The organism is Dokdonella sp. (assembly GCF_044227025.1).
GTDB lineage: Bacteria > Pseudomonadota > Gammaproteobacteria > Xanthomonadales > Rhodanobacteraceae > Dokdonella_A.
In genome coordinates this window covers 346,030-574,516 of sequence record NZ_JBGAFX010000002.1, presented here as the reverse complement: position 1 = coordinate 574,516, position 228,487 = coordinate 346,030, and the positions used below count along the sequence as shown (strand labels likewise).

Here is a 228,487-nt window from a genome sequence, read left to right as displayed (position 1 = left end):
CGTTCGCCTCGTCGGCAACCTCGACCAGCTGGCGCGTGACGCCGGCGTAGTCGCAGGCGCGATAGAGTTCCGCGCACGGCGCGAGCTTCGTTGCCCAGGCGTCGTACATCGCGCGCTCGGTCGCGGGCAGGGTCGTCGCGAGGCGCCCGTCGAACAGCTTGTGCACGAAGCCCGCGCAGCGGCTCGCGAGATTGACCCACTTGCCGACGAGATGCGAGTTGACGCGGTCCTCGAATGCCTTCAGGTCGAGGTCGAGGTCGATCGGCGCCGCGGTCAGCATCGTCGCGAAGTAGTAGCGCAGGTGGTCGGCGTCGAGACCGGCATCGAGGTAGGTGCGCGCCATCACGAACGTGCCGCGCGACTTCGACATCTTCTCGCCGTTGACGGTGAGATAGCCGTTCACGTGCAGCGCATCCGGCGTGCGCAGTGCCGCGCCCTTCAGCATCGCCGGCCAGAACAGGCCATGGAAGTTCACGATGTCCTTGCCGAGGAAGTGATGCATCTCGGCACGTTCGTCGAACGCGGGATCGGCCGTCTGCATGAACGCATTGAACGACGCGGCATCCAGCCCGTTCTTCGCCCCGGCGCCGCTCGCGCAGTATTTCTTGAAGCTCGCGAGATAACCGATCGGCGCATCCAGCCACACGTAGAAGAACTTGCCGGGCGCATCGGGGATCGGGAAGCCGAAATACGGCGCGTCGCGCGAGATGTCCCAGTCGCGCACGCCGCCTTCGGCGTCGAGCCATTCCTTGAGTTTCGCCGCGACCGACGAATGCACGACCGGCGCGCCGCCGGTGAGCCTGCCCGCGAGCCAGTCCTGCAGCATCGCGGTGAAGTCGCCGACCTTGAAGAAGTAGTGTTCCGAATCGCGCAGTTCCGGCGTCGCGCCGGACAGCACCGAGCGTGGGTCCTTCAGGTCCGTCGGCGCATACGTCGCGCCGCAGTTCTCGCAGTTGTCGCCGTACTGGTCCGGCGTGCCGCAGTTCGGGCAGATGCCCTTCACGTAGCGGTCGGGCAGGAACATCTGCCGCACCGGGTCGTACAGCTGGCGGATCGAGCGTGCCGCGATGTGGCCGCCGGATTTCAGGCGCGCGTAGACGAGGCCGGCGAGCTCCTGGTTCTCGGCCGAGTGCGTCGTGTAGTAGTAGTCGTGCGCGACGTCGAACGCGGCGAAGTCGCGCACGTGCCCGTCGTAGATGCCGGCGATGAACGCTTCCGGCGTCATGCCCGCCTTTTCGGCAGCGAGCATGATCGGCGTGCCGTGCACGTCGTCGGCGGCGACGAAATGCACCGTGTCGCCAGCCATGCGTCGCGCCCGCACCCAGATGTCGGACTGGATGTAGCCGAGCAGGTGGCCGATGTGCAGCGGGCCGTTCGCGTAGGGCAGGGCGTGGGTGACGAGGATCGTCTTCGTCGCGGGGGTCTTCGGCGCAGTCATTGCGTCGCGGTGTCCGTTCGTTGCTGCAAAGCGGAATTATGGCATGAGCACGTGCTGGCGCCGCGGAGTGCGCCGATGCCCCTATAGGTGCCGAGCAGCGTGTGACGCAGGCCGGCCATCCGCTTTCAGGCGTCGGCCTCTCCCGCTTGCGGGAGACGCCGACGCGCGCAGCGCGGCGGGTGAGGGGAACCAGCGCCGCGCTCCGCTTCCCTCACCCCGACCCTCTTCCGCAAGCGGGCGAGGGGGAACACCACCGTCCTACTTCGTCGGAGCCGCCGCACCATCCGGCAACGCGAACGCAACGATGTAGTCGCCGCGATCCGGTGACTGGCGCGCGCCGCCCGCGGCGATCACGACGAACTGGCGGCCGGTCTTCGGCGACATGTAGGTCATCGGCGTCGCCTGCGCGCCGACCGGCAACCGGCCTTTCCACACTTCCTTGCCGGTCGCGCTGTCGATCGCGCGCAGGTAGTAGTCGTAGGTTCCGGCGAAGAACACGAGCCCGCCTGCGGTGGCGACCGGGCCGCCCATGACCGGCATGCCGATCGCGAACGGCAGCTTCGCCTTGATGCCGAACGGCAGCACGGTGTCGGCGACGGTACCCATCGGCTTCTGCCAGAGGATCGTGTGGTTCTTCAGGTCAACTGCGGTGAGCTGTCCGTACGGCGGTGCGTGGCACGGCACGCCGAGCGGCGACATGAACATGCCCTTGCGGTATCCGTACGGCGTGCCCGCCATCACGTGCAGGCCGTCATGGCCGCCGGGCGCGTTCGGATCGTCCGCGACGGCGCGCGGGATGTACTGCCCCCACAGCGGCATGCGCATGCTGCCGGCGTAGAGGATGTCGTTCTGTGCGTCGACCGCGGCGCTGCCCCAGTTGAAGCCGCCGTAGTTGCCGGGGAATTGCAGGTTCACGTGGTCTTCGCTCGCGAGCGTGAATTCGCCGTCGTAGCGCATGCGCCGGAACTCGATGCGGCACCAGAGCTGGTCGAAGAACGTCGCACCCCACATGTCCGCCTCGGTCAGCGGCGCGTTGCCGATCTGCGGCATGCCGACCGAGTAGGGCTGCGTCGGCGAAACGCGATCGTCCTTCACCACGTCGGTCGGCGCAGGCTTCTCGACGACTTCCGTGATCGGTTGGCCGGTCGCGCGGTCGAGCGCGAAGATCTGCCCGCGCTTGGTCAGCTGCACGACCGCCGGGACGACCTTGCCGCCCGCGTCCGGCATGTCGACGAGGGCCGGCTGCGACGGCACGTCGTAGTCCCACAGGTCGTGGTGCGTGGTCTGGTAATGCCACTGCACCTTGCCGGTCTTCATGTCGATCGCGACCACGCTCGAACCGAACTCGTCGCTCGACGGGCGACGATGACCGCCGAAGAAGTCCGGTGTCTGCCCGCCCATCGGCAGGAACGCCCAGTCGAGCTTTTCGTCGTACGACGGCGTCGACCACATGTTCGGCGTCGTGCGCGAATACGACTCGCCCGCTGCAGGCAGCAGCGTGGTTTGCGGGTTGCCCGGGTCCCACGCCCACAGCAGCTCGCCCGTGTCGGCGCTGAACGCGCGGATCACGCCGGACGGTTCATCCACCGACGCACCGTCCTGCACCCAGCCACCGACGAGGATGCGATTGCCGATGACGGTGTTTTCCGACGTCGTCATGTAATAGAACGGTTGCACCAGTCCCATGCCGACCTTGAGGTCGACCGTGCCCGCGGTGCCGAACCCCGCGCACGGCTGGCCGGTCGCGCTGTCGAGCGCGATCAGGCGCGCATCGGTGGTGCCGAGGAACAGGCGCTGCGCGCACGCGGCCGTGCCGGCTGCCTGCGCGGCCACGTCGTCGGGATGCGCCTGCGCGAAGGCTGCGGCATCGTAGTACGCGACGCCACGGCAGCGGTTCCACACCTTGCTGTCGGGCGACTTCGGGTCGTAGCGCCAGCGCTCCTGGCCGGTGTCGGCATCGAGCGCGAACACCTTCTGGTAGGGCGTGCAGACGTACACGCTGTCGCCAATCTGGGTCGGCGTGGTCTGGTCCTCCGCTCCCTTGCCCGGGATGTCGCCGGTGCGGAACGTCCATGCGACCTGCAACGCGCCGACATTCTGCCTGTCGATCTGGTCGAACGGCGCGAAGCGATGGCCGTCGAGCGTGCGCCCGTAGTACTGCCAGCGCTCGCTGCGCTGCGCCTGCGAGTCGGGTGCGACAGCCTGCGCGAGCGGTCGCGTCGCTTCGATCACACCGTGCTCGTCGAACATCGCCATGAAGCCGGTCGCGCCGACCGCGAGCAGCGCGAGCGCGGTCAGCCAGCTCAGCGCGCGCACGCGCTTGCGCAGTGAGGGCGCGATCATCGCGGCGACGATGCCGAGCACGATCCACGGCGACAGGCGCGGCACCAGAGGCCAGAACTGGGTGCCGACTTCCCGGTACGCCCAGACCGCCGTACCAAGGAAGCCGAGCGCGAACAACCCGATGCCGGCGAAGCGGCGTCGATGGATCAGCCCGCCCGAAACGACCAGCAGCGCGCCGGCCAGGACGTAGTACCACGAGCCACCGAGACGCACGAGCATCACTCCGCCGGCGAGCAACACGAGTCCGACGAGCATCAGCACGATCGCAAACAGGGACACGAACCAGCCGCCTGCACGGCGTTTGTCGACGCGGTTCAAGGGCATCTTGTCGGTCTCCGTCCAGGTGCGTGCAGTATGATCCAACCGCGTCCACGCGAGGAGCCGCAGCTCCTGGCGCCACTCTGAGGACAGGATACGTGATGAAGAAATCGATGCGGGCATGGGTTGCCCTGGCAAGTATCGGGTGCTTGCATGCTCAGGGTGCGACCCGCCTGCAGGTGATCGAGGCAGGTCAGACACTGATCGATCAGGCCTACTCGGAGAGCGATACGGATTTCTCTGGGTCCCAAGCTGTTGGTGGTTCGATGAACCTCGCATATTCCGGTACGCCACAGTGGCGGATCGAACTGCATGGGACGCCGTCGAGTCCATTGCTCCCGGCGTGCTACGAGCGCGCCAAGTCGTCATTCGTCGATGCGGGCCGTGCATCGCTGGTTTTCACCTTGAACGGACTGAACGGAACCGAATGCAACCAGTCCTCGGCACGCTTCAGGCTGTTGTCATTCGAGACCGACGGTGCGCAGAACGTCACGTCGCTGGCGGTCGACTTCGTCCAGCAGTGCGAAGATCCGCGTGCCGCGACGTTCGGCAAGCTGCGTTACCGCTCGGATGTGCCGTTCGACACGCCGCTGATGGAGCCTGTGTTCAGCACGCAGGGCATGCTGCATTTCGCCAGCGACGACGGTGACTTCGTCGGAGACGGGCAGGAAGCCAGCATCGATTTCGACGATGCGTCGTTGCGCGCGGGATCGTCCGGAACGCAATTCGGCGCTTCCAGCAGCGCATTCATCATTCCGTACTGGCTCTTCAGCATTTCGGCTCCAGACACGTCGCCGCTCGTCGTCGGCACGTACACCGATGCTCAGCGCGACGGTTTCCAGTCGACCGGGCATGCGGGCCTGAATTTTTCCTACGATGGTCGGGGTTGCAACGAACTTGACGGCAGCTTCACCGTGCTCGAGTTCGCACGCGACCGGATCGACGGCGTGCCGACGCGTATGCATGCGACGTTCGAACAGCATTGCGAGCACGCGGTGCCGGCGCTGCGCGGAGAGTTCGACTTGACGACGACTTTCGAAAACGGCCCGTTCGTGGACGATGTGGTGTTTGGCGATCATTTCGACGGCGGTGTGGTTTGGCCCCTTGTGTGGGCATGCCCGATGCCGTGATGCCGCGATGCTCGGTTTCACGCGAAAGCCGGCAGAGGAGCATCGCGACTTCCATCGCTCCCACAAACAGCAGCGATGCATTGACAGTAGCGCGGCCCGCCCCTACGGCTGCACCTGCACATGGTTCGACGCGCCCGACAGATCGCGGTTCAACGTCAGCCACAGTTCGTTTGCGCCCGCGCGCAGTGACGGGAAGTAGTCGAGATCCGCGGTCAGCGTCACGCCGTTGAGTATCACCGTCGACGGATACGCGGTCGTGCCGCGCACGATGAGCAACGGGTGCTTGAGCGTGCCCGCGCCGACGGCGATGTTGGCGTCGAGTGCATTGCCGGCGGCGGCGAACGTCAATGCACCGCGCACGGGATCGTATCCGGCCGGCGTGTAGGTGATCGTGTCGACGCGCGCGGGCCCGGCGGGGCCGGTCGTCGCGACGCTGCCGACGGTGGCGGTCAGCGCGAGCGTCTGGATCGTCTCGACTTCGCCGCGCTGCGCTTCGACCGGTCCGGCGGTGTGCGGGCCGAGCACGACGTAGACTGCGTAGCTCTTCTTCGGATAACCCGAAGCGTTCGCGACGACGCCATCGTGCACGCTGTAGCTCGTCTGGCCGAGGAAGCCGTACGAGGTACCCCAGGTCAGGCGCGCGTTGTTGTTCGGTGCGCCGACGTCGATCGAGTACGAATTCGCCTGGTACGGCCAGCTGTCCTGCCACGGCATGGCGTAGCCGTCGCCGGCATTGCCCTGCGCGCTGGTGTGGTTCCAGTATGCGGTGACGTCGTGATAGAACTCGTTGCGTGCGCCGGCGTCCTGTTGCGTCATGGTCTGGCTTTGCACCAGGCCCATCGTCGCGTTCGTCGACGCGACCCAGAGCTTCACGTAGGGCACCGTATTCGGCGTGTTCCATGTCCACGAACTGTCGAGCTGCACCGGCGCGCTCGTGCTGGTGAACTGCCAGCGGTCGCCCCAGGCGACGCCGCTGATGTCGGTCGCGCCGGCCCCGTCGATGTTGAGTTCGCCGTACGGCGCGCGCGAATCGTCGAACAGGTAGTTCGCCCCGAGCGCGCTCATGTCGTAGGTGACCGACCACAGCGGATTGTCGCGACCGGTCGAGAAGGTCCACTCGATGGTGACCGGCAGCACCGTGCTCGCGCCGCCCGGCGCCGAACTGCAATGGCGCGGGTAGTTCTGCGTGAAGCGGAAGACCGCGTGATGGCGGCCTTCGAACACGCGCTGGTACGCACCCGGCGTGCCGTAGCCGAGCGGCGAGTCGTCGCCGTTGCAACCGCCGCCGTCGCTCGGCCACGCCGAATGCGAGACGACGTAGCCGAACCCGCCCTGGCCACCGTTGCCGTAGTTGGTGACGCCCGCGACGCGCGTGGAATTGTCCGGCATCTGGTAGCGGAACTCGCGCAGCGCGCCGCCGCGGTTCGGATAGCCACCCGGCGCGACCGGACCGTTCTGCCCGTCGTTGTGCGCGAGCACGGCAACGCGTGGCTTGTTCGCCGAATCGCGCCACGTGAAGCGATCGCTGACCATCGAGGCGACGGTGACGTCGTGTTCCTCGATCAGGCCGTTCGCGGCTGGCGTCGATCCCTCGAAACCGTTGCCGAAGATCGGATCGACGACGGTCGTGCCCGGCTGCAGTGCGATGTCGTCGAGATACACTGTCGCCTGCGCGCCCGCCGAATTGCTCTGGATGTCGAAGCGGTCGTAGTCGCCCGAGTACGACAGCGGCGCCTCGGTGATCGGCACCGTCACTTCGCGCCACGCGTTCGCGCCGGGTGCACCGCCGGCGATGAAGGTATTGAGGTTCGCCGCCGCGACCTGCACGCAGCTGGTGCTGCAGTCCTTCTGCACCATCAGCGTCAGCGCCTGGTTGCCGCTGCTGCCGCCGTGGATCCAGAAATGCAGGACGGGGTAGTCGTTGGTGGAGATCTGTCCGGATTCACGGGTGAGCGAGATCGCGTTGAAGGCGTTGCCGGTGAACGAGATCGACTTCGTGCCAGCGTGTACCGGCGTGGTGTTGGCGAAGTTGCTGCCACCCCCGTACGACCAGTCGCCGAAGCCGTTCTGCAGCGCGTCGTCGTAGACGGTCAGGGCGTGCACGTGGATGGGGGCCATCGCCATGCAGGCGAGAAAGGCGGCAGCAAACAGGTGTCGGACAGGCATGGCGGCCTCGCAGTCATCGGGACACTCCCACATACGGGATTGTGCGCCGGGATCGGCCATCCGTGACCCGTATCGTTCGCTGGAGGGGACTATCGACCCCTGTGCGTGGGAGCGGCGGAAGCCGCGATGCTCCGGCCAAGAAGGCGCGGCTTCACCCTCGTTCGACGGGGGACTGACGACCCCTGTGGGAGCGGCGGAAGCCGCGATGCATTCCACCTTGCAGGACCGGCTTCGGCCGCGATGCCTTGTTTCGCACAGTCAGGCGGCCATGCGGTGCTCGTAGTACGGCCGTTCGCGGTCATCGAGGATGGCGTAGAGCGCTGCGAGGTTGCGCGGATCGGGACGTAGCCAGGCGTCGAGGTTCCCTGCCTTGATCGGAATGATGCAGCGATCATGGCCGGCTGCGGCGACTTCCGGCGGAGGCTCGTCCGTGATCGCGGCGAAGGACAACAGATCCTCGCCGGGCCCGGTCCAATGCGACCACAGGCACGCGACGAGCATTTCCTGGTGCGGCTGCGGCCGGAATTCGAGGATGACGTTCTCCTCCTTCTCGCCCGGCGCCAGGTCGCGATGCTCCATCGTGTGTCGGGCCACGTTCTCGTAGAACGCGCTCGCGACCATGACGCCGTGCGAGAAGCCAAACTGGCCCTTCCAGAATCCTTCCAGATTGTCACGACGTGCGTTGTAGGTGCCGGGGAACTTCACATCATTGGAGGCCGGCTTGCCTGCTGGCCGGCACTGGTAGCGCATCGGCTTCACGACGCGGCGGCCACCCTCCATCACCATCACGGGCGCATACCAGCCGGGGAAGATGCGCGAGTCCTCGTCGACCCGTTCGGTGCGCTTGAGGTCGGACAGCTTGCCGAGCGTCCATGCGATCTTGCCCGTCGCGATGCGCCGGTCTTCCTGCGCCTTCTTCGTGGTCCTCGTCAGCAGCGCGCGCTCGGCATCGGCGAGGCGCTTCTTCTGCTTGAACAGCTCGGTCTGCAGCTTCGCTGCCTGCTCGGCGTCGTGGTGCTCGATCATCGTGCGGATGCGCTGCCCGTCCGGGATGTCCGGTTGCGCGAAAGCGGCATCGAGTGCCTTCGGGATCTTCACCTTCGCGCCCTGGCTGCGGTCCCAATACAGGCGCACGAACTGGCCGATGTCGATATCGGCGCCGTAGCGCTTTACGTACTTGCGATAGTCGGCTTCGATTTGGGCGGAGTAGCACATCGGCCCATGCTAGCACCGGCCATCGACAGTCACCGGTCGAAAAACGATCCGGCGGCTGCGCTTGCTGATGGCGTGGGAAATGATGGTCCCGGTGTCGCTGGGGGATGCGTCAGGTTCAACCGGACAAATGACCGTTTCCCGGTTTCGCTTTGCGCGTCGCCATGCGGAAGGCGGTTCCGCCGAGCAGCACGAGCAAGCCCGCAAGCAGCAGCAGAGCCCATGTCGAATTTGCGGGAGCCGGATGGGGTGCGCCTGCCACGAGCGAATTGGTGATGGTGCAACTGCCATCCAGGGCGACGCTGGCGCAGCCGGCCTGATCCGCAACATAGCCTGCCGGCACGGCCTCGGTAGCCGCGCAGGTTGCGCCGGGGGTTGCGCCCGTCACGTTGAATATCGCGGGGGCCGCCTCCGACGCAGGAAGCGGCGTGCTCGTCACCGCCCCGGAGGTGCACGCAAGCGAAACCAGCACCGCCGCCGTGCTGTTCGGAATGAAGTCCTTGTTGACCGTGATCGTGTTGGCACCGAGATTGACGGTATTGGTAATGGTGCAGCTTCCGCCCAGCGCAACAGCCGCGCAGTCCGCCTCATCTGCGACGTAGCCCGAGGGCACCGTTTCCGTCGCCATACAGGTGGTGCCGACAGGATCTGCTCCGCTTACCGTGAACATTGCGGGCGCGCCTTCGGAAGCATTCAACGGCGTCGCATCGACAGTCCCGGACGTGCAGCTCAGTCCGATCAAAACGGCCGCCGGACTGTTGTCGCTGAAGTCCTTGCGCACGGTGACCGAGGCCGGCGCTGCGCATCCGGCAAATGTCAGTGGCGCGGCGTCGGTGATCGTCACGTCGGTCATCGCCAGGCCGCGGCCGAGCCAGCTGCCGTTGCTCATCGAGATGGCAGCGCCGGAGAGGATGGTGCCGACGAAGTCCGAATCGGTCAGCGTGGCCGCCTCGGCGGTCTTCCAGAATACGTTGCAGGCATTGGCGGAGTTCGCCATCACCACTTGCGCACTGGTAAGGGTCAGAGCACCGAGGCCGCCGGTACCGACCCGGAACACCCAAACATCATTCGCGCTGCCATCGAGCGTCAGGATGACGCCCGCGCCAAGCGTGGTTCCGGCAGCCGAACAATAGACGCCCGGCGCCAGTGTCGAGGTGACGGTCGGGATCACGCCGGTGCAGACGTTGGTCGCGTCAATCCCGGAATAGGCGGCATTGAAGTCGGCCACCACCGTCGCGGACACCGGCGCGTCGACCGCGCCGGTGATCGTGCAGCCGTTGTTGGTGATCGTGTTGAAGGTCGTACCGACATTGCCATTGATGGCGGTTCCGGGGCCGGTATCGGTGCACGTTACGGTACCGGACGTTGCGACAACGTTGGTGCCGAGCAGCGCATAGGGAGCCGCAGTTCCAAGATCCGGCGGTGACTGCGCCGTTGCAGGCAGAGAAGATGCCAGCGCAAGAAGGCTCCCGACACCCACATGCCACAGCCGGATGCGGCTGCGCGACGCGGATGGTGCTGGCGAGCCGGGGACTGCATGTGGGGTGGCGTTGGCGACAGACATGGCCGATTCCTTGAGGTGGGAGAGATGGCCAATGAACTCGACGCTCAACGTCAATGGGCTTTGCGCAAGCATGGATGGAGCGGGGAGATCGGTCTGTACGTTACCGAACATCGGGTCCTGTCGAAGGACAAGCGCGGAACCTGGGGAATTGCTCGCGTGATTGAAATCCGCTCAGGCGCCGAGGTTTCGCTGACCAATATGCGGGTTCATCGAAAGATCGAGATTTGGCGTCCGGCGATGGCCGCGTGCGGGCAGCGGTCGCACCGGAGCAGACGTCGATGGGGTTGCGGGAACGGCGAGCGGGCGATCTTGATGCTTGGCCACGAAATGCCTGCGAGCCCTTAACTCGTGTGCGCGAGCGCGAGATGCGCGGGTGCGTCGCTGGTGGAAGGGGCTCCGACCGCAGCACACTGCTCGGCGTCATTCGGCCCGAGCCGAATGCCGTACGCACCATTTCAAATCTGCTGTCTGACTATGCTACGGCATGAGCAAACATGATGATCGTCGCCACGATGATCAACACCGTGCCCTGAAAGATCGTCAGCCACTTCATCGCTGGCGGATCGAGATCGAAAAGCAATCGGAGCAGGCTTTGCGAATAGAACAGCGCCGCGGTCTTCGGCGGGTCGACGAGGATGCTCCAGTTTCGCTTCGCGCCGATGATCAGCAGGGCGCCGAAGCCGAGCGTGATGAAACCGGCGACATAGACCATGATTGTTGCGCGGCGAAATAGGTGAAAGAAAGCAGCGAGGCCGAAGCCGCTGGTGCGGCTGAAAGTCGCCGGGATGGAGGCTTTGGCTGGAGCGGCGCAAGCCGCGGTGCCTTGCCCGGATGGACAAGGGCATCGCGGCTCCCGCCGCTCCCACAGGGTATCAGTCTTCGACCGATCGACTCGCCTCAACGCCTCGGGCGGTTTTCGGTCAGGGCGACTTGCGCTCCCACACCTGCGAGCGACCCAGCAGCGCGAAGCCGATGTAGCCGTGCACGTCGAGCTTGCTGCCGCCGTCCATCATGGTCAGCTTGACCTTGTAGGTCTTGCCGTTCTTCGGGTCGAGGATCTTGCCGCCGTCCCACACGTCGCCGTCCTTCTCGACGCCCCAGATGATGACCATGCCTTCGACCGGCTGGTCCTTGCGCTCGCCGGTGCATTCCTTGCAAACCGGGTGCGGGCCTTGCTCGGATTGCAGCACTTCGAGCACCTTGCCTTCGAGCTTGCCACCGGACTCGGTGATCTGCACGATGGATTTCGGCTTGCCGGTGGCGTCGTCGATGGTGGTCCAGGTGCCGACCGGGGTCATCTCGGCGGCGAATGCAGGGGCGCCGGCGAGCAGGGCGAGGGCGAGCAGGGCAGGCGTGCGGTAGGACATGACGCGGTCTCCGGAGGTGTGAGGACGGTGCCACCGCACGGTGCCGTGTGGTCGCGGGGCCGTCAAGGCGCGCCGCAGCGGACGCACTGGCATAATGGGCGTTTCCCTTGCAGCACCCCTCCCGCATGAGCGAATCCCTGGAAGCACGGGCCCGGCAGATCCTCGCCGGCATCGTCGATCCGCATACCGGCAAGGACCTCGTCGCGAGCGGCGCATTGCGTGGCGTCGGCGTATCCGGCAGCGACGTCTCGGTCGACATCCTGCTCGGCTATCCGGCGTTGTCGTACCAGGCCCCGTTGTCGGCCGAAATCAAGGGGGCGTTGCAGGCCGACCCGGCGATCGCGAATGCGAGCGTTGGGGTCGCCTGCCGCGTCACTGCGCACGAAGTACAGCAGGGACTGACGCCGCTGCCCGGCGTGAAGAACGTCATCGCGGTCGCTTCGGGCAAGGGCGGCGTCGGCAAGTCGACGGTCGCGGCGAACCTCGCGCTCGCACTGAAGGCGGAAGGCGCCAGCGTCGGCCTGCTCGACGCGGACATCCACGGCCCGAGCCAGGTGCGCATGCTCGGGCTCACCGGCAAGCCGGACACCAAGGACGGCAAGCGAATCGAGCCCAAGCACGCGCACGGCATCCAGGCGATGTCGATCGGCCTGATGATCGAGGAAGACACCGCGATGATCTGGCGCGGGCCGATGGCGACGCAGGCGCTGACGCAGATGCTCGGCGAGACCAACTGGTCCGACCTCGACTACCTCGTCATCGACCTGCCGCCGGGCACCGGCGACATCCAGCTCACGCTGTGCCAGAAGATCCCGGTCTCGGGCGCGATCATCGTGACGACGCCGCAGGACATCGCGCTGCTCGACGCGAAGAAGGCGCTCAAGATGTTCGACAAGGTCAACGTGCCGGTGCTCGGCATCGTCGAGAACATGGCGACGCACGTCTGCACGAACTGCGGCCACGAGGAACACGTATTCGGCGAGGGCGGCGGCGCGCGCATGGCGGCGCAGTACGGCGTACCACTGCTCGGCAGCCTGCCGCTCGACATCCGCATCCGCGAACAGGCCGACGGTGGCACGCCGACGGTGGTCGCGATGCCGGAATCGGACCTCGCCGCTCGCTATCGCGAGATCGCGCGCAATGCCGCCGGCCGGTTGTCCCTGCGTGCGCGCAACAAGTCGATCGCATTCCCGAAAATCGTGGTGACGAATACGTGAAGCTGCGATTGGGGATTCGAGGTTCGGGATTCGAGAGACCGGCTTCGTTCGCCTCCGCGACTCGCCGCGCTGACGCGCATTTCCGAATCTCCGATCCCGAATCCTAAATCCCGGCCTCTTCGAATCCCCAATCCCCAACCCCGGCTTTCCCATGACCATCAAGAGCGACAAGTGGATCCGCCGCATGGCGGAGCAGCACGGCATGATCGAACCGTTCGAAGCCGGCCAGGTACGCCAGAGCGGCGGCAACCGGCTGGTCTCGTACGGCACCTCCAGCTACGGCTACGACGTGCGCTGCGCGGACGAGTTCAAGGTGTTCACGAACATCAACTCGACCATCGTCGATCCGAAGAATTTCGACGAGCGCAGCTTCGTCGACATCAAGTCCGACGTCTGCATCATCCCGCCGAACTCGTTCGCGCTCGCGCGCACGGTCGAGTACTTCCGCATCCCGCGCAAGGTGCTCACGATCTGCCTCGGGAAGAGCACGTACGCGCGCTGCGGCATCATCGTCAACGTGACGCCGCTGGAGCCGGAATGGGAAGGCCACGTCACGCTGGAATTCTCCAACACCACGCCGCTGCCGGCGCGCATCTACGCCAACGAGGGTGTCGCGCAGATGCTGTTCCTCGAATCCGACGAGGAATGCGAGACCAGCTACAAGGACCGTGGCGGCAAGTACATGGGCCAGACGGGCGTCACGCTGCCGCACGCGTAGCGCAGGCGGATCGCGGCGATTGCGCCGGCCCCTCTCCGGCCGTCCAGCCCGTGGCATCGGCGGCCGCACCTTGACACTCCACCCCGATCCGCGTGCGTTGGAGAGGGGAGCGAAGGCGGGCAAGCGCGCGGGGTGATACGCTTGAACTTCTCGCAGAATCGTGGAGTCAGTGGAACCATGCGGAGTTTTTCGATCGGATCGACCCTGCGCTTCGGCGCGCTGCTGGTGCTGGCCGGGTTTCTGGCCGCTTGTGGTGGCCGTGCCACCACCAGTCCGGACATGGTGCAGCAGGCCAATGTGCCTTCCAGCTTCGATGTCACCTTGCTCGCCGAGAAGGACACCCAGTTCGATTTCGAAGGGGCACCGCTGACCATCGAGGATCTCAAGAGCGCATTCCGCTACCGCCAGGAGCAGAAGCTGCCGATGGGTACCGTGATCCTCAAGCGCGGCGAGAAGGAGAAGGTCAAGAAGGAGCACATCCTCGCGCTCGCGCGGATCGGCTACGAGATGAAGTTCCAGATCTTCGTGCTGGAGAAGGACGGCCAGATCTCGGAGATCCGCACGCAGGCCAAGGAATAGCGGCGCGGCGACGCGGCGGCAATGCACGGCAGTGTCCCAATACCCGGAGAGATTACAGTGAAGACAATGATGATCCGCGCCGCCATGCTCGCGGCGGGTTTCGTGGCGGCGGGCAGCGCGTTTGCGCGTTCGGACATCCGCGACGGCAACGCGATGGTCAAGCCGGTCAGCGGCGACAAGTACTCGATCGACGGCTCGACCATGGGCAAGGCCGAGCTGTACGGTTACATGGGCGGCCTGCGTGACGACGAACACATCACCGGCATCGTGCTCAAGCGCGGTGGCACGGACGAGCAGCGCAAGATCATCGGCGTCATAGCCAAGACGCTCGGCCTGAAGTCGTTCGAGCAGGACGGCGGCGATCTCAAGGAGATTCCGCAACCGGAAACCAAGCCGGCGCCGCCGCCGATCGAGCAGCCGGCCGCGACGGAGCAGCCTGCCGCAGCCGCCCCCGCGGCGCCGGCCGAGCAGCCCGCAGCAACCGACAAGCCTGCCGGCAACTGAGCCTTTCCGGTCGCGCCGCGCTCACGTGGCGCGACCGGGCGCGCATGCTCCGCGCAGGAGCAATTCGCTTGTCCTTGCGGTCCGCCGAGGCGACCGTCGTTGTGTCCTTTCCAACGCCAGGTGATCATGACTCCACGCAAGACCCTTTTCGTCGCGCTCGCCTTGCTCGTGTCGGGCGAGTGCAGTGCAGCCAACCCCCTTCGCTTCGTCAGCGAGACCTTCGGTGAATGGAAGGAGCGTCTTTTCGGCGCGTCCCGGGCCGAGGTTGCCGAGATCAGGGCGCCCACCGAAGGACCGGTTCCGCTGGTTCCCGGCACGCGCGTGCATATCGACATCGACGCCCAGGCGCCCGAGCGCAAGTTCGCCAAAGGCGAAAGCCATTACCGCATCGTCGAATTGCCGGAAGAACTTGAGCATGCCGCGGTGCGCGTGCAGGTGATCGCCGGACGCAATCCGAACGGGCGCGGGCACGCGGTGTTGAAGCCGTTGCTCTACGTGTACGGCGACGGCGACGAGGTGCGCGATCCGGTCGAGGTGACGCCGCTGCATCTGGACATCCGCCCGTTCCGCAAGTCGCGCCTGCTCGGCTGCGTGCCGCTGGACAAGGTGCATCGCATGGCGATCGCCACCGCGGCCGATGCGGTTGGCAAATCGTACGAGTCCGAAGTACGCGAGGCGGTCAAGGCGCCAACCCAGTACGGTTTCTACTACTCGACCGATGCGGTGAAGGTGAAGCTGCCGTATGCCGCGACCGGCAGCGTGATCCTGGAGGTCACGAAGGCGGAAAAGACAGGCGCTGGGTGCTGATCGGCTTGAGCGTCGCCGGCGCTCCTGCCGTGCGACCCCTTTTTTGTGGGAGCGGCGGAAGCCGCGATGCTTCCCGGGATCGAAGCAAAGAGCATCGCACCTCCTGTGCTGCGGCCGCTCTTGTGGGAGCGGCGGAGGCCGCGATGTTCTTCCGGGATCGAAGCGAGGAGCATCGCACCTGCCGGTGCTGCCACCGGAGCGCGCTGCGCAGATAGTCGTCAATGCGTGGTGCCGCCGCTGACCGACAGGTCGTTGTGGGTCCCGATCGCGCACTCCAGCGCTGCGCGCACGCCGTCGATCATCGTCTGCAAGGCCATGCTCGGTTGCCCGGCGTGCATCGCGGCCTGTTGCGGCAGCCACGGCACGTGCGCAAAGCCGCCGCGTGCCAGCGGATGGCGCGTCGCCAGCAGGTGAGCAAGCGCGAAGAACACCTGGTTGCAGACGAAGCTGCCGGCGCTGAGTGACGGCGCGGCAGGAATGCCGAGTTCGCGCAGGCGTTGCGCGATCGCCTTGACCGGCAAGCTGGTGAAATATGCGCCCGGCGCGCCCTCGACCACCGCTGCGTCGATCGGCTGAAGGCCGTCGTTGTCGGCAATGCGCGCGTCGATGAGATTGACGGCGACGCGTTCGAGCGAGATCTCGCTGCGTCCGCCCGCCTGGCCGAGTGCGAGCACGAGTACGGGCCGGTTGGCATCGAGCAGTTCTTCGAGCATCGGCACGGTCGCGGTAAACGCGACCGGCAGGATCGCACCGACGATGCGATGACCGTGGATCATCGTGCCGTCGAGCGCGCGCACGATTTCCTGCGACGGGTTGATCGACTCGCCACCAAAGGGTTCAAAGCCGGTCAGCAGGATGGTGGACGGATTGCTCATGCGCGCGAAATCCCCGCGTTCTTGTCCAGGCTCAGCGAAATACCAGCAGCGCCATCAGCACCACGTTGAACAGCAGCAGCGCGAGCGCGGTCGGGATCTGCGCGCGGATCACCGCATACGTGTCCGAGAGTTCCAGCAGCACCACGGGCACGATGTTGTAATTCGCCGCCATCGGCGTGAGCAGGGTGCCGCAATAGCCGGTCAGCATGCCGAGTGCGCCGAGGACCGCCGGATGCGCGCCGTGGCGCAAGACCAGCAGCGGCAGGCCGATGCCGGCCATCATGACCGGAAACGCGGCGAACGCGTTGCCCATGATCACGGTGAACAGCACCATGCCGAGCGCGAACGCGAGCACGCAGGCCAGGCGGTTGTCGATCGGGATGACAGCGGCGACCAGCGAGGCGATTGCGTCGCCGACGCCGGTCGCGGCGAACACGCTGCCGAGGGTGGCGAGCAGCATCGGCAGCAGCACCGCCCATGACAGCGCATCGAGCAGGCGCCGCCCTTCGGCGATGCCGGTCGCCGGCGTTGCGCGGGTGACGCGCAGCGCGTAGGCGAATGCGATTGCGCAGGCGAGCACGAGCGCGATCAGGCTCGCATGCTTCTCGTAAAGCAACGGTGTCGATTGCCAGTGCAGCCATGGTGCGACGAGCACGATCAGCAAAGTTGCCAGCGGTATCGCGAGTGCGGGCAGGAACAGGCGGTTGCCGAGGCGCAGCGATTCGCTGCGGCGCCGTTCGACGGCATCGGGCGGCTCCGTCGCGTGCGCGGTGGCGCGGGCGGCGGCAAGCACGCCGAGCGCGATGACGCCCACTCCCATCGCCTGCGCCGGCCAGCGCGAGCCGGCGGCGAGCGCCGCGAGGATCGCGTCGCCGGCGAGGAATGCGATCGCGAGGATTCCCCAGAACAGGCCCATCGACCAGCGCCGCTCGCGCAGGTTCATGCCCGCCGCGACGAGCAGGAACGCGCCGACCAGCCAGTAGCCGACCTCAATCTTCAGCATGCGCGGGGTCCTGCTTGCGTCGTCCGAGGCGGCGCTGGAACAGCGCCACGCGTACCACGTGGATGACGAAGGCGGCGATCGCAGTCGGAAGCGCCCAAAGGGCGATCGCGATCGGCTCGAGTGCGATGCCGTTCTGCGCGTAGAAGCCCTGGATCAGCAGAACCGCGCCGAGCGCGATGAACACGTCCTCGCCGAAGAACAGGCCGATGTTGTCGGTCGCTGCGGCCAATGCGCGCACGCGTTCCCGTTGCGCGGTGTCGAGGTCTGCGACGCTGCGTTCGGCGGCGGCTTCGCTCATCGGCGCAACCAGTGGGCGCACGGTCTGCGCATGCCCGGCGACCGTGAGCAGACCGAGCATCGACAGCACCTGGCGCAGTGCGAGATAGCTGGCGAGGAAACGAGTAAGGGTCAGACCGCGGAAACCATCAATCCACTTGCGCGCGTGCTCGCGCAGGCCGTGGCGCTCGAGCAGCCCGATCACCGGCAGGGTCAGCACGACCAGCAGCAGGTTGCGATTGTCGACGAACGACTTGCCGAGCACGGCGAGCAGGTCGGCCGGACCCATTTTCGCGGCCAGGCCGCTGACGATCCCGGCGATCACGACGACGAGGGCCGGATTGCGTCGCGCCACGAATCCGGCGACCACGACCGCGATGCCGAGCAACGGCCAGTAGTTCACGCGACGCGCTCCGTCGGCAGGCTCGCCACGGCGACGTCGGCGGCGAGCAGGGCGACATGCAGGCGACGCGCGAACTCGCCGGCGTCGGTGCGATCGCCATGCACGCAGATCGTGTCGGCGCGCAGCACGAGTGCGCCACCGCTGCGCGTCGCCACCGGCTCGCCGCGTGCGATCGCGAGTGCCTGCGCGATGGCGGTGTCGATGTCGTCGATCACGGCACCCGCTTGCGTGCGCGGGGTCAGCGACCCGTCTTCCTGGTAGCGGCGGTCGGCAAACGCCTCGTGCGCGACGGCGAGGCCTGCGCGGGTTCCCGCGCGCGGCAGTTCGCTGTCCGCGAGCCCGACCAGGCGCAACGACGGATCGAACGCGTGCACCGCGCTGGCGATCGCGTTGGCGAGCGACGCATCGCGTGCGGCCATGTTGTACAGCGCGCCGTGGGGTTTCACGTGGCCGAGGTGCGAACCTGCGGCACGCACGAACGCGGCAAGCGCGCCGATCTGGTACAGCGTCATCGCATGCGCCTCGTTCGCCGTCACGCGCATCTCGCGCCGGCCAAAGCCGGCGAGATCCGGCAGCGAGACGTGCGCGCCGATCGCGACCTTCGCCCGCAACGCAAGATCGACGGTACGACGCATCGTGTCGGGATCGCCGGCGTGGAAGCCGCAGGCGATGTTGGCGGAGCTGATGTACGGCATCACGGCCGCGTCGGCGCCCACGGTCCAGGCGCCGAACGATTCGCCGAGGTCGCAGTTGAGGTCGATTTGCCGGTTCATCGGGCCAGCCGCATCGCAATGGATTCGCACAGGCGCGCGAGTTCGCGCTCACGCTGAAGATATCGCGTTTGCGCCTCGTCGATGCCGATTTCCTCCAAGCGCACCGCGTCGCCCGGCCGTCGCTGCGCCAGTCGCGGCAGGTCGATCGCGGCGATCTGGCCGATGCGCGGATAGCCGCCGGTGGTCGGATGCTCGGCCATCAGCGCGATGGGCTGGCCACCAGGCGGCAGCTGCAGGGTGCCGTGTGCGACCGCCTCGCTGACGAGTTCGAGCGGCGAGTGGAGCGCGAGGCGCGGGCCATCGAGCCGCGTGCCGACGCGGTTCGATTCCGCCGACACGCGGAATGCCTGTTCGAACAGCGCGCTGCGCGAGGCGTCGTCGAGCGCGTCGAAGTGGCTGCCGCGCACCAGGCGGATCGGTCGATCCCGATCGGCGTCGAACCACGGTCGCGGATCGAGCGTCCACGCGGGACCGCGGCGTCGTGACGCACCGGCAGGCGGGTTCGGTGCATCGAGTTCGATGTGGTCGCCGCTGCGCAGCGCGCGCGGACCGAGCCCCGCATTGACGTCGCTCGATGCACTGCCGAGCACGCGCGGGACGCTGATTCCGCCGGCGAATGCGAGGCTGGCGTAGGCACCGTGCGGCATGCGCGAACAATCCAGCGTGCTGCCCGCGCCGACGTGCAAGGCCTTCCAGCCTGACACGGCATTGCCGTCGATACGCGCATCGACCACCGCACCGCACAGTGCCACGGTCGCCGCACGCTCGAACTGCAGCACCGGGCCGAGCAGGGAGAATTCGAGTGCGGCGGCGTCCGGCGGATTGCCGGCGAGCGCATTGGCGAGGCGCAGTGCGACCTCGTCCATCGCGCCGGCGCTACCGATGCCGGAAGCGGCGCAACCGCGCCGCCCGCCATCCTGGATCGTCGTCAGCAAGCCCGGCTTCAGCACACGCACGCTCATCGCGGCGCCTGCTCCAGCGCAGCGAATTCCATCTCGTCGATCGCGCGGAAGTGCACCGCGTCGCCAGCCGCGAGCAGGCAGGCGGGCTCGCGCGCGGCGTCGAACAATGCAAGCGGCGTGCGCCCGATCAACTGCCAGCCACCCGGCAGTTCGGATGGATAGATGCCGGTCTGCGCGCCGCCGATTGCGACCGAACCGCGCGGCACGCGCACGCGCGGGTTCGCCAGGCGCGGCGCGTGCAGCGCGGGATCGAGGCCGAGCAGGTACGGAAACCCCGGCGCGAAACCGAGCATCGCGACGCGGTATTCGCCGCCCGCGTGGCGTTCGGCCAGTTGTCGTGGTGAAAGGCCAAGCAGCGACGCGAGCGGCTCGAGGTCGGGCCCATGTTCACCGCCATAGCGGACGGGAATCACGATCGTGCGCGGGTTCGCCTCTTCGAAAGCAGGCGCGTGCGCGAGCACCGCACCGACCGCACCAGCGAGGTTGCGCCACGGACTCGCGCCGCCCTCCGCCCATGTTGCTGGGTGATAGCGCAGGGCGAGGCTCGCGTACGCCGGCGCGATGTCGCCGACACCCGGCAACGCCGCCGCGCGCAACGCGGCGACGGTCGCATGCACGCGCGCGTTGAGCGATGCATCGATGCATGAGCCGAAACGCACCAGCAGGGTCGATTCGCCGAGCGGCTCGAACGACGGTGCGGCGTCGGCCGGTCGCACGGGCATCAGCCGAGCACGGTCGCCAGTGCCTCGCGCAATTCGGCAACGCGCCGCGCGAGCGCCCCGCCTTCGTACGGCACGCGTTCGCCGATCCCCCACACCGGCCGCGGCCACGCGGCGTCGGCGCTGTAGCGGGCGACCACGTGCACGTGCAGTTGCGGCACGACGTTGCCGAGCGCGGCGATGTTGAACTTGTCCGGGCGCAGCAGCGTTTCGAGGGCGCGTCCGACCGTATCGAGTTCGGCGAGCAGGGTTGCGCGGTCGCTGCCGTCGAGATCGAACAGCTCGCGTGCGCCGGCGATGCGCGGCACCAAGATCAGCCACGGATAGCGTGCGTCGTCCATCAGCAACAGGCGCGACAGGCCGAGTTCGCCGATCAGGTGGGTATCGCCGGCAAGGCGCGGGTCGAGCTGGAAACTCATGCGGATTCCGTCGCGAGGTGGCGGTCGAAGAAAGCCAGCGTGCGCTCGAACGCGAGGTGGGCGCTGGACGGGTCGAAGGCGTTCGGGTCGACCGTGCGATCGAAGGCATGGCCGCTCGGGTAGACGTGGAGCTCGGCCTGCGGCCATGCGGCGCGCTGTTTGTCGATCGCCTCGGCCGGGATCGATGCGTCGCGCTCGCCGAAGTGCAGCATCAAGGGGGCGCGCGGCGCCTCTCCCAGGAAATTCACGTTGCGCGCGCCGTAGTAGCTGACCGAGGGCAAGCCGAGCCGCGTGGCCGCAAGCAGGGCGACGGTGCCGCCCCAGCAGTAACCGACGCAGCCGATGCGACCCGCCGATGCGATCGTTTCGGCGGCGCTGGCGACGTCCTCGACCGCGCGAGCTAGCCCGACTTCGCCAGCCAGTTCGCGGCCGCGGCGGAACCCTTCCTGGTCGTAGCCGAGCTCGACACCGGTCTCGACATGGTCGAAGAACGCCGGCGCGATCGTGACGTAGCCGTGCGCGGCGAAGCGATCGACGACCGCCCGCATGTGCGCGTTGACGCCGAAGATTTCCTGCGCCACTACCAGTCCGGCCTTCGCCTTGCCTTCGGGACGCGCGAGCCAGGCGCCGATGCAATGCAGGCGCGTGGTGTTGAGCTGGATTGCGTGGCCCATGGTTCCGGCTCCGTCGTGGAAGACGAAGGCTAAGCGACGCGGCACGAATATGCGAGTCCGAGCGCAGGCTATTGATCGCACTGCGCCCGCGGGGTTATTCGCCCGTATGAACGCCTGTGCGCGAGGTGAACGTTGCTGCTGCTAAGCTTCTGCGCGCAGGAGCGCGCCGCTTCTATCCGGGGTCCCCTTCGGCAACGGTGAACGGCGGACGAAAAAGCCCGCAGGGGCGCGCGCACGATGCGCGCGCGTTCGCCGTCAGCGCATGGATGCGCTATCGGCGAACCTCGGCCGGCGTTCACGCACCCGCAGGGCAGGATGCCCTGCGGGCGTTGCCGCGGGGGTGTCCTTCTCTTGGGTTACCTTCTCTTGGACAAGCAAGAGAAGGTAACCGGCCCGCAGGGATGCGGGACGAACGCGCAGGGATGCGGCTCGGTTCTCGCGAAAGGCAACCACAACGCGCTACGCGGCGTACCGCCGCACGCGATTGCGGCCGTCGCGTTTCGCGTCGTAGAGCGCGCGGTCGGCGGCCTCGAGCAGGGCGGCCGAGCGTGTCGGCGGTTCGAAGTCGGCGAGGAAGGTCAGGCCGATGCTGATCGTCGCGATCGAACGCAGTTCGGGCGCGGTCCATGCGAGCTGGGCGGCGACGTCCTCGCGCAGGCGCTCCGCCAACGCGAGCACCTGCTCCGGGTCGCGATTGCAGGCGATCACGATGAACTCCTCGCCACCGAAGCGGCCGAGCAGGTCTTCGTCGGACAGCCGTTCGCGCATCGCGCGCGCGCCGGCCACCAGCACCTGATCGCCGAACAGGTGGCCGCAGCGATCGTTGATCTGCTTGAAGTTGTCGAAGTCGATCAGCATGACGGCAAGTGGTTTCGCACCCGCTTCGCATTCCGGCAGGCATCGGTCGAGCTGTTCGAGCAGGCTGCTGCGATTGAGGACGCCGGTCAGTGCGTCGGTCGTTGCGGCCAGGTAGAGGTCGGCAGCCTGCTTCTGCAGCGCGTCGTTGGCATGGCCGAGCGCGGCGCGATGGCGCTCGATCTCGGCATTGCGCACGCCGAGGGCATCGTTGAGGCGGCGGATGCCGCGATAGCGCCAGATGAGCGCCACGAGGGCGAGCACCAGTCCGGCGAGTGCGATGCCGCCAAGACGACGCTGCAGCGACTGCGCCTGCAGTCGCGCCGACTGCAATTCGTTGTCCTTGGCGAGCATGGCGAGGCGCTGCTCCGAGTCGGAGCGTGCGTGCGCCACTTCGAGCGCGGCGAGCTGGCGGCTGGCGCGGATTCCGATCAGTTCCTCGCGCGCGACCGCCGCCTTGTGGGCGAAACGCAGTGCGTCGGTGTCGTCGTGTTCCGCGCGGGCGAGCTGCTCGCGCAGCGCGTACGCCTGTGCCAGTTGCGGCCGCAGGCGGGTCGCTTCGAGGCCCGCGATCGCCTCGTCGAGGAGGCCACGCGCACGCACCTTGTCATGCTGCCCGAGCGAGATCTCGGTCAGGTGCAGCAGCGAGCGTGCGACCAGTTCGCGCTGGCCGAGTTCGCGTCCGATCGCGAGCGACTGTTCGAGTTCGAGCAGTGCGCTGGTGGTGTCCTTGAGCCCGATTCGCGCGCGACCGATTTCCAGGTGCTCGAAACCCTGGTGCGGGCGATCGCCGAGCGCGGTGTCGATGGCCAGTGCCTCGTTCGCCGCCTTCTGCGCCGCATCGTATTCGTCGACGTCGTTGAGCAGGCTGGCATAGGCGCCGGTCACCGATGCATAGGTCGAAGGCACGCCGTCGCGCAACGCTTCCTGCAGCGCGCGCTGGAAGTACGTGCGCGAGGCCGAGATGTCCTCTATCTCGCGATACAGCAGGGCGAGGTTCCGGTAGACGTTGGCGAGGCGATCGCCGGAGCGTTCGCGCTCCGCCGTTGCCTCGAGCTGTGCCTTCAGGGCGCCGGCGAAATCTCCGCGGTCGCGCATGACGGTGCCGAGGTCGGACAGTGCGCGCATGGCGCCGATGCCGTCGTTGGCCCGTTTGAACAGGGCGACCGCCCGTTGCTGGTGGCTGAATGCCTGGTCGAGTTGGCCCCGCCTGCGCGCGATCACGCCTAGCGCGTTTTCCGCCTGTCCTTCTGTAGACGGCTCGTGACTTGCCTGCGCCTGCGTGCGCAGATGTTCAGCAAGCCGGCTGCTGCGCTCGTAGTCGCCAAGCGCGACCGAGGTCTGCATCGCGAGTTCGGTGAGTTCGAGCATCGCCGCGGAGTCGCCGTTCCGAGCGGCAATCTCCAGCGCGCTCGTCCATTGGCGATCGGCGACTTCCGGCACATCGAGCGCGAGCGAGAAATAACCGACCGCCCTCAGCAAGGCCTGCCGTGCCGCCGTACCGGCGAATGCCTGCGCGAGCAGCAAGGTCGCATTGTCGGCCAGCACGCTTTCGACGCTGGCCGCAGCATGTCGGCTGCCGGCCGCGAGCCGTGCAAGTGGAAAGGTGGAATCGACCGCGTCCGCGTAGGGTCCGATCAACGCGGTGGCGATGGTCAATGAAACTGCGAGCATCCGCTTTGCAAGCCGGCCGCCGGACAGGAACAACCCTCGATGCATCGCGCGGCCCGTCCCCCGCCGGCCGTACAAGAGCTGGCCGCGTGGCGCGGCGCCGCATGGATCTTAGCAGGGAAGCGCGCTTCCGACCTGGCAGGAGCGGGCCAGCCGCTTCTTACCGACCGACTGGGCGCAGACGCATGCCGACATGGCCGCCCGCGCCGATTCAGGGATAAAATGGGCGGTTGCAGGTCACCCGCCGGATATCCATGTCACGCCGCAATCCCAAGGTCGGTTTCGTCAGCCTCGGCTGCCCGAAGGCCCTCGTCGACTCCGAACGCATCCTGACCCAGTTGCGGGTGGAAGGGTATGACATCGTGCCCGACTACGACTCCGCCGATGTCGTGGTGGTCAATACCTGCGGCTTCATCGACGCGGCGGTGACCGAATCGCTTGACGCAATCGGTGAGGCGCTGGAGGAGAATGGCAAGGTCATCGTCACCGGCTGCCTCGGCAAGCGCGCCGAGGTGATCCGCGAGGCGCACCCGGACGTGCTGTCGATCTCGGGACCGCAGGACTACGCCAGCGTGATGAACGCGGTGCATGCGGCACTGCCGCCCAAGCACGACCCGTTCCTCGACCTGGTGCCGCCGCAGGGGATCAAGCTGACGCCGAAGCATTACGCGTACCTGAAGATTTCCGAAGGCTGCAACCACCGCTGCACGTTCTGCATCATCCCTTCGATGCGCGGCGACCTGGTTTCGCGACCGGTCGACGAGGTGCTGGTCGAGGCGGAGAAGCTGGTCAAGGGTGGCGTCAAGGAATTGCTGGTCGTGTCGCAGGACACCAGCGCCTACGGCGTAGACCTCAAGTACGCCGAACGCGATTGGCGCGGCAAGGTGCGCGCGACGCGCATGAATGGCCTGTGCGAAGGCCTCGCGGAACTGGGCGTGTGGACGCGCCTGCACTATGTCTATCCGTATCCGCATGTCGACGACGTGATCCCGCTGATGGCGGATGGGAAAATCCTGCCGTACCTCGACATCCCGTTCCAGCACGCGAGCCCGCGCATCCTGAAACTCATGAAGCGCCCCGGTGCGGTCGACAAGGTGCTCGCGCGCGTGCAGGCCTGGCGCAAGGGCTGCCCGGACCTGACCATCCGCAGCACCTTCATCGTCGGTTTTCCGGGCGAGACCGAAGCCGAGTTCGAGGAGCTGCTCGCGTTCCTGCACGAGGCGCAGCTGGATCGCGTCGGTGCATTCACCTACTCGCCGGTCGATGGCGCGAGGGCGAACGACTTGCCGGATCCCGTACCCGACGCGATCAAGGAAGAACGCCTGGAGCGCTTCATGGAAACGCAGGCGGATATCTCGGCGGCGCGCCTCGCGCGCAAGGTTGGTACGCGCCAGACGGTGCTGGTCGACGAAGTGGACGAGGATGGCGCGATCGCGCGATCGAAAGCCGATGCGCCGGAGATCGATGGCATCGTGCGCATCGATGACGGGCACAAGCTCAAGCCCGGCCAGTTCGTCGAGGTCGAGATCATACACACCGACGAGCACGACCTGATCGGGCGCCTGGCAGTGGCGACCCCGATCTGAGCGTCGCGTCCATGGTTCGCTGGCAGTCCACGCCGCAGTCCTGCGTATCCAGTACGTGGTGCAGGCAGCGGGAGGCTGGCGATGAAGCGGACAAACAACGTCCTGAGGTACTCCCTTGTGTGGGCCGCAGGGGCGTGGATAGGTCTCGCGGGCGCCAATAGCGACGGCTCGCTCGACCCGTCGTTCAATCCTCCGCTCAGCGATACGACGTATTCGTTCGGGCGTCCCGGCTTGTGGGATTACGCCTGGGATCGCGGCGGTGCCGCGCCGTCCACCGACCGCGACGAGAGTGCGGCCGTCGCCGTGAAGGCGAATGGGCGAATCCTGGTGGCCGGTCGTGCGTGGAACGCCTATGGCGGCGGCAGCCAGTTCGCCTGCTCCCTGCTGCGGGTGGGGCCGGATGGAGCGGCCGACGCATCGTTCGGTCCTTCCTCGAACGGCACCGTGCTGGAGAATTTCAACGGCGGCTCGGTCGACTGCCGTCCGGCGTTCGTCAAGGTTCTCGGTGACGGGCGCATCGTCTGGGGCGGCACGATCACCCAATCCGGCGTCAACTACGCGTGGATGCAGCGCCTCACGCCGACCGGCTACGCCGACATTTCGTTCGGGGGCAGCAGCAACAGCTTCTTCCTCGGCAATGCACGCACCGCGTTGTCGGCGCTCGCGATCAGCACGGACGGCACGTTGTACGCTGCGGGCAACATGATCGTGGTGAACGCCTCCGATCGGGACTTCTACCTGCTCGCGCTCGACCCCGACGGCGGATTCCTGTATTCGCGCAGTGCCGCGTTCGACGCCGGCGGCAGCCTTGACGACTGGGCCAGCGCGATCGTGCGCGAGGAGATTCCGGGCACGTCGTGCGGGCAGGGCTGCTTCATTCCCGCGCACGAGGAGCTTTACCTGGTCGGCACGGTCACGCATGCGAACTATCCGGACCTCTCCAACCGCAACTGCGGAGTCTTCGCGCTGCGGCGCTCGCTGTTCGACGCGGAGTTCTCGGTTGATGCGAATTTCGGCGGCGGCAGCGGCCGGGTCGACATCGACTTCCCGGCGGGCAGCACCAACGAGGGCGACAACTTCTGCAACGCCGCGGTCGCGCGCCCGGGCAGCGGATACGAGCAGGTCGGCTACGGCGTCGTGATCGGCGGCGAGAACCGTTTCATCAGCGCGCTCGGCGGCGGCACGCCGGGCCTCGCCAGCACGTACGCGCTCGCGGAGGTAACGGGTGCAGGAACCAGCACGCGCCAGGACGCCTTCGCGTACTTCCAGTCGCTCGCTTTTCCGGGCATCTACAACACGATCAACACGATGCTGCGCCAGCCGGACGGCAAACTCGTCGTCGCAGGCTGGGCGGGGACGACCGATGCCGCGCACGCACCGTCCGATACGGGCCTGATCCGGTTCAACGCCGACTTTTCCCGCGATGCCAGCTTCGGCAACGATGGCCTCGGGTTGGCGATCCTCAGCCTCGATTTTCCGAGTGCGCTCGTCGGTGCGGAGTCCGCCACGGGGATTGCGTTCGACAACCACGGGCACATCGTCGTAGCGGGCAACCTCGACGGCGAGATACTCGGTGAAGGACCGATCGCGGACTGGACGATTGCGCGGGTACTCACCAACGACGTGATCTTCCGTGACGGCCTCGGGGACGTGTTGCCATAGTCAATCGCGTCCCGGCGAATCCAGTGCGGCTTTCAGCTTGTCCAGATTGCGCGAGCGCGTCGGCGTATCCGCGCCCCGCTCGACATCGGCGCGCGTGGTCTGAAGCAGCTCGCCGGCTTCGCGCGCGCGATCCATTGCGCGAAGGCACTTCGCGAGCGTGATCGCGATGCCGACGCTGCGCTGGTCCGCCCCTCCGAACTTCGCCGATACGTGCGCATAGGCCAGGCGCAGGAGCGGTTCGGCCTCGTGCGGGCGATGCTGGGCAAGCAGCGCCTCGCCGAGGCCCTTGCGCACGGCTTCGACATAGATGTGGTCGGGATTGGCGTCGGCGTACTTCGCGAGGGCATCGCGGAACGTCGCCTCGGCGCCGGTCGCATCCCCGGTCTCGAGTTTCGCCTGCGCGAGCGCGGTCTCGCCGACCGCCGTGTAGAGATGCTTCGGGCCAAGCGTGTCGAGGTAGATGCGATACGCGCGTTCCAAGCCCGTGACCGCCTGCGACGGCTCGCCGCTGCGCAGCTGCGCTTGCGCAAGCGTGGTCAAGGCGGTGGCTACTCGACTGTGGCGTGGACCGTCGAGTCGCTCGTAGATGGCCAAGGCCTGGCGCAACCAGGGCAGGCTGTCCGCTTCGTGGCCACTCTGGCGGGCGTTCTGCCCGATCTGGTACAGCTGGTCGGCAACCGTGTGGTGTTCTTCGCCATAGACGTTGCGCGCGAATTCGAGATTGCGCTTGAACAGCAGGTCGGCCTGCTCGAAGTGCCCGGCTTCGTGTTCGCCGAGGGCGAGGTCGTAGCGAATCCCGAGCAGCAGGGAAGGCGGGGAATCGGCATGCGCCTCGGCCAACTGCAGGGCTTCCCGATAGGCTTGCGCCGATTCGTCGTAGTGCCCCTGGGCGTGCCGTACCGCACCGAGGCTATCGAGCGCGCCGGCGAGTTCCGTACTGCCTGGAGCGGCGATGCGAAGCAGGGCGATGCGTCGTTGCTGCCAATCGGCGGCCTGCTCGTAGCGGCCCGCCAGCTTTTCGGTCCAGCCGAGACGCGCGTAGGCATCCGCGCGCAACAGGTCGTTGCTGCCGCCGCTTCGTTCGAGTTCGGCGAGTGCGCCTTGCGCGAGTTCCCGGGCGCGTTCAAAGTGGTCGCGTTCGCTTTCCGACTGGGCCAGGTCCAGCCGTGCCAGCACTTCGCGTCGATCACCCGCGGCGTACAACTGCTGTGCCTGGACGAGTCGCGCCTCGTAGATGTCGGCCGCGGCACTGACCTGGCCAAGGGACGAATACAGGTTTCCCACCACGCCGAGCAATTCCACGCGGGTGTCCGGATCGCTGCCGAGACCTCGCTGCACGCGTTGTGCACCGGCATCGATCAATTCGCGCGCGGTCAGCGGCCTTTCACCGCTGCGATCCGGGTCGGCCTGCCTGAACAGGTCGAGCAGGAAGTTGCGCACCGATTCCGCGCGCTCGGCCTGGCGCCGGGCATCGCGTGACTGCAGCAGCGCGACCGATGTCGTTGCGAGCAAGGCAATCGTGGCGAGCAGGGCAAGCGGCACTGCGATGCGGTGCCGAGCCACGAATTTCCGCAGGCGATGGCGCACGCTGTCGCGTTGCGCGCGAAGCGGCCAGCCGGCCAGGTGGCGTCGCAGGTCGTCGGCAAGCGCATCGGCGCCGGGGTAGCGATGGGCCGGATCGTGGCGCAGCGCAGTCGCAACGATAAGGTCGAGGTCGCCACGCAGGCGTCGTGGCATCACGGGGCCTGTAGCCGTGGCCGTGCGCGAGGCCGGCGGCGGTTCGCCCTTCGCATGCGCGACGGCCAACGCCGCGGCTGAATCGACCGTCGACGCGTACGGGCGCTGGCCCACGAGCAACTCGTGCAGCATCACGCCGAGGGCGTAGACGTCGCTGGCGATGCCGACCGGTTCGCCGGCGAGTTGCTCGGGCGCGGCATAAGCCGGCGTCAACGCACGCAGTTGCGTCGGCATCGTGCCGGCGGCTTCGTCGGCGAGCAGGCGCGCGATGCCGAAATCGAGCAGGCGCGGCTGGCCGCTTGCATCGACCAGCACGTTGGAAGGCTTCAGGTCGCAATGCACGATCAATTGCCGATGCGCATAAGCGACCGCATCGCAGATGTCGCAAAACAGGCGCAGGCGCTGCGCGAGCGTGCTGGCGTGCGCAGCGCAGTAGTCGGGCAGGGGCACGCCGTCGACGTACTGCATCGCGAACCACGGTCGTCCCGCATCGTCGACGCCGCCGTCGACGAGCGCTGCGATGCACGGATGGTCGAGCCGCGCGAGGATGTTCCGCTCGGCCACGAAGCGCGCAACCGCCGCGTCGCTGGTGAATTCGCCGCGCACCTGCTTCAGCGCGACGCGTTGTTCATAGGCGCCGTCGGCACGCTCGGCGAGGTGGACGCGGCCCATGCCACCGCAACCGAGTTCGCGCACGATGCGCCAGGGTCCGATGCGCTCGGGTACGTCATCGTCGACGACGTCTTCGGCGATCAGCGCATCGCGCCAGCGCGACACGTCGCCGGCGAAGTCGCCGGACGACCCGTCAAGGTCGAGCAGGTGCAGCAGCCGGGCGTGCAACTGCGGTTCGCGGGAGGCCAGTTCGTCGAGCGCGCGCCGACGTTCGGTCGCAGGCGCGTCGACGACGCCCTCGAACAGATCGAGCAGGCGCGGCCAATCGGCGCGGTGCGCGCTCATGCTGCGAGCGCGTCCATGAGGAACACGCGCGCGGTGCGCCAGAGGCGGAATACGCTGCGCTCGGAAATGCCTTCGGATTCCGCGATTTCAGCGAATTCGAGCCCGCAGAACACGTGCAGCTCGACGATGCGTGCGAGCCGTTCATCGATCGCTTCAAGTGCATTGAGCGCTGCATCGAGATCGAGCAGGGCGATTGATGCTGGCGGCTCATGTTCCGCCTCGCCGAGCGTTACGGCGACGTGGCGGCGCTTTTGCGCATTCACCCGCCGCGCATGGTCGACCAGCACCTGGCGCATCGCGTGCGCGGCGATCGCGAGGAAATCGCTGCGCTCGACCTCCGCACCTGCTTCGCTGCGCCCGAGCTTGAACCATGCCTCGTGCACCAGCGCGGTCGTATTGATGGTCGCGGGAGCACCCACGCGTCGGCGCTCGCGGCGCGCCAGCCGATGCAGTTCCGCGTAGGCGGCGGCATAGAGCGGATCCTGCGACGCGACGGGCATGGAAGTCATCGACCGGGTGGACGGGCGCCGGCACCCATCATAGGACAAGCGGTCGACGCGGATGGCGCGCTAGGATGACAACTGGCGAGCAGAGCGGCGGCGCATGCACCCACGAGTACCGGCAATGGTCGCAGTCGCGTTCCTCGTCATCGGCGCGTTCGCGCGTGCCGACGACGACGTGCCGGCATTCGACCGGCCCGGGCTCGCGTTCGCTGCATCGACGCTGCCCGGCGGGAGCTGCGCGGCGGAGCAGGGCCTGTTCGACGCGAGCACGGATCGGACGTCGGGCACGCGCTCGACCGCGTACGTGGCCGACAGCCTGGTTCATTGTGGATTGCCGACGGCATCGAGCTGCAGCTCGGCGCCGACAGCTGGGGTCGCCTCGACGTGCATGCGCCGAGTGGCGCGCACGCGGTCGCCAGCGGCGGTGGCGACGCGCGGATCGGCGCGAAGGTCGCGCCATGGAGTTCCGGCGCGTTCTCGTTCGCGATGCTCGCGACCTTCGTCGTGCCGGCAGGCCGTGCGCCGATCGGCGGCCACGTGCACGAGCATGACCTTGGTGCCTCGATGGCATGGACGGCAGACGACGGGCGCAGCGTCTCGCTTTACGCAGATCGCCGTTGGGCCGATGACGGAAATGGCAACCTCGTCGCCGTCGCCTACGGTTTTCCGCTGCATGCTCATCTCGGTGGTTACATCGAAAGCGGTTTCGGCACCGGCGCCCTGCATGCGCGGGAGGCCGGCGGTGGCGTCACGTGGATGCTGACGCCGAGGGTGCAACTCGATGCGTCGTTCCTGCGTGCACTCGATCGCGCGACGACCGACTGGCAGGCGGGCTTCGGAATCTCGATCTGCTTCGCAGGTGCGCATCCGTGAGTGCGGCCGTGTTGCCTCGCGCCGATGGCCGCGAAACCGTGGAACATCCGCTGTTGCGCGCCTGGGTCGGATCCGGCGAGCTGCCCGATCTCGGCCAGCTGGAAGGGCGGCGCCAATGCATGCAGGTGCGCGACGGCATCGCGCGCCCCGCGTTTCGCGCGCAGACGCCCGCCCTGCTCGCGGACGGACTGCACTATGAAGAGCGCATCGCCACGTGCGGCGTCCTTGCGACCCGCGAGCAGGGCGTCCACGACGTGTTCAACGCGCTCGTGTGGTTGCGCCATCCGGAACTCAAATGGGCGTTGAACGCGCGCCAGGTCGCAGGCATTGCCGAGGTCGGTCCGCGCGAACGCACGCGCGGGCAATATGCGCTCACCCACTTCGACGAGGCGGGTGCCATCGTCTGGCTGGCCGACGACGCATTGGTGCCGATCTGGGATGCACACGATTGGTCGGCCTTGTTCGTGCGGGAGCGCAGCGCGTGGGGTCGTTCGATCGCGGTCAGCGTGTTCGGTCACGCACTGGTCGAGCATGTCTGGGATGGCCACCGGATGCCGGTGGCGAAGTGCCTCGTGGTTCGCGTGCCGTCGGTCGAACTCGCGGCACGGGTTGGCCCCGCGGCGATCGTGATCCGCTGGCGCGAGGCTGAAGCGCATGTCGCCGCGCAGATCCGCAGCGGACGGCTGCTCGCCGATCCGCAGGAGTTGCGTCCGTTGCCACTCGCGGGCATCCCGGGTTGGCATGATCCGCACGCACCGGACGCGTTCGTGCGCGACGCGCCTTGCTTCCGCCCGTTGCGCGCCGGTCGGCGCTATCCGGCCCCTTGTTCGGATCTGATCGACTGAGCGGGAACTTTCCGCGGCGTTTGCGGTATCTTTCCGCGCGCCCTGCGTCCGGGGTCGCTGCGATGCCGGCGGGCTTGCCCGTTCGCGAACGTCGTCGGCCGACGCAGGAGCGCCAACTACTGGGGGTTCTGGTCCCCGCATGCCTTCGTGGGTGCGTGGATCGCCATGTCCGTCAACAGGGTGCAGCGAAGACGATGATCGAAACCCGACAACTCACCAAGCGCTACGGCAGTTTCACCGCCGTTGATGCGATCAGTTTCAAGGTCGAGCCCGGCCAGGTGCTCGGCTTCCTCGGGCCGAATGGCGCCGGCAAGTCGACCACGATGAAGATGGTTGCCGGCTTCCTCAGCCCGACATCCGGCAGCGCGACCGTTGCCGGCTTCGACGTCGAGCGGCAGCCGCTCGAAGCGAAGCGCGTGCTCGGCTACCTGCCTGAAGGTGCGCCGAGCTACGGTGAAATGAGCGTGCGCGAGTTCCTCGACTTCATCGCGAGCGTGCGCGGGCTGTCCGGCGACCTGCGCGAGAAGCGCGTCGACGACGCGGTGGGTCGCCTGCATCTGGAACGCGTGCTGGAGCAGCCGATCGACACCTTGTCGAAGGGCTTCAAGCGTCGTGTCGGCCTTGCCGGCGCGATCCTGCACGATCCGAAGGTGCTGATCCTCGACGAGCCGACCGACGGCCTCGATCCGAACCAGAAGCAGGAAGTGCGCACGCTGATCAACTCGATGGCGCGCGACAAGACGATCATCATTTCGACCCACCTGCTCGAGGAAGTGCACGCGGTCTGCACGCGCGCGATCATCATCGCCGGCGGGCGCGTGCTCGCCGATGCAACGCCGTCCGAGCTGGAAGCACGCTCGCGTTACCACCAGGCGGTTTCGCTGACCGCGGCGAACCTGCAACAGGCGAAGGACGCGCTGGCGAGGGTCGCCGACATCGCCGCGATCGAGGTCGATCCGCAGGACAACCGCATTACCGCGTTCCCGAAGCCGGGCCGGTCGATCTTCGTCGCAGTCGGCGACGCGTTGAAGGCCCAGGACGTCAGCGTGCGCGAACTCGCGCTGGAGCCGGGCCGCCTCGACGAAGTGTTCCGCACGATCACCCAGGGCGCGGGCAAGGAGGCACGCACATGAGTGGCACCCTCACCATCTTCAAGCGCGAGCTGCGCAGCTATTTCTCGACGCCGGTGGCGTACGTGTTCATCGTGATCTTCCTGCTGCTGTCCGGCGCGTTCACGTTCTACCTCGGCAATTTCTACGAGCGTGGCCAGGCGGACCTGCAGGCGTTCTTCACGTTCCATCCGTGGCTGTACCTGTTCCTGGTGCCGGCCGTGTCGATGCGCCTGTGGGCCGAGGAGCGCAAGAGCGGCACCATCGAACTGCTGCTGACCCTGCCGGTCACGATGTGGCAGGCGGTATTCGGCAAATTCCTCGCTGCGTGGGCATTCATCGCGATCGCGCTGGTGTTGACGTTCCCGATATGGCTGACGGTGAACTACCTCGGCAGTCCCGACAACGGCGTCATCTTCGCGAGTTATCTCGGTTCCCTGCTGATGGCAGGGGCGTTCCTCGCGATCGGTTCGTGCCTGTCGGCGTCGACGCGCAACCAGGTCGTCGCGTTCATCCTGACCGTGGTGATCTGCTTCCTGCTGCTGCTCGCCGGCTATCCGCTGGTGCTCGATGCGATCCGCGCGATCGCCGGGCAGGGCCTGGCCGATGCGGTTTCCGGACTCAGTTTCCTCACCCACTTCGCGTCGATCAGCAAGGGCGTCATCGACCTGCGCGATCTCGTTTATTTCGTGTTGATGATCGGGGTCTGGCTGTACGCGACAGCGGTCGTCATCGACATGAAGAAAGCGGCCTGAGGAGAAGAAGACGATGCAACTCAATCGCAAGGCACTCTCCGGCACCGCATTGGCGGTACTCGCGGCGCTGTTCGTCGCCGTCATGTTGCTGGTCAACGTGGCGTTCCGCGGCGCGCGCGCCGACCTCACCCAGAACCATCTCTACACGCTGTCGGACGGCACGAAGAACATCCTGAAATCGATCGACGAGCCGCTCGACCTGACCTTGTTCTTCTCCGACAAGGGCAGCGCCGACGTGCCGCAGCTGCGCACCTACTTCACGACCGTGCACGAGATGCTGCAGGAGATGGCGTCACGCTCCGGCGGCAAGCTGCGCCTCTCGGTCGTTGATCCGCTGCCGTTCTCCGAGGACGAGGATCGCGCGACCAGCCTTGGCATGCAGTCGGTCCCGGTTTCGGCCGCCGGCGACAAGGTGTTCCTCGGTCTCGCCGGAACCAATTCGACCAATGGCCATGCCGCGATCCCGTTCCTCGACCCCGGCAAGGAAGCGTTCCTCGAATACGACATCGCGAAGCTGATCCACGAACTGGAAACGCCGAAGAAGCCGGTGGTCGGGCTGCTGTCGGGCTTGCCGATCGCGGCCGGATTCGACCCGCAGACGCAGCGCATGCGCCAGCCATGGGCGGTCTACAGCCAGTGGTCGCAGCTGTTCGACATGAAGACGGTCGACGCGGCGACCCTGAAGGCGGTCGAGAAGGACATGGACGTGCTGATCGTCGTGCATCCGAAGCAACTGTCCGACGACGCGCAATTCGCGATCGACCAGTTCGTGCTGCGTGGCGGGCACCTGCTCGTATTCGTCGATCCGAGCGCCGAGCTCGACGACAGCGGTGCGGACCCGAACAACCCGATGGCCGGCATGATGGCGGACAAGTCGTCCGACCTTGCAAAGCTGTTCAAGGCCTGGGGTGTCGAGTACGACCCGCACCGGATCGTGATCGATCGCGCGCGCGGCCTGCCTATCAGCCTCGCCGAGGGCAGTGCGCCGGTGCGCCATCCGGGCATCCTCGGGCTGACCGCAGCCGACCTGAACCATGACGACGTGCTGACGACGAATCTCGACACCATCAACGTGTCGACCGCTGGCAGCTTCGATCTGGCCAAGGATGCCAAGGACGAGAAGCTGGTGCCCCTGTTGCAGACGACCTCGGAGGCGATGAGCGTGCCGAGTGATCGCCTGCGCATGCTCGGCGATCCTTCGAGCCTGCTGCAGGGCTACAAGTCCGCCGGTTCGCCGTTCGTGATCGCCGCGCGCCTCTCCGGGACGTTCAAGACCGCGTTCCCGGAGCGCACCGACGCGGGCGCACTGAAGGAAGCGAAGGACGCGAACGGCCAGATCGTGCTGGTCGCGGACACCGACCTGCTGAGCGACCGCATGTGGGTGCAGATGCGCGCGTTCCTCGGCCAGCAGATCATGAATCCGTTCGCGAACAACGGTGATTTCGCCGTCAACGCGCTCGACAACCTCGCCGGCTCGAGCGACCTTATCTCGATCCGTGGCCGCGCCACGTCGCAGCGCCCGTTCACCACGGTCGAAGCGATCAAGCGCAATGCAGACGAGCGTTTCCGCGCCAAGGAGCAGGACCTGCAGCGCGAGCTGTCGGACACCGAGCGCAAGCTGACCGAATTGCAGAGCGCAAAGAGCCAGGAGCAGGCGCAGATACTCTCGACCGAGCAGAAGGCCGAGCTGGACAAGTTCATGACACGCAAGCTCGAGATCCGCAAGGAATTGCGCCAGGTGCGTCGCCAGCTCGATGCCGAGATCGAATCGCTCGGCACGCGCCTGAAGATCATCAACATCGTGCTGGTGCCGCTGCTGGTCACGTTTGCCGCGCTCGGGTTTGCGTGGTGGCGCAGGCAGCGTCGGCGCGCGGCGCAGGGAGCCCACGCATGAACCAGAAGACGCTGATTGGACTCGTCATCGCCGCGCTCCTCGCGATCGTCGCTGCGATCGCGCTGAATCATTCGAGCCGCCCGCGCAGCGACACGGTCGAGGCCTCGGGATGGCTCGTGCCCACCTTGCGCGATCACGTCAATGATGTGAACAGGGTCGTCGTGACGGGCGCCGAGGGCAAGGTGCTGGCGACGCTCGAGCGCGGCGCGAATGGCTGGACGCTGGCGCAGAAGGGTGGCTATCCGGTCGATACCGGCAAGTTGCGCGCGTTCCTGCTCAAGCTCGCCGACGCCAGGCGGCTCGAACAGAAGACCTCGAACAAGGACAAGTACGCCGTGCTCGGCGTCGAGGACGTCGCGGCCAAGGACGCCAAGGGGGTCGAGGTGCAGCTCGACGGTCTTGCGCAGCCGCTCAAGCTCGTCATCGGCAACACCGATCCGCGCGGTGGTACCTACGCGCGCACCTCCGGGCAGCCGGAGAGCTGGCTGGCGTCCGGCACGCTGACAGTCGACAAGGGCGCCGCGGATTGGCTGCAGAAGGACCTCGCGGACCTCGCGGCAACGCGTATCGCCTCGATCGCGATCACGCACGCCGACGGCAGCCGCGCCATGGTCACGAAGAATGCGCGCGGCGATGCAAACTACGTGCTCGTGGACGTGCCGAAGGGGCGTGAGTCGGGCGGCGAATTCGCGATCAACGGCCTTGCCTCGACGCTGGCGGGCCTGCGATTCGACGACGTCCTGCCGACGAAGGACGCGGTCCCCGGCGATGCGCTTCTCAAGGCGCGCTACGCGACGTTCGACGGCCTCGTCGTCGACGTGACGGCGTGGGAGAAGGACGGCAAGGACTACGCCCAGTTCGTCGCCTCGCTCGATGCCGCGCAGGCGGACAAGGGAATCGCGGCCGACCAGGCGAAGGCGAAGGCCGACTACGACGCGGCGATCGCGGCGGACGAGGCGGCGAAGAAGGACGGCAAGGCCGACGCCGCCGTCGCGCCGGCGAAGCCGGCCTCGGTGGAGGACCCCGCCAAGGATCGCGAGATGCGCCTCGCCGCGCTGAACAAGGAAGTCGCCGACCTCAACGCACGCTTCAGCGGCTGGACGTTCGTGTTGCCGGCCTACAAATACGCGAACATGAACAAGTCGATGTCCGACCTGTTGAAGCCGCTCGAAGACAAGAAGCCGGCAGCCGATGCGGCGAAGCCGCTCAAGAAGAAGGCTTGAGAGGATCACGCCGCACAATGCTGTACGACATCCCGGCGCAAGCCGGGATGTGACGGATGCGGGAAGGTGGAATGGTCTCGAAATCCGGTCCGCTGTGGGCGCGGCGCCGAAGGCGGGCAGTCGAAGAGTACGGAGTTCGATCCGTTTACGGTGTTCCACTTCGACGAACGTGTTCCGTACGCTCGACACGGACGGGTTGTTCGCCCAGGATCGCTCCATGAACCTCGCACGCATTTCGCTGACCGCCGGCGCCGCCCTCGGCGCCGTTGCGGTAGCGCTGGGTGCATTCGGCGCGCACGCGTTGCGTGGCGTGCTCGACACCGCGGCCCTCGCGACCTGGCATACCGCGGTCGAGTATCAGTTCTGGCACGCGCTGGCGCTGATCGGGTGTGGTGTGCTCGCGCAATCGCAGGCGACGGCTGCATTGCGCATCGCGACCTGTGCCTTCATCGTCGGCTGCCCGCTGTTCTGCGGCAGTCTGTATGGGCTTGCGCTGGGCGCGCCACGCATCGTCGGCATCGTGACGCCGATTGGCGGCGTCACCTTGATCGCTGGCTGGATTGCCCTCGCCGCATGCGCTTGGCGCAAGGCGGCGTAGGGGGAATGGAGCCGCGATGCTTTCAGCGCTCAGCCCTCAGCGCTTCGCATGCCAGCACCAGTGCCACGGTTCGTACGCGATGCCGTGCGGGTTGCCGCGCGGGTAGGACAGCGCGAAGCCGAAGCGCGGCGCGTTTGCGACGAGCCAGGCGAACGCGGACGAGTGCTCGAATTCTTCTTCGAGTGCAGCGAAACCCGGCGTGGTGAGATCGAGCGCGCGGCCGCTGTGATGTTCGCTGTATCCGGGCGCGGCACTGACACGCAGGATCTGCTCGATCGACTGGCCGTGTTCGAGCTTGCGCTTGAGGATGCCGAGTTGATAGTCGGCGGATCGGAACGCGGACACTGCCTGCAGTTCGATCGCCTCGGCCCCAGCCGCAGCGCGCATGCGCGCGAACGCGCTCGCGGCGCGTGGAGCGAGCCATTGCAACCGGTCGTGGATGTCGTGACCGATGCAGGCGAGGTGACGCGGCTCGCGCACCACGACAAGTTGCCGGATCCGCGCATAGTCGGCCGGCACGCCGAGTGCGCGCGCTTCGCGCAGCACCTCGCGTCGGCGCGTGGCATTGCAGCGGACAGGGGGCTCGCCCGTTGCAATGCTCATGCGCCTGCGGCGATCGTGCGCGGCGGCCACGCGGGCATCACAATGGCTTGATGTAGAAACCGGCGACACGCCCGTCGCTGCCGCAGGCGACCTGCGCATACAGGTTCGCCTTGTCGAAGATCAGCGGGATCGTGATCGCGATGTAGCCGTCGCCCTTCATCGGGTGTGCCTGGCCGCGTCCCTGCAGACTCCCGAATTGCGCCAGCGATTCCCATGCCTGCTTGAACTTCGGCGGCGGCAGGGCGCTACGCATTTTCGCGTCGAAATCCCGCGTCGCGCCGGCGTAATCGCCTTTCTGTGCAGCATCCAGGAGGCTTGTCGCACGCGCTTCGCAGCCGGCCGCGATGCTCCGCTCGGTGTCGGTCGGTGCAGCCGGCGGCGCGAGGGGGGCCGGGCGTTCCATCATGGCGCCATCCGCAGCGGCTCCCGAAGCGGCAGTTTCCGCTTTTGCCGCGACCGTGGATTCCGCTGGCGCGGCGGGCACGTGGTCCGACACGGCGTCCGTAGGGACTGTCGCCATGGCGGGCTCGGCGGATTCGGCCGCGGTCGGCGCGGACTCCGCCGCAGCCGGTTGCGGCGGCGGCTCGCTCGGCTTGCCGTCCTTTGCGCGCGCCATCGCGTCGACATCGATGTCCTGCTGCGCTGTCTGCTGTGTTGCGGCCTGCTTGGCCGGCGTCGCGGCGCGCTGGTTCTTCGGCGCCGCCTGTGCGGACGCGCAGGCGAGCAGCGCGGTGGCGAGCAGGGTGAGTGGGTGTCGGTTCATGGGTGCGTTCCTCGAGGATGGCGCAAGCTACCATGGGTGCATGTATCGCGGCTGAGTTCGTCCTCGGCATGCAGACTCGCTGGCGAGGAAGTCATGACGACTCGTCCTCGACCGGCGCGCCACCTTTCCCCGGCTTCAATCGCCCGGCCTCGCGCAATGCGTTGCGCAAAACGTATTCGATCTGCGCGTTGAGCGAGCGCAGCTCGTCATTCGACCAGCGCTGCATCGCGTCGAGCACGACGGCGCTGACGCGCAGTGGATAGGCCTTCTTCTCGCTCATCAGCCCGTGTACAAACTTCCGGTGTTGACGACCGGCTGCGTGCCGCGCTCGCCACACAGCACGACGAGCAGGTTGCTGACCATCGCCGCGCGGCGTTCGTTGTCGAGTTCGACGACGCCGCGCTTGCCAAGTTCGGCGAGCGCCATCTCGACCATGCTCACCGCGCCTTCGACGATGCGCGTGCGCGCGGCGATGATCGCGCCGGCCTGCTGGCGCTGCAGCATCGCCTGGGCGATCTCCTGCGCATAGGCAAGGTGGCTGATGCGGGCCTCGACCACGTCCACGCCGGCTTTGCCCAGGCGCTGCTTGATCTCCTGGCGCAGATGCGCGTTGACCTCGTCGCCGTGACTGCGGAGCGACGGCTCCTTGCTGTCGTGCGCATCGTAGGGATAGCTCTGCGCCATCTGGCGCAGGGCGGACTCGCTCTGGATCTGCACGAAATTCTCGTAGTCGTCGACGCAGAACACCGCTTCGGCGGTGTCCACCACCTGCCAGACGACCACCGCGGCGATCTCGATCGGATTGCCGTCGGCGTCGTTCACCTTCAGCTTGCCCGATTCGAAATTGCGCACGCGCAAGGACACCGCGCGCTTTGAATAGAACGGATTGGTCCAGCGCAAGCCCTCGTCGCGCACGGTGCCGGCGTAGTGGCCGAACAGTTGCAGTACCTGACCCTGATTCGGCTGCACCTGAAAGAAGCCGGTGGACATGAAAACCAGCGCGATGAACACGAGGACCGCCGGCACGAGGGTCCAGAACGGTTGCTGGGGATTGATGTTCCCCATCGTCAGGGCGGCGAGAAGGGGAAACGCGAGGATCAGGAACACCACCATCGGTATGCCGGCGACCGAGAAGGCACTGCGCTCGTTCATGGGACTCTCCCTAGATTTGCATGAAAGATATCAAAAAGATATCACAATGACAAGTCCGCATTGAGGAATGAAATCCGGATGCTAGGCTCGCGGCTCCACCGGATAGGGGAGTAGTGGAGATGGGTACGGATTTCGTTCGTGCGCCGGCCATCGTCATCGGGATGGCCGGCCTGCTGGCATCCGCGCTGGCAGTTGCGCGACCGGCGCATTACGTGGTGTTCATGCTGGACACACACGATCAGGCGCAACCGATGTCCTACGCGCGGGTCGACCTGACGGACGCTCCGCACTACACGACGACGGCGATCGCATCCGCCGATGAAGAACGCGTCGTCTGGCATGCATGGAAGGGCGGTGCCGATCTCGGCGAGCGCAGCGTCGCGATTCCGCGCCTGCATGGCGAGTTCGCGCGCGACCCCGAACATGGCGACGGTTCGATCGTCGCGCATCACCCGGCGCAGGCGGAACGCAGCTTCGTGCTGCGCATTCCGCTCGATGAGGCGGACGCGGTCGAATTCGCCGGCGCCGGCGTGACCCGGCACTTCGACCTGGCCGCGCTGGCGGCGCAGGCAGGTTCGTTGCCGCTCGCGTCGCGCACGACGAACATGCAGGTCGTGCAGGCGCCGCAGAGCGGCAATCCTGCCAATCGCGTCGACCTGCTCGTAATGGGCGACGGCTATACCAGCGCGCAGCAGGGATTGTTCAACAGCGACGCGATGATCCTGCACGATGCGTTCTTCAACCTCACGCCGTACAGGGAATACCAGAGCTTCGTGAACTGGACCACCGGGTTCGTCGCCTCGAACCAGACGGGTGCGGACCATCCGCCGTACCAGGCGGGTTGCACGACGTCGGCGTGTTGCGCGGATCCGGAGGCGCAGACGGACCCGTTCGCGGGACAATTCGTCGACACCGCGTTCAGCGCGACGTTCTGTCCGTTCCAGATACATCGCCTCATCACGGTCAGCAATGCCGCGGTGCTGACGGCCGCGGCGGCCTATCCGGACTGGGACAAGATCGTCATCGTCGTCAACGATTCGGTTTATGGCGGCTCCGGCGGCAACATCTCGGTGACCTCGACCCATCCGCAGGCGAGCCAGATCGTGCTGCACGAGTACGGTCACAGTTTCAGCGATCTCGCCGACGAGTACAGCTCGGCCTATCCAGGTTTTCCTGCGTGCAGCGACCTCTCCGGCAGCGCGCCGTGCGAGGCGAATGTCACCAACCAGACCAGCGCGGGTCAGGTGAAATGGAACAGCTGGTTCACGCCCGGCAATCCGATTCCGACGCCGGCGGGTACCTCGGGCGTAGGCCTGTTCCAGGGCGCGCGCTATCTCGGCACCGGCATGTATCGTCCGGTCGACACGCAATGCCTCATGCATTTCCTCGGTGTTCCGTTCTGCCCGGTGTGCCGGCAGGAATACGTGCGCACGCTGTATCGCGGCGGCTGGGGCGTCCCGGCGGGCGGCATCGACCTGATCGAACCCGGCAGCGAGTCACCGGGCACCGCGTCGCCGGTCACCTACGCGGTCGGGACATCGCAGCCGTTCAGCGCGACCTTGCTGCAGCCATCGATCGGTTCGCTCGAGGTGCAGTGGCTGCTCGACGGCAATCCGATCGGCGGCGCGAACTCGCCGAGCTACGCATTCAGCCAGATCGGCGCGACACCCTCGACCCGCAGCCTGACGTTGCGCGTGCGCGACCTGACGAGTCATGTCTCGCCGCAGATGGCCGGCGCGCTGCTCGAACACACGCGTTCATGGACGATCCAGGTCAGCAACGACGTGATCTTCCGCAACGGCTTCGATGCCGTGGGGCCATAGGCGGGCTCGAGTTCGCCACGAGTTTGCGGAAAAGCGGTGGGCCAAGGCCCACCCTACGGAGTCGGCGATCGATCGAACGCCGAGACCACGCCGATCATGTCGCGTCCACCGTAGCCACGCTCGAGCGCGCGCCGATACAGGTCGGCGCAGGCGTCGATCAGCGGCGCCTGCGCACCGCACTGTCCGGCCTGCGCGGCGACCAGCGCGGCGATCGTTGCGACGTCGCGGATCGCGGCCTGTGGCGCGAAATCACCGCGTACGAGCAGATCCAGCTTCGCGCGCGACACGGCGCTCGCCATCGGTCCGGCATCGAGTATGTCGCGCAACTGCGCCACGTCGATGCCGGCGCAGCGCGCGGCGTGCACCGCCTCGGCGAGCGCCGTCACGGTCGCGACGAGGTAATGGTTTACCGCGAGCTTCATGCGCAATGCGCCCGGCACGACGCCGCAGCGGAACACCTGTCGGCATGACGGCGCGAGCAGCAGTTGCACGGCCTCGATCGCCGCCTCGTCGCGCCCCGCCAGCATGCCGACGAGTTCGCCGCGCTCGGCTGGCCCGCGCGAGCCGGACACCGGCGCTTCGACGTAGCGCGCGCCGCAATCGAGCAGGTCGCGCTCGAGCTGCCGCGAGTATTCCGGCGAGGTCGTGCCGAGATGCACGAGCGTGCGGTCGCGCAGCCGCCGCGCGAACGCCGGTGATCCGCGACCGAGTGCAGCGTCGATCGCCGTCTCGTCGAGCAGCATGACGAGGACGATCGAGCACGCCGCACACAGGGCGTCGATCGATTCGGCGCGCGTCGCTCCGAGCGCGAGCAGCGGCTCGCACTTTTCCGGCGAACGGTTCCACACGGCCAGCTGGCTTCCGGCGCGTAGCAGGTTCATCGCGATCGCCGATCCCATCGTGCCGAGGCCGGCGAGGCCGATGCTCATATCACGGTCTCGGCATCGAACAATGCGGGCGCCCACAGCCTTGCGCGCAGGAAGGCGACGACCTCGTCGCATGCGCGCCGTGTCGGCGAGCCTTCGGCATCGACGAGGTGCGCGGTGAAGACGCTGTGCGGGCAGCCGACGACCTGCCTGAAGAACGGTGGCGGATCGCTGCGCGCGGCGTCGTCGGGCAGCACGCGCGCGACGAAGCGCGGGCCGAGCGCGGCGGTGTAGGCGGCGAAGCGTTCGGCACGGCAGTGGCGGTCGCCCTCGAAGCGATACGCGAGCACGCTGAGATCGTCGCGTTCGAGTCGTTCGCGCACCGCCTGGAGCTCACCAGCGTCGCTTTCGAGCGCAGCGGGATCGTCGAGCGGCAGCGACGGTTGCGCGAGTACCGGCGCGAGCATCGACGGCTCGAGCATCATCGCCAGCGCGAAGTTTCCGGTGAAGCACATGCCGACCGCGCCGGTGCCGATGCCGCCGCATTCGCGGTGCGCGAAGCGCGCCAGCGCACGCAGCCAGGACGTGACCGGACTCGAGCCGCGTCCGGCGAGCGCGTGGAATTCGGCGCTGATGCAGGCGCGCCGCATGATCTCGAGGCCGTCCTCGGCGAGCGGGTGGGCGCCGTCGCGGCCGAACAGCGAGGGCAGGTAGACCGTGAAGCCGGCCTGGCGGATCCAGCGCGAAAAGCGCGCGACGTCCGGGCTGATGCCGGGCATTTCCGCCATCACGATCACGCCCGGTCCCTGGCCCGAGGTGTACACGCGGCGCGCGACGCCGTCGAGTTCGAGCGTGCGCGCGTCGAAATCGTCGAGCGGATCGTCATTGGTGTCCATGCGGATTCCCCGTGGCTGGCAGGCCCATTCAACGGTTCGCGCGGTCCGCGTGGTAGTGTCTTAAAAGACACGTTTCAGGCCGATTCCGACATGAAGGATTTCGAACTGCTGCTGCTCGACGGCACCAATCCGAGCGGGGTCTCGATGTCGCGCGACATCCTCGCCGCGGCGGCATTGTTCGCCGCGCGCAGCGGTGACGCGGTGCCGAGCTGGGGTCTGTATTCGCCGACGGGCGGGCATGTTCGGCTGCAAGGCGGCATCGGTGCGGATACGAGGCGTCTGCCGCCGCGCCGTCACCCGCAGCATTCGATCCTGCTTGTACCGGGAATGTGGATCGCCGATGCACGGGAGCTGCGCGCGCGCCTCGCCGCTGACGATTGCGTTCGCGCGATCCGCCTCATCGCTGCCCATGTTGCCGGTGGCGGCCAGGTAGCGGCGTCGTGTTCGGCGGTATTCCTGTTGCAGGCGGCCGGCGTGCTTGCCGGACGCCACGCCACCACCGCGTGGTGGCTCGCGCCGGAACTTGCGCGTTGCGCGGTGGACGTGCGTGTCGAGGCCAACCGCATCCTTTGCGTCGATGGGCCGATTCTCACTGCCGGTGCCGCGTTCGCGCAGTCGGACCTTGTGTTGCATCTGCTGCGCGCGCGGTTCGGTGCGCGGCTCGCCGATGGCGTGTCGCGCGTGCTGCTGCTGCATGAACGCGGCCAGCAGGCGCAGTTCGTGGTGCCGGCGATGCTGGCCAGCGGCGACGCGCTGGTCGCGCGCCTGACGCGCCGTGTGGAGACCGCGCTGCCCGAGGTACCTTCGGTCGCCGAACTGGCCGGCGAGTTGTGCGTGTCCGAACGCACGCTCGGCCGCCGCGTGCGCCACGCGACCGGCATGGGCACGCTTGCGCTGATCCGCAGCATCCGGCTGTACCGCGCGCGCGGCTTGCTGCAGCACAGCCGGATCAGCATCGAACGAATCGCGGCGGCGGTCGGCTACCAGGATGCGACCGCATTGCGACGTTTGCTGCGCAAGGCAGCCGGCACGACGCCGGGCGGCCTGCGCGCGACAACTGCCGTGGCCGTGCCGCGCGAAACGCGCCGGCGTGATCTGCCGTAAGCGCCACACGCTGTGGGCCGCCCATGCGCGCCGGGATGGCGGTCGCGCACACGGTGCCGCCCTGCTACACGCAAGCGCTCTGCTGTGAACTCCGGGCGCTACGGGGTGGCCGCCTCGGCCTTGCGCAGCTCGATCCGGCCGAGCAGGTCGAGACCGGCATAGAACTTCCACGGGTCGCCGTCGCCGATGGCGAGTGCGATGTGCCCAGCATCGAAGCCGGGCAGGGCGGCATCGAAGCTGCGCCAGTGACCGTCGACGAACGCCTGCGCCCACGCGTGTGGCACGAACACCTGTTCCTTGCCGGCGAAGCCCGGCGCATAGGCGAGGCCATCGACGACGCGCGTGGCAATACCGAGCGCGCGTCCGAGTGCCGCGACCAGCAACGCGTGTTCGGTGCAATCGCCTTCGGGCTTGCGCGCGACCTCGAGCGCCGAGGCGTAGCCGACATCGAGACTCTTGTTGCGGATGTAGCCGCGCACGAACGTCTCGATGCGGCGCATGCGCTCGAGCGGCGTCGTCGCGTCGCCGACGGCTTCGCGCGCGAGGCGCACGATGTCGGGCGCATCGCTCTGCAGCCAGTCGTTCGGCTTGAAGTCGGCGCTGGCGGGGCGTTCGTTCGTGCGCGCATGCGCCTCGCGACGGATCGTCACGATGCGTTCCTCGCCGCGCACCTCGACCCGCTGCTCATCGGTCTCGGGCAACGCCAGCGCGGAATCGCCGCGCGGCGACGCCAGCGTGTAGCGCATCGTGCCGGCGAGTTCCTGCGCGCGCAGCGGGCGTGGCGACGGCATCAGGGTACGTTCGAACACGTCGCTGCCCTGGTTCGGCGCGGTCGCGCAGGCGCGGTCGCAGGCGAGCAGCACCAGATCGACACCCATGATCGGCATGATCAGCTTGTAGACGGTCTGCTCGGCATCGATCCACGCACGCGTCTTCATCGGTGCGCCGCCGAGCACGAGCGTCTGCTCGACCGGATACAGCGTGCGCGCGCCGCCGGGCAGATCGACCGACTCCGCGGCAGCGACCACGCTGGTGATGTCCGCTGCTTCGAGACCCGATGGCTGGAACGCGAGTGCGCTGTAGCGCGTGCCGGGTTCGAGGCCGGCGAGCAGGCCGGCGCGGCGCAGGCCCTCCGGCAACAGCGCGCGGGCCGGCCACGGCAGCGTGCGTCTCTGGGTGGCCCCGCCGGTGGTGATCGCGACATCGGCGACGCCGTCGTGCACGCGCCCCTCGATGCGCGATTCGCTGCCCGACAGGCGCGAGATGCTGCCGAATGCGAGCGGGGCTCCGGCGCGCGTTTCGGTCGCCGTTTCGGTGCTGCCGAGCGCGACACGTACGCCGGCACGGTCGAGCGCCATCTCCAGCGACTGGCTCGTGTGCACTTCGTCGCCGCGCACTTCGCGCCGGGATTCGAACGAGCCAATCTTGCGGCCGTCGAGCAGGACCGTGAACCACTGGTCGGTGGGCGGTTCCGCCCGTGCGAACAGGGGCAGGGCAACCAGCAGGAGCAGGCAGCGACGCATCGGGCATTCCGTCGAGGGTTTGCGCCTAGTGTAGGGCTTTGCCGGATCGACGCGACCCTGCGCGATGCGTGCGTTTCGACTTCGCTCGCTGTCGCTCGCTGCACTCAAAGCGAACGGTCGGGGACATTCGAACGGCCACGTGCCTCCCGCGATTGGCTAGAATTGCCCGCCCTCCGCACTGCACGCCCGCATGAAGCCCTTCGGCACCCCGCATACCGACACCGCGATCCGCGTCCTCCTGCTCGGCTCAGGCGAACTCGGCAAGGAAGTCGCGATCGAACTGCAGCGCTTCGCGGTCGAGGTGATTGCGGTCGATCGCTACGCGAATGCGCCGGCGATGCAGGTCGCGCACCGCTCGCACGTGATCAACATGATCGACGGCGACGAGCTGCGCCGGATCATTGCGCTGGAGCAGCCCGACCTCGTTGTGCCGGAGATCGAGGCGATCCACACGCCGACCCTGATCGAGCTGGAGCGGGACGGCCTCAACGTGATCCCGACCGCGCGCGCGGCGTGGCTGACGATGGATCGCGAAGGCATCCGCCGGCTCGCCGCGGAGGAACTCGGCTTGCCGACCTCGCCGTACCGCTTCGTCGACACGCGCGAGGAGTACCGCGCCGCGGTGGCCGCAATCGGCCTGCCGTTCGTGATCAAGCCGGTCATGTCGAGTTCCGGCAAAGGCCAGAGCACGGTGCGCGCGGATTCCGCCATGGATGCGGCGTGGGACTACGCGCAGTCGGGCGGTCGCGCCGGCAAGGGACGCTGCATCGTCGAGGGGTTCGTCGCGTTCGACTACGAGATCACCCAGCTGACCGTGCGCCATGCCGGCGGCACGAGTTTCTGCGCGCCGATCGGCCACCGTCAGGAAAAAGGTGACTACCGCGAGTCGTGGCAGCCGCAGCCGATGAGCGCCAAGGCACTGGCCGAGGCGCAGCGCCAGGCCGAGGCGATCACCGCTGCTCTCGGCGGGCGCGGCGTATTTGGCGTCGAGTTCTTCGTCAAGGGCGACGCAGTGATCTTCTCCGAAGTCAGCCCGCGCCCACACGATACGGGACTGGTCACGTTGATCTCGCAGGATCTGTCCGAGTTCGCGCTGCATGCGCGCGCGATCCTCGGCCTGCCGATCCCCACGATCCGCCAGGTGGGACCGTCGGCGTCGTGCGCGGTCCTCTGCAGCGGCGAGGGCGATCGTCCGCGCTACCACGGCGTCGCCGAATCGCTCGCAGAACCCGACACGATGGTGCGCCTGTTCGGCAAACCCGAAGTGCGCGGACAGCGACGCATGGCAGTCACCCTTGCACGTGATGCCGATATCGACGCAGCGGTCGCGAAAGCCGTGCGCGCCGCATCGCACCTGCGCATCGAGCCCTGATCCGCCTCTCCATCTGGCGTACTCTTCGACCAGCCCCCACCCTCGACCCTCGACAATGACCGACCCGAAGAACTACGCCGTATTCCTTTTCCCGCAGGCAATCGAGATGCTCGGCGAACCGATCAAGCCCTATTTGCGCGACATGCCCGGCGGCCCGCACATCGTCTGCGCGGAGATCGACTCCTCCGGCGCGCTGTTCGAGATGACCCTTGATGGCAAGGGTCCGGACGGCGAAGCGCTGGAACTCGAGATCATGGTGCCTGTCTCGATGGTCAAGCTCGTCATGTCGATGCATGGCGAGCACGAGGTCGGCTTCGTCTAGCCGGGGGTTGAAAAAGTGCTATCCGGCACTTTTCAACCCGGTGGGTCCGGCGCAGGTCCGGACTCGCTTCCGCGATTCAGGATTTGCGTCGTCGATTCGCGAGCGATGCTTCCGTGGGTCGCATCCGCAGGCTGTTTCTCGACAGCCTGCTAAAGGTCGGTCCAGATTCCCTCGCGCAGCACCTCGAGCGGGCGGTAGCGCGCCTTGTAGTGCATCTTCGGATGGCTGTCGATCCAGAAGCCGAGGTAGACATGCGGCAGCGCTTCCTCGCGCGCCATGCGCAACTGGCTCAGGATCGCGAACACTCCGAGGCTGCGTTCATCGCAGTCCGGATCGAAGAAGGTGTAAACCGCCGACAGGCCGGCCGCGCAGAAGTCGGTGACCGCGAGCGCGAGCAGGCGGCTGTCCTTGCGGAACTCGATGAAGCGGGTCGGACTCCAGGCGGTATAGAGGAAGCGCGAGAAGTCCTCCGGGCGCGCGTCGTCCATGCCGCCGTCGGGATGGCGCGAGCGCAGGTAGCGCCGGTACAACGAGAAGTACTCATCGCTGTAGTTCGCCGGCGCGATCGTGATGGACAGGTCGGTGTTGCGTGCCATGCAGCGCCGCTGGGTTCGATCCGGGCGGAACCGTTCGACCGGCACCCGGCATGCGACGCAGGCTTTGCAGCCACTGCATTGCGGGTGATAGACGTGGCCGCCGGCGCGGCGGTAGCCGCGCTGAACCGCAACGTCGTAGATCTGCGGCAACTGCGGTGCGCTCGGATCGATGACGATGTTCTGCGCCGTGCGCGTGGCGAAATAGCCGCACGGATGCGGAAGGGTCTGGAACAGGCGGACGACGTCCGAACGCATGGCGCATTCTAGGCCGGATCGCGGCTCGATGGTGTCGCAATCGTGACCGGCGCGGAGCCCCTCGGACAGGAAGCCGTCCCGCCGGCTGTCGACGGGCGATACGCGCGAAGCGCGTGCCGCGTACTGCCCCGCGGGACCTGATCAGTGACGCAGGACGGTCAATGCGATCAGCACCGAGACCCCGGTGATCAGCGCCAGCACGACCAGCTTGATGCGCATCGATGCACGCGAGTGCTGGGCTGGTGCGCCGACGCCGCGCGCGGCTGCAAGCTCATCGGCGAAACGCGTCGCAGGTTCCAGTCCCGCGTCCCGCAGCACCTGACGCGCGAGCGTCTGGTCTTCCGAGCGCACCACCGACACCTGGGGCCAGGAATCGCGGTCCGCCTTGGCGGTGTAGCTGAAGCGCTTCCAGTCTGCACCTTCGTAGGCGCGGCGGTTGCTGATCGTGGTCTTGATGCCGTGCTGGGCCATCAGCGCGACGACGCGCTCGATATTCTCCAACCGCGGGGATGTGTAGATCTGGCGCATGCTGCGATTCTACCCTTCGCCGTTGCGGATGCGGATCAGGCCTTCCTGCGCGGTCGACGCGACCAGCCGACCGTCCTCGCTGTAGATCATGCCGCGTGCGAGTCCACGCGCACCTTGCGCGGTCGGACTGTCGCACGAATACAGCAGCCATTCGTCGACGCGGAATGGGCGATGGAACCACATCGCGTGATCGAGGCTGGCCACCTGCACGTTGCGCTGCAGGAACGAGATGCCGTGCGGAAACATGGTCGTGCCAATCAGATGGAAGTCGGACGAATAGGCGAGCAGCGCGCGCTGCAGCGCCGGTGTAGCGTCCGGCACGCGTTCACCGAGGCGGAACCATACCTGCTGGAACGGCGGACGCTTGGGTGGATTGAGTTCGTCACGTGGATAGACCGGTCGGAACTCGAACGGACCAGAGCGGCCGAACCAGCGTTGCAGCTTTGGCGGCAGCTTTGACAGCTCGTCCGGCGGCAGTGCCGCGACCGGCTCGACGTCATCCGGCTTGGGCACCGATGGCATCGGCAACTGGTGTTCGACGCCGGTCTCGTCGACCTGGAACGAAGCGGCGAAGTTGAAGATCGGCTGGCCGTGCTGGATCGCGGTCACGCGCCGCATCGAGAAACTGCCGCCGTCGCGCGTGCGCTCGACGTGGTAGACGATCGGCTTGTCGATGTCGCCGGCACGCAGGAAATACGCATGCAGAGAATGCGCGTTGCGGTCGGAGTCGACCGTCTGTTGCGCCGCCGACAGCGCCTGGCCGAGCACCTGGCCACCGAACACGTAGCGCGTGCCGATGTCGCGGCTCTCGCCACGGAACAGGTTGTCCTCGAGGCGTTCGAGCTGGAGCAGGGAAAGCAGTTCTTCGACGGCGGAGGTCATCGGACTTCGGCAGGGAATTGGGAGCGCAAGTATAAAGTAGGGCGGTACGCGCGCAGCGCGTGCCGCCGCTCTCATCGACATCGAGCGCAGGCGGCGGCGCGCGCAGCGCGCGCCGCCGCCCTATGAGGAAGGCGTCAGCCGTTCCAGCCCGCTGTCCTGCATGACCTCGTCCCACGGGAAGAGCGGCCCGGGGTCCTGGCGACGGCGCAGCAGGATCGTCGGATCGTCCTTAGCAGGTTCGAGGCGGCGATCGAGATCCTCGTGCCCGGCGATCCAGCGCAGGTTCGCATGGTCGTTGCGCAGTTGCGCGAGCAGCGCGCGCAGCGACGCGATCTGTTCGGCCGTGTACGGCACGCTGAACGCCTGGTAGCGGCTGTCGCCCCAATGCGGATAGCGCCCGATGTTGACGAGCTCGATGCCGATGGAACGCGCGTTGTAGCCGTAGGTGTGGTTTGCCACGCGCGCGTCGGCGACGTAGCGGAATACCTTGCCGGAGAGGTCGATGTAGTAGTGCCCGCTGTTGCCTGTTTGCTTGGCCGGATAGTGGATGCGTTCGCCGAACTCGCGCGCCATCGCCATGTCCGGCAACTCGGTGCAATGGATCACGACCAGGTCGATCGCCGAGGATGCACGCGCGTCCAGGCGTTCCTCGTAGGGCAGGGGCTGGTAGTCGATTGCGAGGGCAGGCATGGAACGCCGGGATTCGGGATTCGGAAGACCGAAAGGCTACAGGCTTTCACGGCGTTCGCGAAGGCGGTCACGCGAGCGAAACCGGCTATGCTCTTTCAAATCCCCAATCCCGAATCCCGAACCCGGCTTCCATGAAAGGCACCGTCATCCTCTCGCACGGCCTCGAAAGCGGCCCTGAGGCCACCAAGGTCAGTGCGCTCGCCAACGTATGCGACGCGCTCGGCTGGGCCAGCGTTCGGCCGGACTATCGCGCGATCGATGCGCGCCGCGACCCGCTCGCGATCGGAGAGCGCATCGCGTTGGCGCTGCAACATGTACCGGCTCGGGGCAGGGTCGTGTTCGGCGGGTCGAGCATGGGTGCGTTCATTTCCGGCTTCGCTTCGATCCAGCGCGCGTGCGAGGGCCTGTTCCTGCTCGCATTGCCGACCGCGATCCCGGGCTATCCACACGCCTTCGCTGCTGCCGACGTGCCGACCACGTTGGTGCACGGCTGGAGCGACGATGTGTGCCCGGTCGACGCGGCGATCGCGTTCGCGCGCGATCGCGGCGCGACCTTGCACCTCGTGCGCGACGACCACCGGCTCGGCGCGCACGTCGAATGGTGCGCACAGGCATTCCGGCGCTTCCTCGTGGAGCTGGGCTGATGCCGATCCTGTTCGCGACCTGCGCCAAGGGCCTCGAGTACCTGCTGCGCGACGAGCTGCGCGCGCTGGGTGCCGAGGACGCGCGCGAAGCGCTCGCCGGCGTGCATTTTTCAGGCCCGCTCGAACTCGCCTATCGCGCCTGCCTGTGGTCGCGCCTCGCGAGCCGCGTGCTGTTGCAGCTGGCGGAGTTCGAGGCAGCCGATGCGGATGCGTTGTATGCGGGCGTGCAGGCGATCGACTGGTCGCAGCATCTTGCGCTCGACGGCACCTTCGCAATCGACGCCGTCGGCGGTGGTGGTGCGCTCAAGCACACCCAGTACGTCGCCTTGCGCAGCAAGGACGCAATCGTCGACCAGTTCCGCGAACGCAGCGGTTCGCGACCCGACATCGACGTCGACCGACCCTCGATCCGGATCAACGTGCGACTGCACAAGGGACGGGCGTCGCTCTCGCTGGATCTCGCCGGGACGCCGCTGCATCGACGCGGTTGGCGCCAGGGCACGGGCGAGGCGCCGCTGAAGGAAAACCTTGCCTGCGCGATGCTGTTGCGCGCGGGGTGGCCGGCGGTCGCGGCGAATGGCGGTGCACTGGTCGACCCGATGTGCGGAGCCGGCACGCTGCTGATAGAGGGTGCGTTGATGGCCGCCGACTCCGCGCCGGGCCTCAAGCGCGACTATTTCGGCTTCCTTGGCTGGCGCGGCCATGACGCGCCAGCATGGCAGGCGTTGATCGTGGAGGCGCAGGCGCGCGCCACTACCGGCCTGCGTGCGCTCAAACCGGTGTTCTTCGGCTATGACCACGATCCGAATGTATTGAACGAAGCGAAACGCAACGCACAGGCGGCCGGTGTCGCCGGCTTCGTGCAGCTGGCGCGGCAATCTGCCGAGCACCTGCATCGTCCGGCCGGATGCGACACGCCCGGTCTGGTCATCAGCAATCCGCCATACGGCGAACGCCTCGGCGAGCGTGCGAACCTTGGCGCGCTCTACCACGCATTCGGTACGCGCCTGCGCAGCGAGTTCGCTGGCTGGCATGCGGCAGTGATCGTCGCCGATGACGAGCTCGGTCATGCGCTGGGCCTGCGGGCCGGAAAGCGCTATCTGCTCTACAACGGCGCGCTCGAATGCCGCCTGTTGCTGTTCGACCTCTCCGAAACCGCACCACGCGAGCGCGTCGAGCGTGCGCTTTCCGAAGGCGGGCAGGCGGTCGCGAACCGCATCGGCAAGAACCAGCGCCACCTGCGCAAGCGCCTCGAACGCGAAGGCATTTCGTGCTGGCGAGTGTACGACGCGGACATCCCGGAGTACGCGGCCGCGATCGACGTGTACACGGCGATCGGCATGGATGCGAACGATGCGGCGCGCGCGAGCGCCGCGTTTCCGCAAGCCTGGCTGCACGTGCAGGAGTACGCGCCGCCGCGGGACATCCCCGAGAACGTCGCGCGCGATCGGCTGCGCGACCTCGTGCATGCGGCAGGCGTCGCGCTCGAGGTTCCGCGCGAGCGCATCGCGGTGAAGACGCGTTACAAGGCGAAGGGTGGATCGAAGTACGGACGTTTCGACCAGCGCGGCGAGTTCCTCGTGGTCGAGGAGGCGAGCCTCAAGCTGCGCGTGAATCTGTTCGACTATCTCGACACCGGCCTGTTCCTCGATCATCGGCCGGCTCGCCTGCGCGTGCGCGAACTCGCGCGCGGAAAGCATTTCCTCAACCTGTTCTGCTACACCGCGAGCGCTAGCGTGCACGCGGCCGCAGGTGGCGCGGCGACCACGACCAGTGTCGACCTGTCGGCCACTTACCTGGAATGGGCCTCGCGCAACTTCACCCTCAACGGTTTCGGCGGCGAACGCCACCAGCTCGTGCAGGCGGACGCGATCGAGTGGTTGCGACACGACCGCGGCAGGTACGACCTCGTGTTCGTCGATCCGCCGACGTTCTCAAACTCCAAGCGTGCGGATGACTTCGACGTGCAGCGCGATCATGCCGAACTGTTGCGCCTGTGCCGCGCGCGCCTCGCGCCGGGCGGCATGATCCTCTTCTCCAACAACCTGCGGCGCTTCAGCCTCGACGAGTCGGTGCGCGCCGCGTTCGACGTGCGCGACATCAGCGCCGCGACGATACCGTTCGACTTCTCTCGCAACGCACGCATTCACGTTTGTTACGAACTGCGTCCGGCAGTTGCAGCTGAAGCGAATTCTTAACGCAGGGTGGAGTAAATTTCAGTCCCGTTCAGGGGGGTGGCCGCAGCATGCGTCCAACCTCAGGAGGGTCCGGAAATGCGCGGTATCCGTTCGATCGTGTTGGGTGTCCTGGTTGCTGCCGGCGTTGCGCTGGCGCCCTCGGCGTTTGCACGCGGCCACGTCAGCATCGGCATCGGTTTGCCGGGCCTGAGCATCGGCTTCTCCGACTGCCGCCATTGCGGCCATGGCTGGGGCGGCAACTACTACGGTGGTGGTTATTACGGTGGCGGCTACTATGGTGGCGGCTATGGCGGTTACGGCTACGCGTCGTATGCGCCCGCGTACTACGGGCCGACCTACTACAGCACGGGTTACTACGACGACTACTACCCGAGTTACGGCGCGGTCTACTACAGCCGTCCAATCCATCGCTCGTATTACGGCGGCGGCTATCGCAGCCACGGCTACCGCGACCACGGCTACCGCGACGACGGTTATCGCAACCGCGATTACGGCCGTCGGGCTTCCTACTACGATCGCGGGCGCGACTATCACCACTGAGCGCGCCTGAGATCATCGGTCAGCGCTGGCGGCTACCCCTCCCCCTTCCGCCGCCAGCGTCTCGCCCCGCGACGATTTCCCCTGATCGTCGCGGGGTTTCTATTTTCCGATACCGAAAACGCCCGGCCGCCAGGCTGTGCGGGCGACCCGCGTGTGTGCCGCGCCGATGGCGGTCTCGCACAGGGTGTGCTCGGCAGATGGCGTCGGAAGCCGCGAAGCTCTGTCCCGCAGCACTCAGGCCCAGTTCGCGGGTTATGATGCGCCTACATATGACTGATGATGTGTGCATGAGCGAGCAGAGCAGGCGATCCATGCCGGCGCCCGGTGGCGCCCCGGCCGCGTGGACCTTCTTCCGTCAATGGTTGCGCAACCCGCGTGCGATGGCGGCGTTGTCGCCGTCGGGTCGCCAGCTCACGCGCATGATGATCGACCAGCTGCCCGCCGGCGCCCGTCGCATCGTCGAACTGGGCGCCGGTACCGGCGTGTTCACGCGCGCGCTGCTTGCGCGCGGGATCGCGCAGAAGGATCTGCTCGTCGTCGAATTGAATGCCGAGCTGCACGCGCTGCTGCACCGCGAGTTTCCCGAAGCCAGCATCGTGCATGGCGATGCCCGCGACCTGGTCGAGATTGCCAGCCGGGTCGGTTTCGCGCAGCAGGGTGGGGCCGATGCCGCGATCAGTGGACTCGGCTTTCTTGCCATGCCGCGCGAGATCCAGAAGGGAATCCTCGAGGCGATCTTCGCGGTGCTGGGTCCGGGGCGACCCCTGATCCAGTTCACCTACGGGCCCGCCAGCCCGATTCCGGGCGACCTCGCGCGCGAACTCGGCCTGGTCGTCCAGCGTGCCGGCATTGCACCGCTGAACCTGCCGCCCGCCTTCGTGTTCGTCTACACGCGCTGACCCTGCCGCTGTCATTCCGCCACGGTGGCCGCGCTATCATGCGCGTTCCAGACACCGAGGGCGCGCTGTGGGCGATTCGTCGATTCCCGATTGGATGAAACAATGGCAGGCGCTGTCGCAGCAGTCGCTGAATGCGTGGACCGAAGCCGCGCGTGGTGCGGCCGGGCAGGCTGGTGGCGTGCCGCCCGCTGGATTCGCCGAGTGGGCGCGCGCGTTCACGCCGCCGATGGGCAGCGGGCCGATGGCAGGCGGGCAGGCGGGCACGGTCGACCGCTTCGTCGATGGCGCGAAGGCCTACGTCGCGTTCATGCAATCGCTGATTCCCGCGGCCGGCGCGAACATGCACGGTGGCGCTCCCGCCTGGAGCGACGCGTTGCGGCAGGCATTCACGCCGCCGGGTGGCGCCGCGTTGTTCGACCATCCGCTCGCACAAATGTGGAAGGGTGTGCCGCGCGGCGGATTGGCCGGCATGCCCAATCCCTTCGGCGCGATGCCGCCGCCGGCCGATCTCGGCGACCTGAAGTCCTGGCTGCAATTGCCAGCATTCGGTTTGCTGCGTGAGCATCAGGAGCACCAGCAGAAGGGCGCGGTCGCGTGGGTCGAATACCAGGAACAGATGGGGCGCTACAACGCGCTGATGCTGGAGGCGGCACGCCGCGGCTACGAGTTGTTCGAGGGCAAGCTGGCCGAACGCGAACAGCCGGGCCGGCAGATCGAATCGCTGCGCGCGCTGTACGACCTGTGGGTCGATGCGGCCGAGGAAGGGTACGCGGAAATCGCGCTGTCGCGCGAATTCCAGGAAATCTACGGCGAACTCACCAATGCGCAAATGCGCCTGCGGTCGCAGATCCAGCAGGAAGTGGAGCGTCTCAGCGTCGATCTGGGCATGCCGACGCGCAGCGAACTCAACAGCATCGGCGAACGCCTCCAGGCTTTGCGACGTGAAGTGCGCGCGCAGCGCGGTGGCGATGCGTTGATCGACGAAATCGCCGGCTTGCGCGGCGAATTGGAAGCGTTGAAGGCCGCGGTGAAGACGCCGCGCGCGGGCGTCACGCGCGAAGTACCGGCGCGTACCGTGGTCGTCGAGCCCGTCGTGGTGAAACCGGCCAAGCAACCGAAGGCGAAGCATGTGAAAGCGCGCAAGACGCCGGCGCCGGTGCAGGCGACCCCGCCGAAGCGGGCCAAGCGTGGCGCCAAGCCGGCGCGTGCGGAACGTGCGGTCGCCGCGGTGGCGCCCGGCAACTTCGCGTCGCGCATCGCGAAGTTCGCCGATGCATCGCTCGGCTCACGGCGTCGCAAAAAGGATCCGGCCGCCGGGAAGGCAGACGGCGGCAAGCGCAGGAAGAAGCACTGAGAGCCCGGCAGGACGCCGATTCTTCATCAGCAGCATTGAGTGATTGACGAGGACAACCGCATGGGCCCGATCAGGATCGAACCGACCAAGGCGCTCGACGAGGCGCTGACCACCCAGCGCAAGCTCGCCGCCGCGCTCGACACGTTGCGCAAGGTCGACGACGTCGACTTCGGCGTGACCGCAAAGGAAGAGGTCTACCGCGAGGACAAGCTGGTCGTGTACCGCTTCCGCGGCGAGCGAGCGCCGACCTCTAAGGTGCCGATCCTGATCGTCTATGCGCTGGTCAACCGGCCGTACATGGTCGATCTGCAGGACGACAAGTCGCTGGTGAAGAACCTGCTTGCGCGCGGCGAGGATGTCTACCTCATCGACTGGGGCTATCCGGACGGCGCCGATCGCTGGCTCACGCTCGACGACTACATCAACGGTTACATCGCGCGCGCGGTCGATGCGGTCGCGCGGCGCGCGCGCGTGAAGAAGATCAACCTGCTCGGCATCTGCCAGGGCGGCGCGTTCTCGCTGTGCTTCGCCGCGATGCATCCGCAGAAGGTGCAGAACCTGATCACGATGGTCACCCCGGTGGATTTCCAGACACCGGAGAACATGTTGTCGAGCTGGGTGCAGAAGATGGATGTCGACCTGTTCGTCGACACGCTGGGCAACGTGCCCGCCGATCTCATGAACCTGTGCTACCTGATGCTCAAGCCGGTGCGCTTGAACCAGCAGAAATACATCGGCCTCGTCGACATCCTCGACGACAAGGCCGAGATGGAGAATTTCCTGCGCATGGAGAAATGGATCTTCGACTCGCCGGACCAGGCGGGCGAGGCGTTTCGCCAGTTCATCAAGGATTTCTACCAGGGCAACAAGCTGGTCAAGGGCGGCCTGAAGATCGGCGAGCGCGAAGTGGACCTGCGCAACATCACGATGCCGGTGCTGAACGTGTTCGCGGAACAGGACCATCTCGTGCCGCCGTCCGCATCGCGCGTGCTTGGCGATCACGTTGGCACGAAGGACTACACCCAGGTCGCGTTCCGTGGCGGCCACATCGGAATCTACGTGTCCGGCCGTGCGCAGCGCGAAGTACCGAGCGCGATCCACGACTGGCTGGCGGCGCGTACCTGACGGTTTTGGCGCTGAGGGCCGAGGCTCGCGGGGAGGCACGGACGTCGCCCTGCATCCCCGGGCAAGCCGCTTGCGCGGCGCGAAACGGTACCGAAAGCCCGTTTGCGGCATGCTGTCGGTCCCTTTGACCCGCTGCGCGAGCCCGCCATGAGTGACGTCCTGTTCAACCTGTACGGCCTGACGATCACGCCGTGGAAACTGGTCGGCCTGCTCGGCACCTTCCTGTTCACCGCGCGCTGGTTCGTGCAGTTCTACGCGACCAAGAAGTCGAAACGCGTGGTGATGCCGATGTCGTTCTGGTACCTGTCCATCGTCGGCAGCGTGATGACGCTGGCGTACTTCATCTGGGGCAAGAACGACTCGGTCGGCATCCTGCAGAACGCGTTCCCGATGTTCGTCTCGGTCTACAACGTCTACGTGCACGTGCGCCATCACGAGCCGGAAGTCGTCCGTCCGGGGGGGCCTGAAGAGACCTGAGGTCCGGGGTCCGCTTCCTCGACGTGACGTGGTACGGCAGCGGTGCCAGAATCGACGCCGCCGGAACCGTCCGGCGTCCTTGGGGAGAGGGAAATGGACAACCGCAGCGCGCCGGTCGTATCGCTCGGCGAGTGGATCATCACATTCATCGTGCTGGCGATCCCGCTCGTGAACATCATCATGCTGTTCGTGTGGGCGTTTTCGGGCGGTACCAATCCGAACAAGCAGAACTTCTGCAAGGCGACGTTAATCGTCTACCTCGTCTGCATCGTGCTGTTCTTCGTCTTCGGCGGCATGGCGTTCTTCGGCGCGATGATGCACGGCGGCATGCCGACCACGACCTGAGAACTGAAATACCGGCCAGGCGCGCGCAGGACGCGCGCGCCATACCCTACGGAAACAGTTTCTGGCGGAATTCCTCGACACATCGATCGAGTGCCGTACCCAGTTCCGCCTTGAGTTTCTCAGCGTGGTTCGCCAGGAGTTCGTCTTCGGTGGACGCGTTCGCTCCGTTCGAGGACCGGTAGCGGCATTGGCCCAGCGCGAGTGGCTTGCTGCCGGCGGTTTCGCCGCGGGTCACGCTGACCGAAGCGTTGAACACCACGGCACCCTTCGCGAGCGCCCAGTGATCCGTGGCCACCGTGACGGCGTAGCCGGAGCTGCCGATTGCGCTGCCGTATTTCGTCGCGAGCAATTCACGCACTTTCTCCGAGAGCAGCGCGGTGGGATCCGGGATGCCGTTCTCGACTACCAATGCCTGGCCGGCACTCTGCGAATGCTTGATGGCCGTCGCCGCAGCGACCACGCCGCCAACGGCGCCGAACAGCATGCCGACGGTCATCGTCGCCTGGTCTCCGGTCGTCATGTGGACGAAGCTCGGCGTCGGCTTCACCAGCAATTGCACGTCGTGGCCCTGCAGCGCCTGGGCAGTCGCCGCATCGACCGGCGCGTACTTGCTCGAAGGCGGATTGCTGGCGCAACCAGCCATGCTGAGCGCTACGGAAGCCAGCGCGAGAATCGAGCGTTTCACGAGAAATCGTTTCCTTGGTTTCAAAGCGATCGGTCGACCGGTGGAGCGGACTTGCGCTGTCGAGAAGCCGCGCATCCAGTGCGGGTGGCGCGTGCCTATTCCGGATCGTAGTCGAGGTTCGGCGCGAGCCAGCGTTCCGCTTCTGCGAGGGTCCAGCGCTTGCGCTTCGCATAGTCCTCGACCTGTTCGCGCGTGAGGCGGCCGACGACGAAGTACTGGCTGCCCGGATGCGCGAAGTACCAGCCCGACACGGCGGCCGTCGGAACCATCGCGAAGCCCTCGGTCAGCACGATACCGGCGTTCTTCGTCGCATCGAGCAGGTGGAACAAGGTTGCCTTCTCGGTGTGGTCGGGACAGGCCGGATAGCCCGGGGCCGGGCGGATGCCGCGGTACTTCTCGGCGATGAGCTCGTCGTTCGCCAAGGCCTCGTCCGCGGCATATCCCCAGTACTCGCGTCGCACGCGCTGGTGCAGGCGCTCGGCAAACGCTTCGGCAAGGCGGTCGGCGAGCGCTTTGAGCAGGATCGACGAGTAATCGTCGTGATCGCGTTCGAACCGCGCGATGTGCGCATCGATGCCGATACCGGCGGTGACCGCGAAACCGCCGATCCAGTCGGCGCGATTCGATTCCTTCGGCGCGACGAAGTCGGCGAGGCAGAAGTCCGGCCGTTCGACGGGTTTGTCGGCCTGCTGGCGCAGGTGGTGCAAGGTGGCGAGCGGTTTGGCTCCATCTCCATGCAGCTCGATGTCGTCACCCACCGAGTGCGCGGGCCAGAAGCCGATCACGCCGCGCGCAGTCAGCCATTTCTGTTCGACGATCTTCGCGAGCATCGCTTGCGCGTCGCGGAACAGCTCGGTCGCTTGCGCGCCGACGACCGCGTCCTCGAGAATCGCCGGGTAGCGGCCCGCCAGTTCCCACGCACTGAAGAACGGCGTCCAGTCGATGCAGTCGACCAGCTCGGCCAGCGGGTAGTCGTCGAACACCGTGATTCCCGGCGTGTTCGGCGCCGGCGGTTCGTAGTCCGCCCACTTGCCGTCGAAGCGCTGCATGCGCGCCTTCTCGAGCGGCACCAGGCGCTTCGCGCCACTGCGGTCCTTGTGGCGTTCGCGCACTTCCGCGTAATCGGCGCGCACCTTCTCCATGAACGCGTCCACCAGTTCCTTCGACACAAGCGACTGCGCGACGCCAACCGCGCGTGAAGCATCCTTGACCCACACGCAGGGCGACTTGTAGTGCGGTTCGATCTTCAGTGCGGTATGCGCGCGCGAGGTCGTCGCGCCGCCGATCAGCAGCGGAATCGCGAAGTCCTGGCGCTGCATTTCCTTCGCGACATGGCTCATCTCTTCCAGCGAGGGAGTGATCAGGCCGGAAAGGCCGATCATGTCAGCGCCCTCGGCGATCGCCACATCGAGGATCTTCTGCGCCGGCACCATCACGCCGAGGTCGATCACCTCGAAGTTGTTGCAGCGGAGCACGACGCCGACGATGTTCTTGCCGATGTCGTGCACGTCGCCCTTGACCGTCGCCATCACGATCTTGCCATTCGATTTCGCGGTGTCGCCGGTGCGCAGCTTCTCGGCCTCGATGTAGGGCAGCAGGTAGGCGACCGCCTTCTTCATCACGCGCGCGGACTTGACCACCTGCGGCAGGAACATCTTGCCGGCGCCGAACAGGTCGCCGACGATGTTCATGCCATCCATGAGCGGGCCTTCGATCACGTCGAGCGGGCGCGTGGAGAGCTGCCGCGCTTCCTCGGTATCGGCCTCGGCGAACGCATCGACGCCGTGCACGAGCGCGTGCGCGAGGCGCTCGCGCACCGGCAGCGAGCGCCAGGCAAGGTTCTCGACCACGACTTCGCCTTTCTTCGCCTTGTAGCGCTCGGCGACTTCGAGCAGGCGTTCGGTCGAGTCCTTGCGCCGGTTGAGTACCACGTCCTCGACGCGCTCGCGCAGCTCCGGATCGAGGTCGTCGACGATCGGCAGCGCACCGGCGTTGACGATGCCCATGTCCATGCCCGCGCGGATCGCGTGGTAGAGGAACACCGCATGGATCGCCTGGCGCACCGTCTCGTTGCCGCGGAACGAGAACGACACGTTCGACACGCCGCCCGAGACGTGGCAACCGGGCAGGGTGGCCCTGATGATGCGCGTCGCCTCGATGAAGTCGACCGCGTAATTGTCGTGCTCCTCGATGCCGGTCGCGATCGCGAAGATGTTCGGATCGAAGATGATGTCCTCGGGCGGGAAGCCGACCTGTTCGGTGAGGATCCGGTAGGCGCGCGTGCAGATCTCGACCTTGCGCGCACAGGTGTCGGCCTGGCCCTGTTCGTCGAACGCCATCACCACCGCGGCGGCGCCGTAGCGCAGCACCTTGCGCGCGTGTTCCAGGAATACCGCTTCGCCCTCTTTCAGCGAGATCGAGTTGACCACGCCCTTGCCCTGCAGGCAGCGCAGGCCGGCTTCGATCACGCTCCACTTCGACGAGTCGACCATCACGGGTACGCGAGCGATGTCGGGCTCGGACGCGATCAGGCTCAGGAACCGCACCATCGCGGCTTCCGAATCGATCAGGCCCTCGTCCATGTTGACGTCGATGATCTGCGCGCCGCTCTCGACCTGCTGGCGCGCGACCTCGACCGCCTCGGCAAAGCGGTCTTCCTTGATCAGCTTCTTGAACTGCGCACTGCCGGTGACATTGGTGCGCTCGCCGATGTTGACGAACAACAGCTCCGGCGTGATGACGAGTGGCTCGAGGCCGGAGAGGCGGGTGTGGCGAATGGCGGAGTTCATCAGCTGTGTTGCCCTTTGCTCGTCGTTCCGGCGAATGCCGGGACCCGGCGACTGTTCCGAATCGTGCAAGAGGAACTGGATCCCGGCTTCGCCGGGACGACGGTTGAAGTTCTCAAGCGGCGATCCCGAGCGAGGACGGCAGCGCCCGCGGCGCGACACCAGCGACCGCATCGGCGATTGCCCTGATGTGCGCGGGCGTCGTGCCACAGCAGCCGCCGACGAGGTTGAGCAGGCCACTGCGCGCGAACTCGCCGATCAGGGCGGCCATGTCTTCGGGCGTCTCGTCGTATTCACCGAACGCATTCGGCAGGCCCGCATTCGGATGCGCGCTGACGTGGCAGTCGGCGACCTGCGCGAGCACGTCGACGTACTGGCGCAGTTCCTTCGCGCCGAGCGCGCAGTTGAGGCCAACCGACAGCGGCCGGCTGTGCGCGACCGAGGCGTAGAACGCCTCCGCGGTCTGGCCCGACAGCGTGCGGCCGGACAGGTCGGTGATCGTGCCGGAGATCTGGATCGGCAGGCGCGCGCCGCGGGCGTCGAATTCCTCCTCGATCGCGTACAGCGCGGCTTTCGCGTTGAGCGTGTCGAAGATCGTCTCGACCATCAGCAGGTCGGCGCCCCCGTCGATGAGCCCCGCGGTCGCCTCGCGGTAGGCAAGGCGCAGTTCCTCGAAGTTCGTGTTGCGGAAACCGGGATCGTTCACATCCGGGCTGATCGAGGCGGTGCGGCTGGTCGGACCTAGCACGCCGATCACGAAGCGTGGCTTGTCCGGCGTCTTCGCTTCGATCGCGTCGCAGCAGGCGCGTGCGAGCTTCGCGCCTTCACGGTTGAGTTCGTAGACGATGTGCTCGAGCCGGTAGTCGGCCTGGCTGATCGAGGTTGCATTGAACGTGTTCGTCTCGATCAGGTCGGCGCCTGCTTCGAGGTAAGCGGTGTGGATCGCGCCGATGACATCGGGTCGCGTCAGCACGAGCAGGTCGTTGTTGCCCTTGAGGTCGTGCTCGTGCGTTGCGAAACGCGTGCCGCGGTAGTCGCCTTCTTCCAGACGGTAGCCTTGCACCATCGTGCCCATGGCGCCGTCTATGATCAGGATGCGCTGCGACAGCGCGTCGTGCAATGCGCGCACGCGCTGCGGGTTCAGCCAGGGGAGATGGGCGCTCATGGTTTCCTCGCGAGCAGGCTCATGACTTCGAAATGCGGTGGGCGGCGTTCGCGCGTCAGGCGTTCGCAGGCAATGACTTCGAGCCCGGCGGCACGCGCGAATCCGCCGAGTTCCTCGACGCCGAAGCCGAGGTTGCGATGCTCGAACGGTTCGACAGCGGTGCGGTGCGCGTGGCGACCAAGCGTTGCCGCGAGCAGGCGGCCACCCTTGCGCAGCACGCGCGCACCCTCGGCGACGACCGCCGCGGGCTTCTCGGTGTAGGTCAGCGCGTGCATCAGCAGTACGAGGTCGAAGCGGTCGGCGGGGAAGTCGAGCGCATGCATGTCGCCGGCGCGGACTTCGACATTGGAGCAACCCTTGAGGCGCAGGCGCGCCGCTTCCACGACGCGCGGGCTCGCATCGACGCAGACGATCGAACGCGCGCGCGGCGCGAGCAACTCGGCCAGCACGCCGTCGCCGGAGGCGATGTCGAGCACGTCGCCGGTCTCGACCAGCTGGGTCATGCCGCGCGCGAGCGTTTCCCAGGTGCGCCCCGGCGAGTAGTGGCGCTCCATGTCGCCCGCGACCGAATCGGCCCAGCCTTCGGCGCGCGCGCGCTTGGCGAGCACGCCGGGCAGGCGACGCTCGTCGTCGCGCAGCATCGCATCGTCGACGTTGTCCTTGAGCGCGCGCAGCAGCGCGCCTTCGCGCGCGTCGAGTTCGCCGTTGTAACGGTAGTAGGACGACACACCCGCGCGGCGGTCGCGCACGAGATCGGCTTCCTTGAGCTTGGCCAGATGCGTCGACACGCGCGGTTGCGCGAGGCGCAGCACCGCCGAGAGCTCGGCAACGGTCAGCTCCTCGCGCTCGAGCAGGGCGAGCAGGCGCACGCGGGTCGGGTCCGACAGCAGGCGCAGCAGGGCCGAGGTGGCCGCCAGGTCCACGAGTATCCTTTCATCTTGATTGAAAGATGGATGGCTAGATTAGCGAGGCACGGCGCTCGCGTCAACGCGGTCGCGGCAAGCGGTTGCGTTATGCTGATTGGATGTCATCGAGTTTCCGCGCGGCGCGCGCCGCTTTGCTCGCCGTTTGCGTGGCCTGCCTGGTGCCGGGTTCCCGGGTGCATGCGCTCGAGGATGCCGAGCTGGGCAAGTACTGGACCCCGGACGAACGGCATGTGCCGTATCGCGCGGTCGTGACCGAAGGCCGGCGCGACGGCGAGAGGCTGCCACTGATCGTGTTCCTGCACGGCGACTGGCAGGACGGCACCGACAACGAATCGCAGCTCGCCGGCGACGGCAACGGTTCGTACGAGCTGGTCGACACCGCGCGTGAGGGCCGCATCCCGCTGGTCTACGTCGCACCGCAGACGACCGGCGCCTACTGGCCGCCCGATCGCATCGCCGCGGTCGTGCGCGATGCACTTGAACGCTGGCCGATCGATGCGCGGCGGATCTATCTCACCGGCATTTCCGACGGCGCGACCGGCGTGTGGGACGCGCTCAAGGCACGGCCAGGCTGCTTCGCGGCCGGGATACCGATGTCCGGCATGACCGAGCTCGCCGGTCTCGGCCCGATCCGCGACGTACCGCAATGGGTGTTCCACGGCAGCGACGACGACGACACCGACGTGGAGAAGGGTTACGACGGCGCGATGGTCGGATCGCGCGCGGTCGTGCGCGCGTTGCGCGCGATGGGCGGGACGCCGCGCTATACCGAATATCCCGGCGAAAAACATGTGATCTGGCCGCAGGCGTACGGCGAACGGGCCTTGCTGCCGTGGATCCTCGACCAGCGTCTGGCCGGCAAGCCGTGTGATTTCGCGGCCCCCGCGCGTTGACGCGGCATACCCGCTAAAATCGACCTACAACCCCTTCTGCCGTCATTCCCGCGCGAGCGGGAATCCAGTGGCTTCGCTGCGTGACCGCCATGCGTGCACGCAGCAACCCGGCACGTCTTCCAGGAGCATCCATGGACTTCCGCTATACCGACGACCAGTTGTCGATCCAGGCCATCGCGCGCGATTTCGCCCAGAAGCGCATCGCGCCGGTTGCTGCCGAATTCGACGCGAAGGGCGAGTTCCCGCTCGACAACATCCGCGAGATGGGCCAGCTCGGGCTGATGGGCATCGAAGTTCCGCACGAGTACGGCGGCGCCGGCATGGACCCGATCGCCTACGCGCTCGCGATGATCGAGATCGCCGAAGCCGATTGCGCGCATTCGACCATCATGTCGGTCAACAATTCGCTGTACTGCAACGGCATCCTCAAGTACGGCTCCGAGGAGCAGAAGCAGAAGTACGTGCGCGCGATCGCGTCCGGCGAAGCGATCGGCGCCTATGCGCTGACCGAGCCGCAATCGGGTTCGGATGCGTCGGCGATGCATACGCGCGCGACGAAGAACGCGAACGGCGACTGGGTCATCAACGGCAAGAAGAGCTGGATCACCTCCGGTCCGGTCGCGAAATACATCGTGCTGTTCGCGATCACCACGCCGGGGATCGGTGCGAAGGGCGTTTCCGCATTCATCATCGACACCGCGCGTGCCGGCTTCCATGCCGGCAAGACCGAACCCAAGCTCGGCATCCGCGCGTCGGCCACCTGCGAGATCGAGTTCAGAGACTACGTTTGTCCCGCTGCCGACCTGCTCGGTCAGGAAGGCAAGGGCTTCGGCATCGCGATGGGCGTGCTCGACGCCGGCCGCATCGGCATCGCCTCGCAGGCGATCGGCCTGTCGCGCGCGGCGTACGAAGCGAGCCTCGCATGGGTGCGCGAACGCAAGGCGTTCGGACAGCCGATCGGCTCGTTCCAGATGATCCAGGCGAAGATCGCCGACATGAAGTGCCGCCTCGACGCCGCGACCCTGCTGGTGCTGCGCGCCGCATTCGCGAAGGGCGAGGCCGAGAAGAACGGTGGACGCTTCAGCACCGAAGCCTCCGTCGCCAAGCTGTTCGCATCGGAAGCGGCGATGTACATCACGCACCAGGCGGTGCAGATCCACGGCGGCATGGGTTACTCGAAGGAAATGCCGCTGGAGCGCTATTTCCGCGACGCCAAGATCACCGAGATCTACGAAGGCACGAGCGAGATCCAGCGCCTCGTTATCGCGCGCAACGAGACCGGCGTGCGTTGATGCCGCGCGCGCCGGAGGCGGCGTGAAGATCGAACGACAACGCCCGCTGCCGCTCGCGGGCGTCGTCATCGCGAAGAACGAGGCCGGGCGCATCGGCCGTTGCGTCGCGTCGCTCGCCGCCGTCTGCAGCGAAGTCTGGGTACTCGACTCGGGCTCCGTCGACGCCACGGCCGCGGAAGCGCAAGCGGCCGGCGCCCAGGTTCGGCAGCAGGATTGGCTTGGCTTCGCCGCGCAGAAGAATGCGGCGATCGCTTTGTCCACCCAGCCATGGGTGATCCTGCTCGACGCCGACGAATGGCTCGCTGATGGCGCGGCCGAGCGCCTTTGCGAACTCTTCGCGGGCGAGGTCGAGCAGGCCGACGTCTGGCAGCTGCTGCGGCGCACGCACTATCTCGGTGCCGTCCTGCGTTTCGGCGGCTGGGGCAACGAGAAGGTCAAGCGCCTGTTCCGCGCCGACCTGCGCTTCAAGCCCGGCCACGTGCACGAGAAGATGGATGTCGGCAGCCGCCGTGTGCGCACCTCCGGCGTGCGCATGGAGCACGACACGGCGCGCAGCGCAGCGGAATATCGCGCGAAGCTCGATCGCTATGCGCAACTGTTCGCCAAGCAGGCGCACGCGGAGGGACGAGGCGCGTCAGCGGTGGCGCCGGCGTTGCATGCGTTTGCCTACCTCGTGAAGAACGTGCTGCTGCGCGGCGGATTCCTTGATGGACCCGGTGCGTGGCGCTATCACGCCGAGCATGTGCGTTACGTGTGGGCCAAGTATCAGCGGCTGCGCGCGTTCAAATAGACGTATGTGGTAAGCCGGTCGTTCGTGCCCGGGTCTGAGTCGAACGGCGCGCGTGCGGATTCCCCGTGGCGTCGACTTCGCTCGCTGCGCAAGCTGCGCTCGACGCGAACGGCCGGATGGAGGTCGCGAATGGCTGGAAGGAAGAATCCGTTCACCCTGAGCGCAGGTCCGCAGGACCGGAGTCGAAGGGCGTGCAGGCGGATTCACCGCGAGCGTTTCGACTACGCTCGCTGCGCAAGCTGCGCTCGACGCGAGCGGCCGAATGGAGGTCGCGAATGGCTGGAAGGAAGGATCCGTTCACCCTGAGCGCAGGTCCGCAGCACGGAGTCGAAGGGCGTGCAGGCGGATTCGCCGTGAGCGTTTCGACTTCGCTCGCTGCGCGAGCTGCGCTCAACGCGAACGGAGCCTGTAGGGGCGGTACGCGCGCAACGTGTGCAGCCGTTCTCACCCTCACCTTCAGCCAACTTCACTCCGCAACATTGCACTCCGCCAGATGCGTGTCGATGCCGTACGGCGTCCACGCGGCCCGGTTCGCACGCGTTTCGGCGCGGATGCGGTCATTCTTCTCGCGCATCTCCGGTTTCATGTATCCGCGCTTGTGCTCGAGGTGCACGCAGATCGCCGAGTAGCGGATCGTCTTGCCACGGATGCCGAGGTTGTTGAGGCGCTCGCCGAGTTCGAGGTCCTGGCCGCCGTACTGCATGCGCTCGTCCCATCCGTTCACGCGCACGACATCGTCCTTCCACGCGGACGCATTGTGGCCGTGCAGGCGAGGCTTGACGGGGGTTATCGCATCGAGCAGGCGACGCTGCCATTCGCGTTTCACGCGCAGCTTGAGCGTGTGGCGCTCGAGCCCGTTGGCGGCGAGCCAGTCGTAGTCGGTCGCGCGACCGGCGAGGATGTCCTCGCGCGTGATCCGTTGCGAGAGGCCGAGCGGCAGCTTCGAGTACCCGCCGGTGAGGTAACGACCGCGCTCGCGCAGGTCGAGGTGGCGCGCGACGAAATCCGCGCGCGGGATGCAGTCGCCGTCGGTGAAGACGAGGTAGTCCGACTCGGCGAGCAGGATCGCCCGGTTCATGCCCTTGCACTTCTGGTAACCCTCGTCGGGTTGCCAGAAGTGACGCAGGCGATACGGCATCTGCGGGCGCAGCGCGTCGATGCGCGCGCGCGTGTCGTCGCGCGAACCATCATCGACGACGATCACTTCGAACGCCTTGTGCGTCTGCGTCGCGTAGCCCCACAGCACCCATTCGAGCCACTGCGGCTCGTTGTAGGTCGCAAACAGCACCGAGACATCCGGCTTCGACATCGCACGCGGCTTCCAGATCGGGATGTGCGATTTTAGCCCACGCAGGACCTCGGGGGCTCAGCCGGGCGTTCTGCTCGAATCGAAGCAGGGCATCGCCTTCCGGCGCTCCCACAAGAGCGGATTCTGTGGGAGCGGCGGAAGGCGCGATGCTCTGCATTCCCGCGCTCCCATAGCGGGAGGGCGGAATCGTCGAGGATTACTGCTCGAAGCCGTTCGCGAAGATCGTATCGCCCGCGCTGAGTTCGACCACGTAGCCGGTCGTGCCACCGTGCACGTCGAGGCGCCAGCCCGAATTGAACGTCTCGTTCGCGTCGCTCTGCGTGGTCCAGTCGAGCGCAGTCAAGGTCGCGTTCGCCGGCGAGATCACGCGGATCTTGAGTTGTCCGGCCGTCGCGGTGAGACCGTTGATGACCGGATGCACCGGCGTGTTCACCTGGAACGTCGCCGTGGTGCCGGCGCCGAGTGCGAACGCGTCGCTGACGGTCAGCTTGCGATTCGCGAAATCGAGCGTGCGCTGCCACGAGGTGACCGATGCATCACCGTCGTAGGCCGGCGTGAGGTTCGCCACGGCGTGGACGGAGCCGCCGGCGCCCGGCGTCACCGTCATCGACGACGTCGTGCCTTCGTGCTGGGGAATGGTCGTGCCGTTGTGGTCGAAGCGTACGACGTTGTTGGTATCGGTGCCCTGCTGGATGCCACTGTGCGTCCACATGTTCTCGGTCGCTGCGAGCCAGTCACCCTGGAACAGCGTGAACGCGCCCTGTTCCTGGTGCGCGTGGCTCTGCACGTACGGTCCGGCCGAGAACGCGAGCCACATCGCACCGGTGTCCCAGCCGGTGCGCGCGAACAGCTGGCCGGTGCCGGTCGCGTGGTAGACGAGCTGCGCCGGTGGGGTTCCGGCCGGCCCGGCGGGCAGCAGGTTGTGGCGCGCGTTGAACCCACTCTCCATGTCCTGGTCGGAGATGTTGTGCAACCACCACGACGCGTTCGCCTGCGCGGTCGCATCCGTGGTCACCTTGCGCGCTTCCAGCACGAGGTGGCGGTGGTAATCGTAGATGACCGGCTCGGACACGCGCGCCTGGTCGCCGATCGGCGCGACGCGGTCGAGCGTCGGCACGGTCGAATGGATCCACCACGCGATGCTGTCCTTGACGTGCGCATTCAAATTGCCCACATCGGCTGCCATCGAGTCGTGCCAGATGCGATAGAGCATGAACAGCGTACCGTGCGACAGGCCATACGCGGTCCCTTCCTGGCTGCCGCCACCCGGGATCGTCGCGGTGTAGGCAAGCTGTTCCGGCCACTTGTCGTTGGTCAGCAGGTTCTTCCAGGTCGCGCTGTTGGACGCAAGGCCCCAGTACATCGTCGCGCGCAGGAAACTGTAGTGGTAGTTGTTCGCCGGATCGTCGACACCCCAGCCCGGCCAAGGATGCGAGTGCCCGCCCCATTGCGCCTGGTTGTTGTTCCAGACGTTCCATACCGCCTGTTCCGCATACGCGGCCCAGCGCGTGTGCTGGGTCGGCGAGACGTGCGTCGCGCACCAGTCGTAGGTGAGCGCGACGTCCTCGATCAGCGGGCCGACGTCGAGGTACTGGTCACCCGCGATCGGCGGGGCATCGCCGTTGGCAATTGCGGCCTCGGCCTCGGTGACCTGTGCATCGACGGTCTGCACGGCCAGCGTCGCGTACTGCGCCTGGCCGGTGATCTTGTACATGTAGGCGGCGTCGGCTGCGGAGAAACCGTAGGGGTTCTGGCCGGCAATCTGCGCATCCACGAATGCCTTGAAGCGCTGGAACTCGGGAGATGCCTGGCTGACGTAGGACAGGTCGACGACGATCGCCGCTTGTGCCGAGCCTGCGGACAGCAACGTGGCCAGCGCGGCGCGGCGCCAGCCATGGATGGTGGATCTCATGTGCAACTCCCCCGATGCGATGCGGGCGCATCCTACGCTGCAGAACGCCGAAGTATTGCGAAATGCGACACGCGCGCCGTATACGGGGGTGTCCGGCTCCGCGTCAGAGCGCCTTGCCGTCGAAGTGCTTGACCGGCACCTTCGACAGATCCAGGTCCTCGATGCAGCGCAGGTTGATCGCCGCCATCGGCTCGCCCTGCTTGTTCTTCGCCTCGGCATAGGGATGGATTCCGCACTCGGGGCAGAAGCGATGCTTGATCGCGTGCTTGTTGAACTCGTAGGTCTTCGCCCCGTCTTCCGGCGTCTTGAGGCGCAGGTTCTCGCGCGGCACGAACCACAGCAGCGACGCCTTGCGCGAGCAGATGGAGCAGTTGCAGGCGAGCCCGCTGTCGATCTCGCCGTCGACTTCGAAGGCGACGTTTCCGCAGTGGCAGCTTCCGGTGTAGGTGGTCATCGTCGTGATCCTTATAGGTATCGGCAGTGGAAGGGCGCGTTGCCGGAGCGGCGACAATCTATCGCGTCATTCGTGAAAGGACGAGTAACAAGGTCGTCGCGAATCGCCCGCGCCGCGATCGCGGCAGGATGGCGCCGCGTATCCGGCCGGGCGTCAGCCGCCCTGCAGGCTGCCGATTTCCGGCGGAACGCTGATGCGCACCCATCGCACCGGCAGCGCCGGATTGGCGTTGATGACGCCGTGGATGGCCGTGGCGATACTCGTGCATTCGCTGCAGATCGGCGACAGGTACTGCACGAACAGCAGGCCGCCCGCGGGCGCGCGAAACAACAGCGGATCGCGCAGCATCGATGCCTGCGAGCAGGCGTCCAGCCATGGAACCCGGTAATAACCGCCACCAGAGACTTCACCCCAGTACGCCTCGCGCTCGACCTTGCGGAACGCAGGGGCCATGAGCATCCGGGCGAGTGGGTGCCCTTCAGTCACGTTCACGCCGTGGTCGTCGTAGACATAGAGCAACGGGATGACCTCGCTGGTCGCGGGACGCGCGATCGCCGTGAGTTCCACCAGCTTTCCCGTAGCCGCGGGGCCGTGCGTCGCGGGCGCGGGGGCATCACCTCCACTCGGCACCCGCTGGTCGCCCGGTACGCCGCTGCACGATTTCGGGAGCACTCCGCGCTCCACGCTCGCGCATGCCCCGAGCAAGGTTGCGATCCAGAAAGCCAGGCATGGCAGCGTGCATGTGCGCATGAATCCGACCATCGGGCGACGAAGATCCATCATCGATGAGCTGGCGCAGCCGTTCGCGTGGCGCCTCCTTTCAACCGCAACCGGATCAGGTTCTCGGTGATCCGCAGCACGTCCTGGATATCGGCGAACGATGTGGTCGGATCGTTGTTGTAGTCCATCAGCCGATGGTCGTAATTCCGGTCGGCCGCGATCTCGTCGATGACGAAGCGGACTTCCTGCAGCGCGGCGCCGCGATGCTCGAATGTCTTTCCGACCTCGGTGGTCGCCGTCTCGAGCGCGCAATACAGGCTAAGCGTCTTCGCGCCGTCGGGACACTTGCGGTTGTCGGCGCGATTCCATTTCGACGGCGACGCCAGCAACGCGCGAGCACGCTGCACGATCTGCAGATCCGCCTGGGTCATCGGAGGCCTTGCGTCCGGATTGTCGACGACAGCCGGGGGAGGCGTGGATTGCTGTGCGATGGCGGCCCATGGCAAGAGCAGGGCGGCGATTGCGATCAGAACGAGCGCATTGGGTGTCGCCGTATTCTTGATCATCGTGCAGCTCCGTATTGTCCAGAAACGGATTGCCATCCCAGCGCGTTCGGCGCAAATCAGGCCGCGCCCCCGTCTTCGAATCCCACCGCGAGCGACTTGCCCACGGGCACGGCTTGCCACTGCGCCGTCAGATCCAGTATCCGCCGCCGCACCGCGCCGATATCGTCTTCGCCGACGTTCAGCGGCTCGCATTGGCGCGCCTTGCAGGTGACCTGGTAGAGGTCGAGCATGTCGGCGGGTGCGGTATTCCAGCCTGACCAGCCGTCGGCCTGGAACACTTCGACGAGGCGCTCGACACCGTCACTCTCGGCCTCGGCCTGCATCTGGAACGTGGCCGCTTCGCCTTCGAGCACGCGCCCGACGAAACCGCGCTTGTGCAGCATGCTCTCGACCGCGTAGTGCACCATGTCGTGCGGAATGATGCCTTGCTTCGGACACTCGATGCTTTCGGACACGACGTCGTCGCGCATCACATCCATTCGGTCGTGCTTGCCGGAGCCTTTGGTGAAGACGAGATGCATGGAATGTGTCATGGCGATGTGGAAGAGAAAAAGGGGCGAAGGAATTATTCGGCCGCTTGCGAGCAGTCAGGCCACAACGGCTGCATTGGTCTGGGCGACGCTGCGAATCCGATCCGCAAGCGCGCGACCATCTGCTGAAGGAAACTCGGCGTCGAGGCTCTCGGCGATCGAGACGAACGCACTGCAGATCGCCGCGCGGCGCGCTGGTGCATCGAGCTGGTAGTAGCCGTTGCCGATCGTGAGTTCGTACATCTTCTGCGACTGGCCGGAGCGGGAGCCGACGAGCTTTTTCTGCGGCTGTACGGTGATGGGGCTGCTCGACGGCTTCGTGTGGTCCAATGCCTCGATATATATGCCGAGTGCGTGGAACGGAAGCGATGGCATCTGTAGCAACTTCAAATGGGTTTGCAGCACGTACATTGCCGTGCCTTCCCTGATGAAGAAGTCATTGATGGCCGAGGCCGCGGCGAGACCCTCTGACCGCCCCGAGATGATCAGTTCCATAAGGCAATCCACTTGCTTGCTTGGAGTCAGCTCAGTCGACGTAGCCGGCGACCATCACGCGCTTGCCGTGCACGAGCTGTTCGTAGCCGTCGGCGGGCGGCGGCACGAGCTCGACGCGCGAGAAGCCGACCTTGCGCATGATCCAGAACAGCGCTTCGAGGCTTGGCACGAGGCAGATGCCGGTCGTGCTCGCTTCAGGCCCGTGGGTATCGTCGGTTTCGTCGATGATGCCGAACGAACCCTTGAGCGGACGCACGAAGCGGTAGCTGCCGTAGTCGACCATGCCGCTCATGCCGGGCACGACCTGCGTTTCGACGACGCACATGTGGCGCGTGAGCGCGCGCGCCTGGCGCAGGGCGCCGATCGGGTTCTCGAGGTGGTAGATGAGGCCGAGCATGAGCACGAGGTCGAACTGGCCGAGGCCGCGCTGGTCGAGCGCGTGCACGTCCGATTGCAGCACAGAGAGCTTCGACAGGCCGAGCGTGTCGCGCACGAAGGTGGTGTCGGCGACGTGTTCGGTGCGCGCGTCGACGGCGAGCACGCGGTCGGCGTTCCACTCCAGCAGCTTGGTCGAGAACCAGCCTTGGTGGCAGGCGATGTCGATCGCATCATGGCCGGCGAGCGAGGGGCCGAAGCGCTGCTCGACGACCTGCTTCAGCATCGCGAGGCGGCTCTCGTGGATCTGGTCGAGCGCGCCGCCGTCGTAGGTGTTCGTGATGCGCCCGCTCGGCAGCTTGAAGCGGTAGAACCAGGTCTTGTCGAGGAGGCGTTGTTCGTCGGCGCTCATGGGAGGATCGGTCACAGGGAAGGCGGCGATTCTAGCAGGCCGGTGGATGCCTCTCGCCCGCCTGCGCGATCACCTCCCCCGTTTGGAGGAATGCGGTCACCTCTCCCGCTTGCGGGAGAGGTCGCGCCGCAGGCGCGGGTGAGGGGAAGCGTGCGAAGGCATCCTATGGTGCTGTCCTTGTCGGCCGCTACGCATTCCTCAGGCCACTTCAAACGCTTTCGCACGCTTCCCCTCACCCCAACCGTCTCCCGCAAGCGGGAGAGGGGGAACACCGCGCAAGCGGGAGGAGATCGCGCGTGGAGGAATCGCGCTACTGCGCCGGTTGCAGCTGCGACGGCAACGCCTTCAGGCCCATCGCCTTGCGGTAGCGCGCATACAGCGCTTGCACCTTGACCACGTATTCCTGCGTCTCCGCATACGGCGGTACACCGGAATATTGCGCGACCGCGCCGACGCCGGCGTTGTAGGCGGCGGCGGCGAGCGTGCGGTCGCCTTCGTAGCGCGTGTCGAGTGACTTCAGCAATTTCGCGCCGGCGAGGATCGACTCCTTCGCGGAGAACGGGTCCTTCACACCGTAGTCGGAGATCGTTTCCGGCATCAGCTGCATCACGCCGCGCGCGCCCTTGTCGGACAGGGCGTGGTCATCGAAGTAGCTCTCGGCGTGTGCGATCGCGCGCAGCCAGGCTTCATCGACGCCGGTCTTCTTCGCGACGGCCTTGAACTCGCGCGGGAACGCATCCATTCGCGGCGCACCGACCTTGCCGAGTCCGGCATGCGCGGGTGAACCGGCCGGTGTCGCCACGCTGAAGCCGAGCACGCGCGTCGAGCCGGGCAGGTTGCGCGTGCTGTATACGGTCTTGCCGTCCTGCGTGCGCTGGTACAGCGTGCCCTGGAACACACCCATCGCGCCCCACAGGTTTGGCAATGCGGCGGCGTTGTCGTCGAGTTCCCTGGCGAAGCACTGCGAGCCGGGCTCCGGCGCGGTCGCGAGACTGACGGTGCCGTCGCGCACGCAGCGATAGACGGTACGCGCGGACACCGCCGACGTGCAGCTGGCGAGCAGCAGGGCAGGGAGCAGGCGCAGGATCATCGCGGCGATTGTATAGCGCGTCCCTGCGGAACCAGCGGAGCATCTGCCGGAACAGCGAGCGCCCCGTGCGCGCAGGGGCGCATCCGTAGGCGGCAGGAGCGCCTTCAGGCGCGATGCTGTTCAGCCCCGGCCCTCACGCCGTTTCGAATCCGTTCTTGAAGATCTGGTCGAAGTTTTCCGGCGGCAGGTCGGGGCCCTGGAAGATGCCGAGCGGGGAATAGCCGCTGTAGCCGGGGAACGCGTAGTAGATGTTCGGGTTCCCCATGCGACGAACCAGCGCCTCCGAAATCACGCGCCGGTAATCGGTGGTGACCGCGACATCGGTGCCTTCGTACAGCGCGCTGCCCGCAAGTCCGGGGAAGCTGCCGTACACGGTTCCGCCGTTGACCGCCCCGCCGAGCGCGATCATCACGTTGCCGTAGCCGTGGTCGGTGCCGCTGTTCGCGTTTTCGAGCACGCGCCGGCCGAATTCGCTCACCACGATCACGCTCACGCGTTGCATCAGGTTCCCCGACGCGTCGCTGGAAAGGTCGGTGTAGAACGCGGAAAGGCCGTCTGAAAGGCTCGATACCTGGTTGCCGAACCAGTCGTAGCTGTTGGCCGGGTTGCCCTGGCCGACATGCGTGTCCCAGTTGCCGAGGTCGATCGTGACTGCGCGCAAGCCGAGGTTGAGCTTGATCATCTGCGCGATGTTGCGCAGCTGGTCGCCGAAGCCACCGTTGTACGCGAGTGTGTAGTTGGCGCCGCCCGATGGCTGGTAGCCGTTCGGATGGCTGCTAGCGTTGTACGGATTGAAGTCGATCGGGCGCAGCAGGGCGAGCGAGCCGAGTGTTTCCACGCCGGCGCGTTCGAGCTGGGTGGCGTTGCCTGCCCACAACGCGTTCATGCGCTGGACGCCGCCGACGAGGCCGTGCGCGGCGTCGTCGTTCTGCCACGACCAGTGGAAGGTGTCGAGACGGAAGTCGGAGCCGCTGTTCATCGTGATGGCATCGCTGCTGCCGAGCAGGCTGTTCGCGGTGATGCTGCCCATCGACACCGCCGGCAGCTGCACGTTTGCTGGCAGCCCGCCGCTCACGAGATGACGGGTGAGCCAGCCGATGCCGTTGCCACCACCGCCGACGCCGAATTCGAGGTTGGACTGTGCCTCGAAATGGCTGCGCACGATCGGGTTCGGGCGCACCTGGCCGGCGGCGACGACGAACGCCGCGTGTCCGGCCTGATACAGGTTGCGCAGGCCCGACGCGCGTGGATGCAATGCCCATGTGGTTCCATTCAGCGCGAGCGCGGCTCCGGTCCCGCTGAGCGGCACGCCCGTGTTCGGGCGCGCCACCTCGTAGTCGGCGCGGTACGGGCTGGATGCTCCGGGCGGCAGCAGGCTGAGGCCATCCATTGCGCCGCGCAGGAACACGACGACGAGCGTGTCGTTGGTCGCGGTCGCCGGCAACAGTTGCGGCGGCGTGAACCAGGCATGGGCACGGCTGCCGCTGCCTGCGGCGACGGCGCTGACGCAGCAGCCCTTGAGGAAGTCGCGGCGATTGAATGCGGTCATGGCGTCCTCAGCGGCGCAGGAAATCAGGCGAACACAGGATCAGGCCGATCGCGACTCGCAGGCGCGCGATGGTGTAGTGCTGCGACAGGGTGTTGGGTGGATTGAAATGCCATATCCCGACATGCTGCGGCTGGCCGGCGTCGGTGCTGTCACTGGTCAAGTCGAGCGGTGCCGTGGCTGCCGCCTCCTGGCGCAGGAGATCGAGCGCGATGCCATACGTCGGTTGCGGGCGCTGGCCGAGCAGGCGGTCGCACCAGTAGCCGATGATGTTCGCCGCCGTGCGGTCGGTCGCATTGGGGAATGCGGCAAGGGTCTGTGCCTGCACATCCGCGAGAAACGGCTGTGCATTGTTGTAGCTTTCGACCTGATGCATTTCGAGCAGTCGCGGGAGCAACTTCAAAGTGAGCCCGAGCGTCCCGGTGCACGACCATGCGGCCTGCGTGTCCGGATACCCGTTCGGGGCCGGCCAGTAGAACAGGCGCTGGCCGGCGGCCTGCAGGCGGCCGATCAGTTCCTCGGTCGGGGTGTAGGTCGTCGTGTTGTCCGGCACCGGCGTGAAATCGGCGCCGAGCGCGCGCAACGCGCTGACGACGCTGGTCGCCGGCCGTTTCATCTTGGTACCCCAGGTGGTCTTGAATTCGTCCGATTGCAGGACCAGTGCGACCACCTGGCGCAGTTGGTCCGGCGCCTGCGACTGCTGGTGGAACACGTCGGCGGCCGCCTGCACCAGTGCGGTCGACGGCGAATCGCCGACGAAGCGGCGGCAGATCTTGCCGGCGACGAAGTGCGCGGTGCCCGGATGCTGCGCGAGCATGTCGAACAGGAACGTGCCGTCACCCTGTCCCTGGTACGGCGTGAAGTACTGGGCGAGGATGTGCTTGGTCGACTGGTCGTGGCGCGGATCGTCGTAGGTGAACGTGCCGAGCGGCGCGGTACCGACCTGGCCCCACCAGTTGGAACCGGAAATGGTCCAGCCGCTGAGCGCGCGCGCGGCCTCGTAGACGTCGTCGTCGACGTAGCGCAAGCGCTCCTCTTCGCCGTTCCAGGCAGTGAAGTGACCGAGCAGGTTCATGTTCGCGAAGCTGTCCGGATTCGACACGATGCCGGCGTAGTTCTCCGCGCCGAGCGTGTGCAGTTCCATCAGCTCGCGCGCGTAGTTCTCGTTCGGATGCCCGGCGACGCTGCTGTACAGGTCGAGCATGTACATCATCGAGGCGGATTCGCACGTTTCCTGCAGCATCGTGCGGAAGTTGCCGAACACATGCGGGCGGATCGCGTCGCGATCGAACGCGGGGAACATCGGGCCGCCGTCGTAGTCCCAGCCGAACACGCTGAAGTGGTCGTGCCAGAACTCGGTCATGACCTCGAACAGCTGGCGCTTGCTGTACATGCGCCGGATCAGGGTCGCGCACTCGGTCTCGGCGATCGGCAGCATGCGCTGGAAATAGTTGCTGCCGCCGACGGCCTCGCGCGCGGCCCATAGCTGCGCGGCGGTCTTGTTCAGTGTGGTGAAGGCGGCGCTGGCGAGGCGAGCGTCACAGGCGCTGTCGACGATCGCCGCAGGGTTGAGTTGTTGCGCAAGCCACGCAGCCCAGCGCGCCTCGTCGGTCGCGCCGAGCGCGATGAACGCCACGTGCTCGGCGGTGCTGAAACCACAGGTGGCACGGCTCAGCCAGCGCACCGCGGGCGGCGGGAAGGTCAGCGCATCAGGGCTTGCGGGCAGGTCCTGGTCCAGCAACCCGTCGCGGCCCGCGCGGCGCAGCGACAGGCGTGGATCGGTCGGGGATGCGCCCACGCTCGCGAACAGCGCGTTGAACAAGCGTCGTTTGGCGACAAAGGCGTCGCTTGCGGCGGCAGTGGCCATGGATGGCTCCGGCGAAATCGTGACGATGGAATAGCATGATTATTCACGTTCTGCCATCGCACTCTGTGATCGCGCCCTCAGCCCTCAAATCACAACGGGCTCCGGCTCCAGTTCGACGCCGAACCGATCGCGTACCGCCGCCCGCACGCGTTCTGCGAACGCCCACAGCTGCGCGCCGCTGGCGTTGCCGTGGTTGACCAGCACCAGCGCGTGCTGGGCGGCGATGCCGGCGTCACCGTCACGCAGGCCCTTGAACCCGCAGGCCTCGATCAGCCACGCCGCGGACAACTTGCTTCGATCGCCTGCGGGCCATGCCGGCAGCCCGGGATGCTTCGCGAGCAGGGCATCGGCCTGCGCCGTATCGACCAGCGGATTCTTGAAGAAACTGCCGGCGTTGCCGAGCAGTGCGGGATTGGGCAGCTTGCGCGTGCGGATCCGGGCGATCGCCTCGGCGACGCTTGGCGCGGAGGGCATGGCTACGCCCATCGCCGCGAGTTCTTCGCGCACGCCGGCGTAGTCGATGCGCAGCGCACGCGTTCGCGGCAACGCGAACTCGACCGCCGTGACCACATAGCGATCACGATCTCGCTTGAACAGCGAGTCGCGGTAGGCGAAGGCACAGTCGGCATTCGACAGCATCACCAGTTGGCCTGCATGGCGGTCCCAGACCTCGACCGCCGCGATGAATTCGCGTACTTCGGTGCCGTACGCGCCGATGTTCTGGATCGGCGCAGCGCCGACCGTGCCGGGAATAAGCACGAGGTTTTCGAGACCGACATAACCGTGCGCGAGCGACCAGCGCACGAAGTCGTTCCAGTTCTCGCCGCCTTCGACGCGGATCCGCGCATGATCGTCCTCGTCATCCACCACACGAATGCCGAGCGCGGCGATCGATAGCGCGACGCCCGGCCAGTCGCGCGTGAACAGGATGTTGCTGCCTTCGCCGAGCACGAGCAGCGGCTGCGTGCGCAGCATCGCGTAGCCGAACAATTCGCCGAGAGCCGCGGGCCTGCGTACGTCGATGAGCAGATTCGCGCGCGCCGCGACATGCAGCGTGTTGCGACCCTTGAGGGATGCGTTCTCGACGATGGTGTAGCCGTCGCCGCTGGCGATCGCCGCGCCGACGCGATACCCGCTCACGCGCGTGCCCTGGCGGAACGCGTGCGCAAGGCTTCGACGCATTCACCGATCAGGGCCGGGCCGCGGAAGATCATGCCGCTGTAGAACTGCACCAGTGCAGCACCGGCGTCGAACTTGGCGACGGCGTCGGCGCCGCGCACGATGCCCCCGACGCCGACGAGCGGGATGGAATCCCCGAGTCGTTCGTGCATGCCGTGCAGCACGGCGGTCGATTTCGCGAATACCGGTTTGCCGGACAGGCCGCCAGGCTCGGCTGCGTGGCGGTGGCCGGCGACGCCCGTGCGGTCAACGGTGGTGTTGGTGCAGATCACGCCGTCGATGCGCGCGGCGCTCAGCACGCTCGCGATCGAGTCGAGTTCCGCATCCGAGAGGTCCGGCGCGATCTTCAGCAGCATCGGCTTGCGCGCGCCGCATTTCGCGCCGAGGCGTTCCTGCGCTTCGCGCAGCGTACCGATGAAGCGCTTGAGGGTTTCCTCCTCCTGCAGGTCGCGCAGGCCCTGCGTGTTCGGGGAGGAGATGTTCACGGTGACGTAGCTGGCGCGCGCGTACACTCGTTCGAGGCAGTGCAGGTAGTCGTCGATCGCGCGTTCGTTCGGCGTGTCCTTGTTCTTGCCGATGTTGATGCCGAGCACGCCGCCGTAGCGCGCGCGTTCGACGTTGCGCACCAGTGCATCCACGCCGCCGTTGTTGAAGCCGAGACGGTTGATGATCGCTTCGTGCTCGGGCAGGCGGAACATGCGCGGCTTCGGGTTGCCGGCCTGCGCCCGCGGGGTCGTCGTGCCTACCTCGATGAAGCCGAAGCCGAGCGAGGCGAGTGCGTCGACGTGCGCACCATTCTTGTCGAGCCCGGCGGCGAGGCCGACCGGATTGTCGAAGCGCAGCCCGAGCGTGTCGAGCGGCAGTGGCTTGGGTTTCGCCGCGAGCAGCGGATTCGTGCCGGTGCGGTACGCGGTCTCGATCGCGGCGAGGCCTAGATCATGCGCGCGCTCGGCGTCGAGGCAGAAAAGCAATGGGCGGGCGAGCGCGTACAAGGTCAGTGCGCGTGTGCGGCGAAGAACGCGAGGCCGCCGAGAAAGAGCATGACCATCATCACGGCGAGGATACACAGGACCAGGTGCACCCAGCCGAGGATCAGGCCGGCGAGCGCCATGCCGTCCCCTTCGATCGTGCCGGGCGGTGCGCGGCGGATCTCGCCACGCGCCGAATGCCCGCAGATGACCGCGGCGAGCGCGCCAATGAACGGCAGGGCGACCCAGCAGACGATGCCGAATACCAGGCTCAGCACGGCCATCGTGCTGGTGCGCGCAGGAATGGAGTTCATCGGGAATCCGAAGCGGAAGGTGACTGCGCAAGCGTAGTCAGATGCGCGCGGCGGATCAACGACGCTGCCGACGCCGGGAGCGCCTCGGCCCGGTCGTCAGCGCATCGCGCCCTCCGGCAGCGGTGCGGGAAAGCGCACCACCGGACCCTGCGGTGCGACGCCGGGCGCCAGCGCGACCGGTGCAGGCGCGCCGGCAGGGCCGAGTGACTGGACGTAGGCGAGCAGGGCGTCGAGGTCGTCGTCGCTCATCGCGTTGAGCGCCCAGTACGGCATCGGTGGACGCGCCTTGAGGGCACGTGCGTAGACGCGAAATGATGGCGCATCCATCCCGGCCAGCTGCAGGCGCAGGTTGGGTGCATAGGTGGTGCCCCACGGCCCGTTCCAGCCGAGCGTGTCCCCGAGCAGCCATTGCGATTGCGCCACCTTGCCGCCGCTCGGGGCGAAGCCGGCGGTGTGGCAGTCGTTGCAGCCGCCGATCGTGACGAGGTAGCGCCCGCGCTGGAGCGTGCCGTCGGCACCCGGCGTGGCAGTGGCGCGCTGGCCGAGCACGGCGCCGGTCAGCAGCGCGATCGCTGCGAGAAGCAGCAGAGTCTTGTACATGGCGATGATCCGATGGCGCTCGCGATCGAGCGCCTTCAGTGATCAAGTACGTACAGGAGGGATGGTTCCTATCACAGTGCGCAGCCGCCCAGGGGCGCGCGCAGGATGCGCGCGCGTTTGCCGTCAGTGCGGGTATGCAAGATCAGAATTCGAACTTGATGCCCTGAGCCAGCGGCAGCGAATCGGAATAGTTGATCGTGTTGGTCTGGCGGCGCATGTAGGCCTTCCAGGCATCCGAGCCGGATTCGCGGCCGCCGCCGGTGTCCTTCTCGCCGCCGAACGCGCCGCCGATCTCGGCGCCGCTGGTGCCGATGTTGACGTTGGCGATGCCGCAGTCGGAACCGGCGGCCGACAGGAACGCCTCGGCCGCCTTCAGGTTCTGCGTGAAGATCGACGAGGACAGGCCCTGCGGTACGCCGTTCTGCATTGCGATCGCCTGGTCGAGCGTCTTGTATTTCATCACGTACAGGATTGGCGCGAACGTCTCGTGCTGCACCACCTCATCGCTGTTGTTGAGGCCGGTGACGATCGCCGGCAACACGAAGTTGCCCTTGCGGTCGATCACAGTGCCGCCGGTCTCGACCTTGCCGCCGCTGGCCTTCGCCTTCTCGATCGAGGCGAGGAACTGCTGCACGGCAGCCTGGCTGTTCAGCGGGCCCATCAGGTTCGCGGCGTCGGTCGGATCGCCGATCTTGCCTTCGACCTGCTTGTACGCCTTGATCAGCGTTGCCAGCACGTTGTCGTAGATCGATTCGTGCACGATCAGGCGCCGCGTGGTGGTGCAGCGCTGGCCGGCGGTGCCGACCGCGCCGAACACGATGCCGGGGATCGCCAGCTTCAGGTCGGCGGTCTCGTCGAGGATGATCGCGTTGTTGCCGCCGAGCTCGAGCAGCGAACGACCGAGGCGGCGCGCGACGCGCTCGCCGACCGCGCGGCCGACCTGGGTCGAGCCGGTGAAGCTGATCAGCGGAACGCGCGGATCGTCGACGAACTGCTGCGCCAGTTCGATGCCGGCGTCATTGATCAGGAAGAAGATGTCCGGGAATCCTCCGGCCTTGAGCGCCTCGTTGCAGATCTTCATCGACGCGATCGCGGTCAGCGGCGTCTTGTTCGACGGCTTCCAGATGCAGATGTCGCCGCAGATCCCGGCGAGGAACGAATTCCACGCCCACACCGCGACCGGGAAGTTGAACGCGCTGATGATTCCCACCAGGCCGATCGGGTGGTACTGCTCGTACATGCGATGCCCCGGGCGCTCCGAATGCATCGTGTAGCCGTACAGCATGCGCGACTGGCCGACCGCAAAGTCGGCGATGTCGATCATCTCCTGCACTTCGCCGTCTCCTTCCGGCTTGCTCTTGCCCATCTCGAGCGCGACCAGCGAACCGAGCGCGTCCTTGTGCTTGCGCAGAGCGTCGCCGCACAGACGGATGGCCTCGCCACGGCGCGGCGCCGGCGTCGTGCGCCAGACCTGGAACGCAGCCTGCGCGCGCGTGACGACTTTCTCGTAGTCCGCCGTGCTGGAGGCGTGCACCTCGGCGATCACCTCGTTGGTGGTCGGATTGATCGACTGCAGCAGGCCGGCATCAGTCGTCTTCGACCACTCGCCGTTGCCGAGGTAGGTACCGGAATTGAGCGGGTCGAGGCCGAGGGCCTTGAGGATCTGCGCGGACATGGGAACGGCTCCAGTTTCAAATATGAGGTGCGCTGGCATGCGCGAAACCCGCGATTGTAGCAGGCCGCGGGCGGTGCCTGGCTTGGCCGTTCTCGCCGACCGCACCTGTCCTGGGCGAAGTCGAAGGGCGCGCAGCGTGGGCGTCGAAGGATTCGCCGGGCGTGTCAGCCGAAATGGAACGCCGAGACCGGTTTGCCGAAGATCGGCCCGGTCCACATGCGCCGGCCGGGATCGTTGCCCGCGGCACCGGCCACGACCATCAGCGGCAGCAGATGCTCGGCGCGCGGATGCGCGGCGAGCGCGGCCGGCAGGCTCTTCCAGCGGATCAATTGCGCCTCGCGTGCAGCCGGAACAGGGTCCAGCAGCGCCGCGGTCAAGGCCGTGTCGAATTGCTCCGCGTCGGCGACCACGCGTGCATCGGCGGCGAAGAACTCGCGCAGGTTGTGGTAGCTCATGCCGCTGCCGATGATCAGCACGCCCTCGTCGCGCAGCGGTTCCAGCGCCTTGCCGATTGCCAGATGCGCCGCCGGGTCGAGTCCGGCCTGCAGCGAAAGTTGGGTGGTCGGGATGTCGGCATCCGGCCACGCCAGCAGCAGGGGCACGAACACGCCGTGATCGTAGCCGCGCGCCGCATCCTCGTCGCAGTCGATGCCGGCGGACTGGAGCAGGTCACGCACCTTGGCGGCCAGTGGCGGCGATCCTGGCGCAGGCCAGGAAAGCTGGTACGTGTGCGCGGGAAAGCCGTAGTAGTCGAACAGCATGCCCGGCGCCGCGCCGCTGTTGACGGTCGGCCGCGGTGTTTCCCAATGTGCCGACACCACCAGCAGGGCACGCGGGCGTTCGCCGATCGACGCGGCGAGGCCACGCAGGTATGCGGCCATGCCGTCCCAGGTCTGCGGCGCCTGCGGCGGCGGGTCCATGAAGAAACACGGACCGCCGCCGTGCGGCAGGTACACGGTTGGCATGCGCCGGGCGGAGGCATTGCGGGCGGGGTTGTCGTCCATGGCCCGGCATATGGCGGTGAAGTGGTCCGGCTGCAAGGCTTGGAGCGGCGTTCGCGCGCACCGGATATGTAGGCCGCTCGCGCGCACGCCGCTACAATGCCCGGGTTTGCGGCCCCGTAGCTCAGCTGGATAGAGCGCGCCCCTCCTAAGGGCGAGGTCGCCCGTTCGAATCGGGCCGGGGTCGCCAGAATCCACGCGCGAGGCGCCGCCCGCGGTCATCGGAACGGACGGTTCGCGCATGTTGCACGGTCAGAAAATCGTCGTGGTGATGCCCGCGTACCACGCGGAGAAGACGCTTGCCGCATGCCACGCGGCGATTCCGCACGACGTCGTCGACTGCGTGCTGCTGGTCGACGACGCCAGCGATGATGCGACCGTCGCGGTGGCCGAATCACTCGGCATCCGCACGCACCGCCATCCTGCCAATCGCGGCTACGGCGGCAACCAGAAGACCTGCTATGCGCTCGCGCTGGAAGAGGGAGCCGACATCGTCGTGATGCTGCATCCGGATTACCAGTACGAACCGAAGCTGATCACCGCGATGGCCGCGATGATCGCCTCGGGTGTGTACGACGTGGTGATCGGCTCGCGCATCCTCGGCAATACCGCGATTGCCGGCGGCATGCCGTTGTACAAGTATGTGTTCAACCGTGCACTGACCGCGGTCGAGAACCTGTTGATCGGTTCCAAGCTGTCGGAGTTCCATTCCGGTTACCGTGCCTTCTCGCGCAGCGTGCTGGAAACGCTTCCGCTGGCCGCAAACTCCGACGACTTCGTGTTCGACAACCAGATGCTGGTGCAGGCGCATGCATTCGGCCAGCGCATCGGCGAGATTTCCTGCCCGACCAAGTATTTCCCCGAAGCGAGCGAGATCAATTTCCACCGCTCGGTCGTGTACGGGTTCGGCGTGCTCGGCACCGCACTGTCGTACCGTTTGTGGCGTTGGGGCGTGTGCTCGCCGCCGTTCCTACGCACGCTGCGCGACGCGAAGGTGAGTCGGACTTGAAGCCGCCACGCACGTCGACAGCGCGCGCAGCATGGCCGTGGTGGTTGCTGTCGCTGGCCGCGGTGCTGGCCGGCATTTTCCTGCGCGTGTCGCAACTGCGCTCGCAGATGCTCATCGACGACGAATGGCATGCGGTGCGCATGCTCATCCGCGCCGACATGTCCGCGATCGCCGACCATTTCGGAGTCGCCGATTACTGCATTCCACTCACGCTCTGGTATCGGTGGCTGTACGAGCAGTCGGCGCTGAGCGAATGGGCGATGCACCTGCCGCTGCTGGTCGCGGGGATTGCCCTGTTGCCGGTCGCGCCGTGGCTGCTGCGCTCAAGGCTTGCGTTGTCGACGCGCGCAATCTGGACCGGCCTGCTGGCGATTTCCCCGTCGCTGGTGTACTTCAGCCGCACCGCGCGACCGTACGCCTTGCTGGCCCTGTTCGGCGTCATCGCGTTCGTCGCGTTCCGCAACTGGCGTGAAGGCCGCGCCAACCGCCATGCATGGGCCGGCGCCTACATCGTCGTGACTTTCCTCGGCGGCTGGGCGCATTTGCTGTCGCTGGTGTTCACGCTGTGGCCGTTCGCGTATTACGGCTTCGGCGAGCTGCGTGCGTGTTTCGATCGCGACAGGCGGGCGCAGGCGTTGCGTTCGCTGCGGCAGTTGTTCGTGCTGGGATGGCTCGTCGCCGTGCCGCTCGCACTGGCGCTTGGTCCGCCCTTGCTCAACGACTGGAGCGCGATGGCGGGCAAGGCGGGTGCGAACAGTCCGACCCTGGAAAGCGTGTATCGCAGCGTGTTGATCCAGTTCGGCGTTGCCGACGCGTGGCTGTGCGCGATCATCGCCGCGCTGTTCGCAGCCGGTGTGTGGCGCTTGTGGCGGTCCGAGCGCGAGTTGACCGCGCTGGTGCTGTCGGCCGCGGTGGTCGGGGGCATCGTCGTGTGCGCGGCGCGTCCGGCCTGGATCCAGCATGCGGCGGTGCTCGTGCGCTATGCGGTACCGGTGCTGCCGTTCCTGCTGCTGTTCGTCGCCGAAGGAATCGCGGGCTTGTTCGAACGCTTGCGCGCGCAGCCTCTGGCCATGTTGCTGGCAACCGCGTGTCTCGCCGGCCTCGTCGTGTGCGGCCCGCTGCCGCGCTGGTATCACACGCCGAACCAGTTCATGGGACACGCGCTGTTCCAGTACGACTATGACCCGGCCGAGAACCCGTACGTCACCCTGCTGCAGCTCGGGCCGGTCTCGCCGTTCCTGCTTGACCTCGCGCGCAAACCACCCGCCAGCGTCACCCTGATCGAGACCCCGGCACGCGCGCACTCGAACTACATGCCCGATCCGTGGCTGCAGTCGATCCATCGGCAGAACGTGAAGTACGCGCTGGCATCGCCGGTGTGCGGCGCCGGCGAGTGGGACGAGTATCCGTACACCGCGACGGGCGACCACTTCAGCCGCATCGGGCGGCTCGCCGACATCCTCGACGGGGCGACCTGGGGCGCGGACTATCTGGTGATGCGCCTGCACCCCTGGACCGTGCCGCCCGGCAAGGACTTCCCCTGGCCGGTGGCATGGCCGGACATGCCGGCGTGCGTGGCGAAGGTCGTGTCGCGCCTGGGCCAACCCGCCTACGAAGACGACAGCATCGTGGTGTTCGCCCTGCGGCCACGCGCCGGAGGCGATCCGGCAGCGATTCACTGAGACGCGTGCGTGGACCACTCCGGGGCGGGTTTGAACGGAACAGTCGGGCCCGCGTGCAGCGCGCGTCGCCACGTTGCGAGCTTCGCTTCGATGCTCGGGGAGCTGGCGATTTGCGGCTCGGAATGTTCGACAGCCTTGCCTTCCGCGTGGCTCGCGTCGGCGGATTCCCATTCATCGACCGAGGCGCGAGCGAGGTCGAACGCTTCGCGCAGCGAGGTGGTCTTGTTCAGCGCTTCGGCGAGGAACGCCTTGCCGAAGTAGGTGATGTCGGAATCGGCGCCGCAGCCGAACGAGGTACGGTCCGCGCGTGCCGAGGTCATGACCATCGTCGAATCGTCGCGCAGGGCGTCGACGAAGCCGCCGGAATAGCAGGCGTTGACGACGATCACCTTCCAGCGCATCGCCGGCGTGGTTTTCAGCGCGTCGGCAATGTCGTCCGGGCCGATCTGGTTCAGCGGCAGCGGGTCGAGGTCGACCAGCAGCTGGTGGTCGTCCGATCCGTGCGTGCTCAAGTACAGCATCAGGATGTCTTCGGCCGGATCCATGCGGCCAGCGATCGCCTGCAGGGTGCGATGCAGGTTGGTCCAGTTCGCGAGCGGGCGCGTTGTCACGGTCTGCACATTGTTTTCGAGCACGACGACGTGTCCGTTTGCACCGAACCGCTTCGAAAAAAGATCCTCGACGTACTCGGCTTCGTTGCGGAACACGTCCTCCTGTGCGTCGCCGGCGAATGCGACCACGTAGAGATCCGGCTTGCCCGGGACTTGCGGCGCGAGTTTCGAGAGTGCCGCATCGAGCAGGGCGGGCTGCGCATACATCGCCTGCTCGGCATCGAAGTCGGCCTTGGCTTCGTCCTCCGCCGGCGTCGCAGGCGCAGCATCCGTTGCTTCGTCCGCGTCCACTATTTCCGCGGCGGATTCGACGGTGGTCGAAGCGGTGAGCAGCAGCGGCGATTGCGGCAACCACCACCACGCCGCCGCCGACACTGCGTACGCGAGCAATGCGCACGCGACCGCATGCGGCAGTCCTCGCGGCGCGAGCCAGTGCGCGAACGCGAGCAGGACGAGGAACCACCAGCTGCGCGAGACCAGTTCGAGCAACGTCGCAAGTACGACGTGATCGTTGCCGGCCAGCGCGGAAACCGCATGGCTGAGCGGCCAATGGATGACGAGCGCAGTCGCCACGGTTGCCGCGAGCAGCACGCTCGCGACGCCCCAGACTGCGCCACGCCTCCCCGCGAGCAGGGCGAGCATCCACGCCGCGACGAGGGTCAGCATCGAGTCGCACAGCACGGTCGGCACGCCCGCAGTGACGAACCGCCAGGGCGGGGGCGTGTCGAGCATGCCGATGCCGAGCGACACCATGAGGTACACCAGCAGCACGCCAACGAAGATATCGGCGCCGACGCTCATGGCCGCATCGCGCGGATGGCGGAACAGGGCGGCGCGCAGGCCGTCGATCAGGGTCGCAGGGAGTGAGTGCACGGGATACCGGGTCGGACGACGGAGTAACGCGAATCCGCGCCATTATCCTTGCGCGCGCGCTGGGTTTCACCCGTTCCGCGAAAGATCAGGTCTCGACGGAGTCGAAATCCGCGACGCAGCCGTGGGTGCCGACGCTCGGACAGGTCGAAGGCGGGCGCGCGATCTGCGTCGTGTGCAGGCCCGCTGCCGCCGCGGCGTCGAGCTCTTCCACGATGTCGGACAGGAACAGGATTTCCCCGGGCGCCGCACCGATGGCATGGGCGATGCGCCGGTACGATTCCGCTTCGCGCTTCGGGCCCGTTTCGGTATCGAAATAGCCGGAAAACAACGGGCCGAGGTCGCCTGCTTCGGTATGCGCGAAAAATAGTTTCTGCGCCGGCACGGAGCCGGAGGAGTACACGTACAGTCGCTTGCCCGCGGCATGCCACGCACCGAGGCGTGCGGCCACTTCCGGATAGACGTGCGCGCGATATTCGCCGCTGGCGTAACCGTCCTTCCAGATCATCCCCTGCAGTGCCTTCAGGGCGGTCGATTTGCGGTCGGCGTCGATCCACTCGATCAGCAGGTCGATCAGTTCCTGCTGGCCCGCCGACACCAGGCCCGCCTCCTTCGCCGCCTCGTGCAGCCAGTGCTGCACGTCGGGATCATCGGCATGGGTCACTACGAAGGCCGGGAGCCGCTCGCGCGCGTACGGGAACAGCACGTCCTTGACGAAGCGGATCGAGCTGGTGGTGCCTTCGATGTCGGTCAGGATGGTCGTGATCATTGGCGTGTGCCGCTAGTGCTGGAGCGGCCTCAGCCGCGATGCCTTCAGGGAGGTGCCGCGATCGCCGCCGTGGCTGCCGCTGTGCCTACGCAACATGTTCCGAGGGGTGTGCACGCGTCGCCTCGACGTTCGCCGCGTACGCGCCCTCGATCGCGCGCTTCGCATCCAGCGGTTCGGCGAGGCGCTGGAACACCATCGCGGTCTCGCCACGCCCGGTCAGCACCACGTCGCCGTAGCCGAACAGGCGCCCCCATGCGCTCTGGCGCAGGTCGATCGTTTCGATCGACGCCAGCCGCAGTTCGGTCGTCTCGCGGCTCATGATGCCGGTCTTGCGCACCACGCGCCGGTTCGTCACGCCCTGTTCGATCGAGCGCAGGCGGATCCATTCGTAGATCGCAGCCAGCAGGGCGAGGCCGAACGTCGGGATCGCCAGCAGCAGGAACACGATCAGGCGCCACCTCGCGGTCCAGTGCAGGTCGAAGTGCGCGACGATGGTTTCGCCTGCGGCCAGCGATTCGTCGAGGTAGCCCATCTCAAGTCGCTCCGGCCGAGGGATGCGGCGCCATGCGCGGGAAGCGCTCCGCAATATCGTCGCCGGTGAATTCGGCGACCCAGCCTTCCTTGTTGGTGAACAGGCGGATCGCGATGAAGTACGGCGATTCGCTCATGTCGAACCAGTGGCGCGTGCGGTCGGGCACGCCGATCAGGTCGCCGCTCTCGCACAGTACCTCGTAGACCTTGCCTTCGATGTGCAGGGTGAACTGGCCGGCGCCCGCGACGAAGAAGCGCACTTCGTCCTCGCTGTGGGTGTGCTCGTTTAGGAATTTCTGGCGGAACGCCGCGCGGTCGGGGTTGTCCGGGCGCAGGCTGATCACGTCGACCGCCTGGTAGCCTTCTTCGCGCATGAGGCGGTCGATGTCGCTGCGATAGGCGGCGATCACCTCGTCCTGACTGGCGCCGGGCACGACCGGCTGCGAGGCTTCCCATTGCTCGAACCGCACGCCGACCTTCGCGAGTTCGCGCGTGATGTCGGCGTGTTCCGCATGCGTCGAGCGCGGTACATCGGCGATGGTGTCGTCGTAGATGCGCAGTCGGCTCACGAGGCGGTTCCTTTGAGGCGCAGCAGGTCGAGTTCGCAATTGAGCAGGAATTCGAACGCCTCCAGGTGGCGGCGCGTTTCCGGCATGTCACGTCCCCATGTGTAGATGCCGTGGCCGTCGATCAAGTAGCCGTGCAGCGGTTTGCCGGCGTCCAGCCAGGCATCGACCTGGCGCACCAGCACATGCATGTCCTGCGTATTCGGGAAAACCGGCAGGTCGAGCACGCTTTCGTGGGTGGTGTAACCGGCGATCGCCTTCTGCAGCTCCCAGCCTTCGAAACGGACGAGGCCCTGCGCCGCGTACAGCCGGGACGCGACCGACTGCGCGCGCGAATGGGTATGCAGCACCGCGCCTGCGTCGGCGAAGCGGCGGTAGATCTGGGTATGCAGTGCGGTTTCAGCCGAGGGGCGGGCCGTGGTGCCGACCGCGTGGCCATCAAGGTCGACGACCATGATGTCGTCGATGCCGAGCCGACCCTTGTCGCGCCCGGAGATCGTGACAGCGGCGTGCGCGGAATCGACTCGCATGGAAAAATTGCTGCTGGTCGCGGGCGTCCAGCCGAGTGCGCCGAGTTCGCGTCCGGCCGTGGCGATCTCACCGGCACAGCGTTCCAGGCGACGACGGTCGATGACTTCAGTGGCGATGATCGGTTCTCCGGCAACCCGCGGCGACGATTCCGCCTACTATACCGAAGGCGTGTGAACGGTCCTGTTCACGGACTGATCATCGGCCGCGAGCTACCGTCTGGCGGCAGACCTGCGGTCGAGGCGCGCAGGAGCGTGCCGCACGGTGTCGGGCGCGCTAAGCTGCGCGGCGCCGTGGGGCAAATCACCGTGCCCGGACGAGGGCACCCAATCAACGAAGGAGTGGACCCATGTCGGACCCAGCCAACCGCCAGGCCAGACGTCGTTTCCTGAAGATTGCCGTAGTCGGCGCTGCAATGGCGCCGGTTGCAGCGAGCCTGCTGCCGCGCATCGCGCGAGCGGACACCCCGCATGTCGATCCAAAGGACCCAACGGCGGCTGCCCTCGGATACACCGAGGACGCGGCGACCGCGAAGGGCGATCCGTCGTACAAGCCCAACTCGAACTGCGCGAACTGCAATTTCTTCAAGGGCCACTCGGAAATGGCCTATGGCCCGTGCGACCTGTTCCCGGGCAAGGACGTGAATGCCAAGGGCTGGTGCAGGAGCTGGACCGCGAAAGCCTGATCCTGTTCGGGTATTCCCGGTGCCTGATGATGGCACCGGGAACCGCCAACGCCATCCGGGCCGCGGAAATCTCGGCATCTGAGACCGCGCCTGTCACAATCGCGCTCCGTCGCCATCCACGGAACCGCGCGTGCCGAACTATCCTGTCCAACTGCCGCTGATCGCCGCGTTCGCGGTCGGTTTCTTCGCGGGTGTGGTGATCGCCTACCTGCTGGCGCGGCGCGGCCGCGGTGAAGCGAGGCTCGAAGGGTATGCAAGCCGTGGTGCCGAGGTGGCAACGCTGGTCGAACAGCGCGATGCAGCCATCCGACGCGCCGACGAAGCGTCCGCGCGCGTGCGGCGACTCGAACAGGATGTGTCGCATGCCGAACAGAACCTGTTGGCAGTCACGGCGCGCGCCGCTACCCAGCAGGAGCGGTCGGAGCGCCTCGGCCAGGAACTTGCCGCCGCGCGCAGCGCGCGTGATGCGGCGCAGGAACAACTGGTTGCGCTGACCGGTCGCCATGCCGCGCTCCAGGCCGGCTCCGCCGCCGAGGCCGCCGCGGCGACCGAAAAGCTGCAATTGCTGGAACAGGCCGAGCAACGCCTGCGCGAAGCGTTCCAGAATCTCGCGCACGGCATCCTCGAGGACAAGGCCGAGCGCTTCCGGGAGCAGAGCACGCAGCAGCTCAGTGGCCTGCTCGATCCTTTCAAGCTTCAATTGAAGGAATTCCGCGAGACGATCGACCAGCGCCACGCCTCCGATCAGCGCGAGCGCGGCATGCTGTCGCAGGAGATACACAGTCTCAAGCAGCTCAACGAACGCATCAGCGAGGACGCGCTGAACCTCACGCGCGCGCTCAAGGGCGACACGCGCACGCAGGGTGCGTGGGGTGAGCTGGTGCTCGAACGCGTGCTCGAGGCGTCCGGACTCAGCGAGGGTCGCGAGTTCGAGTTGCAGGTCGTCTTCTCGGACGAGGAGGGCGGTCGCCCGCGCCCGGACGTGATCGTGCACCTGCCGGACAGCAAGGACCTCGTCATCGATGCGAAGGTCTCGCTGACCGCCTACGAACGCCTGTGCGCCGCAACCGACGACGTCCAGCGTGAAGGATTGCTGCGCGAGCATGTCGCATCGCTGCGCCGGCATGTCGATGGCCTGTCCAAGCGCAACTATGAGGCGATTCCGGGCCTGCGCACGCTCGACTTCGTGCTGCTGTTCGTTCCGGTCGAGGCCGCATTCATGGAGGCGATCCGCGCCGATGACGGGCTGTACATTCACGCGCTGTCGAAGAACATCTCGCTGGTCAGTCCGAGCACGCTGCTGGTGACGCTGCGTACGGTGTCGCACCTGTGGCGCATGGAAGACCGCAACCTCAACGCGGCCGAGATTGCGCGCCAGGCCGGCGCGCTGCATGACAGCTTCGTGCTGCTGGTGAACGAACTCGGCGGCGTCGGCGACGCGCTCGGCAGGGCGCAATCCCTGCACGAGGGCATGCTCAAGCGCATCGGCAGCGGCCGCGGCAACCTGATCGGCCGCGTCGACCGCCTGCGCAAGCTCGGCGCCGACACGCGCAAGCAGCTCTCGCTGCTGCAGGACGAAGTCGACGCCGCGGATGACGACGACGAAGAACAGGTTTCGTAGGCGCCGTGGCGTGAGCCGAGCAGGCGCTAGCAAAGCCGGCCAGGCGCCCCCCGCTATTGCAGACCGGGGCTCGCTCCGCTCCTCCGCATCGCGTCGCCGCGATCAGTTGCGACGCAGCCGGCTGTGGCGATAGCCATAGCCGAAATAGATGGCGAACCCGATCACCGTCCAGACGCCCATCAGCGTCCAGTTGTACCAGTTCTCGAAGTACAGCAGCAGCATGCAGCTGAGCACGCCGGCGATGCAGGTGAATGGCGCCCACGGCACGCGGAACGTGCGTGGAAGTTCCGGTCGGGTGCGACGCAGGATCAAGACACCGAGACAGACCGCGATGAACGCGATCAGGGTACCCATCGAGACGAGGTCGCCGAGCACGTCGAGCGGGAACACCGCCGCGAGCGCGGCGATGCCGATGCCGGTGATGACCGTGTTGATGTGCGGCGTGCGGTACTTCGGGTGGATCTTCGCGAATACCGGCGGCAGCAGGCCGTCGCGGCCCATGATCATGAAGATGCGCGGCTGCGCGATCACCATCACCAGGATCACGGACGACAGGCCGATCAGTGCGCCGACCTCGACCAGCCAGCGCAGCCAGCCGAGTTCCGGGTGCGCCTTCACGGCGGTCACCACCGGCTCGCTGGTGCCGAGCTGGTCGAACGGCAGGAGTCCCGTCAGCACGGCGGCCATGCCGATGTAGAGGACGGTGCAGATCGCGAGCGAGGCGATCGTGCCGATCGGCAGGTCGCGTTGCGGATTCTTCGCTTCCTGCGCAGCGGTCGAGGTTGCCTCGAAACCGATGTAGGAGAAGAACACCAGCGTGGCCGCGCGCATGATGCCGGTCCAGCCGAATTTCTCCGGCCCCTGGTTCTCCGGTATGAACGGATGCCACAGCTGCGGGTTCACGTAGTGCCAGCCGGCGGCGATCACGATCACGATCAGTGCGACCTTGAGGATCACCATCACCGTGTTGACCCCGCTCGACTCGCGAATGCCGACGTAGCACAGCCAGGTCAGCAACAGCACGATTGCGACCGCGGGCAGGTTGAACAGCGCGCCGGTCGTGACCAGGCGATTGTCGGTATAGGCGAGCGGCGCATTCGTCAGCGCTGCTGGCAGGTGCACGCCAAAATGGTCGAGCAGGCTCGTGAAATAGCCGGTCCAGCTGACCGCGACGGCGGACGCGGACACGCCGTATTCGAGCACCATGTTCCAGCCGATGAACCAGGCGACGCCCTCGCCGAGCGTCGCGTACGCATAGGAATACGAGCTGCCCGACATCGGGATCAGGGTTGCGAATTCGGCGTAGCACAGCGCGGTGAAGCTGCAGCACAGCGCGGCGATCATGAACGACAGGATGATCGCGGGCCCGGCGTGTTCGGCGGCCGCCTGGCCGGTGATCACGAAGATGCCGCCACCGATCACCGCGCCGATGCCGAGCGCGGTCAGGCCCCAGGGGCCGAGCGTGCGCTTCAGCGACGGGCCGTCGTCGTCGACCGCCGCATTGGAGAAATCGGTCTTGAGGGCTAGCAATCGGTCGAGCATGGCGGTTCCATAGGTTCTGATACGTGCCGACGATCCACGGTCATGCCGGAAATTGCTCCTGCAATTCCGACCGGCAGGGAAGCGGGAAGTGTCGGCTGATGCCAGGAGCATCGGCCGACCGGCATACCGACCATCCATGGTCATCCCGGAAATTGCTCCTGCATTTCTGGGATACCGACCATCCATGGTCATCCCGGAAATTGCTCCTGCATTTCCGGGATACCGACCATCCATGGTCATCCCGGAAATTGCTCCTGCATTTCCGGGATACCGACCATCCATGGTCATAAAAAGGCCGGCGACGATGCGCCGGCCTCCGTGGGTTCAACGATCCAGTACCTCAGCCTGCGTTCTGCGGGGCGAGCTGGCTGCGACGGTATCCGTAGAGTCGATAGACCACCAGGCCGATCGCCGCCCAGACCACGAACACTGTCTTCGCGGTCATGCTGAGATTGAAGAACAGCAGCGCGCAACCGATGACCGCAAGCGGACAGACGATCCAGGCCATCGGCGTGCGGAACGAGCGCGGCCGGTTCGGTTGCTGTTTGCGCAGGATCAACACGCCGATCGAGACCATCGCGAACGCGAGCAGGGTGCCCGAGTTCGACGTGTCGGCGAGCTTTCCGACCGGGAACAGCGCCGAGCAGACCGCGACGACCGCGCCGGTCAACATCGTGATCACGTGCGGCGTGTGGAAGCGCGGGTGCACGCGCGAGAGCACTTCCGGCAGCAGGCCGTCACGCGACATCGTGAAGAAGATGCGCGTCTGGCCGAACATCATCATGAGGATGACGGACGGCAGCGCGAGGATTGCGGCGATGCCGATCCAGTTGCCGATCGACGGGAAATTGAGCAGGCGCAACACGTGCGCGAGCGGCTCCTTGCTGCATACCAGTGCCTGCGACTGCGCGCATGCGGCGGCCATCTCGGGGCCGCCCGGGTCGAGTGGCATGCCATTCGTGCCGAGCATCGGCTGCGCACCGACCGAACCCGCGGCGCCATAGCCGACCAGAAGGTAGAACACCGTGCACACGCCGAGTGCGCCGATCAGGCCAATCGGAACGTTGCGATTCGGGTTCTTGGTTTCTTCCGCCGCGGTCGATACGGCGTCGAAGCCGACATACGCGAAGAAGATCGACGCGGCCGCGCCGAGAACGCCGGTGCCGCCGAGCGGGCTGCCCCAGCCACCCGGCAGGAACGGTTCGAAGTTCGTGCTCTTCACGGCCGGAACCGCGATCAGGATGAACACGGTCAGCGCGGTGATCTTGATCGCGACCAGCACCGAGTTGACACGCGCGCTCTTCGAGGTGCCGATCACGAGCAGCCAGGTCACGGCGAGAGAGATCAGGAAAGCCAGAAGGTTGAACCCGCCGCCGGTGTAGAGGCCGGTACGCAGGAATTCGGGCAGGGAAAGCGCACCCGGTTGCACGAGGCCGAACAGGTCGCTGTGGGCGAGCAGGCCGTTCATGTAGCCGGACCAGCCGACCGACACGACCGCCGCGCCGATCGCGTATTCGAGCACCAGTGCCCAACCGACGATCCAGGCGAGGAATTCGCCTAGCACGCCGTAGGTGTAGGTATAGGCCGATCCCGATACCGGAAGCATGGAAGCAAGTTCGGCGTAGGCAAGTGCGGCGAGCGCGCAGACGACCGCCGCGATCACGAACGCGATCATCATGCCGGGTCCGGCCTTCTGGCCCGCTTCGGCGGTAAGCACGAAGATGCCGGTACCGATCACCGCGCCGATGCCGAGCAAGGTCAGCTGCAGGGCGCCGAGCTGTCGCTTGAGGGACTTCTTTTCTGCGGTTGCGAGAATCTGATCGAGCGGTTTGACACGCCAGAAAATCATTGCATCCCCTTCGCGAGCGGTGGTGGCCAGGCTGTAGAACGTTCGTGCGCCTGAAACCCCCAGCGCCGGCGATCCTGCGCATGCATGCGACCAAGGTCGAATGGCAAGCGGTCCGGTAAAATACGCGACCACTGCACCAGCGGCAAGCGAACGACGTCATGCCCACCGATGCTGCCCTGCCGCACGACCTCGCCGCGCATCAGCTCGCCGCGCATCAGGCTGCGTGGCTGGGGCAGGTGGACGACTATGCGCAGGCGTATCCTGCCGAGCGCGCCGTCGCGATGCTGTTCGCGCAGCTCATGGCGGAGGATCCGGCGGCTGCCTCGCGCGAGCGACGCGACGCCCACCTCACGGGTTCGGCCTGGCTGGTCAGTCCGGACGGTGGCCGCGTGCTGCTGACCCACCACCGCAAGCTGGATCGCTGGCTCCAGCTCGGCGGGCATGCCGACGGCGACACCGATCTTGCGCGGGTCGCGCTGCGCGAGGCGGAGGAGGAATCGGGCCTGGCCGACCTCGCGGTCGAGCCGCAGGTCTTCGATCTCGACCGTCACCGCATCCCTGCACGCGGCGACGAGCCGGAGCATTGGCATTACGACGTCCGCTTCGTCGTGCGGGCGCGCGGCAGCGAGGCGTTCGCCGTAGGTGAGGAGTCGCACGCATTGGCATGGGTCGAAATTGCCGCGATCGCGCACGACCGGATGCAGGACGAATCGCTGCGGCGCATGGCGCGCAAGTGGCTCGCGCGCCGGTGAGCAGGTCGTGATCCCGGCGCAAGCCGGATCACGTTCCTGGTTTCGTCCGCGGCGCGTCAGGCCCTGCCGGCAAACTCGCCCGTGACGGTATTGACGGTGACCTTCTCTCCGTTGCGGATGTATTCCGGCACCTGGATCTCGATCCCGGTGGAAAGCCTCGCCGGTTTCGGACGCTTGGTCGCGGTCGCGCCCTTCAGTTCAGGCGCCGTCTCGATCACTTCCAGCACGACCGACTGCGGCAGTTGCAATGCGACCGGTGCATCGTCGATCAGCTGCACGTAACAGCCTTCGATTCCGTCGACGAGATAGCCGGATGCGTCGCCGACGACGTTCGCGTCGAGCGTGTACTGCGTATAGTCCTCGCTGTCCATGAACACGAACGCTTCGCCGTCCTTGTACGAGTAGTTGACCGCGCGACGAGTCAGCTCCGTTTCCTTGAGTTCGTCCTCGGCCCCGAGCGAAAGGTCGAGCTTCTGGCCACCCGGCACGCTGTACATGATGAAACGGAACTTGACGTTGCCGCCGCGACCCTGCGGCGAGCTGCGTTCAATGTCGCGGATCTGGTAGACCTTGCCGTCGTGCTCGACGACGTTGCCCTTCTTGATGTCGGAAGCTTTCATGGGATGGGTTCGAGAGGGAGTGGAAAGTGGGGGTGAGTCGTGACGGGTTGCCGCGGGGCGGCCGAAGCGATTCGCACGAGGGGTTCTCGTGCGTCAGACGCCACGGGTTATTTCGGCGCCAACCGGATCGCACCGTCGATGCGGATCGTCTCGCCGTTGAGGTAGCGGTTCTGCAGGATGAACGCGACCGTGTCGGCGTATTCCTCCGGCTTGCCGAGGCGCGACGGGTAGGGCACCTGTGCGCACAACGACTGGTACACCTGCTCCGGCATGCCGTCGACCATCGGCGTGTGGAACACGCCCGGTGCGATCGTCATGACGCGCACGCCGATGCGCGCGAACTCGCGTGCCATCGGCAGGGTCAGCCCGACCACGCCGCCTTTCGAGGCGGAGTAGGCGGCCTGGCCGATCTGTCCCTCGAACGCGGCGATCGATGCGGTGTTGATGATCACTCCGCGCTCGCCGTCTTCGCCCGGCGCGTTGTGCTGCATCAGGTCGGCGGCGGCCTTGGCGACGTTGAAACTGCCGATCAGGTTGACGGTGACCGTCGTCGCGAACGTCTTCAGCGGCATCGGGCCTTCCTTGCCGAGCACGCGGCCGGCGCCGAGGATGCCGGCGCAGCTGATGACGGCATTGAGGCCGCCGAGCTTCGCCTGCGCATCCTTGAGGGATGCGGCAACGCCTTCCTCGCTGGTCACGTCGGTGCGGAAATAGCTGGCCGATGCACCAAGCCCGGTTGCCGCTGCATGGCCCTTGTCGTCGTTGACGTCGAGCAGTGCGACCTTCGCGCCGTGCGCGACGAGGTGTGTGGCGACGGCGAAGCCGAGCCCGGAAGCGCCGCCGGTGACGACGGCCTTGACCTGATCGAGTTGCATGGGGTTTCCCGCGCGAAGAAGAGGGCGCGGATTCTAGCAGCCCTGCACGGGACGCATCGCGGCTGCACCTTGCCGCGCGATGCAGTGGCAGTGGCGGCTCGCGCAGCCGACAAGGCATGCTGCAGTCGCAGGAGCGGCTGATGCCGCTCCTGCACCGGTTGCGGTCGCTGTCGCGATGTACTTCGGGTGGCCGCGCGCTTTCAGTGCACCGGCGCCATCAGGTGCTGGTAAGGCGTGCCGGCCCACATCACGTACGGCTGCGAGGTGTCCGGGTCGGCCGACTTCGGATAGCCATCATAGAACGCCGCGTCGCCTCCGACGACCATGATGTGCGGGCCGGTCTTGACCCAATGGTTGCTGCCGTCCGGTTTCTTTGCATACGGATCGGTGTTGCTCGCGTCGGTACCGCCCGCCAGCATGTACATGAAGCCGACCTTGCCGCTTTGCGGTTGCTTGTGCCCGACCCATGCGCTGATCCATTCCATCGCGTTCCTGTCGGCGCACATCGGATCGGGGCCCGGCGTTTCCGGGTTGTCCGGCATGCAGGTGAACGCATTGCCGCCCTTGCGCAGCGTGCGCATGCCCTGGGCGTCCATCGCGACGATCGTCGCGTCCTTCGCCACGCTCGACGGCGCGGCCTTCATCGCGCTTGCGATCAGTTTGGCATCGCCTGGCGCCGGCTTTGCCATGCCTTCCATCTTCATCTTGTCGCCATGGATCTCGTCGGCGACCTTGGCGTTCTCGGCCGCGAAGGCCGTGCCGGCGAGCATGACGAGCAACGGAAACATCAAGCGGTGCTTCAGCAAACAGGTTGTGGACATGGCGGGTTCCCCCGTTCGAGTTTGTCCCCGGCGCGCCCGCGGCGGGAGGGTGAATGTCCGCCTGTACGCGCGTCGAGTCAATGTGGATTTTGTCGGCCATGGCGCCGTCAAACAGCGTGCCATGGGCACGGTCGCGACCGCGGCCGACGCGTTCGGACAGCCGTATCCAACCGTCCCGAACGGGCCACGTGTGCGCGATGTCGGTAAGCGGCGCCAAACGCCGTATGGAGCAGTGCGACCGTTGCAGGACACCCGACCAGGGCCCGGTGCGGCTTGCATTTCGTGAATTCCCGCCATGGAGAAAACGCCACATGAAGCGCCTGCCCCTTACTGCTCTCGCGACGGCGATCACGTTCGTCCTGTCGATTCCCGCGGTTGCGGCGCCGCAGGCCGCGGTCAACGCGGATGCCGAGTTGCTCGCTCGCACGCTCGGCGTCGGCACGGCGCGCCTCGATGACGTGCATGCGTCCAGCGAAATCCTCCTCGACGGGCGCGAATTGCGCACCGTCAAGGCCATCGATGCCGCGACCGGCGAGCCGGTCGGACGGACCTTCAGCGACGGCGTCGCGGTCGATGCAACCCGCGTGCGCGACGAGGCCGGGGCAGGTTGGCGCATGGCCTACGGCGCGATGACGCCGGCGTTGCTCAAGCGAATGCAGCGGATGGCGGCCACCGACCGCATCGTCGTCGATCTCTGGTACGCGGCCGACCTGCCCGACGATGGCGGTGGTCCGAGCGGTGGCGTGCAGGTGCCGTCGGCGTACGGTGGCGCGCCCGCCGATGCGGTGACGATTGCGAACGGCGCCAAGCGTGAGGCGGTTCCGCTGGACGGCGCACTGGTGGTCCCGCAGGCGACGACGGCCGGTGCGCCGGCCCCGGAGCAGGAGCCAGTGAAGTCGGAGGACGATCCTGCGCAGCGCGCGCGGCTCGAGGCCGAACGCGTCGAGCGCGCCGCTGCAGTTGCCGCGGTCGAAGCCGGCAACCAGTTCCGCATCGCGGACTTGCGTGCCGCACTCGCAGCGCCGCGCGCCGCAATGTTGCAACGGCTCGAAGCGGCCGGTGCCAAGGTCGTCTATGCCAGCGACATCGTGCCCTCGATCATCGTCGAGCTCGCGCCTGGTCCGGCGTGGTCGGTCGCACGCTGGCCCGGCGTCGCGATCCTCGACGACACCGGCGGCGAACGCGGCCCCAGCCTCGACATCGCGCGCCCGACCGACAACATCACGCCGATCAATGCGGTCGGCTACGACGGCAGTGGCGTGACCGTCGCAGTCGTCGAGGGCGGTCGCGTCTACCCGAGCAACCCGTACATGACGGTATCGCAAAGCCGCGACACCGGACTCGCGACGGCGGACCACACCACCTGGGTCGGCGGCATCATTGCCAGTACGCACAGCACGCACCACGGCATGGCGTCGGGCAGCACGCTGATCAGCGCGAACGGTGACTACGGCACGAGCGGATCGCTCGAGGCCGCGACCGACTGGGGCGCCACGCGCGCGCAGGTGCTCAACCACAGCTGGGGCTTCAAGAACGTCGCAGACAACAGCCTCAACGCGTTCGACCGCCGCCTCGACTACATCGCGCGCAATTCGTTCCGTCTCAATGTGCACGCGGCAGGCAACTACGGCGCGCCCAACTGCGGACAGACGCCGCCGACGACGGTGTACGGGGTGGAATCGCCGGGCCGCGGCTACAACACGCTCACGGTCGGCGGCTACAACGACCACAACACCATCGGCTGGAGCGACGACGACCGCTACGATTGTTCCGCCAGCGGCTGGCCGATCGGCGACGGCGCAGGCGGCACGCACGTCAAGCCCGAAGTCGACGCCGGCGCGGTCGACATCGTTTCGCTCGCGCAGACCACGAGCACGACGTCGCCGCTCAGCCCGGGCCTGTGGGGCACGAGCTTTGCTGCACCCGCGACATCCGGACTCACCGCCGACCTCATGGAGGCGGACAGCCAGCTCGCCGGGTCGCCGGTCGCGGTGCGCGCGCTGACGATGGTTGGGGCGTTGCGGTCCGCGGGCGACCGTCCGACAATCGATGGCACCGCGTCGGTCTACGCCACCGAGAACGGCCCGTGGTGGTTCCAGGGCGTCGATGCGTCGAGCTTCCCGAAAACCTACGACGTGTATGCACGCGAGGGGCAGCGCGTGCGCTTCGCGATCAACTGGATGTCCAACGTCACGTTGAGCGGCACGACCTATTCCAACGACAACATGCCGGCCGACCTCGACCTCACCGTCTACCGCAGCGACGGCACCACCTTCGTCACCAATTCGAACAGTTCCTACAACAACTTCGAGCTGGTCGACTTCTATGCGCCGGCGACCGACACCTACAAGTTCAGGATCACGCTGTTCGGCAGCTGGAGCGGCAGCGCGACGCCCTTCGCGGCTGCGGCGCGACTCGACGGCAATTTCGTGCCGCGCGGAACCTGGTGGGCGTTCGGTGGTGCGCCGGGCGCGCAGGGCCGCTTCTTCGACATCCGGCCGGATCAGGAATACGCGGGCTGGATTCCGTACTGGCGCGGCGTGGCGCTGCGACCGGCAGTGGGCGCGGACGATGACCTCGAGTTGTACGGCGCGTCGTGGTTCCTCGAGCCGATCAATACCACGGACACGTTCAATCGGCCGCGACTCGCGCTGTCGCAACTCGGGGGAACCAACGGTGCCGTCGATTTCATCATGGTCGACGGCAACCACTGGCCGTCGAGCCAGCGCGAGTTCTTCCGCGTCAAGAAATACTCCGGCAGCGGCGCGTACTCGATCAACGCGGCCGATGGCGCCTACTACTCGTCCAGCAGCGGCGGCGTGTATGGCCCGTACTCGATGGACACCAATACGTCGCTGTTCGTCGCCGACATGGGTTTCGAGGCGAACAGCGAGCGCCGCATCACCCTGATCCCCGATGCGGGAGCCGGCAGTGCCGACATGGCGTTGGCGCTGTACCGCTCGAACGGCGCGGATTCGACAACCTGGGCGCAGGGACGCAACCAGTCGATCGTCGATGGCGATGCGGCGGGAGCCGGCGGCGGCGAAAAGATCCGCTATCGACTCGCCGATGCGAGCTCCGACTTCCTCGGTCTTGCCGTCTACAACAAGACCCAGGGAACCGCGCCGACGTTCTACCTGCGGGTAACGCCGAGCGCGATCTTCACCGACGGTTTCGACGGCGATTGACGTCTGCGCGCGGTATCGAAGGCCGCCCCCGGGCGGCCTTCGGACTGTGCGCTACAGTTCACGCAGGTAGAAGCGGTTGCAACCGTGATGACCGGTGGCGCCGAGCGCGTGCTCGATGCGCCGGAAACCGCTGGCCAGATACAGCGACTGCGCCGCATCCATGCCGGTGAGCGTTTCGAGATAGCACTGGCGGAAGCCGAGCGTGCGCGCTGATTCGAGGCAGTGCGCGATCAACGCGCGCCCGGCGCCGAGGCCACGCAGACCGGGCAGGAAATACATCTTGCGCAGTTCGCAGGTCGCCGCGTCGGCGCCGTCGAGCGGGGCGAAACCGCCACCACCCTGCACGACTCCATCACGCTCGACCACGAAATACGCAGCGCGCGGGCGCGCGTAGGCGGCGCACATCGCGTCGACCTCGGCATCGTGGATCGCGAAACCCGGGCCGTCCGCGCCGAACTCCGGCATCACGCGGCGGATGATCGCCGCAACCGTCGCATCGTCGCGCGGCTCGATCGGGCGGAGGGTGAAATTCAGGGCGACCGCCATCAGTCGACCGTGCGGCGGAAGTCGAGATCGTAGCGCGCACCACCGGTAAGTGCGTGCAGTCGCAGGTTGGTGATGCGGATCGGCGCACCGGGTGCGACGTCGGCGACGTTCGACTCCGCCATCTCGGCCGGATCGATGATCGTCACGCCGCCGCCACCGATCACTTCGAGCACATTGTCGGGACCGATCACCGCTGCGGTGGCGGCATCGAGGCCGAGACCGAGCGCGAACGGGTTCAACGCGAGCGCGGCGAGCAGGCGCCCGAGGCGATCGCTCGCATGGCCGCCCTGGTCGATCACCACGCGATTGGTCAGGCCAAGGCCCGGCGCGAAACTTGCGCCGCCGCCGCGCGGAGTCGCCCCTTCTGCTCCGTGCATCAGCATGTGTTCGCACAGCAGCGCCGCACCGCCACCGCAGCCCACGACCGCCATGCCTTCCGCGTTGCGGCGTCGGATCGCCCGTGCGAGCGCGGTGCCGCCGACGAGCGTTGACAGGCGCAACGGCTGGTCGGACAGCAGGATCACGATTTGGGCATGCTCGACCGCATCGAGCAGGCTGCGCTGTTCGCAGTCCGCACGCCCCGCCAGCAAGGCGCGCCGCACGTCGCCGGCGCCGGCGGCATACGCGACGGCCTCCAGTTCGAAATCCGGATCGTTCGCCTCCGCCGCCGCGAGCATGACCACGCGCGGCTGCGCGCCGAGCAGGGCGAACAGCCGCGCCAGCAATTTCGCGCCGCGATCATCCGCATCGATGTCGCCGCAAGCGACGATCAGGCCACGATTGCGGTCGGGGGCGAGTTTGGCGGGCATCGAGGGTCGCGTTGGTTTCTTGGAGGGTCGAGTATAGGGCGCGTTTTGATTCCGGTGTCGTGAGTTTGTCGGTTGTCATTGCGAAGACCGACTCGCGTCCTGCATGTTCGTCCCGCATCCGTGCGATTTGATTTCCCCTCTCCGGCTTGCGGGAGAAGGTAGGGTTAGGGCGCTGTCGCCGTGCGGTCGCTGTTTGCGTTTCCAACAGCTCAGTCTTGATTTCTCGCGATGACCTACCCGCATCCGTGCGTTTTCGTCCCGCATCCCTGCGGGCCGGTTCCTTTTCTTTGCTTGTCCAAAGAAAAGGAACCAAAAGAAAGGACACCCCGACGGCGCCGCCTTCCGCTGCGCGGAAGGTTCGTGGACGCCGGCCGGGGGTCGCCGACGATGCATCCCTGCATCGCGGCGAACGCGCGCGATCCATCGCGCGCCCCTTCGGGCCTGGTCGTCCGCCGTCCACCGGCGCCGAAGGGGACCCGGAAGCAAGAGCATCGCGACTTCCGCCGCTCCCACAAAAGCGGGTCGTGGCTCTTCTGTGGGAGCGGCGGAAGCCGCGATGCTTCGGCTCTGAGCGCGCAGGATGCGCGCGCTCCTTAAACGGGGTCCCCTTGCGGCCCGGCGAGCGGGTGGAGGACGAGCCCGAAGGGGCGCGCGCACGATGCGCGCGCGTTCGTTGCGGTCCATGAATGGACCGTCAACGAACCCCGTAACCCGATCGCGCAGTCGACGGGCAGGAGCCCGTCGACCGGGTCGCTGGGGGTGTCCTTCTCTTTGGTTTCTTTCTCTTGGACAAGCAAGAGAAAGAAACCGGCCCGCAGGGATGCGGGACGAAGATGCACGGATGCGGGCAGGTTTCGCGAAAGATTCGCACCACACAGCACGCGGAAACTTTAAGGAACCAACAAACTGTCGAAAGAACTAACCCATCGTCGCGCGAGCCACGCGACTCGAAGTTGCGCGCCCCAACTGCCCGCTCAGCCACAATCCCGTGTCGATCAATGCCGGCAGATCGATGCCGGTGGCGATACCCATGCCTTCGAGCATGTAGACGACATCCTCGCTGGCGACGTTGCCGGTAGCGCCCTTCGCGTACGGGCAGCCGCCGGTGCCGGAGACCGAGCTGTCCACGACGGCGACGCCTTCCTCGATGCAGGCGAGGATGTTCGCCAGTGCCTGCCCGCGGGTGTCGTGGAAATGCACGGCGAGGGCAGCCATCGGCACTTCGCCGGCGACCGCGCGCAGCATCGCGCGTGCCTTGCCTGGCGTGCCGACGCCGATCGTGTCGCCGAGCGAGATCTCGTAGCAGCCGAGTTCGTGCAGGCGGCGCGCGACGCGCACGACGTCGGCGACGGGAACCTCGCCCTGGTAGGGGCAGCCGAGCACGGTCGACACGTAGCCGCGCACGTTCACGCCGTCGCCGTTCGCGCGTTCGAGCACGGGCAGGAAGCGCTCGATCGACTCGTCGATCGACGCATTGATGTTCTTGCGATTGAATGCCTCGCTCGCCGCGGTGAAGATCGCGACTTCGCTCGCCCCAACTTCACGTGCGCGCTCGTAGCCCTGCAGGTTCGGCACGAGCACCGGATACGCGACGCCGGGCCTCTTCGCGATGCCGGTGAATACCTCGGCCGCGTCGGCGAGCTGCGGCACCCACTTCGGGCTGACGAAACTGGTTGCCTCGATCGTCCGCAACCCGGTCGCCGACAGGCGATCGATCAGTTCGATCTTGGTCGTGGCCGGAACGATGGTCTTCTCGTTCTGCAAGCCGTCGCGAGCGCCGACCTCGACGATGCGGACTGCAGCGGGCATGTTCATCGGCGCGGCTCCCCGGCCTGCCGCAGCGAGCGCTCGATGTCCTCGAGGTCGCGCCGGCTGCGCTGGAACACCATCGACGGCTTCGACTCGAACAAGTCGTTCCGGCGCACGAGGTCGAGCATCTGCTGGCGGCCACCACGCACGTAGACGTGCAGCTCATTGCGGCTCTTCTGCACGGTGCCGTCGAGCTTGCCGTCGATGACGAGCTTGGCGGACTTCGCATCGTCGACCTTGCGGATCTCGAGCTTGTCGCCGCGCACGCGATACTTCGCGAAGAAGAACGACTTCTGCGGCGCGGGCTCGATGTCGTACGGCGGCTTCAGATCGACGAGGCCGTGCAGGGACGCGTCGGAGACGACGACGTAGTCGTCCCCGTGCGCATGCACGAAGTTGATCGGCACGCGCGTGCGCTTGAGCGGGCCGCCGCCTTCGGGTTGCTCGATCACGGTGAACGCACAGGCATCGTCGACCGCGAAGCCGGAGAGATGGTGCTCGCCATCGACGCGCCGTCCGTCGTCGCCGGGTTCAAGCCAGACGCCCTTCCAGGCGGTGTCGCAGGTTTCGATGTTGTCGCCGAGCGGTGATTCGAAACGCGTCTCGACGCAGGCGGTCAGCATCGTGCAGGCGAGCAGGGCGGCGAGCAGGGGTTTGCGCATGTCGTGTTCCTTGCCGGCTCAGTGCACGATGTCGTGCAGTCCGAGCCAGGATTCCTCGGAGGTATAGGCTTCGCAGCAGCGATCAAGTGCCGCGTAGTCGTCGGCGAGCGCGGCCTTTGCAGAAACGAATGCAGCTTCGCTCTGCCAGCGGTCGATGGTCAGGTAGGTCGCGGGTTCGCCGCGGAGCTTCAGCAATTCGGTCGCGATGAAACCTTCCGCGCGCGCGAACAGGCGCGCCCAGTCGCCCTGCGGGCCGTAGGCACGTTCGAAGGCGTCGAGCTTGCCGGGCTGCACGCGGAAGCGCCAGATCGTCGCGATCATGCGTGCCTCAAGCTCCGACGAGGCGCACCAGCACCGCGTCGGCTTCGACGAAGTCGCCCGCCGCCGCCTGCACCGCGTCCACCGTGCCCGCGCGCGGGGCCTTGAGGCTCAATTCCATCTTCATCGCTTCCATGACCAGCAGTTCTTGCCCTTCGGCGACTTCGTCACCGGCTTTCGCCTTGACCACGACGATGCGACCCGGCATCGGTGCGACGACGCGATCGCCGCTGGTCGCGCTCGTCGTCGCGTAGGCGAATGCCGGGGCGTGCTGGAAGACGTGACGCCGGACGCCGTCGTGCACGACGACGCGCTCTTCGTCGAGCGTGACCCGCCAGCGCCGCGTGACGCCGTCGAACTCGGCGCTGAGGATGCCGTCGCGGAGCGAGGCGCGCTCGACGGTGCACTGGTGCTCGCCGAGGCCGAGTCGATAGCGACCATTCGCGCCGTGCGCGGAAATCTCCACGCGCGTGCCGCGATCGAGCAGGGCAACGATGCGCTTGCCCGGGTGCCCAAGGCGCCAGCCGTCCGCGCGGGCCCACGGTGAATGCGGATCGCCGGACGCTCGCGCGAGGCTTGGCGCCTGCGCTTCCTCGTGCGCGAGCCATGCAAGTGCCGCGGCGAACAGTGCGTCTTGACCGACGTCGTCGCTGCCCGTCGAAACGAACTCGTCGAGATGGCGGTCGAGGTAACCGGTGTCGATGCGACCCTCGACCACGGCCGGATGGCGCACGAGCCGTTCGAGGAATTCGATATTCGACTTCGGTCCGACCACGCCGCATCCGGCGAGCGCCTCGCGCATGCGCAGCAGCGCGGCTTCGCGGTTCGCGTCCCACACGATCAGCTTGGCGATCATCGGGTCGTAGAAGATCGTGACGGTGTCGCCTTCGATCACGCCCGAATCGATGCGCACATGTTCCGAGGGCTGCGGCAGATGCAGCTTCTCGAGCGTGCCCGACCCCGGCAGGAAGCCCTGGTCCGGGTCTTCCGCGTACAGGCGCAGTTCGATCGCGTGGCCATTGGCCGGGATCGACTTGTTGCGGATCAGCGAGCCCGGCAGTGCCTCGCCGGAAGCGACGCGCAACTGCAACTCCACGAGATCGAGGCCGAGCACCATCTCGGTGACGGGATGCTCGACCTGCAGGCGCGTGTTGATCTCCATGAAATAGAAATCGCCACCCTGGCCGACGATGAACTCGACCGTGCCCGCGTTGACGTAGTCGAGTGCGCGTGCGGCGGCGATCGCCGCGTCGCCCATCTTCGCGCGCAGGTCGGGCGTCACGAACGGCGACGGCGTTTCCTCCAGCACCTTCTGGTAGCGGCGCTGCGCCGAACACTCGCGTTCGTTGAGGTGCACGATGTTGCCGTGGCGATCACCGAACACCTGGAACTCGATGTGGCGCGGCTGCTCGATGTAGCGTTCGAGCAGCACGCGGTCGCGGCCGAACGCATTCTTCGCCTCGCGCTGGCAGCTTTCGAGGTTCGCGGCGAACTCGCCCGTTGAACGAACGATGCGCATGCCCTTGCCGCCGCCGCCGTAGGCGGCCTTGATCATCAGCGGGAAACCGATGCGTTCGGCTTCGCGCGCGAGCAGCGCCGGATCCTGGTCGTCGCCGGTATAGCCCGGCACGACCGGCACGCCGCCACGCGCCATCAGGTCCTTCGCGCCGGCCTTCGAGCCCATGCGCCGCATGGAATCGGCGGACGGGCCGATGAACGCAAGGCCTGCGCGCTCGACCGCTTCGGCGAAATCGGCGTTCTCGGACAGGAAGCCATAGCCGGGATGGATCGCCTGCGCACCGCTGCGTTTGGCGACATCGATGATGGCGTCGCCGCGCAGGTACGAATCCGCCGGACGTGGACCACCGATCGGATACGCGACATCGGCTTGGCGCACATGCTGCGCGCTCGCGTCGGCCTCCGAATACACCGCCACCGTCTCGATCCCGAGCCGGCGACAGGTGCGGATCACGCGGCAGGCGATCTCTCCGCGATTCGCGATCAGGATTCTATTGAACATGTTTTTCGACGCGGATTGGCGCGGATGATCGCGGATTCGTCATGAGCTGCTCGAGGATCCTTCATTGCAATTGCGACTGAAATTCGGCGCGGATCGGCGTCCATCATTCGGGGACATGGCAGACGGCTTCGATGTTGTGCCCGTCCGGGTCGAACACGAAGGCGCCGTAGTAGTCCGGATGATAGTGGGCACGGATGCCGGGCGGGCCATTGTCGCGACCGCCCGCGGCGATCGCCGCCTTGTAGAACGCATCGACCGCAGCGCGAGAGCTGGCCTCGAATGCGATATGGTTGCACGCGCTGCCCGCGTCCCCGCTGCCGATCCACAGCTGCGGCCGCCCGGGCGGGCCGAAGCCGGTGCCTTCGTAGCCGCCGGTCTGCTCCTTGGTCACGTCCATGACCGGGCCGAAGCCGAGCGGGGCAAGTGCCTGCACATAGAACGCACGGCTGCGCGCGAAGTCGCGCACCGGAAATCCGAGATGGTCGATCATCGTTCCGCTCCGATCGTCGGGAACGTTTACGGTAGCATGCGCGGCGGTCCGCGGTCGCCGTGGACGAGGATGGAAAGGATGCACGAAACCCCGGTGGACGCATGGCTCGAACGCGGTCGCGCGATGGTCCTGCGCGGCGACCGCGCGGGTGCGCTCGCCGTGTTCGTCGAAGCGTGCGCCGCCCATCCCGAATCCATCGAGCTCGCCTGCGCGCTGGCCGGACTGCAATGGCAGGCGCGCCAATCCAGCGAGGCGGAAGCGCGCCTTCGCCCGCTGCTCGCGCGTCATCCGGACTCCACCGCAGCGACCTTCCTGCTGGCGAAGATCCTGCGCGAGCAAGGACGCATGCTCGGCGTCGAGATCGCCATGCGCGCGTGGTCGGCGGCGGGCGCGGCGCCGATCGGCGAACGCATCCAGGCGATCGAACTGCTCGACGATTGCGATCGCAAGCAGGCCGCATCGGACCTCGCCGAGCAGGCGATCGCGCAGGGTTCGCTCGACGCCCGCCTGCATGCTTATGCCGGCATGCTTGCGATCCAGCTCGGGGACTTCGAGCGCGCGCGCGAGCGGTACCTGTTCGCGCTCGCCAACGACGCCCGTGCGCTGGACTGGCAATCCGCGTATGGACTCGCGTCGTCGAAGCGCTTCGCCAGCGGTGACGATCCCGACTTCGAGTTGCTGCGCGGATTCCTGCGGCGCCCCGGGCTCGCCGATGCTGCGCGTGCCTCGATACTGTTCGCGCTCGGCAAGGCCAGCGCCGACATCGGCGACATTCCCGCCGCGGTGACGGCATTGCGAGAAGCGAATGCGCTGGTTGGCGCCGGCGTGGACTTCCAGGCCAAGCAGTGGCGTCGCGTCGTTTCGTCGCGGCTCGAATCGAAACCGCTGCCACCGTTGAACGTCGCGCGCGACGACTTCGCGCCGATCTTCATCGTCGGCATGCCGCGCTCGGGCACGACCCTCGTGGCAGAGTGGCTGGCGCGACACCCGGACGTGTGCAACCGCGGCGAACTCAACGCGATCGCCCAGCATGCGCAGGAACTCGCACGCGCCCCCGGTATCGGTCACGGTGCACTGGTGCACGCGGCGCACGAGTATGTGCAACGGGTCCGCCAGGACGATACTTCCGCGCGCTGGTTCGTCGACAAGCAGCCGCTGAATTTCCTGCACCTCGACTTGATCGCCGCATTGTTCCCGAACGCGCGCATCATCCACTGCATGCGCAATCAGCGCGACACGGCGTTGTCGATCTGGATGCAGTATTTCGCCGGGCACGCGCAGGACTTCGCCTACGACTTCGCGAACATCGCCGCCGTCATGAGCGGTTGCGACCGCTTGATTGCCGCGGCCGCGAAGCGTTACCCGCAAAGGATCCGCAGCGTGCGCTACGAATCCTTCGTCGCCGATGCCGGGACCCTGACAAGGGAACTCGCCGCCTGGATCGGCCTGCCGGACTGCGACTGGACGACCGCTCCCGAATCCCGCCGGGTCATCAGTACATCGAGCGCGTGGCAGGCGCGCCAACCGGTGCACATGCGCTCGGTCGGACGCTGGCAGGCGTATGCACCGCACCTGCCGGAACTGCTGCGCTTCGACGCATAGTCACCGGCGATCCATGTGCTCAGCCGGCCCAATCCGGCGCACGCTTGTCGAGGAACGCCGACAAGCCTTTCTGGCCTTCCTCGGATACGCGCAGGCGCGCGATCAGCGCCGCGTTCTCGGCATCGACGCGTTCGGCCGATTCGCGCGTCATGCCGCCGACGCGCAGCGCGAGCTGCTTTGCCTCGGCCTGCGCAAGCGGTCCGCCCTTGGCGAGGAAGTGCAGGGCGCGGTCGACCGCTTCGTCAAGCTGGTCCGGCGCGGCGGTTTCGTGCAGCAGGCCTATGCGTGCCGCGGTCGCGGCGTCGAATACCTCGCCACTGACGAACAGGCGGCGCGCGTGGCGCACGCCGATCGCGGCGATCACGTACGGCGAAATGACCGCCGGCACCAGGCCGAGCTTGACCTCGCTGAGCGAGAATTTCGCATTGTCGACGCCGATCGCGTGGTCGCAACACGCGACCAGGCCGACACCGCCGCCATAGGCCGAGCCGTTGACGCGCGCGATGGTCGGCTTGGACAGGAAATTCAGCGTGCGCATCAGGGCCGCGAGGCGCAGCGAATCGGCGCGGTTGTCGGCTTCGCTCGCCTGCGCCATGCCGCGCATCCAGTTGAGGTCGGCGCCGGCCGAGAACGAGGCGCCGACGCCGGTCAGCACGACCGCGCGCACGGCCGGATTGCGTTCGCAGTCGGCGAGCGCAGCGGTCAAGTCGGCGATCAAGGCATCGTCGAACGCGTTGTGCACGCCGGCGCGATTCAGCGCGATCGTCGCGGCGGTGCCGGCGATGGTGACGAGGACGGCTTCGCTCATGCGCAACTCCTGAAGCGGGGGCGGCGATGATAGCCCCACCGCACCGTCATCCAACCGCCCGCGGTGAGCGCAGCTCGCGCAGCGGGCGGAGTCGAAACGTCTTAACCGCGGGCCCCTTCGACTCCGGCCCTCCGGGCCTGCGCTCAGGGTGAACGGAGGCGGGGTTGCAGCCTTGCGGGCCTGCGCTCAGGGCGAACGGAGGCGGGGTTGCAGCCTTGCGGGCCTGCGCTCAGGGCGAACGGGGGAAGGTTGCGGCCCTTCGGGTCTGCGCTCAACGCGAACGGTGGAAGTTGCGGCCCTCCGGGTCTTCGCTAAGGGCGAGCGCGATTGCTCTTCGCGATGCATGCGTCTCCATTCATCCGTTCGCGTTGAGCGCAGCTCGCGCAGCGGGCGGGGTCGAAACGTCTTCACCGCGGGCCCCTTCGACTCCGGCCCTCCGGGCCTGCGCTCAGGGTGAACGGGGGGAGGTTGCGGCCCTGCGGGCCTGCGCTCAGGGCGAACGGAGCGTGGGGTTGCAGCCTGCGGGTCTTCGCTCAGCGTGGACGGGATTCCCCTTCGCGATGCATGCGTCTCCATACATCCGTTCGCGTTGAGCGCAGCTCGCGCAGCGAGCGGAGTCGAAACGTCTTCGCCGCGGACCCTTCGACTCCGGCCCTGCGGGCCTGCGCTCAGGGCGAACGGTGGCGGGGGTTACGGCCCTGCGGGCCTGCGCTCAGGGCGAACGGGCGAGTGGGGTTTGCGGCCCTGCGCGGCTGTGCCCAGGTTGAACGGATTGCCCGGATCGGCTCCGGCGATGGCTATCGCCGGCGAGCACTTGCGTCTATAATGCGAACCATTCTTATTTGCCTTGCAGTTCCGGCGTGCAGCTATCCGAGATGAAGAAGGGTGCTTCCGGCGTGGTCACTGCGGTCGAGGACGCACATGCGGCGGATCCGATCGCTCGGCGCCTGCGCGAGCTCGGCTTCGTTTCAGGCGAGCCGGTGCGAGTGGTTGCGCGCGGACCGATCGGCGGCGATCCGCTGCTCGTGCAGATCGGCTTCACGCGCTTCGCGCTGCGCAAGAGTGAAGCCGCCCGCGTCCGCGTCGACGTCGAGGCCGCCGCGTGAACGCGACCGCGACCTCGCTGCGCATCGCGCTGGTCGGCAACCCGAACTGCGGCAAGACCGCGCTGTTCAACCGCCTCACCGGCGCGCACCAGAAGGTTGCCAACTACGCCGGTGTCACCGTCGAGCGCAAGGAAGGCCGCTTCGTCGCGCCGTCCGGACGCGTGCTGCAGCTGCTCGACCTGCCGGGCGCGTACAGCCTCGACGCGGCGAGTCCGGACGAGGCGATCACGCGTGACATCTGCGAGGGGCGCCATCCGGAAGAAGCCGCGCCGGACCTGATCGTCTGCGTCGCCGACGCGACTAACCTGCGCCTGCACCTGCGCTTCGTGCTCGAACTCAAGCGTCTCGGCCGGCCGATGGTGCTCGCGCTGAACATGATCGACGCCGCGCACAAGCGCGGCATCCGCATCGACGTCGCTGCGCTCGAGCGCGGGCTCGGCATGCCGGTGGTCGAGACGATCGCGGTGAAGCAGGGCGGGGCGGAAGCGCTGGTCATGCGGCTCGATGCGATGCCGCAGTTGTCGGTATTGCCTCCTGTGGGAGCGCCGGAAGGCGCGATGCTTCCGGCGGTAGACAACAACAGCATCGAGGCTTCCGCCGCTGCCACAAGATCTCCATCCGCAGATTCCACGCAAGACCTGCATGCGCGGGTGCGCGCGCTGCTTGCCGACACCGTGGCGATGCCGCGCGCGACCTCCGCGATCGATGACTCGATCGATGCCGTCGTGCTGCACCCGGTCGCCGGTCTCGCGATCCTCGCGCTCGTGATGTTCCTGATCTTCCAGGCGGTATTCTCGTGGGCGGCGCCGTTGCAGGACGCGGTGTCGGCGGCGGTCGCGGCGACCGGTGCGCAGGTCGGTGCGTGGCTCGCCTCGATGCCGCTGCTGCAGAGTCTGGTCACCGATGGCGTCTTCGCCGGGCTTGGCACCGTGCTCGAATTCCTGCCGCAGATCCTCGTGCTGTTCCTGTTCATCCTGATCCTCGAGGAATCGGGCTACCTGCCGCGTGCGGCGTTCCTGCTCGACAAGCTGATGTTCAAGGCCGGTCTCACCGGTCGTTCGTTCATCCCGCTGCTGTCGAGCTTCGCCTGCGCGATCCCCGGCATCATGGCGACGCGCAGCATCGCCGACCCGCGCGATCGCCTGACCACGATCCTGGTCGCGCCGCTGATGACCTGTTCGGCGCGCCTGCCGGTGTACACGCTGCTGATCGCCGCGTTCATCCCGCGCCACGCCGTGCTCGGCGTGTTCAACCTGCAGGGCGTCGTGCTGTTCACGCTGTATTTCGCCGGCATCGCGAGCGCGCTCGCGGTCGCGTGGGTCATCAAGCGCCTGCGCACCGACAAGAGCGAGCATGCGCTGATGATGGAGCTGCCCGCGTACCGCATGCCCAATCCGCGCGACGTCGCGTGGGGCCTGTGGGAGCGCGCGAAGATCTTCCTGCGTCGCGTCGGCGGCATCCTGCTCGCGCTGACCGTGCTGCTGTGGTTCCTGTCGAGCTTCCCGGCGCCGCCCGAGGGCGCAACGCTGCCGCCGATCGACTACAGCCTCGCCGGCCGCATCGGCCACTGGATGACGGCCGTGTTCGCGCCGATCGGTTTCAACTGGCAGATCTGCGTCGCGCTGATTCCCGGCCTCGCCGCACGCGAAGTCGCGGTGTCCTCGCTCGCGACCGTGTACGCGCTGTCGGCGACCGGCGACGCGGCGGTCACCGCGCTCGGCACCACGATCGCCTCGCAGTGGTCGCTCGCGACCGCGTTGTCGCTGCTCGCGTGGTACGTGTTCGCGCCGCAGTGCATGTCGACGCTGGCGGTTATCCGCCGCGAGACGAACTCGTGGCGCAACGTGTGGATCGCCGCCGGCTACCTGTTCGCGCTGGCGTACCTCGCCTCGTTCATCACCTATCAGGTCGCGAGGGCATTCGCATGAGCGCGCCGATGCTGGTGCAGACCCTTGTGCTGGTACTGCTGGCCGGCTGGAGCGTGCTGTTTGCCGCGCACCGCCTCTTTCCCGTCACCGCTCGCCGCGCGCAGGCGCGGTTCCTCGCGTGGTTCGACCGTCCATCGTCGCCGGCATGGGTGCATGGTCTCGCCCAGCGCATGCAGCCGAAGGCGACCACCGGCGCGAGCTGTGGCGACGGTTGCTCGGCGTGCGGCGGTTGCGCCGCCGCCGATGCGAAGCCTGCGGTCGAGTCGCTGCCGCTCACGTTCCGTCCGCGCACGAGAACCTGAACACACGCGCCGCTCCCACAATCGCGGTTTCTGTTGCCCGTTCCGCGGCCTACAATCGCCCGATGGACACCTACACCCTGCATCGCGGCACCGTGCCGTTGTTCATCAGCCTGCCGCATGACGGTTCGTACATCCCGCCGGACATCGCGCAGCGCCTGCTGCCGTCGGCGCGGCGTGCACCCGATACCGACTGGCACGTCTCGCGCCTGTACGAGTTCGCGCTTGCACTCGGCGCCTCGATGATCGTGCCGAACCACTCGCGCTACGTCGTCGACCTGAACCGCCCGTCCGATGACGCCTCGCTGTACCCGGGCCAGAACACCACCGGCCTGTGCCCGATCGTGCAATTCAGCGGCGAGCCGGTGTATCAGGCCGGCGAGGAACCGCATCGCACCGAGATCGCGCAGCGGGTGGAAACCTGGTGGGCGCCGTACCACGAAGCGCTGCGCGCCGAGATTGCGCGCATCAAGGCGGCGCACGGTCGCGTCGTGCTGTGGGAAGGTCATTCGATCCGTGCGGTCGTGCCGTTCCTGTTCGAGGGCCGGCTGCCGGACTTCAACCTCGGCACATCCGCTGGCGCGAGTTGCACGCCTGCATTGCAGCAGCGCCTCGCCGACGTGCTCGCCGCGAACGATGGATACACGCATGTCGTCAACGGCCGCTTCAAGGGCGGCTACATCACGCGCCATTACGGGCGTCCTTCCGAAGGCGTCGAAGCGGTGCAGCTCGAACTCGCCCAGCACAACTACATGGACGAAGACACGTTCGAGTACCTGCCGCACCGCGCGCACCGCACGCAGGCGGTGATCCGTGAACTGCTGGAAGCCTGCCTCGATACGTGAATCCATGCAGCGGCAGAGCAGCTCGCCTTCAGTCAGGTAGTGGGCCGGCAGCCGCATCGTGCCGTGCTTTCACCTCTCCCGCTCGCGGGAGAGGTCGCGCCGGAGAGAAGGGGAAGCACCGCACCGCATCGTGTCGTGCTTTCACCTCTCCCGCTTGCGGGAGAGGTCGCGCCGCAGGCGCGGGTGAGGGGAGGTTTGCCTCGACGCCCGCTGCCGCAGGCGCGGGTGAGGGGAATTATCGATCGACCCCATCCGCAAAGATCAGGTCGAAGCGCGCGCGTACCAGCGTGACGTAGTCGTCGCCGGTCGAGTTGTCCTCGAAGAACGTGCGCCCGAGCACCAGCATGCTGTCGTCGTCGCGGTCGTAGCCAATCGCGTGCATCTGGTCGTAGTCGCCTTGCTGTCCGACGCCATCCGGGTCGGCGATCGTGTAGCTGTTCCAGCCGTCATGCCCGAACGTGGTGTCGAGGCTGCCGTCGGTGAACGTGCGGACCAGCGTGAACTGCGTGCGATGCGTGAACGGAGCGCCGAACGGGAACGAGATCGCGCCGAGCAGGATGCGATGGTTCGGCAGCAGCTCGATGCCGTCGCGCTGCTCGAAGAACGGGAAGATGCTCGGCTGTCCGCTCAGCTGGAAGATGCGCATGCCGAACGCCGGCACGACCTGGCCGGTTGCGTCGAAGCGCGTCAGCAGGATGCAGCAGCTCGTGCTGCCGTTGCTGCCGACGCCCGACACGACGACACTGCCGTCGGTGTCGACCGCGAGCGCCTTCGCGATCATCGTCTGGTAACCGTCGGGTGCCTCGATGTCGACGAGGCCGTTGCCGTTCCAGCCCATGTCCGGCGCGCCGTCGGTGTCCAGCTGCGCCACGATCAGGTTCGGCCCATGCGTGTTGCCGCGCGAACCGCCGACGAGGATGCGGCCGTCCGGACGCAGCGCGAGCGCATACAGGTCGGCGAAACCATTCGACGACGGCGGCGTCACCTGCGCATGGCCACCGATTCCGAACGTGGTGTCGGCCGCACCGAGCGCGTCGAAGCGATAGACCATCAGCAACTGGCCTTCCTCGCCGGCGAGGACGTAGCGTCCGCCTGCATCGCGCTCGAGCCCGGCGGCGAGGAAACCGTTCGGCGGCAGGGTCGCGCCGCCGAATGCCGCATCGACGGTACCGTTCGCGAACACGTGCACGAGGCAGGCCGACGCCCACACCACGTAGCCGTCGCTGCCGTCGCCGACCACGTGCACGTTGCGCTCGATGCCGCACGCGGGCAGGGTGATGCGGCCCGTGACGTTGCCGCCGAACGTCGCATCCGGCGTGCCGTCGCGCAGCGAACGCGCGACCCACACGCTGCCGTCGTCGAGCGGCACCGCCCACACGTAGCGCCCGTCGTCGAGCACGAGCAGGTCACCGGTCGGCTTGCTGTTGTTGCCGCCCGAATCCGGTGGCCGCGTGATGGCAACCTGGCCGTTCGTGCCGAAGTTCGGGTCGGGATCGCCGTCGAGTGCATGCGCGAGCGGCGCAAGCGCGCCGATCGAACACGCGGCAATGAGCGCCATGCGTTTCACGCGGGTGCCTCCGGGTCCGGGGGGAATGTCGTCTGTACCCGATTCCGTTGCTGCGGGTTGCGCGGACCTGTCCTGTGGGAGCGCCGGAAGGCGCGATGCTCTCCTTTCAGAATGGAAGAGAGAGCATCGCGGCCAAAGCTGCTCCTACGACAACGTCATGCGCCGTCGAAGCCGTTGCGGAAGATCGTGTCGTCCGGCCCGAGCGTCACATCGAGCGTCGCCTGCGGCGCGGGTTGGTAATTGCTGTCGCCGGCCTGGTTCGCGCTGACCGTGCAGAGTCCGCTCGCGAGCATCGTCACGGTGGTGCCGGCGACGCTGCAGGTCACCGGCGTAAGGCTGCCGAACACGAGCGGTTGGCCCGAGGCTCCGCCGATCGCCGATACCGTGAACGTTCCCCCCGGCACGAACACCGGCGCGGCGGGCGACGCGGCGAACTGGCTGATCGCCTGCGGCGCGCGTGCGATCGTCACGTCGAGCTGCACCTGCGGTGCCGCGGCGTAATCGGCATCGCCGGCCTGGTTGGCGGTGATCGAGCAGGTGCCCGCGGAAATGATGAAGAACGTGCCGCCGCCGAGAAGCTGGCAAACGCCAGGCGTGAGGCTCGCGAACACCACCGGTTGGCCGGAGCCGCCGCCATCGGCCGATACGTTGAACGTGCCGCCGAAGTTGAACACCGGCGACGCCGGCGACGCGATGAAGTTCGTGATCACCTGGTTGAGCAGGAAATACGCGTCGACGGTGCGATCGACATCGAGTGTGACGGCGATCGGGTTCGCCCCGCCCGTCGCATCGCCGCTCCACTGGCCGAAGGTCGAATTGCCGTCGGCATTGGCCTGCAAGGCGAGCAGGTTGCCGGTGCCGATGGGCTGCTGGCAAACGGTGGCGCTGCAGGTCTGTCCCGACGGCGACACGGAGATGCTGCCGCTGCCGAGACCACTGCGCGTGGTCACGAGGCAGCGCACGTCGACGAGGACATGCGTCGGCTGCGCGCCCGGACTCGCGCCATCGCCGTCGGTGACGCCGCTGGTCGCTTGTCCCGAATTGGCGCCGACGCTGGTGACTTGACCGCTCGTGTCGAACGCCACGGTACCGCTGCAGAACGGCGCAATCGTGACCCGGAAACGCACGCTCGTCGACGCACCCACCGTGATCGCACCGCCATTCGATGCATCGGCACCGGTGCCGAGGCGCACGATCACGCGGCGCGTGGCGCCGTCGTACTCGGCCTGGTCGTCGCCGGAGGCATCGGTCTTGGGGCCCGCGTTCGCACCGGCGATGACTTCGATCGAGCCCGGCACGAAATCGGTACCGACCGGAATCACGTCATCGAAAACCGCCTGCGTGGCGGTGTCGTTGCCGCTGTTGGGCACCGCCGCCGTGTACTCGAGCGTGTCCCCCGGCATCACCGCCCCGCCGTTGAGGTCCACCACCGACAGCGTCGCGTCGGAGAACACCGGCGCCAGCGTCGTGATCGACGTGACCAGGGTCGCGAGGTGGTACACGTCGCCGGTCGTGGTGGCGACGAGCTGCGCGCTGGTCGATGCGGGCGCCAGCAGCGGCGACACGTCGAAGACGTCGAGGTCGATACCGCCCATGCTCTGCGGTGCGCCGATCAATTGCGGCAGGTCACCCGGCGTCGAGACCGCGACGCCGAGCACGCTGTGCGTGCCGTTGAAGACGTTGTTGGGCGGATTCTGCGCATTGGACAACGGGGTCGCGTTGAACGACAGCGCGTCGCCGACGAGCGCGTTGTCGCCCTCGAGCGAGACCACGCCGAACTTGTCCGCGTGGGTCGGCGGCACGTAGAAACCGCTGACCGTCGCGTTCTGCGGCGTCGCGGCCGAGACCGCGTCCATGCCGTCGTAGAGCGCAAGCGATCGCAACGGGTCGGAGTCGAGCCGGTACACCACCACCATCCACCAGGCGGCGAAGACGTTGGAGTTGTTCAAATTGGCGAGCTCGACCGCCGCCACCCCCGACATGCGATACGCGCCGCCGCCATTCGCCTGCACCAGCGAGGTCACGTCGGCCACGCTGCGGTAGCTGTTGTTCGGTCCCTGCAGCGACTCGGTCGCGACCACGTTGGCAATGAAACCGCCCGGGCCGGGGCGATCGAGCGTGGCATTCGTATCGGTTCCCGGCGCAGCCAGCGTCGCCGACCAGTACAGGTAGGCGTGCGTGACGAGTGCGCCGGAGGGCAGGGCCAGCATGGCGGTCGAGCGCGCGTTCACCGACGTGTTGGTGACGTCGGCCGTGGCGATGCCGGCCGCTGGCGAGTCCGCGCGCCAGAACACGTCGGGCGCGGTGTCGTTCGGGTTGGTCCCGCAGCCGACCACCGTGCCGAAGTCGGGTGGCGGAGTACCCACGGCGCATTCCTGCGCGAGCGTGTTGCCGATCAGCGCGAAATCGCCGCGCTGGTCGACGCGTACGCGCAACGTCGGCGTGGCGCTCGCGAGCGTAGCGCCCACAAGCAAAGCGATGGCGGCGACAAGCCGCTTTCCCGGATGACGATTCATGGTTGCTTCCCCCTGGAGCCGCACGCGGCAGCAGGGCGAAGCGTAACAGGCGTCACCACCGGCAGGAGCGGCGCAGCCGCGATCGTCCAGGGCAGCCATAACGCCGAGCCCTGATCGCACACCCGCCCACGGCGCGAATCGTCGTTTCGGGAGATATCCCATCCCGTGAGGACTGTGCCATGCGTATCCGAATGCACCGCTTCGCCCTGATCGGCGGCCTTGCCGTGGCCGCCGGAGTGATCGCCGCGCCGGCCGGCGCCCATGACTTCTGCGTCGGCACGGCCGCGCAGCTCGTCAACGCGCTCGAGCAATCCTCGATCGGCGGCACCTACGCGAACGAGGACAACCTGATCCAGATCCGCCAAGGCACCTATGTCGCGAGCACGGCCACCAACGGCAATCCCTTCACGTTCCAGGGCGCCGGCACCCATGCGCTGGTCATCTTCGGTGGCTACATCGCGGGCTGCGTATCGCGCTCGAGCGATGCGCGGACGACCGTGCTGGACGGCAATCATGCGACCCAGGTGATGCGTCTGGCCAACAACGGCGGACGGATCGCGCTGGTCGGGCTGAGCGTCATCAATGGCGAGGCCGGCGGCAACAACTCGGGCGCGGGCGCGGGCATCAACCAGAACGCCGGCGACGATGGCAACGTCTCGGTGCAGGACGTCATCTTCGCGCACAACCACTCGCCGTCCTACGCCGGCGGCCTCGCCGTCAGTGTCCAGCACGGTACGTTGTCGGTGAACGCCAATCTCTTCCACGACAACAGCGCCGACATCAGCGGCGGTGCCGCCGAACTCAACGTGGGCGAGGGTGTCGCCCATGTCTGGAACAACACCGTCGTGCAGAACACCACGCCCGCCACCAATGGCGCCGGCGGCATGATCTTCCACGGCACGTCCGCGTGCGATTGCGTGCTCGCGAACAACATCTTCTGGGGCAATTCGCACTACGGCCTGTACCTCACCAGCGGTGCGGCCGACCTCGAGTACAACGACATCGGCACGCTCGGCGGATCCACGCCGACCACCCAGGTCGGCAACGTGTCGATGACGCCGTATTTTGCCGACGGCGCCACCAACGACTTCCACCTGACCAGCGCCTCGCCGCTGCTCGGGAATACGCCGTTGACGCCGACCGCGACCGACCTCGACGGGCATGCCTTCGGGCCCGGCAGCGCAAGTCTCGGCGACTACGGCGCGTACTTCGACACGATCTTCGCCAACCATTTCGATTGACCCAGCACGCGACCGCATGGGATGCCCCTGTAGGAGCGGCGGCAGCCGCGATGCTCTCCCACCCGCCGGCAGAGCATCGCGCCTTCCGGCGCTCCCACAAAAAGCGTCGGCGAGTCCCACCGCTCGGCTGTCCTGTAGGAGCGGCGGCAGCCGCGATGCTCTCCCGCCCGCGAGCAGAGCATCGCGCCTTCCGGCGCTCCCACAAAAAGCGTCGGCGAGTCCCACCGCTCGGCTGTCCCTGTGGGAGCGGCGGCAGCCGCGATGCTCTCCCGTCCGCGAGCAGAGCATCGCGCCTTCCGGCGCTCCCACAAAAAGCGTCGGCGAGTCCCACCGCTCGGCTGGCCTGTGGGAGCGGCGGCAGCCGCGATGCTCTCCCACCCGCGAGCGGAGCATCGCGCCTCCCGGCGAGCCCACAAACGCGTCGGCGAGTCCCACCGCTCGGCTGTCCTGTGGGAGCGGCGGCAGCCGCGATGCTCTCCGGCCCGGGAGCAGAGCATCGCGGCTTCCGCCGCTCCCACAGAAGTCGTTCACGCCCCCTGACCTGGGACGCAGCGTCGTAGGGTGGGTCGAAGCCGCGTAGCGGCGAGTCCCACCGCAAGCGAACCTCACCACAACCCGCTCCGCGCAACGCATGCCTCCGCGCAACCACGCCCTATAATCGCCGCCTGCCTTCCGGAGCGCCGCGATGAACGCACCCACACGCATCGACACCACCCGCACGATCCGCGCACCGCGCGGCACCGACCTCTCGTGCAAGAGCTGGCTCACCGAAGCCGCGTTCCGCATGCTGCAGAACAACCTCGACCCCGACGTCGCCGAGAAGCCGAGCGAGCTCGTCGTCTACGGCGGCATCGGCCGCGCCGCGCGCAACTGGGAATGCTTCGACGCGATCCTGCGTTCCCTGCGCGACCTCAACGACGACGAGACCCTGCTGATCCAGTCCGGCAAACCGGTCGGCGTGTTCCCCACGCACAAGGACGCACCGCGCGTGCTGCTCGCGAACTCCAACCTCGTGCCGCACTGGGCGACGTGGGAGCACTTCAACGAGCTCGATAAGAAGGGCCTCATGATGTACGGCCAGATGACCGCCGGCTCGTGGATCTACATCGGCAGCCAGGGCATCGTGCAGGGCACCTACGAGACCTTCGTCGAGATGGGCCGCCAGCACTACGGCGGTTCGCTCAAGGGCAAGTGGATCCTCACCGCCGGCCTCGGCGGCATGGGCGGCGCGCAGCCGCTCGCGGCGAGCCTCGCCGGCGCGTGCAGCCTCAACATCGAATGCCAGCAGGCGAGCATCGACATGCGCCTGCGCACGAAGTACGTCGACGAACAGGCGACCGACCTCGACGACGCGCTCGCGCGCATCGCCAAGTACACGAAGGCGGGCGAAGCGAAGTCGATCGCACTGCTCGGCAACGCCGGCGAAATCCTGCCCGAACTCGTCAAGCGCGGCGTGAAGCCCGACGCCGTCACCGACCAGACCAGCGCGCACGATCCGGTCAACGGCTACCTGCCGATCGGCTGGACCCTCGAGGACTGGTTCGAGCGCCGCAAGAGCAGCCCCGACGCGGTGCGCGACGCCGCCAAGCGCTCGATGCGCGTGCACGTCGAAGCGATGCTCGCGTTCCAGAAGCAGGGCATCCCCACCTTCGACTACGGCAACAACATCCGCCAGATGGCGAAGGACGAAGGCTGCACCAACGCGTTCGACTTCCCCGGCTTCGTGCCCGCCTACGTGCGCCCGTTGTTCTGCCGCGGCGTCGGCCCGTTCCGCTGGGTCGCGCTCAGCGGCGATCCCGAAGACATCTACAAGACCGACGCGAAGGTCAAGGAACTCATCCCCGACGACGCGCACCTGCACCGTTGGCTCGACATGGCGAAGGAACGCATCAAGTTCCAGGGCCTGCCCGCGCGCATCTGCTGGGTCGGTCTCGGTTTGCGCCACAAGCTCGGCCTCGCGTTCAACGAGATGGTGCGCAAGGGTGAACTGAAAGCTCCGATCGTCATCGGCCGCGACCACCTCGACAGCGGCAGCGTCGCCTCACCCAACCGCGAAACCGAAGCGATGAAGGACGGCAGCGACGCCGTCAGCGACTGGCCGCTCCTCAACGCGATGCTCAACGTCGCCGGCGGCGCCACCTGGGTCAGCCTCCACCACGGCGGCGGCGTAGGAATGGGCTACTCGCAACACTCCGGCGTCGTCATCGTCTGCGATGGTTCCGAAGATGCAGACCGTCGACTCGCACGCGTGCTCTGGAACGATCCCGGCACCGGGGTCATGAGGCATGCGGATGCCGGGTATGAGATTGCGGCGAAGTGTGCGAAGGAGCAGGGGCTCAAGCTGCCGATGGCGTGAACCCGTTCCCTTCTCCCTCCGGGAGAAGGTGCCCGCAGGGCGGATGAGGGAAGCCAACCAAGAGACGGCATGCCGCCGAATCACTTGCGAAGGAGTCGACGGGTGATGACAGCGAACTTGGCAAGGATCGCCGTTGCAGCAATCCCGTTGGCACTTGGCGGCTGCGCCTACATCGCAGGAATCAATGAGCCGGCGCGACCCGGTTACGCGCACATTTCAGTTCCGCGTCTGGACAATGGACGGCCGAGCGTCACCGTCTTCCATGTCAAGTCGAACGCAGGGCTTTTCACCCAGTTGGACATCCCGCCGAACGTGCACGAGATCGCTTCGTTCGCACTGAGGCCCGGCAACCACAGGCTTGAAGTCGCTTGTCTTCGCCCGAATGCCGCGGGCGTCGTGGACGGCTTTTGGTTCTTCGACGTTGCAGTCGAAGCCAACCAGAGCTACATGCTGGATTGCGCACCCACGAAGGCGGCGGGAAATGACTACTACGACAATCACTTCTCACTGACCCGCGCCGAGCCGGAGGCAGTCAAAGAACCGCCGTCGGAAACAGGACCCTGGCTTGGATGCTATGACGTCGGGGTCGACAAGCAGGGCTCCCCGATGCGCCTTGCCAGGGTGCGGCTCACTGACCAGTTGCTCCCGGCAACGGACGGTATGTACGACGCCATTGTCGTGAAGAGCTTCCTCAACGTGACATGGGTCTCGTGGTGGCCGGTTGGCCCAATGTCGTTCCACCTTTCGCTGGGAGATGGATTCGCGGGATGGTCCGCGGACCTCGAACAGACCTCCAGCGGCCTGCAGGGTGCGGCCGCATGGTCTTCGGATACGGCACAGAAGGATGGCGGCTGGATCCTCCACGCATCGCGGGCTGCCTGCGATCCATAGTGCGGCAATTCGTCCGCGCGGCATCCCTGCAGGAGGTGCGACAGCGCCTCTTGTCGCAACGAGAAGCGAAAGCCCTGAACGAGTGAGGCTTCGGTCAGCCCGTCAGAAGCGCTAGCCTATGGCGCTTGGTGCGCCTCGGGCGCTCGCAGGAGAGACCAATGGCTTTGAAGTGGCTGCTGATGCTTCTTGCCGTGCTGGGAGGATTCTTCACCGCCGCCATTGTCGGCGCGCTCATCACAGCGCATGCGAGCTTTTGGGATCTTCCCGCTGCCGGCTTTTGCGCTGCATTCGCGGTTGTGGTCGTCACATACCTCGCGGCGCCGCGCTACAACTTGAAGAGTGCGACGCTCGCGCTTTGCACCGGTGCCGTCGTCGCGTGGTTCCTGCTAGAACCCTCGTTCTACCCGGAGTACCCGGCGCGCTATCAGGATGTGGCTTACCAGCCGACGCATCTTCCCTTGATCGCGACGTGCCTTGGGGGCATTCTCGGGCTTGCAGTGGTGATGGCGCTCCAGCGCTGGATGATCAGTGATTCGTTTGCGCCCCTTCCATGAGCTTGATGCAGGGGAATTCAAACGGTAAATACCTCCGTCCCCTTTTTTCCTGAAGGAGCAGGTGTTGAAGTTGCCGATGGCTTAGTGCGTGTGCAATCAACCTATCAGTTCATCTAGTACCGTAGGCCTACATCCGTGGAGCGAACCGTAGCTCATGATTAAGTCTATTCGACTTCAGAATTTCAGAAGTATCGTCGAATCCAATTGGATCGATCTCGCGCCAATTACGGTTGTAATTGGCAAGAATAGTGCTGGGAAAAGTAGTTTTCTCAGAACACTTCCGCTTCTTAAGCAAAGTCTCGAAGCAGACACCAAAGAGCCGCTTCTTTGGTACGGTCGTTTTGTTGATTTTGGCGGATTTTCTGATGTTGTTTCTCGATATGGAACGAACAAATCATTGACCGTCGGATTCAAGGTCGAAACTTCGCCTCGGACCGCGAGAGAGGTGGTGGTGCCTGATGGTGAGCAAGTCATAGTGTTCTATGAAGAACGGGGAGCAGAGGTCTTCTTAGAAAAGAATATGGAGTTGATTGCAAATCTAACGCTTGAGCCTAAGCAATCTGCGGAGGGGACCTACGTAAAAAAAATCTCACTTCGCGTACTTCAGGACGAGATTGAGGTCATCGGTAACGAAGATGGGGTGGTCGTCGCGCTTCGAATTGGTACAGAGACTATTCAAAATGTTGGAAATGTGAAATTCAGGTCGGTTCGGAATGGGTTTTTCCCAACGCTGGTTGTAGGAAGCGAGGCAGTAGGTTTGGAAGCGTTCCGAACCCGCCGAGATGGACCATTCTTTGAGTTAATTCTGTCTCGATTGGAGGGCCTATTCCACGGGAATACAAAGCCGCAAACAAAACGCAGCGCGATACGAAAGTTGAAGTGGGGGAGTGGAAGGAATTTCTACTCCCACTTAATCAGCTTGTTACCCGCCGCTGAATCGAGGGTCAACTGGTCCCCCCTAGAGCCGCAGGAGCCGGGCTCCATTACGGCCATTCGTCTACTAGTTCTACTCAGAATTCTCCCTGAGATCATTGCTAGCGTGAACGCCGAACTGCTCAAGACTGCGGGGGCAGTTAGATATCTAGCTCCGGTTAGGGCTACCGCTTCTCGCTATTACCGATTTCAGGAGCTCGCTGTGGATCAGATTGATCCACAGGGAGAGAACGTCCCAATGTTTTTGAATTCACTCACAGAGAGTCAGCGTCGTGAGCTCGAGCGATGGATGTCAGCATCGCTGGGATTCAATGTTAAGTCTTCTCGGTCTGGTCACGGACATACTGCTCTGTTTGTGAGGGAGGGCGGAGATGATTCTGGGCTAAATCTGGCGGACACAGGGTTCGGCTATTCTCAGATTCTTCCCGTTGCGCTTCAGATATGGAAGAGCTTGCAAGATAACAAGGATAGTAAAGTTAGGAGGCCCATCGCGCCGTCGGTAATAGTGATCGAACAGCCGGAACTCCACCTACATCCGCAGTTTCAGGCAGCACTTGCCGACATTTTCGCATCTTCCATTGCCAGTCGCTCAGTTGATGGACGTCCTCCGGTGTCTTTCATCATAGAGACACACAGCGAGCATCTGGTCAATCGTCTCGGGGAGCTCGTGCAGGGAGGGAAGCTGGATTCGTCCAATGTCAGAATTGTACTCTTCGAGAAGAAGTCTCCGAACCAAGCGTCGGAGGTGCGCTCCGCCGCGTTTGGCTCGGACGGCGCAATTGAAGGTGAGTGGCCTTTTGGGTTCTTTGTCCCGCAGTTTCCTTGAATGTACATCGATCTAGACATCGGAGTTGATGACCTCCCAACTTGTGGGCCCGACGTGCGTGCGGCGCTAGAGAACCTTGGAAGGTCCTCTTTTCATGGTCGGGATTTTGTCGTGGCGCGTAGCGCTGTTGCGCATGCTCTTTCAAATGTGAATTGGCTATCAGAGAATTCCAGGGCGGCGTACGCTCGGATCAGATCGAAAGCGTCGTACATGCACGCCCTTAAGAAGCCGAATTTTCATTTGGTTGCATCGAATGGGTCTAAAGAAATTGCTCAAATAGGAGATTCTTGGCACATCCCGCTAGCCGTACTTTCTGCAGAGCCATTGATGTCTCAGAGAGAAATCATCTGCGAAAATTTGGTCGATGCGCGCTACTACATGCTGGTAGCGGATATGTACGCACGAATGCATGGAGTTCGAGGAATTACAATCGCTCTGCGCCCGATAGGTGGCGGTGGCTCGACCACGGCACAAATGGTGGAGGCGGCCGAAAAAAGAAACGAGAGCTTTCTGGCTATAGTGGATAGCGATAAGCGATCAGTAGGCGGGGCTGTTGGCGATACAGCAAAAAAGTGTTTGGAGAAATCAAAGGCTAGCGCATTCCGAAAGCTGCTCCTTACGACGTATCGTTCGATAGAAAATCATATTCCATTGGCGTGGATCACTAAGACCAAGGTTGGTAAGCAAAGGTCGGATACGTGCAATATTATTTCTGTCGCCGAGCAACACGCGTTGTATAACATCCGGCAATTTGCCAAACTTAAAGACGAACTGGTTTTATGCAAATTGCGTGAAGACCCTGCGTCGATTGATCTCCTAAACGAGATTGATGAGATGCGAACGATTCGGCCAGAGACGCCTCAAGTGTGCGTCGGAGCATGTAGTGGCCAATGTAAAGTTTGGAGCGGATTTGGACTCAATCTTCCCCAGCAGGTTATGGATAGTGAGGGAGACATTAGAAGGGCGGGGGACGAAGGTGAGCTGAAATCTCTAGAGGGAACTATGGAATTGGCCAAGGTAGTTTTTGAGTTCGGGATGGCTGGTCAAAGGCTGCGCATTTAATTCTTGCGAGTCGATAACGGGGTTAGAGTCCCTTTTCGTTGGCACCCCACAGGGCGAATCATGAAAGGCCTACCGCTTATCGTGAATCGCCCCGGCTTTCCCGGAGGCTCCAACCTTTGAGAGGATGGAGTCATGAAGAAGCCCAACAAGTATGCCCCGGAAGTACGAGAGCGAGCAGTTCGGATGGTGCGCGAGCACCAGGCTGAGCACACCTCGCAGTGGGCGGCGATCGAATCGATTGCTGCCAAGATCGGCTGCACGGCGCAGACGCTGTGCAACTGGGTTCGGCAGGCCGAGCGCGACCAAGGGTCGCGTGCCGGTCTGACGACGGCGGAGCGAGAGCGCGTGAAGACGCTGGAACGCGAGGTGAAGGAGCTACGCCAGGCCAACGAGATCCTGCGCAAGGCCAGTGCGTATTTTGCGCAGGCGGAGCTCGACCGCCGATCCAAGTGATGACGCGTTTCATCGATGAACACCGGTCGATGTACGGGGTCGAGCCGATCTGCAGGGTATTGCCGATCGCCCCGTCGACGTATTACCTGCACGCGGGGCGCCGCGCCAATCCGACGAAGCGACCGGCGCGTCTACAACGCGACGCCGCGTTGCTGCCGCAGGTCAGGCGCGCGTGGGAAGAGAACCAGCAGGTGTACGGGGCGAGGAAGGTCTGGAAGCAGTTGCAACGTGAGCGCTGGGTCGTGGCCCGTTGTACGGTTGAGCGGCTCATGCGAGAGCTGGGCATCGTCGGCGTGGTCCGTGGAAAGGCCGTTCGTACGACCAAGCCCGATCCCGGGCGCCCGTGCCCGCTGGATCGCGTGAATCGGCAGTTCAAGGCCGAGCGGCCCGATCAGCTATGGGTGAGCGACTACACCTTCGTCTCGACGTGGCAAGGGTTCGCCTACGTGGCCTTCGTGATCGACGTCTATGCACGGCGCATCGTGGGCTGGAAGGTGTCCGCTGGCCAGCAAACGCAGTTCGTGCTGGACGCACTGGAACAGGCGCTGCATGCGCGAAGTCCGGCGAACCGACTGGTTCATCACAGCGATCGCGGTTCGCAATATGTATCGATCCGCTACACCGAACGACTGGCCGAGGCAGGCATCGAACCATCGGTCGGCAGCGTGGGCGACAGCTACGACAATGCACTCGCCGAAACAATCAATGGCCTGTACAAGGCCGAAGTGGTGCACCGTCAGTCGTGGCGCAGCCGCGAGCAGATCGAACTGGCGACCTTACAGTGGGTCGACTGGTACAACCATCGCCGCCTGCTCGGCTCCATCGGATACATTCCTCCAGCAGAAGCCGAAGAAAACTATTATCGTCAGCACGAGTCCGCCATCGAGGTGTGACTCAAACCAAACAGCCTCCGGGATTTCCGGGGCGATTCATCGCCGTGTCCATGCTGCTCTTCACGTGCTCAGACGCTTTCGCCGCGCAACCTTCGGCGCAATCGACCTTCGACCAGTTGAAAGCGCTGGAAGGAAATTGGCGCAGTACCACTGGCAAGACGACCGCCAATTACAGGGTGATCGCGAACGGAACTTCGCTGGTCGAAACGTGGACGATGAGCCCGACGCGGCAGTCGATGACCGTCTACACCATGGACAGTGACCGGATCATCGCGACCCACTACTGCCCGCAGGGCAACGCGCCTCGCCTCGAGTTGGCGAGGACCGGCGCTGATGGAACGCACTACTTCGAGTTCCTGGATGGTGCGAATGTGCACGTAGCCGGTGGATCGCACGAGCATGCGTTCTGGGTTCGGCTGGATCCCAAGGGCACGTTGATCCGCAACGAAACCTACATTACGAACGACTCGACCTATGATCCCAAGAAGGATCTCGGGAGCACGGAATCGTTCGTAAGGGTGAAGTAGGTCGATCGTTCGAACGTAGTCGCGGTTACACCTCGAAGCCGTCGTCGAAGACGATGTCCGAATCGCCTACGTCCAGCACCAACACCCAATCCTGTTCGCTGCTCCCGTTCGTGCCCGGCGGCGTGAAATCCTGAACGCCGCTGTTGGCGAAGGTGCCGATGACTGTGTAGGTACCGGTGCTCGGGTCGAACCAGCGGGCGCGTGCGCTGCCTGACAGCGCGCTCATCGTCACGCCGAAGCTGCCGGTGTGTGCGTCGGGTACATAGGCGACCAGCAGGTGTCGATCTTGTGTGGCCGCGGACACGATCCAGTCCATGCCGCCGTTTGCGCTGCCGCCGCTGGACCATGAGCCGTACGTGCCGGGGTTCGTCGCGATCAGCGTGGGCATGCCGTCGAGCGCGGAGGGGACGAGTTGATGCCAGGGCAGGGCATCGAGGAAGGCGCCCATGATGGCGAAGTCGCGCACTCCCGGTTCGTCGTACAGTGCCTCAATGCCGCCGCTCGCGGCGTACGTCCATTGCACCGAGCCGTCGGGAATCACGGCGCCTGTACCGGTGGGGCCGGTGCTGCCGCTGGTGCCGGGGACGATGGCGCGATACCAGCGGCCGGATTTCGAGACGTAGCTGTTGAGATCGAAATTCGTACCCGCATGCCATGCGGTGCTGACGCCGCCCGAGGGCGTGCCGGTGCTGCCGTCGGCACTCGTGGCGAATCCCCACAGCGGCCCGAAGCCGAACGTGGTGCCGCCGATCGCCGACAGTGCGGAACCCCAGGAGAAGTAGCGCAATTGCGCGCGCGTGGCGCCGTGGTCGCCCCAGTAATTGGTTTCGATGAGCCACGCCGGTCGTGCCGGCGTGGACGCATACAGCAGCCGGCTGACCATGTACGTGGGGCCGGGCGTGGGATAGGGGCCGTGGCTGTAGACGGTATTCGCGTCGAGATGCGGCGCGAAGTCGGTCTGGTCCGAGGGCAGGTAATCATGCTGCCAGTGCGAAGCCTGCAGATGCGTATCGCCGGTGGCCTGCATGCCCTCGAGGATCTTCAGCGCACGCAGCGCGCCTTCGGATCCATTCGGCGGCAAGGTGTCGCCGCCTTCGATCCAGACGATGTTGGCGCGATTCTTCAAACCGGTGAACGCGCCGTGCCCGTTGGCGAGGTACTGGCCGAACGCGAAGCACACCGCCTGCGTGTTGGCCGGTTGCGTGAGCGTCTTGTACCAGCCGTCGTGATCGCCGAGGCCGTAGCCCAGGTACATCGGCACCAGCATCACCACCATGCCGCGCGCATTCGCTTCGTCGATGAACTGCGCGAGCCAGGCGAAGTACGCATCGTTGGGCGCGGCGAAACTCGCGTCGTGATGCGCGAACGTGGGATCGCCGTCCCAGGTTCCACCCGAGACGTTGGTCGTGAATGGCAACGCCGCCGTGCCTGCGGCAGGACCGCCGAGTTGCTCGGCCCAGGGTGCGACCGACCCCGCGTAGTAGGCGACGGGATTGGTGGTGTAGGTGAACAGCGCGTTGAAGCCCTTGCTCTGCCGATCATCGAGATAGGCGCGCAATGCGGTGAGGTTGAAGTTCAGATGCGCGTCCCAGCTCGCCTCGCCGTGCACGCGGAACGGCACGCCGTGGGCGTCCACGAGGTAGTGACCGTTGGCGGATGCGTGCAACGGAAATGTGACGCTGGTCGGTGTCGCGGCAGGGGCCTGCGTCGACAGCCCCGCGATCGCAAGGCACGCGGCCAGCACAAACCGGATACGACGAGGATTCATCACGACCACCTCCGCATCGCGCGAGTGTGCGCTTTTCGATGCAGGCGCCTGTGCGCGGGTCGACAGATTGGCGATGCATGCGCGTTCTACTACCACGCCGGCGCGCTGAAGCTGTACGTGGGAGCGGCGGAAGCCGCGATGCTGTTCGGGATCACCACAAGGCGTGGCGCTTTTGTGGGAGCGGCGCAAGCCGCGATGCTCCTGGCCATCGAGCGAAAACAGCATCGCGGCTTCCGCCGCTCCCACAGAAAGCTGCTGCTTCGAGCGATGCTGTTGCGACTTCCTTGCTCCCTGCTCTTGTGGGAGCGACGGAAGTCGCGATGCTTTCATTCCTTACTGCAAGAGCATCGCGGCTTCCGCCGCTCCCACAAAAAAGATGCGCGGCGCGTCCCGGCGATCCAGAGCGTTGCGGCGAACGCAGGCCCTTGTGGCAGACTGCCCGCATGCGCCCGATCACTCCCCGCGTGCTGGCCGCGATGCCCGATGCCCTCTCGGCCACGGTGTTCCTGTGGGCATGGATCGATCCGGCGAAGATCGGCGGCCCCGCGCGCGTCAAGAACCTGATGCTGACGATGCTGTTCGAATTCATCGTCATGCATTCGAGCGCGATGATCGGTTCGATGGTCATCAGCGACATGTCGCGCGCCGGCAAATTCCTCGCCATGGCGGGACTGTCCGCGGCGTACCTGCTTTTCGTGCTCGCGTTCGCCGCCGCGTTCTCCAGCAGCTGGCCGATCTGGGTGTTCGGCTGGTTGTTCGTATGCCGGTTCTGGTACCTGCTCGCGAACCGCACGACGAGCGAAGACGCGGCGAAGCGCATGCAGACGGCCTGGGGGATTTCCGCGGGCACCTATCTCGCCGGATGCTTCATCACCTTGTTCCTGCCGCTGCCGCGCCTCGCGATCACGCCGGACTTCGTCACGGCGATGCAGTTCCCCCACGGCATGAGCGGTGACTGGGTCGACCACCCGTGGAAGGTGCTCGCGTTCGGCGCGTTGTATTTCGGCGTGCTCGCGTGGAGCAAGTTCAACGAGCTGTGGCTGCCGGCGCCTGCCGACACGCCGCGGCCCGGGAAAGCCGCGGCGTGAAGGGATGGGAATCAAAGGGGACGGAGAAATTATTCGTTTGAAAGCCGGGTGCTCGCTGCGTCCGCCGCAGCGGTGGGCCGATGGCGCCAACATCGTCAGTGCCGCTCATCCCCAAGCCTTGAGACACGTCGACGCGCGCGCAGGGGCCTCGCTCAAACCTGCAATGCCGCGATCATCGCTTCGACCGGTGCGGCCTCGGGGAATGCCATGGCCCCGTCGGGCAATACCACCCACGCCTGCTTGGACGAGGTGTAGATGTGCAGCGCGCAGGTCAGTTCTTCGGACCGGTCGAGCGTACCCGCGCGGACGACGGCGATGCCCGGGCGGCGCGTGTTGGTGTTGTAGACGCGCGCGTGGCAGTTCGCGCACAGGTGTTGATGGCTGGTGCGATCGGCGGTCGTGAGGTCGTAGTGCAACAACGGCCCGGTCACGCTCAACGCCGTCTCCGGCACGAACAGGTTCTGGCTGAAGGCGCTGCCGCTCCAGCGCTGGCACTGGTGGCAGTGGCAGGCGTAGCTGCGCGGCAAAGCCGCCAGCGTGAGGCGGTAGCGCACGGCGCCGCAGCGGCAGCCGCCTTCGAAGATCTCCGCGGTAACGGCGTCGTGTTCTTTCATGGGGCCCCGTGTCGTGAGTGTGCTCGATGGGCTCGCGCTGCCGATGGCATCGACGCGATGCGCCGGAGTGTAGTCCGAGAACAGTGCGGCATGGCTTATCCTCGCTCCTCGACCGATGCCGTTCGGGATGGGCGAAGCGTGCGCATGCGCCGCAGGGCTGCGCGCCGTCGTCTCCGTCATGGCGATGGCGTCCGATGGGTGGGGCGGCGTGTCCAACCCGGCCCCTTTTCGACGTTCTGCGGCACACACGTCGGCCTCCCGCCGGCAGGAGTACGCACATGAAGGCAGACTACTGGAACGTTGGCGATGACCAGGTCATCGAGAAGACCGGCAAGCCGCTCGCGCACTGGGACCGCGTGCTGCGTGCGTTCGACGCCGCGAACCGCAAATCCAACGATGTCGTCGAACACCTGCAGAACGACCACGGCGTGCCGCGCTACTGGGCGCGTACGCTGACGACGCGCTTCCTGCGCAACGCGGGCGCGTAGGGCAGAACGAAATGGGCGGAGATTCATCCGTTCGAATCGCGCGGATGGTCGGCATGCCAGCTGACGCCAACGGGGCCGGAATGCATTTCCGGCTCTGAATCCTCGTCAAGCAGTCACTGCGACCCGCTTCGCACCATGATTTAAAGCGTTTTCCCGAAAGCACACCTCGCCTTCTGGCGCCCCTGCAGAAGCGGCGCCGCCTCGATCCCTTCCCTCCGCGCATTCCGGCTGGATCCAGAAGCCGCAGTACCCGCATCTGTAGTGCACCAGGTCACCACTGTCGTGCGCTTGCCAGCACAAAAGCCACCTGTCTACACTTTACAAAGCGCGCAAATACCGCGGATGGATGATCGACGACGTCGCTCGCGCCGTGTTCGTCGAGTCCGCCGTCACCCTCGCTGAATGGAGGCGCGCCCACTGATCCGATCCGTCGCCACGCCTGCGCGGCGCGGATCGTTTGCGAGTCCCGGCAACCAGGGACGCTGCTGTAACGATGAAAACCAAGGAGCAATGCATGTTGAAAGCGATAAGCGGAGCCGCCCTGCTCGGACTCTTCTGCGCGATGCCCGTGGGAGCGGTGACCCTGGTCACCGCGACGAACTGTGCCAACTGCACGACGGAAATGCAGTGGCAACAGATGGCGATCGGCCAGGGCACCGGGCAACGCTACCTCTACAATTTCCCGAACCGCCAGCTGCGCAAGTTCGAGGTCGTCCGGACGTACGAGCCGGAATTGCACCGGTACACCTACTTCGCCAGTCCCTTGAGCGTCGAGCCGGCATACAGCCAGTATTTCTTCCACGCGGCCGATGTCTGGTCGGGCACCGGCGGATTGGCCAAGGCGGTGGTGCTCAACCTGCCGCAGGCGATCAATTCCGGCCGATCGGGCGACAGCGTGTTCGACATGTTCCGCACCTCGGGGGGTGCCACGCAGTTCGGCGACTGGCTCGGCGGCTACATGGGCCAGTACCCGCTCAACCCGGACGCGCAGCAGGTCAGGGACTTGATCGCGCAAAACTCCGGCCTGACATTCGCGTCGGACCCGACGCGCATCACCGTCACGGTGACGTTCAAGGATGGTCGTGCGCAGTTCAAGATCTCCGACGACGAGCAGCGCTACACGCTGGTGCCCGACTCCGCCAAGGATTCCGACGGCAACACGATCCCTGCAAGCCGCGATGGGCTGCACCACATGACGGTCGATTTCCCGGGCGGGGAATCGTCGCCGTCCTACCGCGGATGGCGCGACCTGTTCACGGCGTGGTGGGGCACCGCCGTGACCAGCCACTGGGTGTGCGGTACCGCCAGCGGTGGCGGTTCATCGTCCCAGACGTGCGTCCTGTCACCCTGATCGGCTGACGCGTCGCTGATGCAGACCCGTGCGCTGCGATCGTCCGCGGCGACGCGCGCACGGGCCTGCGGCTGGAAACTAGGTGCACGGAGTAATTGCCCGTTGCGGACAGGGCGTTTGCCCCGACGGCTAGAATCGATGCGTGTATCCCACCTGGATGCCGTGGGGCATCCAGCTGACGATCAGCGGGTGTTCTCGACGCCCGGCCCAGATGCCGACCGCCGTGCCGATGCCCCATCCGACCAGCACATCGCTTTGCCAGTGCCCATGGGTCTTTACGCGTGCGATCGCGTCGTACAGCGGCAGCAGCTCCAACGCGTAGACAGCGGGATCATCGCGACCATACTTGACCATGAAAGGCGTGACGGCGCCGGCGATGGCGGCGACCTCGCCGCTGGGAAAACTCTGGTTGCCGCTGCCTTTGAAGAACCGGTTCGGGTCCGACGTCTGCGAAGGACGTTCGCGCTGGAAAACCAGTTTCCCGCCTTCCGCAATCGCGCCTGATATCGCCATCGCGTCGAGCGATCGCCAGAACGTGTCGCCGAGGCCGTCCTGGTCGCCGAGTATCAGCGAGCCGCCGATCACGGTCAGGATGGTGCCGTTGATCAGCAGCGTCTGATTGCTGCGCTTCCAGATGCCGCTGTTGTCGTAGGCGATGCGGTGGTCGATGCCGAAGGGTCCGCCTCCGGCATGCGCTGCCTGCGGGCAGAGCAATCCACCGACTGCCGCGAGTGTGGAAAGAAGAATGAGCCGATGCGACGCTCCCCCGATCCGATGACGACGACCATGTCGCGCCGACCACGAGCCTGTGCCCGGGAGCTTTCGCCAGGCTTTCGCGGGCAGCATTTTCGTCGTGCGTCGACGCGGCACTCGTTCCGGCGTCTGGGAAGGGGCAACCGGGTTCGATACCCGGGGCTCCGTGGCGGAGCCCGCATATCCAGGACCCGAATGGCGCCGGCCGATGGCCGACGGTCGATGCGTTGACGCTTGCGCCATGCGGCCGCAGCGCCGATTTGCTCCGCTGCAAAGATTCGGTGCGGCCTTGCACCTTTTTGGTGCGCGCGAGCAAATCGCGGATGCGACCTCGCAAACATTTCATGGACGCCCGGACCTCCGGGCTCCGACGTCGCATGAATCCGGTGCGACGTTTCATTCCATCGGTGCGACCTTGCACATCCGATTTGATCGCGAGCAAATCGGATTTGCTCTTGCGCAAATCAGCTTTGCCCGGGCGCATATCCGATTTGCCCGGTCGCAAATTTTATTTGCGACATCGCATCCGCGATTTGCGAGCGTGCACCCAATGGGTGCAACGCCGGAGCGAGGGAGTGCGCGGGTGCTTGTACCGAATGTGTCGGCGGACCGATTTTGATCGCGATCCGACGTTCCGGGGGCTCGTCTCGCGTCCGATCCGCTAGTCGAACCCGCTCGCGAAGATCCGGTCGCACGGCAGGTACCACGGCGTGTTGCCGGTCGCTGCGTCCCAGGCCGGGCTTTCGGTGTACGGGAAGAACAGGTTCGGGCAGATCGCCGACGCCTGCGGCTGCAGGTTCGGTGGCGGAGGCGGCAGGGTTCCGCCGAGCTGGTTGAAGGCGACATTGATCACCTGCAGGCCGTTGGCACCGGACAGGTCGGGCAGGTTGCCGCTGAGCTGGTTGTGGCTCGCATCGAACACGACCAGGTTATGCATCGACGCGAGATCGGGCAGGTTGCCGCCGAGGGTGTTGTGCTGGACGTAGTAGTACAGCGCGTACGGCGCGAGCGGAATCGTTCCGCTCAACTGGTTGTTCGAGAAGTCGAGATTCCAGACGGTCAGGCCGCCGAGGTCGGGGATTGCACCCGTGAGCTGGTTGTCGCCGACACTGAACTGCTTGAGTTCCGACAATGCCTGCAGGGACGGGATCGTGCCGCTCAGCTGGTTGGATCCGACCTGCAAGGTCGCAAGGTGGCCGAGGCCGGCCAACGACGGCAGCGAACCGGTGAATGCGTTGTGGTCGAGTTCGAGGTCGACGAGGTTCACCAGTGACGAGATCGACGGAATCGCCCCCGACAACTGGTTGCCGGACGCGAGGAACGTCGTCAATGTCGTCGGTGCCGTCAACGCGGGCAGCGGTCCGTGCAGTGCGTTGAAGCGCAGGTCGACGGAGCGCAGGGTCGTCAGCGGGGCAAGACTCGGCAAGGTTCCGTCGAGGTTGTTGCCGAACAGGTTGAGCTCGAGCACGTGGCCGTTCACGCAGTGCACGCCGAACCACGTGCATTCGGTGCCGTTCGCGCCGTTCCAGTTGTCCTGTGAGATCCATTGCGCGCCGTTCGTCGCGGTGTACAGCGCCGTCAACCAGGTGCGCTCGGACGTCGCCAGCGCGGGCGCGGCCGCGGGCAGGGTCGCGAGCGACACGGCCGACACGCCGTTGAGTGAATCGAACAGGCCGCCGACATGGATCGTGCCGTTGACGTCGGCGGCAACCGCATTGATCGCCGCGCCGGGATAGACGCCGGTCTGCGCGCCCCAACCGTCCGCATCGACTGCGGGGCCTGTCATCGGCAACCGGATCAGCGACGCGTAGCAGTTGGTGAGGAATACGTGCGTCTGCGGCTGGTCGAGCGCGAGCTTCGAACCCGGGCAGAACGGCGCCTGCCAGTTCGCGTCGGCGAGCGCGGTGGTGGCGGACAGCTTGGCGACGCCGGTGAACACGGGCTGGCCGCCGATGCTCGAAAACGCGCCGGCCACGATCACGTTGCCCGCCGTGTCGGGCACGAGTTCCTGCACGAAGCCGTTCGCTGCGGGTGCCCAGGACGCATCGGCGGTGCCGTCCGGGTGCAGTCGCGCGAGGAACGGCAGCGCCTGTCCGCCGATGTTCTGGAAGAAGCCGCCGACGTAGAGCCGGTCGGTCGCATCGACAGCCATCGTCGAGATGCTGCTGTCGGGATTCGGCGTCCAGCTGGTATCGGTGCTCCCGTCCGGCAGGATCTTCGCGATGCCGCCGTTCAACAGCGTGTAGACGCTGCCGGTACTGTCGACCGCAAGCTTCGTGCCGAACCCGCTCGGCGTCCATGTCGTGTCGGTGACGCCGCTGTCGGACAAGCGCGCAAGGCCGTTGACCGCCTGGCCACCGATCTGCGCGAACAAGCCGCCGACATAGATGAACCCGCCACGCACCGCCAGTCCGTACACGGTGCCGTTCGGGTCCGGGTTCCAGAGCGGGTCGAGCGTGCCATCGGGCTTCAGCCGCAGCAGGTCGTTGCGGTCGACGCCGCCCGCGGTATTGAACGTGCCACCGACGATCGCGCCACCCGCAGGCAACGCGACGATCGCCTCCACATGGCCCGGCGATGTCGCATCGACCGCGGGTTGCAGGCTGCCTGGCGTGGACACGACCGCGACGCCACGTCGCGGCAGTCCATTGGATCGATTGAACGCGCCGCCGAGCGTGATGTTGCCGGTCGCCGTCGGCGCGAGCGCGAGGACGCCCTGGTAGAAGCGCGATTCGAGCATCGCGTCCCAGCTGTCGGGGGCGCCGGCGCCGGTCAGTGCGAGGCGAGCCGCGTACGCGCGCGAGGCACCGCCGATGATGTGGAATTCGCCGCCGGCGTAGAGCTTGTTGCCGGCGATGTGCAACGTGTTCACGCTGCCATCGGGAATCGGGCCGTTGCCCCAGTTCGGATCGAGCGCGCCGTCGTCGCTCGACACCTTCGCGACGAACGGGCGGAACAGGCCATTCAACTGGATGAAGCATCCGCCGAGGTAGACCGAGCCCGCGTTGTCCGGCGCGATCGTGCGCACGCTGCAGTCGGGACCGGGATTCCAGCTGTCGGCGATCGCCGGGGCCGTCGGCGAAACGCGTGCGGCACGCGCGCGCGACTGGCCGCCGACGTTGGCGAAGTCGCCGCCGACGTAGACGGCGCCACCGCTGTCGACCGCGATCGCGAGGACACGAGCGTCCGGCGCTGGCGTCCAGGCCGCGTCGGCGCTGCCGCTGCCGCCGATGTCGAGCCTGGCGATCTTCTGCTGCGCGATGCCGTCGACGTGCAGGAACGAACCGGCAACGTAGACATGCGTGCTGCCGTCGTAGGCGAGTGCATCGATGCAGCCGCCATCCGGCGTTGGTTTCCAGTTCGCGTCGACGGCGCCGGTGTCGGGCGCGAACTTCGCGAGGTAGTGGCGTGTTGTGCCATTGGCATGGCTGAAGCAACCGCCGGCGTAGACGGCGCCGAGCGCATCGGTGGCCAGTGCCGTCACGATGTCGTCGACCTGCGGGTTCCAGCCGTTGTCGACCGAGCCGTCGGCGTTGAGGCGCGCGATGTGCGCGTGAGGCTGGCCGCCGACGTGGGTGAAGTCGCCGCCGATGATGAAGCGACCATCGGATGTCGTGGTCGCGGCGAGCACCGTGCCATCCATCGTCAGCGATATCGTCGGCGATTGCGGCACCTGCGCGAGCGCGCTGCCGACGCCGATCAGTCCCGCCGCGACGACCGACAGGCGCGTCGACCACGCCTGCATCCACGCGTTGCCTGCGTCGTTCCGCTTCATCGATGTGCCCCTGTCCCGACCGAGCGATGTCGGCGCAGCAGAGTAGCCATAAAACCGGAGCCGGGCCACTGCCTTCGCGTGGCCCGGCCGGCGCGAACAAGGCGGGAAAGTGCGCAGAGTGGACAACCGTTCCGATCCGCCCGCGGGCCCCACGGCAATGGTGTCGCCGCGCGCGCGGGAGTATGTTGCGCACCGGGCGCGGGCGATCGCGCGCGTGTGGTCGCGGCAGGGGAACACCATGAGCCGAACACCTTCGAAGACCGGCCGTGCGCCGGCCGATTCGCGCATCCGCTTGCACATGCCGCCCCACAGCCTGCTGGTCGCGTGTGCGTTGTCCATGGCGCTGGCGAATGCGCAGGGCGCTACGTCCGCGTCGCCGCACGAGGTGTTCGACACCTACGTCGTGACCACCACGGCGGACTCGGGTCCGGGCTCGTTGCGCGATGCCTTGCTGACGGCGACGCCGGGTCGCGTGATCACGTTCGCGGTGAGCGGCACGATCACGCTCACAAGTCCCTTGCCGCCGATCCGCGTGGCCTTGAGCATCACCGGGCCGGGTGCTGCGAGCCTGACGATCAGCGGCGCGGATGCGTATCGCGTGCTGTTCGTCGATGCGGCTGGTGCAACCGTCACCATCTCCGACGTCGACATCGCGCACGGTCTCGCGCGCGGCGGCAAGGGCGGCGACGGCTTGTATGGCGGCGGCGGTGGTCTCGGCGCGGGCGGTGGCCTGTTCGTCAATAGCGGCACGGTCGTGCTGTCGCACGTGGACTTCCACGACAACGCCGCTACCGGTGGCAACGGCGGCAGCTTCAGCGGCGGCTTCAACGGCGGCGGCGGGGGCGGCGGTCTCGGTGGAAATGGCGGCGCGGGCTACAACTACTCGGGCGGTGGTGGCGGCGGCTATTACGGCAACGGTGGCTCCGCGACGAGCAATGGCGGCGGTGGTGGCGGCGGCGTGTCCGGCAACGGCGGCGCGGGTGGCAACAACGGTGGCGGCGGTGGCGGCGCATGGTCGAACGGCCAGGACGCGTCGGGCACGGTCGGCGGTGCCGGCGCGGACGGCCTTGGTGGGCAGGGTGGAACGGGCACCGGCGGCTTGGGCAACTCGGCGGGCAGTGCAGGGCAGGTGTTCGGTGGTGGTGGGGGAGGCGGCTACGGACATTCGACGTCCGGCTATTTCGGCGGTGATGGCGGCGCCGGCGGCACCTACGGCGGCGGTGGCGGCGCGGACCATGAAGGCAGTGGCGGCGACGGTGGCGATTTCGGCGGTGGCGGCGGATTCCTTCCGCAGAACGGGACCTTCGCCATCGGCGATGGCGGCGGCGACGGCGGTTTCGGTGGCGGCGGCGGTGGCGGCAGTGCGTTGAACTGCGATATCACCGGATGCAGGAATCGCTCCGGCGACGGCGGCTTCGGTGCGTGCGCGGGCGCAGCGGCGTACGGCGGCTTGCCGATGCTGGGCGAGTCCGGTCCTTTTGCGGGAGCACCGGGTGCGGGTGTCACGACCGGCAATGCGCCAGCAGGTTCGGGCGGTGGCGCCGCGTTGGGTGCTGCGCTGTTCGTGCGCGGCGACAACGGCGCGTCGCTGACCTGGGCCGACGGTTCCGTCGACGTCGGCGCGCTCACGCCGGGTGTGCCTGGCTCGGGCGGCGTGGGCGCGACCGCGGGTTCGACGCGCGGCACGTCGATGTTCCTGCTCGGCGGCACGACCACGGTGTCCGTCACATCGGGTCGTCAAACGGTCGACGGTTCGATCGGCGGCTGGACCGGCTCGCTGCCGAACCTGGTCAAGGGCGGCGACGGCACGCTGGTACTGGCGTCGACGGACAACGTGGATCTCGGCACGTTCGAGATCGCGCAGGGACAACTCGCGGTCGATGGCATGTTGCCGGCGGCCGTGACGATCGACAGCGGTGCAGCCCTCGGCGGCGACGGGATGGTCGTCGGCGCGGTCACGCTGCACGACGGCGGACGCCTCGCGCCCGGCGATCCGGCGATCAACGGCGGCATCGGTCGCCTCGACATCGGTGGGCTGACCTGGGAGGTTGGCGCAACGATGGCGTTCCAGCTCGGTGCGACGGCGGCCGCGTCGGATCACCTGGCCATGACCGGCAACCTGGTCACGAACGGCACCGGCCTGCAGTTCCAGTTCACCGACGGCGCGTCCGCACCGGTGTGCGGTACGCAATATCCGCTGCTCGATACCACCGGATCCATCCTTCCGGTCCCGGATGATTTCACCTACGTCTACAGCGGTGCGAATGCGGGCCTGACCAGCCACGGCATGATCCTGATGGACGCCTTCAGCACGACGCTGACCTTCCTGCCGCTATGCGACCAGGCCATCACGAATTTCATCGCGACGCCTGCGAATCCGGTGTACAGCCCGGCAGGGACGTTCGGCGTTTCGGCGACGCCGGGTGCATCGGCGCAGCCCGTGCAGTTCCTCTCGGCGTCGACGGACACCTGCACGACGAACGACGCGACCGTGTCGATCCTCTCCGCGGGCGACTGCGAGTTGACCGCGTACCAGGGCAGCGACGGCACCTATGCCGCTGCACAAGCCACGTTGACCGTGTCGATTGCGCGAGCGGAGCAGGCGATCACGAATTTCACGTCGACACCGGCGGCGCCGCTGTTCCATCCGGGCGGCACGTTCAGCGTGTCGGCGACGATGGGCGCGTCGGGCAATCCGCTGGTGTTCGCATCGACGACGACGAGCATGTGCACGGTTGCGGGATCGACCGTGACCATGCTCGCGCCCGGCACGTGCACGTTGACCGCGGATGAAGCCGGCGACACGAACTACAACGACGCGCCGACCGTGACGCTCGATGTCGTGCCGACGCGTCGCACGGTCACCGCTGTCGCCGCAACGAGCGGCGGCACGATCGCGCCACCGACGCAGCAGGTCACCGACGGCGACATCGCGAGTTTCACCGTGACCGCCGACGCGGGGCACGCGGCCACCGTGACCGGCGATACCTGCACGGTCACGTCGATCGGTGGCGGCCTCTGGCAGACGACCGCGATCCATGGCGATTGCCACGTGACCGCCGCGTTCGACGATCGGATCTTCGCGTCGGGGTTCGAGGGCAGCTGAGGGCGTCGAGGCGGGGTTGCCGGACGCGAGCTTGCATCACCGCCCGATGCGTGCGTGCGCAGCGGCATTGTGCGAGGCGCGCATCGACGAGCAGCTGTACCACGTTCGATGGCGCCGGATGCGGTCGCCGCTGCCACATTCGTAAATGTACGTCTGTGACCGTATTCACGGAATGAAACTTAACGCATACTCGGACGTCACCGTCCTACAGGGGGATCGTCCATGTTGTCCATTTCCATTGTTCCAGAACGCATTGCCCCACTCCTCGCGGTTGCGGAGGGCAGGGCATGATGACAGCCTTCGTTCGCGCCGCGGCCGGCGTGCTTCTCGCGGGTTCGCTCGGGTCGGCCTGCGCGCAGTCGTTCACGGAGAACTTCGACGACATCAGCCTGCTTGCAGGCAATGGCTGGGTCCTGCAGAACAACAGCACCCCGGTCGGCAGCCTCGGCTGGTTCCAGGGGTCGCCGGTGTCGGCAGGAGGCCCCTTCGATGCGTGGAACGGCGCGTCCAATGCGTATATCGCGGCCAACTACAACAACACCGGCAGTATCGGCACGATCAGCAATTGGCTGCTGACGCCGAATCGAACGCTGCGCAATGGCGACGTCTTCCAGTTCTACACCCGCAAGCCTGCCGGGGGGACGGATTACCCCGATCGCCTCGAAGTCCGCCTCAGCACGAACGGTGCGAGCACGAACGTGGGTAGCGGTGCCACCGCGACGGGTGACTTCACGACACTGTTGCTGTCGATCAATCCCAGCCTCGTGACGGGCGTCTACCCGCAGGTGTGGACGCAGTACACCATCACGATTTCCGGGCTTCCGGCTCCGACATCCGGGCGCATGGCATTCCGCTATTTCGTCACCGGTGCGGGAGCATCAGGAAGCAACTCCGACTACATCGGCATCGACAATGCCATGTATGCGCCCTACGTCTGTCCGGCACTCACGATAAGTCCGAGCACGCTGCCCAGTACGGGTTGGGGTCTGGCCTACAGTCAGAACCTGAGCCAGACCGGCGCTCTCGGCGCGCCGAGTTACTTCGTGACGGCGGGAGCCTTGCCTCCCGGCCTTTCGCTGAGCGCTTTCGGAAACGTTTCCGGCACGTCCACCGCCCTCGGCACGTTCAACGCCACGGTGACCGTCGTGGACAACAGCGGCTGCAGTGGTTCGCAACCGTATTCCATCACGGTCAATCCGGTGGCGCCGAGCGCACCGCAGAACGTTCTCGCCGTGGCCGGTGATGCGCAACTGGATCTGAGCTGGAGCGACCCCTCCAACAATGGAGGCGACCCGTCGCCGCCGACCTATGGCGTCACCTGCACGGGCGGAAACGTCGTCACGGCTTCGGGGAATTCGCCCATCACGCTGACGGGCCTCGTCAACGGCAGTGCGTACACCTGCGCAGTGGTAGCCAGCAATGTGGCGGGGCCGGGTCCGGAGGGCACGAGCAACAGCGTCACGCCGATGGGCAACCAGAGCATCCTGTTCGATGCGCAATCCGCGCAGACCTACAGCCCCGGCGGCAACTTCTCCGTCAGTCCTCCCGCGAGCGCGAGTTCCGGGTTGGCCGTGGTGTACGGTTCGCCGACGACGTCGGTGTGCACGGTGGCCGGGGCGACCGTTTCGATCGTCGCTGCCGGAACCTGCACCTTGACCGCCGATCAGCCCGGTGACGCCGCGTGGAACCCGGCACCGCAAGTCGAGCAGTCGCTCACCATCAACCCGGCCGGACAAACCCTGACGTTCCCGTCGCAGACCGAGACGAGCCGCGTGTTCGACGCGGGGTCCACCTTCGAGATTTCACCGTTGGCGAGCAGCGCGAAGCCGAATTCGGGCGCATCCATCGTCTACAGTTCGCTCGATCCCGCCGTGTGCAGCGTGAGCGGCACGACGGTGACGATGCTCGGCGCAGGCGTGTGCCCGATCGCCGCGGACCAGGCCGGCAACGGCAACTTCACGGCGGCGCCGCAGGTCACCGTGCTCGTCTCGCTGGTGGACCTCATCTTTGAAGACGGCTTCGAGGATCTGGTGCCGTAAGGAGCTCTCACCTCTCCCGCTTGCGGGAGAGGAGGGGAAGCGTGCGAAGGCGCAGCACTTGCTCTCACCGACCGCTCCGCATTGTCCAATCGACACCGGACGTTGTCGCACGCTTCCCCTCACCCCAACCCTCTCCCGCAAGCGGGAGAGGGGGAACTGCCGTCGCGCCGCAGCTTGGGGTGTCAGCGCAGCAAGGCATCGAGCTCGGCGCGCCGCAGTACGCGGCCGCCGAGGACCACGGCGTCGATCCGCCGGGTATTGCGCACATCGCGCGTGGGGTCGGCGGCGAGCAGCACGAGGTCGGCGCGCTTGCCCGGCGCGATCGAACCACTCGTCGCGTCCTGGCCGAGGAAACGCGCAGGCGCGAGCGTCGCCGCGCGCAGGGCCTCGCGCGGCGTGTAGCCCGCATCGACGAACCGCGCGAGTTCGTCCTGAAGCGAGAATCCGGGATAGACCTCGGGCATCGGTGCGTCCGTGCCCGTCATCATCGGCACGCCCGCACGACGGAACACCGCCATGATCGAGCGTGCGCCGTGCCAGCGGCGCCCGGCCAGCGGATCGGGGTGTGCGGCAAGTTCGCCAAGGATGCGCGACCAGCGCGTGCGTTCATCGGCGCGCAGGAGACGCCAGCGCGGGTCCGCGTCTGCCGATGCGGAGCGATGCGCTTCGGCCCAGGGCAGCGCGAGCGTGGGAACCTGCCACTGGCCACTCGTGGCGAGCTGCCGCGCGACGCGGCTGCATGCTCGCCGGTCGAATGCTTCGAGTGCACGCGACTCCTGCGCATCACGCAGGTCGGCCAGTGCCTGGCCCGCAAGTCCGCTGCGTTCCCGCAGCAGCGTGCCTTCGATCGACGAGCACGCTTCGTACGCCTGCATGAGGTGCTCGGCGCTGCGTTGTCCCTGCGCGGCGGCGTCGAGCAGCGCGACCGCGGCCGGCACGTGTCCCGCCACCGGCAGTCCGCGTTCGCGCGCAGCGGCGAGCAGCGCGTGCCACTCCGGCGTGCCGACCTCGGAAAACACCTTCACGAAGTCGGCACCGCTGTCGGCGATCGCCGCGACCTCGCGTCGCGCGTCCGCTGCGTCGGAGATGCGCGCGGCGATGCCCGCGGCAAGTACGCGTGGCGCGATGCGCTCGCCCGCATCGGTTTCGCGCCGCCACTGCCGCAGCCGTTCAATCGATTGCGCGTCCGCGCTCATCTCGCGCACGCCTGTCACGCCGTTGGCCACGAACAGCGGCAGTGCCCAGTCGTTCGGCGGTCGATGCGACACCGTGTTGAAGAGGTGCACGTGCATGTCGACGAGCCCGGGGATGAGCCAGCGGCCGCGGCCATCCACGCGCACGGCGTCGACGGGAATGCGCGCGTCGTTCGCGGCGGCGATCGACGTGATGCGATCGCCTTCGACAAGCACCGTGCGGTGGGTCGCGTCGCGGTCGTGTTCGACATCGACCACCGTGGTGTCGACGATCGCCACGCTGGCTGCGGCGGCCATCCGCAACGTCATGCAGGCCAGCGTGGCGAGGGTGCACAGACGCATTGGCTTGGAGGGATGCATGCGGGCTCCAGTGTGCCGCATCGGCGTTTCCAAGGCGCGGCTTCGCAACCTGAAGGTGTCGCGGAAGGCGTCAGTGTTCCGCACCGGCTTCGGCGTCGGCCGCCAATTCGGCGTGTTCGAGAGCGGCAGCCGGCCCGCGAGTCCTTGCGGCTGGCGGCGCGATGGCCGCGTGCTGCTCTTCGCCGGTATCGGCGGCGATACCGGCAGCGTACGATCGCCTTGCCAGCGATCATGGGGCGTTGAGCGTGGTCATGTACCTGGAGAATGTCATGCATCGGTCATTCGTCATCCAGCACGTTTCATGCGCGCTTGTGACTGCGACGCCGTTGCGCTCGATGTCCGCGTGGAACACGGCGGCGAACGACGCCAGCCATGCACCGGCGTGGGACAACTTCGCGATTCCGTTCTGACGGTGGCGAACTCCGACTACGCCGCGCGCATCGATCGCGTCGTCGACCACCTGCGCGCGCACCTGGACCGGCCGGTGCGGCTGGACGAACTCGCGCGCGTCGCGGGGTTCTCGGAATTCCACTCCCATCGCATCTTCGGCGCGGTGACCGGCGAAACCGTCAATGCGTTCGCGAATCGCGCGCGCATCGAGAAGGCCGCGCGCCTGTTGCGCTATTCGGACCGCAGCGCCACCGACATCGCGCTCGACTGCGGCTTCTCCTCGTCGGCCGCGTTCTCGCGCGCGTTCCGCGCGGCGTACGACACGACGCCGAGCCGCTTCCGCCGCAAGGGCGAGATGGGCGAGAGCAAGATCCGCAAAGAACCGTTTCCGGAGCTCGACTATCGTCTGCCCATGAGCGCGGAGGAACAGCGCGCCGCGTTCCCGGTGCGCCTGGTTGACCTGCCCGAACGACGCATCGCGTACCTGCGGGTCGTGAATGCGTTCGAAGGCGGGCGCGTGCTCGCGGCATTCGGCGAAATGGTGGCGTGGGCGCGGCGCGAGGGCATCCTGGCGGAGGGCACGCTGTTCGGCATGTCGATCGACGATCCGCACGTGACACCGCGGGAGTTGTATCGATACGAAGTGTGTTTCGCCTCGTCGTCGCCGTTCGCGGTTGCCGAGGGCATGTCGACGCTGACGTTGCCGCCGATGCGCTACGCGGTCGCGCACGTGTCGGGAGATCTGCGCACGGTGGCGACGGCGTGGGGCTACCTGTTCCGCGGGTGGCTGATCCACAGCGCGTACGAACCCGAACACGCGCCCGCGATCGAGGTGTTCCTCGACAAGGAAGCGGCGACCGACTGGTCGCATTTCGATCTGGACCTGTGCGTGCCGATCCGCACGCTGGCGCGCACAGGCGGTTGACCCGGCGTGCGCACTGGCGTGGAGGCGGCATGAGTCTGATTGACGGTATAGGTGGCGTGTTCCTGTTTTCGAACGATCCGCGGCGCCTCGCGGACTGGTACGCCGATTGCTTCGGCATCGTGCCCGCGAGTACCGGCGAAGGCGAAGCCGAGTGCAACGCGATCTACCGGACGTTCGAGGTGCGCGACGCCGACGAACCGGAAACAAGGCGCGAGATCGCCTGGGCCATCCTCGGCAGCGAACACGACATTGCCGGAGCGCCACGCACCGGCCAGATCAACTATCGCGTGAAGGATCTCGGCGCAGTGCTGCACGCGCTCGGCGAGAAGGGCGTGCAGGTCGAAAAGACCGCAGAGTATCCGTACGGCCACTTCGCGTGGCTCAAGGATTGCGACGGCAATGCGGTCGAGCTGTGGGAGCCGAGGTAGGCATCGAAGCAATCTGCTGCGGGAGCGGCGGAAGCAGCGATGCCCTTGCAGTGGGGAATGAAAGCATCGCGACTTCCGTCGCTCCCACAAGAGCAGGGAGCAAGGAAGTCGCAACAGCATCGCTCGAAGCAGCTTTCTGTGGGAGCGGCGGAAGCCGCGATGCTCTTTGCAGTGGGGAATGAAAGCATCTCGACTTCCGTCGCTCCCACAAGAGCAGGGAGCAAGGAAGTCGCAACAGCATCGCTCGAAGCAGCCTTCTGTGGGAGCGGCGGAAGCCGCGATGCTCTTTGCAGTGGGAAATGAAAAGCATCGCGACTTCCGTCGCTCCCACAAGAGCATCGCTCGAAGCAGTGTGGGAGCGGCGGCAGCCGCGATGCTCTTGCAGTGCGCAGTGGGAGCATCGCGACTTCCGTCGCTCCCACGAAAGCCTGTTCAATCGAACCCATCCGTGAACAACTCGTCGGGCCCGAAGATCTGGATGATGCCGTTGTCGCTTCCGAGAAGATCATCGGCGAGCGGGGCGCCGGCGTAAACGTAGTTGCCGACCATCGCGACACCGCGGCCCATGTCGTCGGCGCCGTGCGGCAGGCTTCCCATCTGCAGCGCCTGATCGATCCAGAGCGTGCCGCCGATGAAGGGGATCGGCATGACGACGCGCGCAAAGCCTTCGCCGCTGCTCTGCGCGTCGCTGCCCGGGCATCCCATCGCGAAGCCGGTGCCGACGAGATTCAACCCGATCGACGCGCCGCACAGGTCGCCCGCCTGCGCGTCGCTGCCCGGGAATACTTCGCCCGCGAACGTGAAGTGATTCGGGCCGCCAGGGTTGAACAAGGTGACCGATCCCGTGCGGCCGACGGCCGGCTTGTCGCCGCCGGTCGCGCCGACGTACAGGCGCTGGCTGTCGATGGCGATGCTGGTGCCGAAGAAGCCGAAAATCCCCGGGTTCTGCGCCTGCAGGTTGCTGAGGTTCGCGATCGCGCCGCCCGACAGGTGGTAAACGTGCGCGCCGCCGGCCGTGCTGCCTTCTCCGGGCGCACCGACTGCCATCAGCATGTCGCCGGCGCCGAATGAATACGCCGCGACCGATGCACCGAACACGTCGCCATTGGTGGCACCGCATACGCTGCCCTTGTCGTCCCAGGACTGATCGTCGCCGAAGTAGATCAGCGAGCTGCAGCCCGCGCCCGCTCCCGGTGCGCCGCCGACGATCCAGTTGCCGGCGCCACCCGTGCCGATGCCGTCGCCCGCGACCGCGACGCTGCTGCCGAAGTGGCCGTTGTCGAGCGTGCTGTCCCAGAAATACAGGCCGTCGAATTGGGGCGGAGTGTAGGTCGGGTTGCTGCGGTTGCGATCGTGCAGCAGGGTGATTCGTCCTGCGTCCGTGTGCGTTGCGTTGTCGTAACCCGGTTCGCCGATCGCGACCACGCCGCTGTCCACGGCCAGGGCCGCGCCGAAGTGGCCGTTGGCCGAGGGAAAGGCCGACGTCAGATACGTTGCCTCTTGCCAGCCGCCGTTCGTGGGAACGAACACGAACACGATGCCCGCCTCGGGATACACCGTCGGTCCGTCGACGATGGAAAAGCCCGGCGCACCGACATAGAGCGCGCGCACCTGCGGCGGCGAGCCGGTGTCCAGATCGGCGGCGACGACGGTGCCGAACTTCATGCCGTCGTGCGACCCGGAGAAGCAGCACGGCGAGTCGATCTGACCAGCGTGGGTCCAGCCTGCCGCGTGGGCCGAGGCGGCGAATACGGACAGCAGCAGGCAAGCGACCCGGTTCATGGCGATGTACCACGCAGTGACGTTACCTGCAGAAACGCGGAAAGCAGGAAAATGCGACAGACGCGACGCGCCATGGATGGCGAAGGGCGGCGCACGCCGGAGGGAACGGCGCCGCTGTCTCTCCCGCGATGCGGGAGAGGAACTGCGCGCGCGGAGCGCGATGCGTGACGGGAAGCGGGCCGCCGTCACCGCCGCTCAAGGACTTTCCGACGGCGACCCATGGCTGTGGCTCTCGATGGGCTGCATGGCGTCATCGGGCAGCGGAGAATGCAGCCAGCGCTCGCCCGCGATGATCCTGAAGTCGGGCAGGTCGCCGCACTTGGCGATGCTGTGCAGCGCGTTCAGCAGGCGATGGGCAATGCGTGCGCAGCGGCGGTGTCCGCGGCGCGCATCGACGAGCAGGTTGAACCACACGACGCCGGCAGGCGACGGGGTGCGTTCCAGGCGGAAGTCGAAATCGAGGTCGGCAAGGATGGCCGGCAGGTCCGGCGCGCCTTCGGCGACCTGGAGGGTGGCCATGAGACACCACTGCGAAGGGTCTCGGCGGACGGTAGAGATCATGAAGAGCACCTCTGCGAGTTCGCGGAAAAAGATTGCCCTTGGCGGGGCCCTGGAACGGACCACCGACCGCGCGGATTGTTCCCGCCGGCGAGCGCGGATGCGATGGGCGAAGGTCGCGCGGGTGGCCCCCTTGAAACCCGAAAGGCGAGCCCTAGATGCGCCTTGCGGGCGCCATGGTGGGCCCGCCGTGAGGGCGTCCAGCACGCCTCTTCATGCCCATGTTGCTTGCCACTATGAGGATATGGCTATGAGGACCACACTCGATTTTTCGCCCCTGTTCCGCACCGGCATCGGCTTCGACCGCGTATTCGACGTGCTCGAAAGCGCCAGCCGCATCCAGCCGGCGGACAACTGGCCGCCGTACGACATCATCCGCGTCGGCGAGGATGCTTACCGCATCGTGATGGCGGTCGCCGGCTTCGATCGCGACGAACTGACGCTGACCGATCGCCCGAACCTGCTGGTGATTTCCGGCGCGAAGCGCGAAGCCGTGCTCGGCCCCGAGGCGGAGTACCTGCACAAGGGAATCGCCGAGCGGACGTTCGAGCGCCGCTTCGAACTCGCCGACCACGTGAAGGTCGCGAACGCGTCGCTCGAAAAGGGTTTGCTGACGATCGAACTGCGGCGTGAGATTCCCGAAGCGCTGAAGCCCCGTCGCATCGACATCCAGGGCGAGCGCGTCGCGGGTGCGAACACGCCCGCGCAGATCGAGGCTGCCAAGGCGGCGTGATGCTGTACCGCAGGCGCCCTTCGCGGGGAAGGGCGCCTGCATTGCCGATGACCGCGACGGAGCCGCGACATGGCGCGGCGCATGCGAGCTGGCCAGGTGCCGGCGAGGCGTCCGGGCCGCGCTCATTTTTCCTTCTTGCCCCGACGGGGATGAGGCAACGGCCTCGCAGGTCGGATGTCGATCCGACCCTCGCTCGTGCGTCGAAGTCGGAAACCCGGGCGAAGCGTGATGCGCTTTGTCCGGACCTTGCCTACTATCGCCCGTCGCCAGCGAGTGCCTCCCATGCAACCCGTTCCCGCCGATACGCTGCCAGCATCCACGGCAACCCAATCCTTCTGGGACGCATTGCGCGAGGCCGTGCGCGGCACGCAGGCGGACTACACGAAGATCCCGCTGCGTCGCGCGGTATTCCTGCTCGCCGTGCCGATGGTGCTGGAGCTGGTGCTGGAATCCACCTTTGCGGTGGTGGACATCTTCTTCGTCGCCAAGCTGGGGCCGTCGGCGGTGGCGACGGTCGGGTTGACCGAGAGCTATCTGTTCCTCGTGTATTCGATGGCGATGGGCCTCGCGATGGCCGTGACCGCCGTGGTGGCGCGGCGCATAGGCGAAGGCAAGCCGGATGCAGCGGCCGTGACGGCGGTACAGGCGATCATCGTGGCGCTGCTCGCATCGGTGCTGCCGTCCGTGATCGGCATTGCCTTCGCGCCGGACCTGCTGCGCCTGATGGGCGGAGACGAGTGGGCCATCGAGCACGGTTACCGCTACGCGCAGTGGATGCTCGGCGGCAACGCGGTCATCATGCTGCTGTTCGTCATCAACGCGATCTTCCGCGGTGCCGGCGATGCAGCGATCGCGATGCGCGTGCTGTGGCTGTCGAACGGGCTCAACATCGTGCTGTGCCCGTTGCTCATCTTCGGCGTTGGCCCGTTCCCCGAGTGGGGCATCGAGGGCGCGGCCATCGCCACCAACATCGGTCGTGGCACCGGCGTGCTGTTCCAGCTGTGGATGCTGTTCCACGCCGGCAAGCACATCCGCGTGGCGGCATCGCATCTGTCGTGGCATGGCGCGGTGCTGTGGAACATCGTGCGCACCTCGCTCGGCGGTGTCGGCCAGATGATCGTGGCGATGACCTCGTGGATCTTCCTCATGCGCATCCTCGCCAACGTCGGCAGCGAAGCGGTGGCCGGCGCGACCATCGCCATCCGCTTCATGATGTTCACGATGATGCCGGCCTGGGGCATGTCGAACGCGGCTGCCACGCTGGTCGGACAGAACCTCGGGGCCGGGCAGCCGGATCGCGCGGAAGCGGCCGTGTGGCGGATCGGCCGCTACAACATGCTGTACCTGGTGGCGGTTTCGCTGGCGTATTTCTTCCTGCCGCAGCACATCGTCGGCTTCTTCACCGATGACGCGAAGGTGGTCGCCGTCGGCAGCGAGTGGCTTCGCATCCTGTCCTACGCGCTGTTCGTCTACGGCTGGTGGATGGTCAGCGTGCAGGCTTTCAATGGTGCGGGCGACACGGCTACGCCGACGTGGATCAACGTCGTGTTCTTCTGGTTGATCCAGATTCCGCTGGCCTGGTGGCTGGCGTTGCACCTGGGCTGGCAGGAAACCGGCGTGTTCTGGGCCGTGTTCGTTTCCGAGACTTCGGTCGGCCTGTTCACGTTGTGGCTGTTTTCGCGCGGCGGATGGAAGGCGGCGAGGGTCTAGCAGGGAATGGACGCGCGTCATCTGGTCGACCGGCGGACTGGACTCCCGCTGCATCCGCGCTAGACTCAGCCCTCGCCAGTCGCCAAGGGATCGATCATGAACCCGTCCCGGTTCGTGTCGAGGCGTGCACTGCTCGGTGGTATCGCGGCGCTTCCGGCGCTGGGTCTTGCTCGCCCGCTGTTTGGGGCGGCGGCTGCGGAAGCTGCGCAGCCCGCGCATGCCGCGGCTGCACTCAACGTGATGGAGTTCGAGGAGCTGGCACGCGCGGCGCTCGCCGACATGCCGGCGCACTTCGGCTACATCGCCACCGGCGTCGACGATGACCGTACTGTCGCCATCAATCACGACGCGTTTGCGCACTACGAAATCCGCTCGCGCCGCTTCGTCGACGTGAGCCACCTCGACACGGGCGTGAAGGTATTCGGCACGCAATGGCCGACGCCGATGTATCTGTCGGCCGTGTCGAGCCAGCGCGCATTTCATGCGGAGGGCGAGGTGGCGACGGCTCGGGCAGCCGCGTCGCGTTCCGTGCAGATGATGCTTTCCAACGTGGCCTCGGTCGCGCAGGCGGATGTCATCAAGGCGCGAGGCGCACCGATCTGGCAGCAGCTGTATGCGACCAACGACTGGAAGGTGACCGAGGCGTTGGTCAAGCGCGCCGAGCAACTTGGTTGCCAGGCCATCGCGCTGACCGTCGACAACATGCCCGGACGCAACAACGAGACGCTGTTGCGCGCGATGAAAGCCGACAAGCGCGTATGCACCGCCTGCCACGTCAACAACTCGCACGATCCGCTGCACAAGGCGCCGGCCTACGCAGGGCTCGATGTCTCCCGCGTCACCGAATTGTCTCCGAGCGACATGAGCTGGGCATTCCTCGACAAGCTGCGCAAGCTCGTGACGGTCAAGCTGATCGTGAAGGGCATCGTCACCGGCGAAGACGCCGCGCTCGGGTGCGAGCATGGTGTCGACGGCATCGTCGTTTCGAACCACGGCGGACGCGACGAAGAAACCCTGCGCGCAACGATCGACTGCCTGCCCGAAGTCGTCGCCGCGGTGAAGGGTCGCGTTCCGGTCTTCATCGACGGCGGCGTGCGCCGCGGCACCGACGTATTCAAGGCGCTCGCACTCGGCGCGACCGGCGTCGGCATCGGTCGCCCGCAGGTTTGGGGCCTCGCCGCCATGGGCCAGGCTGGCGTCGAATCGGTGCTCGACATCTACACGCGCGAGCTGAAACAGATCATGCGTCAGGCCGGCACGCGCGACATTCGCGCGATCGACGCGAGCCACGTCCTGCGCAAAGCCTGGACCTGAGGCATGTCCACCGGCACGGGCGCCGCACGTTCCGCGCCGGATTCGTCCGTGCGTGGCTACCGCGTGACGTCGATCGACGTGTTGCGCGGCCTGGTGCTCGTGATCATGGTGCTCGATCATGCGCGCGACTTCTTCGTCGCCGGCACCGTGCAGAACCCGATGACGGATCCGAATGTGACGCCGCTGTTGTTCGCGACGCGCTGGATCACCCACTTCTGCGCGCCGGTGTTCGTGCTGCTTGCAGGCACCAGCGCCGGGCTGATGACCGCGCGCAAGACGCCGCGCGAACTCGGCCTGTTCCTGCTCAAGCGTGGGCTGTGGCTGATCTTCATCGAGTGGTTCGTGATCTCGACCGCTTGGTCGTTCGCGCCGCTCGGCTCTGCGCAGGCGGGTGGCCTGATCGTCATACCGCTGCAGGTGATCTGGGCGATCGGCGCGTGCATGGTCGTGCTGGCCGGACTGCAGTTCCTGGGGGCGCGCGCATGTCTCGTGATCGGCCTGGCGATCATGCTCGGGCACAACGCGCTCGATGCCGTGTGGCCGGCGGCCACGGCGAGTGACCATCTCGACCATCCGCTGTGGGTTGCACTGCATGCGCGCATGTCGATCGATTTCGGGCCATACCGGATCCGGTTCGCGTATCCCCTGCTGCCATGGCTCGGCATCATGGCGTGCGGATTCGGCATCGCCGACGTGTTCCGGATGGATCCGGCGAAGCGCGACGCCTGGCTGTTGCGCGGCGGCCTCGCGCTGACGTTTGCTTTCGCCTTCATCCGCCTGATCAACGTGTACGGCGACCCGCATCCCTGGCACGTGCAGGATCGAGGAGCGGTGGCGACGTTGATGAGTTTTCTCAATACCGAAAAGTATCCGCCGAGCCTCCTGTATGCCCTGATGACGCTCGGTCCGGCGGCGATTGCATGCGCATACGCAGAACGCTGGCGCGGGCCGCTCAAGGACATCCTGGTCACGTTCGGACGCGTGCCGTTCGCGTTCTATGTCGCGCACCTGTACTTGCTGCACCTGCTGGCCGTCGGACTCGGCGTGTTGCAGGGCTTCGACGCGCGCCAATTCTTCGCAGCGTCGCCCGCGTTTCCGCCGGGCTATGGCGTGCCCCTGCCGGCGGTGTATCTGGTCTGGGCAGCGGTCGTCGCGCTGCTGTACCCCTTGTGCCGTTGGGTCTGTGCGGTAAAGGCGCGACGCGGCGATTGGTGGCTGAGCTATCTCTGAAGACGCTTCGTGCGGGGCGAGGACGCGCCATTGCGCCGGAACAGTCGATGGACCGGCCACGAAATCCCCACCAGGGCGAGGGCGAGCAGGCTGTTGGCGGTGTCGTTGACGAACGCTGCTGCGAGGAAGGCGAGGGATCCGAGCAGGGCGAGTGCCGGCACGAGCGGGTACAACGGCACGCGGAATGGCCTCGGTGAATCGGGGTGGCGTTGGCGCATGACGAACAGGGTAGTGAACGTGATCGCGTAGTCCGCAACGAACATGAAGGCGAGCAGGGCGACCATCGTGTTGAAGGTATTCGTCGCGATCAGGCCCAGGGCGATCCCGATGCTGGTCCACAGGGCCGGCACCGGCGTGCCGCCGGCATTCACCCGTTGCAATCCGGCGGCAAGCAAGCCGTCGCGGCTCATCGCGTAGGGTACGCGCGAAGCCATCAGCACCAGCGCGTTCACCGACGCAACCAGCGAAAGGATCATCACGACCCGCAGCACCGTGTCGCCGCGCGGGCCGAACAGGCGCGACGCGGCGCTGGCGGCCACGAACGGGTCGCCGGCCATTTCCCTGATCGGAATGACGCTGAGGAATGCGGCGTTCAACAGCAGGTAGATGACCATCACCAGCAACACGCCGGCGATCATCGTGCGCGGGATATCGCGCGCCGGATCCGGAAGTTCCTCGCTGAAGTAGACCGGACCGGTCCAGCCGTCGTAGGTGTAGATCGCGGACTGCATCGCGACGATCACGGCGCCGATCAGGGCAATGCCGACCGGCAGGTCCGCTGCGGCCGGGACTGCCGCGACGGATGTCATCGGGGAGGGGAAGAACAACGCCACCAGCGCCAGTGCGATCAGGGCCAATGCCTTGAGCAGGCTGGTCGTCTGCTGGGCGAGGTCGCCGATGCGGATGCCGCGCCATTGCAGCAGGCCGAACGCGAGGACCACCGCGCAAGCGGTGAGTTTTTCATGACCCGCCAGGAACGGTACCAGTGGGCCGACATATTCGCCGAGCACGATCGCGACGGCGGCGATACTGCCGCAGGTGGACAACCAGTCGCTCCAGCCGACCACGAAACCCGGATACGACCCCAACCCGTGCTGCACCAGCGGATACAAGCCGCCCGAACGTGGCCGCATCGCGACCAGCTCCGACACGGTCAAGGTTCCCAGCAGCGCATACACCGCACCGGCCACCCACACGCCCATGAACAACGGCGCCGACGGAAGCTGTGCGGCGATCTCGCCCGGCGTACGCAGGATGCCCATGCCGATCGTGTTGCCGACCAATACGGCCAGACAGAAAGCCACGCCGAGGACTTGCAGCAGCTTGCCAGGTGGCGCGCTCGCCTTGTCTGTCACGGTCTCCCCCGTTCCGTGACGGGGCCATGCTGACGAGGCGCCAGACCATGGATGCGGAAAGCTGCCTTGCCGAACAAGATCGCCGAAAAACCCACGTTCCCCGATTCGACATCGTAAACCATTGGCGGCTTGCGGCAAGCCTCCGCCCATTGCGCCCATGGCCAGCAATGAGGGAATCGCCGGCGCGGGCGATGGCGCGCGAATCATGATGCTGTGGACGTTCGCCCGGCTGCATGCGGGAATCGGTGTTTCCGCTTGGCCACGGCGTGACACTCGGCGCGTCGTTGCCGGTCTTCGATATCATGAAGGCGGGAACGGAGTAGCAAGCACATGCTGAATGCGCGCGGGCAGACGATGCGGTTCCCGGATCGGGTACGACTGCCGTTCGCGTTCGACGTGCCGGCAATGGCGGCGGACCTGATGGCACTGCAGGGTGCCGATTGGGTCGAGCACTACGTCAAGCAGAACTACTCCGGCGACTGGAGCGTCATTCCGTTGCGCGCGCCGGCGGGCGAGACGCATCCGATCCGCATGATCTATTCCGATCCTTCCGCAACGGAATGGGTCGATACGCCATGGCTCGATCGCTCGCCCTGCCTGCGGCGCGTGATCGAAGCCTTCCATTGTCCGGTGACGACAGTGCGGCTGATGCGCCTCGCGCCGGGATCGTGCATCCACGAGCACAACGACCACGACCTCATGGCCGAGATGGGCGTCGCACGCATCCATGTGCCGATCACGACCAATCCCGGCGTCGCCTTCGTGCTCAACGGCACGCCGGTGGCGATGGCGCCGGGCGAGGCGTGGTACCTGCGCCTCGCCGATCCGCATGCCGTGCGCAACGACGGGACGAGCGATCGGGTGCATCTGGTGCTGGATGTGCACGTGGATGCGTGGCTGGAAAAGATGCTCGGGGGTTAGGCCACCGCTGCATGCGGGTGCCCGCCACGGTGAACCGTCGATGGCCCCTTGCGCGACCGCTTCGCGTGGTTTCCACGAACCCGATGGAGTCTCCGATGCGTGCGCATGGCTGGTGGATCGTGATCTTGCTGACCTGCATGGGTCCCCTGGCGGCGAGCGGCCGCGAGCCGGCGCCGCTCGGCCCCGCGCTCGACAGCATCAGGCATTTCAGCGGACCGACCTTGACCGGCGCCGCATTGCGCCGCTGTGTCGTGCTCGATGCCGAGGCGCGCGATTTGGCGAGGACCCTGAAGCAGGAAACACAGAACCTCGACGTCGCCGAACAGATCTTCAAGCGGCTCGGCGAAGACCTCGACCGCGACGAGGTCACGCTCGATCACACCGATGGCGGCGCAATCGACCGCTACAACGAACGCGTCAACCGGCACGCGGCGCTCGTCGAGGACTACAACGCGCGTCTGCCCGCGCACACGGTGCTGGTCGAGAAGCACAACGCGGTCATCGACGAATTCAACCGGCAATGCAGCGGCCGCGCGTACGTCAAGCAGGAATGGATCGACGCAAGCGCGAAGTCCGCGCAGTAGCCGTTGCGCCGCTGGAACCGCCGCGATTCCGGCTGGCGGCCCGCGCCTGCTGCGGTTCGCATTGCCGGGCAGCGCGCGGTATTCGACGGCGCGCCATGCCGACGCGCGCCCGCAAGCGCCACCCTCAGCCGCGCCGTGCCGCTTCGATCGCGGCGATGTCGATCTTCGTCATCGTCATCATGGCGTCGAAGGCGCGCTTGGCGGCCTCGCGGTCAGGGTCGGTGATCGCGTCCGTCAGGGCGCGTGGGGTGATCTGCCACGACAGGCCCCATTTGTCCTTGCACCAGCCGCAGGCGCTTGCCTGGCCGCCGTTGTCGATGATCGCGTTCCACAGGCGGTCGGTTTCTTCCTGGTCGTCGGTGGCTACCTGGAACGAGAACGCTTCGTCGTGCTTGAACGCAGGCCCGCCGTTCAGCCCCAGGCACGGGATGCCCATGACGGTGAATTCGACCGTCAGCACGTCGCCTTGCTTGCCATCGGGAAAGTCGCCCGGTGTCGCATGGACCGCGCGCACGGCGCTGTCCGGGAACGTCCTGGCGTAAAACGTCGCGGCATCGAGGGCAGTGCCGTCGTACCAGAGGCAGACCGTGTTCTTGCTGACCATGCGGATTCTCCTGATTCAGGGATGGGGGATTTGCTGCATCCATCGTTGCGACGAACGACGAACGCATGGATCGACACGGGGACGTGCACGAGTGGACCATCCGATTCGTCGCCAAGCGGCCCTTCCTGGTGTGACACCGCGTTTCATACTCGGCGACGTCGCGTGCCATCGGGTCGCGACGACTAACGGGAAACGACATGATGGGATCGATCCGCGGACCCTGTACGCCATGATGCAACGGATTGCGTGGCATTTCCTCGCGGCCTTGGCAGCGGGCTTGCCGATGGTGTCGGCGAGCGCGCAATCGGGTGCCGATCCCGCGCCACCCGCACGGCAGAGCCTGGACGATGCGTGGTGGACGGGCCCGGTCGTCGCCAATTCGCCGGCGCCGCTGCCGCTGGGCCATTTCTATGTCGAGAGCTATTTGTTCGACGTCCGATCCGATGGCGGCGACGGATTCGGTTCGCAGACCTATTTGCTGTACGGCCTGACCGATCGATGGACGGTCGGCCTGCGGCCCTCGTTCGGCTACACGCGACCTGTGGGCGGCAGCCCCAGTGCGCATGTCGGCGTCGGCGACCTCGCGCTGCATGCACACTACGCGCTGACCACGCTGGACCCCGGCAGCGGCACGCCGGCGATCGCGCTGGCGATCGAGGAGTCGTTGCCGATCGGTCGTCATGATCGGCTCGATCGTGCAAGCAACGGGTTCGGCAACGGCGCGTACGTGACGACACTGGCCGTCTATGCACAGCAGGTGTTCTGGTTGCCCAACGGGCGCATCCTGCGCGGTCGCATCAACATCGGCGGCTCGTTGTCCAGCCGAGCTCCCGTGCACGACCTCAGTGTCTACGGCACGTCCGCGGGTTTCGACGGCACCGCGCGACCGGGTGCCAGCGTTTCCTTCGACAATGCGTGGGAATACAGCATCACCCGCAACTGGGTGCTCGCGGCGGACTTCTACTATCGCCACGACGCGCCGACGTCGGTACGTGACGCGAGCGGAACGCGCCGCACAGGTACGTTCGACACCTTCGCCCTCGTTCCCGCGGTCGAATACAACTGGTCGCCGCGGATCGGCGTGATCGCCGGTGCGCGCTACATTCCCGCGCGTGGACACAACGCCCGCTCGCTCACTCCGATCGTGGCCTTGAGCGTTTTCCTGTGAGGCGTGCCGTGACAGGGCCGCTGCGCCGATTCACGCAGCGGCGTGGACCCATTCGACGTCTGGATTGCGGACATTGGCCGCCTTGGGATCTCCGGCGAGCCTAGCATGCGCTCGTGATGCGCGAGCGCGGTCAACCCCGGGCCACACCTCCTGCTCTGAAAGAATGCCATCAGGTTTTCGCGATACGCTGGCTTGTGGCGTCGGCTTCCGTCGGCGCAAGTCGTGACATCTAAATGGCATCCCTCCTGAACGACAACACCCAAACATCCGCGTACAGCAAGGTCCCGGCCGTCACGTTGATGTTCTGGCTGGTCAAGATAGCGGCGACGACGCTGGGCGAGACCGGCGGCGACGCGCTGTCGATGTCGCTTGGTCTTGGCTACCTGGCGAGCACGGCGATCTTCGCGGTGATCTTCGCGGTCGCGGTCGCGGCGCAGATCCGCGCGAAGCAGTTTCACCCGTGGCTGTACTGGCTCACGATCATCGCGACGACGACGGTCGGCACCACGCTCGCCGATTTTGCCGATCGCTCGCTCGGGATCGGTTACGCGGGTGGCAGTGCGTTGCTGCTGGTCCTGTTGCTGCTTTCGCTCGGAATCTGGCACCGGACGCTCGGTACGGTCGCGATCGACTCGGTGTCGACGCCGAGGGCGGAAGCGTTCTACTGGGTCACGATCATGTTTTCTCAGACGCTCGGCACTGCGCTGGGTGATTGGACCGCCGACACGCAAGGCATGGGTTACCTCGGCGCGATGGTGCTGTTCGGCGGCTTGCTTGCGTTGGTCGCGGTGGCGTACTACCGCACGCGCATCTCGCATACCTTGCTGTTCTGGGCGGCCTTCATCCTGACCCGTCCGTTGGGCGCGGTCGTCGGTGATTTCCTCGACAAGCCGCTGGCGAACGGCGGCCTCGCGCTGAGCCGGTTCACGGCCTCGGCGGTGCTGCTTGCATTCATCGTCATCTGCATCGCCGTCGTGCGGCAGCAGCCGGCGTCGAAGGCCCACTGAGCAGGAGGTTTTAAACCTTCCGCCGTGCTCCCGCATCTGCTCGATTCATCGAGAATCCGGGAGTGATGCATGAAGACGTGGGTTGCGTCCGCCGCGCTGGCGGCCTTGACGATAGGCGGGCCGGCGCAGGCGGGAGTTGACCTGTCGGCGCTGGACAAGCACATGAGCGGACCGCGCTCACAGGTGCTGGTGCTTGGCAGCGTGCACTTGTCGCAGATGAAGGAAACAGTCAAGCCGGAATCGCTCGAGCCATTGTTGGCACGCCTCGCCGCGTTCAAGCCGGACATCATCACGATCGAGAACCTCTCCGGCGAAGGCTGTGACCTGCTCGCGCGTCACCCGGCGATCTACCCTCCACAGGACGTGTCGCCCTATTGCCGCGATACGGCTGCCGCAAAAGCTGCAACCGGACTGGATGTTCCGGCGGCCATCGCCGCGGCGGCGAAGCTGCTGGCGGATTGGCCAGGGCAACCGTCGGCGGCGCAGCGGCGACATCTTGCGGCACTGTTCCTTGCCGCCAATGATGCATCATCCGCGGTCGTGCAATGGCTGCAACTGCCGCAGGCCGAGCAGCGTACCGGCGACGGACTCGACGACGCGCTGGTCGCGGAACTGCGCAAGCGTGCGACGGGCAGCAATGAGAGCGACCAGGTCGCGGCGCGTCTGGCGGCGCGGCTCGGTTTGCAGCGTGTGTATCCGATCGACGACCACACCGGCGACAGCATCGTGATTGCAGACGAGAACGCGTACGGCGAGGCGATCCAGGCAGCGTGGAGCAGCGGGCGCGCGAAGGCCGCACCGATGCGCGAGCATGTGGAAGCGCTGAAGAAGGGCGGTGACATGCTCGCCCTGTATCGCTACATCAATCAGCCGGATGTGATGCAACTGGCGATCGAAAGCGATTTCGGGGCGGCGTTGCGCGATCCCTCGCCGCAACACTACGGTCGGCATTACGTCGCCGGCTGGGAAACCCGCAACCTGCGCATGGTCTCCAACATCCGCGCAGCATTCCGCCAACGCCCCGGTGCGCGCGTGCTGGTGGTCGTCGGCAGCTCGCACAAGCCGTGGTTCGACAGCCTGCTCGGCCAGATGCAGGGGGTGGAGATCGTGGATGTGCAGAAGGCTTTGCGGGAGAAATAGACCTGCTGCAACGCCGGCCGCGATGAGGCGAGGTCGCTGACGCGCTGTCTCGGCGCGTCAGTGACACTTGCGACGAACTGCATCCATGGCAGGCTCACCCGAGGCCGTCTACGCGTCGGGCGGGGGTATCCTGCGCGCAACATCTGGAGTACGCATGATCACTCGTGCCTTGGTGCTGGGGATATGGCTGGCAACGCTGTCGTGTGCCGCATCGGCCGCTGGCGCATCGTCGAAGGACGTCTTCGAGCGCCTGAAGACGCTTTCCGGCGATTGGCACAGCACGACGAGCGGCGGCGCGACGACGGTGAACTACCGCACCATCGCCAACGGGTCGAGCGTGGTCGAAACCTGGACGATGTCGCCGACGCGGCAATCGATGACGGTATACACGATGGATGGCGAACGCCTGCTCGCCACCCACTACTGCCCGCAGGGCAACGCGCCGCGGCTGCAACTGGTGGCGACCGACGCAGGCGGCGCGCATCGCTTCGCGTTCCTCGATGGCGCCAATCTGCAGAATCCCTCCGGCTCGCACGAGCACGCGTTCTGGCTGCGCTTCGATGCTTCCGGCACGCTCACGCGCAGCGAGACCTACATCCGCAACGACGCGAGCTACGATCCGGCCCGCGACACGGGCGGCGAAGAATCCTTTGCCCGATCGAAGTAGGTTGCCACCGGAGGGAGTCCGACGCGCTTGCGCCGGCCGGTGCGATCACGTCAACAGGCTGGGCCACGCGGGCGAGTCATTGCCCGGCATGCGGAAGGCGAGCGTTGCATCCAATTCGGCAGCGCCGCACGGCTCGGGCAGGGCATCGATCTGCGCGAGGTCGGGGTCGACCTGGTCGTAGTCGCCGAACGGCAGCGAGCCGTCGGCCATTCGCCAGCCAAGCACCCGCCAGCCCGGCTCGACATCGCAGACGAACCGATCCGGCGTCTGGTGATAGCCGAGCACGTTGCGCACGTCGCGTTCCGCGTCGACCAGCACCAGTTCGACCTGCGTGTTCCAGCAAGGGTCGCGGTCGCGCGCCTTGCCATGCAAGGCATAGCAACGCTCGGTGCGCCGTGAACCGGGAACCGCGAGCGGGACGCTGCAGGGAAAAAATCCGGGGATTCGATCGATGCTCATGGCGTGCTCCAGCGCTTGGGGAGGCGCAGGATCGTCTCGTCGTGTCTCACGGATGGCGACGTCAATCGCGGCGATGAGGTTGGGCGCCTGTCAATGTCCGAGTTTCGTGCGGTTCGACGTTTCTCGCTGCGACCAGGAGACCGATCGATGCCCTTTACCATTCGCCCCCTCGCGCTGCGCGCATGCCTCGCATTGTCGGCGTTCGCGCCGCTCGCATCCGCACAGAACGTGTTCGTCGGCCCCGCCAGCGATCCCGGCTGCGACTACCACACGATCCAGGACGCGATCGATGCGTGGGCGACCTCCGCAAGCCCGGAATTCGTCACGGTCTACATCTCGAATGCGCAGACCTACGACGCGGTGGCGCTGACGATTCCGACACCCGCGGCGAGTGCCGGCATCGGGCTGAGCGGGAATTTCCCCACCTGTGCCATTGGGCCGGCTAGCGGGACCGCCGTGTTGCATGGGAGCGGCAATGGCGGCTTGCCGGTCGTCGACATCGACGGCTCGATCGCAGGCGATGCGCGACGATTCCAGGTCACGCTCGGGTCGCAACTCGAGATCACCGGCGGCAACCGGGTCGGCAATGGTGGTGGCGTGCGCGTGCGCGGCAATGCGGTGCTGACGCTGTACGAAACCGACATACACGACAACACCGCCACGAACGGCGGCGGCGTCGCCGTCGAGGCGACCGCGTCCGGCGTTCCGAACCTGATCATGGTCGGCAACCAGGCCGCCGCGACCGTGCAGAACAACCATGCTTCGCAGGACGGCGGCGGCATGTACTGCGTCGACGCGACGCTGTACTGCGATCGGTATTGCCTCGTCGCCGGCAACACGGCGGGTGGAAACGGTGGAGGCGTCGCGCAGCAGGCATGCGGGACGTCGATCTATCCGTCGAACAGCTCCGGCCCGACGGACCCGAATGTCGGTCTGCGCCTGAATGCGGCGACCGGCCATGGCGGCGGCGCATGGGTGTCCGGCGGCTACTTCAGCCTCGGTGGCAACGCGCCGCTGCGGCTCGCGCCGGTTGTCGGAAACAGCGCAGGTGGCAGCGGCGGTGGCCTGTACTTCACCGGCCTCGGCAGTGCGTCGAACATGCAACGCGCCGTGCAGTTCGACGGCAACCAGGCGGGCGTCGATGGCGGCGCGCTGTATGCGGACTCGGGCTTCCTGCAACTGGATTCGTCGCTGACGGGCGGCTGTGGTGGCGACATGGAACGTTGCGCGCGCTTCCGCGCCAACCATGCCGGTGCCGTGGGCGGCGCGGTGGCCCTGTCGGGCAACGCCCATGCGCTGATGTGGAACGTGATGTTCGCGAACAACGATGCGCTGCACGCGAGCGTGATGCAGATCGGCGCCAGCGGTGCGGGGGCGACGTTGACCAATGCACACATCGCCGGCAACCACGGCGCTGCGGAACTGCTGCGTTCGTCCGGCGGCAATTTCGATCTGCGCTACGTCACGATTGCAGACAACGGCAGCGATGACAGCGCGCTGATCCGCTTCGACGCGCCTGGCGGTTTCGCGGCGAGCAACTCGTTGCTGTACGACGACAATGGCGCCGGAACCGGTCTCGTCGTGGCGACGCCGAACGGCACGACATATGGCGTCGACTGCGTGCTCGTGCATGAAGACAGCGCACTGGCCGGGCAGGCGAACGTCACCCACGTCATCGTCGCCGATCCGCAGTGGGATACCAGTGGCCTGTATCCGGCGGGCTTGCACGTGCCCGGCCCGGATTCACCGGCGGTCGATGCCTGCGGTGCCGGCACGGGCACGATTCCCGACCTGCTCGGCGTGGCGCGCCCGCAGGACCTGCCCAAGCCCGATGGCCTCGGTCCGTACGACATGGGTGCGATCGAGCGGCTGCCGGACCGGATCTTTGCCAACGGTTTCGAGCAACCCTGAGGAAAGCGGGTTCGAGCGTTCGGATCAGGGCATCACGATGACGGCCTTGCCGCGCGCGTGGCCGGCCTCGACATGGCGCACGGCATCGGCGGCTTCGTGCAGGGCGTATCGTCGTTCGATAACGGGCACGATTTTTCCTTCAGCGAGCATTCCCTGCAGCACATGCAGATCGCCGAGGCCCAGCTTCGCACCGACGAAGCGCAGCTTGCGCCGACCTGCCAGCGAAAGCAGCGGCGCGAGCAGCAGCCCTTGCAGGATCTGCGAGCCGCCGCCACCCGCCATGACGTAGATGCCCGCCTCGCGCAGCGCACGGCGGTAGTCGAAGATCGAGCGATGTGCATTGGCGCCGACGACGAGGTCATAGCGCTGTCCGTCCTGCAGGAAATCCTCGCGCGTATAGTCGATCACGCGATCGGCGCCCATCGCGTGCGCCGCATCGACGTTCGCTGGACTGCACACGGCGGTGACGTTCGCGCCGAGCGCCTTGGCGATCTGCAGCGTGAAGGTTCCGACGCCGCCCGATGCGCCATCAATCAGGATTCGCTGCCCGGCCTTGATGCGTCCGCTGTCGCGCAGCGCCTGCAACGCGGTGGTACCTGCGACCGGCACCGCGGCCGCCGATTCGAACGACACATGTGCCGGCTTCGGCACGAGGCGGTCGACCTTGGCGCAGGCGTATTCGGCGAACGCACCGATGCAGGCGCCGAACACCGCGTCACCTGGCGCGAAGCGGGTGACTCCGGTGCCGACTGAAACCACTTCTCCGGCGACATCGCGTCCGACGCCGGCATGTGCGGGTCTGCGCATGCCGCCCGCGATGAAGCGCGCAATCAGCGGTTTGCCTCGCATCAGGCGCCAGTCGAGCGCGTTGACGGAAGCCGCGCGAACGCGCAGCAGCACCTCGTTGTCCGCCGGAACGGGTGTAGCGACCTCGGCGAGCCGGAGCACATCCGGACCACCATATCGGGTGCAGACGATCGCCTTCATGCCCGCCTCCCGCATCGGGATTCGTTGCGGCAAGGGTCGCACACGCGCTGGGCGGTGACGCGTGCCACAAGGCAGGGAAGGCGCAGCACCATCTCACGTCGGAGTCGACGTCGCGCAGCACACAACGGCTCAGGTGAGCCATGCCTCGAGTCCGCGCAGCGCCGCCGCCTGCGGGTAGTCCTCGGCGCCACCCGGCGCATGCCGCCGGCCGGAGTACGCGACGACCAGCTCGCCGAATGGATCGTCCACCGAATCGGTTTCCTCGATGACGAGTTCGAGATCTTCAAGTGCTTCTTCGGCATTCGAGACTTCGAGCGGCATGCGCAACAGCAACGTCCAGGCGATCAGGGTTGCATCGGCATCCTGTGTGCGCGCGTTGGCCGCTGCCGCATCCAGGTTGCCCGAACGGGCGGTGTAGTGCGCGCGAGCGGCTGCCTCATCCGGGAAAACAGCGATCGACTCACCTTGCGCCTGCAGGTCGCCGGTGGCGACGTTCTCGAAGCTGGAAATGACGACGTAGCTCACGTACCGTTCCGGTTGTCTGGAGAGACGGGCATCGCCATCGTCGCATGCCGCGGTATGCGGGAGAAGCATCAGCCGGCTTCGCGCAGGAACGGACGGCATGCGCGCGGGATCGCCGCGGATCCTGCTATTCCTCGATGGCAATACCGGAGCCGCCGAGCTCGACCGGAAAGTCGCGCAGTTTGGGCAGTCCATCCTTGATGGGCAGCACGGTCTCTGCGTAATGCACGTGCACGCCGGGGCTGAAGGGGACATCCGGGATCGTCGCCGCGTAGACATCGGTGAGGCCGAAGGTCGGATGCTCGGTCATGACATGGCCGCCGCAGCGCGTGCAGAACGCACGGTTGCTGGTTGGCGTCTTCATGAAGTGGCCAAGGAATTCGCTGCCGCCGGTGACCTTGACGTTTTCCGGTTTCCACAACGTGAATGCATTCACCGGGCCGGCGGACCAGGAGCGGCACGAGGCGCAATGGCAGTAGCCCATCGCTTCGGGCGAGCCGTTGACTTCGATGCGCACGGCGCCGCAGAAGCACGTGCCCGTATGTTTGTCGGTCATGGTGATTTCCTCGTGCAGTGGTGTTACCTCAAGAACGCCATTCGACGCACGATTTGGACAAGCGCGACGACGCCCGGTCGGGCATTACCTTGGCGCGAAGCGATCTGCCATGGCATCGGTCGCGCGCACGAGCGCGTCGACGATGGCCGGGTCGGCCGCGCTGTGGCCCGCGAGCACGATGTCGAGCGCGGCTTCCGGCCACGCCTTCGCGAGATCGACGGCGCTGCGCGGCGGACAGATGATGTCGTAGCGGCCCTGCACGATCGTGGCAGGTATGTGGCGGATGCGCTCCACGTCGCGCAGCAACTGGTCCGGTTCGAGGAAACAGGCGTGGCGGAAGTAGTGGGCTTCGGTGCGCGCATGCACGAGCGCGCTGTCCGGCCCTTCGGAGCCGGCAGCGTGCGGGTCGTGGAGCAGGGTGGTGCTGCCGCCTTCCCAATCGTCCCACGCGAGCGCGGCCGCGACGCGGACCGATTCGTCTTTGCTTTCGAGTCGTCGCCAGTAGGCTTCGACCAAGTCGGCGTGTTCGTCTGCGGGAATATGCGTGAGGTAGCGCGACCAGCGCTCCGGGAAGATCCAGCGTGCGCCACCGTCGAGTTCGCTGAACCAGCGTACTTCGCACGGCCGGCCGAGGAAGATTCCGCGCAGCACGAGGCCGAGCGCACGCGTCGGATGGGCCTGCGCGTACGCGAGCGCGAGCGTGGAACCCCACGAGCCACCGAACACGAGCCAGCGCTCGATGCCGAGGCGCGCGCGGATCGTCTCGATATCGTGCACGAGATGCGCGGTCGTGTTGTCGCGCAGCTCGCCGCGCGGCGTCGATTTGCCCGCGCCGCGCTGGTCGAACAGCACGATGCGGTAGCGCGCCGGATCGAAAAAGCGCCGATGGTAGGGAGAAACTCCGGCGCCCGGGCCGCCATGCAGGAACACGACGGGCAGGCCGTCCGGATTGCCGCATTCCTCGACGTGCAGTTCGTGCAGTGCGTCGACGGCGACGCGCTGGGTGCGATCCGGCTCGATTTCGGGATAAAGCTCGCGCATGGAACGGCTCCGCGGAAATGCACGCGAGCATAGCGGTGATGCGGCTCGAACGGGCAGTGCGTGCGGGCTTGGCCGCTCGCTATGCGTCGCGACCGGTCGAGTCGCGCTTGGCCCCTGCGGCGGCCGTCATGGTGGTCGAACGGACCGCGCGCGCGAGCTGTCGTTCGGCCCAGCGCTTCAGTACGCGCGCACGTCGCGCACCGGTTTGCGGGTCGCGCACGACCTCCTCGACGCGGGAGAGCAGGGCATCCACGCTCTCGCGCGATGGCACGTGTTCTTCCTCGCCGCCGGACCAGACGTCGATCCAGCGATCGCTGCGCGCACCCAAGCGCAGCACGGCCCGCAGGTATCGCGGTGGCTGCCGTTTCAACAGGAGCAGGTCTACCAGCGTCGCGGCGAGCGAGAGCGGGCTCAACACGAGGTCACGCAGCGCATCGAGCACCAGCTTGATATGCAGGGTCCCCACCGCACGCAGCAGCGATGCCGCGCCATTCGTCGATCCGGTATTCATTGCGCAAGCGTAGACCATTCCGCCGCTCGTCGGCATTTCGCGCCGGAAGATCTGCCCGCGCGCAGGCGCGTGACCGGCGTCACGCTTCCTTGGGGGTCGCCACATGCTGGCCCGGCGGCAATGCCGTATCGTGAGCGGATTCGGGTTCCGAAGGTTGCGATTCATGACCACGGTTCTGAAACTGCACGACGACTGGCGCCACATCGCGACGATCGAGCTGATCGACGCTTCGATGGAGCTGGAGCAGGTTCTCGCCAGCGGGCAATCGCGTTGCCGCATATCGCCGAACTCGCACGCGCCGAGCGGTCGCTCGTGGTTCGACGTGCGGATCGACTTCAGTCCGGGTGGGCGGGAGGCGGCACACGCCGCGTTCACGGCGCTCAGCGCGATGCAGAAGGCGGCTGACCGCGGCATGCTGCATGGGTATCGCATCGTCAACGGCCGCCACTGGCTCGAACTCGCCGGCGTTCTCGGTTGCGAGGACGGCGTCGCCGGGTGATGGCCGCGCGCGGCCCATGAGTACCGCGGGTTGGCGCGTTACCGGTGCATTCCGTCGCAACGGACTTGTCTGGGCGCGTGCATTCACGAAGCATCGTCCTGCTCGCCACCCGGCGCAGCCCGTGTCGTGGCACACGCGCGGTCCCTTGTGAGGAATGACGAAGATGGGCAAGACGACGATGGCGATCGCGCTGGCCATGGTCTGCGCGACCGCAGCCGCAGCCGATGCGCCGAAGGCAACGGAGCCGAAGGCGGGCATGACCGCAGCGGAATGCGAGGTTTGGAACCGCGAGGCCGGTTTTTCACGCAGCGTGCAAGCGCACGACGCGGCGGCCTTCGCCGGCTACGTGCACGAAGGCGCGGTGTTTGCCGCCGGCACGGCAGCACCGCAACGTGGCCGGGCCGCCGTGGTCGAACGATGGAAAGAGATCATCGAGGGCAAGACCTTCGCCCTGCATTGGCATCCCGGCTTTGTCTCGATCGGCGGTGATCCGGCCATCGCCCTTTCATCCGGGCCGGCATGGCTCGAGGACTTCGATCCGAAGGCGAAGCAGCGCTGGTCGACCAGCCGCTATACCTCGACCTGGGTCAAGGATCACGATGGGCAGTGGCGCGTCCTGTTCGATGGCGCCGGTGCAGCGTGGAAGCCCGCGACGGCGGAGGAAATCGCGAAGCTGGCGGCTGCGCAACCCGCGACGTGCCCTCAATCGCCTTGAGGAACCTCCGTCGGATCCGGCCGGGCCGCACGGTTTGAGCCGCGCAAGCCCGGTCCCACGGAATCGGCCGGATTTGCTATGCAGCGGAGCTTGCTCCGCGGCTCGTGCGCAGCGGATCGCGCGAAGCGCGCCACGGGCCTATAGTGGCGGCACCGTCGAAGCATTGGGGTGCTGCCATGGGGACGTTTGTGCGAGGAAGTATTGCGGCGCTGCTGGTCGCGGCCGCATCGCCGGCATGCGCCGGCAGCGACCTCGTCTTCGCGAACGGATTCGAGCCACATCTCGGTTTCGAGGTGGCCACTCCGAACATCGTGGTTCCGGCGCAGAGCTCCGCGACGTATTGCTACTACTTCCTGGCGCCCAACACGTCGACCATGGGCATCAAGCGCTGGGCATCGAGCATGTCGCCGGGCATGCATCACCTCATCCTGTTCGCGACCTACGACACGGGCTGGAACCCGTCCGAGCGCCAACCGCCGGGCACACTCACGTCGATTCCCTGCGGTTTCAGCGAGGGCGGCGGCAATGCCGCGTGGGTCTACGCGGCGCATGATCCGGCAGGGGAACTGCTGCTGCCGACCGACGACGGAAGCGGCACGCCGCTGGCGGTCGAAGTCATGCCGTCGCAGCCGATGTTCGTGCAGATGTATGTGCGCAACAATGGCAGCACTGCGCTCACCACGTCGGCCGTGATGACTGCCGATGCGCTGGCTCCTGCGGTCACCTACACGAAGTCGGCAACGTATCTCGCCGCCAATCTGACCTTGTCGATCCCGTCGCCGACCGGCGGATTTCCTGCGCAGCAAACCTGCGCGACCCCGACGGGCGCGAAGTTCTGGTGGCTGTCGACGCGCACGCACCACTTCGCTACCGAGTCGAGGATCGAGGATGCAACCTCGCCCCTGGTCGTGTCGACCAATTGGCAACATCCTGCAATTGCGACCTTCAATCCGCCCGCGTTCTACGCGTTTTCAGGCAGCGGAATGACTTATCGATGCACGTACGACAACGTGACCGGCGCGCCCGTCCACGCCGGCGAGGACGAGGAATCGCAGGAAGCCTGCATCGGCGTCGGCTACTTCTTCCCGGCGGCGCGACCGATGCTGTGCATCAACAACCTCGGGCCGCTCTGAAACAACAGGTCATGGTTGCAGGGCGGGTTCGTGACGCATCAGGCCATGACCGAAGCGATAAGCGGCCGTCTGGTAGTACGCGACCGCTTCGTCGACGAGTTCCGGTTTCTCTTCGAGCAGCGGCGTCGCATCGCCGCTGTCGTCGAGTTTTGGAACGAACTGCTGCACGCCCTGCTTCGGTGCGAGGATGGTCAGGGTGTCGCCTTGGAAGAGCCCGGCCTTCTGGTAGTTGCCAAGCAGGACGCGTTCGCGACCCGGTTCCAGCTTGAACAGATCGTAGCCGTAGAAGCTGCTCGTGTAGCTGAAGTTGAGCAGGCCTAGCAGTGTCGGCGGGATGTCGATCTGCGCCATCAGGCGATCCACGCGGGCCGGCTGGATGTGCTTGGGCGAGTAGATGAACAGCGGAATGTGGTAACGGTGCATCGGTAGAGCGCTGCGTCCCCAGCTCGACGAGCAGTGGTCCGCGGTGATGACGAACACGGTGTCGTCGAACCACGGCTTGCCCGCCGCGCGCTTCAGGAAATCGCCAATCGCCCAGTCGGTGTACTTGACCGCGCCCGAACGCCCGGCCTTGCCGGAGGGAAGGTCGATGCGATCGGCCGGATAGGTGAATGGTGGATGGTTCGATGTCGTCATGACATGCGCGAAGAACGGCTTGCCGCTCGCCGCCGCCTTGTCGACTTCCTTCAGGGTAAGGGTGAACAGGTCCTCGTCCGCAACGCCCCAGATGTTGCCGTGATGCACTTCGTTGCGCGGAATCTCGGTGCGGTCGGCAATGCGATAGCCGTTGTGTCCGAAGAAATAGTTCATGTTGTCGAAGTAGCCGTAGCCACCGTAGACGAACATCGAGTCGTAGCCCTTGCTGCCGAACACCGAGCCAAGTGAAAACAGGTTCTCGTTGTCGGGGCGCTTGACGATCGACTGGCCCGGAGTCGGCGGGACAGACAGCGAAAGCGCTTCGAGTCCGCGCACGGTGCGCGTTCCACTCGCATAGAGATTGGTGAAGAACAGGCTCTTGTCGGCCAATGCGTCGAGATTCGGGGTGATGCCCTTGGTGTTGCCGAACGCGGTCAGGAAATCCGCCGACAGGCTCTCCACGCTGACAAGCACGACGTTGAGATGCTTCTCGGGCCCGGGGTTGACGATCTCGCGGGAGATGTCGTGCACGTCGGTGCCGACGGCGCGCGATTCCGGCGTCTGCAGCAGCTCGCGCATTTTCGAGAACGCTTCGGCTTCGGGCAGCGTCTTGTAGAAACGATCCCAGTCGAGTTCGTTGTTGCGGTAGGCGGAGAAGAACTCGTAGATGCCATTGCCGGCGAGCTCGTTGACGTACGCGTTCTCGCTGCGGTTCTTCTGTTCACTGTCGACCAGCGCGGTGACGCCGACGGTCAGCACCAGCCAAGCGAGCGTGACCAGCGAACGGGTGCGCCCACGCGCTCCCTGCGGGCGCGGCAGCCAGCCGCGGCGCGTGGCGTAGACGATGGCGGCCGCCACGGCAGCGAGCAGCAGCAGCAGTTTTCCGACCGGATAGGACGCGCGGATGTTGCCAATGACCTCGCGCGAGTAGACGAGGTAGTCGACTGCGATGAAGTTGAAGCGGGTCGCGAACTCGTCCCAGAAAAGCCACTCCGCCGCCGCGACGAACATGAGGATGTAGAGCAGTGCGAACGCGAGCAGCGCGAGTACCGCCCGCGACGGTCGCGAGGCGTAGAAGCGGCTCGGCGCGAGCCACAGGAACAGCACGAGGGGCCAAGCGAAGTAGACGAACGCGACGAAATCGTAGGCAAGCCCGACCGCGAACAGGTACACCCAACTGGTGATGTGCGCCGGCACGCCGTCACCGGTCTTGATCAACAGGACCAGGCGCGTGAGGGATTCGATGCTGAAGAAGGTCGCAGCGAGCCATAGCAGCGGCGCATAGCGCTGGCGCAGGGGGGAGGCCGCAGTGGCGTCGGGAATGGGCATGGTCGGCAAATCCTGCGTCGTCAAGCGATTGGTGATGGCCCGCAATCGCTTTCGTCGATGGAGGAGCCGCTGCAAGTATCGTGGGTCGAACCTGTTGCGTGTCTTTCAGCAGCGCGAGATTGGCGGAGAGAGTGGGATTCGAACCCACGGTGGTATCGCTACCACGCCGGTTTTCAAGACCGGTGCCTTAAACCGCTCGGCCATCTCTCCGTACATCGAACCGTTGTGTGCATCGCGACCGGCGCCGCCGGTATTACTCAGGGCATCCTGCCCTTCGCCCTTCGGGCCAGCGGCTTGCGCCGCTGTTGGCTCCGGCATCCTGCCTCCGCGCTCAAGACCGGTGCCTTGGACCGCTCGGCCATCTCTCCGTACATCGAACTGTTGTGGGCATTGCGACCGGCGCCGCCGGTATTCGCGACCAGTGCCGTCGGTTTGACTATCCAGCGCAACACTCTTGCTCGCCCTTTCCCCCGTACGCGGGGAAGACGCCAGTTTTCCTGAAGCGCCCCGATATATCGCGTCACTGTATTTGATTCGCTGCTGTAGTCGCAGTGAACCGTCCCGGTTCGCACTAGAACCGCGTCCATTATATGCGGGACGAAGCATCGTGAACTGCGCTATTGTCGGAGCCACCTTGTGGGGACGAGGAGGGGACGGAATGATTCGTGTGGTCCTGATTGACGATCACGAACTCGTGCGGACCGGGTTTCGCATGATCCTTGCGCAGCAGACGGGCATCGAAATCGCGGGTGAAGCCGCCGATGGCGAAACCGGATTGGCGATGATCCGCAGCGAATCGCCCGACGTCGCCATCGTCGACGTGCACATGCCTCGCCTCAGCGGCATCGAGCTCACCGATCGCGTGCGCAAGCACAAGCTCGCCACGCGCATCGTGATCCTGACGGTTGTCAGCGAAGCGCCGTTTCCGCGCCGGTTGATCGAAGCCGGCGCGTCCGGCTACCTGACCAAGGGTTGCGCGGCGGACGAGCTAGTGCGTGCGGTTCGCCAGGTCGCTGACGGCAAGCGCTACCTTTCCCCGGATATCGCCGAACTGCTGGCGCTGGGCGCGCTGGACGGACGCACGGAGTCGCCGTTCGAGACGTTGTCGGCACGCGAACTGGATGTCGCGATCATGCTCGCGCGCGGACAGGACATGCAGGGGATCGCGAGCAAGCTCAAGCTCAGCGCGAAAACCGTCGCAACCTACAAGTACCGGTTGTTCGAAAAACTCGGCGTCGAGAATCCGGTCGAACTTGCGCATCTGGCGCATTCGCACGGGTTGGTCGACGACCGCACCCGCTCGCTTGGCGGCTGACGCGCTTTCGCGCCAGCCGCCGTTCGACTTCAGTCCGGCTTTGCCTCGTCGTCCGCGGATGGCGCGGGTTTCGGCGCAGACGGTGTGGACTCGGTCGGCCGCGTCTCCGTCACCGGCGGACGCGACAGCGGAAGATCAAGCGTCTGGCCGCGATCCGGCATCGCTGGCTCCGCTGCGGAGACTTCGCGCGTCGGTGTCGGCGGCGACGGTGGCTGGACGGATGACGCAACAGGCACTGGAGGCGGGGCCGGTTTCGCAATCGGCTGCTGCGACGCGGGCGCCGTCGGCGACTCGACTTTCGGCGCTGCCACCGGCGTGGGGGTCTGCGGGGCGTGCAGCATTGCGCCAATTGCCGCGGCGACTTCGCGCGGCAGTGCCCGTTCGGAGAATGGGCTGACCGGCGGCGCAGTCGCAACCGAACGCGGCGGCGTCAACGGCGTGGCCGCTGCTGGCGGGCTGCTCGCGGCCGGCGCTTGCACGCGCGGCGGGACCGGTACAGGTTCCGAAGCGGAAACAGCGGGCGCGGCTTGCGCCGGCGTGCGTTCCGGCGCAGCGGCCGCCGTCGCGCGATCTTGTGCCGCAGGCGGGACTGCGATCGGTGTCGGCGAGGTCGGCGGAATCGGTGCAACGAGCGGGGCTTCGGTTCGCATCGGCGCAGGCGTCGGTGTCGGCCTGGGTTCGATCACCGCCGTTGCAACGACCGGCGTGGCCACCGTTTCGGCGCGCGCAGGCTCCGCGCGCGGCGTCGGCGCGGGGGCCGGCCGCGGTGCCGGCTTCGGCGATGCGGTGGGTGTTTCGTTGCGCGACTCCTCGCCGCCTTCCTCGTCATCGAAGTCGTGGTCCGTGGCGCCCTGCGCATCGGGCGTGCCCGTGCCTTCCGCGCCACCGTCCTTGCGACGGCGACGTCCACCACGGCGACCGCGCCGACGCGAGCGCAGTTCATCGCGCGGCGTATCGGAATCCGCCTTGCTGGCTTCCGGCGTGGTGCCAGCCGACGCGGCCACATCCTGCGTGGCGGCGATCAGGGCCGGTTGGATCGTTTCGTCGACGATAGGCTTGGCGACCGGTGTGCTCGCCGGCGGACGCGGTTCCGTAGCCGGGCGTGCGTCGGATGCCTGACGCGGCGCTTGTGGTTTGGCATCGCCAACGGCGGGCTGCTCGCCGCTGCGATTCCTTTCATCGCGACGATTGCCACGACCTTGCTGTTGCTGTTGTTGTTTCTGGTTCTGCCCACCGCGCTGTTCGCCGCCGCCTGAGCGGCCGTCGCGCCGCGTGTCACGCTGGCTATCGCGTTGATTGTCGCGCTGACCATCGCGTTGCGAAGGAGCGTTGCCCGTACGCTGTTGCTGCTGCGGTCGATTCTGCTGCGTCGAGCCGTTCGGGCGCTGTTGCCCCGGACGCGCAGGCTGCGAGCGCGCAGGCGCTGCGGCACGAGGCGCGGGTGCGGCTGGCGCGGGCGTGTTCGAACCACGGAACCAGCCGACGAAACGCGCGATGAGTCCACCGCTGGCCGGTGCCGCTACCGGTGCCGCCGTCGTTGCAGGCAACTGGATCGTAGCGGCCGGCTCGGGGCGCTCCGGGGCCGGAACCGCACGCACGACACCCGCGACGGCCGGTTGCTCCGGCTCCTCGCTGGGACGCAGCATCTGCGGCAACGGCGTCGGCGCGATCGGCGTCGTGCGCTGGTAGCTCGGACGCGACTCTTCACCGATGTCGGCGGCACGCAGGCGCTGGATTTCCAGATGCGGCGTTTCCAGCTTGTCGTCGGCCACGACGATCACGTTGACGTCGTGACGCGCCTCGATCTCGGTGAGCTGTTTGCGTTTCTCGTTGAGCAGGAAGTTCGCCACGCTCGGCGGCGCCTGCACCAGCACCTGGCCGGTGCTGTCCTTCATCGCGTGTTCCTCTACCAGGCGCAGCGCCGACAGCGACAGCGATTCGACGCCGCGGATGCGGCCATGGCCTTCGCAACGCGGGCAGACGATCTGGGTCGCTTCGCCGAGGCTCGGGCGCAGGCGCTGGCGCGACATCTCGAGCAGGCCGAAGCGAGAGATGCGGCCGATCTGCACGCGCGCGCGGTCGAGCTTGAGCGCGTCCTTGAGTTTCTCTTCGACGTCGCGCTGGTGGCGCGGCGAATCCATGTCGATGAAGTCGATAACGATCAGGCCGCCGGCATCGCGGATGCGCAATTGGCGCGCAATCTCGACCGCGGCTTCGCAGTTCGTGTTGAACGCGGTTTCCTCGATGTCGCTGCCCTTGGTCGCCTTCGACGAGTTGATGTCGATCGCGGTCAGCGCTTCCGTCTGGTCGATCACGATCGATCCGCCGGAGGGCAGGCGCACCGTGCGCTCGAATGCGTTCTCGATCTGCGTCTCGATCTGGAAGCGCGAGAACAGCGGCGTGGTGTCCTGATAGAGCTTCAGCTTGCGCAGGTTGTTGGGCATGACCTGCTGCACGAACTCGCGCGCGTCCTGGTACAGCTCCTCGTGGTCGATGAGGATCTCCCCGATGTCGTTGCGCAGGTAGTCACGCAGCGCGCGGATGATGAGCTTGGATTCCTGGTAGATCAGGAACGGTGCCGCGCGCGATTGCGCCGCATCGGAGATCGCCTTCCACAGTTGCAGCAGGTAGTCGAGGTCCCACTGCAATTCCTCGGCGTCGCGGCCGAGGCCGGCGGTGCGCACGATCAAGCCCATCTCGTCCGGGACCTGCAGGTGGTCGAGCGCTTCCTTGATGTTGGCGCGATCTTCACCCTCGATCCGGCGCGAGACGCCGCCGGCCTTCGGGTTGTTCGGCATCAGCACCATGTAGCGGCCGGCGAGGCTGATGAACGTGGTCAGCGCCGCGCCCTTGTTGCCGCGCTCTTCCTTCTCGACCTGGACGACGATCTCCTGGCCTTCCTTGAGCAGCTCGCGGATCGTCGCCTTGTTCGGGTTCGCCCCGGGCGTGAAGTAGTCGCTGGAGATTTCCTTCAACGGCAGGAAGCCGTGGCGGTCGGCGCCGTAGTCGACGAAGCAGGCTTCGAGGGACGGCTCCACACGCGTGATGCGTGCCTTGTAGATGTTCGCCTTCTTCTGTTCCTTGGACGGGATCTCGATGTCGAGGTCGTAAAGGTTCTGTCCGTCCACGATCGCCACGCGCAACTCTTCCCGCTGAGTCGCGTTGATCAACATGCGCTTCATTGTCGTATTTCCTTTCTCGGCGCTCGACTGTCGTCGGCGCTGCGCGTTGTTGCGCTGCGCGATGCCCGTGTTTCGCGGGCCGACGGCGGCAGGTGCGCCTCCATAGTTTCCGACCAGCGCTTCCGCGCGCCGGCAATAGGGTTGCTGCGCATCCGCGAATCCACGCCATCATTCCGACGGCGAGCAATCCGCGACCCGAGCCATTACGATGGGCTCCCGCTCCTGCGCAGCGCTCCGATGGAGTGATCGAATGCGCAAGGCGCGAAAGGACGCGATGGACGGGGGCGTCATAGCTGTCCCGGACTCCCGCGGATGGGGCCCGGCACGGCGCGACACGCCCATTCAGCATAGCAGTTTCCGGAAGATTTTTTCAATGAAGACACAGACTTCGGCGACAAATCGCGACGCCGACTCGACTCCGCGGGTGCAACTCGTGGACGTCCCGGAAGATCGTGCCGGGCAGCGGCTCGACAATTTCCTGTCCGGCCGCCTCAAAGGCGTGCCCAAGAGCCTGATTTACCGGATATGTCGCACCGGGGAAGTGCGCGTTAACGGGGGTCGGGTCAAGCCCGACTATCGGCTGAACGCGGGCGACAAGGTGCGGGTTCCGCCGGTGCGGGTGGCCGAACGCGGGCCAGCCGAGGCGCCTTCGGACAACCAGGTCGGCCGGGTCGAGGCATCAATCATCCACGAGGACCGCGAATTCCTCGTCATCGACAAGCCGGCCGGCGTCGCCAGCCATGGAGGCAGCGGGGTCAGCTTTGGTGCCATCGAGCTGATGCGCGCGGCCCGCCCGCGCGACACGCTGGAACTGGCGCACCGACTCGACCGCGATACCAGCGGTGTGCTGGTGTTGACGCGCAAGCGTTCGGCACTGACTGCGTTGCAGGCGGCGATCCGCGAGGGACGCGTCGAGAAGCGCTACATGGCCCTGATCGAGGGTAATTTGCCGAAAGCGCGCCTGATGGTCGACGCCCCGTTGCGCAAGTCGGTCCTGCAGGGCGGCGAGCGCATGGTGCGCGTGGATCCGGAAGGCAAGGAATCACGCTCGCATTTCAGCGAGGTCGAACGCTATGCCGGCGCGAGTCTGGTCGAGGTCGCGCTCGAAACCGGTCGCACGCACCAGATCCGCGTGCACGCGCAACACCTTGGCCATCCGCTCGCCGGCGACGAAAAGTACGGCGACCGCGCATTCAACAAGGCGATGCGCGAGCATGGTCTCAAGCGCCTGTTCCTGCACGCTGCGCGCTTCGAGTTCGAGATCGGCGAGCGCAGCTACAGCTTCAGCGCGCCGCTCCCGCCGGAACTCGCGGCGGTCATCGATACGCTGCAGCAGCGGCGCACGTCGACGCCTCGCTGAACAGTCTCGGCGGCGCCACCCGATTCAGCCGGCCGACGATGCGGGTGCGTGGCGCGGCCAACGCCATTTGAGATTGACGCCCAGCGTGCCGAGTACGATCAGTGCGACACCGGCACACTGCACCCCCTGCAGCGTGCGCCCGTACAGCACGAAATCGAGCAGCAGGGTGACGACGGGATAGATGAACGCCATCACCGCGATCGTCGTCACGGGCAAGCGCGGGTACGACGAGTAGAACAGTACATAGCAGATGCCGCTGTGGATCAGCCCCAGCCCGGCGAGCCAGGCCCAGTGCGGTCCCGCGTGCGCGACCGCCGTGAAATCCGCGAACGGGGCCAGCATCACGATACCGGTGAGGCACTGGATCAGCACGACCACGAACGGCCGCTCGCGACTGATCCGCCGCGACAGCAACAGGGAGGCGCCACACAGCATCGCGGCGATGAAAGTCAATGCGATGCCGAGCAGATAGCTCGCACTCGCGCCGTCGAGCAACTTCAGCGGATCGGCCGACAGGCCGACGCCGACGAACGCGAACGCGGTCCACGCGAGGTCGGCCGGATGCGTGCGCTCGCCGAAGAACAGCGCCGCGAGGATCAGCATCGCGAACGGGAAGAAGTGGTAGATGATCGTCGCGACGCCGATCGACGAGCGCGCCATTCCCGCGAACAGCGCGACCCAGTTGAGCACGAGCAGTACGCCGCTGAAGATCGCGGCACGGATCAGTGCGCGATCCTGCAGCAGTCCACGCAGGTGGCCGCGCGCACCGCCCCACGCGAGCAGGAACAGGCTTCCGAACACGCAGCGAAAGAACACGCTCGTCATCGGGTCCTGTCCGCTCTCGTGCACGAACACGCCGACCGAACCGATCAGCAGTTCGGCGACGAGCAGTTGCAGCAGCGGGGTGCGAAGTTCGCGCGCCGGCGTGGGGGACATGAGCGGTGCTCTCGGGGAGTGGAGGCACAGGCTAGGCGTGCGCCCGCAACCAGTACAGGATCAGTTATGATCGAAATGGACAGGTACAGATTCGATGGCGTCGATTCCTCTCTACGAAAACCTCGCGACACGACTGCGCGGCCAGATCCGGCGCGGCGTCCTGCGGCCTGGCGAGCGCATGCCTTCGCTGCGCGGGCTCGGCAGGCAGGAGCGCGTCAGTGTGGCAACCGCGGTAGAGGCGTACCTGCAACTCGAACGCGAAGGGTTGGTCGAGGCGCGCGAGCGATCGGGCTACTACGTGCGCGCGCCGACGGCGCCGGTTCCCGCGACGCGCGCGATCCGCCTGCAATCGCGCGTGCCGCAGACGCTGCGCAATCCGGCCTTGCTCGGCGTGCTGGACGTCCTCCTGCGCGAGGATCTGCTGCCGCTGCATGTGGCGACACCCGCGCTCGAACTGCTGCCGAGCGCGGCGATCGCGAGTGCGACGATCCGCGCGATGCGGCGCGCGCCGCAGTCGGCGCTCGACTATGGCACGCCCCAGGGAAGCCGCGAGTTGCGCGTGCAGATCGCCAAGCGTTACCTGCGCGCCGGCGTCGACATCGATCCGGACGAAGTCGTGATCACCGCGGGCGCGATGGAAGCGATCAGCCTCGCCTTGCGCAGCGTTACCCGCAGCGGCGATGTGGTGCTGCTCGAGACGCCGACCTACTACGGCCTGCTGCAGGCCGTCGCAGCGCTGGGCCTGCGCGTGATAGAGGTACCCAACCACGCCGGCAGCGGCATCGATGTCGCGTGCCTGCGGACCTTGCTCGCGCGCCATGCCGTGCGCGCCGCGGTGCTCGTTCCGAACTTCAACAACCCGGTCGGCAGTTGCAGCAACGACGCGGACAAGCGCGCGATCGTCGCTGCCTGCGCCGCGCATGGCGTGGTGTTGATCGAGGACGATCTCTACGGCGAACTCGCGTATTCGGGCGAGCGTCCGGCGCCGCTGCGTCGCTTCGATGCGGGTGGCAGCGTGATCACCTGCGGCTCGTTCTCGAAGACGCTCGCCCCGGGCTTGCGCATCGGCTGGGCACTCGGCGCGCAACGTACCCCGGATATCGTGCGGGCGAAGTGTTTTTCGACAATCGCGACCGCGATGCTGCCGCAACTCGCGATCGCGGACTATCTCGCGCGGCACGACTTCGATCGCGCACTGCGCCGGCTGAGGCGCGAACTCGCGACGAACGCGCAGCGCTGGCGTGCGGCGATCCTGCACCATTTTCCGGATGGCACGCGCGTGTCGGATCCGGCTGGTGGAATGACGTTGTGGCTCGAGCTTGCGGACGGAATCGAGGGGCAGGCGTTGTTTGAAGCGGCGCTCGCGCGCGGCATCGGCAGTTTGCCCGGCCATTTGTTCTCCACGCGAGGCGATTGTCGCAACCACCTGCGTCTTGGCTGCGGCCTGCGTTGGAGCGCGGATATCGATGCAGGCCTGCGTGAACTCGGCCGTCTGGCCACGAAATTGCGAGGTTCATGATGATCGAACTGGTCGGCTTCGACGGGGACGACACGCTCTGGCACAGCGAGGGCTACTTCCAGCATGCCGGTGCCGAATTCGAGCGCATCGTCGGCCGCTACGTAGACGTCGCTGATGCGCCGGTACGAACGCGCCTGCACGCGGTAGAACGGCGCAACCTCGCGTTGTTCGGTTACGGCGCGAAGGGCATGACCCTGTCGATGATCGAAGCCGCGATCGAGTTGACCGACGCGAAGGTATCGACGCCGGACATCCATCGCATCGTCGGGCTCGGTCGTGCGATCCTCGATCACCCGGTGGAATTGCTGCCGGGAATCCGTGCCGCGGTGGAAGAAGTCGCCCGAACGCATCGGATCGTGCTGATCACCAAGGGCGACCTGTTTCACCAGGAACGCAAGGTCGCGCAGAGCGGCTTGGCCGACCTGTTCCAGCGCATCGAGATCGTGTCGGAGAAGAATCCACGCAGCTATGCGCGGGTGCTGGCGGAGTTCGCGCTCGACGCATCGGCGTTTGCAATGATCGGCAATTCGCTGCGTTCCGACATCGAGCCGGTGGTCGAGCTCGGCGGCTGGGGCATCCACATGCCGTACCACGTGACCTGGGAGCACGAAATGGAGCATGGCGTGGACAGCGGTCACCCGCGCGTGCTGACGATCGACTCGCCCGACGGGATCCGCCCGGCCGTCGCGCGCTGCGGTTGAAGTCACGCCACGCGCAGGTCCTCGACTTTCGCCGCGCAGATGAGGTCGTTGAGCGACAATCCGCCGACATCGTGCGTCGAGTAACGCACCACGCAGCGGTTGTAGTGGACTTCGAGATCGGGATGGTGATCCTCGCGATGTGCGATCGAGGCGACGGCGTTGACGAACGCCATCGTGTGGAAATAGTCCGCGAAGCGGAATTCCCTGCGGATCTCGTCCCGCTGTGCACCCGTTTGCCAGTCCTTGAGCACGGCCATGCCGGCGTCGATTTCGGCCGCGCCCAACGCAGCTTCCTTGCCCTTGCGCGGCACGCAATGCTGGTTGCGAAGGAGTTCGAGCGACATGACGGGCATGGGTATCAACCGGGGCGGGGAGCAGGTGTCGATTATGGCGGATGACAGTGCGGCAATTCAGGACTAAACTGGTGCTGTATTAGCTGCGCTCATCCGTGACCGCGAGAGCAAAGCAGAAGCGGCCATCCTTGGCCGCACTCTTCAACAAGAGCGTTTTCGACCAGAGCACGATTCAACAAGAGCGCGAGTATCACCACCATGATTTCGTTGTCGGCGTCGGCGCAGGAACATTTTCGCAAACTCATCGAGCAGCAGGCGCTGCCGGGGCTCGGCATTCGCGTCGTCGCCGTGAATGCCGGGACGCCGAAGGGCGATTGCCAGCTCGAATTCAGCGAGCCGTCCGATCGTGATGGTAGTGAATGGGAAGTCGAGTGCGACGGCTTTTCGCTGTACGTCGACGCGCACAGCGTGCCGTTTCTGGATGGAGCGACGGTCGACTACGCGCGTTCCGCAACAGGTGGCGAGCTGACCATCCGTGCGCCGGCGTTGCGCGGCAGCGCTCCCGGTGCGGATGCGAGCGTGGTCGAGCGCGTGCGCCATGTGATCGAGTCCGAGATCAATCCGCAGCTCGCCTCGCACGGCGGGCGCGTGAGCCTGCGCGAGATCACCGCCGACGGCGTGGTCGTCTTGCAGTTCGGCGGTGGTTGCCACGGCTGCGGCATGGTCGACAAGACCCTGCGCGGCGGGGTCGAGCAGACGCTGAAGACGCGCGTGCCGGAAGTGACCGGCGTGGCGGATGCGACCGACCACGACAGCGGCAGCACTCCGTACTACCGCCGCCAGGCATAGCGTTGGTTTGCATCAGCGACGGAACCGCCTCGCACACGACAACCTCACGCTGCAGCAGCGGCTGCAGCCGCGTCGCTGCAAGCCCTCCCTTCAGGGGGAGGGTCGGGTGGGGTGGGGATGGTGTTGACGCGTGCCGCCCGAGCGCATCGCGGCTGTAGCCGCTGCTGCGACAGCAAGCCGAAACAATTGCTCAGTCGCCCTGCACCTTGTTGTGCAGATCGGTCAACTTGCTGCCCGGCAGGCTGGCAAAATACGCGGAGAGATTGGCGATGTCCTCGTCCGACAGCGGCGCGGCGAAGCCCGCCATGATCGGGTTCTTGCGCTCGCCCTTCTTGTATTCGTGCAACGCGCGTTCGAGGTAGTCGTGGTACTGGCCGGCAAGACGCGGGTACTGCGGGTCGGCGGCATTGCCGTCGGCGCCGTGACAGGCCTGGCACGGCACGGCCTTCGCCTTGCCGGCTTCGATGTCGCCCTTGGCGAAGGCAGGCGTCGCGCCTACGGCGAGCGCAGTGATCAACAGCGATGCAAAAAAACGATTCATCTCGTGACTGTCCTGGTCGAGGTGGCTCAGGGCGTGAGGCCGGAAAGGTAGGTGGCGATGTCACGGATGTCCTGCTCGGACAAGCTCTCGCCCTGCGCACGCATGGTCGGATGCAGGCGCTCGCCGGTCTTGTACGCCGTCAGCGCGGTGACCAGATAGTCGTGGTTCTGCCCGCCGATCTTCGGCACGTGGTAGTTCGGGTAGGGGTTCTTCCAGCCGGGAATGCCGTGGCACCCCGCGCAGGTGTAAACCTTGGTCTTGCCTGCTGCGGCATCGCCTTTTTCGGCGGCGGCGCAGGGCAGGGCGGCAATCAGCAGTGCAATCGCAAGCAGGGGCGCTCGGGTCATTTTCCGTTCCGGGGCACTAGGGTTGAACTTCTCGGGCGTCAAGCTTGCGGAGTATAGCGGCGGGCGCGTCACCGAGGCCACCCGCTACATCGCGAGGCACCGTGAACCATTCCGGTGTCGTACGGGTCGCAACGTTTTTCCCGCATCGCGCATCAAGAACCTGACACGCACACATGACTACCGGCTCACGACAGCAGGGACGTGCGCGGGCACGATACGCATGCCTCCCGAATGCGCTGTTGCGCGCTTCACCCGGCCCATGCCGCCGCCCGAACCTGATCCCTGACGTTCGGACTATTGCACAGCAATAGTGATGTAGTTTAGTATAACACCTATATTGCTACCCCCGAGGCGACCTCCGATGCGCTCCAAGCCCCGCAATTCCCGCGTTTCCCCGAGTTTCGCCGCCGTTCGCACCGGTTTGCTCGCCCTCTCGCTGGCAGTCCTTGCGGCTTGTGGCGGAGGTGGCAAGGGCAAGGATGAAACCACCGCTCAGGCATCGGTCCCGGTCGAGGTCGCGACCGCCTCGCACCAGTCGATCACCGCAAACTATTCCGGTACCGCCACGCTGGAGGCGGTCGGCGATGCGCAGGTCGTCTCCAAGACCAGCGGCATCGTGTTGCAACTGCTGGTGGAGGAGGGCATGCATGTGCAGAAGGGCCAGCTGCTCGCGCGGCTCGACGATGACACCGCGCGCAACAAGCTCGCCCAGGCTTCGGCAACGTTGAAGAAGGCACAGGCCTCCTACGACAAGGCCGACAAGGGCTTCGCGCTGAAGATCACGCCGAAGGCCGACTACGACAGCACCAAGTACGACCTCGAGGCGCAGCGCGCGATCGTCGAGGGTGCACAGCTGGATCTTTCCTACACGCGCATCGTTGCGCCGATCGCCGGCGTGATCGCCAAGCGCTCGATCAAGCTTGGCAACCTCGTGCAGGTGAACCAGTCGCTGTTCCAGATCGTCGACCTCGATCCGCTGCAGGCGGTGCTCAACGTGCCGGAGCGCGATCTCGACACGCTCAAGGCCGGCCAGCCCGTGCGCATGAACGTCGATGCACTGAGCGGCAAGGCGTTCGATGGTTCGATCGCGCGCATCGCGCCGGTCGTCGACGCCGCCAGCGGCACGTTCCGCGTGACGTGCGAGTTTCGCGACAGCACGCAAACCCTCAAGCCGGGCATGTTCGGACGGATTGAAGTCGCCTACGACCAGCGTCACGACGCGCTCGTCGTGCCGCGCAATGCGATCGTCGAGGAAGACGGCGAGAACTCGGTCTACGTGATCGAGCCCGCGCCGGCGAAGCCCGCCAAGGACGACAAGGACAAGGCGGACGACAAGAACAAGGGCAAGAAGGGCGAAGCGATCGCGGCCGAAACGGCCAAGCCGGCATTGCCGGGCTTCGTCGCCAAGCGGCGCGTGGTCAAGACCGGTTACGCCGAGGGCGATCGCATCGAGATCCGCGACGGACTCGCCGACGGCGAGCGCGTGATCACGATCGGCCGCAATGCTGTGCGCGAGGGCACCGAAGTACAGGTGCTCGAAAGCGCGACCAAGAGTCCGGATGCAATGGCCGCGGTAGGAGCCACGGAGAAGCACGCGTGAACCTGCCCGAGCTGGCCACCCGCCGGCGCGTCACGATCGGCATGATGACGGTGACCCTGGTGCTGTTCGGGGTCATCGGGCTCACCAGCCTCAAGGTCAACCTGCTGCCGGACCTGTCGTACCCGACGCTGACCGTGCGCACCGACTACGAAGGCGCGGCACCACTCGAGATCGAGAACCTGATCAGCCAGCCGATCGAGGAAGCGATCGGCGTGGTCAAGAACGTGCGCAAGGTGCATTCGGTGTCGCGCACCAGCCAGTCCGACGTCGTGCTCGAGTTCACCTGGGGCACCGACATGGACATGGCCAGCCTCGAAGTGCGCGACAAGCTCGACACGATCCAGTTGCCGCTCGAAGCGAAGAAGCCACTGCTGCTGCGCTTCAATCCGTCGACCGATCCGATCATCCGGCTTGGCCTGACCGCCACCGGCGAGACCAGCGAGGCGCGCCTGAAGCAACTGCGTCGATTCGCCGACGACGATCTCAAGAAGCATCTCGAACCGGTACCCGGCGTCGCCGCGGTCAAGGTTGGTGGTGGCCTGGAGGACCAGATCGAGGTGTCGATCGACCAGCAGAAGCTGGCGCGCCTCGGCATCGACATCAACGACGTCAATACGCGGCTTAAGGCCGAGAACGTAAACGCGTCGGGCGGCCGCATCGACGAGGGCAGCCAGCGTTTCCTCGTGCGCACGATCAACCAGTTCAAGACCCTCGACGAAATGCGCGAGATGCTGGTCAAGATCGACGGCAACGTGCCGATCCGCCTGAAGGACATCGCGGATGTTCGCCAGGGATACAAGGAGCGCGAAGGGATCGTGCGCATCGACGGCCACGAGGCGATCGAGCTGGCGATCTACAAGGAAGGCGACGCGAACACCGTCAGCGTCGCGAAAGCGGTCAAGGCGCAGATCGACAAGCTGAAGGAATCGCTGCCGACCGGGACTTCGCTCGGCATGATCGAGGACCAGTCGGTGTTCATCGAAGGCGCTCTCAGCGACGTCAAGAAAGACGCCTTGATCGGCGGCGTGCTGGCGATCCTGATCATCTTCTTTTTCCTTGGCGACGCCTGGAGCACGTTCATCATCTCGCTGTCGTTGCCGGTCTCGCTGATCGCGACGTTCTTCTTCATGGACCAGTTGCACCTTTCCTTGAACGTGATGTCGCTCGGTGGCCTTGCGCTCGCGACCGGCATGGTCGTCGACGATTCGATCGTCGTGCTCGAGAACATTGCGCGCTTGCGCGAGAAGGGCGTATCGATACTCGAAGCGGCGGTGCGCGGCACCGCCGAGGTCGGAATGGCGGTGACCGCATCGACCTTGACCACTGTCGCGGTGTTTTTTCCGCTGGTGTTCGTGGAGGGTGTTGCCGGCCAGTTGTTCCGCGACCAGGCACTGACGATCACGTTCGCGATGCTGATCTCGCTGGTCGTCGCGATGACCCTGATCCCGATGCTTGCCTCGCTCAAGGGTCGTTCGCCGCTTGCGTACAAGGACGAGCCGTCACGCGAACGCGCGGCGTTGCCGAGCAACCGTGCCGGACGTGGACTGGTGAGGGCAGGGCGTGGTGTTGCCGATTTCGTGTTCCAGACGGCGCCACGAGCGGTTGGTGTCGTCCTCGTGGGCGGTTCGCGCGGTGGCGGCAGCGGCACGGGTCGTGTCCTGCGGCTGATCGGCCGTGTCGTCACCTGGCCGTACGAACGTGCCGCCGCGTTCTACCATCGCTCGCTGCCGAGTGCACTTGCACATCCGTGGCGAGTGCTCGGATTTGCGGCAGCGGCATTCCTCGCGACGCTCACGCTGGTGCCGTCGCTGGGCCTGGACCTGATCCCGCAACTGGCACAGGGCCGCTTCGACATGACCGTGACGTTGCCTCCCGGAACACCGCTTGTGGAGACCGACAAGGTCGTCAACGAAATCGCTTCCAAGCATGCGAAGGATCCCGGTGTGGAGTCGATCTACGGCGTCGCCGGCACCGGTACGCGCCTGGACGCGAATCCGACCGAGTCGGGCGAGAACATCGCGCGCCTGTCGATCGCGCTCAAGAATGGCGGCAGCAAGGCGATCGAGGCGGCCGAGATCGACCGCCTGCGGGTTGGCATGCAACGCGCCGATGCGAGCGTGAAGTTTTCACGCCCGGCATTGTTCAGCTTCTCCGCGCCACTCGAAGTGGAGATCCGCGGCTACGACCTCGACGCGCTCGCGAAGGGTGGCCAGCGCCTCGCAGAACTGATGAAGGCGTCGCCGCGCTTCGCCGACGTGAAGTCGACGGTCGAAGGCGGCTATCCGGAAATCCAGGTCCGCTTCGACCAGGATCGTGCCGCTGCGCTCGGCCTCACCACGCGCGAAATCGCCGACCGCCTCGTACGAAAGGTAAAGGGCGAAGTCGCCACGCGCTACGATTTCCGCGACCGCAAGATCGACGTGCTGGTGCGTGCCCAGGCAGCGGACCGCAACGGCGTCGACGACATCAAGAATCTGGTGGTCGGCTACATCGCAGCGAAGAACGGCTCTGCAACGACGACGGGCGCGGCAGGGAACGCGTCCAATGCCAGCAGCAACACGCTCAGCGACCAGGCGCAGTCGAGCGCCGACACGCCGATCCGCCTGTCCGCGGTCGCCGACGTCCTTGCAACGGAAGGGCCGAGCGAAATCCATCGCGTCAGCCAGGAACGCGTCGCGATCGTCTCGGCGAACCTGCGCGACGGCGATCTCGCCAGTGCGGTCAAGGAAGTCGACAACATCGTTTCCACGCATCCGCTTGCTGCGGGCGTGAAGGTTCGCGTCGGCGGCCAGAGCGAGGAACTCGATTCTTCGGTCAAATCGCTGATTTTCGCGCTCGGTCTCGCGATCTTCCTCGTCTATCTGGTGATGGCGTCGCAGTTCGAGTCGCTGCTGCATCCATTCGTGATCATGTTCTCGATTCCGCTCGCGGCGGTTGGCGCAATCCTCGCGCTCAAGCTGTCCGGTTCGGCGATCTCCGTGGTGGTTTTCATCGGCCTGATCATGCTGGTCGGCATCGTGGTGAAGAACGCAATCGTGCTGATCGACCGCGTGAACCAGTTGCGCGAGGCCGGCGTGCCCAAGCGCGAGGCGCTCGCGCAAGGCGCCGAATCGCGCCTGCGTCCGATCGTGATGACGACCTTGTGCACGCTGATCGGCTTCGCGCCGCTGGCGCTCGGCTGGGGCGAAGGCGCCGAAGTGCGCGCGCCGATGGCGCTGACCGTGATCGGCGGCCTCGCGGTGTCGACGCTGTTGACCCTGGTCGTGATCCCGGTCGTGTATGACCTGCTCGATCGCCGCGGCGATCAGTGGTACGTCGCGCGTGGTGAGCGTCATCGGGCCAAGGCCGAGCACGTGGGTGCCGACGAAGAGCTGCCGATCGAAGGGGCAGGTGCCGGAGGACAGCACGCATGACGCTTGCCGAGCTCAGCCTCAAGCGCCCCGTCACGGCGATCATGTTCTTCGTGACGATGGTGGTGATCGGCCTGATCGCCGCGTTCAGGCTGCCGCTCGAGAAGTTTCCGAGCATCGACGCGCCGTTCCTGTTCGTGCAGATCCCGTATCCGGGTTCGACCCCGGCCGAGATCGAGCGCACGATCACTCGTCCGGTCGAGGAGGCATTGGCGACGCTCCCCGGCGTCAAGCGCATGAACTCGACCTCGGACGCGGAGGCGGCGCAGATCTTCATGGAGTTCAAATGGGGCGAAAGCGTCGCGATCAAGGCGGTGCAGGCGCGCGAGAAGATCGACGCGATCCGCGCCGAGCTGCCGTCGGACGTGCAGCGCTACTTCGTGCAGAAGTTCTCCACGTCGGATGAGCCGGTGTTGCAGCTGCGCATCGCCTCCAACGGCGCCGATCTTTCCAACGCCTACGAATTGATCGAGCGTGAGATCAAGCGTCCGCTCGAACGCATTCCCGGTGTCGCCAACGTGGAGATCTCCGGCATCGGCAAGCCGGAAGTGCAGATCGAGCTGTCCTCCGACCGCCTGACCGCGCACAACATCAATCTGAACGACTTGTACGACAAGCTGTCGAACGCGAATTTCGCGATCTCGGCCGGCCAGGTCGACGGTGCTGCCGGCACGCGCTTCCGCGTGCAACCACAGGGGCAGTGGCGCAGCCTCGACGACATCCGCGCCGTCCCGCTGGACACCAAGGGCCTCAAGCTCGGCGACATTGCTACGGTGACCCTGCGCCCGGCGCGTGTCGACTTCGCGCGTCGCCTCGACGGCAAGCCGGCGATCGGCGTCGACATCCGACGCGAGCGCAACGCGAACCTGGTCGACGTCGGCACCGCGGTGATGACCGAAGTGAAACGGATCCAGACCTCGCCCGAGCTGAAGGGCATGCAGGTCTACGCGATGGAAAGCCAGGCCGAGGCCGTGACCGGCTCGCTGTCGCAGCTCGGCAAGGCCGGACTCGAAGGCACGCTGCTGTCGGTGCTGGTGCTGTTCTTCTTCCTGCGCGACTGGCCATCGACGTTGATGGTGTCGCTGTCGATACCGATCTGCTTCGTGATGACGCTCGGCTGCATGTACTTCTTCGGCATCAGTCTCAACGTGCTGTCGATGATGGGGCTGCTGCTCGCGGTCGGAATGCTGGTCGACAATGCGGTGGTGGTCGTCGAGAGCATCTACCAGTACCGCGAGAAATATCCCGACAAGGCATGGTACTGCGCGGTGCAGGGCACCCAGGTCGTGGGCGTGGCGATTGCCGCGGGTACGTTGTCGAGCGTGGTGGTGTTCCTGCCGAACATCTTCGGCGAGGTGAACAACATCTCGATCTTCCTCGCCCAGGTCGCGATCGCGATGTCGATCGCGCATCTTGCCTCGTGGCTGGTCGCGGTCAGCCTGGTGCCGATGTTCGCGTCGAAGATGCCGCCGCCGAAGTTTCTCGGCCAGGAAAACGTAATTACCCGCATGCGTGACCGCTACGGCCGGGTTGTCGCGTGGACGCTCGCGCATCGGCGCTGGACCATGCTCGCGGTGCTGGGGCTGGTGATCGCGAGTTTCGTGCCGATGACGAACACGAAGATGGACTTCTTCGGCGGCGGCGAGGCGCGCGACATGCGCATGTTCTACGAACTCAACGCGAACTATCGCCTGCAGGATCTCAAGCCCGAGATCATGAAGGTCGAGAAGTACCTCAACGACAACCGCGAAAAGTTCGAGATCACTTCGGTCTACTCGTGGTACTCGGAGCAGGGACAGGCGATGACGCGCCTGATTCTCGCCGATCCGAAGCCCGGCGTGGTCGAGTGGGTCAAGGGCCTGTTCGGTTACGGCAGCAACCGCGCGGCGTCGGCGATCAAGGAAGACATCCGCAAGGGACTGCCAAAGCTCGCGACCGGCAAGGTCGGTTTCGACGGCAACGGTGACGGCGGTCTCGGCGGCGGCGTGGACATCTCGCTGGTCGGTGATTCGATGGACCAGTTGCGCGAACTCGCGCCGAACGTGCTCACCGTGCTGTCGCACCTGCCGAGCCTGCGCGACGTGCGCGCCGAGAAGGGCAATGGCGACCGCGAGGTCGCGACCCAGGTCGACCGTATCCGCGCCAAGCAATACGGCTTCGATGCGCAGACCGTCGCCAACTACATCCAGATCGCCCTGCGCGGCATGCCGCTGAAGGATTTCCATGCGGACGACCGCCAGCTGCCCGTATGGCTGCGCTTCCAGGGCGCCGACACGCAGAGCCTGTCCGGCCTGTCGGACTTCAAGTTGCGCGCGCCCGACGGCACGCAGGTCCCGCTGCTGACGATGCTGCGGACTGACTCGCACGAGACCGCATCGGCGATCCAGCGCGTCGATCGCCTGACTGCATTGAAGATCACGGCGAACCTCGCCGAGAAGCAGACGATGGACGATGCGCGCAAGGAGATCACGAAGGCGATGAACGCGGTCGCGCTGCCGCCGGGCTACCGCTGGAGTTTCGGCCAGGGTTTCGATCGAGAGGACCAGGCCGGTCAGCAGATGCTGTTCAACACCCTGATCGCACTCATCCTCGTCTACATCGTGATGTGCGCGATGTTCGAGTCGATGATCTACCCGCTGGCGATCCTCACCACCTTCGTGTTCTCGATCTTCGGCGTGTTCTGGCTGTTCTGGCTCACCGGCACGACGTTCTCGATCATGGCTGCCATCGGCATCCTGATCCTGATGGGCGTGGTCGTGAACAACGGCATCGTGATGATCGTGCACATCAACCAGTTGCGCCACCACGGCCACCTGCGCACCGAAGCGCTCGTGCTCGGCGCGATGGAACGACTGCGTCCGGTGCTGATGACGATGGCTACCGCAATCCTCGGCATGCTGCCGCTCGCGCTCGGCGGCGCCGAGGCATGGAGCGACGGGCCGCCGTACTTCCCGATGGCGCGCGCGATCGCCGGCGGGCTGACGTTCTCGACCATCGTGACCCTGCTCGCGTTGCCGTGCATCTATTCGCTGCTCGACGATGCGAGCCTCTGGATGCGCAACGTGATCGCCGACGCGCGCAAGGGCGTCATCGTCCGTCCGCGCGAGAGCACCTCGGCGCTGCCGTAGATCGCGCGCAGCGAGCGCTGCTGCAGACATCATGTTTGGTAGCGGCGGAAGCCGCGATGCTTTTCAGCCCTCGGCCCTCAGCCTTCGGAAAGCACCATGGCTTGCTCCCACAAGGCGCTCGTGCGGTTCAAGCCGCACTCAGCGCGTGAACGGCGGACGCCCGCTGCGGCCGCCGAGCAGGAGCCGCAGCAACGCCTTGAACTTCGCGCCGTAGGGTGGATTCAGCAGGCCGACCAGGTTGAAACGGGCCTGATGGAAGATCGGCGTCCTGCGCGAGAACGTGCGGAAGCCGTCCTCGCCGTGGTAGGCACCCATGCCGGACGCGCCGACTCCGCCGAATGGCAGGTTGTGCTGGGCGATATGCAGGATCGTGTCGTTGACGCTCACGCCGCCGGCACGGGTCTGCTCCAGCACGCGTTCAACCGTTTCACGTTGTTCATCGAACACGTACAGCGCGAGCGGATGCGGCCGTGCATTGATGCTCGCTATCGCTTCGTCGAGCGTGTCGTACGGTTGCAGCGGCAGCAACGGGCCGAAGATTTCCTGCTGCATGACGGCCATGCGATCGTCGACGCCGGTCAACAGGGTCGGCGCGAGCACGCGTGCGTCGGCGGGCGCTTCGGCCAGCGCGTGGGCGACCGCGCCGGCGGCGATCGCGTCGTCTCGCAGCGCACACAGGCGTGCATGGTGACGTTCGGTTGCGATGCCGGCGAATTGCCGGTTGGCAGCAAGATCCGGGTACAGCCGCGCGACGACCGCGTTCGCGCTGGCAATGAAGTCGCGTTCGCGCTCGCGTGGCAGCAGCACGTAGTCGGGCGCGATGCAGGTCTGGCCTGCGTTGAGCAGCTTGCCGAGCACGATGCGTTCGACCGCATGGTCGAAGCGCGCATCCGGTCCGATGATCGCCGGTGACTTGCCGCCGAGTTCGAGCGTGACCGGGGTCAGGTTCGCGGCGGCGGTGCGCATCACCTCGTGGCCGACCGCGGTCGAACCGGTGAACAGCAGGTGGTCGAAGGGCAGGGCGGAGAACGCGCGCGCGACGTCGGCGTCGCCGTTGACGACATCGACGACATCGGCGGCAAAGTACTTTTCGACCAGTTCCTCGAACAGGGTCGAGAATGCCGGCGTCAATTCGCTCAGCTTGAGCAGTACGCGATTGCCGGCGGCCAGGGCGTCGGTGAGCGGACCCGCGGCGAGGTAGAGCGGATAGTTCCACGGCACGATGATGCCGACGACGCCGAGCGGCTGGGGCCGGATCTCGATGCGCGCGGGCAGGAACCAGAAACCCGCCCAGCTGCGGCGCGGGCGCATCCAGCGGCGCAGGTGCGCGCGCGCATGGCGGATGCCGGACAGGCTCGGGAACACTTCGAGCAGATCGGTTTCCTCGACGGGGCGCCGACCGAAGTCCGCCGCGATCGCCTCCGCGATCGCCGCACGATTGTCGGCGATCAAGGCTTCGAGGGCGCCGAGACGGCGCGCGCGTTCGGCGCGTGTCGGCATCGGCTCGCGCGCATGTGCCGCGCGCATGCGCGCGAAGGTCGCCAGGAGCGGATCGCCTGTCACGGCAGCGACTCGATCGCTGCGAGCAGCGCGCGCTCGAAGCGCTCATCGGTGTGCGCCGGCGTCGGCTCCAGTTCGCTCCAGCGCGTCAGCAATGCATCCAGCTGCTCGTTGACGCCCGCCGCTTGCGTGCCGCGCATGCGCGTTGAAAGACGTTCGACCTGCAGGTTTCGACGCAGGTCCAGGTCCGATGCCGGCGACTCGATCCCGGCCAGCATTTCGAGTTCGACCAGGACCACGTGCGCGTCGTCGGAAAGTTCCGCAGGCAGCAGGCGGCGGCCCTCGGTCGTCGCGCGTTCGAAGCGCCCGGCGAGGCGCGCGTCGGCCGGTGCATCCGCGGTCAACGCAGCCCAGCGGTGCTGCGCCTCCGGCGACCCGTCCGCGAGTTCCGCGGCACGGCACGCCCGATAGAGCTCGAGCCAGCGGTGGAAGCGCAGGTGGCGTCGCTCGCGATCCTGCCGTTGCGCCGATTCGCGCAGGCGCGCCTGCGCCTCGCCGAAGCGGCGCAGCAGGTCCTCGTCGCGCGGGCGCAACGCGTCCCACGCGGCCTGCAAGCGGCCGATCGCTCCCCGCTCGGGCGGCTCCGTTGCGCCGGCCAGGGTCTCCAGTTCCACACAGACTGATTCCGCCTGCGCGCGCACTTCGGTCTCGCGCGCGTTGCGCTCGGCGCGTTCGGCGTCGAGCTTTCCAAATACGCGGTCGACCGCGGCGCGGAACTGGTTCCATTGCGCCTGGTCACGCGAGCGCCGCCCGCTGCCGGCAACCTGCCAGCGCTTCTGCAGCTCGCGTGCGGAGGCGACGGCGCCGCGCGGCATGCCGTCCGCGAGTGCTTCCGCATCGGCGATCAGGGCTGCCTTCGCGCGTTCGACTTCCGCATCGCGTCGCGCGATGCGCGCATCAAGCGCCGTGAGCTGCGTCTTCAGCGACTGCGCCAGCGCCTTGCGTTCGCGCGGTTCGATGCGATCGAGGCCGCGCAATGCCTCGACGGTGTCGCGCCGCAAGTTGGCGACCTCGCTCCAGTCGCTGCTGTCCTCGGCCAGCGCGGCTGCGCGTGCCAGCAACGCTGCGATAGCGGCCGACTGCGACTGGCGCAGTTCTTGGCGCTTGCGGAAGTAGCCCTGCGCCGGCGCGAGCGCCTCGCGACACGCGGCGTGGAAGCGACGATGCAGGTCGCTTGCGCGTGCGGCCGTCGCGCCCTCGATGGCATCGAGGCGTGACCACTCGGTCTGTGCGTCGCGCACCTTGGTCGCGACGGCGTCCGGGTGCAGGCGCAGTTCCGGCAACGCCTCGATCTCTCCGCACAGTTGCTGGCGGCGCTGGCGGTCGGCCCACAACTGCCAGCGGCTGAGTTCAGCGTAGCGTGTGTCGACCTCGCCGAGTTGCTGGGCGATCGCCTTCGGCAAGGGCGCTTCGACGCGCCGGCGCAGCTCGTCGATGCGCGCCTTGCTCGCGTGCGCCTGCGCGCTGGCGCCCGACTCCAGCGCCGCGGCGCACGCATGCAGGTGCTCACCCAACTCGGCGAGCAACGCGCGTTGTTGTTCCTGCTGCTGGCGGCGGGCCGCCTGTGCTTCGTCGAGCGATGCCGCAAAGCGCGCCTGGGCAATCAGCGGCGCCACCACGGTCGCAGCCGGATCGGGCGACGCCGCGGGCTCGGCCGGCAGCGCGGGTTCGGTGCTGGCTTCGACCACGCTTTCGGGGGATTCCGTCGCAGGCGCAACGGCAGCAGCAACCCGAGCGGCGGGATCACGGCTGCTGGCAAGCAGGTCGACGGCGGCCTGGAAGCGCGCATGCAGCGGCTCGGCGGCCGGGTGCGAGAGCAGCGCCCACTGGATGGCGATCTCGCGTTCGGCATCCGCATGATCGGGGACACTCAGCAGCCGCTCCATGCGCTCGCACAGCAGGCGCGCACGCTGTTCAAAGGTGGCGGCGTCGCCACGATTCAGGCGCAGTTCCTCGATGCGTTCGCGCGCGCGCCGCGCAACTTGCTTGTCGGACTTGCGTGCGCGGTCGGCGAGGCGTTCGAGGGTAGCCTCGTCGTCGAACCGCTCGACGAGGGCGAGGCGGATCGAGGCGTCACGATCCGCCAGCGCGCGGTCCATCAGCAAGGTCGGCCGCTTGATCTGCGCGAGCGCGGCGCGACGCAGCTCCGGCTCGCTCGCGTGGCAGGCGATGCGCTCGGCGAGTTCGGCGTCGTCCTGTGCTTTGAGCAGGCGCAGGCGTTCGGTCGCGGAGGGCGCGGCCGGATGCGTTCCGGTCAGAAGGTCCAGCCACAGGGCACGCGCCTGCGCGCGGACTCCGGCGTCGGCGTCGTCATGGGCGAGTCCCTGCACGACACCCGGGTCCGCCAAACGCTTGGCCGCGGCAATCCGCACGCCGGGATCGGCATCTTCGCGTGCGAGGCGACCCAGGTTCGAAAGCAGCTCCTGGTCGTTGTCGTGGGCCACCGCGGATCGGCGTTTGGCGGCATCCTTGGATTGCCAGCGCGGTTTGCTGAAGAGGGTGGACAATTTCATCGTGCGGGGTTCACAGCAGGTTCCTGATGATGTGGAAGCCGGCGACATACTCGCCGATGAGGGTGCCGAGGGTGACGAACATGAAGTTCAGCAGCGTGCGCGCGATGCGGTTCTTCCACCAGCCGCTCCAGTGCGCGACATCGTCGCGCAGGGTGTCGAAGTCGGCCACGCGCGGCTTGCGCAGCCACGCCTCGACGCCGGCGCTGAAGGCGGACGCGGGCACTCCCGGGCGAAACGGTTTCAGCGGCGCCGCGAGAAACGCCGCGATCACGCTGAGCGGATGCGCGAATGCCGCGATCGCGCCGATCGCCGCGAACCCGCCGGTAAACAGCGTCCACGCAAGCAGTGCGTCGGCGCCGGTGCGCGTGCCGCGCGTGAACGCGAAGCCGATCGCGCCGGCGATCACCACGAACACGCCGATCGCGAGCCATTTCGGCCAACGCGCCGGCGGCGGGACTTTCGCGAGCTTCTCGACCAGCGGCCGCGGGATCTCGTTCTGGCTCGCCAGCTCGCGTTGCATGCCGGCGAGATGGCCCGCGCCGATCACCACCAGCACGCGCCGCGCGGAGCTCGCGGATGCCTGCTCGCGCAGGCGGGCGACCATGTAGCGATCGCGCTCGCCGATCAGGGCGTCGTAGAGTTGCGGCGATTCACGCGCGAACTCGTTGAACATGCTGCCGAGCAGGTCGCCTTCCTTGAGCTTCTCGATCTCGTCCTCGCTGACGTCGTCGCGCGTGAGTACGCTCGCGCCGAGACCGCCGACGATCGACATGCGGTCGAGGAAACCAACGCTGTGATAGGCGCGCTTCAGCGTGACGCCGATCTCGCGGTCGATCAGCCAGATCGGCAGTCCGCGTACGTCTGCGCCATCGATTGCAGCCTTCATCTCGGCGCCCGGCTCGATGCCGAATTGTTCGGCGAGCCGACGCTGGAATGCGGACAGCGCAAGGTTCGCCGCGACCAGGCCGACCTTGCCCTGGCGGATGACCTGGAACAGGTCGAGGCGACGGAACGCTTCCGGGTCACGGATCGACTGGTAGCGCGGCTCGCACAGTTCCACTGCGACCGCATCGAACGACTCGCGTTCGAGCATCGCGCGCACGGCGTCGGCGCTGACGCGCGAGACGTGCGCAGTGCCGAGCAGGACGTACTCGATGGCCCCACGCTGCACGCGCGCGATCGGCTGGCTCTCCAGCACTTCGTCTACGTTCGCGGCGACGGAGCCGGCGCTTGCTGCGGCTGGCGCGTTCAATCGCGGAACCGCCGCATCAGGTCGGAATAGGCATCGATGCGCCGATCACGCAGGAATGGCCAGATCCTGCGCACGTTCTCGCTGCGCGCCAGATCGACGTCGACGAGCAGCAGTTCGCGCCGGTCGGTTGCCGCGCGTGCGAGGAATTCGCCCTGCGGGCCGGCGACGAAGCTCGAACCCCAGAACTGGATGCCGCGCGCACCGTCCGGCGCGGGCTCGAAGCCGGTGCGGTTGCAGGCGAGCAGGGGCAGGCCGTTGGCGATGGCGTGGCCGCGCTGCACGGTGATCCACGCGTCGCGCTGGCGATCCTTCTCATCCTGTGCATCGGCCGGGTCCCAGCCGATCGCGGTCGGATAGAGCAGCAGGTCAGCGCCGGCGAGCGCCATCAGCCGCGCGCCCTCCGGATACCACTGGTCCCAGCAAACCAGCACGCCGAGCCTGCCGACCGAGGTCTGCACCGGCTCGAAGCCGAGGTCGCCCGGCGTGAAGTAGAATTTCTCGTAGAAGGCCGGGTCGTCCGGAATGTGCATCTTTCGGTATTTTCCGGCGATCGCACGGGCGCGATCGAACACCACGGCGGTATTGTGGTACAGGCCGGCCGCGCGGCGTTCGAACAGGGAGGCAACGATCACCAGGCCCAGTTCCTCGGCAAGGCGACCAAGCCGCTCGGTGCTCGGCCCGGGAATGGCTTCCGCGCGATCGAACTCGTCGACGTGCTCGTGCTGACAGAAATAGGGACCGTTGTGCAATTCCTGCAGCAGCACCAGGCCGGCGCCGGCGCCGGCCGCCTCGCGCAAGCCGGCCTCGATCGCGTCGAGGTTCGCTTCGCGGCTGCCGCGATCGGTCTCCTGCAGCAGGGCTACCTTGAGGGTTTTCGAGGGCATGGGTCAGGGTGGAAATCCGAATCGTTCATGGTAGCGCGGATCGTCGACCGGAAGCATGCCAGGCCCGGTGCTCGTCCGTGCCGCTCGACGCCGGCCCGCTGCATCACCAGTTGTGGAAGCCGGCGCGGCAGTGTAGGAAGGTCGCATGACCGAACCCCGTGATAGTCCGGACGAATCGCTGGAGATTCTTCTGGTCGCCAGCGACGACGAGGAGGCTCTGGTCCGTTCACTGCTGGCTGGTGTCGGCGCTGGCATCACGCAGTGCCCGGGCATCCACGAAGCGATCGCGCGGCTCGCCCACAAGAGCTTCGATGCGATCGTGGCCGCTGTCGACAATGCTCCTCAGATCGAGGATCTCGCCAAGCTTGGGGCGCGCGCAGGCGACACGCCGATCCTTGCCTTGAGCCGCCGTCGGGACCGGAGCCTGCTGGATCTCGCGCATGCGCGCGGCGCGCACGAGGCCCTGGTGCTGCCGGAGTTGCGCGCCGACCTGCTGGGCTACGCCTTGCATCTGATGATCGAACGCGCGCGGTGCTTGCATCAGAGACGCAGCCAGGATGCGACCCTGCGAACGCTGTTCGACCTCGATGCGAATCCAGTCTGGATCTGCGATCCGCAGACACTGAAGTTTCTCAGCGCCAACCATGCGGCGGTCGAAACCTACGGCTACTCGGAACGCGAGTTCGCTACGATGGAACTCGCCGACCTGCTTCCGCGCGGCAGCGCCTCGTCCGAACTGCCGCCTTCCGGACGCACGGTGGTCGGACGCCACCGTACCAAGGACGGGCGCGAGATCGAGGTCGAATCCTTCGCCCAACGCACGGAACTCGGGGGGCGCGAAGTCGTGTTGCTGCGCGTGCGCGAAGTGACCGCCGAGCGTCGCGCGATGCGCGCGCTGGAGGCGAGCGAGCGGCGCTTTCGCGACTTCTTCGAACACAGTCCCGGCTTCATCTTCATCCACGAACTGGACGGAACCCTGCTGTCGGTGAATCCGGCGGCGGCGGCGTCGCTCGGACGCAGCGTCGCCGAGCTGCTGGGCACGCCGCTGCGTGACCTTGCCGCGCCGCACCTGCGCTTCCTCATCGACCAGTACCTGCAACGCATCGCGAACGGCGACGAGGATGCCGGCCAGGTGCGGGTGCAGCATCGCGACGGCACCGAGCTGGTCTGGCAATACCGCAACCGTCGCTACACCGACGCCGACGGCTCCGCCTACGTGATGGGCTACGCGCAGGACATCACTGCGATGCGCGCGGTCGAGCAGGCGCTGCAGCGGAGCGAACAGCGCCTGCGCACGGTCGCCGACACGCTGCCGGTCAAGATCGCCTATGTTGATGCACAGCTGCGTTTCGTGTTCGCCAACGAGGCGTTCCGCCGTGCCTATTCCGCGGCTGACGACGGCATCGTCGGCGCGCACGTGCGCGACGTACTCGGCGAAGAACGTTATGCACGCCGCGAACCTTGGCTCGTGCGCGCGCTCGCCGGCGAGCGTGTCGTGTTCGAGGACGAGGAAGGTGACGGAGAAGACTACCAGTGCGTCGAAATCACCTTCATCCCGGAAACCGCCGACAAGGACGGCCGCGTGATCGGCGTGCATGCGATGGTGCAGGACATCACCTCGAAGAAGCGCGAGGAGCGGCGCCTGATCCATCTGGCGCGCATCGATCCGCTGACCGGCCTGATCAATCGTGCCGGCTTCTACGAGCGTCTTGAATCCGCAATCGAGCGTTCGCGCGAAAAGGAATGGCTGCTGTCGGTGTTCTATCTCGACATCGATCGCTTCAAGCAGGTCAATGATACCCACGGGCATGCGGTCGGCGATGCCCTGATCCGCGCGTTCGCCACGCGACTGGGCGAAAACGTGCGCGCATCGGACGCGGTCGCGCGTCTAGGCGGCGACGAATTCATCGTCGTCATGGAGGGCATTCCCGACGTCGAGCGAGTGCGCGCGATCGCCACCAAACTGGTATTGGCGATGTCGCGTCCGTTCGAATTGCGCAGCGAGAACCTGACCTTGACGATGGGCGCCAGCATCGGCGTCGCCGCCTGCCATGCCTGTCCTCTGGGCGCGGCGCGGCTGGTCGCGCGTGCCGACGCGTTGCTGTATCAGGCCAAGCAGGCTGGCCGAGGCACCTATCGGCTCGAACTCATCGATGCGACCGGGCAATCCGAGGAGGCCTGATCGTCTGCAATCAGGCGAGCAGGCCGGCAGGCAGTTGCATGGTCAGGCAATGCACGCTGCCGTTCTGCCAGATCAGTTCGCGTGCATCGACCATCGCCACTTCGCGACCGGGATGCGCGGCGGCGATCACGCTTGCCGCTTGCGCATCGGCGGGGTCGCCGTACGAAGGCATCACGACACCGCCGTTGACGATCAGGTAATTCGCATACGACGAGGCGAGCCGACGGTTCTCGTCCACGATCGGGCGCGGCCATGGCAACGGGTGCAGGCGATAGGGTTCGCCGTCGGCGTTGCGCAGGCCTGCGATCTCGTCGCGCATGCGCGCGAGTTCCGCATGGTGCGGATCGGCGGGATCGTCGCAGGTCTGGAACACGATCGCGCCGCCGGGTGCGTAGCGCGCGAGCGTGTCGACGTGCGCATCGGTGTCGTCGCCTTCGAGATAGCCGTGTTCGAGCCAGAGCACGCGACTGACCGCGAACGTGTCCAGCAGCAACGCGGTCATCTGTTCGCGACTCATGTGCGGGTGGCGCTGATGCAGGCAGCGCCAGGTCGTCAGCAGGGTGCCGTTGCCGTCGACCTCGATCGCACCGCCTTCGAGCGCCCAATCGATCCTGCGCCGTTCGGCCGCGCGGAATACCCCGCGGGCCATGAGGGTTTCGATCAGCCGGTCGTCGCGACTGCCCTCGAATTTGCCGCCCCACCCGGTGAAGCGGAAATCGAGCAGGCGGAAGCCGGACGCGCCCACCAGACTGAGGGGCCCGGAATCACGCAGCCAGGTGTCGTCGTAGGCGACTTCGACGAAGTGCAGCCGCGCCGGATCGACTCCGGCGCCGGCCAGCAGGTGGTGCGCGCGCTCGCGTATCGCTGCATCGGCGACACAGACAAGCACGGGTTCGAAGTGCGCAATCGCGGCGGCGAGCTCGACGTACGCGCGCTCGATGCGCGGCAGGCGCGGGCCCCAATCCGTATCCGCATGGGGCCACGCAATGACAACGCCGGCCTGCGGTTCCCATTCCGCAGGCAGGCGCATCGCGGGAGGCATCGGGATCAGGACTTCGGTGCGGCTGCTTCGGCCTCGTCGACCACGCTGTGGATCACGCGGCTGCGTTCGAAGTACACCGTGTAGCCGTTGTAGCGCCAGCGGTTGATGGTCGGATGGCGGCGCGTGTCGCCACCGGCTGGCGCCAGCTTTTCGCTCGGAGCGCCGAAGCGCTGCTCGACCTGGGCCATGCTCATGCCGCGGCTCGGAAGGTTGGAACCTTCGTTCGCGTTGGAGCCGCGGTGATGGCGGTGGTGCTTCTTGACGGACGCCGTATCGAGCGTGTCGGCATGCGCCGCCGGGGCGAGCAAGGTTGCGGCCGCGAGGCCAGCTGCCGTCGCGAGAACAAACTTCACAAACATGGCTCAAATCCTTGTAGGGAAAGGAGGAACTGCGAGGATTCCCACACCCGCAGGAGCCTTTTTAACAGAACCCGGGATACGGTTCCATGACTGCGGCTTCAGATTGATCGGAGCGTCGCAGCCGGCAATTCGGGGTTCCTCCGGCGATGCACCCGCAGGTGGTCTTGGAGGGGCGAGCGATGCGGGTATTCCAGCGTCTTGAGTCACCGAAAAGACGCGCCGTGTCCCCGCTTTGGCGGCATTGTTGTCAAGAAAAAAGGCCGCTTGCGCGGCCCTTTCTTCTGCGACCAGGAGCTGAATGGCTCTCAGCGCTGGCGCGCCTTGAAACGCGGATTGCTCTTGCAGATCACGAAAACCTTGCCGCGACGACGCACGACTTTGCAGTCGCGATGGCGCTTCTTTGCGGACTTGAGGGACGACAGCACTTTCATGGAACGCCTCGCAACAGTTTCTGAACGCGGAAAGCGCGGAATTGTAAGGGAATTTGTCTGGCAATGGAAGAGTGCCCGGCAGGCCGTGCGCAACGACCCCTAAAACGGCCTTCCGGGGCCGGCAAGGTGCCGCCCGGGCCGCGCGTCCTGCGCGCCCGGACAAGCCCGCTTCAGTCGATATCGAACGATTGCAGGTCGACCGGATTGGTCACCGAGATGGTTCCCGACATGGTCTGGCCGTGGACCTCGCAATGGTAGCCGATGCTGGAATGAGCGGCTGCCGGGGAGATCGTGATGGTTGCGGTCCAGCCCACGGTGCCCGAGGGGGTTCCGTCCGCCGGGCCGACAGCATCGCCGTCGCAACCATTCGCGCAACGGAACGTCATCGGCGCTCCGGCATCCGAGGCGACGTTGTGGAATCCGCCGTCGTTGATGAAGGTGACGGTATCGCCGACCAGGGCTTCGATGCTCGACGGCGTGAATACCAGCCCGGCTCCGCCGACATGCACCACGTGGTCGACGGCCTTGGCGTGTGTCGCGAATGCGAGCAGTGATGCAGCGGCGAGCAGGTAGGGAAGGATGCGCATGGGTCGTTCTCCGTGTTTGCCCCGTGGTTGGGGGACTTGTCGTGATGGCGACGTACATCGTCGCCGAGGATTGCAGCCACGTGCGTTGCGCGGCCGCGCGGGTGACTCAGGGTGCTCCCGATTCGAGCCAGGCGGCGAGTGCCGCAATCGCATCCGGATCGAGCGTGCGCGCGATCGGCGCCATGATCTTGACAGTACTCGTATGAACGTCCGTTTCGGCAGCCAGATCCTCGAGGCGATGGATCAGATAGGCAGCGTGCTGGTTGCGCAGTGCCGGGTAGACACGCCGGCTGGCATCCTCATGGGCAAGCGGATGGCCCGTCGCGGTGACGCCGTGGCAACCCTGGCAGGGCGGTATGCCGCGCCCAGGATCGCCTTCGAGGTAGAGCGATTCACCGCGCGCGATGCGCTCGTTGCCGGCTACGGCAGCCGGTGCGGCAGCGGGCAGGCTCGCGAACCATGCGGCGAGATCATGCATCGTCGCATCGTCCAGGTTCGCGACCTGCGCGGTCATTGCCGAGGCGGGATTGTTCGCGCGCTTGAAGGCGACAAGACGCCAGTAGAGGTAGTCCGCCTTTTGTCCGGCGAGATTCGGAAACAGTGGCACCGGCGAGAGGCCGAGCGGACCATGGCACGCGCTGCAGATCGCCGCCTTCGCCTTGCCCGCGACGGCATCCCCGCTGGACGCTGCGACGCGACGCAGATCGAGCAGGTCGCCTGCGCTGGCGACCGAGCAAGCGAGCAGGGACGCCGATGCCAGCAGCAGATTGCAGATGAAGCCCGGGCGGATCATCGCGCGCTCCTCACAGCCGAACGTCGAGCAGGAGACCGACGAGATTGGCGTTGTAGCCTTGCGGGCCGCCATCGGTGTAGACGCGATGGTCGATCACTTGCCCGCCCTCGAACCCGAGGTAATGCCAGTCACTGATGCGTCCACGCTCGTAGTAGTCGAACAAGCGCAGAGCGATGCGCTCGTTCAGCGGAATGCGTACGCCGACAGTCAGCGAATGGACGCGATAGGTCATCGCCGGGAACACTCCGCTGCCGGGGCCATCACCCGGCGCGACGTCACCCCAGGCCAGCGCCGCCGCGCTCGCGAAACGGTAGTCGGTGAGTCCTCGCGCGTACAGGTAGTTCCAGTTCGCGTCGAGCCGCACGCGTCCGAAATCATGGCTGAAAGTCGCGCCCGCGTTGTGGTTTCTCTGCTCGTCGTCGACCCACCAGCGACCGATCCCGGCGTAGGTGCCGCCGCCGAGATTCGGGTCGGAGCCGCTGTCGTTGATCTCGTTGACGTTGGCGAGGCGCAATCGTGAACGGTCGTAGCCGTAATACAGGCTGGCGATGTTGCCGGGCGCCGGCTGCCACTCCCATTGCACCGTGAAGCCGAGCGTGTCGTAGCGCTGCCGGCCGAGTGTCGCGTCGTAGGCGTTCCAGTCGCCGCGCAGCGACGCGCTGATCGTCATGTCGTCGCGCGGCGTCGCCGTCGCCATCAGGTCGATCTTGTTTTCGGTGCGGCTGCCGACGTCGTACTTGCGCAAGTCCGCGACGGTGTGCGCGGGCACGCCATTGGGGGGAGCGACAAAACCAGGCAGCGAGATCGAATAGGTAAACTCGTACGGATCGTACTCGTAGCGGTCGCCGTTCTGGCGCAGCCACGTCGCGTTCGCGCGCAGGGTGAGCCAGTCCAGTGCCCGGTTGACCCAGGTCAGCTTGATGCTGCCGTCGTCGACGGCTTTGCGTTCGCGATGGGTCGGTTCGTAGCGGTTGAACACCAGGGTTGCACCGAGCGTGTCGTGCAGGCCGAGTTTCCAGTCGGCGCCGAGCGTCGCCTCGGTCGTCTGCATGTCGAGCGGCAGGCTGCGTACGCGCGTGATGACCGAGGCGCTGCCGAACGGATCCCAGATGCCGGATTCGCCGGGCACGACGCTGCCTTGCGATCCGTTTTCGCTGACGTAGCCGTACTGGCCAGTCAATGGATTCCACGCGAGGTACGTGTTGCGGTAATCCTCGCGATTGAAGCGCAGACCACCGCGCAGGGTCACGTCGGTGCCCGGTTGCAGCATGATGCGCGCATCGACCAGGCTGGTGTCGATGCGCATGTCCGCCGACGTGCGCGACAGCGCCGCGGGCGAGTTCCACCGCGCGCAGTCGTACAGGAACGGATTCTGCGGCCCGAGCTCGAGGCTGCCGCCGAGGCCGATGCCGAACACGCCCTGGCAGTCGACCGGCGCGATCAGGGTGTCGTCCTGGCTCATGCGGCCGGCGGAGACCGTCAACGACAACTCGCCGTTCAGAGGCAGCTTGCGCGTGAATGCGGCCTTGAGGTTGTGGTAGTCGTTGTCCGGCTCGGTCGAGAACTGGCCGGTCGTCAACGGTGCCGATACCCCGCCGGGTACGACCGGATACAGCGCATAGGGCGTTTCCCAGGTGAAACGGGTGTATCGGTCGCGGTAGAACGAACCGCTGTAGCCGAAGTCCATGCGCCAGAGCGTGCCGACAAAACGCAGGCCACCGTTGAGGTTGATGGTCGAGTCGTCGATCGGCTTGACCGTCTCGTACACGCCGCCATTGTCCGGGAACGGGTAGTTGAAGAAGAACGGGCCGCCGAATGCGCGTGCGCCCTTGCGCTGTTCATCGCTCGCGTTCGCGTAGGCGCTCCATTGTGGCGTGAGGAACATGCTGAAACCGAGTCCCTGCTTCTCGCGCGTGACGGCGAGCGTGCGTCCCGGCGTCGCAGCGGAAACGGCGGCGACCTCGGCGGCCGTGCTGCCGCCCGCGACGAGACTGCTCGGCAGGGTCAGGCGGTTGCCACCGACGCCGTTCCAGATCGGTCGGGCGTTGTTCGTGAGCACGTTCGGCAAGTCGCGCAGGAACGCCTGCACCTTGTAGCTGCCCGCGCGACCGAACACGGCCTGGTAGTACTCGTCGTCATCGCTTATGCGGCTGGCGCGTACGCTCGCGTAGCTGCCGTCGTCGGCACGTTCGATGCTGTAGTCGAGCAAGGCGAGGATCAGGCCGCTGTCCCAGTCGACGTAGCGATTCCACAATGCGTTTTCGTCATCGCCGCTGGTTGCGACCGCACCGATCTGCAGCACGCCGTAGCCCTGCCATTCACCATGCCCAGTCGGCTGCACCGGCGGAGGAGGGCATTCGTACAGGTGACCGGTAGGGCCGCGATGCACGCCCGCCTCGAGCCACGATGTTCCATGCTCGTCGCAACCAGCCACGGTCGCGCCGGCGGCGGGATCCAGCTTGTTCGCACGCCATGTGTCGACGCCGACCCCACTGTCGGCCCATGCCGGCAGGGCGATGGCGATTGCTAAGGCGAGCGGCAGCGGGCGGCAGCGTCGGTGCATGCGCATGGATCGTCCTCCCGCGGCTATTCGTGGAACTTCGGACCGGACGGCGCGTTCGAGCCGTGGATGTTCGCATGGCAGGTGATGCAGCCACGCCCCATCGCGCGCTCATCGGGATGCAAGCCCGTCGCCAGCGAGTCCGGCGTATGCAAGTCGTTCGGATGGCGTAATCCCGAATGGCATTGCTGGCACAGGAACGGAATCGGAGCGACCAGCAGCGTCTGCTGGTTCGAGCCGTGTGGCGTGTGGCAGTTGAGGCAACTCTCGCGCACGGGTGCGTGCTCGAACAGGAATGGTCCGCGCTTCTCCGCGTGGCACTGGTAGCAGGTCTCGTTGACCGTGTTCGTCTTCAGCAACGGGCTGGTGATCGAGCCGTGCGGGTTGTGGCAGTCGTCGCAGCTCATCTGGCCTTCCGGCAGCGGCATGTGCGAACGGCGGTTGAACTGCAGCCGCACGTCGCGATGGCATTGCGCGCAGGTGTCGTTGATGGATGCCTTCGCCATCAGGCCTTCGGCGGAAAATTTCGCCATCGGGTTGTGGCAATCGCTGCAAGAAAGGCCATTGCGTTGATGCACCGAGCCGGACCAGTGGTCGCGCGGACCGCCCTCGTGGCAGGCGAGGCAGGTCTTGGTTTGCATTTCGATCGGCGTGCCAGAACCCTTGGTGTAGCCGATGATGAGACCCTTCGCATTCGGATCCTTCGCATGCGCCGAGCCGGGGCCGTGGCAGGTCTCGCACACCGGAATCGACGCGTCGGCCTTGTTCGCAGCGTGCAGGCCCAGCGCATGGAAGGTATGCGTGAAGTGCTCGCTTTCGAGTTGATGGCAGGCGATGCAGGTTCGTTCTCCGACCGCGGTCGCGCCACTGGCAAGTGGATTTTCGGCGACCTTTGCGTTGGCGAAGCCTGGAGCTGGCCGCAAGGCCGAACCGGCGGCGACATCTGCGCCGGTGAGGGTGCTGGAAGGCAACTGGCGCGCCAGTTGCTCGCGTGACTGCTGCGCAGACGCCTGCGGTAGTGTCGCGCATCCGAACGCGAGCACCGCAAGCAGGTGCCAGACTGCATCAGTGGCCCGCATGCCGCAGTCCCCGGCTGGCGATGACTTCATTGCAGGCTACTCCTTTCCGCGTCAGCGTGCGAATGGCCGCGCACGCATCGATGGACGAGTCCTCGCCGCGGCTTGAATCGCTCAGCAGGGCGAACAACGATGCGGGTGCGAGGCGCGGATCGAGTTCGAGCAACAGGGCGACGGTGCCTGTTACGTGTGCCGTCGCGAGCGAACTGCCCGAGGCGTAGTCGTAGTGCCCGCCGGGTTCGAGCGTGAGGATGTCGCGCCCGGGAGCAGCAAGGGATGGCCGCAGCGAGGCCGGTGCGTCGCTGCTGCGCACGGCGATGACGCCGTCCACGTCGATCGGGAAACCGGTCGTGCCAGAATCCGGCGGAACGGCGCCGATCACGATGATGCCGCGCTCGATCGCCTTCGCAACGAGTTGTTCAAGCAACGGGTCGGACGGGCCGCCAAGACTCAGGTTCATGACCCGCGCTCCCGACGAGATCGCGGCGCCGATCGCCTGCGCCAGGGTAAACGTGTTGCAACGCGCGGCACTGCTGCCGGCGGCGACCGGCCAGCATGCGCGGAATGAGCGCAAGCGTGTTCCCGGCGCGATGCCGACGATGCCGACACCGTTGTTCGCCACGGCGGCGATGACACCCGCCACTTCAGTGCCGTGGCGGTCGCGCTCGGGAGCCTCGGTCGGTGTCGTCACGAAATCGCGCTGGGATGCGACGCGACCCGCGAGGTCCGGATGAGCGGCATCGACACCGGTATCGATCACCGCGACTTCAATCCGCGCTCCGCTCGCCCAGCGCTGCGCCGCTGCCGCATCGATACTCGAGAATCCCTGCTGCAGGCCGACGTACGGATCGTTGTAGCCCGCGGGGTCGACGGACGTGGCAGGCACGACCGCAGTTGCGGGGGACGGCGTTGCATAGGTCTGGAACTCCTGCAGTGCCTGCGCTAGGTCGACGCGCTTGTCTGCACGCAATTGCTCGAGCGCGGCGTCGCGATCCACGTCTGCCGGCAGTTCGTACAGCATGCAGCGCACGTGCAGCGCGTCGATCGTCCACGCCGACACCTCGCGCAACGAATAGTCCATGGCGAGCCGTTTCGCCGCCGCCTGCGATCGCGCGCTGCCGGAATAGTCGGGCAGGCCGGAGTACCCGCGCGGCGTCGCGCCGGCAGCGATTGCCAGATCGGGTTTGTCAGGGATCGCCACCACGATCATGCGCGCATCCTGCGCTGCGGATTGGCCTGTCGTGTCGGCCGGCGGCGCCGCGCTGGCGCCGGCGCCAGCGAGTGCGATCAGTCCGCACGCAAGCACGCCCAGCCGGCACTGGACGAGCCATTGCGCAAGCCGGCGATGGTCATCGCGCATCCGCTTCCCTTGCGATGGGTTCGGCGAGCAGCACGCCGGGCGTTGCGCGCAGGCGCGCGATTGCGTCGCTGGTGGAGTCACTCGCATGCGTCGACACCGGTGCAAGCGAAAGGATGGTGCCGCCTTCGTTCGCGCTTGCCACACGCAGCTCGTTGTCGGCGAGCAGTCGTTGCAACTGCCCGACACTGAGTTCGGGGGATGGAACGAAACGAATCGTCGCGTCGGGCACGACGACGGCCGGTGCGCTGAGCGTGCGGTAGGGCGCTTCGCTTGCAGAACGGTTGAGCGCCCAGCCGCTGAGTGCAGCAAGGCCGATCGCCTGCACGATAACGGCCGCCGCGAGGATGCGGCTCAGGCGTGCGCCCAGCGCACGCGATCGCAGCGGAAGCGCGGCGCCCTCCGTGACCTCCGCGTCGATGCGGGCGAGCAGCCGATCCAGACCCGGTTGTGGCGATGCCTCAGTCGCGATCTCGACACCCAGGCCGGCACCGAGACGTGCCTGGAACGCGTACTCGTCGCGGCAGTCCGCACAGATGGCAAGGTGCGCCTCCGCCAGCGCGCGCTCCACCGGCGAGGCGGTGCTGTTGACGAGCCAAGGGATCAAATCCCAGGTTTGGCGGTGTTCCAGCGATTGCATGACTACCCCTGCACCGAATAAGTGTCGAGCGGATCGCCGCCGATCGCCGGCAGCGTGTTGCGCAAGCGCAGGCGGGCGTGGAACATGCGCGCCTTCACCGTGCCCACCGCGCAATTCATGATGCCGGCGATTTCCTCGCAGGACTGCCCGAGGTAGTACGCCAGCTCGATCGTCATGCGCTGCTCGGGCGGAAGCAGGGCGACGCCATGCTGCACCCAGTCGCGCAATTCGGCCTGCTTCGCTTCATTCTCGTCCGGCACGATTTCGTAGAACGCTTCCTGGTCGCGCTCGCCGGCACCGTAGGTCGGTTCCGCGGGATGATCGCGCAATTGCTTCATCAGGCATCGATAGGCGATGCCGATGATCCAGGTACCGACTTTGGAGTCGCCGCGGAACTTGTCGGCTGTGCGCCAGACGACCCATAGGGTCTCGTTGACCATCTCCTCGATCAGGTCGCGCCGTGCCGTGAAGCGGCCAAGGAACCGCGTCAGCACGCCGTGATAGCGGCGATACAGCCACTCGAAAGCCTCGCGGTCGCGCTGGGCCACAGCGCGCAGGCAGTCCAGCTCCGATTCCGCGGTGTCCGCCCGCTGGCTACGATCTGTCCTGGTCTGGTTCACGCAAGTCCCGGGTCCGCGTCTCGGGCGTAGGTACCCGTACGGCGGAAAAAGGTTGCGCCCAAACAGGCCAGGGGCGCAATGGTGGCCGGGGTGTGGAAAACGCTAGGATGGTGCATTCAGAGGCCATGACCCAGTCCCGAGGACGAATGCCCGCTCCGCAAGCAAAAAAGGCGCATATTCGCGGACGATTGCTGCCAATTGCCGCGTTTCTTGCCTGGTTTGCATGCCTCGACGCGCACGCGGGCGATTGCGGTGGCGCGCTTGGGCTCGGCAGTGACAACGTCTATCGCGGAATCAGCCTTGGCGGGGGCAAACCGGCGTGGATCGTCGATGTGCACTGTCGCGTGGACGACAACTGGATCGCGGGTGCGGGGGCGAGCAGGGTGCAACTGGCCGGGCGCAGCACGAACGCGCAGCTCGCCCTGTACGTCGACCGCCACTGGCAATTCGATGCTGGCTGGAGCGGCAAGGTCGGCGTCATGCACTACGACGGCGCGCACCGCGGACGACGCGACGGCCTTCGCTACGACGAGGTCAATGCTGCGCTCGGCTACAAGGGGTTCTGGCGTGTGTCGATCGCCGTGTCGCCCAATGCAAGCGATCTGTATTTCACCCACGCGATGGCGCCTTTTTCGGAAGGTTCCAAGTCGCATTGGGCGACCTCGGTTGAGACGACGTTCCACCATGCCTTGGGCGGTCGACTCGCCGCCGACGCGGGTCTGGGCCTGTCGATCCCGCGGGGAAAAGGTGAATCGAGCTATCGGTACGCCAGCGTCGGAGTCAGCTATGCCTTCGGCGACATCAACCTGTACGCCAGCCGCATTTGGACCGACTCGATCAGCTGGGAGTACAGCTACCTCGGCGCCACCTTCGTCCAGCGCCAGCCCTCGCATGCGGATTGGGTTGGAGCGGTCGTGTGGACCTTTTGAGGGCGAATGAAACATGGGCGTGCCCGGTCATCGGAAGTGCGAATCATATTTTACATAATAGGCATTGCGCATAATATTGATGCCTGAAAATTCCGGCTGGACGACGCAACCTATCGTTCCTGGCTATCGCTACGTTCGCATCAATCGATTTCCCTTTCGCCGGCAACGGGGCTAACTTGCGGCGACCCAATCTCAGGGAGCCCGTGCTCATGAGCAAGCCCACCGACACTGGGAAGACGTGTCCCGTCACCCATCTCACCACCCAGTTCGGTGCGCCGGTGCCGGACAACCAGAACAGCCTGACCGCGGGCCCGCGCGGACCGCTGCTGTCGCAGGACGTGTGGCTCAACGAGAAGCTCGCCAACTTCGTGCGCGAGGTGATTCCCGAGCGGCGCATGCACGCCAAGGGTTCCGGCGCGTTCGGTACCTTCACCGTCACCCACGACATCACGAAATACACGCGTGCGGCGATATTCTCGGAGGTCGGCAAGAAAACCAAAATGTTTGCGCGCTTCACCACCGTCGCCGGGGAACGCGGCGCGGCCGACGCCGAGCGCGACATCCGCGGCTTCGCGCTGAAGTTCTACACCGAGGAAGGCAACTGGGACATGGTCGGCAACAACACGCCGGTGTTCTTCATCCGCGACCCGCGCAAGTTCCCGGACCTCAACAAGGCGGTCAAGCGCGACCCGCGCACCAACCTGCGATCGGCGACCTACAACTGGGACTGGTGGACGCTGCTGCCCGAAGCCCTGCACCAGGTCACCATCGTGATGAGCGACCGCGGCATCCCGAAATCGTACCGCCACATGCACGGCTTCGGTTCGCACACCTACAGCTTCTGGAACGCGAAGGGCGAGCGGTTCTGGGTGAAGTTTCATTTCCGCACCCAGCAGGGCATCGAGAACCTGACCGACGCCGAGGCGGAAGCGCTGGTCGGCAAGGATCGCGAAAGCAGCCAGCGCGACCTCTACCACGCGATCGAGCGCGGCGATTTCCCGAAATGGAAGATGTATATCCAGGTGATGCCGGAAACGGATGCGGAGAAGGTGCCTTACCACCCGTTCGACCTGACCAAGGTGTGGCCGCACGGCGACTATCCGCTGATCGAGGTCGGCGAGTTCGAGCTCGACCGCAACCCGGAAAACTTCCACGCCGACGTCGAGCAGAGCGCGTTCGCACCGGGCAACCTCGTGCCGGGCATAAGTGTCTCGCCCGACAAGATGCTGCAGGCGCGCCTGTTCAACTACGCCGACGCGCAGCGCTATCGCCTCGGCGTCAACTATCACCAGATTCCGGTCAATGCGGCACGCTGTCCCGTGCACGACAACCATCGCGACGGAGCCGGACGCGCGGACGGCAACTACGGCGGCCTGCCCCACTACGAGCCGAACAGCTTCAACCAGTGGCAGGAGCAACCGCAGTTCCGCGAACCGCCGCTGAAGATCAACGGAGACGCCGACTGGTGGAACTACCGCGACGACGACGCGAACTATTACAAGCAGCCCGGCGACCTGTTCCGGCTGATGACGCCGGCGCAGCAGCAGGTCTTGTTCGACAATACGGCTCGCGCGATGGGCGACGCGCCCGACTTCATCAAGCAGCGCCACATCGACAACTGCAGCAAGGCCGATCCGGCCTATGGCCGCGGCATAGCGGCTGCGTTGCAGAGATTGCGCTGATGCCGCGTAGCAACTGATTCGCCGCATGCGGACATTCGTGCTCCGGGCGCGGGCGGCGCCCACGGACAGCCACAAACTGCTGGCTTCGGTGGGCGGGCCGGCGCATGCGGAAATCCTGGCGCATACCCTGATGAACGCGATCTTCACGGCGCAGGCGCATCGGGAGGACGTGGTGGTGTATCTGGTGCTGGAGAGCACTCAGGACTTCTCGCGCACGATCCGTTTCGAAGCCGGCGCGATGCACGACATCGGCGGCTTCCACGAACAGGCGCTGCTCGGCAAGGTCGCCAGTGCGCTCGATGCGTCCGTCGGCATGGCCAAGGAGGAGTCGCGGACGGTGGAGCCCGGTGTAACGGTGCGCACGCTGAGCTTCGAGCGGCTGGTGCATGAACTCGCCACGAGCTCGCACCAGCTGCTCGCCATGGACAGGAAAGGCACGCCGATCCGCGAGCAGGCATTCGACGCCAATCCGTGTTTCCTGCTGACCGACCACATCCCGATGCCGAAGAAGACGTTGCACGGCCTCGAACGCCAGGGCGTGAGGAAGATATCGTTGGGGTCGAAGATGCTGTTCGCGTCGCAATGCGTGGTGCTGATCCATCATGAATTGGACCAGCGATAGGGGCGCCGGATCCTCGTTACGATGAACAGGCGCCGAATGCACGTCGTCGCCTTGACGCGCGTCAATCCCTCCGCGCGCAGAAGCGTCTATCGTTTCCGTCGCCATCCATCCTGCAAGGACACCACAATGCGTGCAGCACTTCTTTTCCTCGGGTTCGCCGCGGCCGGCATGGCGCACGCCGAGAACTGCTCGATCGACATCAAGGGCGACGATGCGATGAAGTTCGACAAGGCCGAAGTCACGGTCTCGGCTTCGTGCAAGAAGATCACGATCAATCTCGCGCACACCGGCAAGATGCCGGTCGCCGCGATGGGCCACAATGTCGTGATCACGGCGGCTGACGACATGCAGGCGGTCGCGACCGCCGGCATGAGTGCGGGCGTGGCCGCAAACTATGTGCCGGCCGACGACAAGCGAGTGATCGCCCATACTTCGCTCGTCGGTGGCGGCGCTTCGACCAGCGCGACGTTCGCCGGCAGCCTGCTCAAGGCTGGCGGCAATTACGAGTTCTTCTGCTCGTTCCCGGGCCACTACGCACTGATGAAGGGCAAGCTCGTCGTGCAGTAAGGCAACCTGCCCCCCGGCGCCCGCGTTCGCGGGCGCCAGCAGGGTCAACGCCGGTTGCGGAAGAACTGCCGCAGCAAATCGCCGCACTCGTCCGCGAGCACATCTCGCGTCACGCCGACGCGATGGTTGTGACGTTCGTGCTGCAGCACGTCGAACACGCTGCCGGCGGCGCCGGTTTTCGGATCGCTCGCGCCGTAAACGACGCGCGCAATGCGCGCATGAACGATCGCGCCGGCGCACATCGCGCATGGCTCCAACGTCACGTATAGCGTCGCACCCGGCAGCCGGTAGTTGCCGCGGCGTCGACCGGCATCGCGCAATGCCTGGACTTCCGCATGCGCGGTCGGGTCGTCGAGCGTGATGTTGCGGTTCCAGCCTTCGCCGACGATTTCGCCATCGAGCACGACGAGCGCGCCGACCGGCACCTCGCCATCGCTTGCCTCGGCATGCCGCGCGAGTTCGAGCGCGCGGCGCATCCAGGCGCGATCCGCCTCGCTGCTGGAATCGTCCGCGGCGACCGGGACATGCTCCGTCATGGTGCCCTCGCCTACTCCCACTCGATCGTCGCGGGCGGCTTGCCGCTGATGTCGTAGACGACGCGAGAAACCTGCGGGATCTCGTTGATGATCCTGTTAGAGACGAGTCCTAGGAAATCGTAGGGCAGGTGCGCCCAGTGCGCCGTCATGAAGTCGATCGTCTCGACCGCGCGCAGCGCGATGACCCATTCGTAGGCGCGCGCGTCGCCGACGACGCCGACCGATTTCACCGGCAGGAACACCGCGAACGCCTGGCTGGTTCGATCGTAGAGACCCGCCTTGCGCAGTTCCTCGATGAAGATCGCGTCGGCCCGCGCGAGGATGTCGGCGTATTCGCGCTTCACTTCGCCGAGAATGCGCACGCCGAGGCCGGGACCCGGGAACGGATGGCGATACACCATCTCGCGCGGCAGGCCGAGCTCGACGCCGATGCGCCGCACCTCGTCCTTGAACAGCTCGCGCAGCGGTTCGACCAGCTTGAGCTTCATCTGTTCGGGCAGTCCGCCGACGTTGTGGTGCGACTTGATCACATGGGCCTTGCCGGTCTTGCTGCCGGCCGATTCGATCACGTCGGGATAGATCGTGCCTTGGGCGAGCCACTTCACGCCTTCGAGCTTGTGCGACTCCTCGTCGAACACCTCGACGAACAGGCGACCGATGATCTTGCGCTTCGCTTCGGGATCGGCGACGCCGGCCAACGCGACGTAGTAGCGGTCCGCCGCGTTCACGCGGATCACGCGCACGCCCATATGCTCGGCCATCGTCGCCATGACCTGGTCGCCTTCCTTCCAGCGCAGCAGTCCGGTATCGACGAACACGCAGGTGAGGCGATCACCGATCGCGCGATGAAGCAGCGCGGCGACGACCGACGAGTCGACGCCGCCGGACAGGCCCAGCAGTACGCGATCGTCGCCGACCTGTGCGCGCACGCGGGCGATCTGGTCCTCGATGATGTTGGCCGCGGTCCACAGGGTCGCGCAACCGCAGATTTCGGTCACGAAACGCTTGAGCAGCGCACTGCCCTGCTTCGTGTGCGTGACTTCCGGGTGGAACTGTACGCCGTACCAGCGCTTCGTTTCGTTCGCCATCGCGGCTACGGGGATGCGGTCGGTCTTCGCGGTCACGACGAAGCCGGGTGGTGCCGCGGCGACGTGGTCGCCATGGCTCATCCAGACATCGAGCGCGGACGCCGGCGCGTGGTCGCTCAGGCCCGCGAGCAACGCATCCTTCGCGACGATCTCCACGCGTGCATGGCCGAACTCGCGCGCGTCGGCTGCTTCGGTCGCACCGCCGAGCTGCGCCGCCATCGTCTGCATGCCGTAGCAGATGCCAAGGATAGGCAGGCCGCTGTCGAATGCAGTCTGCGGCGCCTTCGGCGCGTCGGCGAGCGTGGTCGACTCCGGGCCTCCGGAAAAGATGATGCCCTTCGCGCCCCACGCGGCGATTTCGGCCGGGTCATGGTCCCAGGCCCAGATCTCGCAGTAGACGCCGAGCTCGCGCACGCGGCGCGCGATCAACTGCGTGTACTGCGCGCCGAAGTCGAGAATGAGGATGCGGTCCCGGTGGATGCGGTCCAAGGGTCAGAACTCCAGGGTTGCGGAGAGGCGCTTGCGCATCTCGGTGTATTCGGAACTGTGGGCTCCGTCGTCGCCGAGCGCGTCCTGCAACACGAGCAGCCAGGAAAGGTCGCCCTTGCCGAGGACGAAAACTTCGTTGCTGAAGGGACTGCCCGCGACCTCCATGGTCGAAACGACCCCGGTCAGGATGCCGGCCTTGTCGGTACGCAGGACGGCCTTCGAGCGCTCGACGTGCGCCCCGCGCGCGATGGCCTTCTCGATGTCGCCGGCAAGATCCTCGGCCTTGCGCTTCGGCAGAGTGTTGTCGAACACCATGATCACGGCGTCATTGCCGTCGAGCGTCCAACTGCGCGGCGGCGACGGATCGGACTCCCAGGGGAAGTGTCGCGGGTAGTCGAACTGCAACCCGCCTTGCGCGAAACGGCGCCAGGGCAACTCCTCGACGCGCAGCTTCACGCGGCGCCCGCCGACGTCGGCGTCGATTGTGGCACCCGCTGTCGTTACATACGGTTTGCCGTCGACTTCAATGCGCAATTGCGTCGGTGGTTCGTTGCTGGCCGTGCTGCACAATGTGCCAAGCAGCGCAGCGATAAGCATCGGCGTCGTGCGCACGGTCAATCCAGACGGTAGTTGGGCGCTTCCTTCGTGATCGTCACGTCGTGCACGTGCGACTCGCGGACCCCGGCAGTAGTGATGCGCACGAATTGCGGCTTGCTGAGCATGTCGTCCATGGTGGCGCAGCCGACGTAGCCCATCGACGCGCGCAGGCCACCGGCGAGCTGGTGCACGATGCTGCGCAGCGGGCCGCGGTACGGCACGCGGCCTTCGATGCCTTCCGGCACGAGCTTGTCGGTGTCGCCTTCGTCGTCCTGGAAGTAGCGATCCTTCGATCCCTTTTCCATCGCGCCGAGCGAACCCATGCCACGGTAACTCTTGTACGAGCGTCCCTGGTACAGCTCGACTTCACCGGGCGCCTCCTCGGTGCCCGCGAACATGCCGCCGATCATCACGCAGTCCGCGCCCGCCGCGATCGCCTTCGCGATATCGCCCGAGTAGCGGATGCCTCCGTCGGCGATCAGGCCGACATCGCTGCCCTTCAGCGCTTCGGCGACCATCCCGACCGCGGAGATCTGCGGCACGCCGACGCCGGCGACGATACGCGTGGTGCAGATCGAACCGGGGCCGACGCCGACCTTGACTGCGTCGACACCTGCATCGACCAGCGCGCGCGCGGCTTCACCGGTGACGATGTTGCCTGCGACCAGCGAGATCTTCGGGAACGTCCTGCGCACCCAGCGCACGCGTTCGATAACCCCTTGCGAGTGACCGTGCGCGGTGTCGACGATCAACGCGTCGACGCCGGCCTCGACCAGGGCAGCTACGCGCTGCTCGGTATCGCCCGCGACGCCGACCGCCGCGCCAACGCGCAGACGCTCGTGGTCGTCCTTGCACGCATTCGGGTTGTCGCGCGCCTTCTGGATGTCCTTGACCGTGATCAGCCCGCGCAGGCGGAACGCGTCGTCGACGACCAGCACTTTCTCGATGCGGTGCTTGTGCAGCAGCGCGAGCACTTCGTCGTCCTCGGCGCCTTCCTTGACGGTGACGAGGCGCTCCTTGCGCGTCATGATGTTCTTGACCGGATCCTCCGGTTTCTTCTCGAAGCGCAAGTCGCGGTTGGTGACGATGCCGACGAGTTGTTCGCCATCGACCACCGGCACGCCGGAGATGTTGTGGCGACGCGTCAGCTGCATGACGTCGCGGATCGAGGTGAGCGGCTCGACCGTGATCGGGTCGCGGATCACGCCGGCCTCGAACTTCTTGACCAGGCGAACTTCGGCGACCTGGCGCTCGACCGTCATGTTCTTGTGGATGATGCCCATGCCGCCGCACTGGGCCATCGTGATCGCGAGGCGTGCCTCGGTCACGGTATCCATCGCCGCCGAAATGATCGGCAGGTTCAGGCGGATGTTGCGGGTGAGCCGGGTGGAGAGGTCGACATCGCGGGGCAGCACGGCCGAATGGGCCGGAACCAGCAGGACGTCGTCGAACGTGAGGGCGTCGGTGAGTATGCGCATGCCCTATTTTACAGGGGGATCGCCGTCCTCGCCACCTGCCCCTCCGGCTCCGCCGTGCGATCCTGGAATTCGCCACGTGAGGGCAGTGCATCGAGCCAGCCAAACGCGGCGAGCAGCCGCTGCCACGCCGCATCGAGCGGCGCCTCCAGTTGCAGCGACTCGCCCGTGGCAGGATGACGCACTGTGATCCGCCACGCGTGCAGCAGCAGGCGGTGCACGCCGTAGTGCTGGCGGATCAGCCGGTTGTGGTCGCCGCGGCCATGACTGGTGTCGCCGAGCAGGTGATGCGAGACGTGGTGGAAATGGCGCCGGATCTGCCGGTAGCGTCCGGTCTCGGGCGAAACTTCGAGCAGCGCATAGCGTTGTTGCGGATAGCGTCCCTGTGCGATCGGCACTTCGATGGTGGCGAGGCGCCGCCAGCGCGTCAGCGCCGGTTTCGCCTCGCCGCGGAGGCTCGAGCCGGACAGTGGGTAGTCGATTTCGCCCTGCTCCGCCGGCCAGCCGCGGACCGCCGCCAGATAGGATTTCCCGACCGTGCGCGCCATCAACTGCCGCCCCAGTTCGGCCGCCGCTGCGGAGTGCCGTGCGACCAGCAGGACGCCGCTGGTCGCGCGATCCAGTCGATGCACCGCATGCAGTGGTCCCTCGACCTGCAGGCGCAATCGATCCATGAGGTAGTCGTCGTCGGTGCCGACCAGGCGACTGCGGTGCACGGCGAGCGCAGCGGGCTTGTTGACCGCAAGCAGGTCGACGTCAGTGTGCAGCAGTTCGAGCGGGGCAGCAGTATTCATCCGCTCATTCTAGTGTGCCGACTTGCACGATCGCCTCGTTCGGTTCAGGCGGCGTGGAGTTCCTTTTGCAGGAACGCCTTCGCGGCGCGCGTGTCGCGCTTGACCGTCGGCTCGGACACGCCGAGCAGGTCGGCAATCTGCTTGACTTCGAGGCCGGCGAAGAAGCGCAACTCGACGACCTGCACGAGACGCGGGTCGAGTTGGGCGAGCTTTTCCATTGCGCGATCCATCCCGACCAGTTGCTCCGCTTGTTCGTCGACCGGCAGTGGCGCGCCCTCGAGCACGTCGAGCGAAACATGTTCGGCGCCGCCACCGCGCCGTTCCGCCAGACGCGCCCGCGCGTAGTCGATCACCACCTGCCGCATCGCGCGCGCGGCGGTCGCGAAGAAGTGCACGCGGTTCTCGAACACGCCACCGCGTCCTTCGAACAACTTGAGATAGGCCTCGTTGACCAGCACGCGCGTATTGAGCGTTTCCCCGCGGCGATGTCGGCCAAGCTCGGCTCGGGCGATGCGGATGAGGTCGTCGTAGACCGCGCGCAGCACGTCGTCGCGGGCGGACGAATCGGCCGCGCTGGCGATGATGGATCGGGTCAGTCCCGCATCTTCTGAGGTCATGCCGGCGCTCCTTGCGGGCATGGTAGTCCGCCGCAGCCGTCACGTCAGCATGTATCGACAGTACTTTGATCTCGCTCGCGGGCCTCGCGTTCGCGTCGGATCGGCAGGACGAACGTAGAATCGGCGCCACCGATCTAGGGGACAAAGCGATGGACGCGGAACGCTGGGGTCGGGCGCGGCGGCTCTTCGATGAACTGGCAGATCAGCCGGAATCCACCTGGGAAGGCCGCCTGTCCGAAGCCTGCGCGGACGACGCCGACGTGCGTGCCGAGGTGCTCGCCATGCTGCGGGCGGACGCCGCAGCGACGGCACCTACGGGTCTGCTCGGCCATGCACCCCACGTTGCTGCCAGCCTGGCCGAGCACATCGCGATTCAAGACGCGCTCGAGTCCGCGCAGGGGCAGCCCGGGTCGTTGATCGGGCCGTTCCGCCTGCTGCGCCAGATCGGTCGTGGCGGCATGGGCGCGGTGTGGCTGGCGGAGCGGGCGGACGGGGCGTTCGTGCAGCACGTGGCAGTCAAGTTGATCCGCAGCGGGTGGGACGCGGATGACGTCATCGCGCGCTTCCGCGCGGAACGCCAGATCCTGGCCGGCCTGCAGCACCCGAACATTGCGCATCTCATCGACGGCGGCGTGACGCCGGACGGCAAGCCATGGCTCGCGCTGGAGTACATCGATGGCGAGGACCTGCGGGCTTGGTGTGATCGCGCACGCCTGGGGATCGAGGCGCGCCTGCGCCTGTTCCTGACCGTCTGCGATGCGGTTGGCCACGCGCACCAGCGCCTCATCGTGCATCGCGACTTGAAGCCCTCGAACATCCTCGTCGGCCGCGATGGCGTAGTCAAACTGCTCGATTTCGGCATCGCCAAGTTCCTGGATGCCTCGGCGACGAATTCCGCGACGCGTGTGTTCACGCCCGAATACGCGGCGCCTGAACAGGTCCGTGGCGAGGCAGTCACTACGTCGGTCGATATCCACGCGCTCGGCTTGCTCCTCTACGAATTGCTGTGCGGGCGGCGGCCCTACCAGCTCGAAAACTCGACGCCCGCGGCGTACGAGCGCGCGGTACTGGACCAGGAGCCGACGCGTCCCAGCCTCGTGGTTGCTCGGGAGGACGGCACTGAAGCAGGCGAAGCGATCGCCGCCAACCGCGATCTCGACCGGTCTCGGCTGCGGCGCGAACTGCGCGGCGACCTCGACGCGATCGTGATGAAGGCATTGCGCAAGGAACCGGCCCAGCGTTACGCCAGCTGCGCCGACCTCGCTGCCGATGTGCGGCGCCACCTGGAACGCCGGCCCGTGCTGGCGCGGCGCGGCAACTGGCGGTATCGCAGCGAGCGCTTCCTGCGCCGGCACGCGTTCGCGGCGAGCTTCGCCATCCTTGCGCTGGCCGCCTTGGTCGGCGGTCTCGGCGCCGCCGTCTGGCAGGCACGCATCGCGCGTTCGGAGCGCGACAGCGCACGCGAAGCACTCGCGTTCATGCGGACCTTGTTCGACAACGCCGACCCAGCCAAACAAAAGGGCGACCGGATTAGCGCGCGCGATCTGCTCGATGCCGGCACCCGCAACATGCGCAATGCCATGCGAGGCCATGACTCCGCCCGCATCGAGCTGATGCTGACCATGGCGTCGGCCTATCTCGGGCTCGGTCAGCTCGAACCCGCCGCCCCGCTGATCGACGAGGCGGAACGCAGCGCGAGCGCGCGCGGCGATGCGGTCCAGCAAGCCACGGCGCAGACCCAGCGTTGCCGCATGCTCGACCTCGGAAATCGTTCGGAGGAATGCCCGGCCCTGCTTGATCGCGCGGAGCGCCTGCTCGACGCGAGCGACCCGGCGCAGGCCGGCTTGATCGCGTACGGCCTCGCGTTGCGCACGTACGGCCTCCAGCTGCGCGACAGGTACGACGAAATCGTCTCTGACATGCGGCGAGGACTCGCCTTGCTGGATGAATCACCCGAACATCGCTACCTGCGCGTGGAACTCTCCTCGCATCTCGCCTTCGCATTCAATCGACTCGGGCGCCCAGCCGAAGCAGAAGCGGTCCTCGTGCCGGTCGTTGCCTCGCTGCGCGGCGACGACGATGCGGAGCGCGTGCTGCTGCTCGACGCGCTCGGCACCTTGTCGAGTGCGCTCGGTGACCAGGGGCGGCACGATGAGGCGATCGCGATGCAGCGCGAGGCGGTGGACGTAGCGGAGAAACTTTACGGCAAGGACAATCCGGTCATCACCGATTCCCTCAATACGCTTGCGCGCACCTTGAACAGCGCGGGCCGCTTGCCCGAGGCGATCGAGGTGATGGAACGCACGGTGATGCTCGATCGCCTCAATGCGGTCAACGGCAAGAACCCTCAGCTCGCGAGCTCCCTCTGCAACCTTGCCGTATTGGAGATCAAGCGGGAGCGCGACGACGAGGCGATGGAGCGACTCGACGAAGCAATCGCCGTCGCGGCGCAGGCCGGTTTCGACGTCGACCTCGCCCGCAGCCTGTATTGGCGTGCGACCTTGAACCTCGTCGCGGGACGCCCAGCGCGCGCGCATGACGACCAGTCACGCATGGCCGCGTTGCTGGCGCCGATGCATGAACCGTCCGAAGGCGTGATACTGCGCGGTCGGGCTCTCGCATTGGCGATCACATTCGTCGAAGGCGGGCCGGCGGCAGCGACCACTTCGGCATGCACGGAGGCGGCAACGATCAGCGAGGCGTTTGGATCGAAACCCGCTGACCCCGATGCGCGCTTTGCCGGCTTCCTGCATGAGCTTTGCGGGCAGCCTGCGTCACCGGATATGGTGACTGCGACGTTGCAGCGCCTCGATGCGAGGCATGCGGCGCCCACCGCGCACCACCTCCGGGTCGCGCGCGCGATCGACGCGTCGTGGTCGCGCCACGTACCGGACCGGCGCTGAGGTCCGGGGAGGAGTCCTAGCGCGCGAGCACCAGCGACAGCTCCGGCCAGTAGGTGATCGCGAGTACCGCGGCAAGCAGGATCAGGAAGAACGGCGCGCTCGCCCGCACGAGGGTCAGCACCGGCTTGTCGAAGCGCATGCTTGCGATGAACAGGTTCATGCCCACCGGCGGCAGGAAGATGCCGAGCTGCAGATTGGCGAGGAAAAGGATGCCGAGGTGCACCGGATCGACGCCGTAGTGCAGCGCGACCGGCAGCACCAGCGGCACCAGGATGATGATCGCCGGGAAGCCCTCGAGCAGCATGCCGAACACAAGCAGGAACGCATTCAGCACGAGCAGGAAGGTGCCGCGGCTGGTGATGTGGTTCTGGATTGCGCCGAACAGCTTCTCCGGCACTTCCGCATCGATGAGCCAATTGGTCAGCGCGAGCGAGAAACCGAGGATGACGAGGATCGCGCCGACCAGCAGCATCGCTTCGCGCGCGATCGCCGGCAGCTTGCGCAACGGGATCTCGCGGCGTATCAGCACGGTCACCACCAGCACGTACAGCGCAGTGGCGGCAGCCGCTTCCGACGCGGCGAGCTTGCCGGAATAGATGCCGCCGAGGATCACGAACGGCAGCGGGATGTCCCATGCCGCGCCGAGCAGCGCGGCTCGCAGTTCCTTCGCGCTGACCTTTTCGCGTACCACGCCGACGCGCTGCGCGTGCCAGACGCTGTAGATGCCGAGCAGCAGCACCATCAGCGCGCACGGCAGCACGCCCGCGCGGAACAGTGCATCGATCGTGACCGGCGGCGTGGTGTGGAATTGCTGTGCGACGACGCCATACAGGATCAGCGGCATCGATGGAACGAGGATGAGGCCGAGGCTGCCGGATGCGGTGAGCAGGCCGAGCGAGAACTTCTCGCCGTACTTCTGCTGCAACAGGGCCGGGTACAGCACGGCGCCGAGCGCGACGATGGTCACGCCGGTCGCGCCGGTGAATGCGGTGAACATTGCGCAGGCGATCACCGCGACGATCGCGAGGCCACCCGGCAGCCACCCGAGCAGCGCATTGGTGACGCGCACCATGCGTTGCGGCGCCTGGCTTTCGGCGAGCACATAGCCGGCGAGCGTGAACAGCGGGATCGCGATCAGCGCCGGCATGTCGGCGAGGCGATAGAACTCGACCGCGACCGCGATGCCGTCCTGCCCCGCACCATGGAAGCCGATCAGTGCGACCGCGGCGATCAGCGCGAACAACGGCGCGCCGAGCGCGGCGAGCAACAGCAGTACCGCGACGACAAGCCAGATCATGGCAACTCCGGCGCCAGTGCAGGTGCGTCGCTGCGCGCTGGCATGAACGCGTGCAGCGCGAGACGCAACGCGAGCAGGCCGAAGCCAACCGGCACGATCGACTCGACCAGCCAGTTCGGGATGCCCGCGGTCGCGGCGCCGGAGGCGACATCGAGCTGTACCAGGCCGATGCCGTACCAGGCCATCGCGGCTGAAACGCCGGCGGCAAACAGCAGGGTGACCACGCGCAGAACGCGACGCGCGCGGCCGTGCACGAAATGGGTGACGAGATCGAGACCGATGTGCTTGTCGTCGCGTGCGGCGGCGAGCGCGCCGAGCATCGCCGCCCACAGCACCATCGCCCGCAGCAGCGGGTCGGCCCAGGACAAGCCGCTGTCGAACAGGTTGCGCAGCAGGATCTGCGCACCGGCAAGCACGACCATCGCGAGCACGAGCAAGGCGATCAGGCCGGTCTCGACCCGTCCGATCCAGCGCACGATGGTCGTTGCCGTCGTCTTCACTTGGCCGCGCCACCACGGGCTTCGGCGAGCGCCGCGGTCAACGCCTTGAGCATCTCCGGCGTGAGCGCGCCCTCGCCCGACAACTGCTTGAACACGTCGTCGCCGACGGCCTGCCAGGTCTTGCTGTCGGCGTCGGTCGGCGCGTCGAACGTGATCCCCTGCTGCTTGAGCACTTCGCGTGCCGCCGTGTTGTCGCTGCGGTTGATCGCTTCGAGCCGGGTAAACCCGGCACCGAATTCCGCTTCCACGACTTTCTGGTCTTGCGCGTCCAGCGCGTCGAATGCCTTCTTGTCGATCACGACTTCACCCACGACGTAGCTGAGCGGCAGGTCGACGATGTGCTTGATCTTGGTATGCCACTGGAACGCGAGCGCACCCGACGTCGTGTTCGCGGCCGAATCGATCAGGCCCGTCTGCAGGCTCGTGTAGACATCCGACAGCGGCAGCGGGATCGGCGTGACGCCGGCCGCCTTGAAGCCGAGTTCGGCGACCTTGTCGCCCTGCGGTACCCACACCTTGGCGGCCTTGAGATCGTCGCGCGACTTGATCGCGCGCGTGCTCATCAGATAGGCGAATCCGCCGCCGCTGACACCGAGCAGTTCGTAACCGTCCTTGGCGAACTGCTGCTTCAGCAATGGATCGAGCTTGGCGCGTACCTTGTCGATCTCTTCCTGGCTGCGAAACATGAATGGCAGGCTGTAGATCTGCGCATCCTTGGTCAGGATCGACGCTTCGCCGCCGGTGAACGCGCCGCCCTGCAACTGGCCGATCTTCATCTTGCGCAGCACGGTCGCGTCGTCGCCCATGACGCCGCCCGGATAGAACTTCATCTCGACGCGACCTTCGGTCTTCGTCTTGATCGCATCGCCGGCAGTACGCATCTCCTTCATCCACGCGGTGCCGTCGGGAGCGACAGTGGCGATCTTGATCGTGGCGGCGCTGGCGGTGCACGCAGCCAGGCCGAGCGCTACCGGGAGAAGCTTGGTCAGGATGTTCATGGGGACTCCGCAATGTAAGGGCTGAGGGTCGAGAGCAGAGGGCCCTCGGCGCCCAGAGCTAGAAAAATTCCTTGCCCGATTCCAGCAGTTTGTGCGCGCGTTGCTGCGCGAGCACGTTGATGAGGGTCAGTCCGGGGGAATGCGGATCGGCCGCGATCACCTCGTTAAGCAGCTTGTCGTGCAGGGGCTGGTCGAACACGAGGCGCGCATAATGCTCGGCATAGAGCACGCGTACCATCTGGTTCTTGCCGCCGGACAGTGCAAGCGCCTTCTCGAAGTCCGCCTTGCCTTGTTCCGGCTTTCCGCCGAGCGAGGCGGGACGCAGTGTCGCGAGCACGCCGAGGTACATGTATGGCTCGCCGTGCGCATGCTCCGGTGCAAGCGCGACTACGCGCTCCAGCAGCGACTGCACTTTCGGGATGTCCGCGATCGCTTTCCAGTCCGCGCTGTTCGCCTGGATGCGGCCGGCCCACGCCGATGCCAGCGTGTAGAGGACCTTGGGATCACCGGCGCCATCGACGCCTGCCTGGAACGACTCGAACGGCGCGTCGATGCGCTCGCACAACGACTTGATGGAAAGGCAGGTCGCGCGTCGCGCATAGTCGAAACTGCGCGCCGACAGGCGTTGCGCCCGCGTCGGGTCGTCGACAAAACCGCCTGCATAGGCGCCGTAGAGGCGCGACCCGGCGAGCAGCGCGCCGGCATTCTCCGGATCGCCGTTGATGACACCATCGACGAGCAGCAGCCATGAAGGAATGCCGTCGCGTGCCAATTCGATGTCGTCCTGTTCCAGCACTCCGGCGGTCAGGCTGTCGGCAAGACGCTGGCTCGCGCGGTTGACGATGCCGGCGCAACCGCAAAGTGCGGCCAGGCAGAGGCATAGGGTGATGGCAAGAGCGGATTTCTTTGGCATCCCGGTATCCCGGCGCGGCAAGCGCGCACGTTCAGTCGAAAAAGGTCGACGCAGCTTCCAGCGTGTTTTCCATCAGCGTCGCGACCGTCATCGGGCCGACGCCACCGGGTACCGGCGTGATCCACGACGCTCGCTGCGCGGCGGGTTCGAATTCGACATCGCCGACCAGGCACCCGTCTTCGAGCCGGTTGATGCCGACATCGATGACGACCGCGCCCGGCTTGATCCAGTCGCCTCGGACGAGTCCCGGCTTGCCGGCGGCGACGACGACGATGTCTGCCTCGCCCACTTCGTGCTCGAGGTCGGCGGTGAACTTGTGGCAACCGGTGGTAGTGCAACCAGCGAGCAGCAATTCGAGGATCAGCGGCCGGCCGACATGGTTGGATACGCCGACGACTACCGCCTTGCGTCCGCGGACCGGACGGTCGGTGTGCGACAGCAGGATCATCACGCCCTTCGGGGTACACGGGCGCAGGCCGCGTTGCCGCAGGGCCAGCCGGCCGACGTTCTCTGCCTGGAAGCCGTCGACGTCCTTGCGCGCGTCGATGCGATCGATCAGCCGGGTCGGATCGATTCCCGCCGGCAACGGCAACTGCAGCAGGATGCCGTGCACGTCCGGGTCCGCGTTCAGGCGGTCGATCAGCGCGACCAGTTCGGGTTCGCCGGTCGTCGCGGGCAGGTCGAAGTCGAAGGAGCGAAACCCCACGTGCTTGCACGCACGACGCTTGTTTCGCACGTAAACCGCCGAAGCGGGGTCGGCGCCTACCAGGATCACCGCGAGTCCGGGCACGCGCTGACCGCCGGCAATGCGCGCGCTGACGCGCGCGGCGACGCTGTCGAGCAGTTCATCGGCGATGCGGCGGCCGTCGAGGAGTCGCGCGGTCATTTTGATCCCGGGAGAATGGGTTCATTATCCCATGCCCGCATCGCGCTGCTCAAACCCGCGTCGCCCACGGACCCCGACATGACCGATCTCGATACCGAACTGGAAGCCGCGGCGTTCCGCCGCCTGCTTGAACACCTGCGCAACCGTACCGACGTACAGAACATCGACTTGATGATCGGCGCCGGCTTCTGCCGCAATTGCCTTGCCGACTGGTATCGGGAAGCTGCCGAGGCGCGCGGAATCGAAATGGGCAAGGACGAGTCACGCGAACGCATCTACGGCGAACCGTTCGCGCAGTGGAAGGCAATGCATCAGCCGGAGGCGACCGCGCAACAGCTCGCGGCGCTCGCGGCGGTGCAGCGCAAGCATTCCTAGGCCGCGCAGGGCGCGCATGTTCTACATCGCGCAAAGCGCCGCAATGTCCTCGTAACCATCGAAGCGTGCGTTCGCGCCGCAGCCGGGGCAATCCGGGTCGCGCGGCAGGCGAAGTTCACGGAACGTGCCGGCCAGCGCGTCGTGGCACAGCAGGCGGCCAACCAGTGGTTCGCCGATGCCGAGGATCAGCTTCAGCACTTCGTTCGCCTGCAGCAGGCCGACGATGCCCGGCATCACGCCAAGTACGCCGGCCTCGCTGCAATTGGGTGCCTCCGCCGCCGACGGCGGTTGCGGGAACAGGCAGCGATAACAGGGCGAATCCGCGCGGCGCGGATCGAACACGCTGATCTGGCCGCTGAAGCGATGCACAGCGCCGTACACGAGCGGCAGGCCGAGGCGCAAGCTCGCGGCGCTCAGCAGGTAGCGCGCAGGAAAATTGTCGGCGCCATCGACGACGACATCGTGGCCGCGCAACAGTGCCTCGACGTTCGCGCCGCACAGGCGCTCGCGCACACTCTCGACGCGCACGCCCGGGTTGAGCGCGTTCAACATCGCGCGGGCCGACTCCACCTTCGGGACGCCGACGCGAGCATCGGTGTGGATGATCTGGCGTTGCAGGTTGGAGCGATCGACGACGTCGTCGTCGATCAGTGTCAGCGTACCGACGCCGGCCGCAGCGAGGTAGAGCGCGATCGGTGCGCCGAGTCCGCCGGCCCCGACCAGCACGACGCGCGCATGGAGAATCTTCCGCTGGCCGGCGACCCCGACTTCGGGCAGCACCAGATGCCGCGCGTAGCGCTCGGCCGCGTCGACGTCGAGCTCGCCCTGCTCCATCGGCAATCCCTCGCGTTGCCAGCGCGCATGGCCGCCGCGCACGGAGCGCGCATGGGCGTAGCCGAGTTCGCGCAGGGTTTTCGCGGCCAGCAGCGAACGTCCGCCGCTCGCGCAGATGGCGAGGATCTCGCGGTCGAGCGCTGGCGCGAGCGAAGCGATGCGGGCCTCGATCGCGG

At 66.4% G+C, this 228,487-nt stretch carries 205 protein-coding genes, 2 tRNA genes and 1 other annotated feature (2 of these 208 running past the window's edge); of the genes, 89 read left to right on the top strand and 118 right to left on the bottom strand.

Translation table 11 applies throughout. The features are described from left to right. Both metG and ACILRJ_RS06860 read right to left on the bottom strand, forming a co-directional pair. Window positions 1-1,438, bottom strand: the 5' portion of a protein-coding gene (metG, locus tag ACILRJ_RS06865) for a methionine--tRNA ligase (protein ID WP_395681702.1). Its footprint begins 782 nt before the window's first position; 1,438 of the gene's 2,220 nt are visible here — the first part of the coding sequence; its start codon is at window positions 1,436-1,438; its stop codon lies beyond the left edge, outside the window. 258 nt (window positions 1,439-1,696) lie between these two features. Continuing rightward, window positions 1,697-4,105, bottom strand: a complete 2,409-nt coding sequence (locus ACILRJ_RS06860; RefSeq protein ID WP_395681700.1) for a membrane-bound PQQ-dependent dehydrogenase, glucose/quinate/shikimate family — start codon at window positions 4,103-4,105, stop codon at window positions 1,697-1,699. Window positions 4,106-4,200: 95 nt separating this feature from the next. Here ACILRJ_RS06860 and ACILRJ_RS06855 point away from each other — a divergent pair, with 95 nt between their 5' ends. Beyond that, the gene (locus ACILRJ_RS06855) at window positions 4,201-5,229 is read left to right on the top strand and encodes a hypothetical protein (protein ID WP_395681698.1); all 1,029 of its coding nucleotides are present in this window, start codon (window positions 4,201-4,203) and stop codon (window positions 5,227-5,229) included. Between the two features lie 102 nt (window positions 5,230-5,331). Here ACILRJ_RS06855 and ACILRJ_RS06850 read toward each other — a convergent pair whose 3' ends face one another. The 3 genes from ACILRJ_RS06850 to ACILRJ_RS06840 form a co-directional block, all read right to left on the bottom strand. Further along, window positions 5,332-7,395 (bottom strand): hypothetical protein, encoded by a 2,064-nt coding sequence (locus ACILRJ_RS06850; RefSeq protein WP_395681696.1) that lies wholly within the window; start codon window positions 7,393-7,395, stop codon window positions 5,332-5,334. Window positions 7,396-7,653: 258 nt separating this feature from the next. Continuing rightward, window positions 7,654-8,610 carry an SOS response-associated peptidase family protein gene (locus ACILRJ_RS06845; protein ID WP_395681694.1) on the bottom strand — a complete coding sequence of 319 codons (957 nt, stop codon included), beginning with the start codon at window positions 8,608-8,610 and terminating at the stop codon, window positions 7,654-7,656. Window positions 8,611-8,725: 115 nt separating this feature from the next. Next, the gene (locus ACILRJ_RS06840; RefSeq protein ID WP_395681692.1) at window positions 8,726-10,171 is read right to left on the bottom strand and encodes an ice-binding family protein; all 1,446 of its coding nucleotides are present in this window, start codon (window positions 10,169-10,171) and stop codon (window positions 8,726-8,728) included. Between the two features lie 24 nt (window positions 10,172-10,195). Between ACILRJ_RS06840 and ACILRJ_RS06835 the strand changes: the two genes are divergently transcribed. Continuing rightward, window positions 10,196-10,516 carry a hypothetical protein gene (locus tag ACILRJ_RS06835; protein ID WP_395681690.1) on the top strand — a complete coding sequence of 107 codons (321 nt, stop codon included), beginning with the start codon at window positions 10,196-10,198 and terminating at the stop codon, window positions 10,514-10,516. A 127-nt stretch (window positions 10,517-10,643) separates the two neighbouring features. Here ACILRJ_RS06835 and ACILRJ_RS06830 read toward each other — a convergent pair whose 3' ends face one another. Beyond that, entirely contained in the window at window positions 10,644-11,072 is a 429-nt protein-coding gene (locus ACILRJ_RS06830) for a hypothetical protein (RefSeq protein WP_395681688.1), read from the bottom strand. 19 nt (window positions 11,073-11,091) lie between these two features. After that, complete coding sequence (locus tag ACILRJ_RS06825; protein ID WP_395681686.1) at window positions 11,092-11,538, bottom strand: DUF2147 domain-containing protein; 447 nt, start codon at window positions 11,536-11,538, stop codon at window positions 11,092-11,094. A 125-nt stretch (window positions 11,539-11,663) separates the two neighbouring features. Between ACILRJ_RS06825 and apbC the strand changes: the two genes are divergently transcribed. The 5 genes from apbC (at window position 11,664) to ACILRJ_RS06800 (ending at window position 15,363) form a co-directional block, all read left to right on the top strand. After that, window positions 11,664-12,755 carry an iron-sulfur cluster carrier protein ApbC gene (gene apbC / locus ACILRJ_RS06820; protein WP_395681684.1) on the top strand — a complete coding sequence of 364 codons (1,092 nt, stop codon included), beginning with the start codon at window positions 11,664-11,666 and terminating at the stop codon, window positions 12,753-12,755. Window positions 12,756-12,906: 151 nt separating this feature from the next. Next, window positions 12,907-13,473 carry a dCTP deaminase gene (dcd, locus tag ACILRJ_RS06815; protein WP_395681682.1) on the top strand — a complete coding sequence of 189 codons (567 nt, stop codon included), beginning with the start codon at window positions 12,907-12,909 and terminating at the stop codon, window positions 13,471-13,473. Between the two features lie 177 nt (window positions 13,474-13,650). Then, entirely contained in the window at window positions 13,651-14,052 is a 402-nt protein-coding gene (locus ACILRJ_RS06810) for a hypothetical protein (protein WP_395681680.1), read from the top strand. 57 nt (window positions 14,053-14,109) lie between these two features. Beyond that, a complete protein-coding gene (locus ACILRJ_RS06805) occupies window positions 14,110-14,556 on the top strand; it encodes a hypothetical protein (RefSeq protein WP_395681678.1) in 447 nt (148 codons plus the stop codon). A gap of 126 nt (window positions 14,557-14,682) precedes the next feature. Further along, window positions 14,683-15,363 carry a hypothetical protein gene (locus ACILRJ_RS06800; RefSeq protein ID WP_395681677.1) on the top strand — a complete coding sequence of 227 codons (681 nt, stop codon included), beginning with the start codon at window positions 14,683-14,685 and terminating at the stop codon, window positions 15,361-15,363. 218 nt (window positions 15,364-15,581) lie between these two features. Here ACILRJ_RS06800 and pcp read toward each other — a convergent pair whose 3' ends face one another. The 9 genes from pcp to ACILRJ_RS06755 all read right to left on the bottom strand — a co-directional run bounded on the left by pcp (window position 15,582) and on the right by ACILRJ_RS06755 (window position 23,981). Then, window positions 15,582-16,238, bottom strand: a complete 657-nt coding sequence (gene pcp, locus ACILRJ_RS06795; protein WP_395681675.1) for a pyroglutamyl-peptidase I — start codon at window positions 16,236-16,238, stop codon at window positions 15,582-15,584. Between the two features lie 31 nt (window positions 16,239-16,269). Then, a complete protein-coding gene (locus ACILRJ_RS06790) occupies window positions 16,270-17,241 on the bottom strand; it encodes a DUF979 domain-containing protein (RefSeq protein WP_395681673.1) in 972 nt (323 codons plus the stop codon). Next, window positions 17,228-17,920 carry a DUF969 domain-containing protein gene (locus ACILRJ_RS06785; protein ID WP_395681671.1) on the bottom strand — a complete coding sequence of 231 codons (693 nt, stop codon included), beginning with the start codon at window positions 17,918-17,920 and terminating at the stop codon, window positions 17,228-17,230. The genes ACILRJ_RS06790 and ACILRJ_RS06785 overlap by 14 nt, the downstream gene beginning before the upstream one ends. Next, window positions 17,917-18,693, bottom strand: a complete 777-nt coding sequence (locus ACILRJ_RS06780) for a 5-oxoprolinase subunit PxpA (RefSeq protein ID WP_395681669.1) — start codon at window positions 18,691-18,693, stop codon at window positions 17,917-17,919. Before ACILRJ_RS06780 ends, ACILRJ_RS06785 begins: the two co-directional genes overlap by 4 nt. Continuing rightward, window positions 18,690-19,655 carry a biotin-dependent carboxyltransferase family protein gene (locus ACILRJ_RS06775; RefSeq protein WP_395681667.1) on the bottom strand — a complete coding sequence of 322 codons (966 nt, stop codon included), beginning with the start codon at window positions 19,653-19,655 and terminating at the stop codon, window positions 18,690-18,692. The genes ACILRJ_RS06780 and ACILRJ_RS06775 overlap by 4 nt, the downstream gene beginning before the upstream one ends. Continuing rightward, window positions 19,652-20,377: a 5-oxoprolinase subunit PxpB gene (gene pxpB, locus ACILRJ_RS06770; protein WP_395681665.1), complete on the bottom strand. Its 726-nt coding sequence runs from the start codon at window positions 20,375-20,377 to the stop codon at window positions 19,652-19,654. Before pxpB ends, ACILRJ_RS06775 begins: the two co-directional genes overlap by 4 nt. Continuing rightward, window positions 20,377-20,793, bottom strand: a complete 417-nt coding sequence (locus tag ACILRJ_RS06765; protein ID WP_395681663.1) for an HIT domain-containing protein — start codon at window positions 20,791-20,793, stop codon at window positions 20,377-20,379. Before ACILRJ_RS06765 ends, pxpB begins: the two co-directional genes overlap by 1 nt. Next, window positions 20,790-21,467, bottom strand: coding sequence for a dienelactone hydrolase family protein (locus ACILRJ_RS06760; protein ID WP_395681661.1), 678 nt, complete (start codon window positions 21,465-21,467; stop codon window positions 20,790-20,792). Before ACILRJ_RS06760 ends, ACILRJ_RS06765 begins: the two co-directional genes overlap by 4 nt. A gap of 459 nt (window positions 21,468-21,926) precedes the next feature. After that, window positions 21,927-23,981 (bottom strand): diguanylate cyclase, encoded by a 2,055-nt coding sequence (locus tag ACILRJ_RS06755; protein WP_395681659.1) that lies wholly within the window; start codon window positions 23,979-23,981, stop codon window positions 21,927-21,929. A gap of 266 nt (window positions 23,982-24,247) precedes the next feature. Between ACILRJ_RS06755 and rimO the strand changes: the two genes are divergently transcribed. Together rimO and ACILRJ_RS06745 are read left to right on the top strand one after the other, a co-directional pair. Further along, window positions 24,248-25,579, top strand: a complete 1,332-nt coding sequence (gene rimO / locus ACILRJ_RS06750) for a 30S ribosomal protein S12 methylthiotransferase RimO (protein WP_395681657.1) — start codon at window positions 24,248-24,250, stop codon at window positions 25,577-25,579. Window positions 25,580-25,660: 81 nt separating this feature from the next. Then, a complete protein-coding gene (locus ACILRJ_RS06745) occupies window positions 25,661-27,241 on the top strand; it encodes a hypothetical protein (RefSeq protein WP_395681655.1) in 1,581 nt (526 codons plus the stop codon). On the opposite strand, the gene ACILRJ_RS06740 is transcribed toward ACILRJ_RS06745, so the two are convergent. Both ACILRJ_RS06740 and ACILRJ_RS06735 read right to left on the bottom strand, forming a co-directional pair. Next, entirely contained in the window at window positions 27,242-29,935 is a 2,694-nt protein-coding gene (locus tag ACILRJ_RS06740; protein ID WP_395681653.1) for a protein kinase domain-containing protein, read from the bottom strand. Next, the gene (locus ACILRJ_RS06735; protein ID WP_395681651.1) at window positions 29,932-30,435 is read right to left on the bottom strand and encodes an ECF-type sigma factor; all 504 of its coding nucleotides are present in this window, start codon (window positions 30,433-30,435) and stop codon (window positions 29,932-29,934) included. Before ACILRJ_RS06735 ends, ACILRJ_RS06740 begins: the two co-directional genes overlap by 4 nt. 327 nt (window positions 30,436-30,762) lie before the next feature. Between ACILRJ_RS06735 and ACILRJ_RS06730 the strand changes: the two genes are divergently transcribed. From ACILRJ_RS06730 to ACILRJ_RS06700, 7 genes are all read left to right on the top strand, one after another. Beyond that, window positions 30,763-31,311 (top strand): transporter, encoded by a 549-nt coding sequence (locus ACILRJ_RS06730; protein ID WP_395681649.1) that lies wholly within the window; start codon window positions 30,763-30,765, stop codon window positions 31,309-31,311. A gap of 8 nt (window positions 31,312-31,319) precedes the next feature. Then, window positions 31,320-32,156, top strand: a complete 837-nt coding sequence (locus ACILRJ_RS06725; protein WP_395681648.1) for a DUF3025 domain-containing protein — start codon at window positions 31,320-31,322, stop codon at window positions 32,154-32,156. Window positions 32,157-32,350: 194 nt separating this feature from the next. After that, window positions 32,351-33,289 (top strand): ABC transporter ATP-binding protein, encoded by a 939-nt coding sequence (locus tag ACILRJ_RS06720; protein ID WP_395681646.1) that lies wholly within the window; start codon window positions 32,351-32,353, stop codon window positions 33,287-33,289. After that, complete coding sequence (locus ACILRJ_RS06715; RefSeq protein ID WP_395681644.1) at window positions 33,286-34,020, top strand: ABC transporter permease; 735 nt, start codon at window positions 33,286-33,288, stop codon at window positions 34,018-34,020. Before ACILRJ_RS06720 ends, ACILRJ_RS06715 begins: the two co-directional genes overlap by 4 nt. 13 nt (window positions 34,021-34,033) lie before the next feature. Beyond that, complete coding sequence (locus ACILRJ_RS06710) at window positions 34,034-35,914, top strand: Gldg family protein (protein ID WP_395681642.1); 1,881 nt, start codon at window positions 34,034-34,036, stop codon at window positions 35,912-35,914. Continuing rightward, a complete protein-coding gene (locus tag ACILRJ_RS06705; protein ID WP_395681640.1) occupies window positions 35,911-37,137 on the top strand; it encodes a DUF4340 domain-containing protein in 1,227 nt (408 codons plus the stop codon). The genes ACILRJ_RS06710 and ACILRJ_RS06705 overlap by 4 nt, the downstream gene beginning before the upstream one ends. Window positions 37,138-37,354: 217 nt before the next feature. Beyond that, on the top strand, window positions 37,355-37,735 hold the full coding sequence (locus ACILRJ_RS06700) for a DUF423 domain-containing protein (protein ID WP_395681638.1): 381 nt from the start codon (window positions 37,355-37,357) through the stop codon (window positions 37,733-37,735). 36 nt (window positions 37,736-37,771) lie between these two features. Here the strand turns inward: ACILRJ_RS06700 and ACILRJ_RS06695 are convergent, their stop codons facing one another. From ACILRJ_RS06695 to ACILRJ_RS06680, 4 genes are all read right to left on the bottom strand, one after another. Further along, window positions 37,772-38,338 (bottom strand): D-alanyl-D-alanine carboxypeptidase family protein, encoded by a 567-nt coding sequence (locus ACILRJ_RS06695; protein ID WP_395681636.1) that lies wholly within the window; start codon window positions 38,336-38,338, stop codon window positions 37,772-37,774. A 37-nt stretch (window positions 38,339-38,375) separates the two neighbouring features. Then, window positions 38,376-39,101 (bottom strand): DUF3887 domain-containing protein, encoded by a 726-nt coding sequence (locus ACILRJ_RS06690; protein WP_395681634.1) that lies wholly within the window; start codon window positions 39,099-39,101, stop codon window positions 38,376-38,378. Between the two features lie 91 nt (window positions 39,102-39,192). Continuing rightward, window positions 39,193-39,381 (bottom strand): Arc family DNA binding domain-containing protein, encoded by a 189-nt coding sequence (locus ACILRJ_RS06685; protein ID WP_395681632.1) that lies wholly within the window; start codon window positions 39,379-39,381, stop codon window positions 39,193-39,195. Further along, on the bottom strand, window positions 39,381-40,253 hold the full coding sequence (locus tag ACILRJ_RS06680) for an SPFH domain-containing protein (RefSeq protein WP_395681630.1): 873 nt from the start codon (window positions 40,251-40,253) through the stop codon (window positions 39,381-39,383). Before ACILRJ_RS06680 ends, ACILRJ_RS06685 begins: the two co-directional genes overlap by 1 nt. Before the next feature lie 119 nt (window positions 40,254-40,372). On the opposite strand from ACILRJ_RS06680, the gene ACILRJ_RS06675 reads away from it, so the two are divergent. Next, window positions 40,373-42,076, top strand: coding sequence for a M64 family metallopeptidase (locus ACILRJ_RS06675; protein WP_395681628.1), 1,704 nt, complete (start codon window positions 40,373-40,375; stop codon window positions 42,074-42,076). Window positions 42,077-42,129: 53 nt separating this feature from the next. Here the strand turns inward: ACILRJ_RS06675 and ACILRJ_RS06670 are convergent, their stop codons facing one another. Both ACILRJ_RS06670 and ACILRJ_RS06665 read right to left on the bottom strand, forming a co-directional pair. Further along, a complete protein-coding gene (locus tag ACILRJ_RS06670; RefSeq protein WP_395681626.1) occupies window positions 42,130-43,005 on the bottom strand; it encodes an NAD(P)-dependent oxidoreductase in 876 nt (291 codons plus the stop codon). Next, window positions 43,002-43,838: a dienelactone hydrolase family protein gene (locus tag ACILRJ_RS06665; protein WP_395681624.1), complete on the bottom strand. Its 837-nt coding sequence runs from the start codon at window positions 43,836-43,838 to the stop codon at window positions 43,002-43,004. Before ACILRJ_RS06665 ends, ACILRJ_RS06670 begins: the two co-directional genes overlap by 4 nt. Window positions 43,839-43,928: 90 nt before the next feature. Here ACILRJ_RS06665 and ACILRJ_RS06660 point away from each other — a divergent pair, with 90 nt between their 5' ends. Beyond that, the gene (locus ACILRJ_RS06660) at window positions 43,929-44,942 is read left to right on the top strand and encodes a GlxA family transcriptional regulator (RefSeq protein WP_395681622.1); all 1,014 of its coding nucleotides are present in this window, start codon (window positions 43,929-43,931) and stop codon (window positions 44,940-44,942) included. A 98-nt stretch (window positions 44,943-45,040) separates the two neighbouring features. Here ACILRJ_RS06660 and ACILRJ_RS06655 read toward each other — a convergent pair whose 3' ends face one another. Beyond that, window positions 45,041-46,465 (bottom strand): transglutaminase family protein, encoded by a 1,425-nt coding sequence (locus tag ACILRJ_RS06655; RefSeq protein WP_395681620.1) that lies wholly within the window; start codon window positions 46,463-46,465, stop codon window positions 45,041-45,043. A 190-nt stretch (window positions 46,466-46,655) separates the two neighbouring features. Between ACILRJ_RS06655 and purT the strand changes: the two genes are divergently transcribed. Continuing rightward, complete coding sequence (gene purT, locus ACILRJ_RS06650; RefSeq protein WP_395681618.1) at window positions 46,656-47,837, top strand: formate-dependent phosphoribosylglycinamide formyltransferase; 1,182 nt, start codon at window positions 46,656-46,658, stop codon at window positions 47,835-47,837. A gap of 55 nt (window positions 47,838-47,892) precedes the next feature. Beyond that, window positions 47,893-48,159, top strand: coding sequence for a hypothetical protein (locus ACILRJ_RS06645; RefSeq protein WP_395681616.1), 267 nt, complete (start codon window positions 47,893-47,895; stop codon window positions 48,157-48,159). A 149-nt stretch (window positions 48,160-48,308) separates the two neighbouring features. Here the strand turns inward: ACILRJ_RS06645 and ACILRJ_RS06640 are convergent, their stop codons facing one another. The 4 genes from ACILRJ_RS06640 to ACILRJ_RS06625 all read right to left on the bottom strand — a co-directional run bounded on the left by ACILRJ_RS06640 (window position 48,309) and on the right by ACILRJ_RS06625 (window position 51,110). Continuing rightward, entirely contained in the window at window positions 48,309-49,010 is a 702-nt protein-coding gene (locus tag ACILRJ_RS06640; protein ID WP_395681614.1) for an arginyltransferase, read from the bottom strand. Window positions 49,011-49,151: 141 nt separating this feature from the next. Beyond that, window positions 49,152-49,538 carry a hypothetical protein gene (locus tag ACILRJ_RS06635; RefSeq protein WP_395681612.1) on the bottom strand — a complete coding sequence of 129 codons (387 nt, stop codon included), beginning with the start codon at window positions 49,536-49,538 and terminating at the stop codon, window positions 49,152-49,154. Window positions 49,539-49,547: 9 nt separating this feature from the next. Then, on the bottom strand, window positions 49,548-50,420 hold the full coding sequence (gene tesB, locus ACILRJ_RS06630; RefSeq protein WP_395681610.1) for an acyl-CoA thioesterase II: 873 nt from the start codon (window positions 50,418-50,420) through the stop codon (window positions 49,548-49,550). Window positions 50,421-50,540: 120 nt separating this feature from the next. Beyond that, complete coding sequence (locus ACILRJ_RS06625; RefSeq protein ID WP_395681608.1) at window positions 50,541-51,110, bottom strand: N-acetylmuramoyl-L-alanine amidase; 570 nt, start codon at window positions 51,108-51,110, stop codon at window positions 50,541-50,543. A 131-nt stretch (window positions 51,111-51,241) separates the two neighbouring features. Between ACILRJ_RS06625 and ACILRJ_RS06620 the strand changes: the two genes are divergently transcribed. The 8 genes from ACILRJ_RS06620 to ACILRJ_RS06585 all read left to right on the top strand — a co-directional run bounded on the left by ACILRJ_RS06620 (window position 51,242) and on the right by ACILRJ_RS06585 (window position 58,692). Further along, complete coding sequence (locus ACILRJ_RS06620; RefSeq protein ID WP_395681606.1) at window positions 51,242-51,754, top strand: hypothetical protein; 513 nt, start codon at window positions 51,242-51,244, stop codon at window positions 51,752-51,754. Beyond that, the gene (gene rlmKL / locus ACILRJ_RS06615) at window positions 51,754-53,952 is read left to right on the top strand and encodes a bifunctional 23S rRNA (guanine(2069)-N(7))-methyltransferase RlmK/23S rRNA (guanine(2445)-N(2))-methyltransferase RlmL (protein ID WP_395681604.1); all 2,199 of its coding nucleotides are present in this window, start codon (window positions 51,754-51,756) and stop codon (window positions 53,950-53,952) included. The genes ACILRJ_RS06620 and rlmKL overlap by 1 nt, the downstream gene beginning before the upstream one ends. Before the next feature lie 75 nt (window positions 53,953-54,027). After that, entirely contained in the window at window positions 54,028-54,492 is a 465-nt protein-coding gene (locus ACILRJ_RS06610) for a hypothetical protein (protein ID WP_395681602.1), read from the top strand. Window positions 54,493-54,779: 287 nt separating this feature from the next. After that, complete coding sequence (locus ACILRJ_RS06605) at window positions 54,780-55,391, top strand: class I SAM-dependent methyltransferase (RefSeq protein ID WP_395681600.1); 612 nt, start codon at window positions 54,780-54,782, stop codon at window positions 55,389-55,391. Between the two features lie 94 nt (window positions 55,392-55,485). Next, a complete protein-coding gene (gene phaE, locus ACILRJ_RS06600; RefSeq protein WP_395681598.1) occupies window positions 55,486-56,745 on the top strand; it encodes a class III poly(R)-hydroxyalkanoic acid synthase subunit PhaE in 1,260 nt (419 codons plus the stop codon). A gap of 60 nt (window positions 56,746-56,805) precedes the next feature. Beyond that, window positions 56,806-57,870 (top strand): class III poly(R)-hydroxyalkanoic acid synthase subunit PhaC, encoded by a 1,065-nt coding sequence (locus ACILRJ_RS06595; protein WP_395681596.1) that lies wholly within the window; start codon window positions 56,806-56,808, stop codon window positions 57,868-57,870. A 147-nt stretch (window positions 57,871-58,017) separates the two neighbouring features. Further along, window positions 58,018-58,347: a lipid-A-disaccharide synthase N-terminal domain-containing protein gene (locus ACILRJ_RS06590; RefSeq protein WP_395681594.1), complete on the top strand. Its 330-nt coding sequence runs from the start codon at window positions 58,018-58,020 to the stop codon at window positions 58,345-58,347. Window positions 58,348-58,440: 93 nt separating this feature from the next. Continuing rightward, complete coding sequence (locus ACILRJ_RS06585; RefSeq protein ID WP_395681592.1) at window positions 58,441-58,692, top strand: hypothetical protein; 252 nt, start codon at window positions 58,441-58,443, stop codon at window positions 58,690-58,692. Between the two features lie 46 nt (window positions 58,693-58,738). On the opposite strand, the gene ACILRJ_RS06580 is transcribed toward ACILRJ_RS06585, so the two are convergent. The 4 genes from ACILRJ_RS06580 to ACILRJ_RS06565 form a co-directional block, all read right to left on the bottom strand. Then, a complete protein-coding gene (locus tag ACILRJ_RS06580; RefSeq protein WP_395681590.1) occupies window positions 58,739-59,377 on the bottom strand; it encodes a hypothetical protein in 639 nt (212 codons plus the stop codon). Between the two features lie 95 nt (window positions 59,378-59,472). Continuing rightward, the gene (metH, locus tag ACILRJ_RS06575) at window positions 59,473-62,166 is read right to left on the bottom strand and encodes a methionine synthase (protein WP_395681588.1); all 2,694 of its coding nucleotides are present in this window, start codon (window positions 62,164-62,166) and stop codon (window positions 59,473-59,475) included. 112 nt (window positions 62,167-62,278) lie between these two features. Further along, on the bottom strand, window positions 62,279-63,328 hold the full coding sequence (locus tag ACILRJ_RS06570; RefSeq protein ID WP_395681586.1) for a homocysteine S-methyltransferase family protein: 1,050 nt from the start codon (window positions 63,326-63,328) through the stop codon (window positions 62,279-62,281). Continuing rightward, the gene (locus ACILRJ_RS06565) at window positions 63,325-64,251 is read right to left on the bottom strand and encodes an ArsR/SmtB family transcription factor (protein WP_395681584.1); all 927 of its coding nucleotides are present in this window, start codon (window positions 64,249-64,251) and stop codon (window positions 63,325-63,327) included. The genes ACILRJ_RS06570 and ACILRJ_RS06565 overlap by 4 nt, the downstream gene beginning before the upstream one ends. Window positions 64,252-64,352: 101 nt before the next feature. Here ACILRJ_RS06565 and ACILRJ_RS06560 point away from each other — a divergent pair, with 101 nt between their 5' ends. The 3 genes from ACILRJ_RS06560 (at window position 64,353) to ACILRJ_RS06550 (ending at window position 67,229) form a co-directional block, all read left to right on the top strand. Next, complete coding sequence (locus ACILRJ_RS06560; RefSeq protein WP_395681582.1) at window positions 64,353-65,147, top strand: hypothetical protein; 795 nt, start codon at window positions 64,353-64,355, stop codon at window positions 65,145-65,147. An 89-nt stretch (window positions 65,148-65,236) separates the two neighbouring features. Next, window positions 65,237-66,439: an acyl-CoA dehydrogenase family protein gene (locus ACILRJ_RS06555; protein ID WP_395681580.1), complete on the top strand. Its 1,203-nt coding sequence runs from the start codon at window positions 65,237-65,239 to the stop codon at window positions 66,437-66,439. 22 nt (window positions 66,440-66,461) lie between these two features. After that, the gene (locus tag ACILRJ_RS06550; RefSeq protein WP_395681578.1) at window positions 66,462-67,229 is read left to right on the top strand and encodes a glycosyltransferase family 2 protein; all 768 of its coding nucleotides are present in this window, start codon (window positions 66,462-66,464) and stop codon (window positions 67,227-67,229) included. 466 nt (window positions 67,230-67,695) lie between these two features. Here the strand turns inward: ACILRJ_RS06550 and ACILRJ_RS06545 are convergent, their stop codons facing one another. The 17 genes from ACILRJ_RS06545 to ACILRJ_RS06465 form a co-directional block, all read right to left on the bottom strand. Beyond that, window positions 67,696-68,538 carry a glycosyltransferase family 2 protein gene (locus ACILRJ_RS06545; RefSeq protein ID WP_395681576.1) on the bottom strand — a complete coding sequence of 281 codons (843 nt, stop codon included), beginning with the start codon at window positions 68,536-68,538 and terminating at the stop codon, window positions 67,696-67,698. A gap of 196 nt (window positions 68,539-68,734) precedes the next feature. After that, on the bottom strand, window positions 68,735-70,450 hold the full coding sequence (locus ACILRJ_RS06540; RefSeq protein ID WP_395681574.1) for a hypothetical protein: 1,716 nt from the start codon (window positions 70,448-70,450) through the stop codon (window positions 68,735-68,737). A 103-nt stretch (window positions 70,451-70,553) separates the two neighbouring features. Beyond that, entirely contained in the window at window positions 70,554-70,904 is a 351-nt protein-coding gene (locus ACILRJ_RS06535; protein WP_395681572.1) for a GFA family protein, read from the bottom strand. A gap of 153 nt (window positions 70,905-71,057) precedes the next feature. Next, window positions 71,058-71,471, bottom strand: coding sequence for a hypothetical protein (locus ACILRJ_RS06530; RefSeq protein WP_395681570.1), 414 nt, complete (start codon window positions 71,469-71,471; stop codon window positions 71,058-71,060). 212 nt (window positions 71,472-71,683) lie between these two features. Beyond that, window positions 71,684-72,310 (bottom strand): hypothetical protein, encoded by a 627-nt coding sequence (locus ACILRJ_RS06525; RefSeq protein ID WP_395681568.1) that lies wholly within the window; start codon window positions 72,308-72,310, stop codon window positions 71,684-71,686. After that, a complete protein-coding gene (locus ACILRJ_RS06520) occupies window positions 72,247-72,711 on the bottom strand; it encodes a hypothetical protein (protein ID WP_395681566.1) in 465 nt (154 codons plus the stop codon). The genes ACILRJ_RS06525 and ACILRJ_RS06520 overlap by 64 nt, the downstream gene beginning before the upstream one ends. A 66-nt stretch (window positions 72,712-72,777) precedes the next feature. Then, window positions 72,778-73,215, bottom strand: coding sequence for a hypothetical protein (locus ACILRJ_RS06515; protein WP_395681565.1), 438 nt, complete (start codon window positions 73,213-73,215; stop codon window positions 72,778-72,780). A gap of 31 nt (window positions 73,216-73,246) precedes the next feature. Beyond that, complete coding sequence (locus ACILRJ_RS06510) at window positions 73,247-74,002, bottom strand: class I SAM-dependent methyltransferase (protein WP_395681563.1); 756 nt, start codon at window positions 74,000-74,002, stop codon at window positions 73,247-73,249. Between the two features lie 310 nt (window positions 74,003-74,312). Beyond that, window positions 74,313-75,092: a lytic transglycosylase domain-containing protein gene (locus ACILRJ_RS06505; RefSeq protein WP_395681561.1), complete on the bottom strand. Its 780-nt coding sequence runs from the start codon at window positions 75,090-75,092 to the stop codon at window positions 74,313-74,315. A gap of 133 nt (window positions 75,093-75,225) precedes the next feature. Continuing rightward, window positions 75,226-76,641 carry a DUF1501 domain-containing protein gene (locus tag ACILRJ_RS06500; RefSeq protein ID WP_395681559.1) on the bottom strand — a complete coding sequence of 472 codons (1,416 nt, stop codon included), beginning with the start codon at window positions 76,639-76,641 and terminating at the stop codon, window positions 75,226-75,228. 7 nt (window positions 76,642-76,648) lie between these two features. After that, on the bottom strand, window positions 76,649-78,505 hold the full coding sequence (locus ACILRJ_RS06495; protein WP_395681557.1) for a DUF1800 domain-containing protein: 1,857 nt from the start codon (window positions 78,503-78,505) through the stop codon (window positions 76,649-76,651). Window positions 78,506-78,589: 84 nt separating this feature from the next. Further along, on the bottom strand, window positions 78,590-79,687 hold the full coding sequence (gene murB, locus ACILRJ_RS06490) for a UDP-N-acetylmuramate dehydrogenase (protein ID WP_395681555.1): 1,098 nt from the start codon (window positions 79,685-79,687) through the stop codon (window positions 78,590-78,592). After that, window positions 79,642-80,676: a quinone-dependent dihydroorotate dehydrogenase gene (locus tag ACILRJ_RS06485; RefSeq protein ID WP_395681553.1), complete on the bottom strand. Its 1,035-nt coding sequence runs from the start codon at window positions 80,674-80,676 to the stop codon at window positions 79,642-79,644. The genes murB and ACILRJ_RS06485 overlap by 46 nt, the downstream gene beginning before the upstream one ends. Window positions 80,677-80,678: 2 nt before the next feature. Next, the gene (locus tag ACILRJ_RS06480; protein WP_395681551.1) at window positions 80,679-80,966 is read right to left on the bottom strand and encodes a DUF4190 domain-containing protein; all 288 of its coding nucleotides are present in this window, start codon (window positions 80,964-80,966) and stop codon (window positions 80,679-80,681) included. A 96-nt stretch (window positions 80,967-81,062) separates the two neighbouring features. Continuing rightward, window positions 81,063-81,566, bottom strand: coding sequence for a c-type cytochrome (locus ACILRJ_RS06475; protein ID WP_395681549.1), 504 nt, complete (start codon window positions 81,564-81,566; stop codon window positions 81,063-81,065). A 142-nt stretch (window positions 81,567-81,708) separates the two neighbouring features. Further along, window positions 81,709-83,241 carry an aldehyde dehydrogenase family protein gene (locus ACILRJ_RS06470; RefSeq protein WP_395681547.1) on the bottom strand — a complete coding sequence of 511 codons (1,533 nt, stop codon included), beginning with the start codon at window positions 83,239-83,241 and terminating at the stop codon, window positions 81,709-81,711. Window positions 83,242-83,405: 164 nt separating this feature from the next. Next, on the bottom strand, window positions 83,406-84,245 hold the full coding sequence (locus tag ACILRJ_RS06465) for a DODA-type extradiol aromatic ring-opening family dioxygenase (protein ID WP_395681545.1): 840 nt from the start codon (window positions 84,243-84,245) through the stop codon (window positions 83,406-83,408). 110 nt (window positions 84,246-84,355) lie between these two features. Here ACILRJ_RS06465 and ACILRJ_RS06460 point away from each other — a divergent pair. The 3 genes from ACILRJ_RS06460 to ACILRJ_RS06450 all read left to right on the top strand — a co-directional run bounded on the left by ACILRJ_RS06460 (window position 84,356) and on the right by ACILRJ_RS06450 (window position 86,933). Beyond that, window positions 84,356-84,432: transfer RNA gene (locus ACILRJ_RS06460), tRNA-Arg, on the top strand. A gap of 51 nt (window positions 84,433-84,483) precedes the next feature. Beyond that, window positions 84,484-85,251 (top strand): glycosyltransferase family 2 protein, encoded by a 768-nt coding sequence (locus ACILRJ_RS06455; RefSeq protein ID WP_395681543.1) that lies wholly within the window; start codon window positions 84,484-84,486, stop codon window positions 85,249-85,251. Next, window positions 85,248-86,933, top strand: a complete 1,686-nt coding sequence (locus ACILRJ_RS06450) for a hypothetical protein (RefSeq protein WP_395681541.1) — start codon at window positions 85,248-85,250, stop codon at window positions 86,931-86,933. Before ACILRJ_RS06455 ends, ACILRJ_RS06450 begins: the two co-directional genes overlap by 4 nt. On the opposite strand, the gene ACILRJ_RS06445 is transcribed toward ACILRJ_RS06450, so the two are convergent. The 5 genes from ACILRJ_RS06445 to ACILRJ_RS06425 form a co-directional block, all read right to left on the bottom strand. Then, window positions 86,927-88,417: a C13 family peptidase gene (locus ACILRJ_RS06445; protein WP_395681539.1), complete on the bottom strand. Its 1,491-nt coding sequence runs from the start codon at window positions 88,415-88,417 to the stop codon at window positions 86,927-86,929. The genes ACILRJ_RS06450 and ACILRJ_RS06445 overlap by 7 nt on opposite strands. 85 nt (window positions 88,418-88,502) lie before the next feature. Next, entirely contained in the window at window positions 88,503-89,183 is a 681-nt protein-coding gene (gene mtnC / locus ACILRJ_RS06440) for an acireductone synthase (protein ID WP_395681537.1), read from the bottom strand. An 85-nt stretch (window positions 89,184-89,268) separates the two neighbouring features. After that, on the bottom strand, window positions 89,269-89,715 hold the full coding sequence (locus ACILRJ_RS06435; RefSeq protein ID WP_395681535.1) for a PH domain-containing protein: 447 nt from the start codon (window positions 89,713-89,715) through the stop codon (window positions 89,269-89,271). A 1-nt stretch (window position 89,716) separates the two neighbouring features. Next, complete coding sequence (locus ACILRJ_RS06430) at window positions 89,717-90,283, bottom strand: 1,2-dihydroxy-3-keto-5-methylthiopentene dioxygenase (protein WP_395681533.1); 567 nt, start codon at window positions 90,281-90,283, stop codon at window positions 89,717-89,719. Further along, window positions 90,280-90,876, bottom strand: coding sequence for a methylthioribulose 1-phosphate dehydratase (locus ACILRJ_RS06425; RefSeq protein WP_395682062.1), 597 nt, complete (start codon window positions 90,874-90,876; stop codon window positions 90,280-90,282). The genes ACILRJ_RS06430 and ACILRJ_RS06425 overlap by 4 nt, the downstream gene beginning before the upstream one ends. On the opposite strand from ACILRJ_RS06425, the gene ACILRJ_RS06420 reads away from it, so the two are divergent. The 3 genes from ACILRJ_RS06420 to rmuC all read left to right on the top strand — a co-directional run bounded on the left by ACILRJ_RS06420 (window position 90,809) and on the right by rmuC (window position 93,114). Next, window positions 90,809-90,985: a hypothetical protein gene (locus ACILRJ_RS06420; protein WP_395681531.1), complete on the top strand. Its 177-nt coding sequence runs from the start codon at window positions 90,809-90,811 to the stop codon at window positions 90,983-90,985. The two genes, ACILRJ_RS06425 and ACILRJ_RS06420, sit on opposite strands and share 68 nt — an antisense overlap. A gap of 172 nt (window positions 90,986-91,157) precedes the next feature. Beyond that, on the top strand, window positions 91,158-91,493 hold the full coding sequence (locus ACILRJ_RS06415) for a high-potential iron-sulfur protein (RefSeq protein WP_395681529.1): 336 nt from the start codon (window positions 91,158-91,160) through the stop codon (window positions 91,491-91,493). A gap of 130 nt (window positions 91,494-91,623) precedes the next feature. After that, window positions 91,624-93,114 (top strand): DNA recombination protein RmuC, encoded by a 1,491-nt coding sequence (gene rmuC / locus ACILRJ_RS06410; RefSeq protein WP_395681527.1) that lies wholly within the window; start codon window positions 91,624-91,626, stop codon window positions 93,112-93,114. 102 nt (window positions 93,115-93,216) lie between these two features. On the opposite strand, the gene ACILRJ_RS06405 is transcribed toward rmuC, so the two are convergent. Next, entirely contained in the window at window positions 93,217-94,656 is a 1,440-nt protein-coding gene (locus ACILRJ_RS06405; RefSeq protein WP_395681525.1) for an amino acid permease, read from the bottom strand. 340 nt (window positions 94,657-94,996) lie between these two features. Beyond that, complete coding sequence (locus ACILRJ_RS06400; RefSeq protein WP_395681523.1) at window positions 94,997-96,505, bottom strand: amino acid permease; 1,509 nt, start codon at window positions 96,503-96,505, stop codon at window positions 94,997-94,999. Between the two features lie 158 nt (window positions 96,506-96,663). Here ACILRJ_RS06400 and ACILRJ_RS06395 point away from each other — a divergent pair, with 158 nt between their 5' ends. Next, window positions 96,664-97,257: an NUDIX hydrolase gene (locus tag ACILRJ_RS06395; RefSeq protein ID WP_395681522.1), complete on the top strand. Its 594-nt coding sequence runs from the start codon at window positions 96,664-96,666 to the stop codon at window positions 97,255-97,257. A gap of 56 nt (window positions 97,258-97,313) precedes the next feature. Here the strand turns inward: ACILRJ_RS06395 and yeiP are convergent, their stop codons facing one another. The 3 genes from yeiP to ACILRJ_RS06380 all read right to left on the bottom strand — a co-directional run bounded on the left by yeiP (window position 97,314) and on the right by ACILRJ_RS06380 (window position 99,573). Further along, complete coding sequence (yeiP, locus tag ACILRJ_RS06390; RefSeq protein ID WP_395681520.1) at window positions 97,314-97,877, bottom strand: elongation factor P-like protein YeiP; 564 nt, start codon at window positions 97,875-97,877, stop codon at window positions 97,314-97,316. A gap of 107 nt (window positions 97,878-97,984) precedes the next feature. Further along, window positions 97,985-98,752: an SDR family NAD(P)-dependent oxidoreductase gene (locus tag ACILRJ_RS06385; RefSeq protein ID WP_395681518.1), complete on the bottom strand. Its 768-nt coding sequence runs from the start codon at window positions 98,750-98,752 to the stop codon at window positions 97,985-97,987. A 200-nt stretch (window positions 98,753-98,952) separates the two neighbouring features. Beyond that, window positions 98,953-99,573: a hypothetical protein gene (locus tag ACILRJ_RS06380; RefSeq protein WP_395681516.1), complete on the bottom strand. Its 621-nt coding sequence runs from the start codon at window positions 99,571-99,573 to the stop codon at window positions 98,953-98,955. 311 nt (window positions 99,574-99,884) lie between these two features. Here ACILRJ_RS06380 and ACILRJ_RS06375 point away from each other — a divergent pair, with 311 nt between their 5' ends. Then, complete coding sequence (locus ACILRJ_RS06375; protein ID WP_395681514.1) at window positions 99,885-102,761, top strand: S8 family serine peptidase; 2,877 nt, start codon at window positions 99,885-99,887, stop codon at window positions 102,759-102,761. A gap of 51 nt (window positions 102,762-102,812) precedes the next feature. Here the strand turns inward: ACILRJ_RS06375 and ACILRJ_RS06370 are convergent, their stop codons facing one another. The 7 genes from ACILRJ_RS06370 to ACILRJ_RS06340 form a co-directional block, all read right to left on the bottom strand. Further along, entirely contained in the window at window positions 102,813-103,307 is a 495-nt protein-coding gene (locus ACILRJ_RS06370) for a GNAT family N-acetyltransferase (RefSeq protein WP_395681512.1), read from the bottom strand. Beyond that, on the bottom strand, window positions 103,307-104,116 hold the full coding sequence (locus ACILRJ_RS06365; protein WP_395681510.1) for a cyanophycinase: 810 nt from the start codon (window positions 104,114-104,116) through the stop codon (window positions 103,307-103,309). Before ACILRJ_RS06365 ends, ACILRJ_RS06370 begins: the two co-directional genes overlap by 1 nt. Before the next feature lie 918 nt (window positions 104,117-105,034). Continuing rightward, entirely contained in the window at window positions 105,035-105,931 is an 897-nt protein-coding gene (locus ACILRJ_RS06360) for a hydroxymethylglutaryl-CoA lyase (protein WP_395681508.1), read from the bottom strand. After that, complete coding sequence (locus ACILRJ_RS06355) at window positions 105,928-106,587, bottom strand: hypothetical protein (protein ID WP_395681506.1); 660 nt, start codon at window positions 106,585-106,587, stop codon at window positions 105,928-105,930. Before ACILRJ_RS06355 ends, ACILRJ_RS06360 begins: the two co-directional genes overlap by 4 nt. Before the next feature lie 18 nt (window positions 106,588-106,605). Continuing rightward, the gene (locus ACILRJ_RS06350; protein ID WP_395681504.1) at window positions 106,606-106,908 is read right to left on the bottom strand and encodes an antibiotic biosynthesis monooxygenase family protein; all 303 of its coding nucleotides are present in this window, start codon (window positions 106,906-106,908) and stop codon (window positions 106,606-106,608) included. A 7-nt stretch (window positions 106,909-106,915) separates the two neighbouring features. Next, complete coding sequence (locus tag ACILRJ_RS06345; RefSeq protein WP_395681502.1) at window positions 106,916-108,925, bottom strand: acetyl/propionyl/methylcrotonyl-CoA carboxylase subunit alpha; 2,010 nt, start codon at window positions 108,923-108,925, stop codon at window positions 106,916-106,918. 103 nt (window positions 108,926-109,028) lie between these two features. Continuing rightward, on the bottom strand, window positions 109,029-109,415 hold the full coding sequence (locus tag ACILRJ_RS06340) for a VOC family protein (protein ID WP_395681500.1): 387 nt from the start codon (window positions 109,413-109,415) through the stop codon (window positions 109,029-109,031). 78 nt (window positions 109,416-109,493) lie between these two features. On the opposite strand from ACILRJ_RS06340, the gene ACILRJ_RS06335 reads away from it, so the two are divergent. After that, a complete protein-coding gene (locus tag ACILRJ_RS06335; RefSeq protein WP_395681498.1) occupies window positions 109,494-111,017 on the top strand; it encodes a tetratricopeptide repeat-containing sulfotransferase family protein in 1,524 nt (507 codons plus the stop codon). 19 nt (window positions 111,018-111,036) lie between these two features. Here ACILRJ_RS06335 and ACILRJ_RS06330 read toward each other — a convergent pair whose 3' ends face one another. Continuing rightward, on the bottom strand, window positions 111,037-111,825 hold the full coding sequence (locus tag ACILRJ_RS06330; protein ID WP_395681496.1) for an enoyl-CoA hydratase-related protein: 789 nt from the start codon (window positions 111,823-111,825) through the stop codon (window positions 111,037-111,039). A gap of 860 nt (window positions 111,826-112,685) precedes the next feature. Between ACILRJ_RS06330 and ACILRJ_RS06325 the strand changes: the two genes are divergently transcribed. From ACILRJ_RS06325 to hutG, 4 genes are all read left to right on the top strand, one after another. After that, window positions 112,686-112,931, top strand: coding sequence for a ferrous iron transport protein A (locus ACILRJ_RS06325; RefSeq protein ID WP_395681494.1), 246 nt, complete (start codon window positions 112,686-112,688; stop codon window positions 112,929-112,931). Beyond that, a complete protein-coding gene (gene feoB, locus ACILRJ_RS06320) occupies window positions 112,928-114,859 on the top strand; it encodes a ferrous iron transport protein B (protein WP_395681492.1) in 1,932 nt (643 codons plus the stop codon). Before ACILRJ_RS06325 ends, feoB begins: the two co-directional genes overlap by 4 nt. Further along, complete coding sequence (locus ACILRJ_RS06315) at window positions 114,856-115,161, top strand: DUF6587 family protein (RefSeq protein ID WP_395681490.1); 306 nt, start codon at window positions 114,856-114,858, stop codon at window positions 115,159-115,161. The genes feoB and ACILRJ_RS06315 overlap by 4 nt, the downstream gene beginning before the upstream one ends. A gap of 62 nt (window positions 115,162-115,223) precedes the next feature. After that, complete coding sequence (gene hutG / locus ACILRJ_RS06310) at window positions 115,224-116,003, top strand: N-formylglutamate deformylase (protein WP_395681488.1); 780 nt, start codon at window positions 115,224-115,226, stop codon at window positions 116,001-116,003. Between the two features lie 235 nt (window positions 116,004-116,238). Here the strand turns inward: hutG and ACILRJ_RS06305 are convergent, their stop codons facing one another. Beyond that, on the bottom strand, window positions 116,239-117,561 hold the full coding sequence (locus ACILRJ_RS06305; RefSeq protein ID WP_395682060.1) for a delta-60 repeat domain-containing protein: 1,323 nt from the start codon (window positions 117,559-117,561) through the stop codon (window positions 116,239-116,241). A gap of 164 nt (window positions 117,562-117,725) precedes the next feature. After that, window positions 117,726-120,086, bottom strand: coding sequence for a DUF11 domain-containing protein (locus ACILRJ_RS06300; protein WP_395681486.1), 2,361 nt, complete (start codon window positions 120,084-120,086; stop codon window positions 117,726-117,728). Between the two features lie 179 nt (window positions 120,087-120,265). Here ACILRJ_RS06300 and ACILRJ_RS06295 point away from each other — a divergent pair, with 179 nt between their 5' ends. From ACILRJ_RS06295 to ACILRJ_RS06260, 8 genes are all read left to right on the top strand, one after another. Then, window positions 120,266-121,327 carry a hypothetical protein gene (locus ACILRJ_RS06295; protein ID WP_395681484.1) on the top strand — a complete coding sequence of 354 codons (1,062 nt, stop codon included), beginning with the start codon at window positions 120,266-120,268 and terminating at the stop codon, window positions 121,325-121,327. Window positions 121,328-122,012: 685 nt separating this feature from the next. Continuing rightward, window positions 122,013-123,683: a urocanate hydratase gene (gene hutU / locus ACILRJ_RS06290; protein WP_395681482.1), complete on the top strand. Its 1,671-nt coding sequence runs from the start codon at window positions 122,013-122,015 to the stop codon at window positions 123,681-123,683. A gap of 105 nt (window positions 123,684-123,788) precedes the next feature. Next, entirely contained in the window at window positions 123,789-124,574 is a 786-nt protein-coding gene (locus ACILRJ_RS06285) for a hypothetical protein (RefSeq protein WP_395681480.1), read from the top strand. Window positions 124,575-124,732: 158 nt separating this feature from the next. Further along, complete coding sequence (locus ACILRJ_RS06280; RefSeq protein WP_395681478.1) at window positions 124,733-125,128, top strand: hypothetical protein; 396 nt, start codon at window positions 124,733-124,735, stop codon at window positions 125,126-125,128. A gap of 154 nt (window positions 125,129-125,282) precedes the next feature. Then, window positions 125,283-126,887, top strand: coding sequence for an AAA family ATPase (locus tag ACILRJ_RS06275; protein ID WP_395681476.1), 1,605 nt, complete (start codon window positions 125,283-125,285; stop codon window positions 126,885-126,887). A gap of 210 nt (window positions 126,888-127,097) precedes the next feature. Beyond that, window positions 127,098-127,949, top strand: a complete 852-nt coding sequence (locus ACILRJ_RS06270; protein ID WP_395681474.1) for a hypothetical protein — start codon at window positions 127,098-127,100, stop codon at window positions 127,947-127,949. Window positions 127,950-128,081: 132 nt separating this feature from the next. Next, window positions 128,082-129,295 (top strand): IS3 family transposase gene (locus ACILRJ_RS06265; RefSeq protein ID WP_395681472.1). Its coding sequence is split into 2 segments (ribosomal slippage): window positions 128,082-128,367 and window positions 128,367-129,295, totalling 1,215 coding nucleotides; the frame shifts between segments, so codons are not numbered across the junction. Continuing rightward, window positions 128,360-128,476, top strand: a sequence feature (AL1L pseudoknot). (Overlaps the previous gene by 117 nt.) Before the next feature lie 44 nt (window positions 129,296-129,339). After that, window positions 129,340-129,822, top strand: coding sequence for a hypothetical protein (locus tag ACILRJ_RS06260; protein ID WP_395681470.1), 483 nt, complete (start codon window positions 129,340-129,342; stop codon window positions 129,820-129,822). Between the two features lie 25 nt (window positions 129,823-129,847). On the opposite strand, the gene ACILRJ_RS06255 is transcribed toward ACILRJ_RS06260, so the two are convergent. Next, window positions 129,848-131,590 (bottom strand): DUF4038 domain-containing protein, encoded by a 1,743-nt coding sequence (locus tag ACILRJ_RS06255; RefSeq protein WP_395681468.1) that lies wholly within the window; start codon window positions 131,588-131,590, stop codon window positions 129,848-129,850. Between the two features lie 443 nt (window positions 131,591-132,033). On the opposite strand from ACILRJ_RS06255, the gene ACILRJ_RS06250 reads away from it, so the two are divergent. Then, on the top strand, window positions 132,034-132,678 hold the full coding sequence (locus ACILRJ_RS06250) for a hypothetical protein (RefSeq protein ID WP_395681466.1): 645 nt from the start codon (window positions 132,034-132,036) through the stop codon (window positions 132,676-132,678). A gap of 152 nt (window positions 132,679-132,830) precedes the next feature. Here the strand turns inward: ACILRJ_RS06250 and ACILRJ_RS06245 are convergent, their stop codons facing one another. Continuing rightward, window positions 132,831-133,292, bottom strand: a complete 462-nt coding sequence (locus tag ACILRJ_RS06245; RefSeq protein ID WP_395681464.1) for a GFA family protein — start codon at window positions 133,290-133,292, stop codon at window positions 132,831-132,833. Between the two features lie 278 nt (window positions 133,293-133,570). Here ACILRJ_RS06245 and ACILRJ_RS06240 point away from each other — a divergent pair, with 278 nt between their 5' ends. After that, on the top strand, window positions 133,571-133,780 hold the full coding sequence (locus tag ACILRJ_RS06240) for a DUF4287 domain-containing protein (protein ID WP_395681462.1): 210 nt from the start codon (window positions 133,571-133,573) through the stop codon (window positions 133,778-133,780). Between the two features lie 514 nt (window positions 133,781-134,294). Further along, window positions 134,295-135,131, top strand: a complete 837-nt coding sequence (locus ACILRJ_RS06235; protein ID WP_395681460.1) for a hypothetical protein — start codon at window positions 134,295-134,297, stop codon at window positions 135,129-135,131. Window positions 135,132-135,260: 129 nt separating this feature from the next. On the opposite strand, the gene ACILRJ_RS06230 is transcribed toward ACILRJ_RS06235, so the two are convergent. Together ACILRJ_RS06230 and ACILRJ_RS06225 are read right to left on the bottom strand one after the other, a co-directional pair. Continuing rightward, window positions 135,261-135,977 (bottom strand): phosphatase PAP2 family protein, encoded by a 717-nt coding sequence (locus ACILRJ_RS06230; protein WP_395681458.1) that lies wholly within the window; start codon window positions 135,975-135,977, stop codon window positions 135,261-135,263. A 568-nt stretch (window positions 135,978-136,545) separates the two neighbouring features. Next, the gene (locus tag ACILRJ_RS06225) at window positions 136,546-139,659 is read right to left on the bottom strand and encodes a hypothetical protein (RefSeq protein ID WP_395681456.1); all 3,114 of its coding nucleotides are present in this window, start codon (window positions 139,657-139,659) and stop codon (window positions 136,546-136,548) included. Window positions 139,660-139,897: 238 nt separating this feature from the next. Between ACILRJ_RS06225 and ACILRJ_RS06220 the strand changes: the two genes are divergently transcribed. Continuing rightward, on the top strand, window positions 139,898-142,765 hold the full coding sequence (locus ACILRJ_RS06220; RefSeq protein ID WP_395681454.1) for a hypothetical protein: 2,868 nt from the start codon (window positions 139,898-139,900) through the stop codon (window positions 142,763-142,765). Window positions 142,766-143,052: 287 nt separating this feature from the next. Beyond that, a complete protein-coding gene (locus ACILRJ_RS06215; protein ID WP_395681452.1) occupies window positions 143,053-144,804 on the top strand; it encodes a choice-of-anchor J domain-containing protein in 1,752 nt (583 codons plus the stop codon). A 182-nt stretch (window positions 144,805-144,986) separates the two neighbouring features. On the opposite strand, the gene ACILRJ_RS06210 is transcribed toward ACILRJ_RS06215, so the two are convergent. Then, complete coding sequence (locus tag ACILRJ_RS06210; RefSeq protein ID WP_395681450.1) at window positions 144,987-146,357, bottom strand: amidohydrolase family protein; 1,371 nt, start codon at window positions 146,355-146,357, stop codon at window positions 144,987-144,989. Window positions 146,358-146,626: 269 nt separating this feature from the next. Here ACILRJ_RS06210 and ACILRJ_RS06205 point away from each other — a divergent pair, with 269 nt between their 5' ends. The 3 genes from ACILRJ_RS06205 to ACILRJ_RS06195 are packed head-to-tail and all read left to right on the top strand — an operon-like array spanning window position 146,627 to window position 148,100. Continuing rightward, the gene (locus ACILRJ_RS06205) at window positions 146,627-146,767 is read left to right on the top strand and encodes a hypothetical protein (RefSeq protein WP_395681448.1); all 141 of its coding nucleotides are present in this window, start codon (window positions 146,627-146,629) and stop codon (window positions 146,765-146,767) included. 2 nt (window positions 146,768-146,769) lie between these two features. Beyond that, a complete protein-coding gene (locus ACILRJ_RS06200; protein WP_395681446.1) occupies window positions 146,770-147,672 on the top strand; it encodes a GyrI-like domain-containing protein in 903 nt (300 codons plus the stop codon). 29 nt (window positions 147,673-147,701) lie between these two features. Beyond that, entirely contained in the window at window positions 147,702-148,100 is a 399-nt protein-coding gene (locus ACILRJ_RS06195) for a VOC family protein (protein WP_395681444.1), read from the top strand. Between the two features lie 432 nt (window positions 148,101-148,532). On the opposite strand, the gene ACILRJ_RS06190 is transcribed toward ACILRJ_RS06195, so the two are convergent. Continuing rightward, entirely contained in the window at window positions 148,533-149,882 is a 1,350-nt protein-coding gene (locus ACILRJ_RS06190) for a hypothetical protein (protein ID WP_395681442.1), read from the bottom strand. Between the two features lie 195 nt (window positions 149,883-150,077). Next, window positions 150,078-150,452, bottom strand: coding sequence for a hypothetical protein (locus tag ACILRJ_RS06185; protein WP_395681440.1), 375 nt, complete (start codon window positions 150,450-150,452; stop codon window positions 150,078-150,080). A 238-nt stretch (window positions 150,453-150,690) separates the two neighbouring features. On the opposite strand from ACILRJ_RS06185, the gene ACILRJ_RS06180 reads away from it, so the two are divergent. From ACILRJ_RS06180 to ACILRJ_RS06165, 4 genes are all read left to right on the top strand, one after another. Continuing rightward, window positions 150,691-151,173, top strand: coding sequence for an Hsp20 family protein (locus ACILRJ_RS06180; protein WP_395681438.1), 483 nt, complete (start codon window positions 150,691-150,693; stop codon window positions 151,171-151,173). Window positions 151,174-151,455: 282 nt separating this feature from the next. Next, a complete protein-coding gene (locus ACILRJ_RS06175; RefSeq protein ID WP_395681436.1) occupies window positions 151,456-152,883 on the top strand; it encodes an MATE family efflux transporter in 1,428 nt (475 codons plus the stop codon). Between the two features lie 96 nt (window positions 152,884-152,979). Beyond that, complete coding sequence (locus tag ACILRJ_RS06170) at window positions 152,980-154,197, top strand: alpha-hydroxy acid oxidase (protein WP_395681434.1); 1,218 nt, start codon at window positions 152,980-152,982, stop codon at window positions 154,195-154,197. 3 nt (window positions 154,198-154,200) lie between these two features. Beyond that, on the top strand, window positions 154,201-155,427 hold the full coding sequence (locus tag ACILRJ_RS06165) for a DUF1624 domain-containing protein (RefSeq protein WP_395681432.1): 1,227 nt from the start codon (window positions 154,201-154,203) through the stop codon (window positions 155,425-155,427). Here the strand turns inward: ACILRJ_RS06165 and ACILRJ_RS06160 are convergent. After that, window positions 155,418-156,782 carry an APC family permease gene (locus tag ACILRJ_RS06160; RefSeq protein ID WP_395681430.1) on the bottom strand — a complete coding sequence of 455 codons (1,365 nt, stop codon included), beginning with the start codon at window positions 156,780-156,782 and terminating at the stop codon, window positions 155,418-155,420. The two genes, ACILRJ_RS06165 and ACILRJ_RS06160, sit on opposite strands and share 10 nt — an antisense overlap. Before the next feature lie 330 nt (window positions 156,783-157,112). Between ACILRJ_RS06160 and ACILRJ_RS06155 the strand changes: the two genes are divergently transcribed. Both ACILRJ_RS06155 and ACILRJ_RS06150 read left to right on the top strand, forming a co-directional pair. Beyond that, the gene (locus ACILRJ_RS06155) at window positions 157,113-157,703 is read left to right on the top strand and encodes an aspartyl/asparaginyl beta-hydroxylase domain-containing protein (protein ID WP_395681428.1); all 591 of its coding nucleotides are present in this window, start codon (window positions 157,113-157,115) and stop codon (window positions 157,701-157,703) included. A gap of 95 nt (window positions 157,704-157,798) precedes the next feature. After that, window positions 157,799-158,287, top strand: a complete 489-nt coding sequence (locus ACILRJ_RS06150) for a hypothetical protein (RefSeq protein ID WP_395681426.1) — start codon at window positions 157,799-157,801, stop codon at window positions 158,285-158,287. A 124-nt stretch (window positions 158,288-158,411) separates the two neighbouring features. Here ACILRJ_RS06150 and ACILRJ_RS06145 read toward each other — a convergent pair whose 3' ends face one another. Next, complete coding sequence (locus tag ACILRJ_RS06145; RefSeq protein ID WP_395681424.1) at window positions 158,412-158,891, bottom strand: VOC family protein; 480 nt, start codon at window positions 158,889-158,891, stop codon at window positions 158,412-158,414. 229 nt (window positions 158,892-159,120) lie between these two features. Here ACILRJ_RS06145 and ACILRJ_RS06140 point away from each other — a divergent pair, with 229 nt between their 5' ends. From ACILRJ_RS06140 to ACILRJ_RS06125, 4 genes are all read left to right on the top strand, one after another. Then, window positions 159,121-160,059 (top strand): transporter, encoded by a 939-nt coding sequence (locus tag ACILRJ_RS06140; protein WP_395681422.1) that lies wholly within the window; start codon window positions 159,121-159,123, stop codon window positions 160,057-160,059. 233 nt (window positions 160,060-160,292) lie between these two features. After that, window positions 160,293-161,066, top strand: a complete 774-nt coding sequence (locus ACILRJ_RS06135) for a hypothetical protein (RefSeq protein WP_395681420.1) — start codon at window positions 160,293-160,295, stop codon at window positions 161,064-161,066. 69 nt (window positions 161,067-161,135) lie between these two features. After that, window positions 161,136-162,206 (top strand): DUF5694 domain-containing protein, encoded by a 1,071-nt coding sequence (locus tag ACILRJ_RS06130; RefSeq protein WP_395681418.1) that lies wholly within the window; start codon window positions 161,136-161,138, stop codon window positions 162,204-162,206. A 154-nt stretch (window positions 162,207-162,360) separates the two neighbouring features. Beyond that, the gene (locus tag ACILRJ_RS06125) at window positions 162,361-162,873 is read left to right on the top strand and encodes a hypothetical protein (protein ID WP_395681416.1); all 513 of its coding nucleotides are present in this window, start codon (window positions 162,361-162,363) and stop codon (window positions 162,871-162,873) included. Window positions 162,874-162,918: 45 nt separating this feature from the next. Here ACILRJ_RS06125 and ACILRJ_RS06120 read toward each other — a convergent pair whose 3' ends face one another. Next, window positions 162,919-163,332, bottom strand: a complete 414-nt coding sequence (locus tag ACILRJ_RS06120; protein WP_395681414.1) for a hypothetical protein — start codon at window positions 163,330-163,332, stop codon at window positions 162,919-162,921. 147 nt (window positions 163,333-163,479) lie between these two features. On the opposite strand from ACILRJ_RS06120, the gene ACILRJ_RS06115 reads away from it, so the two are divergent. Continuing rightward, entirely contained in the window at window positions 163,480-165,243 is a 1,764-nt protein-coding gene (locus tag ACILRJ_RS06115) for a hypothetical protein (RefSeq protein ID WP_395681412.1), read from the top strand. Window positions 165,244-165,267: 24 nt separating this feature from the next. On the opposite strand, the gene ACILRJ_RS06110 is transcribed toward ACILRJ_RS06115, so the two are convergent. The 5 genes from ACILRJ_RS06110 to ACILRJ_RS06090 form a co-directional block, all read right to left on the bottom strand. Beyond that, on the bottom strand, window positions 165,268-166,230 hold the full coding sequence (locus tag ACILRJ_RS06110) for an NAD(P)-dependent alcohol dehydrogenase (protein WP_395681410.1): 963 nt from the start codon (window positions 166,228-166,230) through the stop codon (window positions 165,268-165,270). Between the two features lie 129 nt (window positions 166,231-166,359). After that, complete coding sequence (locus tag ACILRJ_RS06105; RefSeq protein ID WP_395681408.1) at window positions 166,360-166,755, bottom strand: hypothetical protein; 396 nt, start codon at window positions 166,753-166,755, stop codon at window positions 166,360-166,362. A 124-nt stretch (window positions 166,756-166,879) separates the two neighbouring features. Then, on the bottom strand, window positions 166,880-167,308 hold the full coding sequence (locus tag ACILRJ_RS06100; RefSeq protein WP_395681406.1) for a GFA family protein: 429 nt from the start codon (window positions 167,306-167,308) through the stop codon (window positions 166,880-166,882). An 84-nt stretch (window positions 167,309-167,392) separates the two neighbouring features. After that, window positions 167,393-168,349, bottom strand: a complete 957-nt coding sequence (gene pip, locus ACILRJ_RS06095; RefSeq protein ID WP_395681404.1) for a prolyl aminopeptidase — start codon at window positions 168,347-168,349, stop codon at window positions 167,393-167,395. A gap of 79 nt (window positions 168,350-168,428) precedes the next feature. Continuing rightward, window positions 168,429-168,860, bottom strand: coding sequence for a hypothetical protein (locus tag ACILRJ_RS06090; RefSeq protein WP_395681402.1), 432 nt, complete (start codon window positions 168,858-168,860; stop codon window positions 168,429-168,431). Window positions 168,861-169,023: 163 nt separating this feature from the next. Here ACILRJ_RS06090 and ACILRJ_RS06085 point away from each other — a divergent pair, with 163 nt between their 5' ends. The 3 genes from ACILRJ_RS06085 to ACILRJ_RS06075 all read left to right on the top strand — a co-directional run bounded on the left by ACILRJ_RS06085 (window position 169,024) and on the right by ACILRJ_RS06075 (window position 171,207). Continuing rightward, window positions 169,024-169,359 carry a hypothetical protein gene (locus tag ACILRJ_RS06085; protein WP_395681400.1) on the top strand — a complete coding sequence of 112 codons (336 nt, stop codon included), beginning with the start codon at window positions 169,024-169,026 and terminating at the stop codon, window positions 169,357-169,359. 163 nt (window positions 169,360-169,522) lie between these two features. Further along, window positions 169,523-170,074, top strand: a complete 552-nt coding sequence (locus tag ACILRJ_RS06080; RefSeq protein WP_395681398.1) for a YybH family protein — start codon at window positions 169,523-169,525, stop codon at window positions 170,072-170,074. Window positions 170,075-170,250: 176 nt separating this feature from the next. Further along, window positions 170,251-171,207, top strand: a complete 957-nt coding sequence (locus tag ACILRJ_RS06075) for a hypothetical protein (RefSeq protein ID WP_395681396.1) — start codon at window positions 170,251-170,253, stop codon at window positions 171,205-171,207. A 9-nt stretch (window positions 171,208-171,216) separates the two neighbouring features. Here ACILRJ_RS06075 and ACILRJ_RS06070 read toward each other — a convergent pair whose 3' ends face one another. After that, entirely contained in the window at window positions 171,217-173,172 is a 1,956-nt protein-coding gene (locus ACILRJ_RS06070) for an LTA synthase family protein (RefSeq protein ID WP_395681394.1), read from the bottom strand. 120 nt (window positions 173,173-173,292) lie between these two features. Continuing rightward, window positions 173,293-173,382: transfer RNA gene (locus tag ACILRJ_RS06065), tRNA-Ser, on the bottom strand. A 448-nt stretch (window positions 173,383-173,830) separates the two neighbouring features. Here ACILRJ_RS06065 and ACILRJ_RS06060 point away from each other — a divergent pair. Next, on the top strand, window positions 173,831-174,487 hold the full coding sequence (locus tag ACILRJ_RS06060) for a response regulator (protein ID WP_395681392.1): 657 nt from the start codon (window positions 173,831-173,833) through the stop codon (window positions 174,485-174,487). Window positions 174,488-174,516: 29 nt separating this feature from the next. Here ACILRJ_RS06060 and ACILRJ_RS06055 read toward each other — a convergent pair whose 3' ends face one another. Then, complete coding sequence (locus ACILRJ_RS06055) at window positions 174,517-177,660, bottom strand: Rne/Rng family ribonuclease (RefSeq protein ID WP_395682058.1); 3,144 nt, start codon at window positions 177,658-177,660, stop codon at window positions 174,517-174,519. A gap of 382 nt (window positions 177,661-178,042) precedes the next feature. Here ACILRJ_RS06055 and ACILRJ_RS06050 point away from each other — a divergent pair, with 382 nt between their 5' ends. After that, window positions 178,043-179,029, top strand: a complete 987-nt coding sequence (locus tag ACILRJ_RS06050; protein WP_395681390.1) for an RluA family pseudouridine synthase — start codon at window positions 178,043-178,045, stop codon at window positions 179,027-179,029. A gap of 24 nt (window positions 179,030-179,053) precedes the next feature. Here ACILRJ_RS06050 and ACILRJ_RS06045 read toward each other — a convergent pair whose 3' ends face one another. Then, window positions 179,054-179,965 carry a DMT family transporter gene (locus ACILRJ_RS06045; RefSeq protein ID WP_395681388.1) on the bottom strand — a complete coding sequence of 304 codons (912 nt, stop codon included), beginning with the start codon at window positions 179,963-179,965 and terminating at the stop codon, window positions 179,054-179,056. Between the two features lie 103 nt (window positions 179,966-180,068). On the opposite strand from ACILRJ_RS06045, the gene ACILRJ_RS06040 reads away from it, so the two are divergent. Both ACILRJ_RS06040 and ACILRJ_RS06035 read left to right on the top strand, forming a co-directional pair. Then, the gene (locus ACILRJ_RS06040; protein ID WP_395682056.1) at window positions 180,069-181,484 is read left to right on the top strand and encodes a PLP-dependent aminotransferase family protein; all 1,416 of its coding nucleotides are present in this window, start codon (window positions 180,069-180,071) and stop codon (window positions 181,482-181,484) included. Then, window positions 181,484-182,185 (top strand): HAD family hydrolase, encoded by a 702-nt coding sequence (locus ACILRJ_RS06035; RefSeq protein ID WP_395682054.1) that lies wholly within the window; start codon window positions 181,484-181,486, stop codon window positions 182,183-182,185. The genes ACILRJ_RS06040 and ACILRJ_RS06035 overlap by 1 nt, the downstream gene beginning before the upstream one ends. A gap of 2 nt (window positions 182,186-182,187) precedes the next feature. Here the strand turns inward: ACILRJ_RS06035 and ACILRJ_RS06030 are convergent, their stop codons facing one another. Continuing rightward, entirely contained in the window at window positions 182,188-182,529 is a 342-nt protein-coding gene (locus tag ACILRJ_RS06030; protein ID WP_395682052.1) for a 4a-hydroxytetrahydrobiopterin dehydratase, read from the bottom strand. Between the two features lie 207 nt (window positions 182,530-182,736). Between ACILRJ_RS06030 and ACILRJ_RS06025 the strand changes: the two genes are divergently transcribed. Further along, complete coding sequence (locus ACILRJ_RS06025; RefSeq protein WP_395681386.1) at window positions 182,737-183,327, top strand: NfuA family Fe-S biogenesis protein; 591 nt, start codon at window positions 182,737-182,739, stop codon at window positions 183,325-183,327. Window positions 183,328-183,517: 190 nt separating this feature from the next. Here the strand turns inward: ACILRJ_RS06025 and ACILRJ_RS06020 are convergent, their stop codons facing one another. Continuing rightward, window positions 183,518-183,868 carry a c-type cytochrome gene (locus tag ACILRJ_RS06020; RefSeq protein WP_395681384.1) on the bottom strand — a complete coding sequence of 117 codons (351 nt, stop codon included), beginning with the start codon at window positions 183,866-183,868 and terminating at the stop codon, window positions 183,518-183,520. A gap of 26 nt (window positions 183,869-183,894) precedes the next feature. Beyond that, window positions 183,895-184,215 (bottom strand): c-type cytochrome, encoded by a 321-nt coding sequence (locus ACILRJ_RS06015; protein ID WP_395681382.1) that lies wholly within the window; start codon window positions 184,213-184,215, stop codon window positions 183,895-183,897. A gap of 361 nt (window positions 184,216-184,576) precedes the next feature. Here ACILRJ_RS06015 and ACILRJ_RS06010 point away from each other — a divergent pair, with 361 nt between their 5' ends. From ACILRJ_RS06010 to ACILRJ_RS06000, 3 genes are read left to right on the top strand one after another with little or no spacing between them, the layout of a single operon-like run. Continuing rightward, complete coding sequence (locus tag ACILRJ_RS06010) at window positions 184,577-185,815, top strand: efflux RND transporter periplasmic adaptor subunit (RefSeq protein WP_395681380.1); 1,239 nt, start codon at window positions 184,577-184,579, stop codon at window positions 185,813-185,815. A 41-nt stretch (window positions 185,816-185,856) separates the two neighbouring features. Then, entirely contained in the window at window positions 185,857-189,228 is a 3,372-nt protein-coding gene (locus ACILRJ_RS06005; RefSeq protein ID WP_395682050.1) for an efflux RND transporter permease subunit, read from the top strand. After that, the gene (locus ACILRJ_RS06000; RefSeq protein WP_395681378.1) at window positions 189,225-192,353 is read left to right on the top strand and encodes an efflux RND transporter permease subunit; all 3,129 of its coding nucleotides are present in this window, start codon (window positions 189,225-189,227) and stop codon (window positions 192,351-192,353) included. Before ACILRJ_RS06005 ends, ACILRJ_RS06000 begins: the two co-directional genes overlap by 4 nt. 138 nt (window positions 192,354-192,491) lie before the next feature. Here ACILRJ_RS06000 and ACILRJ_RS05995 read toward each other — a convergent pair whose 3' ends face one another. The 4 genes from ACILRJ_RS05995 to ACILRJ_RS05980 are packed head-to-tail and all read right to left on the bottom strand — an operon-like array spanning window position 192,492 to window position 198,562. Beyond that, on the bottom strand, window positions 192,492-193,880 hold the full coding sequence (locus ACILRJ_RS05995) for a coniferyl aldehyde dehydrogenase (protein WP_395682048.1): 1,389 nt from the start codon (window positions 193,878-193,880) through the stop codon (window positions 192,492-192,494). A 32-nt stretch (window positions 193,881-193,912) separates the two neighbouring features. Beyond that, window positions 193,913-196,426, bottom strand: coding sequence for a DUF349 domain-containing protein (locus tag ACILRJ_RS05990; RefSeq protein ID WP_395681376.1), 2,514 nt, complete (start codon window positions 196,424-196,426; stop codon window positions 193,913-193,915). A gap of 10 nt (window positions 196,427-196,436) precedes the next feature. Continuing rightward, window positions 196,437-197,678: a TraB/GumN family protein gene (locus tag ACILRJ_RS05985; RefSeq protein WP_395681374.1), complete on the bottom strand. Its 1,242-nt coding sequence runs from the start codon at window positions 197,676-197,678 to the stop codon at window positions 196,437-196,439. Continuing rightward, complete coding sequence (locus ACILRJ_RS05980) at window positions 197,675-198,562, bottom strand: carbon-nitrogen hydrolase (RefSeq protein WP_395681372.1); 888 nt, start codon at window positions 198,560-198,562, stop codon at window positions 197,675-197,677. The genes ACILRJ_RS05985 and ACILRJ_RS05980 overlap by 4 nt, the downstream gene beginning before the upstream one ends. 145 nt (window positions 198,563-198,707) lie before the next feature. Between ACILRJ_RS05980 and ACILRJ_RS05975 the strand changes: the two genes are divergently transcribed. Beyond that, a complete protein-coding gene (locus ACILRJ_RS05975; protein WP_395681370.1) occupies window positions 198,708-200,744 on the top strand; it encodes a PAS domain S-box protein in 2,037 nt (678 codons plus the stop codon). A 10-nt stretch (window positions 200,745-200,754) separates the two neighbouring features. Here ACILRJ_RS05975 and ACILRJ_RS05970 read toward each other — a convergent pair whose 3' ends face one another. The 10 genes from ACILRJ_RS05970 to ACILRJ_RS05925 form a co-directional block, all read right to left on the bottom strand. Next, window positions 200,755-201,774, bottom strand: a complete 1,020-nt coding sequence (locus ACILRJ_RS05970) for an agmatine/peptidylarginine deiminase (RefSeq protein ID WP_395681368.1) — start codon at window positions 201,772-201,774, stop codon at window positions 200,755-200,757. Window positions 201,775-201,791: 17 nt separating this feature from the next. Continuing rightward, window positions 201,792-202,145, bottom strand: a complete 354-nt coding sequence (locus tag ACILRJ_RS05965) for a hypothetical protein (protein ID WP_395681366.1) — start codon at window positions 202,143-202,145, stop codon at window positions 201,792-201,794. Window positions 202,146-202,450: 305 nt separating this feature from the next. Then, window positions 202,451-202,576, bottom strand: coding sequence for a type B 50S ribosomal protein L36 (ykgO, locus tag ACILRJ_RS05960; RefSeq protein WP_291187865.1), 126 nt, complete (start codon window positions 202,574-202,576; stop codon window positions 202,451-202,453). 170 nt (window positions 202,577-202,746) lie between these two features. Beyond that, window positions 202,747-203,163, bottom strand: a complete 417-nt coding sequence (locus tag ACILRJ_RS05955; protein ID WP_395681364.1) for a plastocyanin/azurin family copper-binding protein — start codon at window positions 203,161-203,163, stop codon at window positions 202,747-202,749. Between the two features lie 106 nt (window positions 203,164-203,269). Further along, window positions 203,270-203,956: a c-type cytochrome gene (locus tag ACILRJ_RS05950; protein WP_395681362.1), complete on the bottom strand. Its 687-nt coding sequence runs from the start codon at window positions 203,954-203,956 to the stop codon at window positions 203,270-203,272. A 10-nt stretch (window positions 203,957-203,966) separates the two neighbouring features. After that, entirely contained in the window at window positions 203,967-206,519 is a 2,553-nt protein-coding gene (locus tag ACILRJ_RS05945) for an MtrB/PioB family outer membrane beta-barrel protein (protein WP_395681360.1), read from the bottom strand. Between the two features lie 23 nt (window positions 206,520-206,542). Next, window positions 206,543-207,595: a DmsE family decaheme c-type cytochrome gene (locus ACILRJ_RS05940; RefSeq protein ID WP_395681358.1), complete on the bottom strand. Its 1,053-nt coding sequence runs from the start codon at window positions 207,593-207,595 to the stop codon at window positions 206,543-206,545. After that, entirely contained in the window at window positions 207,582-208,952 is a 1,371-nt protein-coding gene (locus ACILRJ_RS05935) for a S8 family peptidase (protein ID WP_395681356.1), read from the bottom strand. The genes ACILRJ_RS05940 and ACILRJ_RS05935 overlap by 14 nt, the downstream gene beginning before the upstream one ends. Further along, window positions 208,942-209,589 carry a zf-HC2 domain-containing protein gene (locus ACILRJ_RS05930; protein ID WP_395681354.1) on the bottom strand — a complete coding sequence of 216 codons (648 nt, stop codon included), beginning with the start codon at window positions 209,587-209,589 and terminating at the stop codon, window positions 208,942-208,944. The genes ACILRJ_RS05935 and ACILRJ_RS05930 overlap by 11 nt, the downstream gene beginning before the upstream one ends. Window positions 209,590-209,591: 2 nt before the next feature. Next, on the bottom strand, window positions 209,592-210,209 hold the full coding sequence (locus tag ACILRJ_RS05925; protein WP_395681352.1) for an RNA polymerase sigma factor: 618 nt from the start codon (window positions 210,207-210,209) through the stop codon (window positions 209,592-209,594). Between the two features lie 146 nt (window positions 210,210-210,355). On the opposite strand from ACILRJ_RS05925, the gene ACILRJ_RS05920 reads away from it, so the two are divergent. From ACILRJ_RS05920 to azu, 4 genes are all read left to right on the top strand, one after another. Next, window positions 210,356-211,138 carry a TorF family putative porin gene (locus tag ACILRJ_RS05920; RefSeq protein ID WP_395681350.1) on the top strand — a complete coding sequence of 261 codons (783 nt, stop codon included), beginning with the start codon at window positions 210,356-210,358 and terminating at the stop codon, window positions 211,136-211,138. A gap of 209 nt (window positions 211,139-211,347) precedes the next feature. Next, window positions 211,348-212,820 carry a catalase gene (locus ACILRJ_RS05915; protein ID WP_395681348.1) on the top strand — a complete coding sequence of 491 codons (1,473 nt, stop codon included), beginning with the start codon at window positions 211,348-211,350 and terminating at the stop codon, window positions 212,818-212,820. Between the two features lie 25 nt (window positions 212,821-212,845). Continuing rightward, window positions 212,846-213,442, top strand: a complete 597-nt coding sequence (trmY, locus tag ACILRJ_RS05910) for a tRNA (pseudouridine(54)-N(1))-methyltransferase TrmY (RefSeq protein ID WP_395681346.1) — start codon at window positions 212,846-212,848, stop codon at window positions 213,440-213,442. Window positions 213,443-213,568: 126 nt separating this feature from the next. Next, complete coding sequence (gene azu / locus ACILRJ_RS05905) at window positions 213,569-214,009, top strand: azurin (protein ID WP_395681344.1); 441 nt, start codon at window positions 213,569-213,571, stop codon at window positions 214,007-214,009. A 44-nt stretch (window positions 214,010-214,053) separates the two neighbouring features. Here azu and tadA read toward each other — a convergent pair whose 3' ends face one another. Genes tadA through ACILRJ_RS05875 form a run of 6 tightly spaced genes read right to left on the bottom strand, consistent with a single transcriptional unit; the run spans window position 214,054 to window position 219,605 of the window. After that, a complete protein-coding gene (tadA, locus tag ACILRJ_RS05900) occupies window positions 214,054-214,545 on the bottom strand; it encodes a tRNA adenosine(34) deaminase TadA (protein ID WP_395681342.1) in 492 nt (163 codons plus the stop codon). An 11-nt stretch (window positions 214,546-214,556) separates the two neighbouring features. Beyond that, window positions 214,557-216,122 carry a glutamine-hydrolyzing GMP synthase gene (guaA, locus tag ACILRJ_RS05895; RefSeq protein WP_395681340.1) on the bottom strand — a complete coding sequence of 522 codons (1,566 nt, stop codon included), beginning with the start codon at window positions 216,120-216,122 and terminating at the stop codon, window positions 214,557-214,559. Between the two features lie 3 nt (window positions 216,123-216,125). After that, a complete protein-coding gene (locus ACILRJ_RS05890; protein WP_395681338.1) occupies window positions 216,126-216,734 on the bottom strand; it encodes a hypothetical protein in 609 nt (202 codons plus the stop codon). 2 nt (window positions 216,735-216,736) lie between these two features. Further along, window positions 216,737-218,197 carry an IMP dehydrogenase gene (guaB, locus tag ACILRJ_RS05885; protein ID WP_395681336.1) on the bottom strand — a complete coding sequence of 487 codons (1,461 nt, stop codon included), beginning with the start codon at window positions 218,195-218,197 and terminating at the stop codon, window positions 216,737-216,739. An 8-nt stretch (window positions 218,198-218,205) separates the two neighbouring features. Continuing rightward, window positions 218,206-218,988: a pseudouridine synthase gene (locus ACILRJ_RS05880; RefSeq protein WP_395681334.1), complete on the bottom strand. Its 783-nt coding sequence runs from the start codon at window positions 218,986-218,988 to the stop codon at window positions 218,206-218,208. A gap of 44 nt (window positions 218,989-219,032) precedes the next feature. Beyond that, window positions 219,033-219,605 carry an ECF-type sigma factor gene (locus ACILRJ_RS05875; RefSeq protein WP_395681332.1) on the bottom strand — a complete coding sequence of 191 codons (573 nt, stop codon included), beginning with the start codon at window positions 219,603-219,605 and terminating at the stop codon, window positions 219,033-219,035. 149 nt (window positions 219,606-219,754) lie between these two features. Between ACILRJ_RS05875 and ACILRJ_RS05870 the strand changes: the two genes are divergently transcribed. After that, window positions 219,755-222,508 (top strand): protein kinase domain-containing protein, encoded by a 2,754-nt coding sequence (locus tag ACILRJ_RS05870; RefSeq protein WP_395681330.1) that lies wholly within the window; start codon window positions 219,755-219,757, stop codon window positions 222,506-222,508. A 16-nt stretch (window positions 222,509-222,524) separates the two neighbouring features. On the opposite strand, the gene ACILRJ_RS05865 is transcribed toward ACILRJ_RS05870, so the two are convergent. The 5 genes from ACILRJ_RS05865 to folD are packed head-to-tail and all read right to left on the bottom strand — an operon-like array spanning window position 222,525 to window position 227,102. Then, window positions 222,525-223,805 (bottom strand): TRAP transporter large permease, encoded by a 1,281-nt coding sequence (locus tag ACILRJ_RS05865; protein ID WP_395681328.1) that lies wholly within the window; start codon window positions 223,803-223,805, stop codon window positions 222,525-222,527. Beyond that, the gene (locus ACILRJ_RS05860) at window positions 223,802-224,305 is read right to left on the bottom strand and encodes a TRAP transporter small permease (RefSeq protein WP_395681326.1); all 504 of its coding nucleotides are present in this window, start codon (window positions 224,303-224,305) and stop codon (window positions 223,802-223,804) included. The genes ACILRJ_RS05865 and ACILRJ_RS05860 overlap by 4 nt, the downstream gene beginning before the upstream one ends. Continuing rightward, window positions 224,302-225,303: a TRAP transporter substrate-binding protein DctP gene (gene dctP, locus ACILRJ_RS05855; RefSeq protein WP_395681324.1), complete on the bottom strand. Its 1,002-nt coding sequence runs from the start codon at window positions 225,301-225,303 to the stop codon at window positions 224,302-224,304. Before dctP ends, ACILRJ_RS05860 begins: the two co-directional genes overlap by 4 nt. Before the next feature lie 58 nt (window positions 225,304-225,361). Next, the gene (locus ACILRJ_RS05850) at window positions 225,362-226,216 is read right to left on the bottom strand and encodes a TRAP transporter TatT component family protein (RefSeq protein ID WP_395681322.1); all 855 of its coding nucleotides are present in this window, start codon (window positions 226,214-226,216) and stop codon (window positions 225,362-225,364) included. A 31-nt stretch (window positions 226,217-226,247) separates the two neighbouring features. Further along, entirely contained in the window at window positions 226,248-227,102 is an 855-nt protein-coding gene (gene folD / locus ACILRJ_RS05845) for a bifunctional methylenetetrahydrofolate dehydrogenase/methenyltetrahydrofolate cyclohydrolase FolD (protein ID WP_395681320.1), read from the bottom strand. Between the two features lie 78 nt (window positions 227,103-227,180). Between folD and ACILRJ_RS05840 the strand changes: the two genes are divergently transcribed. Next, the gene (locus ACILRJ_RS05840) at window positions 227,181-227,477 is read left to right on the top strand and encodes a DUF1244 domain-containing protein (RefSeq protein ID WP_395681318.1); all 297 of its coding nucleotides are present in this window, start codon (window positions 227,181-227,183) and stop codon (window positions 227,475-227,477) included. A 21-nt stretch (window positions 227,478-227,498) separates the two neighbouring features. On the opposite strand, the gene moeB is transcribed toward ACILRJ_RS05840, so the two are convergent. Then, window positions 227,499-228,487: the 3' portion of a molybdopterin-synthase adenylyltransferase MoeB gene (gene moeB / locus ACILRJ_RS05835; protein WP_395681316.1), read on the bottom strand. Its footprint extends 142 nt past the window's final position; only the last 989 of its 1,131 coding nucleotides appear in the window; the start codon falls outside the window, past its right edge — the gene reads right to left on this strand; the stop codon is at window positions 227,499-227,501.

Coding starts and splice junctions, on each gene's coding strand:
- ACILRJ_RS06175 (WP_395681436.1), top strand. CDS start 151,456: ATGCAACCCGTTCCCGCCGATACGCTGCCAGCATCCACGGCAACCCAA.
- mtnC (WP_395681537.1), bottom strand. CDS start 89,183: ATGATCACGACCATCCTGACCGACATCGAAGGCACCACCAGCTCGATC.
- ACILRJ_RS06235 (WP_395681460.1), top strand. CDS start 134,295: ATGTTGAAAGCGATAAGCGGAGCCGCCCTGCTCGGACTCTTCTGCGCG.
- ACILRJ_RS06800 (WP_395681677.1), top strand. CDS start 14,683: ATGACTCCACGCAAGACCCTTTTCGTCGCGCTCGCCTTGCTCGTGTCG.
- ACILRJ_RS06050 (WP_395681390.1), top strand. CDS start 178,043: ATGAAGACACAGACTTCGGCGACAAATCGCGACGCCGACTCGACTCCG.
- ACILRJ_RS06470 (WP_395681547.1), bottom strand. CDS start 83,241: ATGTCCGCGCAGATCCTCAAGGCCCTCGGCCTCGACCCGCTCAATTCC.
- ACILRJ_RS05980 (WP_395681372.1), bottom strand. CDS start 198,562: ATGCCCTCGAAAACCCTCAAGGTAGCCCTGCTGCAGGAGACCGATCGC.
- ACILRJ_RS06115 (WP_395681412.1), top strand. CDS start 163,480: ATGCCCTTTACCATTCGCCCCCTCGCGCTGCGCGCATGCCTCGCATTG.
- ACILRJ_RS06595 (WP_395681596.1), top strand. CDS start 56,806: ATGGGCCCGATCAGGATCGAACCGACCAAGGCGCTCGACGAGGCGCTG.
- ACILRJ_RS06495 (WP_395681557.1), bottom strand. CDS start 78,505: ATGGCCACTGCCGCCGCAAGCGACGCCTTTGTCGCCAAACGACGCTTG.
- ACILRJ_RS05970 (WP_395681368.1), bottom strand. CDS start 201,774: ATGCGCCTGCCTGCGGAATGGGAACCGCAGGCCGGCGTTGTCATTGCG.
- ACILRJ_RS06120 (WP_395681414.1), bottom strand. CDS start 163,332: ATGAGCATCGATCGAATCCCCGGATTTTTTCCCTGCAGCGTCCCGCTC.
- ACILRJ_RS05920 (WP_395681350.1), top strand. CDS start 210,356: ATGCCCGCTCCGCAAGCAAAAAAGGCGCATATTCGCGGACGATTGCTG.
- ACILRJ_RS06180 (WP_395681438.1), top strand. CDS start 150,691: ATGAGGACCACACTCGATTTTTCGCCCCTGTTCCGCACCGGCATCGGC.
- ACILRJ_RS06635 (WP_395681612.1), bottom strand. CDS start 49,538: ATGCGCCAGATCTACACATCCCCGCGGTTGGAGAATATCGAGCGCGTC.
- ACILRJ_RS06415 (WP_395681529.1), top strand. CDS start 91,158: ATGTCGGACCCAGCCAACCGCCAGGCCAGACGTCGTTTCCTGAAGATT.
- ACILRJ_RS06420 (WP_395681531.1), top strand. CDS start 90,809: ATGGAAAAATTGCTGCTGGTCGCGGGCGTCCAGCCGAGTGCGCCGAGT.
- murB (WP_395681555.1), bottom strand. CDS start 79,687: ATGCGTCGAAGCCTTGCGCACGCGTTCCGCCAGGGCACGCGCGTGAGC.
- ACILRJ_RS06520 (WP_395681566.1), bottom strand. CDS start 72,711: ATGCATCTCGTCTTCACCAAAGGCTCCGGCAAGCACGACCGAATGGAT.
- ACILRJ_RS06255 (WP_395681468.1), bottom strand. CDS start 131,590: ATGAATCCTCGTCGTATCCGGTTTGTGCTGGCCGCGTGCCTTGCGATC.
- ACILRJ_RS06195 (WP_395681444.1), top strand. CDS start 147,702: ATGAGTCTGATTGACGGTATAGGTGGCGTGTTCCTGTTTTCGAACGAT.
- ACILRJ_RS06680 (WP_395681630.1), bottom strand. CDS start 40,253: ATGAACGAGCGCAGTGCCTTCTCGGTCGCCGGCATACCGATGGTGGTG.
- ACILRJ_RS06435 (WP_395681535.1), bottom strand. CDS start 89,715: ATGGGCTACCTCGACGAATCGCTGGCCGCAGGCGAAACCATCGTCGCG.
- ACILRJ_RS06825 (WP_395681686.1), bottom strand. CDS start 11,538: ATGTCCTACCGCACGCCTGCCCTGCTCGCCCTCGCCCTGCTCGCCGGC.
- ACILRJ_RS06705 (WP_395681640.1), top strand. CDS start 35,911: ATGAACCAGAAGACGCTGATTGGACTCGTCATCGCCGCGCTCCTCGCG.
- ACILRJ_RS06030 (WP_395682052.1), bottom strand. CDS start 182,529: ATGTCGCTCGAACTCCTTCGCAACCAGCATTGCGTGCCGCGCAAGGGC.
- purT (WP_395681618.1), top strand. CDS start 46,656: ATGAAGCCCTTCGGCACCCCGCATACCGACACCGCGATCCGCGTCCTC.
- ACILRJ_RS06675 (WP_395681628.1), top strand. CDS start 40,373: ATGGGTACGGATTTCGTTCGTGCGCCGGCCATCGTCATCGGGATGGCC.
- ACILRJ_RS05940 (WP_395681358.1), bottom strand. CDS start 207,595: ATGCGGGCCACTGATGCAGTCTGGCACCTGCTTGCGGTGCTCGCGTTC.
- ACILRJ_RS06845 (WP_395681694.1), bottom strand. CDS start 8,610: ATGTGCTACTCCGCCCAAATCGAAGCCGACTATCGCAAGTACGTAAAG.
- ACILRJ_RS05850 (WP_395681322.1), bottom strand. CDS start 226,216: ATGCCAAAGAAATCCGCTCTTGCCATCACCCTATGCCTCTGCCTGGCC.
- ACILRJ_RS06110 (WP_395681410.1), bottom strand. CDS start 166,230: ATGAAGGCGATCGTCTGCACCCGATATGGTGGTCCGGATGTGCTCCGG.
- ACILRJ_RS06605 (WP_395681600.1), top strand. CDS start 54,780: ATGAGCGAGCAGAGCAGGCGATCCATGCCGGCGCCCGGTGGCGCCCCG.
- ACILRJ_RS06085 (WP_395681400.1), top strand. CDS start 169,024: ATGACCACGGTTCTGAAACTGCACGACGACTGGCGCCACATCGCGACG.
- ACILRJ_RS06125 (WP_395681416.1), top strand. CDS start 162,361: ATGATCACTCGTGCCTTGGTGCTGGGGATATGGCTGGCAACGCTGTCG.
- ACILRJ_RS06045 (WP_395681388.1), bottom strand. CDS start 179,965: ATGTCCCCCACGCCGGCGCGCGAACTTCGCACCCCGCTGCTGCAACTG.
- ACILRJ_RS06370 (WP_395681512.1), bottom strand. CDS start 103,307: ATGGCGGTCGCCCTGAATTTCACCCTCCGCCCGATCGAGCCGCGCGAC.
- ACILRJ_RS06780 (WP_395681669.1), bottom strand. CDS start 18,693: ATGAACCGGCAAATCGACCTCAACTGCGACCTCGGCGAATCGTTCGGC.
- phaE (WP_395681598.1), top strand. CDS start 55,486: ATGAAACAATGGCAGGCGCTGTCGCAGCAGTCGCTGAATGCGTGGACC.
- ACILRJ_RS06365 (WP_395681510.1), bottom strand. CDS start 104,116: ATGCCCGCCAAACTCGCCCCCGACCGCAATCGTGGCCTGATCGTCGCT.
- ACILRJ_RS06165 (WP_395681432.1), top strand. CDS start 154,201: ATGTCCACCGGCACGGGCGCCGCACGTTCCGCGCCGGATTCGTCCGTG.
- ykgO (WP_291187865.1), bottom strand. CDS start 202,576: ATGAAAGTGCTGTCGTCCCTCAAGTCCGCAAAGAAGCGCCATCGCGAC.
- ACILRJ_RS06280 (WP_395681478.1), top strand. CDS start 124,733: ATGGCTTTGAAGTGGCTGCTGATGCTTCTTGCCGTGCTGGGAGGATTC.
- ACILRJ_RS05955 (WP_395681364.1), bottom strand. CDS start 203,163: ATGCGCATCCTTCCCTACCTGCTCGCCGCTGCATCACTGCTCGCATTC.
- ACILRJ_RS05880 (WP_395681334.1), bottom strand. CDS start 218,988: ATGAATACTGCTGCCCCGCTCGAACTGCTGCACACTGACGTCGACCTG.
- ACILRJ_RS06015 (WP_395681382.1), bottom strand. CDS start 184,215: ATGACCCGAGCGCCCCTGCTTGCGATTGCACTGCTGATTGCCGCCCTG.
- ACILRJ_RS05865 (WP_395681328.1), bottom strand. CDS start 223,805: ATGATCTGGCTTGTCGTCGCGGTACTGCTGTTGCTCGCCGCGCTCGGC.
- ACILRJ_RS06855 (WP_395681698.1), top strand. CDS start 4,201: ATGAAGAAATCGATGCGGGCATGGGTTGCCCTGGCAAGTATCGGGTGC.
- ACILRJ_RS06225 (WP_395681456.1), bottom strand. CDS start 139,659: ATGAAGCGGAACGACGCAGGCAACGCGTGGATGCAGGCGTGGTCGACG.
- ACILRJ_RS06640 (WP_395681614.1), bottom strand. CDS start 49,010: ATGCGTTCGGACGTCGTCCGCCTGTTCCAGACCCTTCCGCATCCGTGC.
- guaB (WP_395681336.1), bottom strand. CDS start 218,197: ATGCGCATACTCACCGACGCCCTCACGTTCGACGACGTCCTGCTGGTT.
- ACILRJ_RS06140 (WP_395681422.1), top strand. CDS start 159,121: ATGATGCAACGGATTGCGTGGCATTTCCTCGCGGCCTTGGCAGCGGGC.
- ACILRJ_RS06690 (WP_395681634.1), bottom strand. CDS start 39,101: ATGAACCGACACCCACTCACCCTGCTCGCCACCGCGCTGCTCGCCTGC.
- ACILRJ_RS06610 (WP_395681602.1), top strand. CDS start 54,028: ATGCGCGGTATCCGTTCGATCGTGTTGGGTGTCCTGGTTGCTGCCGGC.
- ACILRJ_RS06170 (WP_395681434.1), top strand. CDS start 152,980: ATGAACCCGTCCCGGTTCGTGTCGAGGCGTGCACTGCTCGGTGGTATC.
- ACILRJ_RS06385 (WP_395681518.1), bottom strand. CDS start 98,752: ATGCAACTCGATCAGGTCAAGGCCGTCGTCACCGGCGGCGCTTCCGGG.
- ACILRJ_RS06590 (WP_395681594.1), top strand. CDS start 58,018: ATGAGTGACGTCCTGTTCAACCTGTACGGCCTGACGATCACGCCGTGG.
- ACILRJ_RS05990 (WP_395681376.1), bottom strand. CDS start 196,426: ATGAAATTGTCCACCCTCTTCAGCAAACCGCGCTGGCAATCCAAGGAT.
- ACILRJ_RS06345 (WP_395681502.1), bottom strand. CDS start 108,925: ATGTTCAATAGAATCCTGATCGCGAATCGCGGAGAGATCGCCTGCCGC.
- ACILRJ_RS06230 (WP_395681458.1), bottom strand. CDS start 135,977: ATGCTGCCCGCGAAAGCCTGGCGAAAGCTCCCGGGCACAGGCTCGTGG.
- ACILRJ_RS06695 (WP_395681636.1), bottom strand. CDS start 38,338: ATGAGCATTGCAACGGGCGAGCCCCCTGTCCGCTGCAATGCCACGCGC.
- ACILRJ_RS06670 (WP_395681626.1), bottom strand. CDS start 43,005: ATGAGCATCGGCCTCGCCGGCCTCGGCACGATGGGATCGGCGATCGCG.
- ACILRJ_RS06155 (WP_395681428.1), top strand. CDS start 157,113: ATGCTGAATGCGCGCGGGCAGACGATGCGGTTCCCGGATCGGGTACGA.
- hutG (WP_395681488.1), top strand. CDS start 115,224: ATGGACACCTACACCCTGCATCGCGGCACCGTGCCGTTGTTCATCAGC.
- ACILRJ_RS06765 (WP_395681663.1), bottom strand. CDS start 20,793: ATGAGTTTCCAGCTCGACCCGCGCCTTGCCGGCGATACCCACCTGATC.
- ACILRJ_RS06275 (WP_395681476.1), top strand. CDS start 125,283: ATGATTAAGTCTATTCGACTTCAGAATTTCAGAAGTATCGTCGAATCC.
- ACILRJ_RS06560 (WP_395681582.1), top strand. CDS start 64,353: ATGTCATCGAGTTTCCGCGCGGCGCGCGCCGCTTTGCTCGCCGTTTGC.
- ACILRJ_RS06285 (WP_395681480.1), top strand. CDS start 123,789: ATGACAGCGAACTTGGCAAGGATCGCCGTTGCAGCAATCCCGTTGGCA.
- ACILRJ_RS06860 (WP_395681700.1), bottom strand. CDS start 4,105: ATGCCCTTGAACCGCGTCGACAAACGCCGTGCAGGCGGCTGGTTCGTG.
- ACILRJ_RS06455 (WP_395681543.1), top strand. CDS start 84,484: ATGTTGCACGGTCAGAAAATCGTCGTGGTGATGCCCGCGTACCACGCG.
- ACILRJ_RS06685 (WP_395681632.1), bottom strand. CDS start 39,381: ATGAGCGAGAAGAAGGCCTATCCACTGCGCGTCAGCGCCGTCGTGCTC.
- ACILRJ_RS06620 (WP_395681606.1), top strand. CDS start 51,242: ATGAAAGGCACCGTCATCCTCTCGCACGGCCTCGAAAGCGGCCCTGAG.
- tadA (WP_395681342.1), bottom strand. CDS start 214,545: ATGACGGAGCATGTCCCGGTCGCCGCGGACGATTCCAGCAGCGAGGCG.
- ACILRJ_RS06655 (WP_395681620.1), bottom strand. CDS start 46,465: ATGCGTCGCTGCCTGCTCCTGCTGGTTGCCCTGCCCCTGTTCGCACGG.
- ACILRJ_RS06250 (WP_395681466.1), top strand. CDS start 132,034: ATGCGCCCGATCACTCCCCGCGTGCTGGCCGCGATGCCCGATGCCCTC.
- ACILRJ_RS06760 (WP_395681661.1), bottom strand. CDS start 21,467: ATGGGCCACGCAATCCAGCTCAACACCACGCGCCTGCATTGCATCGGC.
- ACILRJ_RS06215 (WP_395681452.1), top strand. CDS start 143,053: ATGATGACAGCCTTCGTTCGCGCCGCGGCCGGCGTGCTTCTCGCGGGT.
- ACILRJ_RS06135 (WP_395681420.1), top strand. CDS start 160,293: ATGGCATCCCTCCTGAACGACAACACCCAAACATCCGCGTACAGCAAG.
- ACILRJ_RS06535 (WP_395681572.1), bottom strand. CDS start 70,904: ATGACCACCTACACCGGAAGCTGCCACTGCGGAAACGTCGCCTTCGAA.
- hutU (WP_395681482.1), top strand. CDS start 122,013: ATGAACGCACCCACACGCATCGACACCACCCGCACGATCCGCGCACCG.
- folD (WP_395681320.1), bottom strand. CDS start 227,102: ATGACCGCGCGACTCCTCGACGGCCGCCGCATCGCCGATGAACTGCTC.
- ACILRJ_RS06835 (WP_395681690.1), top strand. CDS start 10,196: ATGGCCAATGAACTCGACGCTCAACGTCAATGGGCTTTGCGCAAGCAT.
- ACILRJ_RS06375 (WP_395681514.1), top strand. CDS start 99,885: ATGAAGCGCCTGCCCCTTACTGCTCTCGCGACGGCGATCACGTTCGTC.
- ACILRJ_RS06545 (WP_395681576.1), bottom strand. CDS start 68,538: ATGTCGAAGCCGGATGTCTCGGTGCTGTTTGCGACCTACAACGAGCCG.
- rimO (WP_395681657.1), top strand. CDS start 24,248: ATGTCACGCCGCAATCCCAAGGTCGGTTTCGTCAGCCTCGGCTGCCCG.
- ACILRJ_RS06625 (WP_395681608.1), bottom strand. CDS start 51,110: ATGCCTGCCCTCGCAATCGACTACCAGCCCCTGCCCTACGAGGAACGC.
- azu (WP_395681344.1), top strand. CDS start 213,569: ATGCGTGCAGCACTTCTTTTCCTCGGGTTCGCCGCGGCCGGCATGGCG.
- ACILRJ_RS06840 (WP_395681692.1), bottom strand. CDS start 10,171: ATGTCTGTCGCCAACGCCACCCCACATGCAGTCCCCGGCTCGCCAGCA.
- ACILRJ_RS06335 (WP_395681498.1), top strand. CDS start 109,494: ATGCACGAAACCCCGGTGGACGCATGGCTCGAACGCGGTCGCGCGATG.
- ACILRJ_RS05975 (WP_395681370.1), top strand. CDS start 198,708: ATGACCGAACCCCGTGATAGTCCGGACGAATCGCTGGAGATTCTTCTG.
- rlmKL (WP_395681604.1), top strand. CDS start 51,754: ATGCCGATCCTGTTCGCGACCTGCGCCAAGGGCCTCGAGTACCTGCTG.
- ACILRJ_RS06360 (WP_395681508.1), bottom strand. CDS start 105,931: ATGAACATGCCCGCTGCAGTCCGCATCGTCGAGGTCGGCGCTCGCGAC.
- ACILRJ_RS06720 (WP_395681646.1), top strand. CDS start 32,351: ATGATCGAAACCCGACAACTCACCAAGCGCTACGGCAGTTTCACCGCC.
- ACILRJ_RS06035 (WP_395682054.1), top strand. CDS start 181,484: ATGATCGAACTGGTCGGCTTCGACGGGGACGACACGCTCTGGCACAGC.
- ACILRJ_RS06510 (WP_395681563.1), bottom strand. CDS start 74,002: ATGAGCGCCGACGAACAACGCCTCCTCGACAAGACCTGGTTCTACCGC.
- ACILRJ_RS06205 (WP_395681448.1), top strand. CDS start 146,627: ATGCATCGGTCATTCGTCATCCAGCACGTTTCATGCGCGCTTGTGACT.
- ACILRJ_RS06330 (WP_395681496.1), bottom strand. CDS start 111,825: ATGAGCGAAGCCGTCCTCGTCACCATCGCCGGCACCGCCGCGACGATC.
- ACILRJ_RS06715 (WP_395681644.1), top strand. CDS start 33,286: ATGAGTGGCACCCTCACCATCTTCAAGCGCGAGCTGCGCAGCTATTTC.
- ACILRJ_RS05870 (WP_395681330.1), top strand. CDS start 219,755: ATGGACGCGGAACGCTGGGGTCGGGCGCGGCGGCTCTTCGATGAACTG.
- pip (WP_395681404.1), bottom strand. CDS start 168,349: ATGCGCGAGCTTTATCCCGAAATCGAGCCGGATCGCACCCAGCGCGTC.
- pxpB (WP_395681665.1), bottom strand. CDS start 20,377: ATGCCCGTGCGACCGGCCGACGCCGCACCGTCGTTCGAGCCGCTCGGC.
- ACILRJ_RS06100 (WP_395681406.1), bottom strand. CDS start 167,308: ATGACCGACAAACATACGGGCACGTGCTTCTGCGGCGCCGTGCGCATC.
- ACILRJ_RS06555 (WP_395681580.1), top strand. CDS start 65,237: ATGCGTGCACGCAGCAACCCGGCACGTCTTCCAGGAGCATCCATGGAC.
- ACILRJ_RS06740 (WP_395681653.1), bottom strand. CDS start 29,935: ATGAGCGCGCACCGCGCCGATTGGCCGCGCCTGCTCGATCTGTTCGAG.
- pcp (WP_395681675.1), bottom strand. CDS start 16,238: ATGAGCAATCCGTCCACCATCCTGCTGACCGGCTTTGAACCCTTTGGT.
- ACILRJ_RS06270 (WP_395681474.1), top strand. CDS start 127,098: ATGCACGCCCTTAAGAAGCCGAATTTTCATTTGGTTGCATCGAATGGG.
- ACILRJ_RS06130 (WP_395681418.1), top strand. CDS start 161,136: ATGAAGACGTGGGTTGCGTCCGCCGCGCTGGCGGCCTTGACGATAGGC.
- ACILRJ_RS06315 (WP_395681490.1), top strand. CDS start 114,856: ATGAGCGCGCCGATGCTGGTGCAGACCCTTGTGCTGGTACTGCTGGCC.
- ACILRJ_RS06775 (WP_395681667.1), bottom strand. CDS start 19,655: ATGAGCGTGCGTGTGCTGAAGCCGGGCTTGCTGACGACGATCCAGGAT.
- ACILRJ_RS06355 (WP_395681506.1), bottom strand. CDS start 106,587: ATGCGCAAACCCCTGCTCGCCGCCCTGCTCGCCTGCACGATGCTGACC.
- ACILRJ_RS05915 (WP_395681348.1), top strand. CDS start 211,348: ATGAGCAAGCCCACCGACACTGGGAAGACGTGTCCCGTCACCCATCTC.
- yeiP (WP_395681520.1), bottom strand. CDS start 97,877: ATGAAAGCTTCCGACATCAAGAAGGGCAACGTCGTCGAGCACGACGGC.
- dcd (WP_395681682.1), top strand. CDS start 12,907: ATGACCATCAAGAGCGACAAGTGGATCCGCCGCATGGCGGAGCAGCAC.
- ACILRJ_RS06850 (WP_395681696.1), bottom strand. CDS start 7,395: ATGCCTGTCCGACACCTGTTTGCTGCCGCCTTTCTCGCCTGCATGGCG.
- ACILRJ_RS06465 (WP_395681545.1), bottom strand. CDS start 84,245: ATGGACGACAACCCCGCCCGCAATGCCTCCGCCCGGCGCATGCCAACC.
- ACILRJ_RS05875 (WP_395681332.1), bottom strand. CDS start 219,605: ATGACCTCAGAAGATGCGGGACTGACCCGATCCATCATCGCCAGCGCG.
- dctP (WP_395681324.1), bottom strand. CDS start 225,303: ATGAACATCCTGACCAAGCTTCTCCCGGTAGCGCTCGGCCTGGCTGCG.
- ACILRJ_RS05995 (WP_395682048.1), bottom strand. CDS start 193,880: ATGCGCGCGGCACATGCGCGCGAGCCGATGCCGACACGCGCCGAACGC.
- ACILRJ_RS05930 (WP_395681354.1), bottom strand. CDS start 209,589: ATGCAATCGCTGGAACACCGCCAAACCTGGGATTTGATCCCTTGGCTC.
- ACILRJ_RS05950 (WP_395681362.1), bottom strand. CDS start 203,956: ATGATCCGCCCGGGCTTCATCTGCAATCTGCTGCTGGCATCGGCGTCC.
- ACILRJ_RS06190 (WP_395681442.1), bottom strand. CDS start 149,882: ATGAACCGGGTCGCTTGCCTGCTGCTGTCCGTATTCGCCGCCTCGGCC.
- ACILRJ_RS06790 (WP_395681673.1), bottom strand. CDS start 17,241: ATGCTGAAGATTGAGGTCGGCTACTGGCTGGTCGGCGCGTTCCTGCTC.
- ACILRJ_RS06305 (WP_395682060.1), bottom strand. CDS start 117,561: ATGGCGCTCATTGCCGCGTGTTCGATCGGCGCGCTTGCGCCGCTCGCG.
- ACILRJ_RS06145 (WP_395681424.1), bottom strand. CDS start 158,891: ATGGTCAGCAAGAACACGGTCTGCCTCTGGTACGACGGCACTGCCCTC.
- ACILRJ_RS06300 (WP_395681486.1), bottom strand. CDS start 120,086: ATGAATCGTCATCCGGGAAAGCGGCTTGTCGCCGCCATCGCTTTGCTT.
- ACILRJ_RS06700 (WP_395681638.1), top strand. CDS start 37,355: ATGAACCTCGCACGCATTTCGCTGACCGCCGGCGCCGCCCTCGGCGCC.
- tesB (WP_395681610.1), bottom strand. CDS start 50,420: ATGACCTCCGCCGTCGAAGAACTGCTTTCCCTGCTCCAGCTCGAACGC.
- ACILRJ_RS06220 (WP_395681454.1), top strand. CDS start 139,898: ATGAGCCGAACACCTTCGAAGACCGGCCGTGCGCCGGCCGATTCGCGC.
- ACILRJ_RS06500 (WP_395681559.1), bottom strand. CDS start 76,641: ATGACCGCATTCAATCGCCGCGACTTCCTCAAGGGCTGCTGCGTCAGC.
- ACILRJ_RS06075 (WP_395681396.1), top strand. CDS start 170,251: ATGGGGACGTTTGTGCGAGGAAGTATTGCGGCGCTGCTGGTCGCGGCC.
- ACILRJ_RS06480 (WP_395681551.1), bottom strand. CDS start 80,966: ATGAACTCCATTCCTGCGCGCACCAGCACGATGGCCGTGCTGAGCCTG.
- ACILRJ_RS06055 (WP_395682058.1), bottom strand. CDS start 177,660: ATGTTGATCAACGCGACTCAGCGGGAAGAGTTGCGCGTGGCGATCGTG.
- ACILRJ_RS06000 (WP_395681378.1), top strand. CDS start 189,225: ATGACGCTTGCCGAGCTCAGCCTCAAGCGCCCCGTCACGGCGATCATG.
- ACILRJ_RS06745 (WP_395681655.1), top strand. CDS start 25,661: ATGAAGCGGACAAACAACGTCCTGAGGTACTCCCTTGTGTGGGCCGCA.
- ACILRJ_RS06210 (WP_395681450.1), bottom strand. CDS start 146,357: ATGCATCCCTCCAAGCCAATGCGTCTGTGCACCCTCGCCACGCTGGCC.
- ACILRJ_RS06380 (WP_395681516.1), bottom strand. CDS start 99,573: ATGTCCACAACCTGTTTGCTGAAGCACCGCTTGATGTTTCCGTTGCTC.
- ACILRJ_RS06060 (WP_395681392.1), top strand. CDS start 173,831: ATGATTCGTGTGGTCCTGATTGACGATCACGAACTCGTGCGGACCGGG.
- metH (WP_395681588.1), bottom strand. CDS start 62,166: ATGAACTCCGCCATTCGCCACACCCGCCTCTCCGGCCTCGAGCCACTC.
- ACILRJ_RS06005 (WP_395682050.1), top strand. CDS start 185,857: ATGATGACGGTGACCCTGGTGCTGTTCGGGGTCATCGGGCTCACCAGC.
- ACILRJ_RS06710 (WP_395681642.1), top strand. CDS start 34,034: ATGCAACTCAATCGCAAGGCACTCTCCGGCACCGCATTGGCGGTACTC.
- ACILRJ_RS06010 (WP_395681380.1), top strand. CDS start 184,577: ATGCGCTCCAAGCCCCGCAATTCCCGCGTTTCCCCGAGTTTCGCCGCC.
- ACILRJ_RS06505 (WP_395681561.1), bottom strand. CDS start 75,092: ATGATCCTGCGCCTGCTCCCTGCCCTGCTGCTCGCCAGCTGCACGTCG.
- ACILRJ_RS06245 (WP_395681464.1), bottom strand. CDS start 133,292: ATGAAAGAACACGACGCCGTTACCGCGGAGATCTTCGAAGGCGGCTGC.
- ACILRJ_RS05965 (WP_395681366.1), bottom strand. CDS start 202,145: ATGTTTGTGAAGTTTGTTCTCGCGACGGCAGCTGGCCTCGCGGCCGCA.
- ACILRJ_RS06735 (WP_395681651.1), bottom strand. CDS start 30,435: ATGCCCGTCGCGTCGCAGGATCCGCTCTATGCCGCCGCCTACGCGGAA.
- ACILRJ_RS05840 (WP_395681318.1), top strand. CDS start 227,181: ATGACCGATCTCGATACCGAACTGGAAGCCGCGGCGTTCCGCCGCCTG.
- ACILRJ_RS06645 (WP_395681616.1), top strand. CDS start 47,893: ATGACCGACCCGAAGAACTACGCCGTATTCCTTTTCCCGCAGGCAATC.
- ACILRJ_RS06070 (WP_395681394.1), bottom strand. CDS start 173,172: ATGCCCATTCCCGACGCCACTGCGGCCTCCCCCCTGCGCCAGCGCTAT.
- trmY (WP_395681346.1), top strand. CDS start 212,846: ATGCGGACATTCGTGCTCCGGGCGCGGGCGGCGCCCACGGACAGCCAC.
- ACILRJ_RS06350 (WP_395681504.1), bottom strand. CDS start 106,908: ATGATCGCGACGATCTGGCGCTTCCGCGTGCAGCCCGGCAAGCTCGAC.
- ACILRJ_RS06400 (WP_395681523.1), bottom strand. CDS start 96,505: ATGATTTTCTGGCGTGTCAAACCGCTCGATCAGATTCTCGCAACCGCA.
- ACILRJ_RS06570 (WP_395681586.1), bottom strand. CDS start 63,328: ATGAGCGCCCATCTCCCCTGGCTGAACCCGCAGCGCGTGCGCGCATTG.
- ACILRJ_RS05945 (WP_395681360.1), bottom strand. CDS start 206,519: ATGCACCGACGCTGCCGCCCGCTGCCGCTCGCCTTAGCAATCGCCATC.
- ACILRJ_RS06475 (WP_395681549.1), bottom strand. CDS start 81,566: ATGTACAAGACTCTGCTGCTTCTCGCAGCGATCGCGCTGCTGACCGGC.
- ACILRJ_RS06340 (WP_395681500.1), bottom strand. CDS start 109,415: ATGATCGACCATCTCGGATTTCCGGTGCGCGACTTCGCGCGCAGCCGT.
- ACILRJ_RS06295 (WP_395681484.1), top strand. CDS start 120,266: ATGCGTATCCGAATGCACCGCTTCGCCCTGATCGGCGGCCTTGCCGTG.
- ACILRJ_RS06810 (WP_395681680.1), top strand. CDS start 13,651: ATGCGGAGTTTTTCGATCGGATCGACCCTGCGCTTCGGCGCGCTGCTG.
- ACILRJ_RS06540 (WP_395681574.1), bottom strand. CDS start 70,450: ATGAGATCCACCATCCATGGCTGGCGCCGCGCCGCGCTGGCCACGTTG.
- ACILRJ_RS06240 (WP_395681462.1), top strand. CDS start 133,571: ATGAAGGCAGACTACTGGAACGTTGGCGATGACCAGGTCATCGAGAAG.
- ACILRJ_RS05935 (WP_395681356.1), bottom strand. CDS start 208,952: ATGCGCGATGACCATCGCCGGCTTGCGCAATGGCTCGTCCAGTGCCGG.
- ACILRJ_RS06665 (WP_395681624.1), bottom strand. CDS start 43,838: ATGGACACCAATGACGATCCGCTCGACGATTTCGACGCGCGCACGCTC.
- ACILRJ_RS06025 (WP_395681386.1), top strand. CDS start 182,737: ATGATTTCGTTGTCGGCGTCGGCGCAGGAACATTTTCGCAAACTCATC.
- ACILRJ_RS06395 (WP_395681522.1), top strand. CDS start 96,664: ATGCCCACCGATGCTGCCCTGCCGCACGACCTCGCCGCGCATCAGCTC.
- ACILRJ_RS06080 (WP_395681398.1), top strand. CDS start 169,523: ATGGGCAAGACGACGATGGCGATCGCGCTGGCCATGGTCTGCGCGACC.
- ACILRJ_RS06090 (WP_395681402.1), bottom strand. CDS start 168,860: ATGAATACCGGATCGACGAATGGCGCGGCATCGCTGCTGCGTGCGGTG.
- apbC (WP_395681684.1), top strand. CDS start 11,664: ATGAGCGAATCCCTGGAAGCACGGGCCCGGCAGATCCTCGCCGGCATC.
- ACILRJ_RS06020 (WP_395681384.1), bottom strand. CDS start 183,868: ATGAATCGTTTTTTTGCATCGCTGTTGATCACTGCGCTCGCCGTAGGC.
- ACILRJ_RS06150 (WP_395681426.1), top strand. CDS start 157,799: ATGCGTGCGCATGGCTGGTGGATCGTGATCTTGCTGACCTGCATGGGT.
- ACILRJ_RS06660 (WP_395681622.1), top strand. CDS start 43,929: ATGAAGGATTTCGAACTGCTGCTGCTCGACGGCACCAATCCGAGCGGG.
- ACILRJ_RS06515 (WP_395681565.1), bottom strand. CDS start 73,215: ATGGAACTGATCATCTCGGGGCGGTCAGAGGGTCTCGCCGCGGCCTCG.
- ACILRJ_RS06585 (WP_395681592.1), top strand. CDS start 58,441: ATGGACAACCGCAGCGCGCCGGTCGTATCGCTCGGCGAGTGGATCATC.
- ACILRJ_RS06405 (WP_395681525.1), bottom strand. CDS start 94,656: ATGCTCGACCGATTGCTAGCCCTCAAGACCGATTTCTCCAATGCGGCG.